Below are 228250 nucleotides of genomic sequence, written 5' to 3'. Positions count from 1 at the left end.
CGAGGTGTATGAGCGGCGCTACCGAGTCGGCGATCAGGTCGCGCTAGTGCGTATCGCGCAGGGCAAGGGGCACAGCCTGCAGCTTACCGTCCATGATCTGCCGCTCGCGGCGCTGCCCGATCTGCTCTATCGGGTGCGCCGGATGTGGGATCTCGATGCCGACATGCAGCGGATCGGTGATCTGCTCGGTCAGGACCCGCTGCTCGCCCGCTTGCAGGCGTGCTGGCCCGGTGTACGGCTGCCGGGTGGCTGGGACGAATACGAGGTGATGCTGCGCGCCATCGTCGGCCAGCAGGTGTCGGTCAAGGGAGCCATCACCATACTCGGGCGACTGGTAGCCCGTACCGAGGCGCAATTCGGGGTGGCGCAACTACCGACCCCCGCCCAGTTGTGCGAACTCGATCTCGACGGTATCGGCATGCCCGGCAGCCGCATTCGCACCCTGCGGGGCGTGGCACAGGCGCTGGCCAGTGGCGAGCTGACCCTCACGACAGCCAGTGACGAGCAGTTGCTGGCACTACCGGGCATAGGCCCCTGGACGGTCTCTTACTGGCGGCTGCGCTGCGGGATGGATACCGATGCCTTCCCCGCTTCCGATCTGGTGCTGCAAAAGGCACTCGGAGGCGGCACCAAGCTGCCGGTGAAAGAGGTGTTGGCGCAAAGTGCGGCGTGGCAACCGTGGCGCAGCTATGCGGCCAGCTGGCTGTGGCACGCCATGAGCGAAGCGCCCGATTTGCTACTCCGTGCCACTGGCAACGAACAACAGCCAGATACCCAACAACAGGAGATAACACCATGATCCGCTACGATATCCTGCCGACCCGCTGCGGCGATCTGCTGGTCGCCATCAATGAATCCGGTCTGGTGCACGTGGACTTTGTGACGGGCCTGCGGGCACTGCCCGATATGAGTAGCTGGCAGCAAGATCACGAAGCGCTGGCTCCCTTCCTCGCCGAATTTGACGCCTATTTTGCCGGTCGCTTGCAGCGCTTCTCCCTGCCCCTTGCCGCCCGTGGCACCGCCTTTCAGCAGGCAGTATGGCAAGCGTTGTGCGACATCCCCTACGGCGAGACCCGCAGCTACAGCGATATCGCTCGCACCATCGGCAAACCCGATGCGGTGCGGGCAGTGGGCGCGGCGAATGGCCGCAATCCGCTCTCGATCATCGTCCCCTGCCATCGGGTGATCGGCCAAAACGGCAGCCTGACCGGCTATGCGGGGGGATTGGAGATTAAAAAAACGCTGCTGGCGCTGGAGAGGGACAATTAAAGGAGGGTAGGCAGAGAACCTGCGATAAAAATTGCCCCTTTCCGGATGGAGAAAGGGGCTCATTGATCAGCGTTTCAGGCTGCCCATCACATGCATTTCGCAGCGGTTACAGTCAAAACGCAGGCGGAAGGTGTCTTTACCCATCTTGAGCTCCAGCGGCTCGGCCTTGAGACCGGGCACCTCGTTCGGGCAGAGGTTCTGGCTATAGCGGATGCAGTGCTTGGTGATCATCAGCACCACTTCCCGCTCCTCCTTGTTCGCCTCATAGGCGGGAGCGATGCGCTCCACCCCGTGTTCGCGGAAGAACTGCTCGGCGGCGCTGTTCAGCACGTTGCCAAGGTAGGAGAGGCGGTGCTGGGGATAGCTGATATCCCGCAGGGCGATGCGTCGCTCGGGGCGCTGGTAGCTGGCCACTCGCGCCACCTCCAGCGCGGCGATGCCCTCCCGGCGCAAACCGTTGAGCTGTGATGCGGCGATAAATAGCGGGTGAGTAAATGCCAACTCAATCTTGCGCGCCACAAACAGGGTATTGCCGAGTTTGCCGAGCTGGTCACGCGCCTGTTGCAGCGCCCGCTCCGGGTTGTCGGCAGGCTGTTTGTCACAAGGCAGGGTCACTGCGGCACTGATGCCTTGTTCGTCGGTGAGCGTGAGGCTCACGCCCTCATCGCATTCTGCCAGCACCATATCGACCCGGATGCGGCGATCTGCGCTCGCCTTCTCCAGCATCTTGCTGAACGCCTGATCGTGGTTGCGGTAGATTTCGGTCCCCACCTTCAGCCCCGGCATGCGTTCAGACAGGAGTAACTGCTTACCTTCGACCTTGTTGAGACGCATCCCCACCAGCTCGTTATTCGGCTTGAAGAAGCCCAGACCGTCGCCGTTGTTGAGGGTGACCTGTTTGCCATCGATCTCGATACCGTCACGGGTCACCCTGGTGACCCGCCCCAGCGGCTCGCCCACATATTTCGGGCTTTTGGTGGAGTCGATACCCTGATGACGGCCATGGAGGAAGTAATCGGTGCTGCCGCGGTTGAAACTTTTCTTGGGGTCAGGCGTGAAGCTGTAGCTGCAACGACCCGCCGAGGCGGCCACCAGATCGGAGCGGCTATCCAGAATGGCGTCGAGCTTCTGGCGATACCAGGCGGTAACGTTCTTGACGTAGTCGAGCCCCTTGAGGCGCCCTTCAATCTTGAAGGAGCGGATCCCCGCCTCGATCAAGGCCTCCAGGTTGTCGGTCTGATCCATATCCTTGAGCGACAGCAGGTGGCTGTCGGCCACCAGCACTTCACCGTCCGGCTTTTGCAACGAGCAGGGCAAGCGACAGAGCTGGGCACACTCGCCACGGTTGGCACTGCGGCCGGTACGGGCATGGCTGATATTGCACTGGCCGCTGTAGGAGACACAGAGCGCACCGTGGATAAAGAACTCCAGCTGCACATTGGTCGCCACGCTGATCTCGCGGATCTGCGCAAGGGACAGTTCGCGCGCCAGCACCACCTGAGAGAAACCCACATCCTGCAGAAACTTCACCTTCTCCGGCGTGCGGTTGTCGGTCTGGGTACTGGCATGGAGCGCGATGGGAGGCAAATCCAGCGCCAGCAGTCCCATATCCTGCACGATGAGCGCATCGGCACCGGCTTCGTAGATCTGGTGGGTCAGCCGCCGGGCCTGCTCCAGCTCATGATCATGCAGCAGGGTGTTGAAGGCGACAAAGACCTGGGCGCCGAAACGGTGGGCGTGACGTGCCAGCGCTTCGATATCCTCGATGGAGTTGCCCGCCGCACTGCGGGCGCCAAAGGCAGGACCGCCCATGTAGATGGCATCGGCACCATGGTTGATGGCTTCGATGCCGTAGGCGAGGTTCTTGGCCGGAGCCAGCAGCTCCAACCGGTTGTTGTGGCTTAACGGGTGCTTGTTCTGGTGCATGGTCTCGGGATCAGGGCGGACAGCAAATGGGCGCTACTCTAGCCCATTCACCACCCGCATGCCTTGATCCCGCTTAAGGTATCCGCAAAATGCAGGATTAGATAACCACCTTGAGTGCCAGCCCGAGCAGCACCAGCCCGCTCACCTTATCGATCACAAAGGATTTGGCTTTAAGCCATGCCAGCACAGGCCCGCGCGAGAGCACCAGCGCCACCAGCACGTACCAGACGGCATCGATCCCGCCCGCGGTGAGCATCATGATGCCACCTTCGCTCCAGCCGGTATCGGCCCGCACAAACTGGCTAAACAGGGCGATGAAGAAGACCGCCAGCTGGGGATTGAGAAAGGCCACCATAAAACCTTCAAAGGCTCCCTGCCGACCACGCAGCTGGTGCACCTCTTCACTCGCTTCACCACTGGCTGGTTTTGCCAGCAGGGCTTTCGCCCCAAGCCAGGCAAGAAACGCAGCACCGCCGTAGCGGATCAGATCAAACAGGATTGGGGTCTGGGTGATCAAAATGGAGAGGCCGAGCGCGGTGACCAGCGCATAGATACCAACCCCGAGGCCGTGGCCGAGCGCAGTGGCGACACCATGCCCCTGCCCGCCCTGCACCGTGTTGCGGATGATCAGCGCCAGACTCGGCCCCGGGCTGATGGCCCCCATCACGCAGATTGCGGCCAGTGCCAGCCAACTCGTCAGTTCCATGCATTTCCTCTTTATATGCTCGATATGATGACCTGCATTCAGGGTACGGGCTGAGCCATTATGCCAGTAGTGAAAGTTATGAATAGATTCCATAACCAATGGCTATGGCACCACACAACTGACTGCGGCTAACCGCCGAGACCGAGCAGCTTGCGACTCTCGCCGACGGTACGTTGCAGGTGATCCCGCAGGAATGGGTAGGCCAGCTCGCGAAACCAGCGGTGGGCCGGATCCTGATGGTGGCGCTGATGCCACAGCAGATGATACTGCTGGTCGCGGGTAGCAAATGGCAGATCGACAAAGGTGAGCTCATGGCCGCAGGAGAGCTGCCAGGCGATATGGGCCGGGGTTGTCATCAGGCAATCGGTGCGCAGCAACACCTCCACTGCCGCCTGAAAGAAGGGTACTCTGGCAAACCAGCGCCGACTCAGTCCCTGCGGCGCCAATACCTGCTCCACCGGGCTGTCCTTGTCGCCACCGCCACTCACCTGCAGGTGAGGCCAGGCGAGATAGTCATCGAGATTAAGCGTCTTGCCTGCCAGCGGGTGGTGACATCCCATCAGCACCGCCAGCCGATCTTCCCCCTGATGCAGACCACGGATCTGCTCCGGTACCTGCTCGGTGATGGTAGAGACCAGATCGAGCTCGGACTGCCACAGCTGCGGCAGCAGACGCTTGTCCCACAGGCTGTACTCCAGCGCCGCCAACGGCGCCTCTTTGGCGAGCGCGGCACAGATATCGGGCAGGATATGCTGGGCAACATAATCAGAAGAGGCGAGTCGAAATACCCGCTCGCAGCGGCTCGGGTCAAATCCGGGCGCCTCGTAGAGCCGCTCCAGCGCACCGAGAGAAGCCGCCAGCTGGGCGGCCAACAGTTCGGCCCGTGGCGTCAGCAGCCAGCGTTGCCCCTCCCGCACCAGCAACTCGTCGTCAAACTCGCTGCGCAACTGGGCAAGTTGCTTGCTGATGGAGGGCTGACTCAGGTGCAACAGCTCGGCGGCGCGGCTGATATTGCGGGTATCCAGCAGCACCTTGAGGGTCGGCAACAAGTTGAGATTGGCTCTGAGCAAGGAGATACCCTCATCGGTGGGGAAACGCCTATCTTAGGGCAGAGGAGTCCCGCGTTTTAAGCAAAATTTCCTGCCATGTTCAGCACGTTGCAGCCCTTTGCGACCAGATGACACAGCGGATCCCCCCGCACATAACCATGACCACAAGATGACAGTGGTTGTCTCGTACGGCATAATTGCACGATTTTCCGCCCGCGGGCGATCCACTTTGAGAAGCGGTAACAAGATGAAATACGCCAATATCACCGGCTGGGGCAAATGCCTGCCTCCCTCTGTGCTGACCAACGACGACCTCAGCACCATCATGGATACGTCAGACGAGTGGATCTATCCGCGCACCGGCATCAAGGCCCGCCGGATCTCCCATGTCAGCACCTCGGATCTCGCCACCCTGGCCGGTCGCCGTGCACTGGCCTGCGCAGGTCTGGAAGCGAGCGATCTCGATGGCATCATCCTGGCGACCGCCACCCCGGACAACCTGCTGCCAAGTGCCGCCTCTGCGGTGCAGAAGAAGCTGGGCGCCGTCAATGCCGCCGTGTTTGACCTCAACGCGGCCTGCACCGGTTTCGTCTACTCTCTCTCGGTCGCCACCTCGCTGGTGCAGACCGGCATGATGAAGAAGGTGCTGGTGATTGGTGCCGAGCGCCTCACCTACCTGCTGGACTGGGCGCGCCGCGATACCGCCGTGCTGTTTGGCGATGGTGCCGGTGCCGTGGTAATCGAGGCGAGCGAGCAGGAGTGTGGCCTGATCGCCAACAAGCTCGGCTGCGACAGCGAAGCGCGGGAGATCCTGCACGTACCGAACTTCGGTACCGATCGGGTGCGTTTTGCCGATATCGATGGGCTGTTCACCTTCAACTTCGAAGGGCCGGAGATCTTCAAACGCGCCGTGCGCGGCATGGGGGAAGCCACCAGCACTGTATTGGCGCAGGCTGGCATTGCGCCGGAGCAGGTCGACCTGATCGTCCCCCATCAGGCCAACATCCGCATCATCGAAACCCTCGCCAAGCGGATGAACGCGCCGATGGAGAAGGTAATGGTCAACATCGAAAACTACGGCAACACCTCCGCCGCCACCGTGCCCATCGCCCTGTGCGAAGCGCTGGAACAGGGCCGCGTCAAGCCGAACTCCTATCTGCTGACCGCAGCCTTCGGTGCCGGTCTGACCTGGGGCGCCGCCATCATCAAGTGGGGCGATCGCGTCACCCCTATCAAGGCGTGCGATGCCGAACTGCCCCCGTGTGACAAGAGCGCGCTGGAACTGATTGCCCACGCAGTTGAAGGTTGCCAGAAGGCTCACGCCAACGAGGCTTGATCCTCATCAGGAGCCTGAATCCTCAGGCTCCTTCTCTCCTTTTCATCCCCACCTAGCTCTGCCCCCCCACCTCGCAAGCCGCTTGATACGGCAATCGCTGATACAAACAACTCCGATTTGCAGCCAATTAATTTTTTTCCGCTAACCTTATTGTGCCAACTATAAATAAAGAAAAGAGCGTCAAGGGGCACCATGACTGTTTCGGTCCTGCGCCTTTACCTCTTACCAAATAATTGCACAGGGATAAGCTACGTATGGCACAACACAAAAGTGGCGTGAACACACCGCTTTGGGAACCGGTTTGCTGGATTTGCTGCATCGGTCTTGCTCTGCTGAGCTGCCTGTTGCTGCAGCTTGCCGATGCGCTGTCACCTCTCTATCTGCTGCTCAATGTGCTGGTTGCCATTGCCGCCGCGCTCTGGACATCGAGTCACTTCCACCAGCACACACTCCGATATCGTGCAGGAGAGGAACAAACCGTCGCAACCGATCCTCTCGCCCACTCCATCATCGGGCTCGAACAGGTGTGCGAGAAGGCACTCCCCATCTGGTCCCAGCAAATTGAAAGCTCTCGTCAACAAACCGAAGCCGCGATGATTGACCTGACTCAACGCTTCAGCGGCTTGGCCAACAAGCTGGAAGAAGCAGTCAATGCTTCTCATCTGGCAGCCGGAGAATTGGGTGATGCCAATTCTCGTGGCATGGCTGGAGTCTTGAGCGAGAGCCAGCAGCAGCTCAATGAAGTGGTTGCCATCCTGCATTCCGCCCAGGCCAATCGGGACGCCATGCTGGGTGAGATAAAAAGCCTGACCACCTACACCATAGAGCTCAATACCATGGCCATGGATGTGGCCAAAATCGCCTCCCAGACCAACCTGCTGGCCCTCAACGCCGCCATTGAAGCGGCTCGTGCAGGGGAAGCAGGCCGTGGCTTTGCTGTGGTCGCTGATGAAGTGCGCAACCTCTCCCGCCTCTCCAGCGAAACCGCCCAGAAGATGACCGACAAGGTAGACACCATCAATACTGCTATCGGCCGCGCATTCCAGATTGCCGAAAATGCTGCCGCACGGGATCACGCCTCAGCGCTCAATTCGGAGCAGACAATCGAACAGGTGCTGGCCCGTTTTCGCCATGCCACTGACAGCCTGGCGGAATCCGCCTCCCTGCTGCAAAACGAGAGCACAGATATCCATCGCGAAATCTCCAGCGTCATTGTCTCGCTGCAATTTCAAGACAGGGTCAGCCAGATCCTCAGCCACGTCAGACAAAACATGGAGAGCCTCTCAAGCCATCTGGTTGCTTCAGAGCAGAGCAGCAATGCGACAGGGCCAATCCAGATCGATGCCAATCGCTGGCTGGCAGAGATGGAGCTCTCATACGCCACCGACGAACAGCGCAATATTCACCATGGTCGCACCACCCGTTCTGTCAACGCGCAACCAAGCAGCGCCGACATCACATTTTTCTAGGAGAGAGATATGGGCAAAACGATCCTGATCGTGGATGACTCGGCAACTATTCGCCAAGTCGTGGGCATGACCCTCAAGGGAGCCGGTTATGAGGTCATGGAAGCCTCTGACGGCAAAGATGCGCTCAACAAACTAGATGGCAAGAAGATCAACCTGATCATCAGTGACGTCAATATGCCGAACATGGATGGCATCACCTTCGTCAAAGAGGCCAAAAAGCTGGCCAACTACAAATTTACCCCTGTCATCATGCTGACCACCGAGTCTCAGGACAGCAAGAAGCAGGAGGGACAAGCCGCGGGAGCCAAAGCCTGGGTGGTCAAACCCTTCCAGCCCGAACAGATGCTGGCCGCAGTCGCCAAGCTCATCATGCCGTGATCCGGAGCGCATCATGCAACTACAGAGTGAGCGGCTCGACAACAAGGTGGTGGTGACCCTGCCGGACGAGATCACCATCTATACGGTCAGCGAGCTGAAAGAGGCCCTTTCGCCCTTATTGCATCAGGGGCGCGAACTGGAGCTGAATCTGGCGGCGGTATCCGAGATAGACAGCGCCGGGCTGCAACTGCTGCTGGCGGCAAAGAAAACCGCACTGCAGCAAGGCACCTCCCTGGCGCTGGTCTGGCATAGCCATGTTGTGCTTGAACTGCTGGAGCTGTGCCAGCTCTCGGCCTTTTTTGGCGACCCCACCCTCATCACCCATGGCGAACGGCCCTGAGCCAGCATGACAAGGAGTCACCGTGAGCATCGATCTTGATCAGGCTTTACAAACCTATATCGCCGAGGCACGCGAGTTGCTCGAAGAGATGGAGTCAGCGCTGCTCTCACTGGAGGCTGACCCTGACAATAGCGAGCTGATTGGTGCCATCTTCCGGGCTGCTCACACCATCAAAGGATCGGCTGGCCTGTTTGGTCTGCAGCCCATCGTCGGGTTTACCCATATCGTCGAGGATCTGCTCGACCAGATCCGCAATCAGCAGCTCACCGTCACCTCTTCTCTGATCAAGGATCTGCTGGAGAGCTGTGACCACATCCAGACGCTCATCAGTGTCGTTGCGGAACAGGGCAGCACGTTGAGTGATGACGATGCCAAACAGGATGAACGGCTGAGGCTCGCCCTCACCCGTCATCAGTGCCCCCCCATACCACGCTGCCAGATACGGTGCATACACCTGAACCAAAAATCGAAAAAGAGGGAGGGATTACTAGCGCAGCCTCCTTGTGGCATATCTCCCTGCGTTTTGGTCCAGATGTACTGCGCAACGGCATGGATCCCGCCGCATTTCTGCGCTATCTCGGCACACTCGGAACCCTCTGCTCAGTGGAAACCATCCATCAAGGACTACCGGATTGGGAGCAGTTCGATCCTGAGAATTGCTACCTCGGATACGAGATAGACTTCGACTCGCAGGCAGACAAGGCAGCCATCAGCGATGTCTTTGAATTTGTTAGAGATGACTGCCAGATCACCATTTTGCCGCCCCACAGCAAGATCGCCGAGTTCATCAACCTGATCGAGTCGCTGCCGGAAGATAGCTCCATGCTGGGGCAGTTGCTGGTCAACACCGGCGCGTTAACCGCAGAGGAGTTGGCAAACGGTCTGCAGGCACAGCAAGCGACCCCGGCTGAGCAAGCGCCCAAACTCGGGGAGATCCTGATTGCGCAGGGTGCCGTCAATGAAGCCGTAGTCGATGCCGCCCTGAAAAAGCAGAACCAGACCAAGGAGAGCAAGAGCAAAGAAGGTCGTTACGTCAGGGTGCATGCCGACAAGCTGGACGACCTGATCAATCTGGTCGGTGAGCTGGTGGTCGCCAGTTCAGGGGCCAATCTGCTGGCCCAACGCACCCGAGAAAGCCAGCTACAGGAAGCCACCTCGGTCATTGCCATGCTGGTGGAAGAGATCCGCGACAGCGCGCTGCGCCTGCGAATGGTGCCTATCGGCGATACCTTCAACCGCTTCCAGCGGGTAGTGCGCGATGTCAGCCAAGAGCTGAATAAGGATATCACTCTGGTGATCTCCGGAGCCGAGACCGAACTGGACAAGTCGGTGGTAGAGAAGATCGGCGATCCGCTGATGCATCTGGTCAGAAACTCGATGGATCACGGTATCGAATCGGCAGAACAACGGCTGCTGGCAGGCAAATCCCCCCGCGGCACCCTGAATCTCAACGCTTATCACGACTCCAACAGTATCGTCATCGAAATTCGGGATGACGGCGCCGGTCTCAACAAAGCCAGGATCCAGCAAAAAGCCATCGAACGCGGTCTGATCAGCGCAACCACCACGCTGACGGATCAGGAAATATACAACCTGATCTTCGAGCCGGGGTTCTCCACCGCCGAGGCGATCACCAACCTCTCCGGTCGCGGGGTGGGCATGGATGTCGTCAAACGCAACATAACTGCCCTGCGCGGCACGGTCGATCTCGACAGCATCCCTGGAAAAGGCACCCGTGTGCAGATCCGCCTGCCGCTGACCCTCGCCATCATCGACGGCTTCCTTGTGCGAGTCTGCGATACCCATTACGTCATTCCACTCGATATGGTGATCGAGTGCGTTGAATTGACCCAGAGTTCACTGGCCGACACCCAGGGGCGCAATTACATCAATTTGCGTGGCGAGGTGCTGCCCTTTATCCGCCTGCAACACTACTTCGATACCAATGGCAGCAAGGGGCGGCGTGAGAACATTGTCGTGGTCAGCCATGCAGGCAAAAAATCCGGACTGGTGGTGGATGAACTGCTGGGAGAATTCCAGACCGTCATCAAACCGTTGGGGAAATTGTTCCAGCGCCTGCAGGGCATCAGTGGCTCCACCATTCTGGGGGGAGGAGAGGTCGCCCTGATCCTCGACATTCCCTCGCTCATCCAGCACGCGATCACCCTGGAATCCTGTCAGCTCAACAACTTGACGGTGTCGCGCAACCAACCTCAATCCAGCCTCAACTGAGGGGGCCATCATGTTTAAAAACTCCACCATCAAATTGCGCCTCATCGTGCTGCTCTGCCTGCTCTGCCTGCTGTTGCTGGCCGTTGGCGGCCTCGGGTTATACAACATGCAGAGCAGCAATACCGGGCTACAGCGCGTGTACAACGACAGGGTGGTTCCTCTCAAGCAGCTGAAGACCATCTCCGACAGCTATGCCGTCTCGATCATCGACAACCTCAACAAGGCTAATGCGGGGCTGATCCCGGCAGAAGAGGCGTTGAATCAGATAAAACAGGCCCAGCAGACCATCAAGAGCGAGTGGCAGCACTACCAATCCACCACTCTCACCCCGGAGGAGCAGCGCTTGTCAGCCGAGGCGAGCACCCTGTTCAACGCGGCCGATACCGATATTGGCAAACTGGAGAAATTCCTCGCCACCCAGCATGGCATGATTGCCGGCATGCTGAACAATTTTGACGGTACCCTCTATGGCTCCATCGACCCGATAGGCAACAAGATCACCGAGCTGGTCAACCTGCAGCTCAATGTGGCCAAGTCGGAATATACCGCGGCGCAATCCTGGTATGACGTGATGTTGATAACCATGGCGGTGGTTATCGCGGTCGGCATCGTGCTCGCCGCCTGGTTTGGCACCCTGCTGATTAAAAGCATCATTACTCCCATTGAGCAGGCCCTGCGCGTGGCCAATAGTCTGGCCGATGGCAATCTGGATGTATCGATCAAGATAGAATCCAACGATGAAGCGGGTCAGCTCTTGATGGCGATGAACAACATGGTCAAGAAGCTGGGGGCCTTGATCACGGATATCGAGACCCTGGTCACCGCCGCCGTCGAGCAGGGAGACTTCAGCCACAAGATTGCACTGGAGGATCGCCAGGGCTACATCAAACGGGTATCCGAGCTGTTGAATCGCCTCTCCCATGTCACAGATACCAGCCTGGAAGATGTGATGCGCATCGCCACCGCGCTCTCCAAGGGTGATCTGACCCAACGGATCGATGAGCCCTACCCAGGTATTTTCGGCCAGACCAAAGACGGCCTCAACCGGACCATCACTGCGCTGACCAATATCATCGAAGAGGTACGCAACGCCGCCGACAACCTGACCAATGCCTCCAATCAGGTGAGCAACACGGCGCAGGCATTGAGCCAGGCCACCAGTGAGCAAGCAGCCAGTGTTGAAGAGACCAGCGCCTCTATCGAGCAGATGAGCGCCAGCATCAATCAGAACACCGAGAACGCCAAGATCACCGACAGCATGGCCAGCAACTCGGTGTTGGAGGCCACCGAAGGGGGCCAATCCGTTCAACAGACGGTGACCGCCATGCAGCAAATCGCCAAGAAAGTCAGCATCATCGACGACATTGCCTACCAGACCAACCTGCTTGCCCTCAACGCCGCCATCGAGGCGGCTCGCGCCGGAGAGCATGGCAAAGGCTTCGCGGTGGTTGCTGCCGAGGTGAGAAAACTGGCAGAACGCAGCCAGATCGCTGCGCAGGAGATTGGCGAGCTCTCCTCCGACAGCGTCAGCAAGGCAGAGAGGGCTGGCAACCTGCTGGAGAGGATCGTCCCCTCCATTCGCAAAACCTCTGATCTGGTACAAGAGATCAATGCCGCCTCAGGTGAACAGGCCAGCGCAGCCAACCAGATTAGTCTGGCCATGAACCAGCTTAATCAAGTGACACAGCAGAATGCGGCCAGTAGCGAGGAGCTGGCGGCCACGGCCGAAGAGATGAGCTCGCAAGCCAGCGAACTGCAGCAAACCATGGCCTTTTTTGCTCTGGAGAAAAGTGCGCAGCTCAACACTAGGTCCAATGAAACCGGCCACAAGGGCATGCCTCCCAGAGGCAGTTTCATCGCCCCCCCACAACGGGCCAGCCAGCCCAATCAACCATCATCCCATTCCATTGATGACGCGGATTTTGTCCGCTTTTAACCGGAGGCGACCATGCATACATCCACCGACATCACGGTGCCATCAGCGGCCGCTGACGAGAGCAGTGGCGATGCCCAGTACCTGACATTTCTGATCAACAACGAGATGTTCGCCATCAATATTCTGGGGGTCAAAGAGATCATCGAATACGGCAATATCACTCCGGTTCCGATGATGCCGGGTTTTATTCGCGGCGTAATCAACCTCAGAGGAGCGGTAGTGTCGGTCGTAGACTTGAATGCCCGCTTTGGCAATGCACCTTCGGTCATCACTCGACGCAGTTGCATCGTCATTATTGAGGGGGTGGCCCCGCAGGGCGATGAACCTGTAGGTCAGGATATTGGCGTTGTGGTCGATTCCGTATCGGAAGTACTGGGTATCCCACAAGCAGATATCGAGCCCCCACCCAGTTTTGGTGCCCGCATCCGGGCCGATTTCATCAGTGGCATGGGCAAGGTCAACGGCAAATTCGTCATCCTCATCGATACCGGAAAAGTGTTGTCACTCGATGAGATGGCTCAACTCAACGAACTGGCCCAGCCACAGGCAAGGTTGCCACAAGGCAACCTGCAACCCTCCTGAACAGGCCTCCATACTCCACGACATGCAGCATAAGGAAACGCTCATGACCCAATCACTCTTAGGAAAACTCTTCGGAGACAATGCCACCGAAGTGAGGCAGCGGACCCAGTTACTCGACGCAATCGGCCAGCTGCAACACGCAGTCCTGGCAGAGCAGGTTCCAGCACCACTCGATCTTTCCGGTATGGACAGTCCCTTTCGTGAAGTAGGACATGCCATCAACGAGGTGGTCACCTTGCTCAGCGACAAGCTGGAACAGAGCCGCAACGACATTAAAAAGAATCAGATGTTGCTCCATGAGAACCAGCTGGTTCGCAAAGCACTCGACTGCGCCAGCACCAACGTGATGATTGCCGATACCAACCTCGACATTATCTATATGAATGAGGCAGTGACCGGCATGCTCAATCAGGCTGAGACCGACATCAAGAAAGAGCTATACAGCTTCAACGCCAATCAGCTGATGGGCGCCAACATCGACAGCTTTCATAAAAATCCCGGCCATCAGCGCGCCATGCTGGCCAAACTCAACAGCACCTACCGTACCCAGATCCAGCTGGGGGGGCGCACCTTCTCCCTGATCGCCAATCCGGTCTTCAACGATACCGGTGAACGGTTGGGGTCCGTGGTCGAATGGGCCGACAGAACCAAGGAGGTGATGATAGAGAAAGAGATGTCCGACATTGTGCAGGCCGTGATCAATGGCGAGCTGCACCGCAGGATGGAACTTGCTGGCAAGAGCGGCTTCTTTCAGGCGATGGGAGAAGGGATCAACCAGATTGCCGAAGTGATCGACAGCACCCTCAACGACGTCATCCGGGTCGTACAATGTTTGGCAAAAGGTGATCTGACCCAACAGATTGAGGCGGACTATCCCGGCGTGTTTGGCACCACCAAGGATGCACTCAACAAGACCATCGCATCGCTCACCAACATCGTCACCGAAGTGCGCGGCGCCTCTGACAACCTATCCAGTGCCGCCGAGCAGGTAAGCGCGACCGCCCAGTCGATCAGCCAATCCAGCAGTGAACAGGCCTCCAGCATGGAGGAGACCAGCGCTTCCATCGAGCAGATGAGCGCCAGCATCAACCAGAATACCGACAATGCCCAGGTCACCGATGGCATGGCCAGCAAGGCAGCCAAAGAGGCCGTAGAGGGAGGAGAAGCGGTCAAACTGACTGTGGATGCCATGAAACAGATCGCCAGACGGATTGGCATCATCGATGACATCGCCTACCAGACCAATCTGCTGGCACTCAACGCAGCCATCGAAGCGGCGCGGGCAGGCGATCACGGCAAAGGCTTTGCCGTAGTGGCGGCGGAGGTGCGCAAACTGGCCGAACGCAGCCAGGTGGCAGCACAGGAGATTGGCGAGCTGGCCTCCAGCAGTGTCGAGATGGCGGAAAAAGCAGGTCGTTTGCTGGATCAGATGGTTCCTTCAATCAACAAGACCTCGGAACTGGTTCAGGAGATCAGTGCCGCTTCGGTTGAGCAATCCACCGGTGTCAGCCAGATCAATCAGGCCATGAACCAGTTGAGTCAGGTTACCCAGCAGAATGCCTCTTGCAGCGAAGAGCTGGCTGCCACTGCAGAAGAGATGAGCAGCCAGGCTGAACAGCTGCAGCTGGCCATGGAGTTCTTTACCCTCGAGGCCCATGCCAAAGAAGGTAAAGCAGCCACCTCGCATCTTCACCCCAATACCCGAGGCCGCTTCATGAACGAGAGCAATGCCAACAGTCGGGAACGAGCCGCCACAGTCCAACGCCCCACGGGCGATGGCGATTTTGTCCGGTTCTAGTCACGGGAGAGGCGTTGCCTCTCCCGTCTCCGACCACACAGGTAGAGGGACTGTTTTTTGTATCAAACCCAGCTGCATGATGATGAGTTCTCCCGTTTCCAACGCTGGCTTCATCAAACGGCGGGGATAGAGCTGTCTCCGGCCAAAAAGGCGCTGGTAGCCAGCCGACTGGCGAAACGCCTCTGCCACTATGAGCTGGATAGTTATGACGACTACTTCCAGCTCATCATGAACGATCGCAGCAGCGAACTGCAGCTGGCGCTCGATCTCCTTACCACCAACGAAACCTACTTTTTCAGGGAGCCCAAACACTTCGAGTTTCTGACGCGGGAGATAGTCTCAGCGCTCCCGCCCGAGCAATCGCTGCGGGTCTGGAGCGCTGCCAGCTCATCCGGCGAGGAGCCCTACAGTCTGGCCATGACCCTCGCGGAAAAACGCAGCACCTTCAACTGGGAGATCCTGGCCTCCGATATCTCGTCCCGGGTGCTGGAACAGGCGATGAGCGGTCGCTACCCCATCGAGCGGGCGCAAAATATTCCACTGCCCTTTTTGATGAAATATTGCCTCAAGGGTGTGGGCCTGCAGGAGGGCATCTTCATCATCGATCGCAAGTTGCGGGATAAGGTGCAGTTCATGCAGATCAACCTCAATCAGGATCTGCCGGACATTGGCATGTTTGACGTCATCTTCATCAGAAACGTGATGATCTACTTCAACAAGGAGACCAAAGGGCAAGTATTGCAGCGGCTGGTACCCAGACTCAAACCCGGTGGCTACCTGCTGGTGAGCCACGCCGAGAGCCTGCATGGCCTGCACCACGGCCTGCAGCTTGTCTCTCCTTCCATCTATCAGAAGAGATAAGTCATGGCACGGGAGGTGATCCTGCAACCGGGAGAGCTCTTTTTTGGCAAGGAGGATGTGGTGGTCAGAACCGTACTGGGCTCCTGTATTGCCATCACCTTGTGGCATCCGGAGCAGAAACAGGGAGGAATGTGTCACTACATGCTGCCAAGTCGGCGCAATCCCTCTGCCAAGCTGGATGGGCGCTATGCCGATGAAGCCCTCGCCTTGCTGCTGCAAGCGGCCAGTCACTATCCCGCCCCCATCCATGAATATGAGGCCAAGTTGTTCGGGGGTGGCAACATGTTTACCGAGCCTCAATACGCACAGAGCGACAACAATGTCGCCACCAAAAATATTCAGGCAGCCTGGCAGCTGACCCGACACCTTGGCCTTGATATCAAGGCTCATCATCTTGGCCATAGCGGCCACCGAAGCTTGCTCTTTGAGCTCAGCAACGGCAGTGTCTGGCTCCGCCATCATCGTCTGCCACATCAACGGGAGTCGCGAGAATGAAGCAGATCCGGGTCATGCTGGTGGATGATTCCGCCGTGGTCAGACAGGTATTGCAAGCGGTGCTGGAGCAGGAGCCTGATATCCGGGTGATAGCCACGGCATCGGATCCCCTGTTTGCCCAGGAAAAACTGAAGAAAGAGTGGCCTGACGTCATCGTGCTCGATGTGGAGATGCCCCGTATGGATGGCATCACTTTTCTCTCCAAGATCATGGCAGAGCATCCAACCCCGGTGGTGATCTGCTCCTCCCTCACCGAAAAGGGGGCCGAGACCACCTTGCAGGCAATGGCTGCCGGCGCGGTGGACATCATCACCAAACCGACCATGGGGATAAAAAGCTTTCTGCAAGAATCTGCCCACGACCTGGCCATGGCGGTACGTGCCGCGGCCCAAGCCAACCTCAAGCGCGTGGGCAAGCCCTCCTCTGTGCCGGTCAGCACCAAACTCAACGCAGATGCCATGCTGGCGCCCAACCAGCACGCCATGGCACAAACCACCGAGCGGCTCATCGCCATCGGCACCTCGACCGGCGGCACCCAGGCGCTGGAAGCCGTGCTGACAGCCTTGCCCCGAGTCAGCCCCGGCATTGTCATCGTGCAGCACATGCCAGAGAAATTTACCGCCATGTTTGCAGAACGCCTGAACGGGGTCTGCCAGATAGAAGTGCGGGAGGCGAAGAACAATGACCGGGTGATCCCGGGGCTGGCGCTGATTGCCCCCGGAGGCAAGCATATGCTGCTCAAACGCAGCGGTGCCTACTATCACGTCGAGGTAGTCGACGGGCCGCTTATCAACCGCCATCGCCCTTCGGTGGATGTGCTGTTTCGCTCCGTCGCCAAATATGCCGGCAAGAATGCCACCGGCATCATCATGACCGGCATGGGGGATGACGGTGCCCGGGGATTGCGCGAGATGCTGGATGCGGGTGCCAACACCTATGCCCAGGATGAGGCATCCTGCGTGGTCTTTGGCATGCCCAAGGAGGCGATCAAGCTGGGAGCCGCCCGACATGTGCTCCCCTTACAAGAGATGCAGTACGCCATCCTCGGCAAATAATCCCTTATCGCGCGTTTTGCCCATAAAAAAGTCCGGCTCCCATTGGGGAGCCGGACTTTTTACATCAACCGGAACCAATCCGGTATCAGGCGAGTAGATTACTCTGCAGCAGGCGCTTCTTCAGCGGCCGGAGCGGCGTCAGCAGCAGGTGCAGCTGCTTCGGTCGGGGCGTTCGCTTCCTTGATGGAGAGACGTACACGGCCCTGACGGTCCACTTCCAGTACCTTCACCTTGACCACGTCACCGATTGTCAGGTGGTCAGCCACGTTCTGCACGCGAGCGTCGGTGATCTGGGAGATGTGTACCAGACCATCTTTGCCCGGCAGAATGTTGACGAATGCACCGAAATCGGCCAGACGAACAACTTTACCTTCATAGATGCGGTTCACTTCGATCTCGGCAGTGATGGCCTCGATGCGACGGATCGCTTCCATGGCGGCTTCGTTGGCCACGGCGGAGATACGAACAGTACCGTCATCATCCAGCTCGATGTTGGTGCCGGTCTCTTCGGTCAGCGCACGGATCACGGAACCACCCTTACCGATCACGTCCTTGATCTTCTCGGGATTGATCTTGATGGTGTGGATACGCGGTGCGAAATCGGAGATCTGGGCACGGGGAGCCTGGATAGCTTCGTCCATCACTTTCAGGATGTGCAGACGAGCGCCACGAGCTTGCTTCAGCGCAATCTCCATGATCTCTTTGGTGATGCCTTCGATCTTGATGTCCATCTGCAGCGCGGTCACACCTTCGCTGGTACCGGCTACTTTGAAGTCCATGTCGCCCAGGTGATCTTCGTCACCCAGAATGTCGGACAGTACGACGAAACCTTCTTCTTCCTTCACCAGACCCATGGCGATACCGGCAACGGAGGCCTTGATCGGCACACCGGCATCCATCAGCGCCAGAGAGGAACCACAGACAGACGCCATGGAGGAGGAGCCGTTGGATTCGGTGATTTCAGAGACCACGCGCACCACGTACGGGAACTCGGCGGCGCTCGGCATCACGGCAGCAACGCCGCGCTTGGCCAGACGGCCGTGACCAATTTCACGACGCTTCGGGCTACCCATCATGCCAGTCTCACCGACACAGTATGGCGGGAAGTTGTAGTGCAGCATGAAGCGATCGGCACGGTTGCCGGTCAGCTCGTCGATGTTCTGGGCGTCACGCTCGGTACCCAGAGTGGCAACCACGATGGCCTGAGTTTCACCACGGGTGAACAGGGCAGAGCCGTGAGCACGGGGCAGAATACCGGTACCTACGCTCAGGGCGCGGATCATTTCCGGATCGCGACCATCGATACGCGGCTCACCACGTACTACGCGACCACGAACGATGCGGCTTTCCAGGCTGTGGAACTCTTCGCCGATCTTCTTGGCATCTTCTTCCACGCCGGAAGCGATAACTTGCTCAACCACACGACCCTTGATGGCCGCGATGGTTTCGTAACGAACTGCCTTCTCGGTGATGCGGTAGGCTTCACCCAGTTCGGCGCTCGCCAGCTCGGCAACCTTGGCTTTCAGCGCTTCGTTGACGGCAGGCGGAGTCCAGTCCCACGGCTTGGTGCCGACGGCAGCGGCAAACTCGTTGATCGCATTGATCACGGTCTGCATCTGCTCATGACCGTATACCACGGCGCCCAGCATCACTTCTTCGGAAAGGATGGCCGCTTCGGACTCAACCATCAGCACGGCGTTGGCAGTACCGGCAACTACCAGATCCAGATCGCTCTGCGGCAGTTCGGTGGTGGTCGGGTTCAGCACATACTGACCGTTCATGTAACCCACGCGAGCAGCACCGATCGGGCCGCCAAACGGGATACCGGAGATGGCCAGTGCAGCAGAGGCACCGATCATGGCAACGATGTCGGGGGATACGGCCGGATTCACGGACATTACGGTCGCAACGACCTGAACCTCATTGAGGAAGCCTTCCGGGAACAGCGGACGAATAGGGCGGTCGATCAGACGGGAGATGAGGGTCTCGCCTTCGCTCGGACGGCCTTCACGACGGAAGAAACCCCCCGGGATACGACCAGCAGCATAGGTGCGCTCCTGGTAGTTGACGGTCAGCGGGAAGAAATCACGGCCGTGATCGGCCTCTTTCTTGCCGACTACGGTCACAAATACGCAGGTATCGTCCATGCTGACCATAACGGCCGCAGTGGCTTGACGGGCCATCACACCGGTTTCCAGAGTGACGGTGTGCTGACCGTACTGGAATGACTTTACAATAGGATTCACGTGAATTTCCTTTTTACAATTTGGCTCTTTAAATTCGCGCACAAGTATACTTGATTCGATGCAAAAGGTAAGCGGCGACGCGAATTCTGTGAGGCAGGCAACGGCTTGAAGAGCAATAAAAAAGGGGAACCTGACGGTTCCCCTTTTTCGCGAAATCTGATGGTCGATTAACGACGCAGACCCAGCTTGGCGATCAGAGCAGCATAACGCTCGGAATCTTTACGCTTCAGGTAGTCCAGCAGCTTACGACGCTGGGAAACCATGCGCAGCAGACCGCGACGACCGTGGTGGTCCTTGGAGTGCTCTTTGAAGTGACCTTGCAGATGGTTGATCTGGGCAGTCAGCAGGGCAACTTGCACTTCGGGGGAACCGGTGTCGTTGGCGCAACGAGCGTTGTCAGCAACGATTTGAGCTTTGATCTCAGCATTTAGAGACATGGTAATACTCCAGTAGAGTGTTTAAAGGTTCACAGCCAATCTCTAATTCAGCCGTGAAATGAGGGCGGTATCATAATCGTCCCCGCCCCTTTTCGCAACGATAAAGAGGCGAAACGGGAAAGACGCGCTGATACCGCCTGAGGATCACTCCTCGTCGTGATAACGCACCAGTCGCTTGGGAGCGACGCGGCCATCATCATCAATCTCGCCAACCCCGATGAACTCGCGCTCCGGGCCGACCGTCATGCGAACCTGACCGCTTTGCGGCGCACCCGCTACCTGCACCGCCTGGCCCTGATTCACATAGGCAGCCACAACCGCCAGCATGTTCACCTCGGGCAAGCTTGCCACGGCGGTATCCATCGGCAACAACAGCGGATCCAGCTGCTCACGCGGCGGGATGCTCTCGGCCTTGGCCTGCTCGAAGATGCACTCGAGTTGCTCCAGCGTCAGCATCCGCTCGTACGGATAGCTGGCCACCTGGGTACGGCGCAACTGGGTCACGTGGGCGCCACAACCCAGCGCTTCACCCAGATCATCCACCAGAGAGCGGATGTAGGTGCCCTTGCTGCAGTGCACTTCAAGGCGCACTTCATCACCTTCAAAGCTCAGCAGTTTGAGCTCGAATACGGTGATGGGACGGGCTTCTCGCTCGATCTCGATGCCTTCACGGGCATATTCGTAGAGCGGACGGCCGTTGTGCTTGAGCGCGGAGTACATGGACGGCACCTGCATGATGGGGCCGCGGAACTGATCCAGCGCCTCGATCAGGGTACCGACAGCCACGTTCACCGGACGAGTAGAGACAACCTCACCATCGGAGTCGCTGGTGTTGGTGCGCTCGCCCAGTTTGGCGGTCACCTCATAGCGTTTGTCCGCTTCCAGCAAATACTGGGAGAACTTGGTGGCCTCGCCGAGGCAGATCGGCAGCATGCCGGTCGCCAGCGGATCCAGTGCGCCGGTGTGACCGGCCTTGGCGGCGTTGTAAATGCGCTTGACCTTCTGCAACACATCGTTGGAGGTCAGGCCGGTCGGCTTGTCCAGCAGCAGAATGCCGTGCACATCACGGCCCTTGAAACGACGTCTTCGGGTCATCTCAGGCTTTATCCTCTGTCGTGTCATCCGGTGCGGATTCAGCTTCTTCGTCACGGCCGGATTCGGCCATGCGACGCTTGTCTTCACGCACAGTGTTGGTCACCAGGTTGGAGAGACGCATCCCCTCGACCAGGGTCTGGTCGTAGTAGAAACGCAGCTCGGGCACCACGCGCAGACGCATGGCACTGCCCAGCAGACTACGGATATATCCGGCTGCTTCGGTCAGACCCTGCAAGCCTTCCTTGATGCGCTCTGCATCATTTTCCAGCTGCAAGAAGGTGACGTAAATCTTGGCATAGTTGAGGTCACGGGACACTTCCACATCGGAAACGGTCACCATGCCGATGCGCGGGTCTTTCACCTCGCGCTGCAGGATCAGCGCAATTTCACGCTGGATCTGCTGTCCGACCCGACGGGTCCGGCTGAATTCTCTGGCCATATTCTATCCTGCGATAAAAGGGGGCCGCGGCCCCCTATTTTGTCTAACTCTCGGCTTACAGAGTCCGTTGGATTTCAACAGTCTCGTAAACTTCGATCTGGTCGCCTTCGCGCACGTCGTTGTAGTTCTTGACCGCGATACCACACTCGTAGCCGTTGCGAACTTCGTTGACGTCATCCTTGAAGCGGCGCAGGGATTCCAGCTCGCCTTCATAGATAACCACGTTGTCACGCAGAACGCGGATACGGTTGGAACGCTTGACCACACCTTCGGTAACCATACAGCCGGCAACGGCGCCGAACTTCGGAGACTTGAAGACGCTACGCACTTCAGCCAGACCGATGATTTCCTGACGATACTCAGGGGCCAGCTTGCCGCTCATGGCCTGCTTCACTTCGTCGATCAGGTCATAGATGACGGAGTAGTAACGCAGATCCAGGCTCTCGGATTCGATGACCTTGCGCGCAGATGCGTCGGCACGGACGTTGAAACCAACCAGGATGGCGCTGGAAGCAGCAGCCAGGGTCGCGTCGGTTTCGGTGATACCACCTACGCCGGAACCCACGATCTTCACCTTCACTTCGTCGGTGGAGAGTTTGACCAGCGCATCGCAGATCGCTTCCACAGAACCTTGTACGTCGGCCTTGATCACCACGTTCACTTCGGACACTTCGCCCTCGGTCATGTTGGCGAACATGTTTTCCAGCTTGGCCTTCTGCTGGCGAGCCAGCTTGACTTCGCGGAACTTGCCCTGACGATAGAGCGCCACTTCACGGGCTTTCTTCTCGTCACGGACAACGGTGGCTTCGTCACCGGCAGAGGGAACGCCGGACAGACCCAGAATTTCCACCGGCAGGGACGGACCCGCTTCCTTGATCTCGCGACCCAGTTCGTCACGCATGGCGCGAACACGGCCGTACTCGAGACCACACAGAACGATGTCGCCCTGACGCAGAGTACCTTCTTGCACCAGTACGGTCGCAACCGGACCACGACCTTTATCCAGGAAGGATTCGATCACGACGCCGTTGGCCATGCCATCAACCACCGCTTTCAGCTCCAGTACTTCAGCCTGGATCAGGATGGCCTCCAGCAGGTCGTCGATGCCTTCGCCAGACTTGGCGGACACGTGCACGAACTGGCAGTCTCCACCCCAATCTTCGGACATGACGTTGTAACGGGCCAGTTCGGTCTTGACGCGATCCGGATCCGCTTCAGGCTTGTCGATCTTGTTGACCGCAACAACCAGCGGCACACCGGCAGCCTTGGCGTGCTGGATAGCTTCGATGGTTTGCGGCATCACGCCGTCGTCAGCTGCAACAACCAGAACAACGATATCGGTCGCCTTGGCACCACGAGCACGCATGGAGGTAAACGCCGCGTGACCCGGAGTATCCAGGAAGGTGATCATGCCACTGTCGGTCTGGACGTGGTAAGCACCGATATGCTGGGTAATACCACCGGCTTCGCCAGCAGCAACCTTGGCTTTACGAATGTAGTCGAGCAGCGAGGTCTTACCGTGGTCAACGTGACCCATGATGGTCACGACAGGTGCGCGCGGCTTGGCTTCGGAGGTCTCGTCACGATCGGACAGTACCGCCTCTTCCAGCTCGTTCTCACGACGCAACACAACCTTGTGACCCATCTCCTCGGCGACCAGCTGAGCGGTCTCCTGGTCGATCACCTGGTTGATGGTGGCCATGGCACCCATCTTCATCATCACCTTGATGACTTCAACGCCCTTGACGGCCATCTTGTTGGCCAGCTCGGCCACGGTGATGGTCTCGCCGATGACGACGTCGCGGTTCACCACGGCAGCCGGCTTGTTGAAACCGTGCTTCATGGCGTTCGGCATGGCGACCTTGCCGCGCTTGCCTTTGCGGGCACGCGGGTTGCGAGAGTCGCGATCATCTTCACGACGACCGGCTTTCTTCGGTGCCTTGGCAGCTGCGGCAGTGCGGCGGCTGGTCTCTTCTTTCCGATCCAACTCGTCTTCTGCGGCTTGCGCATGCTTGTTGGTGGTCAGATGGTAGTCGCTGCTCTCTTTGGCGCGAGCGGCCTCTTCTTCAGCCCAGCGGGCTGCGTTCTGTTCCGCCATGAGACGAGCCTCTTCGGCTTTCTTCGCGGCAAGTTCTTCAGCTTTTTTCAAAGCTGTTTGTTCCTGTTGGCGCTTCAGTTCTTCTGCTTCGCGCTTGGCCATCTTTTCTGCCTCTTGCTGAGCTGTGCTACTGGCTGCTTTGGCGGGCTGTGAAGCCTGTCGAGCCTTTGATTGTGCCTCGATCCGCGCCTTTTCCTCAGCTTCACGACGAGCCTGCTCAGCCTCACGGCGAGCCTTCTCTTCAGCTTCGAGACGGGCCTTCTCTTCGGCCTCGCGACGAGCTTTTTCTTCTGCTTCCAAACGCGCTGTTTCCTCGGCTTCCGCCTGACGCTGTTCATCTTCCAGCGCCGAGCGTCTTACATAGGTGCGAGACTTGCGCACTTCTACCTGCACTTCCTTGTTCTTGCCGCCAGTCCCCTGAACACTGATGGTGCTCTTGGTCTTGCGCTGCAAGGTCATGCGGGCAGGAGCGGCGACCTCGTCACCTCCATGCTGTTTCTTCAGGTGTGCCAGCAGAGCCTGTTTCTCAGACTCGCTGACCATGTCGTCGGCCTTGCTCTTGCTGATACCGGCATCGACAAACTGCTGGAGAAGACGATCAACCGGTGTGTCGATGTCAGTGGCAAGTTGTTTGACTGATACTTCTGCCATTCATTTTCCTCCGTTTGATCTTACTCGGACTGCTCTTCTCCGAACCAACAGATATTGCGAGCAGCCATAATGAGCTCACCTGCCTTCTCGGCAGTCAGCCCTTCAATATCAGCAAGGTCATCGATACCTTGCTCAGCCAAATCTTCCAGGGTGCCCACGCCACGGCCCGCCAGAGCGTAAGCCAGTTCGCGGCTCAGACCGTTCAGATTGAGCAGCTCTTCGGACGGCTCAACGCCATCGAAAGACTCTTCTTTTGCCAGTGCCTTGGTAGTCAGGGCATCTTTGGCGCGCTTGCGCAGCTCTTCGACCATGTCTTCATCCAGACCGTCGATAGCCAGCAGCTCGTTGACCGGTACAAAGGCGATCTCTTCCAGGGTAGAGAAGCCCTCTTCCATCAGCAGACCGGCGAAATCGTCGTCGATGTCCAGGGTGCTGGTGAACAGGTTCATGATGCGGTCGTTTTCGGCCTGGTGCTTGGCACGCATGTCCTCAACGGTCATCACGTTCAGCTCCCAACCGGTCAGCTGGGAGGCCAGACGCACGTTCTGACCATTGCGACCGATGGCCTGAGCCAGGTTGGCAGCTTCCACGGCGATATCCATGGTGTGATTGTCTTCATCAACGATGATGGAGGCCACATCGGCAGGTGCCATGGCATTGATCACGTACTGGGCCGGGTTGTCATCGTACAGCACGATGTCGGCGCGCTCACCGCTCAGCTCGGCGGAGACAGCTTGCACACGGGCACCACGCATACCGATACAGGCACCAATCGGGTCGATACGACGATCGTTGGTCTTCACCGCGATCTTGGCGCGGGAACCCGGATCACGGGCAGCGCCCATGATTTCGATCATCTCTTCACCGATCTCCGGTACTTCGATACGGAACAGCTCTTTCAGGAAGTCCGGGCTGGAACGGCTGACAAACAGCTGGGAACCACGGGCTTCCGGACGCACTGCATACAGCAGACCACGGACACGGTCGCCCGGGCGGAAGGTTTCACGCGGCAGCATGTCATCACGGAAGATCACGGCTTCAGCATTGCTGCCCAGATCCAGGATGACGTTGTCACGGTTGCTCTTCTTGACCACACCACTGATGATGGTGCCTTCTTTATCTTTAAACTGATCAACTACTTGTGAACGCTCGGCTTCGCGCACTTTCTGCACGATAACCTGCTTGGCGGTCTGGGTAGTGATACGGTCGAAGGTCACAGAGTCGATCTGGTCTTCAACATACTCACCGATCTGGATTTCCGGCTGATCAATCTGCGCTGCTTCCAGGGTGATTTCAGCATAGGGGTTTTCCATCGCGGCTTGATCCGCAATGACTACCCAGCGGCGATAAGTGTCGTAGTCACCGGTCTTGCGATCGATTTCGACCCGAACTTCAATTTCGCCTTCATATTTCTTCTTGGTCGCAGTCGCCAGCGCGGTTTCCAGAGCCTGGAAGATCTTCTCGCGGGGTACCGCTTTCTCGTTGGATACTGCGTCAACGACCAGCAAAATCTCTTTATTCATATCCGATAGCCTCGTTAACCAAAGTTCGGCACTATGTTCGCTTTTTGGATATTGGTGAAAGCCAACACGTCGTCCTTACCATCTACTGTCAGGGTGATCATGTCGCCCTGCACAGCTTTGATTACGCCTTTGAACTTGCGGCGGTTGTTTGTTGCCATCCGAAGCGTTACCGCCGCCTCTTGGCCAACGTATTTTTCGAAATGGGCAACCTTGAACAGGGGACGATCCAGGCCGGGGGAGGATACCTCGAGGTAATACTCCTCGGTGATGGGATCTTCGACGTCCATGATGGCGCCAACCTGATGGCTGACCTCAGCACAGTTCTCGACAGTCACACCCTGCTCGCCGTCGATATAGACACGCAAGGTGGAGTGTTTACCCGCACGGATAAACTCAATACCCCAAAGTTCAAAACCCAAGGCAACGACCGGAGCCTCGAGCAGATCGGTCAAACGTTGTTCCAACGTAGCCAAAGTCACCCTCCGAAAAACAAAAAAAGGGCATAAAGCCCAGATAGATATCGATTCAGAGTAAATTGCACATAACAAAAAGCCCCGATGTCAAATCGGGGCTTGGCGCTTTACCCTGATTGTCGCCTCGCAGCGACCGCCTTCCTGAGCGTAGGAAATGCGTGAAATTTGGTTGCGGGGGCCGGATTTGAACCGACGACCTTCGGGTTATGAGCCCGACGAGCTACCATGCTGCTCCACCCCGCGTCCGAAATCGTGCGAGATTATAGCCACTTCACTCTCTCGATACAAGACTGACTGGCTATAATACACTCGGTTTCCCGAGCTCACTGCTTAATTGGTGCCGTGGGCGGGACTCGAACCCGCACACCCTAGAGCACTACCCCCTCAAGATAGCGTGTCTACCAATTCCACCACCACGGCAAAACTCTTACTCGGGAACGTCAGTATCTTTCTTCACTGGCGCTTTGGTCTGCTCAACCTGTTGGGTTTGTTGCAGATTCTCCCACTCACTACCATGCTTGACCTTGTTGCTGGACATAGAGCCGAGCACCAAGCTGATAACAAAAAACAAAGTAGCCAAAATTGCTGTTGTTCGGGTCAGGAAACTGCCTGAACCACCGGAGCCGAATACTGTGTTCGATGCCCCTGCGCCGAAGGAGGCGCCCATATCAGCCCCTTTACCTTGCTGAATCATCACCAGACCAATCAGAGCCAGTGAAACCAGCAGATAAACGACTAAAAGAATCTCGTACATTTAACTTGCACCCTTTGCCGCTTCAACAATTCCTAAAAACGCATCGCTATCGAGGCTTGCTCCGCCAATCAGTCCGCCATCAATGTCGGGCTGTGCAAACAAATCTCTCGCGTTGCTCGGCGTTACGCTCCCACCATAGATGATTCTAACTTTCTCACCTATTACCGGAGTATCCTCCGCCAAGCGACCACGTATAAAGGAATGAACCTCTTGTGCCTGCTCGGGTGTGGCGCATTTACCTGTACCTACAGCCCAAATCGGCTCGTAGGCGATGATAGCATTATCGAAAGCCATCGCGCCATTTTTCTCTATGACGATATCCAGCTCTTCAGCGATCACCTCGAAGGCTCTTCTCGCCTGCCTCGCCGCACCTGATTCACCTAAACAGAGGATGGGAATCAAGCCTGCCGCTCTGGCTGCCGCAAACTTCTCTGCGACGATAAAACTGGTCTCACCAAAGAGACGCCTGCGCTCGGAGTGCCCTACCAATACATAACGACACCCTGCCTCAACCAGCATCTGACACGAGATTTCTCCAGTGTAAGCGCCAGTAGCGTGCTGACTCACATTCTGAGCCCCCAACTTTATTACTTTCTGCTCGTTGAGCAGTGAAGCGGTAAAGTCGAGATGCACATGGGAAGGACAGAGAACCACATCTACTTTTCCGTCAACGCCCTTCAGACACTGACTCGTAAACTGCTCTAACTGCGACCTACTACCGTGCAACTTCCAGTTGGCTGCTACAAACGGCTTGCGATGTCCCATCGGCAACTCCCTTGCGAAAGCGGGGCTGATAATATCCAGAGGATGCTCAGCTGACAAGTGCTATTTTTAAATTTTTGAATCGTTTGAACAAGATACAACCAGGGCGACTAAAAAGCCGCCCTGGTTGTTCATTAAAGCGCCGATTCAACCTGTTTGGCGATGCGCTGAGCCATGTCACGAACCTGCTGTTCATGCTCCCCTTCGACCATGACCCGGATCAGCGGTTCGGTACCTGATTTACGCAACAGTACGCGACCACGACCAGCCAGCTCCTGTTCCACCTTGGCAACCTCAGCCATGACAGCATCTGCGGCCAGCGGATCCTTGCCTTCGGCAAAGCGAACATTCACCAGCACCTGCGGGAACTTGCTCATGCCGGAGCGCAACTTGGCCAGCGGCATCTCGGCACTGCGCATGGCGGTAAGCACCTGCAAGGCAGCCACGATGCCATCACCCGTAGTGGTTTGATCAAGACAGATAATGTGGCCGGAGTTCTCGCCACCGATACGCCAGCCCTTCTCTTCCATCATCTCCAGCACATAGCGGTCACCTACCTTGGCACGGGCAAACGGAATACCCAGGGTTTGCAGCGCCAGCTCCAGACCCATGTTGGCCATCAGGGTGCCGACGACACCGCCTTTGAGGCGACCATTGCGCAGGGCATCGCGCGCGATGATATAGAGCACTTCATCACCGTCGATGAGATAGCCGGTATGGTCAACCATGATCAGACGGTCACCATCACCATCAAAGGCAACCCCCAGATCGGCCTTGCACTCCAGCACCTTGGCAACCAGTGCATCAGGTGCAGTCGAACCAACACCATCGTTGATGTTGAGACCATCCGGGGCACAGCCCATGGTGATCACTTCAGCACCCAGCTCGCGGAAAACCGACGGCGCAATGTGGTAAGTAGCGCCGTGGCCACAGTCGACCACCATTTTCACCCCATCCAGATTCATGTGAGAGGGGAAGGTGCTCTTGCAGAATTCGATATAGCGACCGGCGGCATCATCAATGCGCACCGCTTTGCCAAGTTCGGCCGACTCGACACACTTGAGCTCGTGATCCAGCTCGGCTTCGATAGCCAGCTCGACATCATCGGGCAGCTTGGTGCCGTCGGCGGAGAAGAACTTGATGCCGTTGTCGTAGAAGGGATTGTGGGAAGCGCTGATGACGATGCCAGCTTCGGCACGGAAAGTGCGAGTCAGGTAGGCAACCGCCGGCGTGGGCATCGGTCCCATCAGAATGGCCTTGAGGCCTGCCGCAGAGAGCCCCGCTTCCAGCGCGGATTCCAGCATGTAACCGGAGATGCGGGTATCTTTGCCAATCAGCACCTTTTTGGTGCCCTTCTTGGAGAGCACCTTGCCGGCAGCCCAACCTAATTTCATTACAAAATCAGGGGTGATCGGGTATTCGCCAACCTTGCCGCGCACACCATCGGTACCGAAATACTTTCTTGCCATTGTCTGTTCTCTTTATTATCTGGAAATAAAATCTTGTCCCGTCATTGCCAGCCAACCGACGCGCAATGCGTCCATGGTCTCCCGTACATCATGTACCCTGATGATGCGGGCCCCATGCTGCATGCCGATAAGGGCGCATGCCAGACTGCCCGCCAGACGCTCATCCACCGGACGGCCCAGCAGGTTGCCTATCATAGACTTTCGCGACATCCCCACCAATAGCGGCAAGCCATAATCAAGCAGTTCCTTTTGAGCCGCCAACAGCTGATAGTTGTGTGCAAGGGTTTTGCCAAAGCCATATCCCGGATCCAGCAACAGCTCTTCACGACGGATCCCGACCGCCAGACAAGCCGCAATACGCTCATCAAAGAAGGCGCGCACCTCCCCGATCAGGTCGTCATAGTGCGGCTCGACTTGCATGGTTCTCGGCTGCCCCTGCATATGCATCAGACAGACCGGAACCCGCGCTTCGGCCGCGGCTTGCAGTGCTCCCGGCTCTTGCAGTGCCCGCACATCGTTGATCAGATGGGCTCCCGCCTTGCAACCCTCCCGCATCACAGCCGCTTTGGAGGTATCGAGGGAGATCATCACATCCAGCTCACGGGCCATCTGCTCCACGACAGGAATGACCCTGTCCAGCTCCTCCTGCTCGTTCACATCGGGCGCACCAGGGCGGGTTGACTCGCCACCGATATCGATAAGGGTCGCCCCATCCGCCACCATTTGACGGGCATGGGCCATTGCCCGTTCAAACTGGTTGAAATTACCGCCATCGGAGAAGGAGTCGGGCGTCACATTGAGGATCCCCATCACATGGGGACGATCGAGGGAGAGGCTGAGCCCCTTGCTGGTTAACTGCATTTTCACGTCCATCTGATAAAGAAAAACCCCGGGCAAGCCCGGGGTTTGGAGAGTCACAATTATTTAGCCGGCGCGTCATTGGCTTTGTCGATAGTGACATCCGCCACCGGTGCAGCCTCATCGGCAGGCTTGGCCTCGGCAGCCACAGTGGAACCGCCTTGCGGGGTATCACCATGCTCGTCATGCCAGTTGCTCGGAGCACGAACCTCGCGACGGGCCATCAGATCATCGATCTGTTTGGCGTCGATGGTTTCGTACTTCATCAGCGCATCTTTCATGCTGTGCAACACGTCCATATTATCCAGCAGGATCTGCTTGGAACGGGCGTAGTTGCGGTCGATGACCTGCTTGACCTCTGCATCGATCACGCGAGCGGTATCGTCGGACATATGCTTGGCCTTGGCCATGCTGCGACCGAGGAACACCTCGCCATCTTCTTCCGCATAGAGCATCGGGCCGAGACGCTCGGACATACCCCACTGGGTCACCATCTTGCGTGCAATCTCGGTGGCACGCTCGATATCGTTGGATGCACCGGTCGATACCTTCTCGGCACCGTAGATCAGCTCTTCTGCCAGACGACCGCCATACAGACTGGAGATCATCGACTCCAGATGCTGCTTGGAGTGGCTCCAGCGATCCTGCTCCGGCAGATACATGGTCACACCCAGCGCACGACCGCGCGGAATGATGGAGACCTTGTAAACCGGGTCATGGTCAGGAACGAGACGACCAATGATGGCGTGACCAGCTTCATGATACGCAGTCATCTCTTTCTCGGACTCTTTCATCACCATGGAGCGACGTTCTGCGCCCATCATGATCTTGTCCTTCGCCTTCTCGAACTCAGCCATGGAGACCACACGGCGACTTTCGCGAGCGGAGAAGAGCGCAGCTTCGTTGACCAGGTTAGCAAGGTCAGCGCCGGAGAAGCCGGGCGTGCCGCGGGCAATCAGCGCCGGGTTGACATCATCTGCCAACGGAACCTTGCGCATGTGTACTTTCAGGATCTGCTCGCGACCACGGACATCCGGCAGACCGACCACAACCTGACGGTCGAAACGGCCCGGACGCAGCAGTGCCGGATCCAGTACGTCAGGACGGTTGGTGGCAGCAATGACGATGATGCCTTCATTGCCTTCAAAACCATCCATCTCGACCAGCATCTGGTTAAGAGTCTGCTCACGCTCATCATGACCACCGCCCAGACCGGCGCCACGCTGACGACCGACGGCGTCGATTTCATCGATGAAGATGATGCAGGGAGAGGATTTCTTGGCCTGCTCGAACATGTCGCGTACCCGGGAGGCACCGACACCGACGAACATCTCCACGAAATCGGAACCCGAGATGGTGAAGAACGGCACCTTGGCCTCACCCGCAATGGCCTTGGCCAGCAGAGTTTTACCGGTACCGGGAGGACCAACCAGCAGTACGCCAGTCGGGATCTTGCCACCCAGTTTCTGGAATTTGCTCGGGTCGCGCAGATAGTCGACCAGCTCCTTCACCTCTTCCTTGGCTTCATCGCAACCTGCAACATCGGCAAAGGTAGTCTTGATCTGATCTTCGCTCATCAGGCGAGCCTTGCTCTTGCCGAACGACATGGCACCTTTGCCACCGCCGCCCTGCATCTGACGCATGAAGAAGACCCAGACACCGATCAGCAGCAGCATCGGGAACCAGGAGATGAAGATAGAGGTCAACAGAGACGGCTCTTCCGGCTTCTCGCCCATCACTTTGACATTGTGATTGAGCATGTCGTTGAGCAGCTGGGGATCCGGCGCAGGGATGATGGTGGTGAATCGTTCACCAGTACGCTTGACGCCATTAATGACCTTACCGTCCATCCGCACTTCACGGATCTGCTCTTGGGTCACCTCTTTAACGAAGCTGGAATAGTCCAGCTGGCGACTGGTGGTATCGCTGGGGCTGAAGCTATTGAACACCGACATCAAAACGACGGCGATGACCAGCCACAGGATTAAGTTTTTCGCCATGTCACTCAAATCAGTAACCTCGCAGACTGACAGTTAACGATGAAGGTTAGGGTACTACAGTTTAAAACCGGTAGCCACAATGTAGACTTCCCGTGATCTGGCGCGGGATGAGTCTGGTTTACGAATTTTGACAGCGGAGAAAAGTTTACGAATTTCATTGAGATAGGCATCAAAGCCCTCTCCCTGAAACACCTTCACTACGAAACTGCCGTCACTACGCAATACCTGATTGCACATGTCCAGCGCCAGCTCGACCAGATACATGGCGCGAGCCTGATCCACCTGCTGGGTACCGCTCATGTTGGGCGCCATATCAGACATCACGACATCGACCTTGTCGGGACCCACTCGCTCCAGCAAAGCGCCGAGTACAGTTTCCTCCCGAAAGTCCCCTTGCAGGAAATCGACACCAGCAATGGGATCCATCGGCAAAATGTCACATGCGATGACGCGACCCGAATCACCAACCTGTTCAACCGCGAACTGGGACCAACCACCGGGGGCTGCTCCCAAATCCACTACGGTCATGCCATGTTTCAGCAAGCGATCCTTGCCCTGGATCTCGTCAATCTTGAAAACAGCACGAGAACGCAGGCCCATTTTCTGGGCTTTTTTGACGTATTGATCGTCGAAATGTTCTTTTAACCAGCGAGTTGAACTGGGGGAACGTTTTTTCTGGGTCATGATAATCGACTTTAAAAAACCACAAGGGTTATTAGTATTAAGGGCTAAGTGGGGGTAGAATACGCCCCTTTCAACCCTGACTTATGAAGAAATTGCGATGATTCTCAACAATAAACAGAAACAGTACCTCAAGGGCCTTGCCCATAGCCTCAAGCCTGTCGTCCTGCTGGGTCAGCATGGTCTGACCGAAGGTGTACTGGCCGAGATCGATCTGGCACTGAACCATCACGAGCTGATCAAGGTTAAGGTTGCCTCTGAAGATCGCGAAATGAAACAACTGGTTATGGATGCTATCGTCCGTGAAACCGGTTCAATCAAGGTGCAAAGCATGGGTCATGTGCTGACCATTTATCGTCAAGCCAACGAACCCAAAATCCAGCTGCCCCGCAAGTAAAAGGAAAGAGCATCGCTCTTTCCTTATTCCACTTCTTCCCGAGTCGCTTGCCAAAGTAGTCGCAAAGCCCTTAACCTGCGATGAATACTTCCGGACACGCATTATGGCTCACCATCCTATTCTGACCGACGATGAGCTGGCCATGCTGCGGGACTTGGGGAGCAATCAGGACACCCATGTTCTGAGTGGTCACCTCGATGCCCCCATGCTTGGCTTGCTGCAAAAAGCCGAACACCTTGTACTCGAAGCCCGCTTCGCTGGCCATCAGCTGCGTTTTCCCCTGAGCTTTACCCAAGGGGAAGATGGCTTCGTCGAGCCCCGGTTATCTGCACCGGTCATCAGGGAGCTGGGATTTGCGCAACCGCGCGCCTGGCGTCTCACACAAAAAGCCAAACTTTGCAGCGAGCTGGGCCTGTTTCAGGTACTCAGCCTCTCCCTCAACGGCCTCATCGTGGAAAATTTGCCAATCGACATGGTGGCCGATACTCCCATCAACGGCGAGCTCTGCATCGAGCAAGAGGACCCTCTTCCACTGCAGGGACGACTGGTAAGGCGCATCAAAGCCAATGCCGACCATGCCACCTGGGCACTGAGCTTTCAGATGAGCGAGAACAACATCGAACGGCTGCGCCACTGGTTGTTTCAGCGCCATCAGGACGCCTTTACCGAGGCGTATCTGTCCTGATTTTAATCAATAATCACATAGATAAAGACAAACAGGGGAGCGCAAGCCCCCCTGTTTCATCGTCTGTAGCATTCGCTTAGATATAAGCGACTTCCAGTACTTCGTATTCCACATCGCCAGCAGGGGTCTTGACGATTGCGACATCGTCCACTTCTTTGCCAATCAGGGCGCGAGCAATGGGGGAGTTGACAGAGATGAGGTTCTGTTTGATATCAGCCTCATCATCACCCACGATGCGGTAAACCACCTCTTCCTCTGTCTCGCTCTTGAGCAGAGTCACAGTCGCGCCAAAAATAACGCGGCCGTTGTTGGTCATCTTGGTGACGTCGATCACCTGAGCATTGGAGAGCTTGGCTTCAATCTCCTGAATGCGACCTTCACAGAACCCCTGCTGCTCGCGAGCGGCATGGTATTCGGCGTTTTCCTTCAGATCGCCGTGCTCACGGGCATCGGCAATCGCTTCGATAATCTGGGGACGAAGCTCGGTCTTGAGATAATCGAGCTCTTCGCGCAGCTTCTCAGCGCCGCGAACAGTCATCGGAGTATGATTCATAGTCGAAACCTGGGTTGCTTGAAAATAGAAACTGCGGCCATCTGCAAGGAGGCCGCAGCAATCGGTTCGGATGAGGCATCTTAATATGAAGCCAACACAAAATCCACGTCAGCCCCCTGATGCAGATCCCACTTGCGTCATCGGCATTCCCTTCGCTTACTTCCCTTCCGGTACGGAAATGGGGGCCGAAACGGTCGGTTTGCCCTGCATGATGGCGATCTCCACCCGCCGGTTCATCCGACGATTTTCCGGGGTGGTATTGGGCACCAATGGCTGGGAATCCGCCATCCCCTGCACCACCAGCCGCCCCTGATCAAAACCGGGGACCTTCAGCATCTGGTGCGCCACCGCCACCGCCCGTTGCGACGACAGCTCCCAGTTGGACTGGAACAGCTCATCTTCGGTCGCCACGTTGTCGGTGTGACCGGAGATGGTGATTTCACCCGGCACATCCTTGAGCAGGGTCGCTACCTTGCGAATGACCGGCCAGAACTGTGGCTGCAGAAATGCCGAACCGGCCGGGAAAGACGCTTTTTCCCTGATCCGGATGATGATCTGCTGGCCCAGCGCCTCAATTTCGATGGCGCCATCCTGGATCTGATCTTTCATCTGCTCGGCGAGGGCTTTGGCCAGGGTATTGGACTGTTCTTGCGCCTTCTTCGCATCCTGCGCGGTATCGCCCCCCGTCTGTTTGCCATCACTCTTGTCCTGACCACCTGCCTGATCCGACTCGCCGGGCAGAAACTCCAGTTCGGTCTGGGTCAGATCGATGGTCTGCTGCATCACGGTATCAATTGGCGTGGGTTCCGGGCGACCGGGCCTGAACTCCTGGGCAATCACCGAGGTCCCCTTGGGAATATCTTTCACCTCAAGGATGTTCTGTACCCCGAATGCCTTGTCCATGGAACCGGCTATCTGCTTGAACTTCTGCACATCCATCTCGGCAAAGGAGAGCAACAGCACGAAGAAGCACATCAGCAACGACATCAGGTCGGCAAAGGTTCCCATGTAACCAGGGAGCCCTGGTGGCGGGCACTTGCAATCAGACATAACGCCCCCTATTCGGTGCCGGTATTACGTTTGGACTGGTTCAGATAGTTTTGCAGCATGGACTGGATCACCCGAGGATTCTGACCATCCTGAATCCCCATAATGGCATCAAGGATCAGGGTACGACTGAGCTTCTCCTCCCCGCTGCGCAGCTCCAGCTTGTCGGCAATCGGGATCGCCAACATATTGGCCTCTATCGCACCGTACAGGGTGGTAAGCAAGGCCACCGCCATCGCCGGCCCGATCGACTTGGGGTCACTCATGTTGGCCAGCATGGCCACCAGACCCACCAACGTACCTATCATCCCCATGGCAGGGCCCAGATCCCCAAGGGTACGGAAGACCTTGATGGCAATGACATGGCGCTCGGCTGTCAGGTCGATATCCTTTTCCATCACGGCACGCACCACTTCGGCATCGTGACCATCCACCAGCATGTCGATCCCTTTTTTCATAAATGCATTGGGGATCTCTGCGGCCTCCAGCGCCAAAAAGCCCCCTTTGCGAGCCGCGTCAGCCAGCTCGACGGCTTTGGTAATCAGGTCTTCAAGCTTGTCGCCCTTGTACATAAAGGCTTTGCCCGCCACCTTGAATGCCATCAGGAACTGGCCAAGGTTGAACTTCATCATGGCGATGAAGATTGAGCCCAATACAGTGATGTAGACCGATGGCATATCCACATACATGCTCATGGGGCCACCCAGCAGCATGCCGTACACCACCACCCCGAAACCCAGCACTATCCCTATCAGACTGCCTAGATCCACGTCCCTACTCCTGTCACCGGTTCTTATGTCTATTTATAGTCTGTTGAATTTTCTGCTATTGCGACCCATGCGGCAAGCATGCATCCACTGAGAATGATGGCTCATTATCGGCCAGTTTAGCGAGAGTTTGAGGGGGCGATGCTTTTCTGCCTCCCCCCTGTGGGCGGTCGATGTTAATATAAGCCGTTTTTTTCAATCCCCGAGGATGGACATGGCCAGTAAAAAAATCGACCGTCTGAGTTTTGATGCCACTCTGGAAGAGCTGGAAACCATCGTTCATCAGCTGGAACAAGGTTCCCTACCCCTGGAAGAGGCACTCAAGCAGTTCGAGCAGGGCGTTCATCTGGTGGGCCGGTCAGCAGAAGCTGGAACTGGCCGAACAGAAGATCCAGATCCTGCTCAGTCAAGCCGATGGCAGTGACCAGCTCGCCCCCTTCCAGCCAGAACAAGGAGAGGAGTGAGTGGCGCTGGACCATTTTTCCCGTCTGCATCGTCAGCGTATTGACGACTGTCTGTCAGCACAACTTGAATCCTTGCCCGCCATGGCGCCACGCCTGCGCGATGCCATGAGTTATGGCCTGCTGCTGGGCGGCAAGCGGGTTCGCCCGTTTCTGGTCTACGCGGTCGGCGAGATGCTGGGCGTCAAGAGCGAACTGCTGGATGGCCCCGCGGCTGCCGTGGAGTGCATCCACGCCTACTCCCTGCTGCACGATGACCTGCCCGCCATGGATAACGACGACCTGCGTCGTGGTCAGCCAACCGTTCACAAGGCGTTTGACGAAGGAACCGCCATTCTGGCCGGTGATGCGCTGCAGACCCTGGCGTTCTCCATTCTGGCCGACCATCCCATGCCCGATACCTTGATGGCCAACCGGGTGCGGATGCTGAGTACCCTCGCCCGCGCCTCCGGCTATCTCGGTATGTGTGGCGGTCAGGCGCTGGATCTGCAGGCCGAAGGGCGCCAGATCTCGCTCGCCGAGCTGGAGCAGGTACACCGTCACAAGACCGGTGCGCTGATTGAATGTGCCGTGGCACTCGGCGCCCTGTGCAAAGCCGATGTTGACGAAACCACCCTGGCTGCACTGCAAACCTACGCCGCTGCGATTGGCCTCGCCTTCCAGGTGCAGGATGACATCCTCGACATCACAGGTGATACCGCCACCCTGGGCAAGCCGCAAGGTTCTGACCTGGCGCTGGAGAAAAGTACCTATCCGGCCCTGCTCGGACTCGAAAACGCTCGTGAGCTGGCTCGCGAACTGCATGGGAAAGCCTTAACAGCCCTGCAATCCTTGCCCTACAATACCGACATTCTGGAAGCGTTTGCCGATTACATCATCGAGCGAACCCACTAAACGCTGGATAACAGTAACAATATGAGCGTTGATATTAGCAATTTCCCCAACCTGGCCCTCGCGGACACTCCGGTCGAGCTGCGTTCCTTGCCCAAAGATCGGCTGCCGGTGCTGTGCAACGAGCTGCGCGAATATCTGCTGCGCTCTGTCAGCCGCTCCAGCGGACACTTTGCCTCCGGTCTCGGCACGGTCGAACTGACCATAGCCCTGCACTACGTCTACAACACCCCGTTCGATCGGCTGATCTGGGACGTGGGCCATCAGGCCTATCCCCACAAGATCCTGACCGGGCGCCGTGATCAAATCCACACCATCCGCCAGAAGGATGGTCTGCACCCCTTCCCCTGGCGTGGCGAGAGCGAGTACGACGTGCTCTCCGTCGGCCACTCCAGCACCTCCATCGGTGCCGCCCTCGGCATGGCGGTCGCCGCCGAGAGCGAAGGGCTGGGTCGCAAGGTGGTCGCGGTGATCGGTGACGGTGCCATTACCGCAGGGATGGCGTTTGAAGCGCTCAACCACGCCGGCGATGTTCACAAGGACATGCTGGTGATCCTCAACGACAACGAGATGTCCATCTCCGAGAATGTCGGCGCGCTCAACAACCATCTGGCCCGGGTCATGTCCGGCAAGCTCTACACCACCATCCGCGAAGGTGGCAAGAAGGTGCTGGCCGGTCTGCCGCCGGTCAAGGAGCTGGCCAAGCGGGCCGAAGAGCACCTCAAGGGGATGGTGGTGCCCGGCACCCTGTTCGAGGAGTTTGGCTTCAACTATATCGGCCCCATCGACGGTCACGATATCGAGGCGCTGGTCGAGACCCTGCGCAACATGCGCAACCTCAAGGGGCCGCAACTGCTGCACGTCAAGACCAAGAAGGGCAAGGGATACGAGCCGGCGGAGAAAGACCCCATTGGTTATCACGCGGTACCCAAGTTCAATCCGGACGAGTGCGCCCTGCCCAAGGCGAGCAGCGCCAAACCCACCTTCTCCGCCATCTTTGGCCAATGGCTGTGCGACATGGCCGCCAAAGACGAAAAGCTGGTCGGCATCACCCCCGCCATGCGCGAAGGCTCGGGGCTGGTAAAATTCAGCCAGCAATATCCGGATCGCTACTTCGATGTGGCCATTGCAGAGCAGCATGCGGTCACGTTCGCCGCGGGTCTTGCCATCGCCGACAAGAAGCCTGTGGTGGCCATCTATTCGAGCTTCCTGCAGCGCGCCTACGATCAGGTGATCCACGACGTAGCGCTGCAAGATCTGCCGGTGCTATTCGCCATCGACCGGGCCGGTCTGGTGGGCGCCGATGGCCCGACCCATCAGGGGGCGTTCGACATCAGCTTCCTGCGCACCGTGCCCAACATGGTAGTGATGACGCCATCTGATGAGAATGAGTGCCGCCAGATGCTCTATACCGGCTATCTCCATCAGGGCCCTGCCGCAGTGCGCTACCCCCGCGGCAGCAGCCTGAGCGACGCCCCCATCTCGTCAGAAATGCAGGCACTGGAGCTCGGCAAGGGACGAATCCTGCGAGAGGGCAAGGGCACTGCCATTCTGGCGTTTGGCACCTTGCTGCACCACGCGAAAGCGGCCGCCGAAGCACTGGATGCCACCCTGGTGGACATGCGCTTTGTCAAACCGATGGATGAGGCGCTGGTGCTGTCGCTGGCGGCCAGCCACGATCACTTCGTCACCATCGAAGACAACGCCATCATGGGCGGCGCCGGTTCGGCGGTGAACGAACTGCTGATGCGCAGCAAGCAGTGCAAGCCGGTGCTCAACCTCGGCTTGCCGGATCGCTTCGTGGAACAGGGTACCCAGCAGGAGATCTATGCCCTGCTCGGTCTGGACGATGCAGGCATCCAGCGCAGCATCGAAAGCTGGCTGCAAGCCTGATAAATATCTTTATTGCTAATGTGTAATGCCCGTCGAGTCACTACGACGGGCATTTCTACATAGCCCCCACCATCCTCAGAGTTCCGTTCTTCACAAAGTGTATCCTCGCCTTTCAGCAACGCCTCGTTATAAGTAGATAGACTCTCTGAAATTTTATCTCATGATGATGGTTAGCTATTTGATGAGCTCACCACGGTCAATATCTAACCTATCAATATAATCCCCTCTTGATATGAACAAATAAAGGCATGACAGGAAAACGTTTTACGTTAATTTAGTGTGCGGTAGTTCAAAGGTACAGCAGTTGTTTATTTTCATTCCTAACGTTATGTCTAAAATCTCTCCACTCCTGTTCGCTACGGAATCAACAGGACAATAACAATATGGGACTCTTACCAATGAAAAAGACACTACTAGCCGTCACTATCTCTTTATCTCTGTTTGGGCTAACAGCCTGCGATTCTGAAAATACCAGTAAAGAGCATATTCCTCTGGAACTGACTGTTGCCCATATCAATGATACCCATGCTCACCTAGATCCGACTGAAAACGCCTTGGCTATTCAACCGACAGGGCAACAACTGTTCAAGTTCAATGCCCAGCTGGGTGGTTATCCCCGTCTGAAATTCAAACTGGATGAACTGCGTGAGCAGGCTCGCAAAGATGGTCGTCACTTCCTGACCTTGTTTGGCGGTGATGCCTTCCAGGGCACTCTCTATTTCACAAAATTCGAGGGAGAGGAAGAATCACGCCTTCTATCTGAGATGGGGATTGATGCTGCGACCTTGGGCAACCATGAATTTGATCTCGGCAATACCCCCCTCAACAACTATGCAACCAAGGTCAACTACCCTATCGTGGCAGCCAACCTGGTCAAATCAAGCAGCAATGTTTTGAAAGACAACACGAATATTTACGAATATATCATTAAAGAAATCAATGGCGAAAGTGTCGGCATATTTGGCCTAAATAGCTGTTCCGAATAGTAGATCTCTGGAGGAAGGGAACTCAGTCCAGTTTGTGCGATCTCATTAGTCGCCAAACAAAACAAGCCACACCCAAAGGACTGAGTTGATGCCTATCCTACCACCCCTGCCACGACCACAACGGCGCCGCATTCACAAAATCATCCATGCCACGCGTGATAAAGGGCATGCTCGTCGCTTGATGGCCATCTTGCTGTTACATGAAGGCCGCACGATCACTGATGTTCATCACCTTACCGGCGCTGCTCGTTCGACCATCGGCCGTTGGCTTCGGTGGTATCGGGATGAAGGTGTGGGGGCGCTAGAAGCCTTACCGGCTGGCCGTGCCCCGGTCTTACCTGTCGCCAAGATTGTCACCTTACTGGTGCTGCTCATGCAGTTTTCTCCGCAAGATTTTGGTTATCAGCGCAGCCGCTGGTGTACCGAACTATTGGCTATCAAAATCAATCGGTTAACAGGCCTCAATATGGCAGCCTCCACACTCCGCCGATGGTTACCTCGTATGGGTATTGTCTGGCGAAGACCCGTGCCGACCTTGCGGATAAAAGACCCAGCCTATCAGGAGAAAATGGCGGATATCGACGCGGCGCTGGCCCGCTGTGATGCCGATCATCCGGTGTTTTATGAGGATGAAGTTGATATAGACCTCAATCCCAAATTAGGGGCCGACTGGATGTTCAGAGCGCAGCAAAAGCGGGTTGTCACACCGGGACAGAACGCGAAACATTACCTGGCAGGTGTTCTCCATGCAGGCAACGGAAGAGTGCTTTACGTCAGCGGGATAAAGAAAAACTCATCCCTGTTTATCGCCATGCTGGAAAAGCTGCGTCGCCACTACCGACGAGCCAAAACCATCACGTTGATCCTCGATAACTACATCATTCACAAAAGCAAACAGACCGAGCGATGGTTGAAGAAGAATCCCAAGTTCTGCCTGGTATTCCAGCCAGTTTACAGTCCTTGGGTTAATCACATCGAACGGCTGTGGCACAAGTTACATGAAACCATCACACGCAATCATCAATGCAGAGGAATGGCCAACCTGCTGGCTCGAGTGAAACACTTCATGGATACCGTGTCTCCTTTCCCCGGGAATAGCTATGGCACAGCGAAGGTGTAGCACTATTGGGATCAGTTATTTAGTGCTCGACAATATGCACGATATATCTTCACCAGATAAAGATACCCAGTTCCAGCCGATGATTGCATCCGCACAACGCACTGTTGATACCTTGAAGAAAAAGGGGGTCAATAAAGTCATCATGGTAACCCATATCGGCCTGCAAAATGACCAAGCTGTCGCCAAGGCTGTCAACGGTATCGACCTGATCGTCGGCGGTCACTCCCAAACATTCCTTGGCGATATCAATGAGATAAAATCCATCGGTTATAGCCAGCATAACCAGAATGAAAGCGATGATAATAGGTACGCCCAGCTGATCACCAATCCGGATGGTGGCAAAACCTGTATTGTTCAAGCCGGTGAGTGGGCCAAAGGCTATGGCTTGGTCAATGTTTCCCTGACTAAAGAAGGCACTATCACCAAGTGTGAAGGACGTAATACCCTGATGAGTGCTGACAACTTCACCAAGGAAGTAAACAAGAAGAAAGTTCCCGTGACAGACGCCGAGCAGACCAACGTTGTCGATTTTTTTGCCAAGTCGCCCATCATCGAGATAGTGCCGGAAAACCAGGCCATGCGCGATGTAATCAACACCGAATACAAACCCGCAGTTGAGGCATTGGAGAAACAGGTCATCGCCGATGTGCCCACCGAACTGAAGTGGGCAAGGATTCCGACTTCCGAAGGCTCTGATGGTGCCAGCCAAATTACCCCACTTGTAGCAGAGGGGCTGTACTGGAAATTAAATCAACTGGCAGACAACGGCCAACAAAAAATGCGCGTTGACTTCACTCTGCAAAACGCAGGCGGTGTCAGAACTAACGTTAATGCAGGCAGTCTGACCGTTGGTTATGTCATGGGGACACTGTTGCCATTTGGCAATAAGATCGCTGTTTTCAATATCAAAGGAAAAGATGTTCGAGATGCCATAGAATCAGCTGTTGATTACGCAGACTCATCAAGTGGGGCATTCCCCTATGTAGGCCACCTGAGTTACACGTATGATGGCAAACTTGCCAAAGGTTCCCGCCTTACCAAACTGGAAGTGATGGATGCCAACGGCCAATGGGCTCCATTAGATGATGCGAAAATCTACCGGATCGGTGCAAACACCTATATTGCTGCAGGCAAAGATGGCTATAGCGGTCTGCTAAAACGTTCCGAACTGCCGTTGGAGGGTGACTATATTGACTCTGGTGTCGGTGAGAACGAGATGTTTATGGATTACGCAAAAGATAAAGGAACACTCACTGCACTGCCCTATCCAACTGTTACCTACTACAAGAAGCCCTAATAAGCTTGCAGATAAATACAACGGCGCCTTAGGGCGCCGTTTTTATGGCATACTCCCTCCCCCATGCCCGAGGAGAGAGTTGATGGCCAAGTACGACAAGATTTCCCCTGAGACCCAGCAGGAGGCGATGAAAATTGCCCGTGCCAACCAGAAGCCGGGGCAGAGCAAGGAACAGACCCAGCTTATCGCGCAAGGGATCCAGAAAGGCATCGACGAATACAAGAAACAGATGAAGGCGCGGGCCCGTGAAGCGAGCCGCCAGAAAAAATTGCAGGCCAAAGCCAGGCAGCCACAGGGCGCGCCCCAAACCGAAGAACAAGACGATCAGCTGGAGCTGGTTGAAGTAAGCCATCAGCATCCCCTGCCCTGGATCTTGCTGGTGCTGAGCTGGCTGGGATTTGCTGCAGCCTGGCTCTGGTTGCACTAAGACGCGCTAGCAAACCTTTATCCGGGATCCTCTTCACAGCCCGGGCCTGGGCTGCTGGTGATTACCTGCGAAGAGTGGTTAAATCGCGCGCCTCTTGCACCGGACTCCCTGTTTTTTGACGATCAGTTTTCAGGAAAGATGTTATGAACCCCGCTCCGCTCTATCTGCTGGCCCCTTTTGTTCTGTTCCTTGTGACCATGCTGCTCTATCGCATTTCGCCGCTGCGGGCGGTCGCCGCCGGTGGGGTACGCTGGTTTATCCTGCCGGCCTTCACCCTGTTTATTTTGCTGATCATCATCAATGGAGCCGCCGATCCCGCCCTGCGCGATCCGGCATTCCACTGGTTGATGCCGGGGCTTGGCTTTGCCCTGAGCCTGTTTCCGGCCCTGCCCAAGGCGCTGGTGCCACGGCTCGCCATCAAGGAGGGGGCCTTTGCCGCCCTCGGTCTGATGCTGATGAGCCTGGCCATGGTCTACTGACCAACCGGCCACATGATGCAAGGGGCGCTCTGTGACGGGCGCCCCTTGTACAAACAATGGCCTGCAGGCATCTTGGTGACAGGATAACCAGCAAGGAGGCCAAATGGACAATCCGCCCGATTTCATGGCGCTGTGGGATTATCAGGATCCCGCCGCCAGCGCCCTGCGTTTTCACACCCTTCTTCCCGAAGCGCGCGCCGCCGCCGACCTGCAGCTCGAACTGGAGTTGCTGACCCAAATTGCCCGCACCCATTCGCTGCAGCGCCAGTTTGCCGACGCCCATCAGCTGCTCGACGAGATAGAGCCCCGCCTCACCGACACAACCCCCAGAGCGCGGATCCGGGCCCTGCTGGAACGAGGCCGCACCTTTAACTCGGCGGGCGACAAAGCCAGCGCCAAACCGCTGTTTGAACAAGCCTGGCAGTGGGGACTCAAGGAGAAGGAGACCTATCTCGCCATCGACGCCGCTCACATGATCGCCATCGCCGCACCACTTGAAGAGCAGAGCCGCTGGCATCAACTGGCGATGGAGCTGGCGGAACGCAGCAGTGACGAGAAGGTGCGTGGCTGGCTGGCCCCCCTTTACAACAATCAGGGCTGGACCCTGTTCGAATTGGGCCGCTTTGAGGAGGCGAAAATCCAGCAGCAGAAGTGTCTGGCCTGGCATCTACAACATAACCAGCCGGCCAAGGCGTTTATCGCTCGCTGGAGTCTGGCTCGCCTGACCCGGGCCCAGGGTCAGCACCAGCAGGCGCTGGCAGAGCTGCACCAGCTCAAGGCCGATATGGCCGAGGCTGGCGAACCAGAGGATGGTTATCTGTTCGAGGAGCTGGGGGAGAATGCCTTGGTGCTGGACGATCCGCTGGCCGCGGAATACTTCTCCCGTGCCTGGTTTCTGCTGTCGCAGGACCGCTGGTTCAGCGCCAACGAGGGGGAGCGACTGGCCCGCCTCAAGCGCCTCGCCAAACTCTGATCCTCAAAATAGAAAGGGCGGCACGCTAACCGCCCTCTCTGCTGGCAAGATGGTTCAGGCCCGATTGGACTCTTCCCACCCCTGCTTTTTACGGTAAATGGTGGAGGGGCTGATCTCGAGCAGGGCCGCCGCCTTGGGAATATTGCCGTCACAGCTGGCGATGGCCTGTTCGATCACCTCTTTCTCCACCAGCCAGAGCGGACGAATTGGCCCGTTAGCCACGCCGGTGGCGGCCGGAGCCGATACCACCGCTGCCGCAATCGCAGCCGGCAGCTGGGGACGAACCCCATTGAGCGGTGGCGGAAGAATATCCGGGCTCACCAACTCCTTATCGTTGAGCACCACGATATTGCGCACCACGTTTTGCAGCTCGCGTACGTTGCCAGGCCAGGGGTAGTCGAGCAGCACTCGCGCCGCCTCGACATCGAAATCCTTGAAGCGTTTGTTCTCCTCCTTGGCGTAGCTCTGCAACAGGGTACGCGCCAGCAGCAGGATATCCTCGCCCCGCTCCCGCAGCGGCGGCAGGGTGAGGGGAATGACGTGGAGCCGATAGTAGAGATCCTCGCGAAAACGGCCTGCTTTCACCTCCACCAGCGGATCACGGTTGGTGGCGCAGATAAAACGCACATCCACCGTCTCGAGCTTGCCGCTGCCGACTCGCTGCACTGTGCCGGTCTGGATAAAGCGCAGCAGCTTGCTCTGCAGATCCAGGTCCATCTCGCAGATCTCGTCGAGAAACAGGGTGCCACCATCAGCCAGACTGGCCGCCCCTTTGCGATCCCCCTGGGCGCCGGTAAAAGAGCCCTTCACATGACCGAAGATCTCGCTCTCCATCAGATCGTGGGGAATGGCGGCGCAGTTGAGGGCAATAAAGGGCTGTTCGCTGCGGGGACTGCACTGGTGAATCGCCTCGGCACACACCTCTTTGCCGGTGCCGCTCTCGCCAGTGATAAAGACGGTCGCCTTGCTGGGCGCAGCGCTCTCGATGATGCGATAGACCGCCTGCATCGACATGGAGGCACCGATAAAACCGAAGAAGGAGCTGCGTTCGAAATTCTCCCGATAGTGGGCAACCAGCGAGCTCAACTGCTGGTGTTTCAAGGCATTGCGAACGGTGGCGCAGAGTCGCTTGCTGTCAAACGGCTTGGTCAGAAAATCGAAGGCACCGAGGCGCATCGCCTCCACCGCCACATCCACCGAACCGTGGGCGGTGATCACCACCACAGAGCAGGGCAACTGCTGTTCGGTGATCATCTGCAGAATATCCATACCGGACATATCCGGCAGCTCCAGATCCAGCAGCACCACGGGGGGAGGACTTGCCAGCAACTGCGCCAACGCCTGCTGACCACAGTCGGCCAGCACTACCTCGTACCCCTCCTGGCGCAGGTACTGTTCATAGACCACCGCCAGACTACGGGTATCTTCCACCAGCAGGACACGCGATTTATTTTCAGCCACTGGACTCATCCTTGTATTTGATTCTGCGATCTATTTTGCCTTATTTTCGCGTGCAAACCCAACGCCAAGACAGCTCTGTTATCCCGCGATTGCAGGGAATACACAAGTAAAAACGGCTCCTTAAGGAGCCGTTTTTAACTACAAGAAGGGATTACTTCTTGGCGTCGTCAGCAGTAGGCTTCTCGATAGCCAGCAGCTCAACGTCAAACACCAGCACGGCATTCGCCGGGATGGAGCCTGCACCGTGCTCGCCATAGGCCAGCTTGGACGGCAGGAAGAACTTGAACTTGGAGCCAACCGGCATCAGCTGAACACCTTCGGTCCAACCCGGGATAACCTGGTTGAGCGGGAAGGTAGCCGGCTCGCCGCGATCGACGGAGCTGTCGAACTTGGTGCCGTCGGTCAGGGTACCGGTGTAGTGAACCTTGACGATGTCGGTAGATTTCGGCTTGGCGCCAGTGCCCATCTTCTCGACCACGTACTGCAGGCCGGATTCAGTGCTCTTCACACCCTCTTTCTTGGCGTTGGCAGCCAGGAACTCTTCGCCCTTCTTCAGATTCTCAACGGCGTCTTTCTCGGCCTTGGCCTTGGTCAGCTCGTTGATCTTGGCGTCGTAATCCTGCAGTACCTTCTGGATCTCTTCATCAGTCATCTTGGCTTCTTTGCCCAGACCGTCAGTCACCCCTTTCAGGATCACGGCGTTGTCCAGTTTGATGCCCAGTTCCTGCTGACGCTCCAGGGTATTGGCGATGTAACGACCCATGGAGAGGCCAATTGCGTAGCCAGATTGCTCTTCAAAGCTCTTGGCTTCGGCCTTGGTCGCCTCTGCCGGCTTGCTGGCTTCTGCCTTCACTTCGGCGGTATTGGCCGCAGCAGGCTTCTCGTCTTTTTGGCAAGCAGTCAGACCGACGGCAACGGCCGCCGCCAACAGGGACACCTTCAGAAATTTGTTCATCAGTTTCTCCAAACTCCAAATACCGCTCTCGGTTCCATCGTGAAATGAGAGGTTTATCGTGATAAGCGCCTTATACTAACGCCGTGATCGCAGGTAACAAAAGCGTGAGACCGCAAAAATGATAAAAAGTGCCATTTATCTGGTGAGCCTCTGTTTAATGCTCTCCGGTTGCGAGCAGAGCTCCCAACCCAACCAGCAAATGCCCCTCGCCAGCACGGGTCTGCTGACCGCAGATCTCTCCAGTGATGGCAAGCAGGCCATCGTCTCCAGCATCAGCCAAGGCATCATCGTCTGGGATCTGGAACAGAACCGTCAACGCTGGCGCTGGAAGCAATCCGACTCGGCGGATGATCTGGTATTCATTACCCGTTTTTCCGAAGGCAACAGCCATGCCGTCACCGCCACCCCAGACACCTTTGCAACCTGGCGGCTGAGCGACGGGCAATCACAAGGCTACTACTCACTTCCTGAATCCAGGCTGAGGGACATCGCGCTCTCTGCCGACGGTCGTTATGTGCTGATCGGGCGAGAAGATGGCAAAGCCGAGTGGCTCGATACCCGAAGCGGTCGTCGTCTGCAGTTTATGGGGCACACCGAACAGGTCAATACGGTGGATCTCTCCGCTAACGGTCGCTACGCCCTGACCGGCGGCAACGACTACAGCGCCTATCTGTGGGATACCCGTAGCGGGCAGGTGATTTGGCGCTTCAACCATGGTGGCCGGGTGATCATGGCCAGACTGGAGCCGAGCGGCCGCTACGCCTTCACCGCCGACAGCAGCCGGGCCAGCATCTGGGATCTGAAAACCGGCAAAGAGGTGAGTCAGCTGCAATATGATCACCGCTTCGAGGTCTACACCAGCGCCCGCTTTGCCAACGATGGCAAGTGGCTGATCACTGGCGCCCCTTCCCGTCAGCTCTCCCTGTGGCAAGTGAGCGATGGTGCCCTGCTGCAGAGCTGGCGCGTCTCGCCGCAACCCAAGGTGAAACCGCCCAGCGCAGTGGTCTACGGCGTCGCTTTGCGCGACAATAGCCACCTTGTCAGTGCCAGCTCCAGTGGTCTGGCCGAAATCTGGACAATCAAGTAAGGACCCGAAGGCCCATGAGTCAGCAACTTAACGATCGCATCGAAACCCTGGAAACCCGTCTCGCCTATGCGGAGTACACCATAGAGCAGCTCAACGACGAGGTAACCACCCAGGGCCGTGAACTCGATCGACTCAAATACCAGATCCAGCTGCTGATCGACAAACTGCAAAGCGTACAGCCCAGCCAGATTGCCAGCATGGCCGAAGAGACCCCGCCGCCGCACTACTGATGGGTGTGCAATCAACAAGCTGTCTGCTCAAGACCAATAAAAATCCGAAACCGGCCAAACCGGTTTCGGATTTTTTATCCAAATGACCTGATAGCTGCGACTCGGCGCCTCAGAATCAGCCCGCGTTAACCTTTGTAGATCTTGGGGTTAAACACATCCCGCAACCAGTCACCCAGCAGGTTGATGACCAGCACCAGCACCACCAGACAGATGCCCGGGAAGGCGGTGATCCACCAGGAGCCGGAGAAGATGTAGTTGAAGCCGACGCTGATAAGCGAACCGAGCGAGGGCTGATCAACCGGCATCCCCAGACCGAGGAAGGAGAGCGCCGCTTCGCTCATGATGGCGTTGGCCACCTGCACGGTGGATATCACCAGAATGGGCGACAAACAGTTGGGCAGAATGTGGCGGAACATGATGCGCGGTGCGCGGAACCCCATCACCTTGGCCGCTTCCACATACTCCTTCTTCTTCTCCGCCAGCACAGAGGCGCGCACGGTACGGGCATACTGCGGCCACTCTGCAATACCGATGATCACCACCAGCATCATGATGGCAAACTTCGAGTAAAACTCGGAGCCAAATGTTGCCTGAAAGATGGCGGAGATGATGATCGCCACCATCATGGTGGAGAACGACAACTGCACGTCGGCAAAGCGCATCAGTAGGTTGTCGATGCGGCCACCGAAGTAACCGGCAATCAGACCGATGACGATACCCAGCACCAGCTGCAGCGCCACCGCAAACAGGCCGATGGTGAGAGAGATACGGGCGCCATAGAGAATGGTGCTCCAGATATCCCGCCCCTGGTTATCGGTACCAAGCCAGAAGCGCTCCTCGCCGCCTTCGAGCCAAGAGGGGGGCAACTCGGCATCCATCAGATCAAAACTGGTCTGGTCATAGACGTTGTGCGGGGCGAGCCAGGGCGCCAGCAGCGCCGCCAGCACGAACACCACAAACACCGCAAAGCTGAACATGGCTACCTTGTCCCGCAGGAAGTAGTAGACGATGTCAGAGTTCTTGAATCGTGCCCAACGGCTTGGGCTTGCAGTTACAGCGTTACTCATGCTTACCCCTTGGCAGTCAGGTTAACGGTCGGGTTAATCAACCCGTAGAGCAGGTCGACCAGGGTATTGGTCACCACGAAGATCAGTCCCACGAAGATGACGTAGGCGGTGATGAGGGGCGTATCGACCCGGTGGATCGCCTCGAGGAACAGGAAGCCGGTACCCGGCCACTGGAACACGCTCTCGGTCAGGATGGTGTAAGCCACCATGGTGCCGATCTGCACCCCGCCGACGGTAATGACCGGCAGCATGGTGTTCTTCAGAGCGTGCTGATAGTAGACCTTGTTGTTATCCAGCCCCTTGGCGCGGGCGAATTTGACATACTCGGAGGAGAGCTGCTCCAGCATCTCGGAGCGCACCAGTCGGATAAACAGCGGCAACATGATGGAGGAGAGAGACACCGCCGGCAGGATCAGGTGCAGGATGCCGTCCCAGGTAAAGAAGCCCGACTCCCAGCCCAGCAGGTTACGGGTCTCGCCGCGGCCATAGGCCGGCAGCCAGCCCAGCTGGATGGAGAAGAGATACATCAGCATGATGGCGGTCAGGAACACCGGGATCGAAATGCCGATACTGCTCCCCGCCATGATGATCTTGGTGGGAATGCTGCGCGGGCGGATCGCCGAATAGACACCGAGTGGAATGGAGACCACCACGATGATGAGCGCGGCGGCAAACACCAGCTCAAGGGTAGCTACCAGCTTGTCGAGGATCACCTCAAGAGCCGGTCGCTTGAAAAAGTAGGAAGTACCCAGATCCCCGTGCACCGCATTTTTCAAAAAGCGGCTGTATTTGACGAGGAAGGGATCGTTGAGGCCCATCTTCTCGCGCAATTCGTGGCGCTGGGCTTCGGAGACGGATTGTCCCACCAGCTCGCGCAACGGATCCCCCAGGTTGTCCTGGATGGAGAAGGCGACCAGGCTGATGACGAACATCACTATCACGGCCTGATAGAACCGTTTCAGCAGGAATGTAAACATGCTTGTCCTTCTACGTGGCCTGTGTCGTGGCACAGGCTTCTGTTAGTGGGCGGAGTGGCCAGCTGACCACCCCGCCCCGTCCTTCCTTAGCGCTTCTCTTACTTGCTGACCACCAGGTCACCCAGGTAAGGGAAGTTCATCACGTTGACCACCGGCTTGATGTCGACGTTCTTCTTGGCGCCATAGGCCAGATCTTCCCAGTGCAACGGCACGTAGGCAGCATCTTCGATCAGCATGGCTTCGACCTTCTTCAGCATCTCGGCACGCTTGGCCGGATCGGTCTCGGCGTTGGCATCCATCACCAGCTTGTCAGCTTCGGCGTTGGCGTAACCGGCGCAGTTGTACTGGCCCATACCGGTCTTGGCATCCTTGGTGAAGGTCAGGAACTCGAAGAAGTTCGCGGTATCTTCAGTGTCGGAGTGCCAGCCGATCAGCTGCATGTCTGCGGCGCACTTGTCAAACTCGGGCCAGTACTGGGCCACCGGCATGGTCTTCAGATCCACCTTGATGTTGATCTTGGCCAGCATGGCGGAGACAGCCTGGGCAATCTTGACGTCGTTGACGTAGCGGGCAGCCGGGGAGATGAAGGTCATCTTGAAGCCTTTCTCGTAACCGGCCTCCTTCATCAGCTCCTTGGCCTTGGCCAGATCATACTGAGGCACCAGCGCCTCGTTGTGACCGGCATAACCTTTCGGACTCAGCTGGCCAGCAGGGGTACCGAAGCCCTTGTTGATCTTCTCGACAATGCCCACCTGGTTGATGGCGTAGTTGATCGCCTGACGCACGCGCTTGTCTTTCAGTGCCGGGTTGGTGTTCTGGTTCAGCTCGATGATGATGGCGCGGGTACCGGACAGGGTGACCAGCTGGGAGTCCTTGCCATTCTTCACGCGCTCCAGATCGTTCGGCGCAACCGGATAGATCATGTCCACGTCGCCACCCAGCAGGGCTGCAACACGGGTCGCATCTTCCTTGATGGGCACCACGGTCAGGTTCTCAACGTTACCCTTGGAGGCCTTGTCCCAGTAGTTGGCGTTGCGGGCATAATCCAGCTTCACACCCTGCTCGCGGAACTTGACGGTGAACGGGCCAGTACCGGAGACGTGGGTAGAGGCATAGGAGTCGCCGTTTTTGACGATCTCGGCCTTGTCTTTGCCCGCTTCGGTCTTGCCGGTGTAGAACTTGGAGTCCATCGGGAAGATGTAGGTGACGGTCTGCAGCACCAGCGGGAACGGCTTGGCGGTGATCAGATCGACGGTGTAGTCATCGACCTTCTTCACTTCGCTGATGGGATCGAAGATCGCCTTGAAGTCGACGGAGGATTTAAGGCGGTTAACGGTCCACACCACGTCGTCTGCGGTGAAGTCGTTACCGGAGTGGAACTTGACCCCTTTGCGCAGGTGGAAGCGGACGGTCTTGTCATCGACACGCTCGAACTTCTCGGCCAGACGGGGCTCGAACTGCAGGTCCTGGGTGTAACGCATCAGGGGATCGAATACCAGGTGCGACATCTCCAGGGTCTGACCGGAGAGCTGCTCCTGCGGATCCAGCGAAGTGGCGTCAGAAGCGACACCCACCTTGATATCAGCGGCTGAGACACTGAAGGCGAAACCGGCGGCAAACAGCGCCAGGGCAATCTTGGACAATCCTTTCTTCATCTTGTTCTCCATGCTTTTGGCTTTCTTATGACACTTTTTTTGACAAGCAGACCGGCGCACCGGCGCTCTCCTAGCTTGCGATTTCCAGCCCCTCGCGGGACATTCCCTTGAACTCCGGCATGAGGGAGATCAGCTTGCGGCTGTACTCATGCTCGGCATTGGTAAAGAGTTTCTCGGTCTCGGCCACTTCCACCAAATGGCCGTGCTGCATCACTCCGATGCGGTCGCACATCTGGCGGATCACCGGCAGATCGTGGCTGATAAACAGCATGGTGAGCTTGAGCTCCTGCTGCAGATCCTTGAGCAGGTTGAGGATCTGGGCCTGCACCGACACATCCAGCGCCGAGGTCGGCTCGTCGCAGATGAGGAAGCGCGGGCGAGTGGCCAGGGCGCGTGCAATGGAGATGCGCTGGCGCTGACCGCCGGAGAACTCGTGGGGATACTTGACCCCGGCACCACGACCGAGACCCACGTGATCCAGCAGATCGCCGACAATCCCCTCAATCTGGCTCTCGCTGCTCGCCAGCTGATGGAAGCGGATCGGCTCGGCAATGATGTCGCGCACCTTCATCCGCGGGTTCATCGACGAATAGGGGTTCTGGAACACCATCTGCATCTGGCGACGCAACGGGCGACGCTCGCGCTCGCTCTTGAGAGCGGTCAGATCGATCCCCTCGAAGAAGATTTTGCCGGTATCAGGCGGATAGAGACCGGTGATGGCGCGGGCAATGGTCGATTTGCCGGAGCCCGACTCCCCCACCAGACCGAAGGTCTCCCCTTCGAAGATCTCGAAGCTGATGTTGTTGCAGGCGCGCACATACTGGCGGCGGCTCGGGAAGATGGAGTCCTTGGTGACGAACTTCAGATCGACGTTCTCCACCCGCAGCAGCGCCCCTTCATAGGCACGCTCGTCCTGACTCTGGCCGAGCCAGTGGGTCTTGAGGTCGATATTGGTATCCGGCGCACTGGCATCCTCGATATAGGAGACCAGCGGGAAACGCACCAGCTTAACGTCGGAGCGGGGTACCGCCGAGATGAGGCTGCGGGTATAGGGGTGATTGGGGCTGCCCAGTACCTGTTCGGTCAGGCCGAACTCCACCAGATCGCCGCGATACATCACCGCCACCTTGTCGGTAACGTTGGAGACAACGCCCATGTCGTGGGTCACCAGCATGCAGCCCACCTGACGCTCTTTGCAGAGGGCGCGGATAAGCTGGAGGATCTGATCCTGAATGGAGACGTCGAGCGCCGTGGTCGGCTAATCGGCGATGATCAGCTCAGGATCGCAGGAGAGCGCAATGGCGATAACCACCCGCTGACGCATGCCACCGGAGAACTGGTGCGGATACTGCTTGATGCGCAGCTCCGGCTGCGGAATACCCACAGCCCCCATCAGCTCCAATGCCTTGGCAAAAGCGGCTTCGCGAGAGAGGTCGGTATTGGCCAGAATGGTCTCCACCAGCTGATGCTCAACGGTGAACAACGGGTTGAGGGAGGTCATGGGGTCCTGGAAGATGAACCCGATACGGGAGCCACGGATGGCCCGCATCTCATTCTGGCTCTTGCCGGAGATGAGTTCGCCATTGAGATAGATATCGCCACGGGCGATGCGACCCGGCGGGCTCAGGAGATCGATAACGGCGTTGCCGATGGTGGACTTGCCGGCGCCGGATTCACCGACCACTCCGACAATCTCACCCTTTTCGATAGAGAAAGAGAGATCCTTCACCGCGGCCAGCACCCCGTAGCGGGAGGGGTACTCGATCCGCAAGTTCTTTACTTCGAGCAAGGACATGGTTACCTCTGCGGGGGACATCCGTCCCAAATAATTCGTCCGTAAATCAGCCGCAGATGCCGGTTGTTACCTTGGGCAATATTTGCTCAATCCATGAGGCAGCGAAACCAGCGATCCGGGCGGGTTTTTTGCATTTTTTTGGAATAACCCGCGAGTAACTTAGACGGTTTGACCACGGGTGTAAATGATTGAGTTATACAATTCCGCAATGTTTTGTGCAGATAACCACCAATCCAGCAGAGATAAATGATGATTTTCATCACACAAATGGCCGGTGCGTCCGTACATCTATTGGTATCATTACTTTAATTTCAACAACAACGCAACAAGCAGCATTTATCACTATTTCCAAAACGATCACCAGCCCCGAATGAGTAGTGAATATTTATGTGAAATGGATGATAAACGGCAGCATATGCCGATGAATGAAAATTAAGCAGATATAAATCGGGGGATGCCAGAACGGTCATCCCCCGGAAGATGACTATCAACCGAGCCAGAATGCCAGTAATTGCATACAAAACAGGGCGAACAGGCCGGCGATCAGATCGTCCAGCATGATGCCCAGACCACCGTGGATCCGGCGATCAAACCAGGAGATGGGCCAGGGCTTGAGCACATCAAACAACCGGAACAGCGCGAAGCCCGCCACCACCCACTCCCAGCCGGCTGGCGCTGCGATCATGGTGACGCCAAAGCCGATCACCTCGTCCCAGACGATGGCGCCGTGATCCGGCATACCGATGGCATCGGTGGCGCTCTGACAGATACGAATACCGACCACAAACCCCACCGCCAGCAAGGCGATAAACCAGTGGGTCGGCAGCCCGCTCACCAGCAGGTAGAGCGGAATGGCCGCCAGGGTGCCCATGGTGCCCGGCGCTTTGGGGCTGAGACCGGAACCAAACCCCACCGCCAAAAAGTGAAGCGGATTTTTCAGATCCAGTCGTGTCAGCTCGGGCTTTATCCTGAACAAACTCATGCGAAGTGATCCCACCCTTTCAGTTGCAACTCGACCGCCTGGTCGCCACGCAGGTAGTCGATGCCCGGCTCGCCCGCCACAATGCGGCCAATGCGGCTGAACTTGACCCCGCTGTGGGCCAGCGCCGTATCGAGCGCGCCGCGGTGCTCCTCCGGTACGGTAAAACAGAGCTCGTAGTCATCGCCACCGGCCAGCGCCAGTTGCCACGCCTCCTGCTCGCTCACCGCATCCTGCAACACTGGCGAGAGTGGCAGCAGATCGAGATCGATATGGGCCCGCACGCCGGAGGCCTTGAGGATATGGCCGAGATCCGATGCCAGCCCGTCGGAGAGATCCAGCGCACTGCCCGCCAGCCCGCGCAGCGCCTGACCGGCCAGAATGCGGGGATGGGGGTGGTCGAGCCGTGGCAGCACCGCGGCCAGCTGGTTCTCGTTGAGGGTGCGTTTGCCCAGCAGGTGGGAAAGCGCCAGCGCGGCATCCCCCAGGGTGCCGGTGACATAGATGCCGTCACCGGCTTTGGCGCCGCTGCGCATCAGGGCGCGACCGGCAGGCACCGCTCCCTTCACCGAGATGGTGATGGAGAGCGGCCCGCGGGTCATGTCTCCGCCCACCAGCGCCACATTGTAGTACTCGGCCAGCTCCAGAAACCCTTCGGCAAAACCGGCGACCCAACCTTCGTTAATGGCAGGCAGGGTCAGCGCCAGCGACACCCAGCGCGGCTCGGCCCCCATGGCGGCGAGATCGGAGAGATTGACCGCCAGCGCCTTGTAGCCGAGATCCACCGGATCCATGTCGGGAAAGAAGTGTACGCCGCTCACCAGAGTGTCGGTGCTCACCGCCAGCTGGGTATCGGGGGGCAGGGTCAGCAGGGCACAGTCATCTCCAGGGCCCATCACCACGTCCTTGCGGGCGTGGGGGACCTTGAAGTACTTATCAATCAGCTCAAATTCACCCATACAGTAAAAAGCCAGCAATAAGCTGGCTCCTCTCTTAGATGCTGACGGACAGCAGGATCAACGCTTGTTCAGCGACTTGATCACCTTGTCCAGTACACCGTTGACAAACTTGTGGCTGTCATCGGCAGCAAAAGCTTTGGCCAGCTCGATCGCTTCGTTGATGACCACGCGCGGCGGTACATCATCACGACGGGTCAGCTCGTAGGTCGCCAGACGCAGGATCGCCTTGTCCACCATGTCCACTTCTTCCAGCGGACGGGAGAGGAAAGGTGCAAACACCTTGTCCAGCTCGCTGCAGTGGAGGGCTACCCCGAACAGCAGATCGCGGAAATAGTTCAGGTCTACACCCTTGGTGTCCTGATCGATCTTGAACTGCTCTTCGATGTCACTCACGTTAGCCTTGGTCATCTGCCACTGGTAGATGGCCTGGGTGGCGCAATGGCGGGCTTTACGGCGCTCAGACGGTTTCAATGTACTTCTCCTCGTTACACGTCCAGTTCTTTCAGGACGTTGATCATTTCGAGCGCTGCCAGTGCAGCCTCTGCACCCTTGTTACCCGCCTTGGTACCTGCACGCTCGATGGCTTGTTCAATGTTTTCAGTGGTCAGCACACCGAAGGCAACGGGAATTTCATATTCCATCATTACCTGGGCCATGCCCTTGCTGTTCTCGTTTGCCACCAGGTCGAAGTGGTAGGTGCCGCCACGGATGACAGTACCGACCGCCACGATGGCGTCGTATTGACCACTCTTGGCCAGCTTCTTGATGACCAATGGCATTTCAACCGCGCCCGGCACTTTTACCAGTGTCAGGTTGCTGTCCTGCACTTGACCTTGACGCTTCAGTACGTCCACCGCGCCGTTCACCAGACTGTCGTTGATGAAGCTGTTGAAACGGGCAACAACAATAGCAACGCGCGCCTCAGGAGCGGCGATATTTCCTTCGATAACCTTCATTGGAAATCCTGTATCTGTGCAATCAAAAGGGCCGGAGTCAAAAGTGCGCACATTCTAGCACAACAGACCCACGACAAAAACCATGGCCGCAATAGACGGCCATGATCGCGATGTAACCAGTCCGGCGCGCTTACTCGCCGGTAAATTCCACGACTTCCAGACCGAAACCGCCCGGAAGGGGATGGTACTTCTCTGGTAGTACGTTACTCGCCGATGTACTCAACCACTTCCAGACCGAAACCACCGAGGGCATGGTACTTCTTCGGCGAGCTCAGCAGACGCATCTTGCTCACGCCGAGCGCCTTGAGGATCTGGGAACCCACGCCAACACGGCGCGAGGTGCCCTGCCACTTGGCTCCTTCCGGTGCTAGCCCCTTGTCGGCGGCTTCAAAACCCTTGACCCGGGCCAACAGCTCGGCGCCGTGGGCTTCCGCCCCCAAAATCACCAGCACCCCGCCTTCGTCAGCGATGCGGGCCATGGATTTGGGCAGCGGCCAGCTGCGGGCGGCGTGGCGGTCGGTCAGCAGCAGATCGCTCAGCACATCGTGCAGATGGACGCGCACCAGGGTCGGCTGGTCGGCCTGCACCTCACCCTTTTTCAGGGCGAAGTGAACCTGATTGTCGATGGTGTCGCGGAAGGTGATGAGGTCGAATTCGCCAAACTCGGTCGGCAACTTGCACTCGGCCACCTTCTCGACCGTGGTCTCGTGCTGGTTGCGGTACTCGATAAGGTCGGCGATGGTGCCGAGCTTGATGCCGTGCTCCTCGGCGAACACCTCCAGATCCGGACGGCGCGCCATGGTGCCATCTTCGTTGAGGATCTCGACGATAACGGCGGCAGGCTCGAAACCGGCCAGACGGGCCAGATCGCAGCCCGCTTCGGTGTGACCGGCACGGGTCAGCACGCCGCCATCCTGCGCCATCAGCGGGAAGATGTGGCCCGGCTGCACCAGATCGGCCGCCTTGGCATTGGGCGCCACAGCGGCCTGCACGGTCACCGCACGATCGGCGGCGGAGATACCTGTGGTCACCCCTTCCGCCGCCTCGATGGAGACGGTAAAGGCGGTGGAGAACTGGGCATTGTTGCGATCCACCATCAGCGGCAGCGCCAATTGCTTGCAGCGATCCCGGGTCAGGGTCAGGCAGATGAGGCCACGGCCGTAGCGGGCCATGAAGTTGATATCCTCCGGACGGACGCAGGAGGCGGCCATGATGAGGTCCCCTTCGTTCTCCCTGTCTTCGTCATCCATCAGGATCACCATCTTGCCAGCCTTGATATCGGCAATGATTTCCTGGGTTGTGCTCAGCGCCATGGGCTACTCCATCAGTGTGCTTGGGGGTTGAGCCCGCAGGCTCAACGCAAATGCGAGTGTATGTTGCTCTAGATTGGGGCGCATGGCCCCATTTCAATCGGAGCGGGATCACAGAAAATCGTTTTGGTGGCCAGATTCAGCGCACACCGTCAGAGAAAACCGGCCTTGGCCAGTGTCTCCATGGTCAGGGTCGAGGCGCTGCTCTCCTGACTCTTGCCCATCATCAACCGCTCCAGATAACGGGCGATCTGATCGACCTCGAGGTTGACCTTGTGGCCCGGCTTCCAGCTGGCGATGGTGGTCTCCTGCGCGGTGTGGGGCACGATAGTCAGGCGGAAAAGGTCCCCCTGCACCGCGTTGACGGTGAGGCTGATGCCATCCACCGCAATGGAGCCCTTCTCGGCGATATACCGGGAGAGCTCGCCCGGCGCCTTGATCCAGTACTCGATGGCGCGGCCGCTGCTGGAGACGCTTTTCACCTCCCCTACCCCATCCACATGGCCGGAGACCAGATGGCCGCCGAGGCGGGAGGTGGGCATCAGCGCCTTCTCGAGGTTGACCCGATCGCCCACTCTGGCGGCGGCAAAACCGGTACGGGAGAGGGTTTCCAGCGACACATCGGCGGTATAGCTCTTGTCGCCCAGCGCCACGACGGTGAGGCAGACGCCGTTGGTAGCGATGGAGTCGCCCAGCTTGACGTCGCTAAAATCCAGGCCTGGAGCGTGGACGGTGAGGGCCATGTCATCGCCCTGACGACGCAGTTCGGCCAGGGTCCCCACCGCTTCGATAATTCCGGTAAACATGCAGATCACCTTGCTGATGATGGGGGCAGCTGCTGCCCCCCTTGAACATTGAAAGATCAGGCTATTTTGGCGGTAATGCGAATATCTGGCCCCACCATGCGCACATCCTTGATGGCGAGCTTGGGTGCCTGGAACAGCCGAGTCAGGCCCGGCAGATGGAACAGGCCACGCCCCTCGTCCCCCATCAATTTGGGCGCCTGGTAGAGCACCAGCTCATCCACCAACCCCTTCTCCAGCAGGGCGCCACACAGCCGTGGGCCCGCCTCGACCAGCACCGAGTTGACGTTCTGCTTGGCCAGCAGCATGAAGAGGCTGACCAGATCCAGCTTGCCATCCAGCAGTGGCAGCTCCAGCTGCTGCACCCGCTCGGGCCACTCGCCGGACGCCTTGTGACGGGCCAGCAGCACCGGGCTCTCGCTCTGGAACAGAGGCAAGTCGGGTGTGAGGCGGTTTTGCGAATCGACGATAACCCGCAGCGGCTGGCGCAGGGTCTCTTTGGGATAACTCGCCTTGACCGAGGGGGGCAGCTCGTCCCAGCGCACGGTCAGGGAAGCGCCATCGGCCAGCACGGTTTCGGAGCTGGAGAGCACCGCATCGTGGCGGGCCCGCAGCCGTTGCACGTCACGGCGCGCATCCGGGGAGGTGATCCACTGGCTCTCGCCGCTCGCCATGGCGGTGCGGCCATCGAGGCTGGCCCCCAGCTTGACGGTCACCCGCGGGAAGGCGGTACGCATCCGCTTGAAAAAGCCCGGGTTGAGCGCTTCGGCTTCACTCGCCAGCAGGCCGAAATCGGTCTTGATCCCCGCTTCGGAGAGCATCCGCAGGCCGCGCCCGCCCACCTGGGGATTGGGATCGACCATAGCCGCCACCACCCGGGCCACACCGGCGTTGATCAGCGCTTCGGCGCAGGGGGGAGTACGACCGTGGTGGGAGCAGGGTTCGAGGGTCACATAGGCGGTGGCGCCGCGGGCGTTGTCACCGGCGGCGCGCAGGGCGTAGACCTCAGCATGGGGTTCGCCCGCTTTCTGATGCCACCCTTCGCCAACTACCACGCCATCCTTGACCAGCACGGCGCCGACGCAGGGGTTGGGGGCCGTGGTGTAGCGGCCGCGGCGGGCCAGTTCGAGGGCCCGACTCATCCATTGGTAATCATCTTGACTAAACATTCGGGCTCCTTTGACAACACATCTCGGCTTTACGCAGTATCGTAGGTTCGATTAGCGCAGCGTAATCGGACGCGGCAACATGGGTAAGAATGGCGGTTTACTTCTCCAGCTTGGCGATCTCTTCGCCGAACTCGCGAATATCTTCGTGTCCTGAGGTAGAGAGGGGCGAAGTGGATATTCACTTGCCCATCCGATACCATCATTTCTCCAATTTGGCGATCTCTTCACCAAACTCGCGAATATCTTCGTGTCCTGAGGTAGAGAGGGGCGAAGCGGATATCCACTTGCCAATCCGATACCATCATTTCTCCAATTTGGCGATCTCTTCGCCGAACTCGCGAATATCTTCGAAGCTGCGATAGACGGAGGCAAAGCGGATATAGGCCACCTTGTCCAGACTCTTGAGCTCATCCATCACCAGATTGCCCACCAACTCGGAGGCGACTTCACGCTCGCCGGTGGCACGCAGACGGGATTTGATATGGTTAACCGCCTTTTCGATGGCCTCCATGCTCACCGGGCGCTTCTCCAGCGCCCGCAGGATGCCGGCGCGCAGCTTGTCTTCGTTGAACGGCTCGCGGGAACCGTTGGACTTGATGACGCGGGGCATCACCAGCTCGGCCATCTCGAAGGTGGTAAAACGCTCGTGACAGAGCAGACACTCACGACGGCGGCGCACCTGATGGCCTTCTGCCACCAGACGGGAATCGATCACCTTGGTATCAACCGCACTACAGAATGGGCAATGCATCGGACCTCCGGCGTTAATGGAACAGGGACCGGCCCGGCGGGCCAGGATCTAGGTCGGCCAGTGTAGCACGGCCATCCAAAACCGGTAAAAGCCAGAAAAAACAATGCCACCCGCAGGTGGCATTGGTCTCAAACCGAACGGTCTGACTTATCAGCCATAGACCGGGAAGCGGCGGCAGATATCCAGCACCTTCTCGCGTACAGTGGCCAGCACGGCATCGTTGTCGTGGTTGTCCAGTACGTCGCAGATCCAGTGGGTCAGCTCGATGGACTCGGCTTCCTTGAAACCGCGGCGGGTAATGGCCGGGGTACCGATCCGCACACCGGAGGTGACGAACGGGGAGCGCGGGTCGTTGGGCACGGAGTTCTTGTTGACGGTGATGTTGGCTTTGCCCAACGCAGCATCAGCATCCTTACCGGTCAGCTCGCGGCCGATCAGGTCAACCAGCATCAGATGGTTGTCGGTACCGCCGGAGACGATCTTGTAACCGCGCTCGATAAAGGTGGCAGCCATCGCCTTGGCGTTTTTCACGACCTGAGCCTGATAGGTCTTGAACTCCGGCTCCAGCGCCTCTTTGAAGGCCACGGCTTTACCGGCGATGACGTGCATCAGCGGGCCACCCTGACCCCCCGGGAAGACGGCAGAGTTGAGCTTCTTGTAGAGCTCCTCGTCGTCAGCGGCGGAGAGGATCAGACCACCGCGCGGACCGGCCAGGGTCTTGTGAGTGGTGGAGGTGACCACGTGAGCGTGGGGAACCGGGTTCGGGTAGACGCCAGCGGCAATCAGACCAGCCACGTGAGCCATGTCGACAAACAGGTAGGCACCGACCTTGTCGGCGATTTCGCGCATGCGGGCCCAGTCAACGATGCCGGAGTAGGCAGAGAAGCCACCGATCATCATCTTCGGCTTGTGCTCGACAGCCTGACGTTCCATGTCGTCGTAGTCGATCTTGCCGGACTCATCGATACCGTAAGGCACGATGTTGTAAAGCTTGCCGGAGAAGTTGACCGGAGAGCCGTGGGTCAGGTGACCGCCGTGGGCCAGGTTCATGCCCAGTACGGTGTCGCCCGGCTGCAGCAGAGCCATGTAAACGGCGCTGTTGGCCTGAGAGCCGGAGTGCGGCTGCACGTTGGCGTAAGTGGCACCGAACAGCTCTTTGGCACGCTCGATAGCCAGGGTTTCGACCACATCCACATACTCGCAACCACCGTAGTAACGCTTGGAGGGGTAACCTTCGGCGTACTTGTTGGTCAGCTGGGAGCCCTGGGCTTCCATGACACGGGGGCTGGTGTAGTTCTCAGACGCAATCAGCTCGATATGCTCTTCCTGACGACGGGTTTCGTCTGTGATGGCCTGCCACAATTGCGGATCATAATTGGCGATGGTCATGTCACGTTTCAACATCCGTTTCTCTCCTGAAAATCGTTTGCGCGTTAGGTGAAGTGGGCGCGGGCATTGTAACGTGAGCTGGATCAAAGAGACAGTCCAACCACCTAAAAAAATGTTGAATTTATGTTGTAAAAAACAAGATTCCCTCCCCGTTCAATACCCTGGCCGCTCCGCCAAACAACACATTTTTCATCCCGCTGCGGACAGGCAAAACCCGAAGGGGATCACAACGCCCTCTTTATCCATCCTGTAACATATTCATTCGAAACAAATTTAATGATGATGGAGCTGATTGCAGCCATGCATCCGAGGGGCTGCACCTAACCGGAGGAGTTCAAGATGGACCATCTGCTGACATTCGTGATCCTGGCTGTCTTTTTTCTGTTCTACTGGGTCTACTACACCAGCCAACGCAAACATCTCCCCACCACCTCGTGGGAGCAGCTCCCCACCAAAGCCGACTATCTGGCGGCCCACCCTGAATCAGTCGATGGCGACATCATCTTCTGTTATCACTGCGGCCACCACGAGTTGCTGGAGGTGGGCATGGTGCACCTGACCGATTTTCGCCGGGAATGGGTCTGTGCCAAGTGCAAGCAGGTGCTGTTTCGCGAGATCGAATAACGGCGCAGGGGCTGGCCACCCTCCCTAAACCCCGTACATAGCCAGCAGGGATCAGAACGGCGCATCCCTGTTGGCCGTCAGCCACTGCTGCAACCCGCTCACCGCCGCGTCAAATTGCGCCCCGATTGTCGCAGGCTCCCCGCCTCCCGCCTCAAGAGCCGCACAGTGGCTGGCAAATTCGGTCAACCCAAGCGCCAGCGCACTCCCCTTGAGCTTGTGCGCCAGCTGACGTTGCTCACTTCCCTCACCCTGAGCCAACTTATCCACCAACACCCGCCCTTGCGACTCAAACAGCGCGACCAGCTGGCGGATCCGCGCCATGCCGAGCAGGGGCAGATCGGCGTCCAGCACCGGATTGGAGAACTCGGGTCTAGTAGTAGAGACGGCGACAGATAATGGCACTGGCGACGCTATGGGCGACGCATCCTGCCGAAACAGCTGTTCGATGGCATTGGCCAGCACCGCCAGCCGCACCGGCTTGCCAACAAAATCGACAAACCCGGCGGCGAGACAGTGGCGGATATCCTCCGGATACATCTGTGCCGAGATGGCGATGGCGGGTAGCGGCCGCTCATGCACCTCCTCGCTGATGGCGGTCAGATCCTCGCGCAGGGTCATCCCGTCCATGTCGGGCAGATTGATATCGAGCAGCGCCAGCTCGAAGGGGCGTTCGGTCACCAGCGCCAGCGCACTGCGACCATCTTCCGCCAGGGTGATGCGGTGGCCGAGGCGAGTCAGCATGCCGTGCGCCACCAGCCGGTTGATCTCGTTATCCTCCACCAACAGGATGTCGCGGGACTGACCAAGGTGCAGCGGCTGCGCCTCGGCGGGCAGTTGGGCGCTCGAGCGCTGCAACGGCAAGCTAAAGCTGAATTCACACCCCTTGCCCGATTCGCTGGCAAGATGCAGCTCGCCCCCCATGGCGGCCACCAGCTTGCGGCTGATTGCCAGCCCCAGTCCAGTGCCGCCCTGATGGCCCACGTCCCGCGTACGCTGGCGAAACGCCTCAAACACCGCCTCCTGCTCATCGACCGGAATGCCGGGGCCGGTATCGCGCACCACGAAGCGGATACAGGGCTCGGCGCAAGGGCCGTGGCAGACAAGAGGCGCCACCGTCAGGGTAATCTGGCCACGGGCGGTAAACTTGACCGCATTGCCGAGCAAGTTGCCGAGCACCTGGCGCAGCTTGCCCAGATCCCCCTCGACCACAGGCGCCAGCTCGGGCGCATATTCCAGCGCCAAAGTGACCCCCTTGGCCGCAGCCTTTGGCCGAAACAACGCGCTGAGCTCATCCACCAGCTGGAACAGGGGGAAGGGCTCACGGCGCGCCTCCACATGGCCCGCCTCGATCTTGGAGTAGTCGAGAATGTCGTTGAGGATCTCCAGCAGGGATTCGCCGCTGTGTTCGATGGCGGCCAGATAGCGCTGCTGGGTATCGCTCAGGTGGGTATCTTCCAGCAGTGTCAGGCCCCCGAGAATGCCGTTCATAGGGGTGCGGATCTCGTGGCTCATGGTGGCGAGAAACACCGACTTGGCGCGGTTGGCCTGTTCTGCCTCGGCGCGGGCCTGCCGCTGCTTCTCCACCTCCTCATTGAGCCGCTCGTTGGCGTGGCTGAGCTGGCCGGTGCGCTCCTCGACCCGCGACTCCAGCTCGCGCTGATAACGGCCCAGCTCAACCGCATTGTCACGAAACACCTGCAAGGCCCGGCCCAGCTCCGCCAGCTCATCGCGCCCGGTACTGGCGATCGGCTCAAGAGGGGCCAGATCCCCGCGCGCCAACCGGCTCATCCCCGCCACCGCCCGTTGCAGCGGCCAGACGATCCGGCCGTAGACCATGCGCCACATCAACAGCATCAGCAGTAGCAGCGTAAGCAGGCCAATGCCCATCAACGCCTGCTCCAGCAGCCTGAGGCGCTGACTTAGCGCCTGCTGGCTCTGCCCCAGCGAATCGCGGGCACGGCTGACCAGCTCACCGACCTGCTGATTGAGGCTGCTCATCAGGGCGTCGTTGGCGCTGGCCAGCACCCGCAGTGCCTCCCCCTTGCCGAGCCAGTCGCTGCGCAGTTGCACCAGCTTGTCGCTTTGCGCCAGCACGGTCAGCGCCTGCTCCACCGCCTGACGGCGAGCCGGATCGGTCACCGCCCCGGCTCGCAGTTGCAAGATGGCCAGCTCCCGCTGCCCCTCTTGCAATAGCGTTTGCAACTGTTCCTGCCGTTCGCTGCGCCACATCTCTTCGATGCGCTGCTGCTGCATCAGGGTGCGATGACGCAGCTCGGTCATCTGCTCCAGCCAGTCGAGATCCTGCTCCAGCAGGCGATCCAGCGTCCGGGCCGCCTGCGCGCCTTGCTGTTGGTAGAGGGAACCCAATCCCGCCACCATCACGGTTTCGGCGTTCTCCATCTGGCTGCGCGCCAGCTCGGCGATCTGTCCGGCCGCCGCCACCAGACGGGCACGCTGCGCCTCACCCTGCGCCATCAGGGTCAACCGCTCCCCCACCAGCCAGCCCTGCTGACCCAGATTGCCGATGATGCTCTGACTGAGCTGATCGAGGCTTGTTGAACCCTGCCCACGGCCAAGTTGCGCCAGTACCTGTTGTAGCTGTTGCCCTTGCAGAGTGAGCAAGCGCCCCTGATGCTCCCGCTCCTGCTCGCTGGTTGCGGTGGCCAACAGCCGTGACGCGCTCTGGATCTCGCCGCTGAGGCGAGAGAGCGTGCGGGCCAGCTCCTGATCGGCCAGAGTCTGCTGCACCCCTTGCTCCAGCTGGCGCAGATGGCTAAGCCCCACCCAGCCCAGCAGGGAGGCACTCAGGGTCAGCAACGCCATCAAGGAGAAGGCCAGCAGCAACTTGCCACCCAGGCCGGAAAAGATTCTCACGGGAAGTCCCTTGGTTGTGGTCGGCTTTGACCGGATAATATGGCCCAACACTTTAACAAAACCCCTGGCCATGCGAAGCGTCTATCTCTCCCCGTTGTTGCTGATCTGGTTGCTAATGCTTCCCAGCGCCGCCCTCGCCTTTGCGGTCGATATCTGGCCCAGCGGCGAATTCAGCGGCCAGCCGGTGCGCCAGCAGTGGCCGGAACCCGCTGCCGCAACCAAACCGCTGACCCTCTGTGCCCTCTACCCCCATCTGCGCGACGCCTACTGGCTTTCGGTCAATCAGGGCATGGTGGACGAAGCGAAGCGGCTGGGAGTCAAGTTGCAGATCCACGAAGCGGGGGGCTATGGCGCCCTCGTCGAGCAGCGCCAGCAGTTGCAGCGCTGCGTGCAGGAAGGGAGCGACGCCATCTTGCTCGGCGCGGTGAGCTATCAGGGCTTGCGCGAGGCCATCAAGGTCACGCCGCTGCCGGTCTTTGGGCTGGTCAACGATCTGCCCAGCGGTCTGGTGCAGGCGAAGGTGGGGGTCTCCTGGTACCAGATGGGCTGGCAGATTGGCCACTGGCTGGCGCAGCGCCACCCCGCCGGCAGCAAGCCGGTCTCGGTCGCCCTCTTCCCCGGCCCGCAGGCAAGCGGCGGCAACAACTTCGTCGAGCCGGGCTTTGCCGACGCCATCAAGGGGAGCGCCATCAAGCTAGTCACCACCGAGCGCGGCGACAACAGCCGGGAAATCCAGCGCACGCTGGTGCAGCAGACGCTGGCCCGCTATCCCGACCTCGACTATCTGGTGGGCGGTGCCATCGCCGCCGAAGTGGCGGTCAACGAGCTGGCGCAGCGCCATCTCGACCGGCCCCAGGTGCTGAGCACCTACTTCAGCCACGGGGTACAGCGTGGCCTGCGCCGAGGCAAGGTCCTGGCCGCCAACAGCGATCAGATGCGGCTGCAGGGGCGCCTTGCGGTCGCTCAGGCGGTCTGCCTGCTGCAACACCCTGATGCCAGTGCCGAGCAGTGCCCGCGGGTGATGGGCCCCCCCATTCTGACGCTATCTGCACCGCTGGCCGACCCCGCCGATTCCCTCTCGGATGGCGCTTTTCGTCCCGTCTATCGGGTCGAATAGCCGTTCCAAATCCGATCAGCCCACTCAAGGAGAAGAGATGAAAGAGTTACATGCCAGCTGCCTGTGCGGCGCCATCGCCCTGACCCTGCCGGATCAGTTCGACTATATGGGGAACTGCCACTGCAGCGAATGCCGCAAGTTTTCGGGGGGAGATTACGCCTCGGTCGGCGGACTGGATGGCAGCAAGGTCACCATAGTGAAGGGCATTGATGCCATCAGCCGCTACCAGAAATCGGCAGAGACTACCCTGGCCTTCTGTCGTCACTGCGGCTCCAGCCTGTTCAGCCAGAAGAGCAGTAGCGGCAAGATCAACCTGCGCCTCGGGGTACTGGACGACGTGCCGAGCCAGCGGCCCGCGTTTCACATCTTCGTTGGCTCCAAGGCGCCCTGGCACCAGATTGGCGACGACTGCCCGCAATTTGATACCCGCCCGCCGGTCTGATACCCGGTCAAACAGGTCAAGTCCATTGCAACGGGGTCAGGAGGCTATCTCGCCGGCAAACAGATAGCCTTCACCATGGACGGTGACAAACAGCTGGGGATCCCGCGGATCCGCTTCCATCTTGCCGCGCAGCCGTCGGATCAACACGTCTATGGTGCGATCGCTCGGGCCATCGCCGCGATGGCTGATGAGGGTCAGGATCCGCTCCCGGCTGAGCACCCGCCCGGCATGGGCGACAAAGGCCACCAGCACTTCATATTCGGCCTTGGTCAGACGCACCGGCACCCCGTCCTTGCTGAGCTGGCGGCGGGGAATGTCAAAACGCCAGGGGCCAAAGCGCACCGCATCGTCAGCCACCGCAGGCTCGCTCGGCGCGGCGGCCGCCAGCGAGATCCGCCACAGCAGATTTTTTACCCGCACCAGCAACTCCCGCAGCTCGAACGGCTTGGTGACATAGTCGTCGGCCCCCATCTCGAGGCCGACAATCCGGTCCACCGCATCGCTGCGGCCGGTGACCAGAATGATCCCCACCGTGCTGCGCGCCCGCAGTTCACGGGTCAGCAGCAGACCATCTTCCCCCGGCAGGTTGATATCCAGCATCACCAGATCGACCGTTTGTTCCGCCAGCACGGCGCGCATCTCCTGGCCGTTTTCGACCGCCGTCACCCGATAGCCCTCCCGCTCGAAATAGCCGGTCAGCTTCTCGCGGGTAACCGCATCATCTTCAACAACCAGAATGTGGTAGCTCATGGGCAGGATTCACGATGGTCGACAAGGGAGGATTATTCTATTCACATTTTGTCATAAATACCCCTATTTCATTAATTTGTGGCGGCAGCCCTGTTCACAACGCCTCCCTATCATGGCTCCCATCAAAAAAGTGATGTGAGAGAGCATGATGAAAAAACTGTGGCACTTCCTGCGCACCCCCAGCCGTCGCTGGTCGGTACTGGCGCTGCTTCTGGTGGGCGTCGGCGTCACCCTCGCGGGCACCGTCGGTCTGCACTATGGCTTTGAGAAAACCAGCAGCCTCGAATTCTGTATCTCCTGCCACTCCATGAAAGACACCGTCTATCCGGAGTACAAGGAGTCCATCCACTTCAAGAATGCCTCCGGGGTACAGGCGGTCTGTACCGACTGTCATCAGCCGAAGGATTTCGTCGGCAAGGTGGCCCGCAAGATGGAGGCGGCCAACGACCTCTATCAGGAGTACATAGGCCACAGCATCGACACCCAGGAGAAGTTCGAGGACCGGCGCCTGCATCTGGCCGAGAAGGTGTGGGCGCGGATGAGCAGCCAGAACTCCAAGACCTGCAAGTCCTGCCACAACTACGACAACATGGATCACGCCAAGCAGTCCCCGGCGGCTGCGCTGGCGATGAAAGATGCGGCGGCGAAGAACATGAACTGCATCGAGTGCCACAAAGGCATCGCCCACGAACTGCCCAACATGGCGGGCGGCTTCCGGGCCACTTACGCCACCCTGGTCAACGACGCGCAAGAGGCGCCAGCCGCCGAGACCCTCTACAACCTGGGTGAAAAAGATCTCTATGCCAGCGAACAGAGCAGCGACCCGGTCGGCAAACTGCTGCCAGCCTCCCGCATCGACGTCGTAGACCGCAGCGGCGATCGCCTCAAGGTGACCATCGAAGGGTGGCGCGAGAGCGACGGCAAGGGCCGGGTGCTGAGCGAATACATGGGCAAGCGGGTCTTCGTCGCCACCATCCGTGACGAACTGAAAGCGAGCGAGAAAGTGCTCAAGCAGGAGACCGACAGCGCCACCCATATCAAGTGGGAGCAGGTTCAGGTGCAGGCCTGGGTCGATGGAAAGGGCTTTGAGTCCTCGCTCAAACCGATCTGGGATTACGCTGGCGAGATGTACAAATCCACCTGCAACTCCTGCCACGGCGCGCCGGCTCCCGCTCACTTCACTGCCAACGGCTGGATCTCGGGGCTCAAGGCGATGTCTGCCTACTATCGCCTGAGCAAGGAAGAGGAGCGCACCCTGCTCAAATACCTGCAAAACCATGCCGCCGATACCGGTGGTCAGGGCAGCCACTAAGTCCGGATTCGAAAGAGGAATAACAAGATGATCAATATTTCCCGTCGTGGTTTTCTGGGTGGCTTGCTGGCCAGCGGTGCCTCTGCCCTGATCGGCCCCTCCCTGCTCGGTCGCGCCGTGATGGCCGCCGAGTCCGGCGAAAAACTGGTGCAGTCCGGCTCCCACTGGGGCGCCTTCCGTGCCCGGGTGGTCGATGGCCGCTGGGTCGGGACCCTGCCGTTCGAGCATGACAAGCACCCCACCGACATGCTCAAGGCCTTGAGTGAGGTGGTCTACAACCCCTCCCGCATCCGCTATCCCATGGTGCGGCTGGACTGGCTGCGCAAGGGCCACCAGTCCGACACCAGCGAACGCGGCCAGAACCGCTTCGTGCGGGTCACCTGGTCTCAGGCGCTCGATTTTTTCTATCACGAGCTGGAGCGGGTGCAGAAGACCTATGGCCCGAGCGCCCTCTATGCCGGTCACTCCGGCTGGCAGTCGGTGGGCAAGTTGCACTCCGCTGGTGCCATGTTGGGGCGTGCCATGAACCTGCACGGCACCTATCTGGCCAAGGCTGGTGACTACTCCACCGGTGCCGCCCAGGTGATCCTGCCCCACGTGGCGGGCGCCATGGAGGTATACGAGCAGCAGACCTCCTGGCCGCTGGTGCTGGAACACAGCAAGACCATCGTTATCTGGGGCTCCGATCCCATCAAGAACCTGCAGGTGGGCTGGCTGGTGCCGGATCACAGCGTCTACGACTACTGGGCGCAGTTGAAAGAGAAGGTGGCCAAAGGCGAGATCCGGGTGATCAGTGTCGATCCGGTCAAATCCAAGACCCAGAAGTACCTCAATTGCGATCAGGTGACCCTGAATCCGCAGACCGACGTACCGCTGATGCTGGGCATCGCACACACCCTCTACAGCGAGAAGCGCCACGACGAGGCGTTCCTGAAGAACTACACCACCGGCTTTGACAAGTTCCTGCCCTACCTGCTGGGCACCAGCGATGGTCAGGTGAAGGACGCCGAGTGGGCCGCCACCATCTGTGGCGTACCAGCCGAGACCATCCGCGAGCTGGCCCGCACCATGAGCAGCGGCCGTACCCAGCTTATCGGCGGCTGGTGCGTGCAGCGTATGCACCACGGCGAGCAGTACGCCTGGATGCTGGTGGTACTGGCTTCGATGATTGGCCAGATCGGCCTGCCGGGGGGTGGTTACGGCTTTGGCTGGCACTACAACGGAGCGGGCACCATCACCTCCAGCGGCCCCATCATGTCCGGTTTCAGCTCAGTCATTCCCGGGGTCAAGCCGATCCATGATGGCGACTGGAAGGGCTACTCCAAATTCATTCCGGTGGCCCGTTTCGTCGACTGCATTCTCAATCCGGGCAAGCAGATCGCCTTCAACGGCCAGACCATCACCTACCCCCACATGAAGATGGCAGTGTTCTGCGGCAACAACCCGTTCCACCACCAGCAGGATCGCAACAAGATGGTTGCGGCCTGGCGCAAGCTGGAAACCGTGGTCAGCATCGATCACCAGTGGACCGCCAGCTGCCGCTTCGCCGATATCGTGCTGCCCGCCACCACCACTTATGAGCGGGATGACATCGAGCAGTGGGGTTCTCATTCCAACGCGGGCATTCTGGCCATGTACAAGGTGGTGGAGCCGCTGTTCGAGGCGCGGGATGACTATGACATCTTCGCCGATCTTTGCCGTCGCTTCGGTCGCGAGGCCGAGTTCACCGGCGGCAAGAGCAAGCTGGAGTGGATCCAGAGCATCTATGACGACGCCCGCCTGCAGGGCCGCGGCATCGGCATTCGTCTGCCCCGTTTCAGCCAGTTCTGGCACGGCGAGGGCTTCGTCACCTTCCCGGCGGGCCAACCCTGGGTGCGCCACGAGTCGTTCCGTCAGGAGCCGGATCTGGAACCCCTCGGTACCCCATCTGGCCTTATCGAGATCTACTCCAAGACCATCGCCGACTACGGCTATGGGGATTGCCCGGGCCACCCGGTCTGGATTGAACCCTACGAGCGCTCCCACGGCGGGCCGGGCAGCAAACAGTACCCGCTGCACCTGCAATCCTGCCACCCGGACAAGCGGCTGCACAGCCAACTCTGCTCCTCCGACAACTACCGCGCCACCTACACGGTACAGGGTCGCGAACCTGTCTATATGAATCCGCAGGATGCCAAATCCCGCGGCCTCAAGGACGGCGATCTGGTGCGGGTGTTCAACGGACGCGGTCAGGTGTTGGCCGGGCTGGTGGTAAGCGATGACTACGCCCCCGGCGTAGTCCGGATACAGGAAGGTGCCTGGTATGGCCCGCAAGAGGGCGGCAAGGTGGGGACGCTCTGTACCTACGGCGATCCCAACGTGCTGACCGCCGACATCGGCTCCTCCAGCCTGGCGCAGGCCACCACGGCCCATACCGCGCTGGTGGAGATCGAGAAGTTCCACGGACAGGCACCTGCCGTCACTGCCTTCGGCGCGCCGGAATCGGCAAAGGGCATCGACCCCATGTTCCCGGCACTCTGACCCCGGGGGGACGAAAGCGCCCCCTTGAGTTTCCTTTATTTTTAAAGTCGTTAGAATCGGGAGCCATCAAGGCTCCCGATTGCCATCCACGGAGGAAAAATGCAGGAATTTATGGCTACCAGCGAACGCCGGGCCGAACTCTACTGGTGGTTCTCCACCCTGTTCGCCGCCGAACTCAGTGATGAGCAGATCGCCGAATATGACACCTATGATGTGCGAAGCTTCCTGAAAAGCCTCTCGACCCTCGACCCGATGCGCGAGGCCGTGGCCGAACTCAACGAGGCTATCGCCCGCCTGCTGGTGCGCCCGGATCGCCAACTCGAACTCGCTGCCGACTTCGCCGGGCTGTTTCTGGTGGATCCCAAACAGGGCGCCCTGCCCTACGAATCGCTCTACCGTGGCGAGGCCAAGCTGCTGATGCAGGCCCCGATGACCGAGATGCAGGCCCGCCTCGATCGCCTCGGCATCAATGTCAGCGACAAATACAAAGAGCCTGCGGATCATCTGGCCATCGAGCTGGATCTGATGGGCAATCTCATCATCCGTGCGGCGGAAGCAAAGAGCGCTGCCGAGCGGGAAAGCTGGCTCGACGAACAGGAAGCGCTGCTGCACGGCCATCTGTTGGGCTGGTTCGACAAGTTCGAAAGCGCCTGTCGCGCCGCCGACCGGTTTGGCTTCTACGGCGCCAGTGCCCGTCTGCTGGGGGTCTTCCTCAAGATGGATGCCAACTACCTGACTCTGGTCAAGCCGGCCCAGGCCAGCTAAGGCGATGAAAACAGCCCTGCTTCTCATTGCATGCTGGCTGTTGGCTCTGATCCCGCTGGATCAGGGCATTACTCCCCTGATCGCGCTGCTGTTCAACCCGGATCGCGAGCTTTACGGCACCGCCCAGCTCACCGGCTTTGCCGGCATCCTGCTCACCCTCTACCTTGCCAATCTCGGCGTCGAGGTAGTGTTGCGCCGCCGCTTCCAGATCGCCGGCATGCTGGCGCTGCTGGCCGCCTGGATCGACTTCATCAACAGCAGCGGCAGCGAGTCGCACTTCCTGCTGCTCTATCTGCTTGCCCTCCCCTTTCATCTGCTCGGCTGGCTGGTACTGGTGCGGGGCATTCAGGCGTTTGGTCGCCAGAAGGGATAACCACTCGCCCCCTTTCTCCCTCCTTTTTATCAGGTTTTTCTGCCTATTCTTGCCGTCAAAACAACCAGATAACTCCGCTTGACTCCCAGCCAAAAAGTTCGTGCCATACTGACAACTGATGCAAGTGATAAAACAATCAATGCCGAGGTCATCATGGATGGGAAGCTTTTCAACGCCGACACCGAGGCAATGTTGACCCAGCTGTCAGATCACACCGTCCTGGAACAGCTGATGGATAATGCCCCTCTGGGCATCGGCGTCTTTGACTGCGAATTTCGCTACCGTAAAGTCAATCGGGTGCTGGCTGACATCAATGGCAAGAGCATCGAGGAGCATCAGGGCAAGCACCTCAGAGAGGTGGTTCCCAAGCTGGCACCAACTCTGGAGCCCATGTTTCAGCAGATCATGCGCAGCGGCCTGCCCTACGTGGATATCGCCATCACGGGCCAAACCGCGGCGTACGACAACAGCTCACGCCGCTTTCAGGCCACCTACAGCCCGATGCGTGATGAGAAGGGAGAGCTGAACGGCATCCTCGCCATCGTGCGGGACATCACCGAGCAGTACGAAACCGAACAACGGCTGCAACTGGCAATGCGAGCGGCCCAAATCGGGGTGTGGGAGTGGCACGTAGCGGAGGACAGATTACTGTTCGACGGTCAAATTGAGCCGCTGCTGGGCATCGAGGCCAACCAATTCCACGGCGGGCTGCAAGCGTTCGTCGACTGTTTTGAACCGGAATCCGGCAGCCAGCTCAAGGCCGCCCTGCAAAGTCATGACCCCATCCATCTCACCCTGAGCTACCTCACCGCGCTCAACGAGCGCCACTGGGTCGATATTCATGCCGACCATGTCCCCGCCACCGAGTCGGTCGGCCACCGGGTCATGGGGGTCATTCACAATGCCACCGCCCGCCGCCGTCAAGAGGAGCGGCTCCATCAGGCCAACGTGGTATTCGATACCACGGCCGAGGGGATCATCATCCTCGACAGCGAGCACCATATTCTGTCGGTCAACCCGGCCTTCACCATGCTGACCCAATACAATGCCGAGGAGGTGATTGGCCGCACCCCGGATATCATCATGCATCCCAGGCGCTACACCGACCTCGACTATCCCTGGTATCACCTGCGCCCCGGCAACAACGCCTGGCATGGCGAGATGGTTTGTCTGCGCAAGGATGGCAGCTACTTCTCCTCCTGGCAGCAGATCAGCGCTGTCTATGACAACTTCAACAACACTACTCACTATGTGATCGCCCTATCCGACATCAGCGCCATTCGCAAGGTGGAGGCCGAACTGAATCACCTTGCCTATCACGATCCCCTGACCGAGCTGGGCAATCGTCATCTGTTGCAGGAGCGGCTAGCCCTTGAGCTGAAAACCGCGCAGCTCAATCGCAAACGGTTGGGGCTGCTCTTTATCGATCTGGATGGCTTCAAGCTGATCAACGACAGCCTGGGCCACGGAGTTGGCGATGAGCTGCTCAAGCGGCTGGCAGAGAGGATCCGCAGCTGCCTGCAGCACAACGATCTGGCGACCCGCCTCGGGGGAGACGAGTTTCTGGTGCTGATCCCCTATCTGGAGGAGCCTGACGAGCTGGCAACCCTGGCCAATACCCTGCTGACCGTGTTGCGTGAACCGGTTGAGCTGGCCCATGAGCTGGTGGCGATCTCGGCAAGTATCGGTATCGCCATCTATCCGGATCATGCAGACAGCCCGGAAACCCTGGTCAGCGCCGCCGACAGCGCCATGTACGAGGCGAAAAGTCAGGGGCGCAACGGATTCCAGTTCTATACCCCCTGCATGGCGGCTCGAGCCCGCGAGCGAATGCAGATTGAGCAGGGTCTGCTCAAGGCCCTGGAGCTCGAACAGCTCTGCATTTTCTATCAACCCATGACCAATCTGGCCAACGGCCACCTGAGTGGACTGGAAGCCCTGCTGCGCTGGCAGCATCCCAATGAGGGGATGATAGCGCCGACCCGTTTTATTCCGGTGGCGGAGGAGTGCGGCCTGATCGAGAAAATTGGGGAGTGGGTGATGCGCAACGCCTGCGAGCAGGGACAAAACTGGCTGGCCGCCGGACTGCCGGTGCCTCGCTTGTCAGTCAACGTCTCGGTGCGGGAGATGCGCTCCCCGGGCTACGTTGAACGGGTCGCCGCCATTCTGGCCGAGACCGGATTTCCGCCAGAACGGCTGGAGATAGAGGTGACGGAGAGCATCATCCAGCGGGTCGAACAGAGTCTGGATCTCTTTACCCGCCTGAAAAATCTCGGCGTGCAGATTGCCATCGATGACTTTGGTACCGGCTTCTCGTCATTGAGTCTGCTCAAGACCCTGCCGATCGATCGCATCAAGATCGACCGGGCGTTTGTGCAGGCATTACCGGAAGACAAGAACAGTCGGGAGCTCTGCCGCACCATCATCAATCTGGCCGACAGTCTGGATATGGAGGTCACCGCCGAAGGGATTGAAACCAAGGCACAACACGCCTTCTTGCAGTCACTCAACTGCGGCGAAGGACAGGGTTATCTGTTCAGCAAACCACTGCATGTCGAACATATGGGAGATCGCCTGCATCAACGCTACGTCTCATAGCGGCAGGCAATCATCATCACCAGCCGGTCGGCATCCGCCTCCTGGCTGCCGACCGGATTACCACTCGATCTGCAAGCGGGATTCCCTACCATCATCACGATCATTGAGCATGCGCGTCAACGGTGATTCGCCAGCATAACGGGGAGCTGGATCGCTGAAGGTGAGTCTGGTACCGGGCTCCTTGGCCTGCCATGCATGACCAAGCTGATCGGCCACCCGATCCCGCAGCGCAGGTGAAGCCTCCTGATGGGTGATCGCAAACTCTTTCGGAGGTTCGCCAGCGGGCACTGGCGCATCAAACTGCCAGAGGGATGCACAGAGCAACAGAGAAAACATCATGACCTCCAATTAATCGACACGGCCCCCTTTTACTCAACCACCGATTAATTGTCACTCTTTGTCCTGTAACCAACTGTTGCCGCCTATCCAAAAGTCTAATTGCCCCCCGCAACCAAAGGTATAAGTTGTTAAGAAACCATTAAAAGATCTATTCAAAGGAGTGAGTGATGAGCGAGAGCAAGGTCTACCCGGTCAAACCCCACATCAGCAGCAATGCACTGCTCGACAAGGGCGACTATGCCGCCATGTATCAGGCTTCCGTCGAGGATCCCGATACCTTCTGGGGAGAGCAGGGAAAAATTCTCGACTGGATGAAACCCTATACCAAGGTCAAGAACACCTCCTACGATCCGGGCCATGTCTCCATCAAATGGTTTGAAGATGGCCAGCTCAACGTCTCGGCCAACTGTCTCGATCGCCATCTCGCCGAACGGGGTGACAAGGTCGCCATCATCTGGGAAGGGGACAACCCTGCCGAAGATCGCAAACTCACCTACCGCGAATTGCACAGCGAAGTGTGCAAGTTTGCCAACGTCTTGAAAGCCCAAGGGGTGCACCGCGGCGACGTGGTCTGCCTCTATATGCCCATGGTGCCGGAAGCCGCCATCGCCATGCTGGCCTGTACCCGCATCGGCGCGGTACACAGCATCGTCTTCGGCGGCTTCTCGCCGGAAGCACTGGCCGGCCGCATCATCGACTCGGGCTCGCGCATCGTAATCACCGCCGACGAAGGGCTGCGTGGTGGCCGTCCGGTGCCGCTCAAGAAGAATGTGGATGAAGCGCTCACCAACCCGGAAACCCAGGTCAACAAGGTGATCGTGCTCAAGCGCACCGGCGGCAATGTCGCCTGGCACAACCACCGCGATGTGTGGTGGCACGAAGCGACCGCCACCGTCAGCAGCGACTGCCCGCCCGAGGCGATGAACGCCGAAGATCCGCTCTTTATCCTCTATACCTCCGGCTCCACCGGCAAACCCAAGGGGGTGCTGCACACCACTGGCGGCTATCTGGTTTATGCCACCCTCACCTTCAAATATGTGTTCGACTACCACGAAGAGGATATCTACTGGTGTACCGCCGATGTGGGCTGGGTAACCGGTCACTCCTATCTGGTCTACGGGCCGCTTGCCAACGGTGCCACCACCATCATGTTCGAAGGGGTGCCCAACTACCCGGCCACCAACCGCATGAGTCAGGTGGTGGACAAGCACCAGGTCACCATCCTCTATACCGCCCCTACCGCCATCCGCGCCCTGATGGCCAAAGGCAACGAAGCGGTCACCGGCACCTCGCGCCAGAGCCTGCGCATCATGGGCTCGGTGGGTGAACCCATCAACCCGGAAGCCTGGGAGTGGTACTACCGCACCATTGGCGATGAGCGCTGCCCCATCGTCGATACCTGGTGGCAGACCGAGACCGGCGGCATCCTGATTACGCCGCTGCCCGGCGTCACCGACCTGAAACCGGGCTCGGCTACCCGCCCCTTCTTCGGGGTGCAACCGGCGCTGGTGGACAACATGGGCGAGCCGCTGGAGGGAGCCACCGAGGGCAACCTGGTGATCACTGACTCCTGGCCGGGCCAGATGCGCACCGTGTTCGGCGATCACGAGCGGTTCGAGCAGACCTACTTCTCCACCTTCCCGGGCCGCTACTTCACTGGCGACGGTGCCCGTCGCGACGAGGACGGCTACTACTGGATCACAGGTCGGGTGGATGATGTACTGAACGTCTCCGGCCACCGCATGGGTACCGCCGAAATTGAATCGGCACTGGTGGCCCATCCCAAGATCGCTGAAGCCGCGGTGGTGGGGGTTCCTCACGAGATCAAGGGTCAGGGTATCTATGCCTATGTCACCCTGATCTCCGGGGAAGAGCCGAGCCGTGAGCTGCACAAAGAGGTGAAGGAGTGGGTGCGCAAGGAGATCGGTGCCATCGCCACGCCGGATGTCATTCACTGGGCGGAGGGGTTGCCGAAGACCCGTTCCGGCAAGATCATGCGCCGCATCTTGCGCAAGATCGCCACCGGCGAAACCGACAGCTTGGGGGATATCTCCACCCTCGCGGATCCGGGCGTAGTAGACAAACTCATTCGCGAGAAGTCGGAAGCTGCCTGATCCCGCTTCGTTTGTTGCTCAATAAAGCCGGCCCTGTGCCGGCTTTGTCGTTTCTCATCCGCCAGCAAACAGCAAGGTGGCAGCGACGAAGTATCTCAGGCCGAAGCGTGCAATAAATAGCCAAATGTAGAGATTAGACCAGTAAAATGCTGCTAATTTTCACGAAATCAATATAATTGCGAAATCTGTGTGCCAGGGCACACCGATTTGCGCAGAAAATGGCTAGATTTCTGGTAGTCCACAAGATAGCTGATAGATAGCAGCATTATCATCGAGGATGTACTCAATATGTCGCAAAATCACCGAATTCTCCTGCTCAACGGACCAAACCTGAATCTGCTGGGCAAACGGGAACCGGGTATCTACGGCAGCAAGACGCTTGATGAGATCGTCGCCGATCTGAAGCTTAACGCCAGCGAACTCGGTGTCACTCTGGAACATCTGCAATCCAACGCCGAACATGAGTTGGTCAGCTGCATCCATCAGGCCATGGGCCAGGTGGATTTTATCATCATCAATCCAGCCGCCTTCACCCACACCAGCGTCGCCATTCGCGATGCGCTGCTGGGTGTAGCCATCCCTTTTATCGAGGTTCACCTGTCAAATGTCCATGCCAGGGAGCCGTTCCGTCATCACTCCTATCTGTCTGATGTCGCCAAAGGGGTCATTTGTGGTCTGGGGGCCGATGGCTACCAATTCGCTTTAACCGCGGCCGTGCACCATCTGCGCGCGGCTTGATAATCACTGATCAGATAAAGAAGAAAGAGAATGCTAATGGATATCCGCAAAATCAAGAAGCTGATTGAACTGGTTGAAGAGTCCGGCATCGCCGAACTGGAGATCTCCGAAGGTGAAGAGTCCGTTCGCATCAGCCGCAACTTCTCCGGTCAGGTGACCACCGCCATGCCGCAGATGATGATGCAGCAAGCCGCTCCGGTTGCCGCACCTGCCGCTGCCGCCCCGGTTGCCGCCGCACCGGCCGCAGATGCCGCCCCGAGCGGTCACCTGATGCGCTCCCCGATGGTTGGCTCCTTCTACCGCTCCTCCAGCCCGGATGCCAAGCCGTTCGCGGAAGTGGGTCAGCAAGTCAATGTCGGCGACACCCTGTGCATCGTCGAAGCCATGAAAATGATGAACCAAATCGAGTCTGACAAGGCCGGTGTGATCAAAGCGATCCTGGTTGAAAATGGTCAGGCCGTCGAATTTGACGAGCCGCTGTTCATCATCGAATAAGGGAAATCGCCACCCATGTTGGACAAAGTAGTCATCGCCAACCGCGGTGAAATTGCCCTGCGGATCCTGCGCGCCTGTAAAGAGCTCGGGATCAAGACAGTGGCCGTTCACTCCACCGCCGACCGGGAGCTCAAACATGTGCTGCTGGCCGACGAATCCATCTGTATCGGCAGACCGGCCAGTACTGAATCCTACCTCAACGTCCCGGCCATCATCGCCGCTGCCGAGGTAACCGGTGCCGTGGCCATCCACCCGGGTTACGGCTTCCTCTCCGAGAACGCCGATTTCGCCGAAGTGGTCGAAAAATCCGGCTTCATCTTCATCGGCCCGCGCGCCGAGACCATTCGCCTGATGGGTGACAAGGTCTCCGCCATCGAAGCGATGAAGAAAGCGGGCGTACCGTGTGTACCGGGCTCTGACGGCCCCGTCGACAACGACGCCAAGCACAACGCCGCCATTGCCAAGCGCATCGGCTATCCGGTGATCATCAAGGCCGCCGGTGGCGGTGGTGGTCGCGGTATGCGTGTGGTGCGCAATGAAGCGGAACTGGCGGGCGCCATCGCCCTGACCAAATCCGAAGCAGGCCAGTTCTTCAAGAACGACATGGTCTACATGGAGAAGTACCTGGAAAACCCGCGCCACATCGAAATTCAGGTGTTGGCAGACGGCCAGGGCAACGCCCTCTATCTGGGCGAGCGTGACTGCTCCATGCAGCGTCGCCACCAGAAAGTGGTGGAAGAGGCGCCGGCACCGGGCATCACCGCCGAAATGCGCAAGTTCATCGGTGAGCGCTGTGTGCGTGCCTGTATCGAGATCGGCTACCGCGGTGCGGGTACTTTCGAGTTCCTGTACGAGAACGGCGAGTTCTATTTCATCGAAATGAACACCCGTATTCAGGTTGAGCATCCGGTCACCGAGATGGTCACCGGTATCGATCTGATCAAGGAGCAACTGCGCATCGCCGCCGGCCAGCCCCTGTCAATCACCCAGCAGGATATCCGCATCCGTGGCCATGCCATCGAGTGCCGGATCAACGCCGAAGATCCGGCCACCTTCATGCCCTCTCCGGGTCTGGTGCAGCGCTTCCACGCGCCGGGTGGTCTGGGCGTGCGTTGGGACTCCCACATCTATGCCGGTTACAAGGTACCGCCCCACTACGATTCAATGATCGGCAAGCTGATCTGCTACGGCGAGAATCGTGACATTGCCATCGCCCGCATGCGCCATGCGCTGGACGAGCTGGTGGTAGAAGGGATCAAGACCAACGTACCGTTGCAAAAAGAGATCATGAAAGACGAAAACTTCCAGCACGGTGGCACCAATATCCACTATCTGCACAAGAAGTTGGGTCTGTAAGATCTCGCAGGCAGAACAATCACTTCTGGCCGGATAGCAGCCAGCTGTTTATCTGCAATCCAGCCGGAAGTTGGCTCCGTAAGGGGCCTCTGCTGAAAAAGGGCCATGGCGACATGGCCCTTTTTTGTTATCCTTGCGCCCCTCAAATTTGTCGGAGGCCAAGGTGAACCGTTTTGCTCTCGCCCGCCGGGAAGCAGCTTTCTGCCTGCTGCTGACCCTGTTCTACTTCTTTGCCTGGTATGGCACCGCCTATTTTATCCCGCTCCAGCTGGAGTTGTGGGGGCTGCCGCTGTGGTTCCTGCTCAGTTGCATGGTGATGCCGCTGCTGTTCATTCTGCTCTGCGCCCTGATGGTGAACCGGCTGTTTGTGGAGATCCCCCTCGATACCCACACCCCTTCCGGCAAGGAGTCATCCCATGAATCTTGAGCTGATGCTGCCGCTCGTCATCTATCTGGTACTGGTGCTGGGGGTGGGTTTCTGGGCCAGCCGCCATCGCGCAGAAGGCAACTTCGTGCAGGAGTACTTCATCGGCAACCGCAGCATGGGCGGGCTGGTGCTGGCGATGACGCTAGTGGCTACCTACACCTCGGCCTCCTCCTTTATCGGTGGGCCGGGCGCGGCCTACAAGATCGGTCTGGGCTGGGTGTTGCTGGCGATGATCCAGCTGCCCACCGTCTGGCTCACTCTGGGGGTACTGGGCAAGAAGTTCGCCATCATCGCCCGCCGGGTCAATGCGGTGACCATCAACGATATGCTGTGGGCCCGCTACCAGAGCAAGGCGGTGGTGATCCTCGGCTCCGTTACTATCATCCTCGCCTTTATCGCGACCATGGTGGTGCAATTCATCGGCGGCGCCCGCCTGCTGGAGACCGCCACCGGCCTCTCCTACCAGCAGGGCTTGATGCTGTTTGCCAGCTGCGTACTGCTCTACACCATCATCGGCGGCTTTCGCGCGGTGGTGATGACCGATGCCCTGCAGGGGATCATCATGCTGATCGGCACCGGCGCCTTGCTGGCGGGGATTTTAATTGCCGGTGACGGCCTGCCGAACCTTATCCACCAGCTCAGGGAGATCGACCCCAAGCTGGTGAGCCCGCAGGGGGCCGGCGACATGTTGACCCAGCCCTTTATGCTGAGCTTCTGGATCCTGGTCTGTGTCGGGGTGGTGGGGCTGCCCCACTCGGCATTGCGCTGCTTTGGCTATCGCGACAGCAAGGCGCTCCATCGCGGCATTCTGATCGGCACAGTGGTCAGCGCCCTGCTGATGTTCGGCATGCATCTGGCGGGTGCCCTTGGCCGCGCCATCCTGCCGGGCATGGACAGCCCAGACAAGATCATGCCCTCCCTGATGATGGAAGTGCTGCCCCCCTGGCTGGCCGGGGTCTTTCTGGCGGCGCCGATGGCGGCCATCATGTCCACCATCGACTCCCAGCTGATCCAGGCTTCCGCCACTCTGGTGAAAGATCTCTATCTCAACTATCTGAGTCCAAAGCAGGAGAAGCTGGAAGTGCGCATTCCGCGCCTCTCCCTGCTCTGCACCCTGATCTTGGGCACCCTGGTACTGCTGGCGGCGCTGCAACCGCCCGAGATGATCATCTGGCTCAACCTGCTCGCCTTTGGCGGTCTGCAGGCGGTGTTCCTCTGGCCGCTGGTGCTCGGCCTCTACTGGTCACGGGCCAACGGCCCGGGCGCGCTGGCCAGCATGGTCAGCGGCATCGTCAGCTATGGGGCACTGAGTCAGTGGGGGATCAAGCTGGCTGGTCTGCACGCCATCGTGCCAAGCCTCACGCTGGCGCTGGTGGTCTTTATCACGGTCAGCTTGCTGACGGCACCGCCCTCGCGGGAAGTGCGCGAGCTTTTCGGGCAGAAATAATAAAAATATAAATTAGGGGTTCCAAAACTATCCCCAAATAGGTGTTTTCCGGTTAAACTGTGCGCCAAGTCACAGAACGTAGCCGCTGTATGCCCGTTAAAGCCACTCGACAAGTCGTTACTCAAGCCCTGCAGCGGCTCGGTTATGCCCTGCTGCTGCCCGTCTCCATCCTGCCGATGGCGGCGCTGATATACCGGCTTGGTCAACCCGACGTGCTCGATTTGGCGGTGCTCTCCCTCACCGGTCAGGCGATCTTCAGCCAGATGCCGCTTATCTATGCGGTGGCGATCGCCTTTGGCCTGAGTCGGCAAGAGCTGGGCGGACAGACATTAGCGGGTGCGGTCAACTTCCTGCTGCTCAGCACCGCTTTCAATACGCTGGCCCCCAACCTGCACGCCGACATGATCTGCGGTCTGCTGGCGGGGCTCACCACTGCCATCATCTACCCCTGGGTTCACCAACAAACACTGCCCCGCTGGCTGCAGATCGCCAAGGGGGAGTTTCCCAGCCTGCTGGTGTCGGCCTTGGCCTGCCTGCTGATCGCCATCCCCCTCTCGCTGCTGTGGCCGCCGCTGGAGCGCGGGCTGACCCTGCTCACCTCCGAGCTGCTTACCACGCCGTTTGGCGCCTTCTGCTACGGCACCCTCAACCGGCTGCTGATCCCGCTCGGGCTCCATCAGGTATTGGGCAGCGTCATCGGCCTTGGCGAGAGCAACCTGCAGGCGCTGGCCACCGCCCAACCCCTTCATGAAGGGTATGTGGCCGGTCTCTACCCCATCATCATGTTCGGCCTGCCGGGCGCCTGTTTTGCCATCTGGCTGCACCGCCAGCGGATGCAGCGGCTGCCACAGGGCGGGCTGCTGCTGACCCTGGCGCTCACCTCGGCACTGGTGGGTATCACAGAGCCCATCGAGTTTCTGTTCGCCTTTACTGCCCCTTGGCTGTTTCTCGCCCACGCCCTGTTGACCGGGCTATCGCTCGCTGTCTGTAGCGGGCTGGGGATCAAGGTGGGCAGTTACTTCTCCGCCGGTCTGCTGGATCTGGTGCTGAGCTATCAGGCAGGGGAGCACAGCTTCTGGCTCATCCCGGTCGGTATCCTGTTTTTCGTCGCCTACACCCTGCTCTTTTACCAACTGCTGGAGCGTGCGCCCCTCAGCATGCCGAGCAAGCCCATCGCGGTGGAGCATCCGCGCCTTGCCAGCGTTGCCCCCTCCGACCCGCAGATGCTGGCGATCCAGTACCTCAAGGTGCTGGGCGGGATGGACAATCTGGTGGCGATGAGCGTCTGTATCACCCGCCTCAGCCTGCGGGTGCGCGATATTTCACTGGTGGATGAATCTCGCCTGCTCGGCCTGGGCTGCCTCTCCTGGATCCAGCTCAACGACCACCAGCTGGTGCTGGTGCTGGGCCCCAGCGCCAGCCTGATTGAAGGGCAGATCCGCATGCTGGCGGAGCGCCAGTCGGTCCCCCTCGGCCTCAAACCCAATCAGGAGTCGGCCAGCCAGAGCAGCTGGTAACTCAGGCAAACGGCAACCGCTCGGCCACGAAATCCATCAGGGTGCGCAGAGCGGGGGCCAGATACTCCCGACTCGGATAGATAAGGTAAAACGGGTTGGCCGGAATGGGCTGATCCGGCAACACCTTCTGCAGCCACCCCGCCGCCAAATCCCCTTCACAGACATGGTGGGGCAACAGGGCAATCCCCCCGTCATGAAGCGCCATCTCCCGCAGCGCCAGCAAGCTGTTGCTGACACAGGCCCCCTGCGGCCGCCAGCCACCGTCCTGCAATGGCCACACCGGCATGGCCGAGTGCACCAGACAGGCATAACGACCCAGCTCGCTCAGCTGTTGCGGCATGCCGTGGGCAGCCAGATAGGCGGGCGCCGCCACCAGATGGCGCGCCACCTCACCGATACGCCGACAGATGAGGCTGGAGTCTTTCAGCGGCGCCGCCCGCAGCGCCAAATCATAACCTTCCCCCACCAGATCGAGCTGTTCATCGCTCAGGGTCAGTTCCAGCACCACCTCGGGATAGAGGGCGCGAAACTCGGCGAGGATCCGGCCAAGCAATAGAGTACCGGTCGCCTCGGGGGCGGTGATCCGCACCCGCCCCGCCGGGGCCGAGCGCAGCCGTGCCATCGCCAGATTGGCACTGCGGGCCAGTGCCAGCAGCCCCTGACAGTGCTCCACATAGAGCTCCCCCTGCGGGGTCAGGCTCAACCTGCGGGTGGTGCGCTGCAACAGCCGCACCCCGAGCTGGGATTCGAGCCGCGAGATCTTCTGGCTCACCGACGACTTGGGCATACCAAGCAGCTCGGCGGCCCGGGTAAAGCTCCCCTGCTCCACCACGGTGGCAAACAGCCCCATCAACTCCAGATCGACATTGTTCATATATTCAAACAGTCTTTACCGATTACCCATCTTAATCTTGATAATCAACCAGACTAGAGTGAGTGGCAATCCCGAACACAGCGATTTGAAAGGAAAAACCATGAAAGCCATTGCCCTGACTCACTATCTGCCAAGCGACCACCCCGACTGCTTCATCGCCGCCAACCTGCCCGATCCGGTTCCGGGTCCGCGGGATCTGCTGGTGCGGGTCACCGCCACCTCCGTCAATCCGGTGGATACCAAGGTGCGTTCCCCCAAGGCCAAAATTGAAAGCTCGCCCCGGGTACTCGGCTGGGATGCGGTGGGGGAAGTGATCGCCACCGGCAGCGAAGTCACCCTGTTCAAGACGGGCGACCGGGTCTGGTATGCCGGTGATATCAGCCGCCCGGGCAGCAACAGCGCCCTGCAACTGGTGGATGAGCGCATCGCCGCCATCGCCCCCACCAGCTTGAGCGATGTGGAGGCCGCCGCCCTGCCGCTCACCGCCATCACCGCCTGGGAGACCCTGTTCGAGCGCTTTGCCCTCGCCCGCGAGAGCAGTGGCAAACTGCTGATCATCGGCGGCGCCGGTGGCGTTGGCTCCATCGCCATCCAGCTGGCCCGCCAACTCACCGGTATGGAGGTGATTGCGACCGCCTCCCGCCCCGAGAGCCGCGAGTGGTGCCTCGAGATGGGCGCCCATCAGGTCGTGAACCATCACAAGTTGCAGGAGGAGCTGACCGCCCTTGGCATCACTCAGGTCGATGCCATCTTCTGCACCAACGCCACCGCCGAGCACTGGGCCACCATGGCAGGGCTGATCCGCCCGTTTGGCCATATCTGCACCATCGCCGAATCGAGCGAGCCGTGGGATCTCTCCCTGCTCAAGAGCAAGAGCGTCACCTTCAGCCAGGAGTTCATGTTCACCCGCTCCCTGTTCCAGACGCCGGACATGATCGAGCAGCACCGCCTGCTCGGCCGGGTGGCGGTACTGGTCGATGAAGGGGTATTGCAGACCACCCTGACCAGAACCATCCCGTCACTGACCCCGGTCACGCTGGCTCAGGCCCATGCCGAGGTGGAAGCAGGCCGCATGGTAGGCAAGCTGGTGATCGACATGAGCGGCTTTGCCAACTAAGCCTTCAAACGCACCATGATGGGATAAGTTCACCAAGGAGATGCCCCAAACGGGCACAACCAGCGGCACTCATGACTGCCTGTGGCAGGCCAACGTCCGACAATCAGCCAAAAAAGAGGCCATTTCGCGAGAAATGGCCTGAATACCTGAACATTGGGGTAACAATCACACACATATCCTTATGCAGGACATATTAGTCTTTGCATCTGGCGTGCCAACAGCAGCATGAATGCGCCAAAACGGCGCTAGCCCGTCCTTGAGCAAGGTGCCAACCTTGCTCTTTTTTTGTCTGGCAGACTGTTTACTAGGCAAACAAGTGCAGATAAAAAAATGCCACCCGAGGGTGGCAGTGAAAGATGACGGAACTTGAGCAAAGCGTTCAGCGAAAACCGGTCGTCTTCGCCTGCATAGTGCAATACAGGAACCGTGCCAATCCGGCAAAAGCCCCCGTATCCCTCCACGTCATGGGCAAACCACGACAGCACTGCCCCATGATGGTAGAATCTCGCGGTTTCACATTTATGAAGAGTCGACGCCATGCCCTGGATACAAATTCGAATCAACGCCACTGCCAAGACCGCAGACAAGGTGAGCAACATGCTGCTGGGGCGTGGAGCCCAGGCTGTGACCTTTATGGATGCCAAGGATGTGCCCGTCTACGAACCCATGCCCGGTGAAACCCCGCTCTGGGGCGAGACCGAAGTGATGGGTCTGTTCGATGCCGAAACCGATCCGGCTCCCACCATCGCCTTCTTCCAGCAGATCTTCGGCGAAAATGTCGGCTACAAGGTCGAGCAGCTGGAAGACAAGGATTGGGTGCGCGAGTGGATGGATCACTTCCACCCCATGCAGTTTGGCGAGCGCCTCTGGATCTGCCCGAGCTGGCGCGACGTGCCGAATCCCGATGCGGTCAACGTCATGCTGGATCCGGGCCTGGCCTTCGGTACCGGTACCCACCCCACCACGGCACTTTGCCTGCAGTGGCTGGACGGGCTGGATCTGACCGGTAAAACCGTGGTCGATTTTGGTTGCGGCTCCGGCATTCTCGGCATCGCCGCCCTGAAACTGGGTGCCGCCCGCGTCATCGGCATCGACATCGACCCGCAGGCCATTCAGGCCAGCCGCGACAACGCCGCGCGCAACGGCGTCGCCGACCAGATTGAGCTCTATCTGCCAGCCGACCAGCCACAAGACGTCGAAGCGGACGTAGTGGTCGCCAACATCCTGGCCGGCCCGCTGCGCGAACTGGCTCCGCTGATCGCCGGCCACGGCAAAGCGGGCAGCCTGATGGCCCTCTCCGGCGTGCTGGAAAGTCAGGCCCCGGAGCTGGAAACTATCTACGGCCAGTGGTTCGAGATGGACCCGACCGCCGTCAAGGAGGAGTGGTGCCGCCTCTCCGGCCGCAAGCACGGCTAAACATAGCTCCCGCTCTCAAGGCGGCAAGTCAGCATCTTTATTAAACAAGAGCACCCGCGGGTGCTCTTGTTGTTTCTCCCTCCTTTCCCACTCTGGGGGACGGTTCACGCTTCTCTGGCCAATGAGGGATTAACATCGTTCTTCCACATCATTGGGGCCCTGCCATGATCGAATACCAGAAGATGATTTGCAGCCAACCGTACAACTGCATGGCACCCGAGCTGGCCCAGTTGCGCCGGGAGGCGGCACGGCGCTATCGCCGTTTCAATCAGGCGGAAGAGGAAGCAGAGCAGCGGGCACTACTGGCGGAGCTGATTGGTGAACTGGCAGAGAACGCCTTTATCTGCCCGCCCCTCTACTGCACCTATGGCCGACACATCCACCTGGGCAAGGACTCCTACATCAATATGGGAGCGACCCTGCTGGACAATGCCCCCATCCGCATCGGAGCCAACGTGATGATTGGGCCAAACGTGCAGATCTATACCGCAGCCCATGCACTGGAGGCCGACGAACGGATTCAGGGCACAGAGACGGCACTGCCGGTCACCATTGAAGACAAGGTCTGGATTGGGGGCGGCGCCATCTTGCTGCCCGGCGTCACCATAGGGCGGGAGGCGATCGTCGGCGCGGGCGCCGTAGTCACCAGAGATGTACCGGCCGGAGCTCGGGTAGTCGGCAATCCAGCCCGGATCCTGCCAGCCAAAAATAGGGCATAAGGCTGCCAACCGGGCCGTATGACGATGCCGCCATCAGTTCACAACAGCCCCGACACCCCATAAAAAATAAAGCCCAATGTCACGAAGACGTTGGGCTGTTAAAAGGTGCTACGGAATTGCGACTCTCATCGCAGAAAAATTAGAAGGAGTACCCTTCTAAACTGGCAGTGAGATATTAGCGAATGCGCAAACGTTTTACATAGTGAAATACAACAGGATTGCGAGGTACATCGCACTATTTAAATAATTACCTGCTATGGTGCGCGAAGCCTCTTTGACCCATTTATTTTCCCCAATCACTCTGGTTACTATTCACGGTTAAACAGAAAAGCCCCGATATCTCGAGGCTTTGCTTCTCTTAACCGCAACGTGGCCGAAAAGTCAGAAACGGCGGACAAACTCATCGAGCGGCAGTTCGCGCAGTTTGCGTGCTTCCAGCATGGGGGTACCGAGATAGAGGAAACCCACCAGCTGATCCTCTGCCGCCAGTCCCAATCCCTTGTTGATCTGCTCATCGAAGATAAACCAGCCGGAGCGCCAGATACCGTTGAAGCCCTGTGCCTGCGCCGCCATCTGCATCGCCATCAGGGCACAACCGGCAGAGAGCTCCTGCTCCAGTTTCGGCACCTTGGGGTGATCCTGATAACGGGTTGCCACGGCGACGACCAAGGGCGCCCGCAGTGGCGCTTCGCTGCACTTCTTGATGCTCTCTTCATCTTCGCCACGGGCACGGGCCGCCTCGGCCAGCAGTTTGCCCAGCCGCTCGCGCCCCTCTCCTTCAAACAGAATGAACTGCCAGGGAGTCAGGGTGCCGTGATCCGGCGCGCGCAGGCCCGCCTTGAGGATATTGTCGAGCACCTCACCGCTCGGGGCGGGCTCGGCGAGACGGCCACAGGAGTGGCGGTTGAGCAACAGGGTGAGGGCATCCATAGGCAATTCCTTCTCTGGGGCAATGATGGCGCTACCTTAGCACAGCACCGAATGAAGAAAACCCCTGAGGCTCAGGGGTTTATCGCACTATAAAGGACAAGAGGGCACAGTTGGCTAGATGACCGCAGCCAGTTCGGCGCCCTGTCTGATCGCTCGCTTGGCATCCAGCTCGGCAGCCACGTCGGCTCCGCCGATGATATGCACCGGCTTGCCTGCCGCCTGCAACCCGGCCTGCAGCTCCTTGAGGGGCTCCTGCCCGGCGCAGACGATCACCTGATCCACCGGTAGACACTGCTTACTCTCGCCCACCTGAATGTGCAAGCCCTCGTCATCGATCCCCAGATATTGCACCCCGGAGAGCATCTGCACCTTGCGGTTCTTGAGCACGGTACGGTGGATCCAGCCGGTGGTCTTGCCAAGTCCGTCACCCACCTTGCTCTCCTTGCGCTGGAGCAGCCAGATCTGGCGCTCGGGGGCGTCGATTTCAGGAGCCGTGAGGCCACCGCGCTCGCCAAGCTGTTTGTCGATGCCCCACTCCTTGAGCCAGTGATCACGGTGCCCATCGGCATCCGTCTCCACCTTCTTCTCTACCCTTTTCTCCACAAGGAATTCGGCCACATCGAAGCCGATGCCGCCTGCACCGATCACCGCCACCTTCTGGCCGACCGGTTTGTGATCCCGCAATACGTCGAGATAACTCATCACCTTGGGATGTTCGATCCCCGGAATATTGGGGGTGCGCGGACGAATACCGGTAGCGAGGATCACCTCGTCAAAACCACCGCCGAGCAGGCTCTCGGCACTCTGGCGCTGGCCGAGATAGAGCTCGACGCCGCACTTCTCCAGCCGTTTGGCGAAGTAGCGCAGGGTTTCGTGAAACTCCTCCTTGCCCGGGATCTGCTTGGCGAAGTTGAACTGGCCGCCGATTTCGCTGGCCTGATCGAACAGGCTCACCTGATGACCGCGCTCGGCAGCGTAACAGGCGAACGCCAGGCCAGCCGGGCCCGCCCCCACTACCGCCAGCTTCTTGGGCTGGGGCACGCGGCCAAAAGTCAGCTCGGTCTCGAAACAGGCGCGAGGATTGACCAGACAGGAGGCTCGCTTCTGCTTGAACACATGGTCGAGGCAAGCCTGATTGCAGGCGATGCAGGTGTTGATCTCGTCCGCACGGTTCTCGGCCGCCTTGATGACAAACTCGGGATCCGCCAGGAAGGGGCGCGCCATGGAGACCATATCCGCCTCGCCACCCGCCAGAATCCGCTCGGCCACCTCCGGGGTGTTAATCCGGTTGGTAGTGATAAGCGGCACCTTGAGATGCTTTTTCAGCTCGGCGGTCACCCAGCTGAAGGCACCGCGCGGCACGCTGGTGGCGATGGTGGGAATACGCGCTTCGTGCCAACCGATACCGGTGTTGATGAGGGTCACCCCCACCGCTTCCAGCGCTTTGCCAAGGGCGATCACCTCTTCCAGGGTCGAGCCCTGCTCCACCAGATCCAGCATGGAGAGGCGGAAGATAATGATGAAGTCGGTGCCGACCCGCTCGCGGATGGCGCGGACAATCTCCACCGGGAAGCGCATGCGGTTTTCGCTGCTGCCGCCCCAGCCATCGGTGCGCTTGTTGGTGCGCTCGCAGATGAACTGGTTGATGAGATAGCCTTCCGAGCCCATCACCTCGACGCCGTCATAACCGGCCGCCTTGGCCAGCGCTGCTGTTGCAGCGAAGTCGCGGATGGTGCCGCGGATCTGCCGCTCGCTCATGGCACGCGGTTTGAACGGGGAGATGGGGGCCTTGAGGGCGCTCGGGGCCAGACTGAAGGGATGGTAGGCGTAACGACCGGCATGGAGGATCTGCAGCGCTATCTTGCCCCCCTCCTGATGCACGGCGCTGGTCACCTTCTTGTGCTTGCTCACCTGCCAGGGAAAGCTCAGCTGGGAGCCGTGAGGCACCAGCCGACCGCGCAGATTGGGGGCAATGCCGCCGGTGACGATAAGGCCAACACCACCACGGGCGCGCTCAGCATAAAAGGCGGCCAGCTTGTCAAAACCGCCCTTCTCCTCTTCGAGGCCGGTATGCATGGAGCCCATCAACACACGGTTGCGCAGCTGGGTAAAACCAAGGTCGAGCGGGGTCAGCAGGGTCGGATAGCGGCTCACGATGCCTCCAGTTAATTTTTTGTTATCAAACTGAGGCTAGAGTAAAGAATCGAAAATTCTTTTTCAAACAAATGTTTGGACAATTTTTCAGCGAACAGCCGTGCCCTGAACGAAGATAGGCGGGATCCGCCAGTCGGAAATGGCAATTTCGCCCGCAACTGGTTAATAATGGCTCTTCTCTACCCATTAACAGGGCGATAACGCGACTATGTCTATTTTCAAAGGTCTGGGTTGGTTGTTCCGCAGCCTGTGGCGCCTGCTCAATTTCACCCGGCTGATGCTGGTCAATCTGCTGTTTCTCATCGTAGTGCTGGTCATCGTCTTCAGCATCAGCCAGAAAGAGGCCCCCAAGGCGCCCATCGAAGGGGCGCTGACCCTCAATCTCAACGGCGTGCTGGTGGAGCAACGCTCCCAGACAGATCCCACCGTACAACTGCTGCGCCAGATGGACAGCAGCGACGAGCAGCCGAGCGAGATCGTTCTCTCCGACCTGCTATGGGCCATCAAGAGTGCCAAGGATGACGAGCGCATCAAGGCGTTGGTGATCAAGCCACAAGGGCTGCAGGGAGCAAACTTCACCAAACTGCAGGAGGTGGCGAGCGCCATCGACCAGTTCAAGGAGAGCGGCAAACCGGTGATCGCCATGGCTGACTTTTACACTCAGGGGCAATACCTGCTGGCGGCCCACGCCGATCACGTGCTGCTCAACCAGAGCGGCGCCGTGGTGATCGAGGGGCTCGGTGTCTACCAGACCTACTTCAAGTCGGCGCTGGAGAAGCTCAACATCACCCCGCACGTATTCAAGGTCGGCACCTACAAATCCTTCGTCGAGCCCTATACCCGCGACGAGATGTCCCCCGAGAGCAAGGAGGCGAACCAGCGCTGGCTGGATCAGCTGTGGCAATCCTATGTGGCTGACGTAGCCGAGCAGCGGGAGATCGAACCCGATGCGGTCGCGCCGGGCAAGGATCGCTTCCTCGAGCTGCTGCGCAAGGCCGGTGGCAATGCCGCCAACTACGCCCTCGACAACGGGCTGGTGGATCAGCTGGCTACCCGCGACGAGATGACCCAGGCGGTCATTAAAGAGGTGGGTGAAGCGGACGACCACGGCTGGAAAGGGGTCGGCCTGAAAGAGTATCTGGCTGCCATTCCGGAACAATATCCCCAGAGCGGCAAGGATGAGGTGGGTCTGGTGGTCGCAAGCGGCGCCATCATGGATGGCGTCCAGCCTGCCGGCACCATCGGCGGCGACAGCCTCTCCGACCTGCTGGCCGATGCCCGTCGCGATGACAAGGTTAAAGCCGTGGTCCTGCGGGTCGACAGCCCCGGCGGCAGCGCCTTCGCCGCCGAGCAGATCCGCGCCGAGCTGCTGGCACTGAAACAGGCTGGCAAGCCGGTAGTGGTCTCCATGGGCAGCTATGCCGCATCCGGTGGCTACTGGATCTCCGCCGATGCGGACAAGATCTTCGCCTCCCCGACCACCCTCACCGGTTCCATCGGGGTGTTCGGCATGTTTGCCACCATCGACAAGGCGTTGGCCCAGTTCGGGGTGCATACCGACGGGGTCGGCACCACAGATTACGTTGGCGTCGGCCCGACCCGCGCCCTGCCGGATCACGTCGGTCAGGCAATCCAGCTGAGCGTGGAAGATACCTACCAGCGCTTCATCGGTCTGGTCAGCAAGGGCCGTGGTCTGAGCCCGGAAGAGGCCGAGAAAGCGGCCGAAGGGCGAGTCTGGACCGGCGAAGATGCCAAGGCCCTGGGGCTGGTGGACGAGTTCGGCAATCTGGATGACGCCATCAAGGCCGCCGCCGACCTCGCCAACCTCAAGGAGTGGCAGGTCACCCCCATCGAGCAGGAGGAGTCCACCAAGGACAAGTTCCTGCGCCAGCTGTTTGACAGCAGTGCCCAAGTGCTGGCCCCCCAGTTGCAAAGCTGGCTGCCGGCAGGATTTGGCAAGGCATTGGTGGAAGTGAACCGCAGTCTCGACCCGCTCACCCGCTTCAACGATCCGCAAGGCACCTACGCCTTCTGCCCGGTCTGCGTGCAGTGAGCAAGCGGTGACTCTCCCCATAAAAAACGGCGACCATCTGGTCGCCGTTTTCTTTATTCAGCCAGTGCGCGCGGCACCGCCAACTTGCTCAATCAGGGATTGAGGCGGGTCGGCATACCGGTACGCTGTTCCAGCACCTGCTTGACCACGTTGGAGTCAGACTCGGCGTGAGCGATGAAGCGGGTGATGGCCGGTGTCATCGGGAGCGGCACGGAGGCGGTGGAGTTGAACTCCTCCTCGGTGCGCGACAGCGGCTCGTGTACTTCCATGTAGCGACCGCCATCCGGCTCGACCGTGGTCTTGACCGGCTGGTTGACGAACTGGACGCGGGTGCCGACCGGCACGTTGTCGAACAGATACTTGATGTCGTCAGCGCGCAAACGCACGCAACCGCTGCTCACCCGCAGACCGATACCGAAGGTGGCGTTGGTGCCGTGGATGGCATAGAGGTTGCCGATATAGAGGGCGTGCAGACCCATGGGGTTATCCGGACCGGCTGGCCATACTGCCGGCAGAGTCTTGCCCTGGGCGGCATAGCGACGACGGATGTTCTCGGTCGGGGTCCAGGTCGGGTTGGCGCGCTTGCGCTCTACCTTGGTGATCCAATTCTCCGGGGTGTTGACCCCCAGCTGACCGATGCCGATGGGCAGCACTTCCACCACGTTCTTCCCTTTCGGGTAGTAGTAGAGACGCATCTCGGCAACGTTGATGACGATCCCTTCGCGGGGCGCGTTGGGCAGGATCAGCTGATGAGGGATGATCAGAGTGCTACCCGCTTTCGGCAGATAGGGATCAACGCCCGGGTTGGCTTCCATGATGTTGGTCAGACCCAGCTGGAAGTCAGCAGCGATCTGCTCCAGCGGACGGTTGTCCGCAGGCACCACGTATTCCTGGTTTTCACCGATCAGGCGGCTATTGGCCGCAGGCAGACGGTACTCGACGGCGGCAGCCTGCTGGCTGACCAGCGCAAGTGTGCATAAAAGGGCCGAAGCGGCAGTGCGAAGGGGATTCATAAAATTCCTGTGTGGTTTCCTGTACCAAATGGGCCGGGGGCCGTCTCATCCTCGGTCTGCCGGTGGCGGGTCAACCTGCCCCACGACGCCAATAACCGAGCGCGCATTCTTTCCTGAGTCGGCCAAAATTTCAACTTCCATATGTTGCTTTTCTTGTTAAAAGTAGCCGTTTTCGATGTGACGCTTATCAACAGGGCAAAAGCCACACTGGCAAGTCGCAGCTGAGTGAAAGATGAATGGCACTGCCCGCCAGTCAGCGAGCCACCCAAGCCCCCGTCAACCACAGCGCAGCGCCACCTTGTGTCACGGTTGCAGCCCTAGCTAAAACGTTTGTCGCATCCGGGGAAACAAGCCAATGCTGACGGTGGCAGCTTAATTGGCGTGAAAGATGGCACGTTACCCTTCCAACCATGATTATTTGATTGATCTAGTTTGGGCTTATGTTTACCAATAATCAGCAGCACGATGCGTGCCATACACCGGATGTGACTAGCTGCAACAGAACAACACAAGGACGAGGTTCCACCATGCTGTCGTATTTCCTACGCCGGATGCTTTTGATCATCCCGACGTTTCTCGGTATCACCCTGCTCGTCTTCAGCATCACCCGTTTCGTGCCGGGTGGACCGGTCGAACGCATGCTGCTGCAAGCCCAGGTTTCCCAGAATGAATCCGGCCGCTCCAGTGGCAGCAAGGGGGCACAGGCCCTCTCCGATGAACAGATCGAGGAGCTCAAGGCCTTCTATGGCCTCGACAAGCCCATGCTGGTCGCCTACTGGGAGTGGCTGCAGAAGCTGGCGGTGATGGATCTGGGCGAATCGACCCGCTACTACGAGCCGGTGTGGGATCTCATCAAGGAGCGACTCCCCGTCACCGCCTTCTTCGGGCTGGCGACCTTTCTGCTGAGCTATGCGGTCTCCATTCCGCTAGGTGTGGCGAAGGCGCTCAGGCACAACAGCCGCTTCGACTCGTTAAGCTCCATGCTTATCTACATGGCCTATGCCCTGCCAGCCTACGTGGTGGGGATCTTCCTCATCACCGTCTTCGCCTTCCATCTGGAGTGGCTGCCGATGGGTGGTTTTCCGGGGGACGACTTTGAATACATGGAGAGCAGCTGGGATCAGATCCGCACCGTCTTTGCCCACGCCCTGCTGCCGCTTATCGCCTACGCCATCGGCGATTTCGCCATCCTCACCATGACCATGAAAAACAGCCTGATGGAGAACCTGTCGGCCGATTATGTGCGTACTGCGGTGGCCAAGGGGTTGCCGTTTCGCAAGGCGGTCACCGACCATGCCATGCGCAACAGCCTGATCCCCATCGCCAGTCACCTGGGGTCTGTGCTCACCGTTTTCTTTGGCGGCTCCTTCCTCATCGAGACCATCTTCAACATCGACGGCATCGGCCTGCTCGGTTACGAGGCGATCGTCGAGCGGGATTACCCCACCGTCATGGGCATTCTGGCCATCACCTCCATGCTGATGCTGATTGGCAATATCGTCTCCGATATCTGCGTGGCCCTGGTTGATCCGCGCGTACGGTTTGGAGATTGACCATGAACCAGACCTCTATTGCCATGCCGATGCTGATATCACGCCATATCGTCTCCGATATCTGTGTTGCACCCTCTGTTGACCCCCGCGTGCGGTTTGGAGACTGACCATGAAGCTCAATCCGGTTACCTTGAAAAAACTCAAGCGCTTCAAGTCGATCAAGCGCGGTTACTACTCCTTCATCATCTTCACCACCCTGGTGCTGCTCTCCCTGCTGGCGGAGCTGCTGGTCAACAGCCGGGCACTGATGGTGAGCTATCAGGGACAGTTGCACTTCCCCACCTATGGCGATGTGATCCCCGGCCAGCAGTTCGGGCTCGATTACGAGTACGAAACCAACTACCGCCAGCTCAAGGCCAAGTTTGCCGCAGAGGGCCAGGGCGACTGGGTGCTGCTGCCGCCGGTACCCTGGAACCCCTACGAGCAGGATTTCAAGGAGGATGCCTACCCGCCCTACGCCCCCAGCGCGGCCGAGCGCCACTTCCTCGGCACCGACACCAGCGGCCGCGACGTGCTGGCTCGGCTGGTTTACGGCTTTCGCATCGCCATCGGCTTTGCCTTTATCGCGCTGGCGGCCAGTTATGCAATCGGGGTCACCATCGGCTGCCTGATGGGCTTTCTCGGCGGCCGCTTTGACCTCATTCTGCAACGCTTTATCGAGATCTGGTCCCAGGTGCCGTTTCTCTACGTCATCATGATCCTGGTGTCGCTGGCCAAGCCCAACTTTGGCCTGTTTGTCGCCATCAACGTGCTGTTCGGCTGGATGGGGATCACCTGGTATATGCGCACCCTCACCTACAAGGAGCGGGCACGGGACTATGTGATGGCGGCGCGGGCACAAGGGGCGACCACCGGGCGGATCATCTTCAACCACATCCTGCCCAACACCCTGATGATGATCGTCACTCTGGCGCCGTTCGCCGTGGTGGGCAATATCTCCACCCTGACAGCACTCGACTATCTGGGCTTCGGGCTGGCACCGCCGACCCCGAGCTGGGGGGAGCTGCTCTCCCAGGGCATCAACAATCTGGATGCCATCTGGATCGTCAGCTCAGTGGTGGCAGCGGTGAGTCTGGTGCTGATCATGGTCTCCTTTATCGGTGAGGCGATCCGCGAGGCGTTCGATCCGCGCAAATTTACCCGTTACCAATAAGCCAGACGATGCCAGCGCATCGGCAGGCGCCGGATAACGAACAGTGATTAATGAAGGACGGGCCGCCGCCATCGGCGGTCCCGGGAGCAAGGGATAATCCCGTTATCAATCAAGACCCCCAGTGCAGGGGCCAGACCTGGAAGTCAAACATGAAAAATAAAATCAAATGGATAGGTGCTCTCTTTGTGCTGGTAAACGGATCCTGGGTCTGGGCGGCCAGCCTGCCCGCGGATCTCAAATGGGAGACCAACGACACGGATCCGGTGTTCGCCTCCCCCAAGGCGCTGCCGGGCGGCAGCCTCAATATGTTTGTGGACAGCTTTCCGCTGACGTTTCGCACCGTGGGGCCGGACTCCAACGGTTCGTTCCGCTCCTTTATTCTCGATAACCAGCTGCGGCTCATCAGCTTCCACCCCAATACCGGCAACCCCATTCCCTCGCTGGCGACCCACTGGGCCATCGCGCCAGACAGCCAGACCGTCTACTTCAAGCTGGATCCCCGCGCCAAATGGTCGGATGGCAAGCCGGTCAATGCAGACGACTACACCTTCGGCTACGAGATGATGCGCTCCAAGCACATCAAGGGGCCCTGGTTCAACAACTACTACACCACTGAAGTGGTCGCGGTAGAGAAGATCGATGATCACACCATTATGGTCAAAGCGGGCAACCGCAAGGCCAAGATGGACCTGCTCAACACCACCGAGCTGTGGCCCCAGCCCAAGCACTACTACAAGCTGACCCCCAACTGGGTGAAGCAGTACAACTGGGCCGTGGTGCCCACCACAGGCCCCTACGTGATCAGCAACGTCAAGAAGGGCAAGTCGGTCACCTTCAGAAAGCAGAAGGATTGGTGGGCAAAAGACGATCGCTACAACCAGCACAGATTCAACATCGACACCATCAAGGTGCAAGTGATCCGCGACCACAACATCGCCTTCCGCCACTTCCTGAAAGGGGAGATCGATACCTTCGAGATGATCCTGCCCAACTGGTGGCATGAAAAAGCGGTCACCCCGGAGTACAAAAAAGGCTACGTGCAGAAAGTGATGGCCATGACCGATACCAAACAGGGCGGACAGGGGGTTCACCTCAATGTGGCCAACCCCAAGCTGGCGGACGTGAACGTGCGGCTCGGCATCCAGCACGCCTTCAACATCGACAAGATGATTAAAACCGTGCTGCGCGGCGACTATGACAGAGCCACCACCTTTGACTCGGGCTTTGGCGCGTTCACTGACATCACGCTGCCACAGCGGGCTTATGACATTGGCAAGGCGCGGGAGTACTTTGCCAAGGGCGGCTACAACAAGCCGGGGCCGGACGGCATCCTGCAAAATGAGAAGGGGGAGCGGCTGACGCTGGCACTCACCTACACCAGTCAGGAGCACTCCAAGCGCCTGACCGTGCTGAAAGAGGAGGCCAAGAAGGCGGGTCTGGATCTGGAGCTCAATCTGGTGGATGGGGCCACCGGCTTCAAGGTGATGCTGGAGAAGAAACACGAAGCGGCCTGGCTCGGTTGGGGCGGCGGCGGTCTCTATCCGCAATATTGGGAGTTTTTCCACTCCGCCAACGCCAACAAACCGCAGACCAACAACCTGTTCAACGTAGCGGACAAGGAGCTGGACGCGCTGATCGATGCCTACAACGTCGAATTCGACATGGCCAAACGGGCCAAGCTCTCCCAGCAGATCCAGCAGCGCATCTATGACCTCGCCATCTTCGTGCCCGGGGTGCAGCTCAACTATGTGCGGGCCAGCAGCTGGCGTTATGTGATGCTGCCGGAGGTGCCTGCCACCAAGAACACGCCGGATCTGCTCTACTGGCCGATGGACGGTTATCCTCACAGTAGTGGCGGTCTGCTCTGGCTCGATCCCAAGGTGAAGGAAGAGAGCCGCAACGCCAAGGAGGCAGGGGAGGCGCTGGCGCCCATCAACCTGCTCGACAAGACCTATGCACGTCATTGATATTCAGGCCATTGCGAAGGGAGCAGCCGTTATGCCCAACACTCAGGCCCCCATTCTTGACGTACCGGATAACGGGGGGGAGTTCGCCGCTGATAACGGCCAGCACCAGGCCCCAATCCTCGAAGTACGCGATCTCGAGGTGGAGTTCGCCGTCGACGACGGCAAGATCAAGGTGCTCGACGGGGTCAGCTTCAAGGTGGCCCCGGGTCAGACGCTGGGGATCGTCGGCGAGTCTGGCTGTGGCAAGAGCGTTACCTCACTCGCCATCATGGGGCTCTTGCCCAAGCCCCATGGTCAGGTGGTAGCAGGCTCCATCCGCTTTCAGGGGGAGGAGCTGCTGTCGCTTGCACCAGATCAGATGTACAAGGTGCGCGGCAACCGCATCTCGATGATCTTTCAGGAGCCGATGACGGCCCTCAACCCGGTGCAGACGGTCGGTGAGCAGCTGATGGAGGTGTTTCGCCTCCACCGCCCCGAGTATGACAAGGCCCAGCGCAAAGCCGCAGCCATCGCCATGCTGCAGAAGGTGGGTATCCCGGAACCGGCCCAGCGCTTTGCGGTCTATCCCCACAACCTCTCCGGCGGTATGCGCCAACGGGTGATGATCGCCATGGCGCTCTCCTGCGAGCCTGACCTGCTTATCTGCGACGAGCCGACCACGGCGCTGGATGTCACCATTCAGGCCCAGATCCTCGAACTGATGAAAGAGCTGCAAACCCAGACCGGGATGGCCATCATCTTTATCACCCACGATCTGGGGGTGGTTGCAGAGCTGTGCGACGAAGTGGTGGTGATGTACGCCGGCCGCGCGGTGGAGCAGGCCGACGTGTTCGAGCTGTTTGACCACCCCCGTCACCCCTATACCCACGGCTTGATGAGCTCGATCCCTCGCCTCGAGGATCAGCCCAAGAGCCTGCTCAAGACCATCAAGGGACAGGTACCAGCCCTGCACGAAATGCCCGCTGGCTGCCGTTTCTCCAACCGTTGCCCCCATGCGACCGACCTCTGTGTCAGCGCCATTCCGGCGGTGGAGCAACTCAATCCGCGCCACCATGTCGCCTGTCACTACTGGAAGGAGTTGACCCCATGAGCACTCTGTTATCGGTCAGGGATCTGAAACAGCACTTCCGGCTGGGAGGCGGGTTCCTGCGCAAGCAATATACGGTTCACGCGGTGGATGGCATCAGCTTCGACCTGAAACAGGGGGAGACGCTGGGGCTGGTGGGTGAATCGGGCTGCGGCAAGTCCACCCTCGGACGCAGCCTGCTCAAGCTGTTCGAGCCGACCGCGGGCACAATCACCTTCGAGGGGCGCGACATCACCGCCCTCAGCCCGAAGGAGATGCGATCCCTGCGTCAGGAGATGCAGATGGTGTTTCAGGACCCTGCAGAATCCCTCAACAGCCGCCACACCGTGGGCCAGATTTTGGAGGAGCCCTTTATCATCCACGGTAAAGGCAACACTGAACAGCGGCGCGGCTGGGTGCAGGAGCTGCTGGCAAAAGTGGGCCTGTCGGGCAGCGCGGTGGATCGCTACCCCCACGAGTTCTCCGGCGGTCAGCGCCAGCGGATCGGCATCGCCCGCGCCATCGCCCTCAAGCCCAAGCTGCTGGTGTGCGACGAGGCGGTCTCGGCCCTCGATGTCTCGGTGCAGTCGCAGATCGTCAACCTGCTGCTCAGCCTGCAGCGGGAGATGAACCTCTCCATCATTTTCATCGCCCACGATCTGTCGGTGGTCAAACACATCTCGGATCGGATTGCGGTGATGTATCTGGGACGGATCGTCGAGCTGGCGGATGCCCAGTCGCTCTATCTGGCGCCACGCCACCCTTACACCCAGGCGCTGATCTCTGCCATTCCGGTACCGGACCCGCGCAGGCGCAGCCAGCGCATTCTGCTGACCGGCGATGTGCCCTCCCCCATCTCGCCGCCAAGCGGCTGCCACTTCCACCAGCGCTGCCCCCATGCGACCGCGTTGTGCAAAAGCAAGGCACCCAAGCTTGAGGCGTGTGATGAGTCCCATCATCAAGTGGCCTGCCACACCCCGCTCGCAGCTGATGATCACGCCATCAGTGGCAGCGCGATCAATGGCAACGCCATGAGCGGCGACAGCAGGCTGGAACAGGCAAGCTAGGCGCAGCGAACAAACACCAAGGGAGAAACAGACGAGGCGGCCATCAGGCCGCCTCGTGCTATCGGGTCACTCTTGTCTTATCGCGTCACGGCTGCCGCTCGTCAGGCAATCTGGTAGCGGCCCGGCTTATGGTTGAGTGTCAACACCAGATTACAGATGACCGCCGCCACGATGGAGAGCGCCAGGATCCAGGGCTGCACCACGAAAAACGAGGCGACAACAATGGCACAATCGAGCCCCATCTGCAGCTTGCCCGCCCGAATGCCAAAGCGATCCTGAATAAAGAGCGCCAGAATGTTGAAGCCCCCCAGACTCGACTTGTGACGGAACATGATGAGCAGCCCCATGCCAATCAGGGTACCGCCGATCAGCGCCGCATAGAGGGGCTCTATCTTTCCGATCTGCAACACCCCGTTGAGGTGATCGGTCATGTAGGAGACCGCCGCCACCGAGACGAAGGTGTTGAAGGTAAAACGTGGCCCCATCCGCAGCCATGCCAGCGCATAGAAGGGCAGGTTGATGCCGAAAAACAGCAGGCCGAAGCTGATGCCGGTCACCTTTTGCAACAACAGCGCCAGCCCGGCAGTCCCGCCGGTGAGCAGGCCAACCTGATGAAACAGAAAGATGCCGAGGGAAACAAAGCCGGCCGCCGTCAGCAGGGCCAGCACATCCTCATAAATAGGATGAGCAGTGCGAATCGAGGTGTTGTCCATAACCTGTATCCAAGCGAAGTAAAGAGAGAGTGTCTGTCGCCTGCCGTTGCGGGCGGGCTGCGAGCCCTGTCCACAGGGCTTCGTTATGGGGTCCAGTCTATTTTTTGTGAAAAGGATCACAACAGTCAGGCTGAACGCCCCATTCTGGTGCCTGTCATCTGGCATTGACACCCGCTGCACCAAGATGCAGCATGCCGCGGTTTAAGCACGCCATCCCCCCATTCACAGCACGAGGCACTTTTCATGAAGGTCACCATTTTTGGCACAGGCTATGTCGGGCTGGTGCAGGCCGCCGTTCTGGCCGAGGTGGGCCATCAGGTCTGCTGCGTGGATGTGGATGACGAGCGGATCGCCGCCCTCAGGCTGGGGCAGATCCCCTTCTATGAGCCGGGGCTGGCCCCGCTGGTCGAGAGCCATCTGGCCAGCGGCCGCCTGAATTTTACGGCCAATCCCGCCATTGCCGTGGCACACGCCGACCTGCTGCTGATCGCCGTGGGCACCCCGGCTGACGAGGATGGCTCGGCCGATCTGCAACATGTGCTGGCGGTGGCCGACACCATAGGCCGACTGATGAACAGCCCCAAGCTGGTGGTGACCAAAAGCACTGTGCCGGTCGGCACGGCGCAGCAAGTAAGAGAACACATTGAGCAGCAGTTGGCCGTGCGTGGGCTGCCCCTCGCCTGCGAGGTGGCGGCCAATCCCGAGTTTCTCAAGGAGGGAGCTGCGGTCAACGACTGCATGCGGCCGGACCGCATCATCATCGGCTGTGACAGCGAGCGGGCGCTTGAGCAGTTGCGCACCCTCTACGCCCCCTTCAACCGTAATCACGACCGGATCGTGGTGATGGATCTGCGCAGCGCAGAGCTCACCAAATACGCCGCCAACGCCATGCTGGCCACCAAGATCTCCTTTATGAACGAGATGGCTGCCCTCGCCGAGCAGCTGGGTGCCGATATCGAGGCAGTACGCCAGGGGATGGGGGCAGATCCCCGCATCGGTTACCACTTTATCTACCCGGGCTGCGGCTACGGCGGCTCCTGCTTCCCCAAAGATATCAAGTCGTTGCGTCATACCGCGGCGAGTGTCGGCTGCGATGCCCCGCTTTTAGCGGCGGTAGAGCAGGTCAACCAGCGCCAGCAACAGAAGATGGCGCAAACCCTGCTGACCCGCTTCGGGCCGGATCTGCGCGGCCGCACCTTCGCCCTGTGGGGGCTGGCGTTCAAACCCGGCACCGACGATATGCGCGATGCGCCGAGCCGCCCGCTGCTGGCCGCCATCTGGGCAGCCGGTGGCCGGGTGCAGGCCTTTGATCCCAAGGCGATGGAGCGCGCCCACCAGCTCTACGGCCAGCGGCCGGATCTGCTGCTCTGCCCGACTCAGGAGGCGGCACTGGAAGGGGCCGATGCCCTGCTCATCTGCACCGAGTGGCAGGCGTTTCGCGCCCCCGATTTCCAGCAGCTAAAGGCCCTGCTCAACCAGCCCGTCATCATCGATGGTCGCAACCTCTATGACCCCCGCCAGCTCTGCGAGCTCGGGCTTGACTATCACGCCATCGGGCGGCCACATCTTCCCGCCAAAAAGCAGCCTGCCAACACCAGCTGCAACCCGGAGATTCAACCATGATCTATCTGGTCACCGGCGTCGCCGGTTTTATCGGCTTTCATGTGGCCAGCCAGCTCTGTGCGGCAGGCCATCAGGTGGTGGGGATCGACAACCTCAACGACTACTACGAGGTGAGTCTGAAAGAGGCACGGCTGGCCCAACTGGCCAGTTTCCCCCATTTTCGCTTCGAGCGGCTGGATCTGGCGGATCGCGAGGCGATGGCGGCTCTCTTTGCCCACCATCGCTTCGAGCGGGTGATCCATCTGGGGGCGCAGGCGGGGGTGCGCTACTCCATCGACAATCCGTTCGCCTATGCCGACAGCAACCTCACCGGTATGCTGACGGTGCTGGAGGGGTGTCGTCACCACGGGATCGAACACCTCATCTACGCCTCCTCCAGCTCGGTCTATGGCATGGGGGATCAGATGCCCTACTCCACCGCGCAGCAGGTGGATCACCCGGTCTCCCTCTACGCCGCCACCAAGAAGAGTGGCGAGCTGATGGCCCACGCCTACTCGGCGCTCTATGGCCTGCCCACCACAGGGCTGCGCTTCTTTACCGTCTACGGCCCCTGGGGCCGCCCCGACATGGCCATCATCAAGTTCACCCGCGCCATCCTCGCGGGAGAGCCTATCGACGTCTATAACCACGGCGATCTCAGCCGCGACTTCACCTACATAGATGACATCGTCACGGGGATCCTCGCCGTGGCCGACCAGCCGCCCCGCCCCAATTCCGATTGGCACGCCAGCGAGCAGAGCGCGACCGAGAGTGCCGCCCCCTACCGCATCCTCAATATTGGCAACGGCCAGCCAGTACGGCTGCTCGATTTTATCGAGGCGCTGGAGGAGGCCATCGACAAACCCGCCATCAAGCGGATGCTGCCGATGCAGGCAGGTGACATGCACGCCACCTGGGCCGATAGTGAGCCGCTACACACCCTCACCGGCCTGCGCCCCGCTACGCCCCTCAAGCAGGGGGTTGCCGAGTTTGTCCGCTGGTATCTCGACTACTATCGGCCCGGCCGCTGACGAGCGCGGGTAGCCCCTCGGTCATTGATGAGTTAATCAGATACCACTGATGCCCCGCGGGTTTTAGGATGGCTGAACGCACTGTCTGCGCACCATAGCGAGGATTTGAGATGCAACAACAGGAACAGGGTCTGATCGATGGACTGTTCGACCGCCTCAAGCAAGCGCAAGCCAGGGATTGCAAGCGAGACCCACAAGCGGATCAGCTGATCCGCCAGCATCTGGCAGAACTGCCCGATGCCCCCTACTACATGACCCAGGCGCTGCTAATTCAGCAGGCAGCCCTTACTCGCCTCAACGAGCGAGTCAAGGAGCTGGAGGCAAACCAACGCAGTTCGAGCGGCGGTAGTTTTCTCTCCGGCCTGTTTGTTAGCGAAAGCAGCCCGCCCCCGCGCTTTACGCCACCACCGGCAACCGCTCCTGCCCAGCCAGCATCCCGTGCCAGCTCCTTTTTGGGCGGCGCCCTGCAAACCGCCGCCGGTGTGGCCGGTGGCGTGATGCTGGCCGATATGATCGGCGGACTGTTTCACAACAACCGCCCCGAGGAGATCATCGACATCATAGAGCCAGCGCCCATCGCCAATCCGGTCGATGCGGAACCGGTACGCTGGGACGGCTGGGATTCACCTCCCGATGCTGGCAGTAATTTTCTCGACGACGATAGCCAGAGTAGCGGCTGGGCCGACAGTGACGATAACAACGGCGGTTTCTTCTGACCGTCAAACCATTACTGGCCCCGCATCTGGCGGGGCTCAACTCGATACGAACCCCATGACTATGGAAAGTGTGATGACACCACGGATCGGCAGCGGCATGACGCGATATACTCAGCGCGCTTCGTGCCACCCGGGAGACACTCCCGACCCCAGGCGCTCTGTCCGTGGCCACGCAACACCCCCATGACGACAAGGAGCCACCTCATGATCCGAACCCTTCTCCTGATTGGCGCCGCCATTGCGGCCTATGCCCTGACCCAGAACCACACCCTGCTTCCCCTTATCAGCATGTTGATCCTGCTTTCGCTCTGGGTTGTCAGCGAAATTGGCAGCTTCTATCGCGCGCTTCCTCCCGCCGACCTGGATGAGCATGAGTATCACCACGACTTCTAACCCGATGAAAAATGGTATGAAACTCTCGCAATGCCGTTAGTTCCATACCATTTTGCTCTCTGAAATCCCCCCGCTATAACAACAGGATCCACTGCTTTCATGGCGATGGCAGCCATGTTCCTCTATATCTTCTCTACTCAAGCAGGAGATAAACGATGGGGAAGATCAGCGAAAACGGACTGTTTTTGCTGCTTTTTTTGTCGTCGCTACTGGCGGGCATTCCGCAGACGGCACAGGGCAGGGATTTCAGACAAGCCCCCAGGGCAATGACGGCACTCAGGCAGGGGCAGGCAGCCCAGCACAGCGGCAATCTGCAAAAGGCGATAGCCCTCTACTGCGTAGCCGCCAGCACCGGCAATCCCGAAGGTTACTTCCGGATCGGGCGTCTGCTCGCCACCGGCCCTGCCTCGGTACGCAGCGCAAAGCTGGCCAACAGCTACCTCGCCATGGCAATGCGCCTTGGTAACCGACAGGCAGCCCGCTACTACAACGCCCGCATCGGCAATGCTCCCATGGGTGATCAGTGCGGCATCGGGATCCGTGGCGGTCAGGGTGGCTATCTGGCCGGGCTCCCCTCCACCCCCTTCAATGTCGACTCCTGGGTTGCCCGCCAACCCCCCGCCAAGCAAAAGTTGGTCACCATGCTCCGTCACGCCGCCAAACACCATAAGGTGGATGCCCGGCTGGTACTGGCGATTGCCATCGCCGAATCCAATCTCAACAGCCGCGCCGTTTCACCCAAGAATGCTCAGGGGCTGATGCAGCTGATCCCCGAAACCCAGCAACGGTTCGGGGTAACCCGACCATTCGATCCGGCCCAGAACATCAAGGGCGGCGTCAGTTATCTCAAATGGCTGGATCGCCGCTTCGATGGCGACTGGGTACTGATCTCGGCAGCCTACAATGCCGGGGAAAAAGCGGTGGAACGCTATGGCGGGATCCCACCCTATGACGAGACGCAGGAGTATGTGAAACGGGTGCTCTACTTCGCTGGCCACAAACAGCCCTGAGCGGAAAATCAGAAGCTCGCCCGATCGGAAGGCGGCACACGCCTCTTTCTGCGGCCACTGTGGCGGCCACGCCCCCAATAGTCGAAGCCATAGTGACGGTAGTAACCCACCAGATTGCTGACCAGAAACATCCCCTCCATCAGCGCGGCGACCGGAGAGCCCACCAGCAGGTTGTTGACCAGCCAGCAGAGGGTGCCAAGCAACATCCAGCGCCGCAGTTGGCGATCATCCGGGCAAAACGCGGCCCGGGTTTGCAGCAGGCTAGCCAGCAGCCCGATCAATGAGAGCAGGCCCTGATAGGTCGCCAGCGCCGCTGCACAGGCCAACCCCATGAAAAGCCACATCAAGATGCGGTGAACCAGCCAGATACTCACAACAAAGCGCACGCTGGCCAGCAGCAACAGGCTGGCGGCTGACCACTGCCCGAGCAGGGCAAAGTGACCGGCATTGAGGGCGCAGGAGAGGGCCAGACAGGCCAGGATCCTGCGGCGATCCCGCAACTGAAACGACAACAGATCGAGCAGCAAGGCCAGGCTCACCACCAGCTGCGACCACAGAAACAGCGACATCATCCACACCTCATCCGTCATTTGGATGGCGCAGCATGAGGGGATGGTCGGAGAGCGGCATTAACCCGTGTTAATGCGCCTGCGGATCCGTGACAGGGTGACCGGGCTGATGCCGATGTAGTTGGCGAGCTGCACCTGAGTGAGCCGCGCAGGCCAGTGGGGGAAGGTGTGGCAGAGCTCCCGATAACGCTCTTCGGGGGAGTGGAGCAGCAAAAACGCCTCCTTGCGCTCCTTGTAACCGAGCTGCTGGCGTAGCAGGGCCATGCAAACCGGCTGCCAGGTGGGCTCATCCAGCAGGGTGAGCGGTACCCGCACCACCTGCAGCGCCGTCAGCGCCTCCAGCTGGTAGCGGGCGAGCGATCCCGTGAGCCAGCTGTCATAGAGCAGGCAGAGCTCCCCTTCGAAGTAGAACTCCTTGCAGCGCTCCTGTCCGTCCCGGGTGTAGTGGCTGGCGCGAGCGATGCCCGCTTCGATATAGAAGGCAGCGTCCTGCTCTGCCCCTTGCGCCAACAGTGCCTGACCGGCGCGCAACGTCAGCCGTGGCAAGCGCAGGCTGATGGCTTCACTCAGGGCAGCGTCCAATCCCATTGTGCAGAGAAAGGCGGCCAGTGAGGGGGCTTGAGGAGATGGGTTCATGAGGGCTCCGGAACAAAACGGCAGCCCACATCATGCCCAAATTGCACGGCTGATGCAGCAAGGCGTGACCGCTGCGGCAAAGGGGGGACATAGCCGGGTGCCACCTTTGCCCCCCCTCGTCCGTTGGTTTACAATCGACGGGTTTTTTGGAACCCGGTTGACCTGTGTCGACCTGGCCCCACCACGACATCAGTCTGTTAATGCCAAGACATTAACCTGCTGAAAAGGAAGAGAATTAGCCAATGGCTCAATTTATTTACACCATGAACCGGGTCGGCAAGGTAGTGCCGCCCAAGCGTCATATTCTCAAGAACATCTCCTTGAGCTTCTTCCCGGGCGCCAAGATCGGCGTGCTGGGTCTGAACGGCGCCGGTAAATCGACCCTGCTGCGCATCATGGCGGGCATCGACACCGAGATCGAAGGGGAAGCCCGTCCGCAGCCCGGCATCAAGATCGGCTACCTGCCACAGGAGCCGAAGCTTGAGCCGGAGCAGACCGTACGCGAAGCGGTCGAAGAGGCCGTTGGCGAAGTGAAACGCGCCATGGCCCGTCTGGACGAGGTCTATGCTGCCTACGCCGACCCGGATGCCGACTTTGACAAGCTGGCCCGCGAACAGGGCGAGCTGGAAGCCATCATCCAGGCTCAGGGTGGCCACAACATGGAAAACCAGCTGGAGCGTGCGGCCGATGCCCTGCGCCTGCCGGCCTGGGATGCCAAAATCAAGCACCTCTCCGGTGGTGAGCGCCGCCGTGTGGCACTGTGCCGTCTGCTGCTGGAAAAGCCGGACATGCTGCTGCTGGACGAACCGACCAACCACCTGGATGCGGAATCCGTGGCCTGGCTGGAGCGCTTCCTGCACGACTACGAAGGCACTGTAGTGGCGATCACCCACGACCGTTACTTCCTCGACAACGTGGCAGGCTGGATCCTGGAGCTGGACCGCGGCGAAGGTATCCCGTGGGAAGGCAACTACTCTTCTTGGCTGGAGCAGAAGGACGCCCGTCTGGCGCAGGAAGCCAGTTCCGAAGCGGCCCGTCGCAAGTCCATCGAGAAAGAGCTGGAGTGGGTTCGTCAAAACCCGAAAGGCCGTCAGGCCAAGTCCAAGGCCCGTATGGCTCGCTTCGAAGAACTCAACACCAACGACTACCAGAAGCGCAACGAGACCAACGAGCTGTTCATTCCGCCCGGACCGCGCCTCGGCGACAAGGTGGTGGAAGTGGCCAACCTGCGCAAATCCTACGGTGATCGGGTGCTGATCGACGATCTGTCGTTTGCCATTCCGAAGGGTGCCATCGTCGGCATCATCGGCCCGAACGGTGCCGGTAAGTCGACCCTGTTCCGCATGATGTCGGGTCAGGAGCAGCCGGATTCCGGCGCCATCACCCTGGGTGAAACCGTGGTGCTGGCCTCTGTCGATCAGTTCCGCGACAGCATGGATGACAAGAAGACGGTATTCGAAGAGGTCGCTGATGGTCAGGATATTCTGCGCATCGGCAACTACGAGTTCCCGAGCCGCGCCTACATCGGCCGCTTCAACTTCAAGGGTTCCGACCAGCAGAAGCGGGTTGGCGAACTCTCCGGTGGTGAACGTGGTCGTCTGCATCTGGCCAAGCTGCTGCAGACCGGCGGCAACGTGCTGCTGCTGGATGAACCGACCAACGATCTGGATATCGAAACCCTGCGCGCCCTCGAGAACGCCCTGCTGGAGTTCCCGGGTTGTGCCATGGTCATCTCCCACGACCGCTGGTTCCTCGACCGTATCGCCACTCACATCCTGGACTATCAGGATGAGGGCAAGATCGAGTTCTTCGAAGGTAACTTTACCGAATACGAAGAGTGGAAGAAGAAGACCTACGGCGCCGAGGCTATCCAACCGCACCGCGCTAAATATAAGCGTATCGCCAAATAAGGCTGACTGCGTGTTGAGGGGAGCTTCGGCTCCCCTTTCTCTTGCCTTTTGACTTACAATCCTAGACGGATGCCTTTGCATGGATGTAGCACGATGACGACCCCCATAGAGAAAAAACTCACCATCCAGATCCGGGTTGAACCGGGTTGCCTCGGGCCGGATGGCAAGGAGCACATAGAGACCTTCTGTGCCGCTGCCGCCAAGATTTTTGCCGCCGTGGAGCCCGAGCTGGTGAGCTGGGTGCTGATCCCCCGCTACGACAAACAGTTGCCGGAGCAGGAGTTCTTTATCGAGGGGCGCAAGCTAACCGAAGAGCAAGCAAGCCTCTTTCTGCGCCGCTTCGGCCGCGAGCTGGGTGAGTTACAAGACCGGCTCGACTCGGTGCTGGCCCAGCTGGTGGAGCGCTACTTCAAAACCCTGTAAGCCCCCAATTTTCGATAAGGGGTTCTCTGCTGAGAACCTTTTTTCATGCTCAAAAAGCAAACGTTTGAATTTTTACTCTATTCATTGATCTGCTTCGCAGATCCGGGGTTTGTAAACGGCGCCGCCTGTGTAAAAATGTGCGCGCTGTCACGGTATCAGGACGAGTCTGGTTACTTAACCGCCAGAAACAGGGCAATTTACCCCGCATGGATGGGATAGCCCGTTCCCCTGCTGCTTATTTCACGTCACCTATTGGAATCCAACATGAATCAACCACAACAGGCCCCCACACAGGCTGCCGGGCAAGGATTGCTTGAGCGTCTGTTTGCCCTGAAGGGCCATGGCACCAACGCCCGCACCGAACTGATCGCCGGCATCACTACCTTCCTGACCATGGTCTATATCGTGTTCGTCAACCCGCAGATCCTCTCTGCGGCAGGCATGGACACCCAGGCAGTCTTTGTCACCACCTGCCTCATCGCCGGTATCGGCAGCATCCTGATGGGTCTGCTCGCCAACCTGCCCATCGCGCTGGCACCCGCCATGGGCCTCAACGCCTTCTTCGCCTTCGTGGTCGTGGCCGGTATGGGCTACTCCTGGCAAGTGGGTATGGGCACCATCTTCTGGGGCGCCATGGGTCTGTTGATCCTCACCCTGCTGCGGGTGCGTTATTGGCTGATCGGCAACATTCCGCTCACCCTGCGGGTCGGTATCACCGCCGGTATCGGTCTGCTGATCGCCCTGCTCGGTCTGCACAATGCCGGGATCGTCGTGGCCAGCCCCGCGACTATGGTGACCGTGGGCAACCTCACCTCCCTGCCTTGCCTGCTGGGTCTGCTCGGCTTCTTCCTGATCTGCATCTTCTCCGCCCGCGGCGTCCACTCCGCCGTGCTGATCGCCATCGTGGTCACTACGGCGCTGGGCTGGCTGTTTGGTGATGTCACCTTCAAGGGCTTCGTCTCCATGCCCCCCAGCATCGAGCCGGTGTTCGGCCAGCTGGATCTGATGGGTTCGCTCGACATCAGCCTCGCCGGGATCATCTTCTCCTTTATGCTGGTCAACCTGTTCGACTCCTCCGGCACCCTGATCGGCGTCACCAACCGCGCCAAGCTGGCCGATGACAAGGGCCACTTCCCGCGCATGAAGCAGGCACTGCTGGTCGATAGCGTGAGCTCGGTCGGCGGCGCCTTTATGGGCACCTCCTCGGTCACCGCCTTCATCGAGAGCAGCTCCGGCGTTGCCGTCGGCGGCCGTACCGGTCTGACCGCCATCGTGGTCGGCATCCTGTTCCTGCTGGCGATCTTCTTCTCTCCGGTCGCCGCCATGGTGCCGGCCTACGCCGCCGCTGGTGCTCTCATCTATGTGGGCGTGCTGATGTGCTCCGAGCTGACCCGGGTGAAGTGGGAAGATCTGACCGAAGCGGTACCGGCCTTCATGACTGCGGTGATGATGCCGTTCAGCTTCTCCATCACCGAGGGGATCGCCGTGGGCTTCATCTCCTACTGCGTGATGAAAGCGGGCACCGGCCGCTGGCGCGAAATCAACCCCTGCGTGCTGGTCGTAGCCCTGCTGTTCGTCCTCAAGTTCGTCTGGGTCGACAGCCACTAAGCGGCACTCTGTCCCAATAAAAATGCCAGTCAGCTGACTGGCATTTTTTTATCCAAAGTATTTTCGACCTGTGCGCTGGCCATAAAAAAATCCGAAACCAGTGGTTTCGGATTTTTGCTATTCAGTATGTGGCAAAGCGGGGTAATCCCCTCGTCTGCCACATCGGCAGCACTTACTCGGCAGCCATGCGGGCTTCGATGTAAGCCAGTGCGCGGTCGATACGAGCGAGAACACGCTCTTTACCTACCAACGCCATTACCGCGTCGATAGCAGGAGACTGACCCAGACCGGTGACGGCTACGCGCAGCGGCATACCAACCTTGCCCATACCCTGACCCAGTTCGGCGGCGGTCGCTTCAATCAGCTCGTGCAGCGCTTCGGTGGTCCAGCTATCCAGTGCAGCCAGCTTGGTCTTGGCCAGAGCCAGCGGCTCGGCAGCGACGCCACGCAGGTGCTTCTTGGCAGCCGCTTCGTCGATCGCCTCAAAATCTTCGAACAGGTAGCGGCTCTGAGCGGCCATCTCTACCAGGGTGTTGCAGCGCTCGGCCAGCAGGGTGACTACCTCGGCCAGCGCCGGCCCATTGTTGGTGTCGATCTTCTGGTTTTCCATGTGCCATGCCAGATGCTTGGCAACATAAGCAGGATCCAGGCTGCGCATGTAGTGGTTGTTCAGCCACAGCAGCTTGTCGGTGTTGAAGGCAGAGGCGGACTTGGAGATAGCATCCAGACTGAACAGCTTGATCATCTCGTCGAGGGTGAAGATCTCCTGATCGCCGTGGGACCAGCCCAGACGCACCAGATAGTTCAGCAGCGCTTCCGGCAGGTAGCCGTCGTCGCGGTACTGCATCACGGAGACAGCACCGTGGCGCTTGGAGAGCTTGGCGCCGTCGTCACCCAGGATCATGGAGACGTGGGCAAATTCCGGCACCGGCGCGTTCAGCGCCTTGTAGATGTTGATCTGGCGCGGGGTGTTGTTGATGTGGTCTTCACCACGCACCACGTGGGTGATCTCCATATCCCAGTCATCGACCACTACGCAGAAGTTGTAGGTCGGGGCGCCGTCGGTACGGCGGATGATCAGATCGTCCAGCTCGGTGTTGGCGAACTCGATGCGGCCACGGACGTGGTCATCGAACACCACTGAGCCTTCGGTCGGGTTGCGGAAGCGAATCACGTGCGGCGCATCGGCCGGGTGATCATGGGCGTGGTCGCGGCACTTGCCGTCATAACGGGGCTTCTCACCGTTGGCCATCTGTCCTTCGCGCAGCGCTTCGAGACGCTCTTTGGAGCAGTAGCACTTGTAGGCGCGGCCATCGGCCAGCATCTCGTCGATCAGACCGTTGTAACGGTCAAAGCGTTTGGTCTGGTAGTAGGGACCCTCATCCCAGTTCAGCTCCAGCCATTCCATGCCCTCAATGATGGCGTCGATCGCCTCCTGAGTGGAACGTTCCAGGTCGGTATCCTCAATACGCAGCACGAACTCACCGCCCTGGTTCTTTGCAAACAACCAGGAATAGAGTGCGGTACGGGCACCGCCGACATGCAAAAAGCCGGTCGGGCTGGGAGCAAAACGGGTTTTGACTTTCATCTTTAAGCCTTGTGTAGAGGGCCTTGGGCCAATTCGTTAGAAAAAACCGTCGCATTTTAGCACCGACAATCACGGATGGGAAAACCATGACGCCATGGCGGGCTAAAGTAGGGGATTAAATCTGTCGCCATTTGCATCTGTAGCCCGATATTTGAAGAGGATCGCAAAACAGAAGCCCCGTTTCCGATTTGCTATGCACAATGCTGGAGAGCTGCCTCCTCCGGTCGATACCCAAACAACGCTCACCACACTTCTCACGAACAAGGAAGAGACGATGCAGTTCCGTTCTATCCAGAATCGCATTCTAGTGATGGCCGGGATCGCCATGACCGCAGCCCTGGTCATTCTGATCCTGCTCAACCAATATTCCGGCCAACAGACCCAACAACTCACCATCAGCTCCAGCCGTGAAGCGCTGCAGCAGGAGGCATGGCAGAAGGTCAGCGCCAATGCCCGCGCCGAGGCGGCCACCATCACCCAACTGCTGCAAAAAGGGCTCTCCTACACCCAGCAGATGGCCAGCGCCCTCGCCCTGCAACAACAGGGCAAACTGCCGCTGGATCGCCAGCAGGCCACCGACCTGCTCAAAGCACAGTTGGCGTTGGAGCCCCAGCTCTATGGCGCCTTTGCCGGCTTCGAGCCCAACGGTTTCGACGGTCAGGATGCCAGCTTTGCTGGCCAGAGTGCGCTGGGCAGTGACGACAAGGGGCGCTTCGTGCCCTACTTCTATCGCGACAAGGAGCAAATCGGTACCGATCTGCTGCTCTCCATCGAAAAAACCGACCCGGACGAATTCGGCAATCCCGCCAACGACTACTACGCCTGCCCGAAACGGGAAGGACGCTCTTGCCTCATCGATCCCTTCAAGGTGGATATCAACGGCCAACAGGTGCTGGTGAGCACTATCACCACCCCCATCATGGTGGATGGTCAGTTCAAGGGGATCGCCGCGCTGGATCTGGCGGTGGACTCCATCAGTCGTCAGGCCAAGAGCCTCAACAGCAACATCTATGACGGCAAGGGCGAAACCCTGATCGTCAGCGCCGCCGGTGTCATCACAGGCACCAGCGGCGATGCCAGCCTGCTCGGTAGCAGCGCAAGTAAGGTGCTGGGCAACCAGTGGCAGCAGTACCTGAAACCGGAAGTTCAGCGTCAGGAGCTGGACGAGTCATTCCGTATTTCCGTCCCCATCATGGTGCCGGGAATGAGCCGCAACTGGGCCATCATCGTCACCCTGCCCTACAAGGTGGTACTAGCGGGGGCCGATCAGCTGGAGAGCCAGCTCAATGAGATGAACCGGGCCGCGGTGACCCAGCAATTGGTGGGCGCCGTTATCGTACTGGTACTGGCGCTGGCCACCATGCTGGTGATTGCCCGCAGCATCACCGGCCCCATCCGTCAGATGGTCAGCCTGGTGGATGACATCGCCGATGGTGAAGGGGATCTCACCAAACGTCTCGCAACCCGCTCGGTGGATGAGCTGGGGGATCTCGCCAAGGGGATCAACCGCTTTATCGACAAGCTGCAAGGGCTGCTCGGGGATGTGCTCAAGACTGCCAGCGAGGTGAACCGTTATGCCGGTGATACCGACCGCATCGCCGGTCAGACCGACAACAACCTGCAGCACCATCAAGCGGAGATGGAGCAGATGCTGACCGCGGTACAGGAGATGTCCTACGTCAGTCAGGAGGTCGCCACCCACGCCAACAATACCGCCGACTCGGCCAAACAGGCGCAAAGCGCTGCCGATCAGGGCAAGGAGCGCTTCCAGCAGGTGATCCAGTCGATGCACAAGGTCGCGGCAGAAGCCGGTAAAGGGGCCGAAGTGGTGGAAGGGCTGGCTCACGACAGCGCCCAGATCACCAGCATCCTCACCGTCATTCAGGGGATTGCCGATCAGACCAACCTGCTGGCCCTCAACGCCGCCATCGAGGCAGCGCGGGCCGGTGAGCAGGGGCGCGGTTTCGCGGTGGTCGCCGACGAGGTGCGCAAACTGGCGGGCAATACCCAGCAGGCGGTGCAGAACACCCAGGAGTTGATCGAGAAGATCCGCCTCAGCTCCACCAATGCAGTCAACGCCATCACCCAGAGCCAGCAGCTGACCCATCAGGCGGTGGGCGAGGCGGATCTGGCGGAAGAGGCGCTCGGCAGCATCTACCAGGCCATCTCCACCATCAACGACATGACCTATCAGATCGCCTCCGCCGCCGAAGAGCAGAGCTCGGTCTCAGAAACCGTCTCCGGCAACCTGTCAAAAACCAACGCACTGGCCAACGACATTGCTCAGGATGCGACCGAAACGGCCAAAGCCAGTCAGGCTTTGCGTCAGGCGGCCGACAAATTGCAGCAATTATTGGGTCAATTTCGTCTCAGCTGATAATTTTCCGCTTCAGGACTCTCCCCCTCGGGGGCGAGTCCGTTTACCATAGGCGATGAATTTGCCTGATGGCAGGCAATGTAGTGAGAGGTAAATGCCGTGCCCACCCCGGACCGTCGCCCACGAGGCCATAACAGACGAGCCCAGCAGCGTCGCCAAGACGAATCACAAGGATCCCTGCTCCATCGCATCAATGCCGCGACCCTGTCCCTGCGCCAACGTTTTGGCCAAGGGATGAGCAAACTCGGCCAACGCCGCCAGGATGCCAAAGCAGGCAAATTCAAGCTGTCCAGCCCGCTGCCCCGCAAAAACACCATAGGTCTGCTGATCCTGATCCCGCTCTGGTTGCTGGTACTGGCCTGGGAGCCGGCACCATCTGCACCCAAAGCCGCCCCTTCCGGCTCGCTGGAAGTGCCGCTGGCCGTACCTGCTCAAGCTCTAACTGTCGGTAATGGCGCGGCAGGTAGTGCTCCCGCGGCAGCCAAACCAGTCGAAGAGAAGGTCAACGGTACCTGGCTGCAACACGATGTGCAGGCGGGTGAAACCCTCTACTCCATCTGGCGTAAATTCGAGTTGCCGGGTGCCGAGCTGAGCCGCCTGATCGCCATTGAGGGGCCGGATCGCCCCCTGACCCGCCTGCAATCGGGCCGCTCTATCTTCATCCTGGTGGACGACACCCGCCGCATCCAGCGGGTGGAGATCCGCTCCTACGGTCAGGCAGTCTACCGCTACGACCGGCAGGGCGAAGGGTTCGCCCTCAAGGAATAACAAAAACGGGAGGCGCTGGCTTCCCGTTTTTTTCAGTCAAATATCTTCAAATAAGCTACTGACTTCACAATATTTTTAGCTTGTTCAAAAAACGAAAGGGGTCAAATTGACAAGGATCGGCGCTAACGTACAATCGTTTGTGCTTTAGACAGGGATTGTTCTACGTGCTACTGGGACAAAGAGACGTGGTCAGTCATGAGCCAACCCCTGATTGCAAGGCAAATGCAGCCCAGCACGGGCTTAGTTTCATTTTGTTATTGATAGGATTTAGCACATGTCTGACATTCGCACCGGCCAGGTAAAATGGTTCAACGAAACCAAGGGTTTTGGCTTTATTGAACAATCCCAAGGTCCGGACGTATTCGTTCACTTCTCCTCCATCCAGAGCACCGGTTTCAAAACCCTGGCTGAAGGTCAAAAAGTCCAGTTCACTGTGACCCAGGGCAAAAAAGGCCCTCAGGCTGAGAACGTTACTCTGGTCTAAGCCCGCGCCAGTGAATCATGCAGGAGGAGCCAAGGCCCCTCCTCTTTTTTGCCCGCAATTCTCGCCTTCCACCACCTGTCACAACCGCTTGCCTCGATCAGCCCACAGAGTCCCCCCCCTGTTTGCAGAAGGCGGCTGAGACACGCTGAGTAAACGCCAGATACGACAAAGCATCGCAGCGCGATGTGAAGGGCAATTCAAAGGGATTATGAAAACTTCGAAGAGAGATTGGAGCGGGAAACGAGACTCGAACTCGCGACCCCGACCTTGGCAAGGTCGTGCTCTACCAACTGAGCTATTCCCGCAACAGAATGTCATTTACAAGTGATTGGAGCGGGAAACGAGACTCGAACTCGCGACCCCGACCTTGGCAAGGTCGTGCTCTACCAACTGAGCTATTCCCGCAACGGAATGTCACTTACAAATGTTTGGAGCGGGAAACGAGACTCGAACTCGCGACCCCGACCTTGGCAAGGTCGTGCTCTACCAACTGAGCTATTCCCGCAACAGAATGTCATTTACAAGTGATTGGAGCGGGAAACGAGACTCGAACTCGCGACCCCGACCTTGGCAAGGTCGTGCTCTACCAACTGAGCTATTCCCGCATCGGAATATCACTTACAAATTTTTTGGAGCGGGAAACGAGACTCGAACTCGCGACCCCGACCTTGGCAAGGTCGTGCTCTACCAACTGAGCTATTCCCGCAACAATTTGGTTGTCTTGAGGCTGGCTGATGATTGGAGCGGGAAACGAGACTCGAACTCGCGACCCCGACCTTGGCAAGGTCGTGCTCTACCAACTGAGCTATTCCCGCATCGGGCTGGTTTGCACCAGTGTCATCATCAGATTTTTGGAGCGGGAAACGAGACTCGAACTCGCGACCCCGACCTTGGCAAGGTCGTGCTCTACCAACTGAGCTATTCCCGCAACTACCTTAAAACAGGCCGTACAGCATTTGGTTGCTTGCGCTACTGTACGGGAGCCGAATTATAAGAGCAGTCATTCCAATTGCAAGGGCTTTTTTGTCTGGTTGCGCGCGTTCGCTCAAAAGCTGGCCGAACTGTCGATTTTAGCAGCCAGAGTATGACAACCCCTTGCCGGGGAATCAGATCTTGAAGACGTGGCTGCGATAGAACTGCAGCTCGGCGATGGATTCGCGGATGTCGTCCAGCGCCTGGTGGGTGCCGCTCTTCTTGAACTGATCCAGCAGTTCCGGCTGCCAGCGGCGTACCAGCTCCTTGATGGTGCTGACGTCGACGTTGCGGTAGTGGAAGAAGGCTTCCAGCTCGGCCATGTGCTTGACCATGAAGCGGCGATCCTGACCGATGCTGTTGCCGCACAGCGGGCTGGTGCGCTCCGGCACCCACTGGCGAATGAAGTCGAGGGTCTCGGCAATGGCTTTCGCCTCATCGTGCTGACTCGCCTTGACCCGGGCCACCAGACCGCTCTTGGTATGAGTGTTGACGTTCCAGTCGTCCATCTTGGCCAGCTCTTCATCACTCTGATGAATGGCGATAACCGGCCCTTCGGCCAGTACATTCAGATCCTTGTCGGTGACTATGGTGGCAATCTCCAGTACCACGTTCTCTTCGGGGTCGAGACCCGTCATCTCCATGTCGATCCATACCAGGTTCTGCGCGCTGACTGTCATGATTGCTCTCTCTATTGGGAGGAATGGCGGAATTTTGCCAATTTGCATGTATCATACTGGCTTTGGATCTGTTCATAAACTGGCGAATCGAGTGGCAAAGAAAGCAAAACTCAATCTGGGTCAACAAAGGCGCGTCCAGGCCAACCGCGAACGGCGGCTGCAAAAAGATCACACCACAGTGGTGGATGACACCCTGTTTGGCCCCGCCATCGAAGGGGTGGTGATCAGCCGTTTTGGTCAGCACGCAGACGTGGAAGCGGTCGATGGCACCATCCACCGCAGCAACCTGCGGCGCAGCAGCATCAGCAGTCTGGTCTGTGGCGACAAGGTAGTGTGGCGTCCCGGCCTCAATGCCGCGACAGCGGGCGTCATCGAGGCGGTGCATCCGCGCCACTCGGTACTAACCCGGCCGGACTTCTACGACGGGGTCAAACCCATCGCAGCCAACATCGACCAGATCATCATCGTCTCGGCGGTGATGCCCGAGTTCTCCACCAACATCGTCGACCGCTATCTGGTAGCTGCCGAGGATGTGGAGATCCGCCCCCTCATCGTGCTGAACAAGGTCGACATGCTCGATGATGCCGCCAGAGCGCGCATCGAAAGCCAGCTCGAAACCTACCGCAAGCTCAATTACGAGGTGCTGCTGGTGAGCTGCGAGAGCGGCGAAGGGCTGGATGAACTCAAGGCAGCCCTGACCGACAAGATCAGCATCTTCGTCGGCCAGTCCGGGGTGGGCAAGTCGTCGCTCACCAACGCCCTGATGCCGGGGCTGGATGTACTGACCGGCGAGATCTCCGAAAACTCGGGGCTCGGCCAGCACACCACCACCACGGCGCGACTCTACCACTTCCCAAGCGGTGGCGATCTCATCGACTCCCCCGGGATCCGCGAGTTCGCCCTCTGGCATCTGGAGGCCGACCGCATCACCTGGTGCTTCGTCGAGTTTCGCGACTACCTGGGTGGCTGCAAGTTCCGCGACTGTACCCACAAGGACGATCCCGGCTGTGCCCTGCGCGCCGCAGTCGACGCGGGCGCCATCAGCGCCGATCGCTTCCACAACTATCACCGCATCCTGGAAACCATGCAGGAAGCCCGTCACGGTCGCCAGCAAGCGCGCCTGTGACCCTAATAAACCTACGTTGATGATGAACATGAGCATTACTGACAACCTGAAAATTGCCGGTCAATACTGTCTGCCCAAGCACGCCCTCTCCCGTCTGATCGGCAAGTTTGCCGCCGCCGAAGCGGGCAACATCACCACCAAAGTGATCGAGGCCTTTATCAAGCAGTATCAGGTCGACATGAGCGAGGCGCTGCACGAGAGCCCGGCCCACTACAAGAGCTTCAACGAGTTCTTCACTCGCGAGCTCAAGCCCGGTATCCGTCCCGTGGTAGAAGATGCCATGACTCTGGCGCTGCCGGTGGATGGCACCGTCAGCCAGCTTGGCCCGATCCTGCAGGGTCGCATCATCCAGGCCAAGGGCCACGACTACAGCGCCCGCGAACTGCTGGGCGGCTATGAGGATCTGGTGGCGCCGTTCAAGGATGGCGACTTTGCCACCATCTATCTGGCGCCCAAGGATTATCACCGCATCCACATGCCGCTGGACGGTGTGCTGGAGAGCATGGTGTTCGTGCCGGGGGATCTCTTCTCCGTCAACCCGCTCACCGCCGAGAACGTGCCCAACCTGTTTGCCCGCAACGAGCGGGTGGTCGCCACCTTCCGCACTCCGCACGGCCCGATGGCGCTGGTGCTGGTCGGTGCCACTATCGTGGCCAGCATCGAGACCATCTGGGCCGGCAACATTGCGCCGACCAAAGAGAAGAAGGTGGTGCGCTGGGACTATACCGGCGACGAGGCCATTACCCTGCAGAAAGGCGCCGAAATGGGCCTGTTCAAGCTGGGCAGCACCGTGGTCTGCCTGTTTGGCCCGGGCATGCTGGCCGGTTTCGAACCCCATCTGGCTAATGGCGTCACCACCCGCATGGGTCAGCCCTTTGCCAAGCTGGCGGAGCAGGCATGAGCGAGCAACCGAACGCCTCGCAGAAGAACAACCCGCTGCACGGGCTGACGCTGGAAGCCATCGTCACCGCGCTGGTCGAACACTACGGCTGGGAAGAGCTGGGGCAGCAGATCAATATCCGCTGCTTCACCGATAATCCCAGCATCAAGTCCAGCCTGAAGTTCTTGCGCAAGACCCCCTGGGCTAGGGAGAAGGTCGAAAGCCTCTATCTCTACGTCCAGCGCAAGCAAGCCAAATCGAAGAAGGAAGGGCAAGATGGCCTTTAAGATTACGTACACCTATAAAAAACAGGCCAAAGAGATCGGCTACGCGAACGACAAGTTCCGCAGCATCTACGACGCCATCGCTGCTGCCGAAGGGCTGGATCTCACCAGTTTTCACGCCATGGAGGCCCAGCTGGCTCAGGTTTGTCGCCGTGACAAGAAAAGCGTGAAGGATTACCAGGAGAACTACTTCAAAGAGTTGGGATTCTCCAACATCGTCATCGAACGGGATCTGCAGGAGTAACCATGCGCACCTTGACCCTGATGGCCGCCTCTCTACTGCTGGCGGCTTGCAGTACACCGGAACAACATCTGGTGGGCGGCGATCGCGACAGCCACGGCTGTATCGGCAGTGCGGGCTATCAGTGGTCAGCACTGACAGGCAAATGTGTGCGCCTGTTTGAAGAGGGTATCCGGCTCAATCCAACCGATGCCAGCCAGACCAGCAGCGCCTTCGTGCTGTTTAATGCCGATCAGACGCAGGCCGAACTGCATCTACCAAGCGGCGAGCTGCTTGCGCTGACCCGTCAAGGTGCAGAGGGCAACTGGTCGTGGCAGGGTAGCGGCTACACCCTCTTCATCTGGAAGGGTTATGTGCTCAAATCAGGTGACAAGGCGCTCTATCACGGGGAATAACCCCGAGGAATAGCGCACGGCGTGGTATCGGCGCGATGCCAGCGAAAAAAATGCCGACCCTGTGGTCGGCATTTTTGTTTTTGCAACAGCCTGTTATCAGGCACGGCTGAGGTAATCGGCCTGCCCTACCCACTTGTAGCTGGTGAGCTCGGTGAGCCCCATGGGGCCACGGGCATGCAGCATCTGGGTCGACACCGCCACTTCAGCCCCCAGACCAAATTGGCCACCATCAGTGAAACGGGTGGAGGCGTTGACATAGACAGCCGCCGAACCGGCTCCATTGACGAAACGCTCGGCGTTGGCCAGATCGTTGGTCAGGATGGCATCGGAGTGGCCGGCGTTATGCTCGCGCATATGGGCCAGCGCTTCGTTCACATCCGCCACCAGCTTGACCCCCAGGGTCAGCCCGAGCCACTCGGTATCGAAATCCTCCGGCCCTGCCTCGCACAGGTTGTCCGCGCCAGTCAGCAACGCCATGGCATTGGGCGCGGCCACCAGCGTCACCTTGCGCTCGTTCATCAGCGTCACCAGCTGCGGCAGGAAGGTAGCAGCCACCTTCTCGTGTACCAGCAGGGTATCGAGGGCGTTGCAGGCGGAGGGGCGCTGCACCTTGGCGTTGTCGATAACAGCCAGAGAGCGCACCAGATCGGCACTCTCGTCGACGAAAATATGGCTGATACCGAACCCGCCGATGATGACCGGGATGGAGCTGTTCTCCTTGCACATCTTGTGCAGGCCGGCACCGCCACGGGGGATGATCATGTCCACATAGCGGTCGAGGCGCAGCAGCTCGCCGACCAGCGCCCGATCCGGGTTGTCGATGTACTGCACCGCCGCCTCGGGCAGACCGGAGGCCGCCAAGGCATGCTGGATCACCCGCACCAGCTCCAGATTGGAGTGGAAGGTCTCGCGCCCGCCACGCAATATGCTGGCGTTGCCGGTCTTGAGGCAGAGGCTGGCGATATCGATGGTGACGTTGGGGCGCGCCTCGTAGATGACGCCGATAACCCCGATGGGCACCCGACGACGGGAGAGACGCAGGCCATTTTCCAGCACCCGGCTATCCATTTCGGCGCCGACCGGATCGTCCAGCGTGATCACCTTGCGCACATCTGCCACGATACCGGCCAGCCGGGCCGGATTGAGCAGCAGGCGATCCAGCATCGCCTCTGACAAGCCTGCCTCACGGCCGGCGGCGATATCTTTCGCGTTGGCGGCGAGGATCTGCTCACTGCGCGCCTCCAGCTCGTCGGCGATGGCGGCCAGCGCCCGATTCTTCTGCGCCGTGCTGATGGTAGCCAGCTGATAGGCGGCTTCACGGGCCGCCTGCCCCATTTTCTCCAGACTCATCTCATTTCCCTTTGTTCATGCCGTGCCGCCCTGATTAGAGCAGCACCATATCGTCTCGATGGATGGCTACTGAACCATATCCATAGCCCAGTACCTGCTCAATCTGATCCGAGTGGACGCCACGCAACTTCTCCAGCTCCAGATGGTCGTAACGGCAGATACCGCGCGCCAGCTCGGCGCCCTTGGGATCAAGAATTCGCACCACATCGCCCCGAATAAAGTCGCCCCTGACCGCTACGATCCCCTTGGGCAGCAGGCTGGAGCCTTTCTCCTTCATGGCGGCCACTGCGCCCTGATCCACATGCACTTCGCCGTGAGGAGGTGGACCTGCCAGGATCCAGCTCTTGCGTCCTTCCAGCGGGGACGCCAGCGCGGGAAACAGGGTGCCAATCCGCTCACCCTTGGCAAGACGGCCAATCACCTCCGGCATCTGGCCGGTCGCGATCACCACGTTGACACCAGCTCGACGGGCCACATCGGCGGCCTGCAGCTTGGTAGCCATGCCGCCGGTGCCGAGGCCGCTGACGCTGTCACCCGCCAGCGAGCGCAGGGTATCGTCGATGGTCTGCACCTCTTCAATGAGCTGGGCGTCGGGATTGGTGCGCGGATCGGCGGTAAAGAGCCCCTTCTGGTCAGTCAGCAGGATCAGCAGGTCAGCATCCGCCAGAATGGCGGCCCGTGCGGAGAGGTTGTCGTTGTCGCCGACCTTGATCTCGGCGGTCGCCACCGCATCGTTTTCGTTGATGACCGGAATAATGCGGTGATCGAGCAGGGTGCGCATGGTGTCGCGGGCGTTGAGGTAGCGCTCCCTATCTTCCAGATCGGCGCGGGTCAGCAGCATCTGGCCGATATGCAGACCGTAGAGGTTGAACAGATCCTGCCATACCCGAATCAGCTGGGTCTGACCAACCGCCGCCAGCATCTGCTTGTTGGGCAGGGTTGGCGCCAGTGGCGGGTGACCCAGATGTTCACGCCCGGCGGCGATAGCTCCTGATGTGACGACCACGACCCGATGGCCGTGACGGTGCAAGGCCGCACACTGTCTGACCAGCTCGACCATATGGGCACGATTGAGCTGGGAAGACCCCCCTGTGAGCACGCTGGTGCCCAACTTGACGACTATGGTTCTGTTTTCCATGGGAGCATAAAGGCTAAAAAGTAAGGAATATCTTTATACCCACGGCCATGGAGCCCTGCAAGGCAATTAACGCCGGGGTGAGGAGATGAAGCAAATGCCCAGATGATTGCGGGCGGAAGGGGAGATGGCTGACTGATGGCCCGGCAAACAGCGGGATGCTGCTCGCCAGGCATCAGGGATCAAGCAGCGGTCACGGTCAACTCATTGGTGACCTGATCCGCTGGCGCTAACTGGCACTCCAGAGCCGTCAGTTTGTCGCTGATGAGCTTGTAGAAACGGTTGAGGGTCCGCTCCACTTCTACCTGGTGCTTCTTGGGGATCGGCTTGTCCAGCCACTCGCCATCAGCATTGTAGAAACCAAGCTGATAGTGGTAACGGAAATGGTGATCGTCCTGCTCCAACACCAGCCACCAGCCCCAGAACTCCCGTTTGTCCGGCGCCGGCTTGGCGCTGACACAGACCGACAAACAGTCGAAACGATAACGCCCCTCTTCGCAGAGATCTTCGCGCAAATAGGGGCCAATGGCAGCAAACTGCCTCAGCAGTCGCTTGTAGGTCACTCTTTCAGACATGTTAACCTCCCTGTTAAACAAGCCGCGCCACCTCGGGATGGCGTCAGTTCTTTAGCGCAATATCAGGTACACAAATGCTGTTTCAGCCACTCGACGATTTCGTCCAGTGCCTTGTCATACACCTCCAGCAAAGGCTGTTTGTCGAAAACGATGGCCTTGCCGTTACGACTGGCCGCCGCCAATGCCCGTACATCCTGCTCGGGACAAATAAAATCTCGCTTGTGTCCAATACTCAATATCGGCACAGAGGTGCGAGTCCCCAGTAATCCTTGCGTTTTAAGTGAAAATACCTGGCACTTGGTACGCATGCCGTCCCACTGCGCCGCATCCGCCCCCAACCGGTTGGCCAGACTGTCCCGCATCATGCGCGGGCACTTGGCAAACAGCTCCTGATTGGTAAACACCTGATTGACCCCGGCGCCGACACAGACCACGGTGCGCAGCTTGAAGGGTTCGATAAAGGCCAGTCTGGCTGCGATATTGCCCGCCAGACGCATCCCCACCATGGCGATACGCTGATGATCGACCCAGGCCACTTCGGAGAGATAATGGAGCACCGCCTGATGGAGACGGCTGGTATCCTGCACCAGCGGCCAATGCTCGGCATAGCCAACCCCGGGCATATCGAGGGAGAGCATGCCGATACCGTTGGGCTCGAGCCGTTTGAGATAGAAGTTGAGGAAATCGAGCTGCAAGGAGTCGATCCCGCCGCTGATGATCACCAGCGGCACCGGTTTTTCGGTCGTCGGCAGGTGGAGATAACCCTGAATATGCTTGCCGCGAAAAGGCACCTGGATCTCTTTGAGCGGCACCTTGAACAGGCGACCCGCCTCGCGATAGGCCATGTTGCCAAGCAGCTGGGCCTGATCCGCCAGCTCGTCATCCTTGAGATGGGGATAGCTGGCGATGGAGTAGTAGCGCACCGCCTTGAGCAGCTGTTTCAAGGCGCCAGAAGGATCACCCTTCTCGCGCAGTTCGCGGCCCTGCTTGAAATAGTTGCCAGCCACCTGGCTCCACTCGTAGATCCAGTTGCCGGGCACATAGCCCTTGATGGTATCGAGATAGCAATCGTGGGTGCGCTCGCCGGTCGCCATGGCGATACGGGCCAGGGTCTGCTCCACTTCGATGGGATCAGCCCCCTGCCAGGTCCAGGAGGGGCGGCGCAGCAAGCGATACCAGCTCTTTGACATGGATCCGTCGATAAACATCTCGTCTGACTCGGCTTGCGCCAGATCAGCCGCACTGGAGTTGGAGATCTCGGATGTTTCCAATACCTTCTTGACGCGGGTAAAGAGCTGTTCGGTCAGGTTTAGGTCTTCGTTCAAGTCCAAGATAGTGTCCCATTCATATCAGGCAATAGCTCATCTTAACCACTTTTACTGCCCATCAGCCACCCTGCAACAGATTGATACACAAAAAAACAGGGCTCCAAATTGGAGCCCTGTGAAACCATTATTGCCGGTTGCGACCAATGGACGCAGCGAGCGTCACATCCCGATCCTGTTACTTTTCGTCGCAGATCGGTGTGGCGAACTCCAGTGCCATATCCCACGGCTGTTCGATCCAGGTATCCTGCGGGATCGCCACTTCGAAATCGTCCAGCAGCGCTTCGCCCATCGGCTTGGCGAAAATCGCGATGAACTTGGCTTTCGGGTAGAGCTCGCGGATCGCCTTGGCGGTAGTGCCGGTGTCCACCAGATCTTCCACCACCAGCCAGCCTTCGCCGTCACCGGCGGTGGTGGCAGCCTTCACGACCACCAACTCGCGCTGGCTGTCATGGTCATAGCTGGAGATGCAGAGGGTTTCCACATTACGAATGCCAAGTTCACGGGCCATCAGGGCTGCGGGCACCAGGCCACCACGGCTGACCGCGATGATACCTTTCCACTGGCTGACAGGCAGCTGACGACGGGCCAGACGGCGAGCTTCACGTTGCAGGTTGTCCCACGACACATAGAACTTTTTCGGCATGTTATCGATCTCGAATAGTTATTTAAAAACAATTACTTAAAATCACAACATCCGCAATTATCCCTGCGGATGCCACTAAATGGCGGCCCTTGCCCGACTGAATTCAGATTGCACTTCGGCTGCCTCAGGGCTAAGCCTCGGCAGCAAATCTGATAACAATGGAAGCAAGATGGGCTTATCCGGCGATCGGTTAGATGAAGTGTCCAAACCGCGGACAGGCTGTTGGGCCGATATGATAGCACCGTTTGCAGAGAAAATGCCTGGCAAACGTATGCCAAAAACAGGAAAAATCGGCATCACCCTCTCCATTCGGCACATCTCGAGCGCCAAACGACTAACCTGTCATCCCTGCTGCCGAGTCCTAATGGGCTATGCGGCAAATCGCAGATAAAAAAATAGCAGGGGGAGGATTTACCTCACGCACCTGCTGCTTTCTCGCCTCTGCCTGGTTGGGCAGCTCGTCTTAGCGACGAGTGACGAAGGGGTTAGGGTAGCTGAAACCCTGGGTATACAAAGAGGGGGCAAACCAATAGGTTGAGTTGCTGCCTGGCATATTGAAACTCCTGATTGCTTAACAAGTTACGTACCTTTATGCGGGCTCAAATCCTTGAACGAACACTCGGTTCCATGGAGGCGCACTTGCTTTGCTTCGGTTCCCTGGAGGCTTTCATCGTCATCCTGACGGGTGGCGAACCACGGGAGCTAATTTACCAGTCGGTGCATTAAATTCAATATTTTTGTGAGGTCGGTCACACATTTTCTTTTCTATCGGTCAGCGTCGTCCGAACCTGACGATCGTACTGCCTGGTTGCCATTAGCCAGCACAAGCTGCCTGCGATTTGCGCTGATTGCTCACATTTTTGTGTGATTGACTGTATTATCGTTATCCTCTTCCCCGGCCCGCTGATGGGGCCCTGTTAATTCCGTGCTGGTAAGGAGTCCCGACGTGGCACAGCTTAGCTCTCTCTCTCCCAAACTGATTTGGCATTTCTTCGAACAGATCTGCTCCATCCCCCACCCTTCCAAACATGAAGCCAAACTGAGCGCCTGGATCATCCAATGGGCTCAGGGAGAAGGTCTGGCGGTCAAGCAGGACAAGGTCGGCAACATCATCATCAAGAAACCGGCCACCCCGGGGATGGAAAACCGCAAAGCCGTGGTACTGCAGGCCCACATCGACATGGTGCCGCAGGCCAACGCCGACACCAAACACGACTTCGCCAACGATCCCATCGATGCCTATGTCGATGGCGAGTGGGTCACGGCCCGTGGCACCACCCTGGGTGCCGACAACGGCATCGGCATGGCCGGTTGTCTGGCTGTGCTGGCTGACAAGACCATCAAGCACGGCCCGCTGGAAGTGCTGCTGACCACCGACGAAGAGACCGGCATGACCGGCGCATTCGGTCTGGAAGCGGGCTGGCTGGAGGGCGAAATTCTGCTCAACACCGACTCCGAAGAGGATGGCGAAGTCTATATGGGCTGCGCTGGCGGTGTAGATGCCAATATCCGCTTCCCGCTCGAGCTGGTTGACGCCAGCGAAGGCGAAGCGTTCGAGCTGGCCGTGAAAGGGCTGCGTGGCGGCCACTCCGGTTGCGATATCCATCGCGGCCGTGGCAACGCTAACAAGCTGCTGGTACGTCTGCTCAAAGCAGCCGAGCCGCTGGGTGTTCGTCTGGCCGAGATCCACGGCGGCACTCTGCGCAACGCCATCCCGCGCGAAGCCCGTGCCACCCTGCTGGTGCCCGCTGCCAGCGTGAACGAGTTCAAGGCGCTGGTTGACCGCTACACCGGGATCTACCAGACCGAACTGGCCGCCACCGAGCCGAACCTGACCGTGCTGGTCAACAGCGCCGCCAAACCGGCCAAGCTGATGAGCGTCTCCCTGCAGCAGCGCCTGCTGGATGCCCTGATGGCCTGCCCGAACGGCGTGATGCGCATGAGCGATGCCATGCCCGGCGTGACCGAAACCTCGACCAATCTGGGGGTCATCAAGACTCAGGATGGCGAAGTGTACGTCCAGTGCCTGATCCGTTCCCTGATTGACTCCGGCCGCGAGAGCATCGAGCAGATGACCCGCTCCCTGTTCACCCTGGCAGGCGCCAGCTGCGAATTCACCGGTGCCTACCCGGGTTGGGCACCGAACGTGGACTCCCCCGTCATGGCGCTGGTACGTAATAGCTACCAGACCCTGTTCGGCACCATGCCCAACGTCATGGTGATCCACGCCGGCCTCGAGTGCGGTCTGTTCAAGAGCGCCTATCCGGAGTGGGACATGGTCTCCTTCGGCCCGACCATCCGCGGGGCCCACTCCCCTGACGAGAAGGTACATATCCCGGCGGTCGAGCGTTTCTGGCAACTGCTGGTGCACGTGCTGGAAGCGATTCCGGCCAAGTAAGCCAGCCCGGATAAAACAACAAAACAAAGCCCCGCACTGCTGCGTAATGCCAGTCAGTTAAGCCTGACTGGCATTGTTTTTATTGGCTTTTTGCACCGCATACTTTTGCGGTCTTGCCTTCACACTGCGGGGGTAACTCCGCTCCCTTCGCTCCGGTAATACAAACTGCCCCGCCTGTTTCTCCAGCTCTGCCACCCGCTTCGGGATGCTCCCCGGTGACAGGTACGGCATGCAGCTCAGTTCATGGATGAGATAGACCGACGCCATGTGAAAACTCAGTTGGCTCGCCGTGTATCCCTTCAGACTCGCCGCCATCTTTACCATCTGGCTGCGCAGCAGGTTATACGCCAGCAGCACGCCCCACAGCTCTTGCCGTATCCCCGCCGCCTTCTTGCTGCGCAGGGTCAGCCGGTGCTGTTGCAGGCTGTGCTTCATCTCCCGATAGCCCAACTCGATTTCCCAACGATGACCATACAAGTCGACGATATCGGCGCCCACAAAGCGCATCGGGTCGACCATCGAGGTCAGCACTTGCCGCTCTTTGCCGTTGATGGTGCGGGTCAGTAAGCGGGCTTCTAGTGTCTCTGGCAGGTGCGGCCACTTCTTCCTCGCCTGTGGACTGGTTTTGAGACGCACTAGCACATCCTGACGCCCCAGCTTGCGCACCACTTCGTATTGCGTGCCCTTTTTGAGTGGCAGCAGCCAGTGGCGCTCGCTGCCAGTGGTTTGCCAGGCGTGGAGCAAACCGAGCGAGTAAAACCCCTTGTCGAACAGGGTGAGCGAGTGGTCCGGTGTACGCGCGATGAGTTGCTCGGCCAACACCATCTCGTTGACGGCGCAGCTCTCCATGACAGCCTGAACAAGCAGGTGGCTGGTCAGCTCCATCTGGCAGAGCATGCGTACCTGCGGATAGGCGGTCTCCCCATGTTGAGTACCGGGTTTGGCAAACGCAGCGGCATTGTCCGGGGTATCGGGGGTGCGCCACATCACGCCATCGACGGCAAGCAGTTGCAGCCCGGCCCAACCGGGATGATTGGCCTGCTGGTGCCAGAGAGAGGCGGTCTCGTGAAACAGCCGCTCGATGCTCTTGTCCCCCAGTTTTTGGCGAGCTTGCAGAAAGGCGTTGGGAGCAACAAAGGGGCGGTCGCCGGGCAACAGGATATCGAGCTGATTGACCAGCTGAGTCATGGGGACGTGGCGGAAGATGGCCATGCCGATGATGGCCCAGACTAGTCGCTCCATGGGCATACGGCGACGGCGCAGGGTAGCGACATCCTCTTCGGCGAGCAGAGTGGTGATGAGCTCAGGAGCAATGAGGTCTGAGAGTGACTCAAACTGGGCAGCATTGCTGGCGTGGAGGAAGTCGAGAGCGTGAGCGATACGCATAAAAAATCCGAAACCAATCAACAGGCTTCGGATTTTCACACAACAGAAGGATCGGTCAATGGATCCTTAACTGATCAGCATTACGCACTGCTGCGGGGCTTTTTATTGTCTGTTCCAACCTGACGTTGGCGCTTACCGGATGCCGCGGGCCTCGCGGATCCACTCCCAGGCTTGCTGGATCTCCTGGGTCTTCTCCTTGGCCATCTCCATCATCTCCGGCGGCAACCCTTTGGCGGCCAGCTTGTCCGGGTGATGTTTGCTCATCTCCTTGCGGTAGGCGCGCTTGATATCCTGATCGCTGTCGCTCTCGCTCACCCCCAGCAACTGGTAAGCATTCTTGAGGCGCTCCGCAGAGGGTGCCGCCTGCCGATACTGCTGGCCACCGGAATGGCCCCCCTGATACTGGCCATGGGCCTGATTGAAGAAGTTCATCTGCGCTTCGGCCATCGCCAGAATGCGGGCCAGCTCGATGCGGCTGAAGCCCAGTTCGTCGGCAATGGTGTGCAGAATGGCGCGCTCGCCCTCCTCTACCCGCCCGTCGGCAAAGGCCGCCTGCAGTTGTACCTCGAGGAAGAAGCGCAGAATGTCGCGCTGGCCGAGACTGGCACGGCGGAACTCGGCCAGGGTCTCGCGCAGCGGGAAGTCGGCCTCTTTACCGAGACGAAATGACTCCTGTGCCCGAGCACGCTGTTCACCCGCCAGCCGCATCCGATCCATCAGGTTGGAGGCAACCCGGATCTCCTGTTCGGTCACCTGACCGCTGGACTTGGCGATGTGACCCATCACCGAGAAGGTGGCGTGGAAGAAGACGGCTTGCTGCTCCTGACTCGGACCGCGACGAAACGCCCCCTGCAGCCCCATGCCACGGTCGAAACGGTGGCCGATCCAGAGGCCAATCAGGGCGCCGATGATATTGCCGAGCAGAAAACCGAAGAAGGCGCCCAGCACCTTACCCCAAATACGCATGGTTCAAGACCTCTTGAAGTTAATGAGTGCGGGCCTGGAGCTGGTCATCCAGCTCGCGCAGACGGTCGACCGTGCCGATATCGCGCCACTCGCCAGCGAGCAGGCTGCCGCCCACCCGCCCTTGCGCCATCCAGTCACGGAGCAGGGGTGCCAGTTTGCGGGCGCCGCCCGCGAGACCGGCAAAGGCCGCCGGATCATATAGTCCGACCCCGCTGAAGGTAAACGCTGGCGTATCCACGACTCGCCCTTCTTGCAGGGCAAAGTCCCCGTTCGGGTGCTGAGGCGGATTGGGCGCCAGCCAAAGGTGGGCCAAATCATCGCCAAGGGGCTGGCTGACCAGAGTGTGATAATCAAGATCGAGCCAGGTATCGCCGTTGATCACCAAAAAGGGGTCAGAGCCCAGCAACGGCAGCGCCTGCACAATGCCGCCCGCGGTCTCCAGTGCGCTCTCCTCGGCTGACCAGTGGATGGTCACGCCAAGCGCACGGCCATCACCAAGGCTCTCAACCAGCTTGTGGCCAAGCCAGGCGTGGTTGATGACCAACTCGGTCACGCCAGCGGCTTTGAGTTTTTCGATGTGATGAACGATGAGCGGCTTGCCCCCCACCGCCAGCAGCGGCTTGGGCAGCAGGTCGGTCAGCGGGCGCATCCGCTCGCCACGGCCAGCGGCCAGGATCATCGCCTTCATGATTTAACTCCAGCATTGGCGATCCCCGGCAACACCACCTGCTCCAGCCACTGACCAAAACGGGCCAATACCGGATAGGCGCTACCGTGAGTGCGACAGACATCCACCACGTAGCCAAGGGTACGGGGAATATCCTTGAGATAGCAGGACTTGCCGTCGCGATGATAGAGCCGGGTGAAGATTCCGGCCGCTTTGAGGTGTCGCTGCATGCCGGTCAGGTCGGCATCACGACGGAAACTGGCATAATCTAGCTCGCCAAGCAGACCCGCCTGTTGCAGGGTGGCAAAGCCGTGACGCATCCCTTCATCGATCACCTCGTCCGGCCAGCGCACGTAGCAATCTTTCAGCAGGGAAACCAAGTCATAGGTAAGCGGCCCGATGACCATATCCTGAAAATCGATGATGGCGAGTTCGCTGCTATCAGGAGTGTCTCCACCGCACACCATCAGGTTGCGACTGTGGAAGTCACGGTGCATCACCCCTTGCGGCTGAGACAGATTACAGGCAGTGAGACAGGCAAAAGTCTCATCGAGCAACTGCTGCTCTTCGTCGCTCAGGGTCAGTTGCAGATGATGGCCAAGCAGCCACTCGGGGAAAATGCTGTTCTCCCGCGCCATAAAGGCGGCATCGAAGGGCTCAAGCGCCAGTTCAACCGCCCCCAGGCGGGGCAGCAAATCAATCGCCTTGCCATACCAGGCCAGCACGTTGTGCTCGTTCAGGCAGCTGATCAGCTGGGTATCGCCCAGATCACTGACCGCCAGCAGCCCCTGTTCGTAGTCCACCGCCTTCACCTCTGGCGCCAACAGCTGACGCGCCTGCAAGGCCGCCGCGTTACGAACAAATTCATGATTTTTTTCGGTTTTCGGATTGGCATCCACCCACACCAGACCACCACCACGAGAGTAGCGGCGGAAGCTGGCATCACCGGAAATGAGGGTCAACTGAAGATTGGCATCACCGGAAATACGGCGTGCCCACTGCAATAGCAGGGAATCGCGATCGTGCATAAGTAGAGGACCAAGGTGGAAAGCAGCACTTGGCTGTTAGCCCTGGCCGCAATAATGCTTTATCATTGCCGGCTAACATAAAGCAATGACATGCAATGTCAACTCGATGAAACCTGTCGTAAAATGCATGCCTTGGATCAACCGTATCTATCACGGATTGCACGAGTCTTTCACATGACAAAATGGACACTGGGGTACCGCTATCCCATCGCCCTGACTATCAGCCTGGCCCCCGCACTCACCCCTATGATGGTGCAGGCGGCTCCGTTCGAAGCGCCGCCAGCCACCGGCATTCTCGATAGTCTCTGCTATGACTATGTTCCCAAGATAGAGAAGCCTGCATCGGATCAGGATGCCAACGCACAGCCGGTCGAGGTTGATGCTGACCGTCTCGAGGCCAAACAGGGCGGCACCGCCGTCTATGAAGGTGACGTCAAGGTTCGTCAGGGTGTTCGCAAGTTTGACTCCGACTATGCCCAGCTCGACCAGAAGAGCCGGGATGTCATCGCCATCGGCAACATCTATTACAACGACGGTCAGGTAACCGTCACCAGCGACAAGACACTCAAATCCAACCTGGATACCAAGAACTCCGAGCTGGAAGAGGGCAAGTATCAGGTGCATGGCTCACCGGTGCGCGGCTTTGCCAAGCGCGTGGTGATGACCAACAACAACCAGAACATCACCATGGAGGGGGCCCAGTACACCACCTGCCCCCCCGGTCAGGAAGTGTGGACCCTCAAGGCAGGCAGCATCGACATCGACCAGAAAGAGGTGTTCGGCGAAGCCTGGAACGCCAGCCTCTGGCTCTATGACTACCCGGTGTTCTACTTCCCCTATATCAACTTCCCCATCAAGGATGAGCGGAAGACCGGTCTGCTCTACCCGGGCTACAAGCAGAGCTCCAGCAACGGCATGGATATCACCCAGCCCTTCTACTGGAACATAGCTCCCAACTACGATGCCACCATCACCTCCCGTTTTATGGATAAACGCGGCCTGATGGAACAGGTGGAGTTCCGCTACATGCCGGACCCCGCCCACACCGGCACCCTCTATTTTGAAAATCTGGCGGATGACAAGCAGTACAGCCCGAGCAATCCGAGTCTGGCTGGCCTGTCCGATGGACATCGCTACCTGATGAACGTCCGTCACGGCTCCGCCCTGATGGATGGCAGCCTGCGTTTTGGTATCGACTACACCCAGGTGCGCGACAAGGATTACAACTACTTCAACGACTTCAGCCCGCAAGTGGGCACTCAGGTCGACAGCCAGTTGCAGCAATCCTTTACCGCCGGCTATTACCAGCCTAACTGGAACCTCACCTCCGAGGTGCGCCGCTACCAGATCCTGAGCCCATATGCGCTGCTGCCCCACGAGATGCTGCCGCGTATCGACTACAACTACTATCAGCAAGGCAAGTGGTTCGATCTGGCCTGGAACAGTGAACTGACCAAGTTTGGCTATGACAGTGGCAGTGCCGCCACTCTGCAAGCAGGTGAGCGCTATACCGCTACCCGCCTGCATCTGGCGCCAACCCTGACCGTGCCCCTGGTGGATGCACCGGGTTACTACCTGACCAGTCAGTACAAACTGATGTTTACCTCCTACAACCAGGAGGTACCCGATAATCTGGTTAGCCAGGACCGCAGCCGCTTCACCGATGCAGACAGCAAACAGCTGACCCTGAAAGAGGGCACCATTACCCGTACTCTGCCCTCCTTCCGCCTCAAGGGGGGCGTCAACTTCGATCGGCCGCTCGACTGGTATGATGGCAAGGGCACCCAGACCCTGGAGCCTGAGTTTCAGTATCTCTATATCCCTTATAAAAACCAGGACGAGATCGGGATCTACGACTCCACCACCACCCGTCAGGATTACTACAGCCTGTTCAGTGACCGCCGCTTTGCCGGTCTCGACCGCATCAGCGATGCCAACCGGGTCACCGTTGGCCTGACCAGCCGGGTCTATGACAATGTGGGTGATGAACGGTTGCGTCTGGCGGTGGCCCAGGCCTTCGAAATGACACCACCCAAGGTGCGCCTCTACCCTTCAAATCCGGAAAGCACCAACGCCCGCTCCCTGCTCTCGTTCGAGGGGGATGCCCGGATCACCGATGAGTGGTTTGCCCACGCGGGGACCCAGTACGATACCTCCGAGGGTGAATTTACGGCTGGCAACGGTGCAGTCGAGTACCGGGCCGGCAAGCTGACCACTCAGGTCAACTACCGCTACATCAAGGATGGCAACCTGGACTATCGCTATCCGACCAACACGGCGCTGGCAGAAGATCTGAGCCAGGCGGGTCTGGTGATGATGGCGCCGATCGCCGATCAGTGGCAGATGTATGGCGGTTACTACCGTGACATCAAGCAGGATGTGAACATTGACCGCAAGATCGGTGTCAAATACGACTCCTGCTGCTGGAGCATCAACATGAGCCTGGAGTGGCACAATCAGCCGGACAACGTCACCCTGAAGCCCACTTCGGAAAAAGTCATTGGTCTGCAGTTTGAAATGAAGGGACTTGGCAGCGTGGGTACCGGTGGCCGCAGCGTCACCCTGGATACCGAGCTGTTGCCCTATGTTCGCCCGTTTAATCTGAAAGGCCAGCAATGATGCTGGCCCAGCCTTGAGAGATGGATATGAAAAAGACCCTGATTGCCCTGCTGACCGCGGGAATGTTCGGTGCCATGAGCCAGGCCGCACTGGCTGCGCCCGAGCTGATGGACAAGGTGCTGGCCGTGGTCAACAAGGACGTGGTGCTGTCCAGCCAACAGGACGCACTGGTCAACAAGGTAAAACTCTCCGCCCAGGAGAGCGGCCAGTCCCTGCCTGACGATGCCACCCTGCGCAAACAGGCGCTGGACCGCCTGATCCAGGAGAGCCTGCAACTGCAACTGGCGGATCGCCAGGGGTTGAAGATCAGTGATACCCAGCTGGAACAGGCTATTCAGGGCATCGCTGCCGACAACAAGATGACCCTGGATCAGCTGCGGGCCCAGCTCGCCCGTGAAGGGATGACCTATGCCCAATATCGGGAAGAGGTTCGCCGCGAGATCCTGATGAACGAGGTACGCCGTAATCAGGTACGTCGTCGCATCAACATCTCCGATCAGGAGGTGAAGCAGGTGGTCGAGATCCTGAAAAAACAGGGTCAGCAACAGAACGAGTACCACGTCGGTCATATCCAGATTGCGCTGCCGGACAACCCCACCGCCGCCCAGCTGGATGCCGCCAAGAGCAAGATCGAACGCATTCTGACTGCCCTCAAGCAGGGAGCCGACTTCCGCAAGTTGGCTATTGCCGAGAGTAACGGTCCCAAGGCGCTGGAGGGGGGGACTGGGGTTGGATGAGCCCGCAAGAGATGCCGACCCTGATGGCAGAAGCGGTACAGGGCGCCAAGAAGGGCGACATCGTCGGCCCGCTGCGCTCCGGCGCCGGCCTGCACATCGTCAAGGTGTTTGACACCAAGGGGCAGCAGCAGGTGATGCAGACCGAGGTGAAGGCTCGCCACATCCTGATCAAGCCCTCCATCATCCTGAGCGAAGAGAAAGCCAAGGGGATGCTGGACGGCATTCTGCACGATATCAAGAGCGGCAAGGCCAGCTTCGCCAGCATGGCGGAGAAGTACTCCGAAGATCCGGGCTCTGCGGTGCAGGGTGGCGAACTGGGCTGGTCTGATCCCAACGTCTATGTGCCCGAGTTCCGCGACATGGTCAACCGCCTGCAACCGGGCCAGCTCAGTGCCCCGTTCCGTACCAGCCATGGCTGGCACATCGTGCAGGTGGAAGATCGCCGCAGCCAGGACGCCACCGACAAGGCCCAGGAGCAGCGCGCCTACCAGCTCATTTACAACCGTCGTTTCGTGGAAGAGTCCCAAGCATGGCTGGACGAGCTGCGTGACGAGGCCTACATCCGCATCGAAGGCGCCGGTAGCTGATGAACTGCCGTCGTCTTGCCGTCACCCCGGGCGAACCGGCCGGGATTGGGCCTGATCTGGTTCTGCAGATTGCCCAGCAGGATTGGCCGCACCAGTTGGTGGTGATCGCCGATCCAGCTTTGCTGCGCGAGCGGGCGGCCCTGCTGGGGCTGCCCATCGAGCTTGAGCCCTATGATGCCAGTCAACCGGCACAACCGCAGCGCGCCGGCACCCTGACGGTATGTTCTGTCTCTCTCGGTACCTCTGTGGTAGCGGGCGAGCTGAACGAAGGCAACGGCGCCTATGTGCTGGCGACCCTGCAGCGCGCCTGCGATGGCAACATGAGCGGCGAATTTGCCGCCGTGGTGACAGGGCCGGTACACAAGGGGATCATCAATCAGGCCGGTGTCTCGTTTAGCGGCCATACCGAGTTCTTCGCCCAGCAGTCGGGCACCGCCGATGTGGTGATGATGCTGGCAACCGAGGGACTGCGAGTTGCGCTGGCGACCACCCATATCCCCCTTGCCTATGTGGCGATGGCGATCACGGAAGATCGCCTCGGCAAGGTGATCCGCATCCTCAATGCGGATCTCGCCACCAAGTTTGGCATCGCCAAACCCCGAATTTACGTCTGCGGCCTCAATCCCCATGCAGGGGAAGGCGGCCACCTCGGACGTGAAGAGATTGACGTGATCGAACCTACTCTGGCCAGTTTGCGCCAGGAGGGGATCGATCTGGTCGGCCCGTTGCCGGCCGACACCCTGTTCCAGGAGAAATACCTCAAGGATGCGGATGCGGTACTCGCCATGTACCACGACCAGGGACTGCCCGTGCTCAAATACAAAGGCTTTGGCAGTTCGGTCAATATCACTCTGGGGCTTCCCTTCATCCGCACTTCGGTGGATCACGGCACCGCACTGGATCTGGCAGGCAAGGGCCTGGCGGATCCGGGCAGCCTTGTCACCGCGATTAACCACGCCATCAAGATGGTAGAGAAAAAAAGATATGAGCAGTAAGGTGCACATGGGCCACACGGCCCGTAAACGTTTCGGTCAGAACTTCTTGCACGACCGCTACGTGATCGACCAGATCGTGGCCGCCATCAATCCGCAACCGGGCCAAAACCTGGTGGAGATCGGCCCGGGTCTGGCCGCGCTGACCGAACCGGTTGCCGCCCAGATGGACAAGATGACCGTGGTCGAGCTGGACCGGGATCTGGCGGCGCGCCTGCGCGAGCACCCGACACTGAAGGAGAAGCTCACCGTCATCGAAGCCGATGCCATGCGCTTCGACTTCAGCACCCTGATGGGTGAAGGCAAGGGGCCGCTACGTATCTTCGGCAACCTGCCCTATAACATCTCCACCCCGCTTATCTTCCACCTGTGCGAGTTCGCCGATCGGGTAGAAGACATGCACTTCATGCTGCAAAAGGAAGTGGTGTTGCGTCTGGCCGCCGGCCCGGGCAGCAAGGCTTACGGCCGTCTTAGCGTGATGACCCAGTACTACTGCCAGGTGGTGCCGGTGCTGGAAGTGGGCCCGGGCGCCTTCAAGCCGGCACCGAAAGTGGACTCTGCCGTGGTGCGTCTGATCCCGCACAAGAACCCGACTATCGTCGCGAAAGATATACGTTGTCTGAATCGCGTCTGCACCGAGGGCTTTGGCCAGCGTCGCAAGACCATCCGCAACAGCTTCTCCAACTTCATCACCGACGCCCAGCTGACCGAGCTTGGCATCGATGGCAACCTGCGCCCGGAGAACCTCTCCCTCGAGCAGTTTGTCATGATTGCCAACTGGCTGGCGGATCAGCAACAGGCCTGATCCTGTGGCACCCCCGCACATCGTTGTCCGCCCATACCCCTCGTATGTGGCGGATAGCAAAGACCCCTACCAGTTTCACTATCTGATCGAGATTGAGAATCTGGGGCCCGGCCCGGTGCAACTGCTGCACCGGCGCTGGCTCATCACCGATGCCAATGGCAAGATGCTGGAGGTGGCAGGTCCGGGCGTGGTCGGGGAGCAACCCGTCATTGCCGAAGGTGAGACCTACAGCTACCAGAGCGGCGTGCCGCTGGCGACCCCGCTTGGGGTGATGGAAGGGAGCTATACCCTGCAAGATGGCTCTGGCCAGCAGTTTGAGGCGCCCATCGCCCCCTTCACGCTGGCCATCCCCAATATTATCAACTGAGGTTTCATGACGAACTGTTTTGTCGGTGACATCCAGGGCTGTTACGACGACTTGCGCCGTCTGCTGGATCTTGCCGCGTTCGATCCCGATCAAGACGTGCTCTGGCTCTGTGGCGACCTGGTCGCCCGCGGCCCGGACTCCCTCAATACCCTGCGTTTTGTCAAAGGGTTGGGCAACCGTGCCGTCACCGTGCTCGGCAACCACGATCTGCACCTGTTGGCGGTCGCCAATGGCGTGGCACCGCTCAAGAAGAAAGACAAGCTGCAAAGCCTGATCGATGCCCCGGATCGGGACGAACTGCTGGAGTGGCTGCGCCACCGCCCGCTGCTGGCCGAGCACCCCGACCTGCCCATCATGATGGTGCATGCCGGTATCTCCCCGGCGTGGGATGCCCGCACCGCCCGCAACTGCGCCCGCGAGGTAGAGAGCCTGCTGCGCGGTGACCAGTACAGCTGGCTGCTGCACCACATGTACGGCGACCAGCCCGATGGCTGGAAAGATGATCTGGTCGGGATCGACCGCTACCGCTACATCATCAACACCTTCACCCGGATGCGCTTCTGCTACTTCGATGGCCGGCTCGACTTCAAATGCAAGAAGGGGCCCAAGGAGTCGACCCCGGGCCTGCGCCCCTGGTTCGAGCAGCGCGAGCATCACGTGGACGACCCCATCCTGGTGTTCGGCCACTGGGCAGCGCTGATGGGCAACACCGGCAAGAGCGACATCAAGGCGCTCGATACTGGCTGTGTTTGGGGCAACAGCCTCACCCTGTGGCGCTATGAGGATGATGCCCTCTTTGCCACTCCCTGTCCGGTTCACGCCAGCTAGGGGGGACGCAGCAATCTGGCGGTCGCTGCCGCACGAATGGCCACAACCCGCTCCAATCACAAAGCCCGGCAATCTGCCGGGCTTGCTGTTTTAGGCTTCCTGTTTTCCGGCGAATGAAGTTACAACTTGCGCCCCAGCCGCTTCTCGATCTGGCGCCGCTCCCACTCGGGGCCAAACAGCTTGAAGGGCTGAAACACCCGAACAGCATGGGAGGCAAGTCCCAGCCCCCATCCCAGGGTTGGCCACCAGGCCCAGATGTACTCCGGATTGCTCAGGTAGTTGATGACAAACAGCCCGCAGATCACCACCACGTAGCTGGCGACATGGTGATAGAAGCCCTTGAGCTCCTCCACATAGCGCATTGCCGCCCGTTCCTCTGCCGATACCTGCACCGCATCCTGACCCATAGTGTCACTTCCTCTCATCTCGCGCTCCTGTTGCTCTGATCCATCCAGTTGAGCCACATCGAGTTCAAAGACGGCGGCCAGGGCCTTGAGAGATTCCAGTCCGGGTTGCTGCCCCTGCTCGATCCGCTGGATAGTGCGGACACTCAAACCAGTCAACGTTGCCAACTGATCCTGAGACCAACCCCGTTGCAATCTCAACTTCCTGACGATCATCTCGAACTCCTTGTGGTAATTGACAGGGCCAGCATAGGGCTTGCGCCACGAAAGGTGACACGACAGATGGCCGACATACATCTGACAGTCCTTTAAAATCAGATGGTTAAGATTTTGATCTTGTCAGTCAGCCGCTCGTTCCCCCAGATATTGCACAAACCGTAACAGATAACCATCGGGATCCTGCAGCAAAAATTCGCGCTGCCCGGCCAGCATCTCGCCCACTGGATACCAGACCTCAGTGGGCTGCCGGAAAAGTGCAATCCCGGCAGCCTGCAAGCGGTCGAGTAGCGGCTGGATCTCGGTCAGCTCCATCTGCAGATTGATTCCCCGACCGAACGGTGGCTCCAACGCCCCGACCTGCCAACCCGCTAGATGAACCTGTTCCAGCATCAGCTGTACCTGTTGCTGCTCCAGATAAGCAAAAGGAGGGTCATCGCGCCGATAGCGAACTGAGAAGCCCAGCAAGCCGGTGTAGAACGCCAGAGAGCGAGCCAGATCGGTGACAGACAGCTCCGGTACCATGGGATTCCAATACGGCCTATCCACCGCGACAGCAGGGTTCGTCATGGCTTACAGGCTCTGCATCAGCTCGGCGGCAATTTCAAAGGAGCGCAGTCGGGCCTGATGATCGACGATGGGGCCATTGAACATCAGCTCATCGGCACGGGTTTCCGCCAGCAGCGCCTTGAGGCCGTGGCGGATCTGCTCCGGCTCGCCCACTAGCGAGCGAGCCAGGGTCTGCTCCATCGCCATCAGCTCCCGGGGTGCCCACTCGTCGCCAAGCTGGACGACCGGCGCGGGCAGCTTGCCCGCATCACCGCGATGGAGGCGCAAGAACTGCTGCTGCACGGTAGTGAACTGGAAGCGGGCCTCCCGCTCACTGTCGGCGGCAATCATGTTGATGCAGACCACCGCATGGGGCTTGGGCCAGCGAGCAGAGGGGCGATACTGGCTACGATAGATCTCCAGCGCCTGCAGCAACATGGCGGGAGCAAAATGGGAGGCAAACCCGAACGGCAAACCCATCGCCGCCGCCAGTTGCGCGCTGTAAAGGCTGGAACCCAGCAGCCAGATGGGCAGATGCAGCCCCTGGCCGGGCACCGCCTGCACCGCGCCGATCTCGTCGCCAAAGTAGCTCATCAGCTCACGCACATCGGCCGGGAAATCATCCACCTCGCCACTGCGCATACGCCGCAGCGCCCGCATGGTGCGCTGATCGGTCCCGGGGGCGCGGCCAAGGCCAAGGTCGATGCGGTCGGGATAGAGAGAAGCCAAGGTGCCAAACTGTTCGGCAATCACCAGCGGCGAGTGGTTCGGCAGCATGATGCCACCCGCGCCGATCCGCAGAGTGGTGGTGGCTTCGGCCAGATGGCCGATCAGCACCGAGGTGGCGGCACTGGCAATGCCCGGCATGTTGTGATGTTCGGCCAGCCAGTAGCGCAGGTAACCCCAACCCTCGGCATGGCGGGCAAGATCCCGTGAACGGCGAAACGACTCGGCAGGCACGGAACCTTCGGCAACAGGCACCAGATCGAGCACGGAATAGGGGATGGCAGACATGGGTCACTCCATTGATTTACAGGCCAGTAACAAGTGGGGCAATGTAGCACGGGATACCTGAATGAATCACTATCTCCTGCCACACTCTGCCTGCCAAGCGGCAGCAATCGAACGGAACAAATCTCAGGCAAGTATTGTTTGAACGCTCATCCTGCTGGCCGCGCAAGCCCGGGGGGGATCATATTTTCTTACATTTGCGGGCTGGCCTGAGCGCCCCCGGCTGGTTATAACGGTGCCCCTATAGCGAAGGGGGAGCAACAGACTCCCCCTCACTCTTTGTCACACCACACTGTTCAGGTTATCTATGTCAAAACATCTCGTTCTGCTGGGCGCACTGACGCTCTCCGGTTGCGCCCTGTTGTCTCCCCCCGCCCCTACCGTCACCCCGGTGCACCTTGCCGATCCCAGCCAGCGCGGCTTCTACATCGAGTGCAGCAGCATGAAAGCCTGCTTCCAGCAGGCCAACCAGACCTGCCCGCAAGGTTACAAGGAGACCGATCGTCGCCAGCAGACGCTCTACAGCACCCAGTATCTGGGGGGAAGCTATGACGACGAAAAGAAGGTCTACAAGGCAGCCAAGCCCTATCGTATCGCCAACACGGTCCACTCCCTGACTATCCAGTGTTCCGTCACTACAGGCTGAGCCAACCGAAGGGGGACTTTCTCCCGTTACTGCGAAAAAGAAAACGGTCAACCGAGGTTGACCGTTTTTCACTGCGCTGCGCCCTTAGAACAGCAGGTGTGCCACCCCGGCAATAACCGGCAAGGTAACCAGAGTGCGCAGCAGGAAGATAACGAACAGTTCCCACAGCTTGACCGGGATCTTGCTGCCCAGCAGCAGGGCGCCCACTTCCGACATATAGATCAGCTGGGTTACCGACATCGCGGCAATCACGAAGCGGGTCATGTCGCTCTCGATGGTCGAGGCCAGCACCGCCGGAATGAACATGTCGGCAAAACCGACCATGATGGTCTTGGAGGCCGCTTCCGCCTCCGGCAGTTGCAGCAGCTCCAGCAAGGGGACGAACGGGGCGCCAAGCCAGTTGAAGATAGGGGTATGTTCGGCCAGCATCAGGGCACAGGTACCGATCGCCATCACAACCGGCAGCACGCCAAACACCATATCCAGTGCATTCTTCACCCCTTCCCGCGCGACTGCGCCGAGATCAGTCATGCTGTCAGCCTTGGTCAGGGCACGCTCGAAACCATAGCTCATTACGCTGTGCTGGTGCGGCACTGCTTCCTGCTTGCGGCACAGGGGAGTGCCATCGGCATAGATGTCCTTCTTCCAACAGAGCGGTGGCAGACGCGGCACCACGATGGCGGCAACCACACCCGCCAGACAGACGGTCAGATAAAAGGGGACAAACATGTGCTCCAGCTTCACCTGGGAGATCACCACCAGACAGAAGGTGATGGAGACCGCAGAGAAAGTGGTGCCAATCACCGCGGCTTCACGCTGGGTATAGAACTTCCCTTCGTACTGCTTGCTGGTCAGCAGGATGCCGACGCTGCCATCGCCGAGCCAAGAGGCAAAGCAGTCCACTGCGGAGCGACCCGGCAACCGGAACACCGGACGCATGATGCGGGTCATCATGGTGCCGACAAATTCCAGCAACCCAAAATCGAGCAGCAACGGCAGCAGCAGGCCGGCAAAAATGAAGACCGAAAACAGCACCGGCAGCAGATCGTTGAGCACCAGTCCACCGGTTGCGCCGGAGTAAAGCACCTCTGGCCCCACCTGGAAGAAGGTCAGCAGCACGAAGATACCGCCCAATACCCGCACGCAGGCCCAGAAAGGGGAGACACTGAACAAACTGTTGAGGAAAGGACGACGCACCAGAATCGCCGGCTTGAACAACCAGGCAATCAGCGTCATCAGCATGGTGGTGGTGATCACCGCACTGACCATGGCGACCAGATAATCGGCCAAAACACGCTGTACCAGCTTGGCCAGCACGGCCACCGGGATGGTGACGTTACCGTCATAGACGACCGGCGTCATGAACAGTAGGATCCCGATGAGTGACGGAACCAGAAACATCAACAAATTACGGCGAGTATTGACCGCAGGTGCTTCGAGACTCTTTTCCAACATGATATGACTGCCCTAATGTTACTTTTCCCTAGCCCGGCCAACCTGCGTATTCATGCATTAATCGGCAAAACGGGCGCAAGAATACTCTAAAAAAATGCACAAACAAGCCCTTAAGGCAGAAATCTGCGCATAAATATTTTCACAGGTAAACCTTCCATTAAAACAATAAGATAGAGCGGCGCATATCGATTCAATCGACATCGCCAGATTATTGTTTCGTTATTGTTAATTTTGGTGGGCAGTATAATCGGTTATCAGTGGCAGGCAATAAGTGACATCACAAATATACCTAATGAGTTGCTGCTCGATAGATATAAAAAAACCGGAGCCTGTTCAGGCTCCGGTTTTCAATGAGAGTGACGGGGATCAGTCACGGACGTAGATGACTTCAACGCCATCATCTTCGTCGTCATCCCAATCGTCATCATCAAGTCCTTCATCGAAGGCAAGAGAGGCAGCCAGTGCTTCCGCTTCAGCCTTGGCCAACTGGTTCTTGTGGTAGTCGTCCCACTTGAACTCCACCTTCTCGATGGCGTCTTTGGCATCTTCCGCCAGCTGACGGGGCATGGTATCCAGCAGATCCAGAATATCGTAGCAGACCTTCTTGGTGCCTTCCTTGCTGATGGCAGTGATGGCATAGACCGGACCTTCGTGGTTCAGGGCCGCCTTGACGCGATCCATCACCTCCTGGGCTTCCTCTTCCAGGATCAGATCCATCTTGTTAAACACCAACCAGCGCGGCTTGCCAGCCAGTTCCGGGCTGTACTTCTCCAGCTCCTTGACGATGGTCACGGCATTTTCAGCAGGATCGGAGCCATCAACCGGGCAGATATCCACCAGGTGGATCAGCACGCGGCAACGCTCGAGGTGTTTCAGGAAGCGGATACCCAAACCTGCACCTTCGGCAGCGCCTTCGATCAGACCCGGGATATCGGCGATCACGAAGGAGCGGGAGTTTTCACCACGCACCACACCCAGGTTCGGTACCAGGGTAGTGAAGGGGTAATCAGCCACTTTCGGGCGAGCCGCAGAAACGGCGCGAATAAAGGTAGACTTGCCTGCGTTGGGCAGACCCAGCATGCCGACATCGGCCAGCAGCAGCAGCTCCAGCTTCAGGGTACGCACTTCACCCGGAGTACCATTACTCTTCTGGCGGGGAGCACGGTTGACGGAGCTCTTGAAGCGGGTGTTGCCCAGACCATGGAAACCACCTTTGGCAACCAGCAGCTTCTGCTCGTGGTGGGTCAGGTCCCCCAGCAGTTCACCGGTATCTTCATCGGTCGCCCGGGTACCGACAGGCACACGCAGGATCTTGTCCTTGCCGCGGCGACCGGTACAGTTGGCGCTCTGGCCATTCTCACCGCGCTCGGCAGCATGGAAACGCTCGAAACGGTAGTCGATCAGGGTATTGAGGTTCTCGTCGGCGATCAGATATACGTCGCCACCATCACCGCCGTCACCGCCGTCCGGACCACCGTTGGGAATATATTTTTCACGGCGAAAGCTTACACAACCGTTACCACCGTCACCGGCATCGACTCGAATCTGGACTTCATCAACAAACTTCATAGGTAACCGTCACCTTAATTCGAAAAACCGATACGCAATTATAGTGGTACAGACCCCTGCGGGCGATACGCATCTTGCCAATCATGCCCGTCAGAGCCAAAGTCAGCTGCGTTCCGTTTTTTCGTCAACGACATCAGAAAGACGTCAGAAAAACAAAAGCCCCGCCTGTTGGCGGGGCTTCGGATCCTTGCGGTCCGTAATTACTCAGCAACAATGCTAACGTACTTACGATTCAGCGGACCTTTAACTTCGAACAGGATTTTACCAGTCGCGGTAGCGAACAGGGTGTGATCCTTGCCCAGACCAACGTTGGTGCCAGCGTGGAACTTGGTACCACGTTGACGAACGATGATGCTGCCAGCCAGAACTGTTTCGCCGCCGAAACGCTTCACGCCCAGGCGTTTAGCTTCAGAATCGCGACCGTTGCGGGATGAACCGCCAGCTTTTTTGTGTGCCATTTATCGGACTCCTCTAATTAAGCGCTGATGCCAGTGATTTTGACTTCAGTGAACCACTGACGGTGGCCCGCTTGCTTACGATGGTGCTTACGACGACGGAACTTGACGATAGTCACTTTCTCGCCACGGCCGTGAGCCACAACTTCAGCTACAACCTTGCCACCTTCAACGAAAGGAGCACCTACTTTAAAAGTGTCGCCTGCAGCAACCATCAGAACTTCGTTGAAGTCGATGGTAGCGCCAGTCTCAACGTTCAGCTTTTCCAGACGAACGATTTGACCTTCGGCCACACGGTGTTGTTTTCCGCCGCTTTGGAATACCGCGTACATTTGATTAACTCCGTAAAGGCATGTCTTTTGCTCAAGGCTAGACATGCGCAAAAACCTATAACAATGGGCGGGTATTCTACGCAAATCGATCTGCTCAGGCAAGGCCAATTTAGCAAAAAGTTTATTTTGTGCGCATATCTGCCGCCGTGGATAAACGCCTAACTGTAACCCATTGTGAAATCGTGTAGAATCCCTGCCATTACTAAAATCGCAGTTATTGCTGCTGTCACGTTACGAGACTTATGGACCAACAGACTATCCGTGCGCTCTGTGCCGCCGACATGACGGCGGTCAATGAACTGATCCTGGCCCGACTCCAGTCCGACGTTAGTCTGATTAATCAGCTGGGTTTCTACATTGTCAGCGCCGGCGGGAAACGGATGCGCCCCATGCTGACCGTGATGGCTGCGCGTGCGCTGGGCTATGAGGGTGAGGATCACCTGAAACTGGCCGCCATCATCGAATTCATTCACACCTCTACCCTGCTGCATGACGACGTGGTCGACGAATCCGACCTGCGCCGCGGCCGGGAGACCGCCAACGCCATGTTTGGCAATGCCGCCAGCGTGCTGGTCGGTGACTACCTCTATAGCCGCTCCTTCCAGATGATGGCCGAACTCTCCAACCTGCGGGTGATGGAGATCCTCTCGGATGCCACCAACACCATCGCCGAAGGAGAAGTGTTGCAGCTGATGAACTGCAACGACCCGGATACCACCGAAGAGAGCTACATGACGGTCATCTACTGCAAGACCGCCAAGCTGTTCGAGGCCGCCACTCGCCTTGCCGCCGTGCTGACTCATCAGCCCGAGCCCGTCGAACAGGCCATGACCGATTACGGCAAGTATCTGGGCACCGCGTTCCAGATCATCGATGACGTGATGGACTACTGCTCCCAGAGCGAAGAGATGGGCAAGAACGTCGGCGACGATCTGGCCGAAGGCAAACCGACCCTGCCGCTGCTGCGCGCCATGGAAGTGGGTACGCCGGAAGAGCGCCAGCTGGTGCGCGATGCCATCGAGCACCGCAACGGCATGGAGCATCTTGAGCAGATCCTCGGCATTCTCGACCGCACTGGCGCGCTGGAGTACTCCCGCATGCGTGCCAGAAAAGAGGCCGACAAGGCCATTGCCGCCCTCGCCATCCTGCCGGACTCCCCGCACAAACAGGCGCTGGAAACACTGGCCCACATGGCCGTGCAGCGCAGTGCCTGAGTAAACGACATGGATGAAAAAAGAGGCCTTCGGCCTCTTTTTTATTGTCTGCTATCTGCTGGACAGTGCATTGCGCCAGACTCAGCGACTCAGCATCCAGAGGATCACGCTACCCGCAACCACTAACGAGCCGCCGATACGGCGCAACTGCTCCGGTGGCTGATCGCTCAGCAGCCGCAACATCTGCTGCCATGCCCTGGGCATCAACAACGGGCCTAGCCCCTCGAACAACAGCAGCAATCCCAACCCCATCAGCATGGATGTCAGCATCCGACCTCCTTCAATGCAACCAGCCCCCCGGGTCGACGGCTGGCATTGGCACCAAAAACAAAAGGGTCTGACAATGCAGACCCTTTGAATGTGACCTCGTGGCGATTACTGCTTGGTGCCGTGAGGAGACTTGAGGTAACGGAAGAACTCGCTGTCCGGCTTCAACACCATCAGGTCGTTGCCACCGGCAAAGCTCTTGCGATAGGCCTCCATGCTACGCACGAAGCTGAAAAACTCGGGGTCTTTCTTGTAGCTGTCGGCATAGATCTTGGCGGCTTCCGCATCCCCTTCACCGCGCAGTTGGCGAGCGTTACTCTCGGCGTCGGCGATCATGACGGTCACCTTGCGGTCGATATCGGCACGCAGGATTTCAGCCTTCTCGCGACCCTGAGAGCGGTGCTCACGGGCAACTGCGGTACGCTCGGCGCGCATCCGCTGGTAGATGGAGTTGGAGACTTCCACTGGCAGGTTGATCTGCTTGATCCGCACATCCACCACCTTGATACCGAGCTCGGAGGAGCGCGCCATCTTCTTCAGGGCATCTTCCATCACGGTACTGCGCTCACCGGAGACGATGTCCTTGATGGTGCGGTTACCGATCTCGGAACGCAGACCGTTATTGATCTTGCGTTTGAGCAGATCTTCAGCCTGCAGCTTGTTGCCACCACCGGTTGCCAGGTAGTACTTGGAGAAGTCCTCGATCTTCCACTTCACGTAGGAGTCGATGATCAGGTCTTTCTTCTCGGAGGTGACAAAACGGTCGGCCTGGCTGTCAATGGTCTGGATGCGGGCATCCATCTTGCGAACCTGGTCGATGAGCGGCACCTTGAAGTGCAGGCCCGGCTCATAGAGGCGGGGTTCACCGGAGTCAACCCGCTTCACCTTGCCAAACTGCACCACAATCCCCTTCTGACCTTCATCAACGATAAAGACAGAGGAGAAGCAGACCATGGCCGCGACAGCGATTGCACCAATAGCTAGCTTTTTCATCTATCAGTTTCTCCCTGAGCTGAAGCGGTCACCGCTACGCAGCGGCATTGTCGGGGTAGAGTTGGCACCCTCGTTGGAAACGGGGACCTGCTCTGTGACCGGGGCGACAGTGGCACGATCAGACTGGGCAGCCTTCGGCTTGCCGGACAGCTTGTCGAGCGGCAGGTAGATCATGCTGTTGTTGCCAGCCGGCATGTCGACCACCACCTTGTTGGCCTGCTGATAGAGCTCTTCCATGGTTTCCAGATAGATACGCTCACGGGTCAGCTCGGGGGCAGCCAGATACTGGGGCAGCAGCTCGTTGAAGCGAGCAACTTCACCCTGGGCTTTCAACACGATCTGGGATTTGTAAGCTTCCGCTTCCTGCTCCAGACGCTTCACCTGGCCACGGGCCTTGGGCTCCACTTCACGGGCATAGGCTTCTGCTTCACGAATGAAACGCTGTTCATCTTCCTGAGCGGAGATGGCGTCATCAAACGCGTCTTTCACCTCTTCCGGCGGACGCGCCGGCAGGAAGTTGACATCGACGATCTGCAGACCCATCTGGTAGGGCTCGATGATGCCATCGATCACCTGCCAGGTCTCCTGACGCACTTTCTCACGACCGGTTGTCAGCACGTCATCCATCCGGGTATGACCCACCACGTAGCGCAGGGCGCTATCGGTGGCCTGGCCCAGACTCTCGTCGGCATTGGTCACGCTGAACAGATACTGCTCGGGATTGACCACACGGTACTGCACGTCCATCTCGACCCGTACCACGTTCTCATCCTGAGTCAGCATGAAACCGGAGGCAGGCAGGGAGCGCACGGACTCGACGTCCACCGGGATCACCTGATCGATAAAGGTCGGCTTCCAGCGCAGGCCCGGCTCGACAATATGGGAAAACTTGCCAAACCGCAGCACGGCACCACGCTCCGCTTCGCGAATGGTGTAGAAGCCGCTGACGACCCACACCACCACAGCCACAACCAGCGCGATGGAGATACCAAAGCGACCTACATCGCCGCCAGATTTGCCGCCACCAAACAAGCCACCGAAACGGCGACTCACTTTGCGCAGCATTTCATCCAGATCAGGGGGTCCCTGATTCTTGCCGTTATTCCCCCAAGGGTCACGGTCTTTGCCGTTGTTACCAGGCTCATTCCAAGCCATCAGCGTCTCCATTAATACATGCGGATGGATATCATCTCTATCGGGCCATCATACGTTGAGAAGCCCCTAAGGGTTCACCTTCATCGACGAATCAATGCCTGATAAAGCGTTGTAAACTCTCACCTTCCTGTTTCACGAGGCGGTTCCAGTCGGCCACTTGCAAGCGGACTTCCAGCACGAAATCACCCTCCTCGCTAAAACCTTCCTGCTCAATCCCTTTCAGCTGATAGAGCGCACTGCGCAATCTCGCGGCAGAAGGAGGCAACTGCAGGGTGTGATGCACCATGGAGCCAGCCAGCAATTCGGTCAGCGCCGTAAACAGATGCTCACAACCTTCACCAGTCTGGGCCGACAACCAGACGCGCAACGGGCGCCCCTCGTCATCTCGCTCCAGACCTGCCGGACGATCCGCCAGCTTGTCGATCTTGTTGCAGATCATCAGCTGGGGCCTGTCATCGGCTTCGATCTCGGCCAATACCTGCTGCACGGAGTCGATATTCTCCTGCATCTGCTCATCGGCACAGTCCACCACATGCAGCAGCAGATCCGCTTCACGGGTCTCCTGCAGGGTCGCCTTGAAGGCCGCGACCAGATCATGGGGCAAGTGTCGAATAAATCCAACTGTATCCGCCAAAATCACATCACCCACATCCCGGATCACCAGTTTACGCAGGGTGGGATCCAGAGTTGCGAACAATTGGTCGGCAGCATACACGCTGGCAGCTGTAAGTTGGTTGAACAAAGTGGACTTTCCGGCGTTGGTATAACCAACCAGTGACACCGTCGGCACTTCGTTGCGGTTGCGGGCGCGGCGTCCCTGCTCCCGCTGCTTGGCCACCTTGTCGAGCCGACGCAAAATCGCCTTGATGCGTTCCCGCAGCAGACGTCGGTCAGTTTCAAGCTGGGTTTCACCCGGGCCACGCAGACCGATCCCGCCCTTTTGACGCTCAAGGTGGGTCCAGCCTCGCACCAGACGAGTGGAAAGATGGCGCAACTGGGCCAGTTCGACCTGCAGTTTACCTTCGTGGGTTCGGGCGCGCTGGGCAAAGATATCGAGGATCAAGCCGGTTCGATCCACCACCCGGCACTGGAACAAACGCTCCAGGTTGCGCTCCTGGGCAGGGGTCAGGGCATGGTTGAAGATGACGACGTCGGCATCCAGCATCTGGACTTGGGACGCGATCTCTTCAGCCTTGCCACTGCCGACAAAAAATTTGGCACTGGGCGCACTGCGACTGGTGGTAATTACCCCCAGCGCATTGACTCCGGCCGAGCTCACCAACATCTTGAGCTCTTCCAGATCCTCCCGCTCCCCCTCATCACTGAAGTTGACATGCACCAGAACGGCCTGTTCGCCAGCTTCATAACGGTCAAACAAGCGCTTGCTCCTTAACAGGAATCATGATGAATCTGAGTTGGCGAGTCGACTCGCCCAGGGATATCACGCCTCGGCATCACCCTGTTCATCAGCCGCGCCACCCGGAGTGGGCTGGTGATGATTGACGGCACGGGCCGGTACGACAGTCGAGATGGCGTGCTTGTAAACCATCTGGCTCACGGTGTTTTTCAGCAGGATAACAAACTGGTCAAAAGACTCGATCTGACCTTGCAGTTTGATGCCGTTCACCAAATAGATAGAAACAGGAATCCGCTCACGGCGCAGCGCATTCAAAAACGGGTCTTGGAGAGATTGCCCCTTAGCCATTTTTCTTTTCCTTATAGTTTGTTGTTTTTAAACACCGAATATCAATATAACAACCTGATTATACAGGGAGTGTCAAGCCGCACCAGCGCGAGCAAGCACGCGGTCGAGATTGCCAGACTCACCAGATTCCAACCAGGTCACATCGGGCCAGCCGCGCAACCAGGTCATCTGTCGTTTTGCCAATTGGCGTGTGGCAACAATGCCACGATAACGCATCTCATCATACCCCACTTCACCGCACAGGTAGTCCCACATTTGGCGATAACCCACACAGCGAATGGAGGGGAGATCCGGGTGCAGATCGCCGCGCGCCATCAGCGCACGAACCTCCTGTTCAAAGCCGCCTTGCAGCATCTTGTCAAAGCGCTGTTCGATCCGCTGATGCAGCACGGCACGATCGCTCGGGGCGATGGCAAACTGCTGCACCCGATAGGGCAAACCCTCCCCCTGCACCTGGGTCAGCTCGGTAAGGGTCTTGCCGCTGATGCGGTAAACCTCCAGCGCTCGGGAAAGCCGCTGCGGGTCATTGGGGTGGATCCGCGCCCCGGCCACCGGGTCAATGCGCACCAGCTCGTCATGCAGCGCCTGCCAACCGAGGCGGGCAGCCTCTTCCTCAATCCCGGCACGAATGGCGGGATCGGCGGAGGGCAATGGGGACAATCCCTCCAGCAGCGCCTTGAAATAGAGCATGGTGCCGCCCACCAGCAGCGGAATGCGGCTGCGATCGGCGATCTCTTTCATCTCTCGCAGGGCATCCTTGCAAAAATCGGCTGCCGAATAGCTCATGGCGGGGTCAAGAATGTCGATCAGCCGGTGCGGGGCACGTGCCAGTTCATCGGCGGTCGGCTTGGCCGTACCGATATCCATGCCGCGATAGATCAGCGCCGAATCGACGCTGATGATGTCGCAGGGCAGCGCCTGGCACAGTTCAATGGCGAGATCCGTCTTGCCGGAGGCCGTCGGCCCCATCAGAAAAATTGCGGTCGGCAAGTCACTCGCCATGTTCAAACTCCTCCAGCACGGTCGCCAACGAAAGCGGGCGCACCATACGCATGTCACCAAGCTGGTCACTGAAATCGGTCACAAGTTCCGTCAGCAGACGACTGGCAGTTGAAAAATCGTATATCTTCTCGCGGCTTATCCCCTGCTCCACCAGCCATTGGCATAATACTTCAGCCTGCTGACCAGCATCACTGTCAGATCCGCCCTCGATAATTTGCAGCAATTCGGGTAACAGACGCACCAGATCGGTCTGGCGCAGCAGAGCCGGCACCCGAGTCAGGATCATGGTGTCGCGCCCCCCGCTTTTCAACTCCAGCCCCATCCGTTTCAGCAAACGTTCCTGCTCGGTCACCAGCGCGATCAAATTCTTCGGCAGCTTGAAGGAGACCGGCAGCAACAGTGGCTGGGCCGCCAGCCCCTGACCCCAGGTCTCCAGCAGCCAGTGGCGCAGCAGCACCCGCTCGGCGCGTACCAGCGAAAGCAGCGCCAGCTGATTATCCCGCTCGATCAACAGGTAGGCCTGCTCCACCAGTGTCAGGGCGCGACATCCCCCCTGTTTGGGTGACGGCACTGGCTCAGTGGGCTGCGCAGGAGCAGCCTCAGTTGCGATAGGCAGCGTAGTGAGCAGAGCGCCCATGCCGCGCATCGCCTCCCGGCTTGGGGGCTCGGGCGGTTGATAATTGCTGGCTCGGCCAGCCCCACCGCCTCCCTCCCGCACCTGTGCAGGTGCCCGGTAGCTGTGCTCGGCACCGTACCACTCCGGGCGTGGCGCCTGACCGGGATATTCGATCTGCGGACTGACCGGCAACTCGACCAGAGTTTCGGCCAGCGGCGCGTCCTGATGAGCGGCGCTGACTCCTTCGCGGCGCAGCGCAGTAAACAACGCCTGAAAGATAAAGTCGTGGATCAGCCGCGCCTGATGGAAGCGCACCTCATGCTTGGCCGGGTGGACGTTGACATCCACCTGACGGGGATCCAGCTCGATATAGAGCACATAGGCGGCGAAGCGGTCGGGAGGCAACAACTCGTCATAGGCCTGACGAATAGCGTGATTGATGAGCTTGTCGCGCATCATCCGGCCGTTTACGTAGGTGTATTGCAGATCGTTTTGCGGTCTTGCCCCCTCCGGAGTCGCCAGCCAGCCCCACAGCCGCACGTCACTGTGTTCGCTCTCCACCGCCAGCGCATGGTGCATGAAGGGGGTGCCGCAAACGGCGGCGAGACGTCGCTCCTGCTCCGGCACGGTATTGGCGGCCTTGTACTGGCGCACTACCTTGCCATTGTGGCGCAGGATCAGGGTGGCGTCGAAGCGAGAGAGCGCGATGCGGCGCACCAGCTCGTCGATATGGGCAAACTCGGTCTTTTCGCTGCGCATGAACTTGCGCCGCGCCGGAGTATTGAAGAAGAGATCCACCACCTCCACCGTGGTGCCCACCGGATGGGCCGCCGGCTTGATGGTGACGCTCATCTCGCGCCCTTCCGCCTGGGCTTGCCAAGCTTCGGACTGCTCTGCAGTACGGGAGGTGAAGGTGAGACGGGAGACCGAGCTGATGGAGGCGAGCGCCTCGCCACGAAAACCGAGGCTGTTGATCCCTTCCAGATCATCCAGCGTGGCCACCTTGGAGGTTGCATGACGCGACAGCGCCAGTACCAGCTCATCTTTGGCGACACCGCAGCCGTTGTCACGGATGCGGATCAGCTTGGCGCCCCCCTTGTCGATGTCGATCTCGACCCGGTCGGCCCCCGCATCCAGGCTGTTCTCCACCAGCTCTTTCACCACAGAAGAGGGCCGCTCCACCACCTCTCCGGCTGCAATCTGGTTGGCCAGAATGGGTGGCAAAATACGGATCGGCATCATTTACTCCTGAATTTCTATCTTGCGGATGGTCAGTCTCTTAAGGCTCCAGGAGGGCCGCTCCACCACCTCTCCACCAACCGGAATCTGGTTGGCAAGGATAGGGGGCAATATACGGATCGGCATCGCTGACTCCTGAATTTCAATCTTGCTGATGGTATTCGCTAACAGCGGGAGCGGCATCGCCCGCTCCCGCGCGTCAGTTTTGCGGAATGTAGAGCACCTGCCCTACCTGAATATTCCGCGACTTGAGCTTGTTGATCTCTACCAGCCGAGCCTGACTCACCCCATGTTTCTCGGCAAGGCGGGAGAGACTCTCGCCCCGCTTGACCACATGGCGGATCATCTGCGACTTGTCATCACTGCGAACGGGGGCGGCACTGCGGCTCTGCCCTTGCTGGGGAATATAAATTGTTTGACCAATCTGTATATCCCGGCTGCGCAGCTGGTTGATCTCCACCAGAGTGGACTGACTCACCCCATGCTTCTCGGCAAGGCGAGAGAGGCTCTCGCCCCGTTTGACCACATGGCGGAGCATCCGCGATTTGTCATAGTCGCCCACACTGCTGACCGGCGCACCGCTCTCTTGCGCTGCCGCCGAGTAAGGCTTGATCACCCCGACTCCGGAGCCGCTCCCAGCACCGCCGTCGCGGGCAGTGGCGGGCATCTTGTTGGTCACCACCGGCTGCGACTGTGTCTGCCTGGGCTGGCTCACCGGCTGCCGGGCTACCGGTGCGGGGCGAGTAGCGGCAGGTTGGCTCACCTGCCCCTTGCCGGTCAGCATGGCCCCCTTGGTCGGGTGGGCGCGGTAGTAGTTGCGGATCCCCTCGAAGATGGCGCGGGCCAGCTGGTCCTGATAGCTGGCGGTAGCCAGCAGCTTCTCTTCCGCATGGTTGGAGATAAAACCGGTCTCCACCAGCACCGAGGGAATATCCGGCGCCTTCAGCACCGCCAGACTGGCGTGTTCCGGCGCCTTCTTGTGCAGTCGGGCGACCTTGCCCATGGAGCGCAGGATCTGGCGGCTGACGTCATACCCTTCGGCACGGGACTTGTCCATGGAGAGGTCGAGGAAGGTCTGCGCCAGATAGGGGTTGGGATCAGATTCCGCCAACACCTTGCCGACACCGCCAAGCAGCTCGCCCTGCTTCTCCTGCTTCTCCAGCCAGCTGCCCATCTCGCGGTTGGCACGGTTGGTCGAGAGGACCCAGACCGAGGCGCCGCGCGGGGTCGAGTTATGAAAACTGTCTGCATGGATAGAGACCAGCAGATCCGCCTTGGCCTTGCGGGCGATCTCGGAGCGCTTGTTGAGATCGACGAAGTAGTCGCCACGACGGGTCATCACGGCGCGCATCCCCGGTTCACGGTCGATCAGTGCCGCCAGCTTCTGGGAGACCGCCAGCGTGACCCGCTTCTCGTAGGTACGACGCGGGCCGATGGAGCCCGGGTCTTCCCCGCCGTGGCCAGGGTCGATGGCAATCACCACCCCCTTGCCCTTGCCACCGACAGGCGTGGATTGCACTGCTGCCGCCGAGCGCTTCTCTTCATAAGGCAGGTCGATGACCAGACGGTGACCATAGGGCCCGGCTGGCGCCAGCGGAAAGACCACCGGCTTGATGGCGGAGCTGAGATCCATCACCAGCCGCAGACCGCCCTTCTCCAGCGGTGTACTCTGGCGGATCTTGCGCACCAGTTCGCTGTTGTTCTCGATCCGCGCCAGATTGGCGGCGTTGCTCGCCCCTTTCAGGTCGATCACCAGCCGATCCGGGCCGGTGAGGGTGAAATAGTTGAAGTTGGGGGCGCTGCTCATATCGAGCACCACCCGGGTATTATCCGGTGATGGCCAGATTCGTACGCTCTTGAGCTGATTCGCCCAGGAGGGTAACGCCATCAAAGAGAGAGCAATAACAAGGATCAAGCGCACGTAGATGACAACCGTTCCAGAATGGCTTCGCCAATAGCAGTGCGAGCCTCTATCAGAACCTCGCGCTGCTCGCCTACATAGGTGAGGGTAATTTCCAGGTCGGGAGCCGGTAACCAGCCCTCGCCCTTCTCGGACCACTCCACCAGACAGAGAGTGTTGGCGGCAAAATAGTCCCGAATGCCCATGAATTCCAGCTCTTCCGGATCTGCCAGGCGATAGAGATCGAAATGGTAGACCTGCCAGCCATCGAGCTCATAGGGTTCGACCAGGGTGTAAGTCGGGCTTTTTACCTTGCCCTGATGGCCAAGGCCCTGCACCCAGCCGCGGGTCAGGGTGGTTTTACCGGCGCCAAGCGTGCCATGCAAAAACACTGTGGTCGCCTGCTGGCAGGCCTGTGCCAGACGGCCACCCAGTGCCACGGTTGCTGCCTCGTCCGGCAGTGTCATCATCAACTGTTTTGCCATGTTCTTCTTTTTAACTTGTAATGGTGTCGGGATTAACCAGTTTGCGGATCAGCGGCAGCAGATCTGACGCCAGCATGCCCCGCTCGCCGTCAGCGGCGGCCTGATCTGCAGCCTCGCCATGGATCACGGCGCCCAGCCAGCTTGCCATGGTGGCAGACCAGCCCTGGGCCAAAAGGGCGGCGATTATACCAGATAACAGATCACCCATGCCGCCACTTGCCATGCCGGGATTGCCTTCACAACAAAGAGCGACCCGCTCGCCGTCATAAATAAGTGTTCCCGCCCCTTTTAACAACACCACACCGCCATAACGCCGCTGCAGCGCCTGCACGGCGGCAAACCGATCGGTTTCAATCTCGGCAATGGAGCATCCCAGCAGGCGCGCAGCTTCACCGGGATGGGGCGTGAGCACCCAATTATCCTGATGGCGGGGAGATTGCGCCAGCCAATTCAATCCATCGGCGTCCAAAACCAGTGGCTGCCGTTCGGTGAGATAACGGGCGATTTGTGCTCTTCCCCACTCATCCTGACCGAGCCCGGGGCCAATGACCCGCACCGACGCCCACCCCTCGTCATCTGCGGTAGTGAGACTCATCAGTTCGGGTTGATAGAGGCTGACCGGCGGATGTTCCGGATGCTGACATACCCGCACCAGCCCGGCCCCCGCCCGCAGGCAGGCGCGGGCAGCCAGCACGATGGCCCCCTGCATGCCGCGATTGCCCCCCACCAGCAGTACCTTGCCATAAGAGCCCTTGTGGGAAGCGCACGGGCGTGGGGTCAGTTGCGTGCTGAGCAGCGGATAATCGATACGCCAGGCGGCGGGCAGCATAGTGTCATCAGGCGTCACGCCAAGGGGATCACAATCGAGCAGGCCGACGCAATCCACCCCGTCGCCGGTGAGCATCCCCTGCTTGATACCGATAAAGGTGAGGGTGCGAGTGGCCTGCACCATGGCCCCCATGGCACGGCCGGTATCGCCGTTGAGGCCGGAGGGGAGATCCACCGCCAGCACGGGCACAGCCAAGCCATTGATTGTTGCGACGATCTTTGTCAGTAGTGGCGAGAGGGAGGTGTTGACGCCGGTGCCAAGCAGGGCATCGACCACCAGATCCGGGGTGGAGTGCTGGTCCTTATCAAATTGCTCGGCCAGCCAGACCCGGCCACCGGCCGCCAGCCACTCATCGGCGGCCCGTCTGGCATCCCCCTTCAGCTGGTCGGGTGCCCTGGCGGCAATCACCACCACCTCGATGCCAATCTGGCGGGCAAGGCGGGCCAGCACATAGCCATCACCGCCGTTATTACCGGGGCCGACGAAAATCCACCAGCAGCGACTGTCGGGCCAATGCAGGGTGGCATAAGTACGCAGCGCGGCACCGGCTCGCTCCATCAGGGCATAGAGAGGTTGCCCCTCACGCGCGGCCCAGTTGCGCTCCAGTGCGCGGATCTGTTCAGTCTGCCACAGCCCCTGTGGTAAACTGCCCCCCTCTTTTGTGCCCAACGCGCCCCTGATGATCTCTACCATGACGGCTCCCGCCTCTTATCAATCGACCCACGCCAGCAAACGCCGGCCAGGCCAAGCCACATGAGCGCACCTGACTTCCACCAGCTGGCCCACGATATCAAGCTCTGGGCACGGGAGCTAGGATTTGACCAGGCGGGCATCACCGACACCGACCTGCGTATCGAAGAGCCGAGATTGCAGGCCTGGCTGGATGCGGGCTATCACGGCAGCATGGATTACATGGCGCGCCACGGCATGATGCGCGCGCGCGCCCACGAGCTGCTGCCGGGCACGGTGCGGGTGTTGTCGGTGCGGATGAACTACCTGCCGTTCGAGGCGGGTTTTGCCGCCACCCTGCGCGATCCGACCCTCGGCTATATCAGCCGCTATGCCCTCGGCCGCGACTACCACAAGGTGCTGCGCAACCGGCTCAAACAGCTGGGTGATCGCATCGAAGCGCGCTGCGCCGAACTGTTTCAAGGCACTGAAGAGACCTTGGGTGAGTGGCGCCCCTTCGTCGACTCCGCCCCCATCCTCGAGCGGCCACTGGCAGCCAAGGCGGGCCTCGGCTGGGTTGGCAAACACTCACTGCTGCTCAACGAATCGGCCGGCTCCTTCTTCTTTCTCGGTGAGCTGTTGCTCAACCTGCCGCTGCCGCTCGACCAGCCAGTGGAGAAGGAGCAGTGCGGCAAGTGCGTCGCCTGCATCAACATCTGCCCGACCGGCGCCATTGTCGCCCCCTATGTGGTGGATGGCCGCCGCTGCATCTCCTATCTCACCATCGAGAATGACGGCCCTATTCCGGAAGAGTTCCGGCCCCTGATGGGCAACCGCATCTACGGCTGCGATGACTGCCAGCTTATCTGCCCCTGGAATCGCTACGCAGATGCCAGCCCGGAACCCGATTTTAGCCCCCGCCCCAGCTTGCACCGCCCGCCCCTGCTGGCGCTGTGGCGCTGGAGCGAGAGCGATTTTCTCAAGCAGACCGAAGGGAGCCCGATCCGCCGCATCGGCTATCAACGCTGGCGCCGCAATCTGGCGGTCGCCCTCGGCAATGGCTCGGCAACCCCCGAGGTGATCGCCGCCCTGCAACAGGGGCTGACCACAGCAGAGCCTATGGTGGCCGAACATATCGAATGGGCGCTGGCCACCCTTGCCCGGCGTCAGGATGAAGAGAACAAGAAGACCCGTTTGCTGATCCGCTGCATCGAAAAAGGTCTGTCAGATCACGCATAAGTGATCTGCCCCTTGCCGGATTGCAGCACTTTTTTCATGCTCTGCCGACCTGCAGTGCCCATAACAGCGTGGTCACTGCAAACTGGTCGGCACACAACAAGGACAACACAGATGCATATGTTGGGAGTGGATATTGGAGGCTCAGGGATCAAGGGCTGTCTGGTCGATACCAAAACCGGCGAATTGATTGGCGAGCGCCATCGCATTGCCACACCGCAACCGGCCACCCCGGCCGCCATCGCCCATACCCTCAAGGCGCTGGTCGAACATTTCGACTGGAAAGGACCGGTAGGCTGTGGCTTTCCCGCCACCATCCACAACGGGGTTGCCAAGAGTGCCGCCAACATCGACAAGAGCTGGATCGAAACCGATGCCGAGCATCTGTTTGCCGATGTCACCGGCAAGCCCTGCTATGTGCTGAATGATGCCGATGCCGCCGGTCTGGCCGAGATGCGCTTTGGCGCCGGCAAGGATCGCAAGGGGGTCATCATCCTCATCACGGTCGGCACCGGCATCGGCACCGCCATCTTCGTCAACGGCCATCTGCTGCCCAACACCGAGCTGGGCCATCTGATGCTGGAAGGAATGGTCGCCGAGCACTACTGCTCCGATGCGGCGCGCAAACGGGAAGATCTCTCCTGGAACCGCTGGGGCAAGCGCTTCAACAAATATCTGGCGCGCCTCGAGTTTCTCTTCTCCCCCGACCTCTTCATTCTGGGGGGCGGCAGCGCAGCCAAGCTGGATAAGTTTGTCGATCGCATCGAGACCCGGGCGCCGCTTATTCCGGCGGCCAGCCTCAATCAGGCGGGTATTATCGGGGCCGCGCTCTACGCGGCCGAGCAGCAGGGCTAACCGACGCTCACTGCAAGTCAGCAGATACCAATGGAAAGGGCCCGGCACTGCTGCCGGGCCCTTTTGTTTGGCCGTCATCTTGCGTGTTTGGCGCTTATCACCCGTTACATGTCGTCGAGTCGATGCACCCCGTGCACCAGTCGGGTCAGGCGGGTCTGCTCCAGCCCGGCCAGATTCTCGAGCAAAGCGGTGGTGGCCGGTGTCGGGCACTCCCGGGCCAGATGACTCAGCTCGCCCACCAGCTGCTCTTCCCAGCGGCATACCTGAGTGACGATATCCTGAGTCTGGACTGATGCCGGCAGCTCGAAGCGGGTAATGGCAGGCAGCATATCCTCGCTGAAACTCTGGTTCAGCCAGGTCTCCCTGACCGCCTCTCCCAGTTGAGCGGCATATTCGTGCAGATGGGCACTGGCCGCATCCTCACGCCCTTGCAGATAGACCAGCAACATCCGGCTGCGTTCGCTGTCCACCTGACTGGTCAAACGCCCGTAACAGAGTCCGAGCTGGTGATGAACCTGCTCAAGATAGTGCAGCAACTCTTTGATCTGTTGGAATCTCATCGCACTGCCCTCCATGCTTGTCGACATCATCAGTATAAAAAACCGGCGCCACCGACCCAATCCCTATCCGAGCCCCCCTTGCGCTGCATCAAGGTTGACGCCGACAAAGTGGCGATCAGGTGATCCGGTCACGAATAGGGAACGATTTGTGCAGCAATTTGTGTAACGATGGAGGAGCATCAGGCTCGACAGCAGATGTGAACAGAAACGGGCTGACACACTAATAAAACCAGCATTTACCCGATATAAACCATCTTTAATTCGGTTATCTGCCGCAGGGACGAAACAGGATCTGGAAGAGCAACAATACCATCCTGATCGTTATCCGCCTGACAGAAATCCTTATCACTTTTTTAGACGTCTAGACGTAAAAACATGCGTTGACATGGCCATCCAGACATCTTAGCATCATCCTCCATGATGACAGAGTAACCCAGTGGAACCTCTGCCCAATTTCCCCGCCTGTAGCGCCCTGTGCTTTAAGGCTGTTAGCACGGAAGAATCCATGATTAAGTTGATCGGTCTCAACAAAGTCTACGGTACAGGCAGTGACGCCGTGCACGCCCTGCGTGATGTGAGTCTGCATGTACCCCAAGGCAAAATTTTCGGGGTGATCGGTGCCTCCGGTGCCGGCAAGAGTACCCTCATTCGTTGTGTCAACCTGCTGGAGCGCCCGACAGAGGGTCAAGTCATCGTTGATGGCCAGGATCTGGTCGCCCTGAGCGAACGGGATCTGACCCAGGCTCGCCGCCAGATCGGGATGATTTTCCAGCACTTCAACTTGCTTGCCTCCCGTACCGTGTTTGCCAACATCGCCTTTCCGCTGGAGCTGGCAGGCTGGAGCAAAGAGAAGATCCAGCAACGGGTTGCCGAACTGCTGGCGCTGGTCGGGCTGGAAGCCCGTGCTCAGGCCTATCCGTCCGAGCTTTCCGGCGGTCAGAAACAGCGCGTCGCCATTGCCCGCGCACTGGCACCGGCCCCCAAGGTACTGCTCTGTGACGAGGCCACCTCGGCCCTCGACCCGCAGACCACCCGCTCGATCCTGACCCTGCTCAAGGAGATCAACGTCAAGCTGGGGCTCACCATCCTGCTCATTACCCACGAGATGGATGTGGTGAAAGGGATCTGTGACGAAGTGGCCATCATCAGCGATGGTCGCCTGATCGAGCAGGGGGAAGTGGCCTGGTTCTTCAGCAACGCCAAGACCCAGCTGGCCCGTGACTTCATCCACTCCACCATCCATCTGGAGGTACCGCAGGAGTATCAGGATCGGATGAGCAGTGAGCGGGTGCCGGGCAGCTACCCGCTGGTGAAGCTTGGCTTTACCGGCAGCACGGTCGATACACCGCTGATCTCCGAGGCGAGCCGCCGTTTCAATATCGACATCAGCATTCTGAGCGCAGACATCGAGTACGCCGGTGGCGTCAAATTCGGTTTCCTGCTGGCCGAGCTGTTCGGGGATGAAGCCCAGTGCGAGGCGACCCAGCAGTTCCTTATCGACAACCACATTCAGCTGGAGGTAATGGGTTATGTCCGAAGCCATGATTAATCTGCTCATCACGGCCCTGGGCGACACCCTGATCATGGTGTTTGCCTCCGCTCTGTTCGGCTGCCTGCTGGGTCTGCCGCTCGGCGTAGCACTGCATGTGACCAAGGCTGGCCAGATCCTGGCCAACCCCTTGCTCAACCGTACTCTGGGTATGGTAGTCAACGTGGGTCGCTCGGTGCCCTTTATCATCCTGCTGGTCGCCATCATTCCGCTAACCCGGCTGATTGTCGGCACCAGTATCGGCACCATCGCCGCCATCGTGCCGCTGACTGTCGGCTGCATCCCTTTCATTGCTCGTCTGGTGGAAGGGGCTCTGATGGAGGTGCCGGACGGCCTGCTGGAAGCGGCCAAGGCGATGGGCGCCAAGCCGCTGCAAATTATCACCAAGGTGCTGCTGCCCGAGGCTCTGCCCGGCATCCTCAACAGTGTCACCATTACCCTCGTCACTCTGGTGAACTACTCGGCCATGGCCGGGGCCATCGGTGGCGGTGGTCTGGGGGATTTGGGTATTCGTTATGGTTATCAGCGCTTTGACCCGACCGTCATGCTGGTGACCGTGGTTATCCTGGTAGTACTGGTTCAACTTATCCAGAGCGCGGGTGAGCGCCTGGTCAACAAATGTGATCATCGTTAATCGTCGATTTCTGACAGGAGGTTTTATGAAATTTGGCATCAAATCCGTTGCGGCTGCGCTGCTGGCTGGTCTGGTTCTGGCCGGTTGCGGTCAAAAAGAAGAGAGCAAGGTTCTGAAAGTGGGCGCTATTGCCGGCCCGGAGACCGAACTGGTTGAAGTGGCTGCCAAGGTAGCCAAAGAGAAATACGGTCTGACAGTCGAGGTGGTCAACTTCTCCGACTACGTCACCCCGAACGTGGCGCTGAACGATGGCAGCATCGACGTCAACGCCTTCCAGCACAAACCCTATCTGGATGCGCAGGTGCGTGATCGCGGCTTCAAGCTGGTGCCGGTTGGCAACACCTTCGTCTACCCGATTGCCGGTTACTCGAAGAAGATCAAGGCACTGAGCGAGCTGCAAGATGGCGCCCAGATCGCGGTACCGAACGATCCGACCAACCTGGGTCGCTCCCTGATCCTGCTGGCCAAACAGGGTCTGATCACCCTGAAGGATGGCGCCGGTCTGGAAGCGACCGTGTTGGATATCGCCAGCAACCCGCGCAACTTCAAGATTGTCGAGCTGGAAGCAGCCCAGCTGCCGCGCTCACTGGAAGACGTGGACTTGGCCATCATCAACAACACCTTCGCCGGCCAGATTGGCCTGACTCCGACTGAAAACGGCCTGTTTGTTGAGGACAAAGAGTCCCCGTACGTCAACCTGATCGTCGCCCGCGACAACAACAAGGATGACGAGAAGGTCAAACAGTTCGTACAAGCTTTCCAGACCGATGATGTTTACAAGAAAGGTCTCGAGCTGTTCAAAGGCGGCCTGGTAAAAGGTTGGTAATTGCTCACTTGGCAAAAAAGGCCACGCAATGCGTGGCCTTTTTTATTGGCGCCGCTATCATATCCGCGAGCACGGCAACACGAACATACTCATAACATGAAAAAATGGTATCTGGCCTACTGCAAGCCAAAAGAAGAGGCCCGCGCCCGCGCCCACCTCGATGCCCAGGGTATCGAATCCTATTACCCCATGGTGGAGATCGAGAAGCTGCGCCGGGGCAAGCGAGTTCCGGTACGGGAACCCATGTTTCCCAACTATCTGTTTATCTTCGTTGATTTGGAAGAGGTGACACCGGTCACCCTGAAATCGACCCGCGGCATCAGCCGGATCATCCACTTTGGCAGTGAATGGACCCCCATCAGCAGCAAGCTGGTCTATCAGCTGATGAGCCGCGATGATAGCGACGAGGCGAGAGCCAGCTACGCTAGCCTGCCCTGCTCGGGCGACAAGGTGCTGATTGAAGAGGGGCCACTTGCCGGCTTCGAAGCCATCTATATGGAGCCGGATGGAGAGAAACGGGCAATTTTGCTGGTCAGCCTGCTCAACCGGGAGACCACCAGCAGCTTCGACAACCACACCTTCAGACGTCTGGACTAAACCCACGGGCCAGACGGCCCGGTGAATGGCAATAGCAATGGCGGGATAATCCCGCCATCTCACGCATCAAGATCAAAGCGGGCGATGACCGCCTGCAGCTTGCCGGTATCGCCAGCCAGTCTGGCTACGATCTCCTCCCCCTGCTGACTACGCTGACAAGATTGCCGACTGAGCGCGGCAATGTCGTCGACCGTCCCGGATACCTCGGCGGCCACCCGCGACTGCTGCTCGGTTGCCACCGAAATGGCCTCCAGCTGGCCTGACAGCGACTGCACCAGCTGGTTCATGGCTCTCAGGGTATCTGTCACCAATCCGACTGCATCCCGCCCTTGCTCTACCAACCGGGTACCGCTGCTGACGGTACTTACCGTCTGGCGAGTCTGCTGGGAGATGGCCGCAATAGTCTGGCTGATCTCGGCGGTGGATTGATGGGTACGGGTCGCCAGCTGGCGTACCTCGTCGGCCACCACCGCAAAACCGCGCCCCTGCTCGCCTGCCCGCGCCGCTTCTATCGCCGCATTGAGTGCCAGCAGATTGGTCTGCTCGGCTATAGTGGCGATCACCTCGGTGATCTGCCCCACCTGTTCACTCTGATGCTCCAGCAGCCCCATGGCTTCGTTGGCCTGCCCAATCATGGCGGCAATCTGCTGCATGGTATCGCTCATTCGCGCCAGCGCGGCCTCTCCCTGACGGGTCTGCTGCCGCACCTGATGGGCTCCATCCGCCACACCGGCAATGTTGCCAGCCACATCACGAGCACTCACTGACATCTGATCGATAGCCGCCGCCACCGCATCGACCCGCTGATCCTGCTCCGTCAGGTCCGCCACTATGGCTCTGGTAGTGCTGCCCACATCGAGACAGGCCACCTCGACCTGCCCCACAGCCCCCTGCAACTCCCCGACCAGATGATGTAACTGGGCAGACATCCGGTTGATGGAACCGGTCAATTCTCCCAACTCATCCTGCCCTGTGATTGGCAAGGGCTCGGCCGCCAGCCGGCCATCCGCAACCTGCCCCGCCCGGGTCACCAGACAGGCAATGTCACGGGTCAGACGGCGACTAAAGAGCCATGCGACCAGCATGCCAAGCACGATGGCACTGCCGGTAGCCAACAGCAGTGTCTGGTTGATGGCCCTCCCGGCTCCGGTCATCTGCGCCGAAATCTGATCCACCTCGGCACGGGTTTTCCCCACCTGCTTGACCAGCTGCTCGCTGAGGCTGGACTGCATCGGCTCGATGTCGGTGGCCATCAGGTAGTTTGCCTGATCCCAATCCGGCGCCTGGCGCTTCTCGATCACCTGCCCCACCAGCTCGGAGAAAGGGGTCGCCATCTCTTCAAACAGCTGCCAGAGGCTCTGCTGGGTGTCGGTAAAGAGCGCGGCTTGCTGTTTAACCTCAGCCACACGCTGCTGATGAAACTGGTAGTAATCCTGATACTTGCTGTGGTATTCGGGGTCGCCTGAGATAAGAAAATCCCGCAGGGCTGAGAGAGCGTTGGCGAGGCTGTTATAGGCATCCCCCACCTGTTTGAGCAGCATGCGGCGATCGCCGGAGAGTTGAGCCTGCGGAGTACCAACTTCTTCATTGGCAAAGGATTGCAGCTGATCGAGCGCAGCCTCCGCCAGCGGCCCCGCCTCCTGCAGCATCAGAGTGTGAGCGGGCAGATTCTCTTCACTCTGGGCGATGGTCCACACCTTCTCCTGATGGCTTTTGAAGGTCTCGAGAGACTTGGCGAGCGCCGGACTGAACGCCTGATGGGCGATGGCCTGCCAGGCCGACTCCCACTCCTGCTTGAGACGGGAAGCCTGAGCCGGATCCTTGCCGAGGATCAGATAGCCACGCAAGGCAGAAACGGTGGCAACCAGTGCCTTCTGGCTCGCCTCATCCCGCTGCAAAGCGGGCAGCGCCTGCTCCAGCAGGGTGTGTTGGGCCTGATTGATCTGGGTCAGCCGGTAATAGACCAGCGTAGAGGAGAGCAGGATCAGCAGGTTGATAAAACCGAAGCTGAGCAGCAACTTGCTTGAGATTTTCATGAACATCCTTGTTCAAACGGAGGGATCCAGCCAACAGAATCAGATAGATATCAGTGTAGGCAATCTATCTTGCCAAGTCCGGTGCCAATTAGCCAATTCACTGCGTGGCATCGGGCGGGCAGAGAAAAATCCCTGACAAAGGTCGCAACCGAGTTGGGCCAGTACTCGCCAGGTCGCCTCATCTTCTACCCCTTCCGCCACCGACTTCAGCCCCAGCTTGCGGGCCAACTCGATACTGGACTCGATGATAGCCAAACGTGACGGATCGGCATGGCAGCGATCGACAAAGGAGCGATCCAGCTTGAGTTCGGTGAACGGCAACAGTGCCAGCTGCTGCATTGAGGAGTAGCCGGTACCAAAATCATCGATGGAGAGGCCAAAGCCATGCATCCTTAGCCGGGTCAGCACCTCCAGAGACTTGCCCAGATCCTGTACGAATGCGCTCTCGGTCACCTCCAGAGTGATAAGCTCCGGATTGATACTCCAGCGCTTGCACTGATCAATCAATAAGTTGCAAAGATCCCCTTCAATGAGTGAGGTGGTAGAGAGGTTCATCGACAGATTGAGTGACAACCCGGTTTCCTCCCATAAATGACCATCACTCAGAGATTTGCTGATGATCACCTCGGTCAACGGATCGATAAGCCCGTTGCTCTCCGCCAGTGAAATAAAACGCCCGGGCGGGATCAGGCCAAACTCGGGGTGTTGCCAGCGGGCCAACGCCTCCATCCCGACCCACTCGCCAGATGCAAAATTCACCTTGGGCTGATACCAGGGCAGCAGTTGATCTTGCTCGATCGCCCGACGCAACTCATCGAGTCCTATTCTGTGCCCCTCTTCTTCTCTGACTGGTTCCTGCCGGGGTGACCAAGCCTGGATAAGCCGCTGGAGCTGCTGCGGCGTTGAGGGTTTCTCTATGCGACCGAGCACCTGCAAGCCATAAGCGGTACTCATACGCAACACGGCTTCGACCACATCCCCCTCAAGCGCGCTGGAGAGGATAATGCCGCCCTGAAAACCACCCAGCGACAGGCGGCGCAACAGCGCCATACCATCCATTCCGGGCATTCGCAGATCACAAAACAGGATATCGACGTTGTGTTGCTGGCTAAGCGCCAACGCCTCGACACCATCAACCGCTTCCAGCAGATTCTGGTAACCCAGGCTGCGGATCTGGTGCAGCAGCGCCTTGCGCTGAAATCCATGGTCTTCCACGACCATGATGACCAACTCATGTTGTGCTTTTTTCATCGAGCCATAATCCAATGTCGTGGGCAATCGCCGTCATCAACCTCTGCACAGTGCTGACCAGATCGTCGAGTTCGTCGAGCCGCTTCAATCGCGCTGCCGATTCCAGCATGGCGGCCTGACTGGCAAGCTCCTCCAACCCGACCATTCGGGCAGCCCCCTTGATCCGGTGGGCTGTCTCGACCAAGGCGCTGGCATCATGACAAATCAGTGCTGCCATCATGGCCTCGCCATCCTGCCGATTGGAATCGAGATACTCCACCGCCATGGCTCGCGCAGTCAGCTCGTCACCAAACAGCGCCAACCAGCGCTCAGCCTGAGTGCCTGTAGCCCCATCAACTGGAGCAACCGCGTTTCTGGTTGGCGTCCTCTCTGCCAGCCAATGGGCCAGCATCTGGCGCAAGATATCCAGCGGGTAGGGCTTCAGTAACATGTCACTCATGCCAGCCTCTACCATACGAGCACTCGCCTCTTCCGACGTATCTGCCGTTACCCCAATGATGGGGGCCGTCACTCCCGCAGCCCGCAACGCCTTGGTCAGAGCATAACCATCCATCACAGGCATATGGCAATCAGTCAAAAGCAGAGAGAATTGCTGTCCCTGCCAGGCCCGTAGAGCCTTCTCGCCATCTTCCACAACCTGAGCCTCGATACCAAGAATGGCCAACTGCCGTGCCAGCAAGGCACGATTGACCGGATGATCATCGGCCACCAATACTTTGCCACCCAGCTTCTCTGCAAGCGCAGGGAGGATTGGTGTGACCCGCTCCTGTAGTAATTCGTGGCAACTCTCCAGCAGAAGATCCGGATAGAGAGGAGATAGACCCAGGCGCCACCATTTCTGTTCACCAATCCGACCCCGTAACGCCTCATCGGGTGACGCTATGATCCCCTTCAGCGCAGAGTGTTGCAGCCAGCTTTGCCATTCCCCCCCAAGCGCTTGCTCAAGCCACCGTTGATCGGCCAACAGCAACCCGTCCAGTGAGCGACTGAGCTCATTGGCCCCCAAGTACCTGAGCTTGGCCCCCTGCCGTACCATGGCCGCTTCGAGGTTGGTGTCATCGCTGAAAAACCACCATTCTGTGTCAGCCAGAGCAGGGGGATCCCACTGCGGATTGGTTAGCGGCACGGTGAAGCGGAAGCAGGAGCCCTCTCCTGCCTGGCTGGTCAGTGTCAGTGCCCCACCCATTTTGCATACCAGCTGCTCACAGATTGCCAACCCCAGTCCGGTGCCACCAAAACGACGGTTGATATCTGACTCCACCTGCTCAAAAGGCGTGAACAGCAGCGCCTGCTTCTCTTCGGCGATCCCGATACCGGTGTCACTGACACTGATGGTCAGTTGCTCGCTCAGGTAGCTGACCCGAATCGTAATCCCCCCTTGTTCGGTAAACTTCACCGCATTATTGAGCAGGTTGGAGATGACCTGACCGATACGCACCCCATCGATGTCGGCCCAATCCGGCACATGATGCTCCCACTCCAGCACCACGTTGAGACCCTTGTTATGAGCCAGTGCCGCGTGGCCACGAATGGCATCGCAGATCACCGTTTGCAACCGGCTGCTCTGGTAATTCAACTGCAACTGACCCGCTTCTATCTTGGAGAAATCGAGGATGTCATTGACCAGATAGAGCAGGTTATTGGTCGAGGTGACCACATTGCGCACCATAAAACGCTGGTCGTCGTTGAGCTCGCTCATTTGCAGCAATTCGAGCATGCCATGCATGCCTGAAATGGGAGTGCGCAGCTCATGGCTCATGGTTGCCAAAAAGCGGCTGCGAGCCTGCATCGCCTGCTCGGCATAGGCGCGAGCTTCGCGCAGCTCATATTCCTGTTGCTTGAGGGCAGTGATGTCCTGAATCACCCCGTTAAGGATCAATGCCTGCTGCTCCTGTCTGACAAAGTTGCCACGTACTTGCAGATAGCGATCTCCATCAGGTCGCTCCACCTTGACCTCCAGATCGAGGGGCGCCAGAGTCTCGGCATGATTGGCCACCTTGCTGACAAAATCCTGCAGCGCTTCTTCGGTAAAGCCAAATACCTCACCACCCGATTCGGCATTGAACAGATCCTGCCGGGAAGCCCCGAGGATCTCGCGGGCCCCCTGAGAGGCATACAAAAACCGCCCCTTGCCGGGTCCTTGCCACAAATACTGATAGACCACCCCAGGCATGCTGTCGGTAATCTGAGTAAGGCGATTTTCAGCCTGACGGGCGCGCTCCTCCGCCTCCTTGATCCGGCTGACATCGGTCAGTACTGTCAACACCCCCAGCATATTGCCATCGGGATCGCGATAAGGGCGTTTGGCATAGATAACATGGCAGGGCGTACCATCAGCTCGCAGGTTACTGCCTGCCCCCTCCAGATCCTGTCCGGTCTGCCACACCAAACGCTCTTCTTCCAACACACTGTTTCTGAGTGTCTCTGGCATGTTTTGCAGCTCCTCACTGCTACTGCCAGCACCGAGGAAAGCATCGCGATAGGCCTGATTGCACAAGGTGATCCGCTGCTCGCTATCACGTAGCGCCACCATGGTTGGCAGTGAGTTGAGCAAGGTCTGCACAAACAGCAACTGTTCGTTCAGCTTGTCCTCTGCGATTTTACGCTGCGCAATCTGGCGACGCAAACTGCGAGCCCAGAACATCACCAGCAAACCGCTGACGAGCAAGGCGCCCCCCCCTATGGCCAACCATTTGTAAATCAGGGTGTAATCAGACTCGATATTGACCGACACATTGAGCCAGCGTCGTTCCAGCAGTTGCCACTCCTCATCCGTGATGGTCAGCAGCAACTTGTCCATGATTCGGAGCAACTCGGGCTGAGCATTGTCGACGGCCATACTGATAGGTACGGAAAATTCGGGAGAGCTCAGCACCACCTGATACTTATCATTGAACCCCTTCATCGCCTGCTGTCCCAGATTGGTCATGGTCAACAGCACATATTCGGCTCGCCCAGTATCAAGCAAGGTCAGTAAATCGGCATCTTTGCCTCCTTCGATAATATTGGCGCCCAGCGCGTGAATGAGAGAGGCTTCGTAAGAGCCCGTCACACCACCAATCAGACGCCCTTTCAGCTCGACCAACGACTTCAGCGGGCGAGCACCGTGTCTGGCTACAACATAGCTGTCTAACTTCAGATAGGAGGAGGTAAAAGAGGCAAAGGACTGACGATCCTTGAGCGGTGTCATCAAGGGAATAAGGTCCACTTTGTGCTCTTTCAGCATTTTAAGTGACTCCTGCCAGGTATTTGTCGACGCCAGCTCAAAGCGGATCCCGGAGCGCAGACTCAATAACTTCATCAGGTCTGCCGTATAGCCATGCAATTCACCTTCGTCATCGATTTCACTGATGCCGGCAAATCTGGGGGCAACGGCGAACTTGATGACCTTGTTTCTCTGCTTCAGCCAACTAGCCTCATCTGGTTCCAGCAACAGACCAGCGTTGGCGCGTTCATCTTCCTGATGCAACCGTAATCGTGAGTCTGCAACGGGTATCCGTTGATATGCCTGCCAAAGCTTCTCACTCAGTTCTGGCTGGAGGGAACTGGTCGCCATCGTCAACGTGCTGCCAGAAAGCCACCCAGGAGCGACAACCCCCATTGACGCTGGCATTCTCTCCATCTTGAGGGTAACAATTGGCCCCAACTCAAGATATGCATCGACAGCGCCCAGCTTGACCATATAGGTCGCCTCAGTGCGGCTCTCCAGCTCAGTTACATCAGAGATCCCCAAACGCGCCAATTCATTACAACTGCCAAACCCGCGAATACAGACCCAGCGTAACTTGCGCGCCTGCTCCAGGGTCAATTGCTGATCCGGGGTATGCATTAAAATGGAGCGGGCATATGAACCGATACTGCCGATATGGTTTATCCCCTTCAATTCAAGAGCATTACGTTCGACCCCGATTAATGCATCGATCTGGCCACCTTGGAGAGCAATCTGGGCATCTACGTAGGAGTTGTAGGGGATATAACGCAATGACACGCCCATTTCGGCTGCAATACGCGAGGCCAGCTCCTTGAGCGGACCGGCATAACGCAGGTTGGGGAGTTGATAGATGAAAGGGGGATAACCACCACGGGGAACCCCGACCAGCAGCTCCTTTTGTGCAGAAATTTCGTTACTTGTGCTCTCATCTTGCGGCTGGGGAGCCGCAACAGCCAACATGCCTGAAAACAACAGCAAAATGGGAAGAAAAAGCTGACGAAGAAGTGGCATAAGGTCTTGTCCTGATAAGTAAAACAGATAGGGCTGCCACCTCTAATCTTGCAGATCCTGACGACGCAAGGCGAGAAAACAATCACAGCTGTTACAAAGAGGGCATAGAGGATAATACTGAGTCACCAACATGTGAACCTGGAATCAACCATAATATGGAAAAATGGCAGGCGGGCAGCCTGCCATTTCACTAGCGAGGGGGATCTTATTCTCCCCCTCGCGATCAGGTTATTCGATTCCCGAGGCGGAAGCCGGTTTGATACTCCCGCTCGCGAACGAGGGCGATTTGACCCTGATATCCTTCCAGCCCGATATCCCTGAGCAGGGCGGGTGACAGATTGACCTGCACGAGACGACGCTCGACCCGGGCAATCCTTCTCTGGACCAGGGATTCAACACTGCGCAGTAAAACCAGTTCGATAGACATGACATTCTCCAGTTGAACATGCGGTTCTCCCGGAGAAAGTGGATATCACCCTGCGGGACGAACCGCGGGTGATAAAAAGACAGGGGTTACCTGTTTACGCCACGCGGTAAAAGAGCACGAGATTTCACGCCGCACGCAGTGCCGCGAGAGAATGCAATATTGAGCATCAGATGTTGCATATTCGTCTCCTTACAGGATAAAAGTTGAACAGGTTGCAGAAGTCTAAAAAATATCCGAATTTAAAACAAGCCTCTTGCGACTCCTTTTTAAACGTTTTTACGGCATTTTATGCTGCCCGAAGGGGAGCTTGGGACATCAGATCCCCGAGAGTAGCCGGTACTCCTCCAGCACGTAGGTATCCGTCATGCCGCTGACATAATCGAGCAGCAACCGCACCCGGTAATACCACTCTTGCTCATGCTTACAGGCAAAACGTGGATCCGGGGTGGCGATCGCCAATCGATAGGCCTTGAGGTGACGAGCCGAGAGGCGGTGATAGAGGCGGCGCGCAAAGAAAAGCGCCTGACTCCCCTCCCCGGCCAGCAGACGGGCAAACTGTGGCGCTGGCAGCGCCAACAGGCAGGCATAACTGGTGAGCACCCCGCGCAGCGCCGCATACCCCTCCAGCTCAAGCGCTTCCACCTCGGGACGCATAAAGACCAGCTCGCGGGCCACCTGCTTGAGGATATCGAGCACCCGCGCCGCCGGCGCCTGACCGTGCAGCAGCGCTTGCGGATAGGATCCCTGCAAAATGGCCTGATGTTCGCTGACATAGCTCTGCGCCGCCAACGCCACCAGATCCCGGGTCAACAGCTGGCGAAAATGGGGGAAAAAGCCCCGACCAGAGGCCAGCGCCTCATCCAGCAAGGTGCCCACGTAGTCACTCTGGTCAGCAGCTCGCAGCGCCGCCAGCAGTTCACCCTGAGTCAGGATCCGCCGGTCTACCGCATCTTCCAGATCGGCGATGCAGTAGGAGATGTCATCGGCCGCCTCCATGATGTAGACCAGCGGATGGCGACAGCCGGGGGCCAATCCCAGACTCTGGCCGAGGGCACTGTAGAGCGGCTGCTCGCTAAAGAAGATGCCTCGTTTGCTGCTCCAGCCATGATGCTGGCCATAGCTCACCCCGGGTTGCGGCTGCTGCGGGTATTTGCAGAGCGCCGCCAGTTGTCCGAGCGTCAGGTTGAGCTCGTGCAAGCTGTGCACCAGCCGCAGACTCTGGGCGTTGCCATCAAACAGTTGCAGGTCCTGACGCAATTCCGCCCACTGGGCCGAGGGGGGCTGCGCCAGCGCCTGCTGATAGAGGAGATCGAGCATCTCGCCGAGCCACTGGCTCATCACCTGCTCGCCAAAGTGGCCAAACGGCGGGTTGCCCACGTCATGAAGCAGGCAGGACATCTCCACCAGATTGATAAAGGCCCCTTCACAGACCATCCCGGCAGGCAAGGCGGCCAAAATGCGGCGGCTGATCTGGCGACCGGTCTCCTGCACCTCCAGCGAGTGGGTGAGGCGACTGCGCACCGAGGCCTTCACATCGAGCGGAAAGACCTGGGTCTTCTGCTGCAACCGGCGCACCGGCGCGGCCTGCACGATACGGGCGCGATCCTGCTCGGTCGCCTCCAGCAGATCCTCGTCCCCCCAAGGGTGGATGCGCGCAGGGGTAATCAAACGGCTATACATCTTGCAGCTCCTTGCCAGCAACTTCCATCAGACTCAAGACAACCTCCAGCCTCAAGACAGCAACCAGCGCCGCAGACGGGCGATATCGCCCGGATATTCCCGGCGCAGCGTCTCAATCCAGTCTTCCACGTTTTCCCACCAGGCGGGATGATCCGGGCTCTGGATCAGCTGGGCCGTCTGCTGCAATCGGCGCAGGCCAATGGAGCCTGCCGCCCCTTTTATCTTGTGTGCCTCTTCCACCACCCCAGCTTGATCCTTGGCAATCATGTTGGAGTCGAGCACAGCCATGTAGTCCGGCATCATCTTCTCGAACAGATCAACGCTGGAGAGCAGCACCTGCTTTCCCACGGTATCGGCATAATCGGTGAGGAAGGGGATATCCAGCAGGGCATCCTGATTGCCCGCATCAGCCTGCTCGTCCGCTTCATCCTCGGCCAGATCGGCAAACAGGTGACCAATCACCTCCCGCACCGCTTTGGAGCCAAGCGGCTTGTTAATGACATCCTGCATGCCGTGATCCCGGTAGTACTGGCGATCGCCGGTGGAGTTGGCGGTGAGCGCCACCATGGGTGGCAGGCTGTCGCCATAACGCTCCAGCAGGGTTTTCGCCACATCGAAGCCGGTCATGTCCGGCAGCTGGATATCGAGCAAAATGAGGTCGAAATCATCCGGGTTGGCCATCGCCAACGCCTGGGTGCCGTCCCGTGCCACCTGCACCTGATGACCCAGCTTGTTGAGCAAGGCGCAGGCCACCGTCACGTTAAGCTCCACATCCTCCACCAGCAGGATATCGAGGGAGGGCATCTCCTCCTCCGGCTCTGGCAACACAGGCTCGGCGCAAGCCACTTCCAGCTCGGCGGTGAAGCAGGAGCCTTCGCCCGGATCGCTGTCCACATAGAGCTGGCCGCCCATCGCCTGCACAAGCTGACGGGAGACCGCGAGCCCAATGCCGGTGCCGGTGGCGTGCTTCTTGCCCTGCACCTGATAGTACATGGCGAAGATCTTCTCCTGCTGGGCGCGCGGGATGCCGATGCCGGTATCCTCCACCTCGAAGTGCAGGGCCAGCTTGCCCGGCTCGTCGGCTGGATGGGAGAGACAACGCACGGTGACGCCCCCCTCATCGGTAAACTTGACCGCGTTGCCCACCAGATTCCACAGCACCTGACGCAGGCGGGTACCGTCAGCCATCACAAATTGCGGCATGTCGCCATCGCGATCGAAATGGAGATAGAGCCCCTTCTGCTCCGCCTGAATGCGCGACAGGGTCTCCAGCTCGTCGAGGAAGGCAGGCAGGTCGATACGGGTTGGCGCAATTTCGAGGCGACGGCGATCCAGTTTGTCCAAGTCGATGATGTCGTTGAAGATATTGCCAAGGGTCACCGCACTCAGGTGAATGGTCTTGAGCTGCTGATGCTGTTTGGGATCGAGGGGGGTATCCATCAGCATCCGGCTTAAGCCCACAATGCCGTTGAGCGGGGTGCGCAACTCGTGGCTGATGGTGGAGATAAAGGTGGTCTTGTCACGGCTCGCCTTCTCCAGCTTGTCCTGATACTGCTTGCGCTCGGTGATGTCGCGGCCAAAACCGAGCAGGCCGAGTCGCTTGCCGAAGCGGTCGAAGAAGGGCACCTTGCGCAGCTCGAAGTAAGCCTTGCGGCCATCGGGATACTCCAGCCACTGCTCGTAGGTGAGCGGCTCGTTGCTGGCAAAGACCTGCTTGTCGGTCTCCACCACCTTGTTGGCGATCTCCTGCTTGTAGACATCGAACGGGGTCAGACCGATCAGCTCGGCCTCCACCTTGCCGGTCAGCTCTTCCATGGCGCGGTTGCAGCCGGAGAACTGCTCATCCTCGTTGCGGTAGTAGACCAGATCGGGGGAGCAGTCGATAAAGGAGCGCAGCAGCGCGGTGCGCTCCCCCAGATGGAGCTGGGCTTTCTCCCGCTGGAACACCTCGTTCTCGAGATCCTCGATGGCCTGCAGACGCAGGCTCTCGGCCCGATTGGTTTCGGCAATCTGGGCGTTGAGACGGCTGATGTTCTCCTGCAGCTGGGTATTGAGCTCCAGATCCCGCTCGCGCATATCTTGCAGCTTGCGCACCATCCGGCTCAGTCGTTGACGGGAATCCTCCAGCTGATCCACCACGATGGAGAGAAAATAGACCGCCCAGGGAGTCACCAGCAGGCCAAAGAAGACCGAGCGAACGAAGTCGATCACATCGATATTGCCGCGCAGGAACAGGGTCACCCCCATCTGGATGGCAACCGCCAGCACGATAATGCCCGCCGCCAGGAACATGCTAAAGCGCACCAGTCCCAGCTTGGTCATCAGATCGACATAATATTGCGCCCAGGATTTAATCTGTTTCATCTTATTGTTTTCCCCCGATATTCGCGGTACAGAATACCAGCACAACCGAGTGAACTCTTCTTAATCTCGCACAATTAATTAACGATTCGCCGAATGAAATGAGTGGGTTAGGATAATTGGCAATATTGAGTCAGTTGCCATTAAGGTTTTTTCTTTATACTCACCGGCTGAAATAATTCACAACCATTTAATTTAGGAGTTATCCGATGCGCAATACCACCTTGCTGGGCCTGGGCCTGCTGGTCGCAAATAGTGCTTATGCTGATTTGGGTGAAATTCCCAAGGAGTCTGGCTGGTCCGGTTTCCTGCTTGGCGGGGTCAGTGTCATCAATTACGAATCGAATTTTTATAGTGGTGATGATGAAAACCGCCGCCTGAGCGGACTGGGCAGTGCCGAGAGCAGCTCCGCCGTTGCCCCGCTGCTCAACGCCGATATCCGCTACACCTTTGCCGATACCCGCACCCAGGTCTTCCTCGGTAACCTGATCCAGGATGCCATCCGTTTCGACTTCACCCAGCAGCTCGGTATCCGTCAGGAGATGAGCGACAAGGGCATCGTAGCTGGCTCCGTGGTCTTTAATGCCATGCCGACCGAGCAGTGGAGCGATCCCTTCGCCGTAGGCGTTGATCGCCAGTCGACCGATATCAAGTCAAAAGGGGTGCGCTTCGCCTGGGACAGCATCTGGGGTAGCAACTTCAATGGCAGCCTGACCACCCGCAACATCGAGGTGGATGAGGAACGCAGCGGCCAGCAATACGATAAGGATAACCAGACAAACTATGCAGCCAAGCTGGATCGCAACGGCAAGATCCACGCCCTCGACCTCTCCTACAAATGGCAGCTGGCACCCGGTCAAATTCTGGAGCCAGCCTTTATCTACCGCCAAGCCGATCTGGACGGCAGCGCCCAAAGCTACAAGAGCAACGGCCTCCAGTTGACCTACGGCATGCGCGCTTCCCAGTGGTCTTTCGTCAGCAACGCCTATCTGGGCCAGACCAAATATGATGAAGCCAACCCCATCTTTGGCCAAAACGCCGACTCCGACGAGTTTGCCCTGACCGGTACCTTCTTCTGGCACCGCCTGTTCGGTATCGCGCCGCTCTCGGCGACCTTTACCGCTGGCTACGCCAAGTCCGACTCCGACGTCAACTTCTACGATTCTGAATCCGTGATGTTCAACACCGGCCTGCTCTACAACTTCTAACAACGGTTATGCGTACCGATACAACAAGGCCACCCGAAGGTGGCCTTGTTGTTATCCGGCGATTGACTCAAATACCCAGAGAGTCGAGCAGATCGTCGTGATCGTTGGCAACCGGGGCAGCAGCCTGAGCCGGCTTGGCGGCATCCTGCTTGGCCTGTGCGATCAGCGCATCGGGATCCAGCTCTTCATGCTCCATTCCCTCATTGTGGATGCGGATGAACTCGGTTTTGTCCATCGCCAGCTCCAGATAGAAGATATTGTTGCGGGCGGTGAAGAAGGTGACGCGGCGGGACTCCGGGCTGTCGAGATTGGTATCGACGCTCAGCATCACCTGCTTGTTTAGCGCCAGCATCTTCGGCTGGTTCTGGGTGATGTGAGTCTGCAGATCGCGGCCCACCTTGACGGTAAAGCTACCGACGATCTGGTTCATCAGCTCGCCCATCACGTTGCTCACCTCGTCAGAGGTGTGGGAGATGGCGAGATCCTCTTTGGAGAGCCCCATGCTGAGCATGTAGCTCTCGTACAGCTCCATGGCGGCGGCGGCGGAGAAGTTGATCACCACCAGACCGGAAAAACCGCCATCGAACAGCACGAAGCAACCGATATCCGGCTTGAGGCAGGTCTTGCTGATCCGCTGCACCATGCCGGAAAACCGCACCTGACTCATGGTCGCGGCACTCAAAACGTCCGTCACCGAGTTGCACAGGCTGAGCAGCACATCCTCTGTGGTCAATACGGCATCGTCATCGGATCTTGTCACTATCATGGGACCTTCCTGAACATCGAAAATGGGCTTATCTATACCATAACTCTAACAGATGGCGCGGCTCGGAGACTGAAATAGCGACATGCCTCTCAGTTGACTCCGTTATCAGCAGCCACTGGGGTGAAACCGCTCAGCTTGGCGAGCCGGGCACGCCATATATCGGCCTGCTGGACCAAAACTTGTGGCTCATAAGGCACGACCGGATGAGCCCCCCAGATGGGGCCGGGCCAGGCGCGATCCGTCGCAAAGCGGGCGACATGGTGAAGGTGGAGTTGCGGCACCAGATTACCCAGCGCCCCAATGTTGATCTTGTCCGGGCTGAGGGCCTTCTCCATCAGGGCGGCGACGGCGCAGGACTCCTGCATCAGCTGTTGCTGCTGCTCCGGCGCCAGATGGTGAATTTCCCGCAGGTTGGCTACTCGCGGTACCAGGATCAGCCAGGGATACTGGCAGTCTTTGGCCAGCAAGACCCGGCAGAGGGGCAGATCCCCGAGCCACCGGGTATCTGCCTGCAGGCGGGAATGCAATTCAAACATGAACACCTCGTTGAGTACGATGAAGAGGGCATCCGACAGGGATGCCCACGTTACTGCAACGGGCGACAAACTTAAAGCTGTGGCACGGCCCAGCTGATAAAGCGCTTGCGAAGGGCGGGGTCTGCCTTGAGGAACAGCTGCTGCAACTGCCCTTCCAGCTCGCTGGCTGCCACAACGGGTTGCGCCCCACCGGAGAGCGTAGCCGTTGGTTGTGTAGTAACAGCGGCGGCCGTCAGCGCCGCCTTGCCGCCGCTGCGGTTGTATTCAGCCAGTTTGCCGTTCCAATCCACCCCAAGCAGCATGCCACTGGCCACCAGCGCGTCCTGCTGGATGGCAAGCGCGCGGCCATTCTCCTGCAACGCCACCACCGGATCCTTGGCATACGCCTGCATCCCCCGCTCGTCTCCCGGTACGCTGGCCGTCAGCTGCAAATGCTGATTGCTGCCCTGATAGCGCACCACCTGCGGCTCGGAGCGTACCTGCCGATCATTCTCGCTGCTGCTGCGACTGGGGATCACCCCCTCGAAGCGCACCAGCAGTTGCTGCTCGCCATCCGCCAGGGTGGCATGCTGCTCATCCTGCAAGGTACCGTTGCTCACCGCGAGAATGCGGAAATTCTCCGGCACCTTCACGTCCACCATGGCCTGCACACTGCCTGCCCCCAACACTGCACAGAGCAGCACAAAACCGGTCAACCCTCTATTACTCTTCATTCCCGCTGATCTTCCTGATGCCGATGATGGGCGCAGGGTAGCAGCCGAAGATGACAGAAAAATAACGCCGCTCAGAGCAGGTAGTGGGGTCGCTCGGCAAACCACTGGGCCAGCACCTGCTTGAACAGCCGGATCTTGCGTGGCACCCGCCGCTGCTGGGCATGCAGCACATGAAGCTGATGCAAGCCGCTCTGCCACTCATCGAGCACGGTCACCAGCTCTCCTGCCATCAGCTGCGACTCCACCAGCATCAGCGGACACTTGGCATAGCCCATACCGGCGCGCGCCAATTGCAACACGGTACTGTAGTGGTTGGTCCGCACCTTGCCCTGCACCAGAATGTGGGCCTCCTCCCCCTCACGGATAAAGTGCCACTGCTCCCAGGCCGGATTGTGTCCCTGCAACAGGCAGCTGCGCCCGCTCAGCTCATAGGGAGTGGCAGGACGCCCCTCTCGCGCCACCAGCGCGGGGCTGGCCACCACCACATCCTTGAGCCGCCCCAGCGGCAGGGCCACCAGATTGTCCGGCACCTCGCTTATGGCGCGCAGGGCGATGTCGTTTTCTCCCTGACTCATGTCGACCATCTGGTTGGTGAAATTGAGTTCCACCTCCACTCCCGGGCAGAGCGCGGCAAAGCTGGTCAGCAGTTCGCTCACCATGCGGTCACCGGTGCTGACCGGGCAGGTAAAGCGCAGTCGTCCGCAATCCTCTTCGGTCAGCGCCTGAATATCCTGCTCCGCCTGCCGAGCCAGCGCGAAGATCTCCCCCGCCTGCTGATAGAGGGTCTTGCCCGCCTCGGTCAGACTGAGGCGGCGGGTGGTGCGCTGCAACAGTTGTGCATTGAGGGAGGTCTCCAGCGCGCTGACATGGCGGCTCAGCATCCCCTTGCTCACTCCCAGCGTATCGGCAGCAGCCGAGAAACTGCCGCGCAGCACCACTTCGTAAAAGCTGGCCAGATGGGCGATATCCATCATTAGCTCCAATATGGAAACAATGGGTTTATTTTACGCGCTTTTTCGCATTTTCTGTTGCGCTAGAATCGATACATCCCAACCAGGAGTGATGCAGATGAAAATTGTGATTGTGGGTGCCTCCGGCACCGTCGGCTCCGCGGTCAGTGAACTGCTTGCCAAAGATCATCAGGTGATCCGGGTCGGCCACAGCCGTGGCGATGCCACGGTCGACATGCGCGATCCCGCCTCCATCAAGGCGCTGTTTGCCCAAGTAGGCCAGTTTGATGCGCTGGTGGTGGCCAGCGGCAGCGTGGCCTTCAACGGCCTGACCGAGATGACCGACGAGCAGTGGCAGGTGGGACTGGAGAGCAAGCTGATGGGCCAGATCAACCTGACCCGAGCCGCCATTCCCTATCTGACTGACAAGGGTTCCATCACTTTGATCAGCGGTATTCTGAGCGAGGAGCCGATCAACTGGGGCGTGAGCGCCAGCACAGTCAACGGCGCCATCGATCACTTTGTGAAAGCGGCCGCCTGCGAGCTACCCAGAGGCCTTCGCATCAACGTGGTGAGCCCCACCGTGCTGGCGGAGTCGATGGACAAATACGCCGACTTCTTCCCGGGCTTCGTGCCGGTGCCCGCCGCCAAGGTGGCGCAGGCTTACAAGAAGTCGGTGCTGGGCATCCAGACCGGTCAGGTGTTCAGAGTGAACGGCTAAGCGCCGCTCGCTTACCGCCAGACCAGCAATAAAAACGGGCCCCGCAACGGGGCCCGTCTGTTTCTCTGCCTATCTCCTTTGCTGCCGGCAAACGTTTGTTTGTTGGCGACAAAAAAAGAGCACCCTTAGTCGATCAGACCGTACTGCTCGCGCAGCACCTCGATGATCTCCTGCTTGGGATTTGCAGAACGCGCCAGCTTGTGGCCGATGATCTTCTCGGCGATCCCGACGTAGGTGTTGGAGATATCCATCATCACTTCGGTCGGCAGCTTGTTGTCGCGGGCCAGGGCGAAACGTTCCGGCATGCGGTTCTTGTTGAGCAGGATGTCCGGATCCGGGAAGTGGTTGAGCAGCCACTGACGGAAACCCTCTTTGGACTTCTCGACAATCTGACCGTCGCGCAGGGCCGCGCCATCCCAGATACGGGAGCTGTCGGGGGTGCCCACTTCATCCATGTAGATCAGCTTCTCGTTGCCGGCGGCATCGTGGACGTAACCAAACTCGAACTTGGTATCGACGAAGATCTGATCCAGCCCGGCCAGCGCGTCGCTGATGACGTTGAAGCCCTCTTTGAGCAGCACTTCGTAGCGGTCGATGTCGGCCGGTTTGCTGAAGTTGAAGCCTTTATAGTGGCGCTCGATATCGGCACGGGAGACATTGACGTCATCGGCTTCCGGCACGCCATCCAGCCCTTTCAGCACGCCCTTGGTAGACGGGGTGATGAGGATTTCCGGCAGCTTTTGATCTTTTTTGAGCCCTTCCGGCAGGGTGATGCCGCAGAACTCGCGCTCGCCATCCTTGTAGGCACGCCACATGGAGCCGGTGATGTACTGGCGGGCAATCGCCTCGATCATCACCGGACGGGCTTTTTGCACGATCCAGACGAAGGGGTGCGGAATATCCAGAATGTGGCTGTCAGCCAGTCCCTTCTCCTTGAACAGCTTGAACCAGTGGCTGGAGATGGCGTTGAGCGCCGCCCCTTTGCCCGGTACGCCGTTCAGGCCATCCACACCTTGCCAGATGCAATCGAAAGCCGAGATGCGATCGCTGATCACCATGAGGGCGAGGGGCGCATCGGCCGGCACATCATAGCCTTTCTCTTTTATGAGCCGGGCACTGTCTTCGGGGGTCAACCAGTAGACGCTGCGCACTTTGCCGGAATGGACAGGTTTATCGGTACGGATCGGCAAATCGTCATTCACCGCCAATACTTGATCTGCAAGACTCATGGCTAATAACACTTCCTGTTTGTGGGGGGTAAACATCGCGAGTTCCTCACCTGCGCGCTCTGTTTGCAACGGGCTGGCAAGGGGGCTCGCATCATCGAAAACCACTCGGAATCCCCGCGTTTTCAGGGGGATTCCGATAACAAAACAGGGGCACAAGGCCCCTGTATTTATTCTGCTTTTGCTGCTGCCTGATCGGCCAGCCCCTTGGCGAACGCCTCGGACAGGCTGATATACATCTGGGAGATAACCCCGGACGATACCGGCTTCTTGTCCTTGTCGAACAGGGTGATGGAGGTCTTGCCTCCCGCCATTTCACCAAGCTGGAAGCGGTATTTCTCCTCCTCCAGTTTGAACGGCTCGCTCCCTTTCGCCTTCCAGAACTCGGCACCCGGCTCTTCGTACTCGACGTCGATCCAGCCCAGAGACTGCTGGGTATCCTTGATGGTGAAACCGTAAGCAGGCAGTACCTGGTTGAGGCGACGCCACACCTGATCAAAGGAACCTTCGGCAATCCAGGCGCTCAGCTCGTTGTTGTCCAGACCCAGTTGCAGACCCATGCCATCGTTGGACTTGTGCTGCTCGCGGGCTTTCAGCTGGCTGTCGTAATAGAGAGAGAACTGGTTCAGCACTCGTGCGGCATAGCGCTGGGCATCGGCAGGGGTCAGCTTGTTGCTGGTCTCGCCGTCGATGGTCTCTTCGTGATCCAGTACCCGGACCGACATGTTGACGGCGTGGCGCTGGGCGTCGTTGCGTACGGTGAACTGGTAACGCTGACGGATTTTGAAGTCTTCGTCATCTTCACCCCAGCCATCGAGGGCTACCGTGTTGTCAAACCAGCCGGTCTGCAATACGCCATCCTGCTGATCCAGCTTCTCGGTGGTGACCTTGTATTTGGCCAGGAAGTTCATCAGGAACGACCAGGTATCGCGCTCCACGCTCTGGCTGGTGCTCAGGGCATAGAAGGCAACGGTCGGTTCGGTTGCGCTCTGCACCACCTGGCTGCCCGGTACCACGGTCAGCAGTTGAGCGGGTGGGCGCACATCAACCTGGGCGCCGAGGGCACCTTCACGGCTGCTCTCGGGAAGCGGCGGAATATCGTACTGGCTGTTGAAGGTGGGGGCACTCAATCCTGCGGGGATCAAGAACGCGCGGCCCTCGAGGCGGGCATCTTCATAACCGAAGTCGCGGTTGGCCATTTTGCGATCCTGGGGGGTGCTGCAACCGGCCAAGACGGCCACAGTCGCAACGCTCAGCACCAGACGGGCTCTATTTCCCTTTCCATTAGATTTAAACACTCGCCATCAACTCCGCTGTGGTCAGTGCTCGCGCCATCTGCTGTTCGCCCTCGGGGGTGAGGTCAACCAGCGGCAGGCGCAAGGTGGCTGTTGCAATCAACCCCAGTTGGGCACAGGCCCATTTCACCGGGGTGGGACTCGGTTCGCAGAACAGAGTCTTGTGCAACGGCATCAAGAGATTGTTGATGTCATGCGCCTGCCCGGCATCACCGGCCAGCGCAGCACGACACATGTCGGCCATCTGGGCCGCCGCAATATTGGTGGTGACCGAAATCACGCCATCGCCACCTTGCAGCATAAAATCACAACCAGTGGCATCGTCGCCACTGTAAAGGGCAAACTCCGGCCCGCACAGCTCGCGCAGCAGCGGGGTGCGGCTCAAATCGCCGGTTGCCTCTTTCAAACCAATAATGCCGGGAACCTTGGCCAGACGGGCCACGGTCTCCGGTTTGAGATCGCAACAGGTGCGACCGGGCACATTATAAAGAATTTGGGGCAGACCACTAGCCTCGGCGATCGCACAATAGTGGCGATAGAGACCTTCCTGAGTGGGCTTGTTGTAGTAAGGAGTCACCGAGAGACCCGCCACCACGCCGGTTTTGGCCAGTCGCTTTGCCAATTCAATGGCATGGGCAGTATTGTTGGAGCCGCAACCGGCGATGACGGGAATGCGTCCGGCGGCATACTCAACGGTCTTTTCAACGACGGCGATATGCTCCTGCTCGCTCAGGGTCACCGATTCCCCTGTGGTGCCCACCGCAACAATGGCGCTGGTCCCGGCGCTGACATGAAAGTCGACCAGTTTGGCCAGACTGGCCCAATCGACTTCACCCGAAGCCTGCATGGGGGTAACGAGCGCAACAATACTACCGCGTAACATGGACTTTTCTCCCGATTTTCAGGGGCGTAATGGTAAAGCTGCCCCCTTTGAAAAACAAGGGAGAGAGGGGGCAAGCCGTGATACCATCCGGAACAAAAAGTAATGGACGAAAGTCGGCAGCGTCCCTCAGGGAGTGGTCATCAGGGCCGGAGGGTTGGCTTGCCAGCGCGGCTTTCGCAACGAAATAACGGACGAGAGAAGATTTATGACTCACTACCTGGTCGTAACGGCCATCGGCACGGACAGGCCTGGCATCGTCAATGAAGTGACCCGCCACGTCAGTGGCTGTGGTTGCAACATTGTAGACAGCCGCCTTGGCATCTTCGGCAATGAATTTACCTTTATCATGCTGCTCTCGGGCGACTGGAACAGCATGATGCAACTCGAAATCAGCCTGCCCCTGCGTAGCCAGGAGTGGGATCTCATCACCATGATGAAACGCACCGAGCGCCACCAGTCCCTGCAGTATGACGTCCGCGCCAGTGCCGACCTGTTGATCCGCGACGAGCCCGGCATCGTAAGCCAGTGCACCCAGTTCTTCAGCGAACATGGCTGGAATATCCAGGCGATGCAATCCATGACTCTGGAACAGCAGCCGTTCAACCTGCTGAAGATCAGTTTTCAGCTCAATCTGGCCAGAGAGGGTGAAGTGGAAGGTTCGCAAACCGCCTTCGCCGAATTCTGTCGTCAACTGGGTGCCGAATCGTTCGAGTTTATCGTCAATCGCAAACACGCCTGAGGGCGTTTTACCCGAGGAGACCCCATGCAACCACTACAAGCTGGCAGCCCCGCCCCCGATTTCTCCCTGCCCGACCAGAATGGCAATCAGGTCAGCCTCGCTGGCCTGCGCGGCAAGAAGGTGCTGGTCTATTTCTACCCCAAGGCGATGACTCCCGGCTGCACCACCCAGGCCTGCAGCCTGCGCGATGTGAACGCCGAGCTGGCCGCCCTCAATGTGGTGGTGCTTGGCATCAGCCCGGATCCGGCCAAACGTCTGAAAAAGTTCGAAGAGCGGGACCAGCTCAACTTCACCCTGCTGGCTGATGAAGACCACGCCGTCGCCGATGCCTTTGGCGTCTGGGGCCCGAAGAAGTTCATGGGCAAGGAGTATGACGGCATTCACCGCCAGAGCTTCCTCATCGACCAAGAGGGCAAGATTGCCCACCACTTCGACAAGTTCAAAACCAGCGATCACCATCAGGTGGTGCTGGATTTCCTCAAGGGATAATTTTCCCCCTTCATCCTTGAAAGGCCTGCCACGCAGGCCTTTTTTGTCTGGCCAGCCGCCCCTTGCCAGCGGATTTTTCTCACCAACTCCCCCGCCCCAGATCAAAAAATTCATTTTATATATGAGTTAACGTGGCTCCAGAGTCATCTTCCAGCGAGATATCCCATGAACATGAGCAACACAGAGCGTTTGATCCTGAGCAACCAGTACGAAATTCTGGCGAAACTCAATCCGGAGAAAGCGGGCTTCTACCAGCGTGCCAGCACCATTATCGAGCGCGGCTACTGCCTGCAGATCCTCGAACTGGAGAAGAGCTTCGGCCATCTGGATCTGGCTACCTGCCAGGAGGTAATCGACACCCTAGAGCTGCACCACGCACTGGCCATCTCATGGGGCAATCTGGATGCCGCCGATCAGGGCGAGATCAACGCCAGCCGTCTGGAGTTCAACGGCTACAGCCGCAGCCAGGAGCGTGAACTGGCTGACTACGTCTGCTTCCTGCTGGAGGTGGACAAGCGCTTCCCCGAGCTCAAGTGCCCGTGCGACGAGCTCTCCAGCGACATCGCCATGCGCGACAAGTACCAGCGGATGCTAACTGTATGGCGCCAGTGTCCCCGTCAGTACAAGCTCTCCATTCAGGAGATCCGCAAGGTACTGGCAGCGTGATCCGCACACCGGCCGCAACAAAAAAGGCGCCACTGGCGCCTTTTTGCATCTGAAACGGGTTATTCGTAGAGAAAGGATTTATCGAGCTGCTGGAAGGCGGCCTTGAGGGTATCGGCCAGCTCTTCATAGCGCGGCTGAGACACCAGCTGACGACGGCCACCCTGCTCGTTCATCTTGCCGTTGATCTCCCGATACCAGCTCGCCAGCGACGGGGGTAAACGGGTGTCGGCACGCTGGCCGAGCCAGTAGTAGCCCTGCAGCGGCAAGCTGAGCAGAAACAGCACGGATGTGATGACGGAGGGCCAGTAGTGCAGCTCGCCAAACTGGAACTGCAGCATCACGCTCAGCACCGCCAGCGCGGGGATCACCTTGAGGGCGAACTCGGTCGCCTTGATCACCCGATTTTCAGGAAACATCGAATTGAGCTCGGGACGGCGCGGCCAAAGCGTCATATAATGGCGGCCTTGCTGTAACTTAGTTCCAAAAATGTTCATGCTCATACTACCTCCGAGCGCTTTTTGAACGTACTAACGGCAAAACCTCGACAAAATTTGATGCAAAGTAACAAAGGTTGAGGATGACTTTGTTATTTTTCAACAATCGGGTTATCCTTTGTACGCCCATTTTTGCGTCAAAAGCTTCTTGCTATTGACCTGTCAGGGACGTCTGGATTTCGGGTCTTGTATCACTATACAAGGGGCAAGCAACAGATTGCCAACCCTCATAAGGATAAGTTGAAAGTTTTTGGCCGCACCGCGTCCAACGCATCCGCCTACACAACCCAATCTGCGATAGGATTTATTCATGAGTAAGCTGGTTCTTGTTCTTAACTGTGGCAGCTCTTCCCTGAAGTTTGCCGTCATTGACGCAACCACCGGTGATGACCTGCTGTCCGGCCTGGCCGAGTGCTTCAACCTCGACGATGCCCGCATCAAGTGGAAACTGAATGGCGAGAAAGGCAGTGCCGATCTGGGCGCGGGTGCCGCTCACCAGGAAGCGCTGGACTTCATCGTCAACAAGATCCTGCCGCTCAATCCGGAACTGTCCAAGAACCTGATCGCCATCGGTCACCGTGTTGTTCACGGTGGCGAGCGCTTCACCTCTTCCGTTGTCATCTGCGAAGACGTGATTGCCGGCATCGAAGCTGCTGTTCCGTACGCACCTCTGCACAACCCGGCTCACCTGATCGGTATCCGTGAAGCTCGCCGCGTATTCCCGGCGCTGGCTGACAAGAACGTGGCCGTATTCGATACCGCGTTCCACCAGACCATGCCGGAAGAAGCCTTCCTGTACGCCCTGCCGTACAAGCTCTACAAAGAGAACGGCATCCGTCGCTACGGCGCTCACGGCACCAGCCACTACTACATCAGCCTGGAAGCTGCCAAGCAGCTGAACAAGCCGGTTGAAGAGCTGAACATCATCAACTGCCACTTGGGCAACGGCGGTTCCGTCTGCGCTATCAAGAACGGCAAATCTGTTGATACCTCCATGGGTCTGACCCCGCTGGAAGGTCTGGTGATGGGTACCCGCTCCGGCGATCTGGACCCGGCCATCATCTTCTTCCTGCACGACAAGCTGGGCATGAGCGTGGCCGATATCAACACCATGCTGACCAAAGAGTCCGGCCTGCAGGGTCTGACCGAAGTGACCTCCGACTGCCGTTTCGTTGAAGACAACTACGACAGCAAAGAAGAAGCCAAGCGTGCTATGGACGTTTACTGCTATCGCCTGGCCAAGTACATCGGCGCCTACGCTGCCGCCATGGACGGTCGTCTGGACGCCGTTGTTTTCACCGGTGGTATCGGTGAAAACTCCGCCCCGATCCGTGAAATCACCCTGAACAAGCTGGGTCTGCTGGGCTTTGACGTTGATCACGACGCCAACCTGAAGGCTCGTTTCGGCAAGGGTGGCGAGATCACCAAGGCTGGTTCTACCAAGGCCCTGGTTATCCCGACCAACGAAGAGTGGGTTATCGCCCACGACGCGCTGGAACTGGTCGGCGCTTAATTGACGCAGTAACTCGAGGCCGCCCACCAGGGCGGCCTTTTCCTGATCCCAAAAAATGAACAAGGGGTATAAAGTGGCACGCACTATTATGCTTATCCCGGTCGGCACTGGTGTCGGCGTAACTTCCGTGAGTCTGGGCGTTGTTCGCGCCATGGAGCGTCACGGTGTCAATGTCAGCTTCTTCAAACCGGTTGCCCAGCCGCGTCCGGGTGAAACCGGTGCCGAGCGCTCAACCGCCGTTATCCGCGCTGCTGCCAACATCAACCCGCCCGAGCCCTTCACCCTCTCCTACGCCGAGAACATGATCAGCTCCAGCAACACCGATATCCTGCTGGAAGAGATCGTTGCCCGCTTCGAAGAGCACGTGAAATCCAGTGGTGCCGAAGTGCTGGTTGTCGAAGGTATGGTGCCGACCGACAAGCAGCCCTTTGCCAACAAGCTGAACTACGACGTTGCCAAGGCGCTGGACGCTGACATGGTATTCGTGACCCACCCGGGCCATGACTCCAGCCAGAAGCTGAAAGAGCGCATCGAACTGGCCTGCTCCAACTTCGGTGGTGTCAACAACCCCCGCATCGTTGGCTGCGTGATCAACAAGGTTGGCGCGCCGGTTGACGAGCATGGCGTAACCCGCCCTGACCTGACCGAGATGTTCGAAGCCCATCACCACGCTTCTGACGCAGCTCACAACCTGGAAGTGCTGCAAGTGTTTGGCAAGAGCCCGCTGCGCATCCTGGGTTGCATCCCCTGGAACACCCAGCTGATCGCCCCGCGCGCCAAGGATCTCGCCAAGCATCTGGCCGCCAAGATCCTGCACAAGGGCGAGCTGGACAGCCGCCGCCTGCAGACCGTGACCTTCTGTGCCCGCTCCATCCACAACATGGTCGAGCACTTCCGTCCGGGCAGCCTGCTGGTGACCTCCGGCGACCGCTCTGACGTTATCGTCTCCGCCTGCCTCTCCGCCATGAACGGCGTCAAGCTGGGCGCCCTGCTGCTGACCGGTAACTATCATCCGGAGCCGCAGGTCATGGCGCTGTGCCAACAGGCTATGGCCACCGGCCTGCCGATCATGATGACCGGTACCAACACCTGGCAGACCGCCGTCAGCCTGCAGAACTTCAACGTCGATATTCCGGAAGATGACCGCGAGCGTATCGAGCTGGTGCAGGACTATGTGGCTGGCCACATCGACAAGCACTGGATCGAGTCGCTGACCGTCAGCTCTACCCGTTCCCGTCGTCTCAGCCCGCCGGCATTCCGTTATCAGCTGACCGAGCTGGCCCGTCAGGCCAACAAGCGTGTCGTGCTGCCGGAAGGCGACGAGCCGCGCACCATCAAGGCTGCCGCCATCTGTGCCGAGCGTGGCATTGCCCGCCCAGTGCTGCTGGGTAACCCGGAAGAGATCCGTCGTGTTGCCGAGCAGCAGGGTGTAGTTCTGACCGATCGCGTCGAAATCATCGATCCGGCCGTTGTGCGCGAGCGCTATGTGCCGCGTCTGGTCGAGCTGCGCAAGAACAAGGGCATGACCGAAGTGGTTGCCCGCGAGCAGCTGGAAGACAACGTGGTACTGGGTACCATGATGCTGGAGCGCAACGAAGTGGACGGCCTGGTATCCGGCGCGGTGCACACCACTGCCAACACCATCCGTCCGCCGATGCAGATCATCAAGACCGCTCCGGGCTCTTCCCTGATCTCCTCCATCTTCTTCATGCTGCTGCCTGACCAGGTGCTGGTCTACGGTGACTGCGCGATCAACCCGGATCCGACTGCCGAGCAGCTGGCCGAGATCGCTATCCAGTCCGCCGACTCTGCTGCCGCGTTCGGCATCGAGCCGCGCGTCGCCATGATCTCCTACTCCACCGGTACCTCTGGCGCCGGTGCCGATGTAGAGAAAGTGCGTGAAGCGACCGAGCTGGCCAAGGCCAAGCGCCCCGACCTCATCATCGACGGCCCGCTGCAGTACGATGCGGCCATCATGGAGAACGTGGCCAAGTCCAAGGCACCGAACTCACCGGTTGCCGGTAAAGCCACCGTGTTCGTGTTCCCGGATCTGAACACAGGTAACACCACCTACAAGGCGGTGCAGCGTTCCGCTGACCTGGTCTCCATCGGCCCGATGCTGCAAGGCATGCGCAAGCCGGTCAACGACCTCTCCCGTGGTGCCCTGGTTGACGACATCGTCTACACCATCGCCCTGACCGGTATCCAGGCTGCCCAGGCTGACGAACAAGCTTAATCAGCTCTAGCCTGAAAAAACCGATCACAAAGGCTGCTCACCCCAGGTGAGCAGCCTTTTTTCTTAGTTCTCTTTTGAAGACCAGTGAAACATGCCATCAGCGCAGTGTTGCACAGAATAATGCCATGTGATGTGCCAGAAATGTCTCGAGCGTAGCGCCGCGGGAAAGCGTGCCCGCCACCTTAAAGATGTATCTAAAATAGATTCAAGATCATAAGGTTGGATATATGAAGGCATTCATAGCGAAGCGCTTATAGCAAATATTTCGCCATCGGCATGAGGATTTGACCTGTTAGAAATAGCAGTGAAAAAGACCCGTTCGATACGCTATTCATCAATGTGCCACTCGGCAATATCCACATCATGGAGGAATGGAAATGCTGATGAAGAAGCTCTCTGCAGTTATGCTGCTGGCCTGCTTGCCCCTGTTCAGCCAACCTGTGCTGGCCGTAGATAAGGCAGCGCCCAAGCAAACAACCACAGCCGAGGTCGCCAAGGAGTCCGGCAAGCTGAATATCAATACGGCCACCCTTGCCGAACTCACCAGCCTGAAAGGGATTGGCGACAAGAAGGCACAAGCCATCGTCGACTATCGGGAAAAACAGGGAAAGTTCACCTCGGTCGATCAGCTGGCAGATGTCAATGGCATTGGCCCAGCCACGCTGGAAGCCAACCGTGACATGATCATCGTCAAATAACGTCCGAGCTCTGCATATACGAATGGGGTAGCCTGTGGCTGCCCCATTTTTCTTGGAGTATCATGGCCACACTTTAATCCCGCTGGATAGTTTTCCATGAAAAAGACTCCTCTGACAGTTCGCAAGGCCGTGCTCCCGGTAGCCGGTCTGGGTACCCGTATGCTGCCAGCCACCAAGGCCATCCCGAAAGAGATGTTGCCGGTGGTCGACAAACCGCTGATCCAGTACGTAGTGCGCGAAGCCATCGCCGCCGGGATCAAAGAGATCGTGCTGGTCACCCACTCGAGCAAGAACTCCATCGAAAACCACTTCGACAAGAGTTTCGAACTGGAAGCTACCCTAGAGAAGCGGGTCAAGCGTCAACTGCTGGAAGAGGTGCAACAGATCTGCCCGAAAGACGTCACCATCATGCACGTCCGTCAGGGTGAGGCCAAAGGTCTGGGCCACGCGGTGCTCTGCGCCCGCCCGCTGATCGGTGACAACCCCTTCGCCGTGCTGCTGCCGGATGTACTGATTGATGAAGTGGCCAGCGACCCGAAAAAAGACAACCTGGCCGAGATGGTACACATGTTCGAAGAGAACCAGATCAGCCAGATCATGGTGGAAGCGGTTCCCGAAAGCGAAGTGGACAAGTACGGCATCGCCGACATCAAGGGCGAGGCCCTGAGCGAGGGGATGTCCCTGCCGATGCAGGCCATTGTCGAGAAGCCACCCCGTGACGAAGCCCCCTCCAATCTGGCGGTGGTGGGTCGTTATGTCCTCTCCTCCAATATCTGGCCGCTGCTGGAGAAGACCCCGGCCGGTGCCGGTGACGAGATCCAGCTGACCGATGCCATCGCCATGCTGATGGAGCAGGAGCAGGTCAACGCCTACTTCATGAAGGGCAAGAGCCACGATTGCGGCAGCAAGCTCGGCTACATGAAAGCCAATGTGGAATATGGTGTGCGCCATCACGAGCTGAATGGTGAATTCATCGGCTGGCTGAAGCAGTTCGTCAAGCAGTTGTAATCGCTGATAAATCTGTTTTTTATAGACGTATTTAAGGAGCATCAAATGATGCTCCTTTTTCATTTTTGCAACAAAAAATCAATCAAGAGTAAATAAACTCTCAGCAAATCATAATGTTGTAATTTATTCACACATGCTCTATAAGGATTGAGGCGTGTTTCTCGCCCTTGCATAAAAAACTCAAATAAATATAAGACACAGGTGGAAGTTCCAATGAATAACCCGTCAAAAGGGACCTTTTTAGGTCACCCTAAAGGGCTTTTTTTGCTCTTTAGTACCGAACTGTGGGAGAGATTCTCCTATTACGGCATGCGTGCCGTGCTGGTGCTCTATCTGACCGACCTGACTGCCAACGGCGGTCTGGGCTGGAGTCAGGCAGATGCCCTCAAACTCTACGGTATCTATACCGGTCTGGTTTATATCACTCCGCTGATCGGCGGCTGGCTGGCTGACACCTTCCTGGGTCAACGTCGCGCCATCCTGATCGGTGCCGTACTGATGGCCGCAGGTCAGTTCACTCTGGCACTGCCCCACGCCATGTTCCCGGATATGGTCAACACCATGTTCTACGCGGGCCTCGCGCTGCTGATCGTGGGTAACGGCCTGTTCAAACCGAACATCTCCACCATGGTGGGTGACCTCTATGAAGAGGGCGATCACCGCCGTGATGGTGCTTTCACCATCTTCTACATGGGCATCAACCTGGGTTCCCTGCTGGCAGGTGTGATCTGTGGTGCTGCTGCCACCGCCTACGGCTGGCAAGCAGCCTTCGTCGGCGCCGGTATCGGTATGCTGCTCTCTCTGGTGATCCAGGCCACCATGGCCCAACGTTTCCTGGGTGACATCGGTCGTGTCACTGCCGCCCAGCGCGCAGCAGCCCTGCGTACTACCGAGCAGAAAGCACCGCTGACCAAGCAGGAAGTGGATCGCATCAAGGTTATTCTGGTACTGGGTCTGTTCACCATCATCTTCTGGGCCGGTTTCGAGCAGGCCGGTGGTCTGATGAACCTCTACACCCAGGAGTATACCGACCGCATGATCGGCAGCTTCGAAGTGCCGACCGCTTGGTTCCAGTCCCTGAACCCCTTCTTCATTATCACCCTGGCACCGGTCGTTGCGGCCATCTGGATCAAGCTAGGCAAGAAAGAGCCGAACTCTCCGGTGAAATTCGCCATGGGTCTGCTGTTCCTGGCTATCGGCTTCCTGTTCATGGTTGGTGCCGTGCTGCAGCAAGGTGGTGACAACACCGTCAAGACCTCCATGTTCTGGCTGGTTGGCGCATACCTGTTCCACACCCTGGGCGAGCTCTGCCTCTCCCCGATTGGCCTCTCCATGGTGACCAAGCTGGCTCCGCTGCGTCTGGCCTCCCTGATGATGGGTGCCTGGTTTGGCTTCGTTGCCTTGGCCAACTACGCTGCGGGCTTTATCGGCTCCTTCGTAGGTGAAGCCGGTCCGATCGCCATCTTCGGTGGCATCGCCCTGGCTGCGATACTGAGCGCCCTGATCCTGCTGACCATGGCCAACCGCCTGGTTTACTGGATGCACGGTGCCGAAGGCCCGGCCAAAGAGCCGCAAGCGCAAGAGAAAAAACTGCATTCCGCCACCGTCTAAACGGTCAGGATTGCAAACAACAAACAGGGCGCCCATCGGCGCCCTGTTTGTTTTAGCCTGTTTATCAGGCGGCATCAGTGATGACGAACCTGCACATCCAGCGAGCCGCCGCTGTCGCTGCGAAACTGCAGGGCGAACGGTTCATGCCAGCTACGTTTGTGCAGGGCGTAGTGGCTACTGCGCATCAGGCCAAGGGGCAAGCCACCGGAGCGCATCAGCCAATGGGGAGAAGTGAGCCCTGCGTTGGCAAACACCAGCCCATCATGCTGATCAAACAGCAGCGCCGCCATGGCAAAAGAGTGGCGAAGCCCGGACGCCATCAACTGATGGTTGAGGTAGTCGAGCAACCGGTGCGGCTGGCTCAGCAACCGGCTCTCGTTCTGCTGAAACTGGCGGTAGGGGACATTCATCAAGGATCGCACCAGCGCACCACAAAATGCCGCATCCGTCCCCATGATCGGCAGCTCCATCACCAGCACCAGCAGCTTATCTTCCACCTTAAAGGTATCGGGAATAAACAGCTGCCCCAGCCCCTTGAACGTGACCTGCCAGGGGCCCCACTCCTGCAAGCCCGGCGGCTTGAGCCCCGCCAGCAGACGGCTGGCCGCCTTGTCGTGGACACTGAAATAGTCGATGTGATCCATCAGCTCCAGCTGCTGCGCCCGGTTGGCGCTGCCGTTGAGACACTGTTCGATACTGCGCTCGACCAGCGCGTAATCCTCAAGGGGTTTGAGCAGATAGTCCCGCGCACCGGCACGCAAGGCGCTGGCGACTGCCTCCATGGTGCTCTGGGCCGAAATGACGATAACCGGAATATGGGGATAGCGCGCAGAGAGGCAGGCGATCACCTCGTGGCCATCCATATTGGGCATATTGAGATCGCAGAGCACCACATCAGGATGGTAGAGGGCCGCCGCCGATAGCCCCTCAATACCATCTTCGGCCTGAAACACCGTTGCCCCGTCCCGTGCGAGGTAACTCACTAACGAGTGGCGAAAAACGGCCTCGTCCTCCACCACCAGGATCCGTAGCCCGGCTTTTGACATCTTGATAAAGCTCTTATTAGTCAATTGGTTATTTAGGTATTAAGACTAGCTCAAAAGTGTGGTCAGCGCGGAAACCCTGCGTCAAAAGTAGACCTCGATCATACGATGGCATCAAGAGAACCCTATCTGCCCGCGCAGCTCTATTCGCTCGGGTGGCCCCACGACTACGACCGCCATCCGAATTGTGCAAGTGGGCGCCATAAGGGATAATGCCCCCCACTCCAGCTCATAAAGAAGACCATGACCCCAGCCGAATACAGTGCCCTTGCCCACCCAAGATTGTCCCATCCGGCCCGCAGTCTCTATACCCTGCAGCTGCGCCGACTGGTGCTGGAAAATCAGGCGGCAAGGCTCAACTATCCCGAGCTGGGTCGGGCGCTGGCAGTGGTCGATCCGGGAGATCCCTGCGGCTTTTCGTTTCAGGTCAATGCCCGCCAGCTCACCGAGCTGTTCGATGAACTGATGGAGGCGGGCCTGCTGCAAGTCGAGGCTCAGCCCGAGAGTGAGCACTACCATCAGTGCCCGTTCCAGTTGCCACTGCTGACCCAGAAATTGCGCAGCCCGCTGCCGGAGCGCCCCTTCCAGATGCATCTGCAATGGCGTCCGGACGAAGAGCTGCCCGCCCTCGCCCGTCTGTGCGGGGTGATCGATGCCAGCTATAGCGAAGAGGATCTGGGGGAGTTTATCGCCTACTGGCTGGGGCGCCCCGAGGTGTTCGACTCCCAGCATCAATGGATGCTCAAGTTTATTCGCGCCCTCAAGACCCGCCGCTATACCCGTCGCAAACCGATGGAGGTGCAGGGCTACCAGCAGGTGACGCCGGCACCGGCAGAGTCGGGCCCCAGCAAACGGGCCCAACAGATGATTGAAGAGGCCAAGCGACTGGCCCAACAGCAGACGCAAGAACCCGCAGCGCAGCAGGAGCCGGATAATGATTGATAGCGGCCCCCGCCTGCAGGCAGAATCAACCCCTTGTCTACCCATCCCTGATCGAGCAGAAGGAGCATTCCATGACTGACCCGCAAGATCCCCTGCGCCAGGAGCTGGAAGAGATCGAAGCCAAGCGCCAGAAGATCGCCAAGGCCAAGCAGGATCACCGCATTCACGACCCGGAATTGAGCCGCCATGTGGGTGGCCTGCTGGAGCGCATTCGTCGCCTGCAACAAGAGACCGGTGGCGGCCAGTATGACTACGAGACCCTGCGCAAGGAGTACGACGCCAAGGCCAACGCCGAGGTGCGCGAGCTGCAGAAGGCAGCCCGTCAGGAGCGGATCCAGAAGCTGATCGCCCAGGCCGACCTCAACCCTGACTGGGTATTTGACAAGATGGATGCCGGTGACCCGGCGCTGCAATACCCCATCGAAACAGCCCGTTACTTTATCAGCGGCTTCGAGCACTGGGAGAAGAGCGGTGGCGGCTGCATGCTGATCTACGGCGACTACGGCACCGGCAAGTCAACGCTGGCGGGAGCGGTGGCGCATGAGCTGATCGCCCGTCACCAGAAATCGGTGATCTTCCAGCAGTGGGCCTCCATCGTCGATCGGCTGTTCTTCAACGTCATCCCCGACCAGGATGAGCGCAACCAGTACCGCCGCGCGCTGGAAGAGGTGGATCTGCTGATCATCGATGAGGTATCGGCCAACCGCGCCAAGATGGCGGAGAGCCAGTCCAGCTTCCTCGGCCACCTGCTGCGCCGCCGTCGCAACCTGTCAAAGAGCGTCATCATCATCACCAACCACACGCCCCAGACCCTGCATCAGGCGATCGGTGATTTCAGCTATGAAGCGATCAAGGCATTCAATCCGGTGGATATCCACCTGAGCGGTCCCAGCCGTCGCCCCGGCATCGGCAACTACAACGGCTGATCCCTCTCAAAGAGTGCGAGTCGCTGGCGGCTCGCACTCTCTCCTCCCTGTCAGCTCACAAATAGAAACAACTCTCATTTACAGCAAGCGAACAAGCCACTAGGCTAGCCCCTTTTGCCAAGGGAGCTCATCTATGCCAACCACACTGATTTTCGGAGCCAGCCGCGGGCTCGGCCGCGCCTTTACTTATCACGCCCTGAGCCAGGGTCACCGGGTCGTTGCGCTGGTGCGCAGCCCCGAGATGGCCATGGAACTGAGTGCGCTGGGAGTTGAGGTGATCGAAGGGGATGCGCTGGATCCGGCTGCGGTGCAGCAGGCATGTGCTCTGGCAGGGCAAGATGCACAGGTCGTATCTACACTGGGCAGCTTCCGTCAGGCCGCGCCGGTGGACTATCAGGGCAACCGTCATGTGATCGATGCCATGGAGCAGGCAGGCCTGAAACGGCTGCTGCTGGTCACCTCCCTCGGCTGTGGCGACAGCTGGCAATATCTGCCGCAGCGGGCCCGCGCCGCCTTCGGTCACGAGGTGCGTCTCAAGAGTCTGGCGGAGAGCTGGCTGCAGACCAGCGCCCTCGCATGGACCATTCTGCGCCCGGCGGGCCTGCAGGATGGCGACGCCACCAGCCGCGCCGAGCTGAGTCAGGGCAAGGAGGTACACGGACTAGTACGCCGCGCCGATGTGGCCACCCAAGGGCTGCGTCTGCTGGCGGATGAGCCTGCGGTGGGGCAGATCTACGCCATCGGGGATCCCACGCTCCAGCGTGGCTAAAACAGCAGTACAACTGCTTAACCCCACCACATAACAAAACGGTCAGCCCAAGGGCTGACCGTTTTCGCTTTACCGCACACGCCATCTCACGGGCGCTTGCCCTATCCCGCTTAACCGGCGGTTGTTTCACCCTGCGCGACTGACGGGCGAGCAACCGGCAGCGACTGCTGCCGCCAACGCAGCAGCAGGCAGGCCAGCGCGCCGTAGAGCAGCGCCAGTCCCCACAGTTGCCACCAGTAACGGGAGACCTGCGCAAAGTCGGCCTCCATCTGGTTGAGGCGCAGAAAACCCTCGATGGCGGGGATAGTGGGCACCCACTGAGCCAGCCAGTTGAGAGGCGCCGGGATCAGCTCGAGCGGCCAGATAAAGCCCGCCAGAAAAACCAGCGGCAGGGAGGAGATCAGCACCACCTGAGTCGGCAGATCCCGCCGGGTAAATATCGCGCCGAGCACCACGCCAAACCAGCAGGTCGCCAGCAGGAATGGCAGGGCGAACAGCCACAGCTCCAGCGGATCGGCATGACGAGCGATGTTGTAGTGATCGAAGCAGAAGCCGAGGAAGTAGCTCACCGGCAGCAGGAACAACCCCGCCAGCACCAGGGTTCTGGCCAGCAGCAGCGGCAACACCGGCGCGCTTTGCCAGTAACCATGCTCGCCGCGGCAACAGCGCTGGTTCTGGGTCGCCCCCAGGATCCCCGCCCCCATCAGCAACACCTGATGGAGGATCAGCACGAACACCGCCGGCACCACGTAGTTCACATAGCCCATGGTGGGGTTGAACACCGGCACCACGTTGAGGGCCACCGCATTCCAGCCCATGGCCGCTTGTGGCAGCGCCTCGCCGTGGCTCAACAGCCGCACCACCTTCACCTGCGCGGCGAGAGTGCCACCGGCCTGCGCCAACCCCTCGGCAATGGTGCCGTAGACCAGAAAGTAGGAGGCATCACCGGCATAGCTCAGGGTGACGCTCTTGCCCAGCATCAGATCCCGATAGAAGTGGTTGGGAATATGCAGGATCCCGCTCGCCTTCCCGGCCATCATCAGCTGCCGCGCTTCATCCAGCGAATTGGCCCGCGCTACCAGCTTCACCTGCGGCGTGGCATCGGCCATAAACTCCAGCTGACGGGACAACTGACTGCCATCCTCGTTGACCACCACCACCGCCTCTTCCCGCGGCAGCTGATGCAGATAGGGCTGGGGATAGAGAAACGAGTAGAAGATCACCCCGCCAAACAGGGTCAGCATGATGGCGCGATCCGCCAGCAGGGTGCGCAGCTCTAGGCGCAACAGATCGACAAATCCCAGCATCACTCAGGCTCCTTTTCGGCGCTCGCCACTGCGGCTGATTGACGGGCCAGCTCGGCCTGCTGCTTGTAACGGCGTACCACCAGCAGCAGGGGGAGCAGAAACAGCAGCTGCGCCCCCAGTTGCGGCAACGCCGATGCGAGAGGCAGACCGTAGTTGCTCTGACCAATCTGCAGCTCCACATAGTGAGAGACCGGCAACAGGCTGCGCCAGAAGCGGGCGAAATCTCCCATGGCACTCACCGGAAAGGTGACCCCCATAAAGGCGAAACCGGGCGCAGTGTAAGCCCCCGCCAGCGACAGGGCGCGCGCCGGATCCCGGATGATGCCGTAGAAAAAGGCCCCCATGGTGACGCAGGCTGCCGAGGCGAGCCCCAGACCCACCACCAGCACCAGCCATCTGCCGTGCATGGGGTAGGAGAAGCCCTTGAACAGCAGCAGCGTCCAGACAATCCCCCACACCCAGCCAATCAGCACGTGGGGCAGCAGGGTGCGCCAGAGACCAAACCAGACCCCGCGAGTAGTCCAGTCCAGCCCCAGCCGATCGGTACGGGCCAGTGCATTGAGGCCAAACAGCACCACCAGGATCTGCCACACCGCAGGCAGAATGGCGCTCAGCAGAAACTGGGCGTAGCTGGAGTTGAGGTTATAGATCGCCGTCACCTGACTGCTGATGGGCACCGACTGCCCGAGTGCGCCGGGCAGCGCCTTGCCATCGGCCATCGCCTCCAGCACACCGACCTGACCGTTGAGAGTGCCTACCACCTGCGCCAGCGCCGAGTTGACCAGCTTGGCGATGAGGATGAACTGGCCGTTGTTGAACACCGTCACCTGCGGCTGGGTGCCCTGACGGGCATCCCGCTCCAGATGGTTGGGGATCACCACCAGCGCATAGATGTCGCCACCGCGCAGGGCGTGGGCACCGGCATCGATGGAGTCGAACTGTTGCGCCACCTTGAGCCCCGCTGAGCCATCCAGCGAGAAGGCGAGCTGGCGCGAGAGCATGCTGTGGTCGAGATCCACCAGCCCCACCTTGAGGTCGCGGGCCAATCCTGCCGAGAAGATCCAGCAGAGGATCCCCATCAGCAGCAACGGCACCCAGCTCATCAGGGCACGACTGAAGGGATCCTGCCACAGCAGCCGAAATTCACGTCCCATCAGAGTTCAACCAGCACACTCATGCCAACCCGCAGCCCCTCAACCGGTTGCAGCGGGCGAGCCTCCACCTGGAAGCTCTTCATATCGAAACCCTGACGGGTATCGGTGGCACGCCAGGTGGCAAAATCCCCCATCACGGCCACATGGGTCACCTTGAAGCGCACCATCTGATCGCCAAGGCCCGGGATGCGGGCATCGAACTCGGTACCCACCGGGAAGCGGGGCAGCAGATCCTCGCGCACGTGGAACTGGGCCCAGGCATCGCTCATATCGAGCAGGGTCACAACCGGGAAGCCTTGCGGCGCCAGCTCGCCGCTACGCAGCAACACCTGACTCACTTCACCATTGTGGGGACTGGTGATGCGGGTGTCGGCCAGATAGGCCTCAACCTCGGCCACGGAACCCGCCGCCATCTTGGCCTTCTCGCGAGCGGCGATCTTGGTCTCTTCCCGCGCCCCTTCCAACGCCATCTGGTACTGTTGCCACGCCATCCCTTCGCTGTAGCGTGCAGCTTGCCAGGCAGTCCAGGCCTCATCGCGCTTTTGCAGCGGCATTACGCCGTCGCGGTGCAGGCTGGCAACCCGCTCATAGGTCTTGCCACGCAGCTGGGCGGCAGCCTTGGCTTTTTGCCACTGATCCTTGGCGGCAGCGATCTGTTGGGCACGGGCCCCCTTCTCCGCCTCTTGCGCCAGCGCACCCGCAGCGGCCTCACCGGCCTTGGCCTGGCTCAGCTTGGCTTCAATCTCGGGGCTCGCCAGGGTAAAGACCAGTTGATCCTTGGTCAGCTGATCGCCCTTTTTAACCAGCACCTCGTCGATGCGGCCCGGCACCTTGGAGGAGACCGAATATTGCTGCGCTTCAATCTGCCCTTGCAGATGCACCGGCTCGGGCTGATAAGCGAGCCAGAAGCGCCAGCCGAGCCACACCACCAGGATCACCAGCGCCAGCGGCAACAACAGCGGTTTACCCTGGCTCATCTTCTTTTTGATGGGGGGATGGCTAATCACTTCACCTCGACAAACGGGCGACCCTTGGCGGTCGAAACAGAGATAGAAAAAGGAACGGACTGGAGTGCGATCATGAGTTCACCTCGATCACCTGACCGTGCTGATATTGATTGAAACTGTTCATCTGGCCGGAGAGCGCCAGCAGACGGGCCAGCGACACCACATATTGATAGGCCGCCGCTGCGCGCTGGGTCTTGACCCCCGCCAGCTGGTTTTGGGCATCCACCACATCAAGGGAGGTAGAGAGCCCCTGACCGAAGGCCTTGTCCCGCAGTAACACGTTCTCCTCTGCCAACGCCTGAGTGGAAGAGAGGGATTGATACTCCTCCAGCCCCTGCGCCGCTTCGCGCCAGGTCTTCTCTACCAGCAACTCCAGATCCTGGCGGGTCTTGGCCTGCAGCAGATTGACTTGCAGCTCGGCGCTCTTGGCTGCCTGCACCGTCTCGGATCGGCCATCGCGGCTCACCAGCGGCATGCTGACACCCACCCCCACCAGCCAGTCCGGCGCGGTCTTGGCGGCCAGTGAATCATCTTCATAGAGGTTGTAGTTGCCGAACAGGAATACTTCGGGGGCATATTTGCCCTTCTCCATCCGGATCATCCCCTTGGCCTGCTCTTTCTTGGCGTTGAGCAGCTTGAGGCCGGGGTGCACCTCGAGGGTCTGGCTCACCAGCCCCTCGAGGCGCGGCAGCTCCTGGTTGACGAACAGGCCGCTGTCGGGCTCGGCGCGGGACAGCTTGAGCATATGGCCGAGGGCCAGCTCGGCGATCTCGAGGCCACGGCGTGACTTCTGGGTATCGATGCGGGCCCGATCATAGGCCGACTGGGCGGAGAGCCGCTCCACCCTGGCGATCTGGCCCTGAGCTTCAAGCTTCTTGGCGTGATCCAGATGGTGGGCCAGCCCCTCTTCGATCTCCTGCTTGGTCTGCACTACCTGAGCGGCCAGCACGACGCCGAAATAGGTCTGGGAGAGGCTCTCGAAAGTGGCTTGCTGTTTGAGCACCAGCAGCTGCTGCGCCTCGCTCACCTGCGCCTGGCGGATATCTTGCGCCGCATCGATGCGGCCACCGGCAAACAGCGGCCACAGCATCTTGACCGAGCTGGTCACCACGTTCTGTTTGGTCAGCGGGGTAACGAAGTCATTGGGACTGAGGTTAGCCCCCCTCCCAGCCAAAATTTTGCTGAGTTTCTCACCCAGCTCTGGATGGCTGGCGATGGGGTTGAGATCCATCAGATCAAGTTCCATCGGCTGATCGAGGTGGGTATAGCTGGCCCCCAGATCCAACTTGGGCAGATACATATCCTTGGCCGCCTCGCGCAGCTGTTTGGCCCGATCGACCCCGGCCTGCTCGGCAGCCAACCCTTCATCCTGCTGGATGACCCGGGTCCAGGCTTCGCCAAAACTGATGGTTTGCGCCTGCGCCGACCCCAGCATGGCCCCCATCAGACACGGCCAGAGTGATTTAATGAACCTTGACGTCATAGATCCCCAATCCGCTTTTGTTGCATAAATGTTTGGAGCATTTGCTCGACTTAAGCCCGCTATCATAACGCAAAGCGGGCCTGCAAGTGGACTGACAATTATGCAGGCGTCCGACCCGAATGGTACAGCGATCAGTCTCCGGCAATCTGGCCGTTTTTCAATAACTCCAGAATTTGCAAGCCTTGGCGCGACGTTTTTTTCAGAAAAAAATGGCTGACGCTCAAATACTAACCTTTTCTCCTGCCTAAAAAATGCGTAATATACGCCGCCCTAAGCCGATGGTAACCGTGGAATGCAGATAGGTCCCCACACGCTTGAAACTCCCTTGATTGTGGCTCCCATGGCCGGTGTAACTGACCGACCATTCCGTGAACTTTGTTTGCGATTGGGGGCTGGCATGGCCGTTTCCGAGATGCTGCTGGCCAACCCGGATGTCTGGGATACCCAGAAAACCCGGATGAGGATGGATCACTCTGCAGAAGGCGGATTGCGATCGGTCCAGATTGCCGGAGCCGACCCCGAGATGATGGCGTTTGCTGCCCGCTACAACGTGGAGCAGGGCGCACAGATCGTCGACATCAACATGGGATGTCCGGCAAAAAAAGTGAATAAGAAGTTGGCAGGTTCTGCCCTGCTGCGTGCCCCCGATCAGGTCAAAGCAATTTGCCGGGCCGTGGTTGATGCAGTGGAGGTGCCTGTCACCTTGAAGATCCGCACAGGATGGGATCCGGATAACCGCAATGGCGTGGAGATCGCCCGAATCGCCGAAGATTGCGGTATCGCGGCCCTTGCCGTGCATGGTCGTACCCGTGCCTGCCTCTACAAGGGCGAAGCGGAGTACGACACGATCAGGGCGATTAAGCAGGCCGTATCGATTCCTGTTGTCGCCAATGGTGACATCAACAGTCCGGAAAAAGCCCGGTATGTCCTCGACTATACCGGTGTCGACGCCGTGATGATCGGCCGAGCTGCGCAAGGACGACCCTGGATTTTCCGGGAAATCCGTCATTTTCTTGAGACGGGCACCAAGCTGCCGCCTCCCGAGAGGGAAGAGGTTCGCACCCTGATGAACGAGCATGTAACCAACCTGCACCGGTTTTATGGTGCATATCTGGGAGCGCGCATAGCCCGTAAACACGTGGGCTGGTATCTGGATGAAGAAGAGACGGGCCGAGAATTCCGTAAGCACTTCAATGCCCTGGATTGCGCAGACGCGCAACTTGAGGCACTCGAAGCGTATTTCGATGGATTAGGTTAACAAGATAACTAAAGAGCCGACCGAATATGTTCGAACAAACCCTGACTTCTGATGCATTGGTAACAACTACTCACAATCACGCTGCCGAGCCGACCCAGCGCCCCCTGCGTGACTCTGTGCAACAGGCCCTGCGTAACTACCTGGCCCAGTTGAACGGTCAGGAAGTGATTGATCTGTACGATATGGTTCTCTCCGAAGTCGAAGCGCCGATGCTGGACGTGATCATGCAGTACACCCGTGGTAACCAGACTCGCGCTGCCGTGATGATGGGTATCAACCGTGGCACCCTGCGCAAGAAGCTCAAGCGTTACGGCATGAACTGATTGCTGGCCGCGAGCCGCGACGGCGGTTCAAGGCAGATGCGAAAGGCGTCAGGTAGCAATACCTGGCGCCTTTCCTTTATGCTTTCCCCTCCATTTCACCATGACGACCCCGATGAACCGCACTCCCCTGCTGCTGATGGTACTGGTCACCCTGCTGGCCGCTGCCGGCTGGCTCTTCTCGAAAGAGGCAATCCGCGAACTGCCCCCCGCCGCCTTTATCGGCAGCCGCTTTCTGCTGGCGGCGCTGCTTTTGCTGCCCTTGGCCTGGTTGCGCGAGCCACCGCCGACTCGCGCCCAACTGCTGCGCGCCGCCGGCTGCGGCACATTGCTCGGCGCCAGCCTGCTGCTGTGGGTCACCGCCATCAGCCAGAGCGATGCACTGGGCAGCGGCGCCTTTATCATGAGCGTCGCCACTCTGATGGCCCCGCTGGCCGCCTGGGGAGCCTTTCGGGCCAAGCCCGGCCGCCACTACTGGCTCACCCTGCCCATCGCCATCGCCGGTTTGCTGCTGCTCTCCAGCAGTACCCACTGGGGCGTGTCGCTCTCGCTGTTCTGGTTTCTGGCGGCTGCCACTACCCTCGGTATCCAGCTTGCCGTCCATCGCCACTTTGCCCAATCCATCGCCCCCACCTGGCTCACCTGCATCCAGCTGGCGATGACCGGCCTGCTCGGCACCCTGCTCTCACTGCTGACCGAACAGTGGCCCGAGGCTGGAGTCAGCCACGGCATCTGGGGCTGGTTTGTGGCGAGCGTCTTGATCGCCACCACATTGCGCTACTGGCTGCTCACCAATGCATTGAGCAAGATGACCACCGCCCACGCCGCCCTGATGATGCTGATGGAACCGGTCTGGACTCTGCTGCTGAGCACCTTCTTCTACAACGAACCCCTCGGCAGCGCCAAACTGGCCGGTGCCGGACTGGTGCTCGGCGCCCTGGTGCTTTACCAACTGCCCCTGCTGCTACGTAGTCGCACGCTGAAACCGGCACGCTAGCTGCCCACTGCAAACGCCTCTATGCGGATGAAACAACCAACGAAAAGGGGCCTGCAGTTGCCTGCCCCTTTTGTTGCATTGCCACAGCGAACTGCTTGGGCCATGTTCTCGGCTCGACCTCATGCGTCTGATCCCTTCTTGAACATCCCCTGGCCGCCAGTTAGCGACTGGAAAGCGCGAGCTTGATCCCGAGCCCGACAAACAGGGTGCCGATGCCCCGGTTGAGCCAGCGGCCGAGACGCTGTGACAGCCGTACCCTGTGGCTGGCATAGACGGTGGTAAAGACCAGCAAGTGACACCAGATGATGCCGCCCAGATTGAAGATGCAGCCAAGCAGAATAAAGGCGAGCGCCTTGTCGGGGGCATCCGGCGCGATGAACTGGGGCACGAAGGCGAGGAAAAAGAGCGCGACCTTGGGGTTGAGCACATTGGTCAGCACACCCTGCCGGTAAATCTGGCCATAGGATAGGGCGGGCAAGGTGATCCCTCTCTCCATTGCACCCGTAACCTGCTGGCGCAGCAGGGAGAACCCCAGATAGATGAGGTAGATGGCACCAGCCAGCTTGATAAGGGCAAACAACTCGGCCGAGGCGCTGAGCAGGGCCGACAGACCAAGGGCCGCCGCCAACACATGCACCATAACACCAGTGCCGATGCCAAGGGTCGCGACCGAACCGGCACGCCACCCTTGCGAGCCGCTACGCAGCATGACCAGCAGGGAGTCGGGTCCCGGCATGATATTGAGCAGCAGCCCCGAGACCATAAACAGTGCGAGATCATGAATACCGAACATCATCCCTCCCCTCGTAAAGCAAAACCAAACAAAGAGGGCTCCGCAGAGCCCTCTTTCCTTTCACTCTGCGGCAGCTAACGTGTCATCAGCTGTCCCGCCAGCCATCAGGGCCGCAGCGCCTTGTCCGCCCGCGAGATGCCGCAGACGCCGGAGCGCACCACTTCGATGATCTCGTTGGTCTGGGCGGCAGTCTTGATAAAGGCATCCAGCTTCTCGCTCGTGCCCACCAACTGTACCGTGTACTGCTCGGGGGTGACGTCGACGATCTGGCCACGGAAGATATCCGCCAACCGTTTCAGCTCATCACGGGCCCCACCGGCGGCGCGCGCCTTGACCAGCGCGATCTCCCGCTCGATATGCTCCCCTTCACTCAGGTCGCACACCTTGAGCACATCCACCAGCTTGTGCAGCTGCTTCTGGATCTGCTCCAGCACCCGCTCGTCACCCATGGTGACTATGGTCATGCGCGACAGGGTGGGATCCTCGGTCGGCGCCACCGTCAGGGTCTCGATGTTGTAGCCGCGCTGGGAGAAGAGGCCCACCACACGGCTCAGGGCGCCAGATTCGTTCTCCAGCAGTACTGAAATGATGTGTCTCATCAGGTTCTCTCCGTCTTGCTCAGCCACATCTCGTCCATGGCACCAAACTTGATCTGCATCGGATAGACGTGCTCATCCGGGTCGACCGAGATATCCATGAACACCAGCCGATCCTTCATGGCGAAGGCCTTCTCCATGGCGCTCTCCAGCTCCGCCGGATCGCTCACCGCGATACCGACGTGGCCGTAGGCTTCCGCCAGTTTGACGAAGTCCGGCAGGGACTCCATGTAGGAGTGGCTGTGACGGCCGCCGTAGAACATCTTCTGCCACTGCTTGACCATGCCCAGTGCACGGTTGTTGATGGAGATGATCTTGATGGGCACCCCGTACTGCATGCAGGTAGAGAGCTCCTGAATGTTCATCTGCACCGAGCCATCCCCGGTGACGCAGCAGACCACCGCATCAGGGTTGGCAAACTGGGCCCCCATGGCGGCCGGAATACCAAAGCCCATGGTGCCGAGGCCCCCTGAGTTGATCCACTGGCGCGGTTTGGCAAACGGGTAGTAGAGGGCAGCAAACATCTGGTGCTGACCGACGTCGGAGGCGACGAACGCCTGACCCTGAGTCACTTTGTAAAGGGTCTCGATAACCTGTTGCGGCTTGATCTGGGTAGCCGACTTTTCGTAGGCCAGACAGTGACGGGAGCGCCACTGGTTGATCTGGCTCCACCAGTCCGCCAGCGCCTCCTTGTCGTTATCGAAGCCACACTCGCGGATCACTTCCAACATCTGCTCCAGCACGGTTTCCACCGAGCCGACGATGGGCACATGGGCCTGCACCGTCTTGGAGATGGAGGTGGGGTCGATATCGATATGAACCACGGTGGCATTGGGGCAGAACTTGGCCACGTTGTTGGTGACGCGGTCATCGAAGCGGGCACCCACGGCGAAGATGAGATCCGCGTTGTGCATGGTCTTGTTGGCTTCGAAGGTGCCGTGCATCCCCAGCATACCGATAAATTGCGGATGGACACCAGAGAAGGCCCCCAGCCCCATCAGGGTGGTGGTCACCGGCAGGTTCAGCAGCTCCGCCAGTTTGGTCACCAGATGGTCCGCATTGGCGTTGATGGCGCCACCGCCCACGTACATCACCGGGCGCTGGGCATCCACCAGCAGCTTGGCTGCCCGCTTGATCTGCCCTTTATGGCCAGACTTGGTCGGGTTGTAGGAGCGCAGGGAGACCGTCTCGGGATACTGGTAGGGGAATTTTTCTTTCGGGTTCTGCACATCTTTGGGCAGATCCACCACCACCGGCCCCGGGCGGCCGCTGGCGGCAATGTAGTAGGCCTTCTTGATGGCCTCAGGGATATCGCTCGCCTTCTTGCACAGGAAGCTGTGCTTCACCACCGGGCGGGAGATACCGATCATGTCGGTCTCCTGGAACGCATCCTCACCGATCATGCTGGTCGGCACCTGGCCGGAGAGGATCACCAGCGGAATGGAATCCATATAGGCGGTGGCAATACCGGTAATGCAGTTGGTCGCTCCCGGGCCTGACGTTACCAGCACAGTCCCCACCTTGCCGGTGGAACGGGCATAACCGTCAGCCATGTGAACCGCGGCTTGCTCGTGCCGCACCAAGACATGCTCCATCTTGCCGTTTTCGAAGAGAGCGTCATAGATGTCGAGCACTGAGCCACCAGGGTAGCCGAAGACGTGCTCAACTCCCTGATCTTCCAGCGCTCTAACCACCATCTGGGCGCCTGATAACATCTCCATGATAAAGCCCTCCAGGCTTTGCTCCGTTTAGCGAATCCCGCCGACGATACCGTGCTTCCCGGCACGGCCCGATCCGTTTCTTGTTGTTATCTGAATGCAGATCGGCCCAATTCAGCCCCGTCGGCAGTAGAAAAAAAGGATTTTTCCGTCATTCACCCGAAAATAGGGTGAAAAACCAACTTAACCCGCTTCATAACGCTTGTCCACGGCTTTATCTGACCAGAACAGTCATACATTTCAACCGGCTATTAACATTCAATGACTTGCCGCAGCGACCATAAGACAAAAGGGAAGGAAGTCGGGGAATGGCCAGCGGATCATTCCGCAGAGGGGAAAAACAGCCACAAAAAAGCCCACCGCTCAGCGGTGGGCTTGATGCCGAATGATGAATCAGTTGTCCTGATCCGGCTCCGCCAGCCAGATCTGCTGATCCGGATCGGTCTCTTCACTGACCGAAATGCTGACACCCATATCGAGCAACTCGTGCAGGGTGAGATTGTCAGCCAGGTTCATGACTTCGCCGTTTTCATTGGTAAAGCGCATTTGCTCCATCCTCTCCTTGGTGGGATCGCCTTTCAGTCTAGTCAACAACGCTCACTTGCGATAACCAGCAACTGGATAAACAGTCGCCGCCATCAAGCTCGCTCAGGCGATCACTCACCTCCTCCGGAAACAGGGTGCGCGCCCAGAGCCGGCGCGACAGAGAGGCCACGCTCTCGTCAGCTCCCGCCGCCAGCCAGCGGGCCAGCTCCCCCGCTACATCGGGGTAGCAAACCGCCCCCGGCGAGGCGCTGTCGAGCCAGGTACGCACCAGATTGGCATCGAGCACATCCATCAGGGTCGCCAGCCCCATCATCTCGAGGGTCTTGCCATTGGTCAGCTGCTCGAACTGGCCGCCGAGGGGTTTAACCAGCAGCTTCTTGCCGAGGGTGAGCGCCTCGGAAGCCAGCTCGAAACCCGCGTTGGAGATGACGCCGCGACAACCGGCCAGTACGGCGATAAACCCGTGCCGTGACGGCGGCTCGAAGCGCAGGTTGCGCCATTGGCTCGAGGTGCGAATGGCGGGATGAAAGCAGACGAAGCGTTGCTGACCAAAGCGCGACAACAGGGCGGCGATCGCCTCGGTCTGCTCGAACGGCAGATAGACCAGGATCTCGCCGTTATCCGGCGCGGCGGCGATAGGGTCGATCACCGGCGGCAGCAAGGGGTGACCGAAGTGAAACCAGTGCAGCCCGAGCGGCTGATCCACAGGAGCAAAGTGGCGCATCAGCTGGCGGCTGACCCCATCCTCCCCCCAGCGCGGGATGGGCCAGTTGAAGCTGGCCTGATGGCTGACGGTGAGGCTCGGCTTGCCATAGCGGCGGGCGGCGTGGGCGGTCAACGGCTCAAAATCGCTCACCACCAGATCGTATTCGCTGCAATCGAGAGCCCGCAGATCCCGCCAGAAGGTGAGCGGCGATGCGGCTTGCAGGGTGCGCCACGGAGAAACTCGCCCCTCGTGACTGACAAAAGTGAGGCCTGGAAAGGCGCGGTAGGCGCCAAACTCCTCCATGTCGAAATAGCGGTCGGCGGGGCGGCCGCTAAAGAGATAATCCACCTCGACCCCTGCCGTGCGCAGCGCCCGCGCCAAAGTGCGACTGCGACTGATATGACCGTTGCCGGTGCCTTGCACCCCAAACAGTATCCTCATGAGTGGCTCCAGCCGAGCGCCAGCACGGCGCAACCGCCACCCAGCAGGGCACCGGCTACCAGATCGCTCAGGTAGTGTACCCCGAGCAACAACCGGGATGCCCCCACCAGCGCAGCCCAGCCAAACAGCAGGGGCGCCCAGAGCGGAAAGCCGGTGGCCAGTATGGTGGCCATCAGAAAAGCGGCGGCGGTGTGGCCGGAGGGGAGACTGTAACGATCGGAAGGAGTGATAAAGACCGGCAAGCCGACCGGCCGTTGCCGTTTCAGGCTGTTTTTCAGCAACAGATAGAGGGGCAATTCGATGGCGAAGGCGAGCAGCGCCAGTCGTACCAGCTCCCGCTCTGCCTCCCCCTGCCACCAGAGCAGGGCGGCCAGCACGGCGTAAAGCGGGCCATCGCCGGTGCGGGAAATGAGACGACTCACCCTCGCCTGCTGCCGGTTGTAGCCGTGAAGCAGGCAGACCCGGCACACCTGCAGGTCCCATTGCTGGATCTTGTTCATATCCCCTCCTTCCCTGAATTCTGCTTGCAGAGTAAGAAAGCGGGATGACGTTACGTTGAACAAGGGATAACAGATTTATGAAAAAAGGGCCGAATGGCCCTTTTTAATCTCGATGTTGCGGCAAAATCAGTGGCTGCCGCGCAGACCGGTCTCCATCAGACGGCAGTTGTGGTCCGCCAGACGGGCCATGAAGTGCTCATCCACTTTCAGGCCAAACACCTGCTCGTAGAGATCTTTCATCACGAATGGCTGCCACATCATGCTGAGGAAGGAGATCTTCAGCATGTCGGGATCCAGGTTGTCACCCAGCTCGCCGTTGGACTTCATGGTTTCCAGCAGGGCATCGAACTGCGGCAGCTGGCGTTCCAGCAGGCGGTTCAGCACAAAATCCCGGCCCGGGCTCTTCTCGGTCGACAATGCGCTGGAGATGGCAGAGGTCAGCTCGCTGTTGGGCGCCATCACCTGATAGTAGGTGTTGAGCAGCTCGTTGAGGCTGTGATTGCTGTGTTCATCTTGCCAGGCATGGTCGAGGGGCTCGGCGACATCGCCCAACACCGCTTTGTAAAGACCCTCTTTACTGCCGAAGTAGTAGTGGATCATTGCCAGATTGGAGCCAGCAAGCTCCGCGATTTCGCGTGTAGTCACCTTGCTATAGGGAGTATTGAGAAAACGCTCACGGGCGGCAGCAAGCAACTTGTCACGAATGTCAGAACGTCCGACCGGACGACCAGGTCTACGTTTTTCCATTTAACACCTCAGATAATTCAGCCAATGCTGATAAGTCGATCTGGTTGTGCAGAGAATAGAGCACAGCAGGAATGACCAGATAATCGGTCATGGGCCGAATATGGGACAAGGAAATTTGCAATCCTTTACAATCCGATTAAATACGTCAGCAGATTGCCCCTGACCTTCCGTGTTGACACAGCATAAAAATCTCGATATTGGTAAAAGCGTTATCGACTGGAAGGAATAACAACGTCATGCGTATCGCCACCCCGCTACTACTAATCTCCCTAATCGCGTTAACTCGCGCGGGATCCTTGTAGCCGGGCTAAGGCATAGCCGGAATTTACAAAAACCCGTGCACCCTGCACGGGTTTTTTTATGCCGCCGCAGGATGCACGTTACCGAACTTAGGAAGAGGGAAGTCACATGTCAGATCGGGTCATCATATTCGACACCACCTTGCGTGATGGTGAGCAGGCCCTGGCGGCCAGTTTGACAGTCAAGGAGAAGCTGCAGATCGCCCAGGCGCTGGAGCGGCTCGGTGTCGACGTCATGGAGGTGGGCTTCCCGGTCTCCTCTCCCGGCGATTTTCAATCGGTGCAGACCATAGCCCGCCACATCAAGAACAGCCGGGTCTGCGCCCTCGCCCGCGCCCTGCCAAAAGATATCGATGCCGCCGGTGAAGCCTTGCGGGTCGCCGAGGCGTTTCGCATCCACACCTTTATCTCCACCTCCTCCATCCATGTGGAGAGCAAGCTGAAAAAGAGCTTCGAGGATGTGCTGGAGATGGGGGTCGGCGCCATCAAGCACGCGCTGCGCTACACCGATGATGTGGAGTTCTCCTGCGAGGATGCAGGCCGCACCCCCATCGATAACCTCTGCCGCATGGTGGAGGCCGCCATCAAGGCGGGGGCCCGTACCATCAATATCCCCGATACCGTGGGCTACACGGTGCCGACAGAGTTCTCCGGCATCATCCACACCCTGTTCAACCGGGTCCCCAACATCGACAAGGCGATCATCTCGGTCCACTGCCACGATGATCTGGGGCTCTCGGTGGCCAACTCCATCGGCGCGGTGCAGATGGGGGCCCGCCAGATCGAGTGCACCATCAACGGCATCGGCGAACGGGCGGGCAACTGCTCGCTGGAAGAGGTGGCGATGATCCTCAAAACCCGCGCCGACCTGCTCGGGGTGCAAACCAATATCCGCCACAACGAAATTCATCGCACCAGCACGCTGGTCAGCCAGCTGTGCAACATGCCGGTGCAGCCCAACAAGGCGATCGTCGGGGCCAACGCTTTCTCCCATAGCTCCGGCATCCATCAGGATGGGGTGCTCAAGGCGAAAAATACCTACGAAATCATCACTCCCGAGAGCATTGGCCTGACCCAGAACAACCTCAACATGACCTCCCGCTCCGGCCGTCACGTCATCAAGCACCGGATGGAGTCCATGGGCTACGCCGAGAGCAGCTACGACCTCGACCACCTCTACGGCAAGTTCCTGACCCTGGCCGACAAGAAGGGGCAGGTATTCGACTACGACCTCGAAGCGCTGGCCTTCTTCAGCCAGATCCACGAGGAGCCGGAGCACTTCAAGCTGGAGTATCTCGGGGTACAAAGCGGCAGCTCGGTACTCGCCACCGCCTCGGTCAAATTGAAGGTAGGACAGGATCTGATCTGTGAAGCGGCCACCGGCAATGGCCCAGTGGATGCGGTCTACCAGTGCATCAACCGCATCACCGGCTATGAGATCCGCATCGACAAATATGCCCTCAAGAGCAAGGGCGAAGGGGAAGATGCCCTCGGTCAGGTCGATATCGTCGCCGAGTACAAGGGGCGCAAATTCCACGGCATGGGGCTGGCCACCGACATCATCGAATCCTCGGCCCACGCCCTGCTCCATGTGATCAACAGCATCTGGCGCGCCGATCAGGTGGCCGAGCAGATGGAACGCAATAACAGCATCAAATCAGAAACCGTCTGAACAGGGCTCGGAACCAAACAGACGGCATGGAATGACAACATCAGGACGGGGAACGTCTGAACCGGGAACCGCGCGCAGCGTTGGGAAAAACGGGCAGAGGGATCTCAAAGACAATATCAGGATGGAGAGTGTATGAGCAGTTATCGGATCGCAGTATTGCCGGGTGACGGCATTGGCCCAGAAGTGATGGCCGAGGCCGTCAAGGTGCTGGAGAAGGTGCAGGCCAGGTTCGGCCTCGCCTTCGAGTATGATCGCCATGACGTGGGCGGCATCGCCATCGACAACCACGGCACCCCGCTGCCGCAAAGCACGATCAAAGGTTGTGAAGCGGCCGATGCCGTGCTGTTTGGCTCGGTGGGCGGCCCGAAATGGGAACATCTGCCCCCCAACGATCAGCCGGAACGTGGCGCCCTGCTGCCCCTGCGCGCCCACTTCAAGCTGTTCTGCAACCTGCGTCCGGCCCGTATCTATACCGGTCTGGAACAGTTCTCCCCGCTGCGAGCCGACATCTCCGATCGCGGTTTTGACATCGCCTGTGTGCGCGAGCTGACCGGTGGCATCTACTTCGGCCAGCCCAAGGGGCGCGAGGGAGAAGGGGCGAACGAGAAGGCGTTCGACACCGAGGTGTACCATCGCTTCGAAATTGAGCGCATCGCCAAGATTGCCTTTGAGTCGGCGCGTGTGCGCCGTGGCAAGGTCACCTCCATCGACAAGGCCAACGTGCTCGCCTCCTCCATCCTGTGGCGCGAGGTGGTGACGCAAGTCGCCAAGTCCTATCCGGATGTGGCGCTGAGCCATATGTATATCGACAACGCCACCATGCAGCTCATCAAGGATCCGTCCCAGTTCGACGTGCTGCTCTGCTCCAACCTGTTCGGTGACATCCTCTCCGACGAGTGCGCCATGATCACCGGCTCCATGGGCCTGCTCCCCTCTGCCAGCCTCAACGAATCGGGTTTCGGCCTGTTCGAACCGGCCGGTGGTTCGGCCCCGGATATCGCCGGCAAGGGTATTGCGAATCCCATTGCCCAGATCCTCTCCGCCGCCCTGATGCTGCGCTACAGCCTGGGCCAGGAAGCCGCAGCTCAAGCCATCGAGCAGGCCGTGGCCCAGACCCTGGCCGAGGGTTACTTCACCGCCGACCTGCATCAGGCCAGCGCCCGCCATCCGGTGCAGAGCACGTCCGAGATGGGTAGCCAGATCGCCGCCCGGATCTGAGCCGCATAACAGAGAACAAGGAAGAGAGAAGCAATGGCCAAGACCCTCTATCAGAAAGTATTCGACGCCCACGTGGTACGGGAAGTGGAAGGGGAGACCCCCCTCATCTACATCGACCGCCATCTGGTGCATGAAGTGACCAGCCCGCAGGCATTCGACGGCCTGCGCGCCATGAATCGCCAGCTGCGCCGCCCGGATCTGACCTGGGCCACCATGGATCACAATGTCTCCACCACCACCAAGGACATCGCCGCCTCCGGCGAGATGGCCCGCATCCAGATGGAGACGCTGGCCGACAACTGCAAAGAGTTCGGGGTTCGCCTCTACGATCTCAACCACAAATATCAGGGGATCGTCCACGTGATGGGCCCCGAGCTCGGCATTACCCTGCCCGGCACCACCATCGTCTGCGGCGACTCCCACACTGCCACCCACGGCGCCTTCGGCTCGCTGGCGTTCGGCATCGGCACCTCCGAGGTAGAACATGTGATGGCGACCCAGACCCTGAAACAGGGCCGGGCCAAGACCATGCGCATTTCGGTCAACGGCAAACTGGCCGCAGGCATCAGTGCCAAGGACGTGGTGCTGGCCATTATCGGCAAGGTCGGCCACGCCGGTGGTACCGGCTACGTGGTGGAGTTTGCTGGCGAGGCCATTGCGAGCCTCTCCATGGAAGGGCGGATGACGGTGTGCAACATGGCCATCGAGCTCGGCGCCAAGGCGGGGATGATTGCCCCCGACCAGACCACCATCGACTACATTCGCGGCAAGGAGTTCGCCCCCAAAGGCGAGGCGCTGGAGCAGGCCATCGCTTACTGGCAGAGCCTCAAGAGCGATGAAGGTGCCCGTTTCGATGCCGAGGTGGTGCTGGACGCCGCTGATATCGCCCCGCAGGTCACTTGGGGTACCAACCCGGGGCAGGTGATTGCCGTTAATGAACCCATTCCGGCGCCGGAATCCTTCAGCGATCTGATGGAGCAGCAGTCAGCCCGCAAGGCGCTCGCCTATATGGACTTGCAACCGGGTCAGAAGCTCTCCGACGTTGCCATCGACAAAGTATTTATCGGGTCGTGCACCAACAGCCGCATCGAGGATCTGCGCGCCGCCGCCGCCATCGCTCGCGGTCGCAAGGTAGCCGCTGGCGTGCAGGCGCTGGTGGTGCCGGGTTCCGAGCAGGTGAAGGCGCAGGCCGAAGCCGAGGGTCTGGACAAGATCTTCATCGAGGCCGGTTTTGAGTGGCGCCTGCCCGGCTGCTCCATGTGTCTGGCAATGAACAACGACCGGCTGCAACCGGGAGAGCGCTGCGCCTCCACCAGCAACCGCAACTTCGAAGGGCGTCAGGGCCGCGCCGGCCGCACCCATCTGGTGAGCCCGGCCATGGCCGCCGCTGCCGCCGTCACCGGCCGCTTCGCCGATATTCGCGCACTGTAAGAGGACATTTCGATGACAGGATTCAAACAGCATAAAGGGATCGTCGTCCCACTCGACAGCGCCAACGTCGACACCGACGCCATCATTCCCAAACAGTTTTTGCAAAAAGTAAACCGCATTGGTTTTGGCAAGCACCTGTTCCACGACTGGCGCTTTCTGGACGATGCCGGCCAGCAGCCAAACCCCGAGTTTGTACTGAACCAGCCGCAATTCGCCGGTGCCAGCATTCTGCTGGCCCGCGAGAACTTCGGCTGCGGGTCTAGTCGCGAGCACGCCCCCTGGGCGCTGGCCGACTACGGCTTCAAGACCATCATAGCCCCGAGCTTTGCCGACATTTTCTACGGCAACGCCATCAACAATGGCATGGTGCCGGTGCGCCTGAAGGAGAAGGAGGTCGATACCCTGTTCCAGCTGGTGGCCGCCAAACCAGGCATCGAGATCGAGGTGGATCTGGAGGCCAATCAGGTACGTGCAGGTAGCCTCTGCTTCGGTTTCGAGATCGATGAATTCCGCCGTTACTGTCTGCTCAACGGCTTGGATGCCATCGGTCTGACCCTGCAGCACGAGGCCGCCATCAGCGCTTTTGAGGCGAAGCAGCCGAGCTGGATTTAACGCGCCAGTTGCAAAAAAACGAGTAGAATCAACAGGGAGCTTCGGCTCCCTGTTTTACTGTCCGCGATACTTCCCACTTTGGGCCACCGGAACTGGCCCGTGCCACAGGAAAGGATGATGAAGAGACCGACGGCAATTCCTCTGCTCTGTGCCCTGCTGCTTGCCCTGCCTGCGGGTGCCAGCCAAACCAGCTTCAACAACAGCCTCGGCCAGATCAGCGTCGGCTGGCAAGATAGCGAAGGCAAACCCCAACAGCTCACCTACCGGCTCGAACAGGGCAAGTTGCCGCCCCTCATCGCCTATCGTCCGGCGAGAATGCAGGAGGAGGTGTTGCAGGTGTTGCTGCGGGAGGTGCGCCAGAACTACCCCGAGGTGCAGTTCACCCTCGCCCGTCCCTCGCTGGAGCTGCATCTGAAAAGCCGCAATCAGGACAAGGCGCGCGAGGCGATGGCCTTTCTGCAGTCCAAGCGGAGCAAAGAGGAGCAGGCGTGGCTGACCAAACACTACTTCCAGTACTTCACCCCCCCTGACGGGCAGCTGGCAGTGAAGCAGGATCATGTGCGCATCGCGCTGGAGAGTCGCAGCGGGCTGGCTCCGCTGGCGGATCAACTCAAGCAGCAGGGCAGCACAGAAACGGAAGCTCGCCAGAAGACCGTGGCCCATATGCTCACCTTTATCCAGAGCATCCCCTATCAGCAACTCGATAGCCTGAACGGAAGGCAGGGCAAAGGCTTTCTCCCACCCCGTCAGGTGCTGGAGCAGAACCGGGGTGATTGCGACAGCAAGGTAACCCTGATGGCCGCCATGCTGGCCCAGCTCTTTCCCGAGCTGAAACAGGCCATGGTGTTCGTCCCCGGCCATGCGCTGCTGGCCGTTGACCTGCCCGCCAAGCCGGGGGATGTGACCCTCAACTGGCAAGGACAGAACTACCTGCTGCTCGAACCCACCGGCCCCGCCACCTTGCCTGTGGGCCAAATAGCATCGACCAGCAAAACGCTGGTCGATAGCAAGCAGTTGAGTGTGCAGCCGGTTCAGGAAAAAGGGTAATCCCCTCCCTCTGCCGATGGGGAGAGAGGATTAACCCTGAGGCAGAAACTCTACCGCCAGCAACAACCCGCTCTCCTCCTCCAGCACCCGGATAATACGGGCATGGGCTTCAAAGGGAGGCAACAGATTGTTGTTGGTGGCAAGACTGATCCGGATGGGCTGATTGATGTCGAGCTGGTGTTCAGAGACCGCAATCCCCATGCCGTTGGCACTGAGATCCCGGCAGATCCCCTCCAGCACCAGCTGCTGCTGATAGACGGTGACCGGAGCATTGATGACCATGCGCGCAAAGGCACGCCTTTCCTTGGTATTGGTAAGCACGCGAACATCCTCTGTTGGGTGGGCGTCATCTCATGGGTATTGCACAATTGTGCTGGTCTACCCAAAAGAACGTTAATACAATGCGGTTCGTTTCTCAAACGGGGTGCGGTTTACCGCTGAGATTATACCCGTGTACCTGATCCAGATAATGCTGGCGGAGGAATTTGAGGCATGGCGCTCATTTTTTGCGCCCTCACCCGCTGGCACCTCGTTATTAACAAGTAATAGGGAGTGCCACCCATGAAGACCCTGCTGCTGGTCACCACCGGCCTGCTGTCGGCCAATGTGTTCGCCGCCGACACCCTCACCGTCTACACCTACAGCTCTTTCACTGCCGAGTGGGGTCCGGGACCCAAGATCAAACAGGCCTTCGAGAAAGAGTGCGGCTGCACCCTCAATCTGGTTCCCCTCGAAGATGGGGTAGCCATCCTCAACCGGCTGCGGCTGGAGGGCAACCACAGCAAGGCCGATCTGGTGCTGGGGCTCGACGATGCCCTCATCAGCGAAGCCAAGCAGAGCGGCCTGTTCGCCCCCCATCCCGCCAAGCTGGATGGCATCAAGGTGCCGGGTGGCTGGCAGGATGACACCTTCGTCCCCTACGACTACGGCTACTTCGCCTTCGTCTATGACAAAGACAAACTCAAGCAGCCGCCCAAGAGCCTGAAAGATCTGGTGGAGCGTCCCGACCTCAAAGTGATCTATCAGGATCCCCGCACCTCCACCCCGGGGCAGGGGCTGATGCTGTGGATGAAGTCTGTTTATGGCGACAAGGCGCCTGCCGCCTGGGCCAAGCTGGCCAAGAAAACGGTCACCGTCACCAAGGGGTGGTCAGAGGCCTATGGCATGTTCCTCGATGGCGAAGCGGACATGGTGCTCTCCTACACCACCTCTCCGGCCTATCACCTGATTGCCGAGAACAAGCCCCAGTATCAGGCTGCCGCCTTCGAGGAGGGTCACTACCGCCAGGTAGAAGTGGCCGCCAAGCTGAAGAGAGCCAAACAGGGGAAGCTGGCTGACCAGTTCCTGCAATTTATGGTGAGCCCCGCCTTCCAGCAGGAAATCCCGACCGGCAACTGGATGTATCCCGTTATCGACACGCCGCTGCCCAAGGGCTTCGAGCAGATGATCACCGTAGCCAAGCCGCTCGCCTTCAGCAGCGATGAGGTGGCCGCCAATCGCAAAGGGTGGATCCGCGAGTGGCTGCAAGCCGTCACCCAGTGAGCCGTTATCTGAAACCACAGGCTCGTCCCCTCTGGTGGTTGCCGGGCAGTGCAGCCACCCTGTTGATCCTGCTGTTATCCCTCGGGCCGCTCGCGGCCCTGTTGTGGCAGGCCGGTTCGCTGGCCCCCCGCCCCCTGCTCGCAGACTCTTATCTGCGTCATGTGCTGGGCTTCAGTCTGGGACAGGCACTACTCTCCACCCTGCTCAGTCTCGGGCTGGCCATTCCGGTGGCCCGCGCGCTGGCGCGGCGCCGTTTCGTTGGCCGAACCCTGCTGATCAAGATGTTCGGTCTCTCGCTGGTGCTGCCGGTCATCATCGCCATCTTCGGCATAGTAGCGGTACACGGCAAACAGGGGTGGCTGCCGCAACTGTTGCGCTCATTGGGGCTGGATCCCGGCAATTATCTCTACGGCCTGTTCGGTATCCTGCTGGCCCACGTCTTCTTCAACATGCCGCTGGCGGCCCGCCTGATGCTGCAGAGCATAGAGAGCATCCCCGAATCGAGCTGGCGCCTCGCCAGCCAGCTCGGCATGCGCTCATCCCATATCTTCCGGCTGCTGGAGTGGCCGCTGATCCGCGGCATATTGCCGGGGCTGGCCAGCCTCATCTTTATGCTCTGCTTCACCAGCTTCACTACCGTACTGGCGCTGGGGGGCGGGCCGAAATCGACCACTCTGGAGGTGGCTGTCTATCAGGCGCTGCGCTTTGATTTCGATCTCGCCACCGCGGGCGGATTGGCGCTGGTGCAGCTGATCCTGACCGCCACCCTGCTGCTCCTGCAGCACAAGCTGCAGACTACCCCGGCCAGTCGGGTGACGCCTCGTCGTCCCTGTCTGCGGCCAGATCGCCATCAGCCAGGCACGGCCGTGGTGGATCTGCTCTCGCTCGGTATCGGGCTCGCCATCTTTCTGCCACCGCTGCTGGCCATCGTGGTGGCGGGCCTTCACCCCGGCCTGCTGACGGCGCTCACGTCCAGCAAGCTGTGGCAGGCGAGCGGTCAGTCGCTGCTGATTGCGCTGGCGGCAGGCACCCTGGCGACCCTGCTCGGCAGCGGCCTGCTGCTCACCAGCCGTCACCTAAAGGTGCGCACCCGCCAGCGGCGGGCTGCCGCCCTGTGGGAGGCAAGCGGCTCGATGATTCTGATGATCCCGGCGGTGGTGCTCTCTACCGGTCTCTTCATCCTGTTTATGCCCTTTGCCGATGTATTCGCACTCGGCCCCTGGCTGGTGGTGCTGGTCAACGCCCTGATGGCGCTACCCTACGTGCTGCGCACCCTCTCCGCCCCCATGCAGCTGGTGGTGCGTCAGTATGACCGGCTGGCGGATAGCCTGGGGGTACGTGGCCTGCATCGCCTGCGGCTGGTGGAGTGGCCACTGCTGCGCCGCCCGCTGGCACTGGCGATGGCGCTGTCGATGATCCTCTCGCTGGGGGATCTCGGCGCCATCGCCATGTTTGGCAGTCAGGAGCTCACCACCCTGCCCTGGCTGCTCTACCAGCAGCTCGGCAGCTACCGATTGACCGAGGCTGCAGCCACCGCTCTGCTGCTGCTGACGCTCTGTTTCTCCCTGTTCTGGCTGGTGGAACGGGGGCTTGGAGGAAAACATGCTGAACATTGATACGCTGGTAACCAGCTACCCCGACTGGCGCGTCAGCTTCAGCGCGACCCTGCCCAAGGGAGAGATCACCGCACTGATCGGCCCAAGCGGCGCAGGTAAATCGACCCTGCTCGGGATGATCGCCGGATTCGTGCAGGTGGAGTCGGGCCGCCTCAGCTTCGATGGCGAAGATCTGCTGCCGCTGGGCCCGGCCGAGCGACCAGTCACCACCCTGTTTCAGGATCACAACCTGTTCCTCCACCTGTCGGTGTTCGACAATATCGCCATCGGCTTGCACCCGGGTCTGCGCCTGAGTGCCGCCCAGCGGGCACAGGTGATCGATGCAGCCGAGCGGGTTGGCCTTGGCGAGATGTTAAACCGCCTGCCGGAGCAGCTCTCCGGCGGCCAGCAGCAGCGAGTCGGGCTGGCTCGCGCGCTGGTGCGCGGCAAACCGCTGCTGCTGCTGGATCAGCCCTTCTCTGCCCTCGATCCCGCCCTGCGCCGGGAGATGCTGGCCGAAGTGGCGCGCCTCGCCTGCGAACAGGGCATTACCGTACTGATGGTCTCCCACAATCCGGAAGATGCTCAGCTGATTGCCGATCAGGTGCTCTTTGTCGACGAGGGGCGCATCGCCCTGCAAGGCAAGCCGGATATTCTGCAAAACAGCGACCACCCGGGGCTGCTGCGCTACCTTGGACAGTGACCCAAGGACACTGAACTGGTGACGGGATCAAAAAAGGGAAGCCAAGTGGCTTCCCTTTTTCATATGAAGATAGTCAGCTAAATCAGAGATTTTCCTCGGCGAACGAAGCCAGTCGGCTGCGCACCACGCCATTGAGGAAGATGTTGGCACTGCCGTCAAAATCCTTGAAACGCTCGACGATGTAGGTGAGACCCGAGGTCACAGGGCTCAGATAGTTGGAGTCGATCTGGGCCAGGTTACCGGAGCAGACGATCTTGGTACCCTCGCCGCAGCGGGTGATGATGGTCTTGATCTGGGACGCGGTCAGGTTCTGGCACTCATCCAGCAGTACGAAGGTGTTCTGGATGCTGCGCCCGCGCATAAAGTTGACCGATTTGAACTGGATATTGGCCTTCTCCATGATGTAGCTGAGCGAGCCGCTCATGTTCTCGTCCTGCTTGTGCAGCACCTCCAGGGTGTCGGTCACCGCCGCCAGCCAGGGCATCATCTTCTCCTCTTCGGTGCCGGGCAGGAAGCCGATGCTTTCGGCAATTTCCGGGGTATTACGGGTGACGATCACCTTCTCGTAAATGCCCTTCTCAATCACCAGCTCCAAGGCCGCCGCCATTGCCAGCAAGGTTTTGCCGCAACCCGCCGGGCCGGTCAGGATCACCAGATCGATGTGCGGATCGAGCAGTGCATCCAGCGCCATCCCCTGATAGACATTCTTGGGATGGACGCCCCACGCCTTGCGGGACATCAGCCGCTCACGGCCCAGATCCTTGATGCGGATCTTCTGGCCATCGTGGCTGAGCACCCGGGCGGCAAAGAAATTCTCTTCATCCACCAGATACTGGTTTACGTGAACCCCCTCCAGCAGGTTGGCATCAATCACATGGATGGTGTCGCGGCCATGGGTCTCGCTCTCGCACTCGCCAACCCGCTCCCAGAAGCTGCCGGGCACCACCTGAAAGCCTTTGGCCAGCAGGCGGATATCGTCGATCAGCTGGTCGCTACGGTAATCTTCAACGTGAGCCAGCCCGGCCCCCTTGGCCTTGAGGCGCATGTTGATGTCTTTGGTGACCAGCACCACCTGACGCTTCAACTCATGCTTTTGCAGATAGAGGGCCGCGTTGATGATGCGGTTGTCGGCCTCCTTGTCGGTAAACACCTCGGCATCCTGCGGCAGATGGTGATCGCTGAAGATGCAGATATTGCCGCTCGCTTCGCCAGCCAGCGGCACGCCCTGGGTGATCTGATCCGGGGTTGCATCGCGGAACACATCTTCCAGCGCACGAATGGCCACCCGCGCGTCGCGGCTGACATCCTTGTTGCGATCCTTGATGTTATCGAGCTCTTCCAGCACCGTCATGGGGATCAGCACGTCGTGCTCTTTGAAGGAGTAGATAGCGAGGGGTTCGTGAAGCAGAACGTTGGTATCCAGGATAAACAGCTTTCGGTCCGTATTGTCCATAAGCATCCTCCTTGGCACTGAAGGGCCACGTGTGTGAATCTCAGATGTCATTGAAACCACACGGCCGTGACAGTTTTATTACCCTCAACGCTACGCCCGATTTTACTATCGCGCAACAAATCACTTGGCCGCCTGATTTGATTGAGCATAAAAACAGCAATAAAAAGACCGACGCTATGGCCGGTCTTTTTTCTATCGTTCAACTACTTGGGCATGTCTGTCAGCCGCACTTGGAGTCGCCGCAGTTGAGGCAGGTCATGCAGCCATCCTTCAGCACCAGCGCCTTGGTGTGGCACTTGTAGCAGAGCGCGGCATTGGCCGGAAAACCACTGCTCGCCTGCTGCTCTTCAGCCTCCTGAGCGGCTTTCAACTCGGCCTGCTTCTCGGCCAGAAATGCCTGCTGATGCTCGTCCAGCCCCGGCGCCTTGAGCATGCCTATCTCGGTGAGATGGCTCTCGATCACGTTGCCAATTTCGGCGATCAGCGACGGCACATACTTGCCCTTGTTCCAGTAGCCGCCCTTGGGATCGAATACTGAACGCAGCTCCTCGACCAGGAAGGTGACATCCCCACCCTTGCGGAATACCGCCGAGATGATGCGGGTCAGCGCCACGATCCACTGGTAGTGCTCCAGACTCTTGGAGTTGATGAAGATCTCGAACGGACGGCGAGTTTCGTGCACCGTGCCCTCGTTGAGAATGATGTCGTTGATGGTGATGAACAGCGAGTGCTCGGAGACATGTTCCGGCGTCTTCAGCTTGTAGGTGGTACCCATCAGCCGCTCCGGGCGCAGCACGGTTTCGTGCATGTGCACCACGTCATCCTGCGCAGAGAGATCTTCTTGCGGCTGATCCTTGGTACGCACCTTGTAGGCGACGATTTTCTTGTCGATCTTCTTGACCATAATGTCGTTCTCAGAATTTACCGTAATAGCCTTCTTTCAAGGCGTCGTAGAGGTTGGCGGCAGTGTGCAGCTCACCATCGTATTCGATCTCTTCGTTCCCCTTGACGGAGATGACGGAGCCATCCTCCAGAGTAAACTCATAGAGGGTGTTCTCCAGATCCTTCTCCTTCACCAGCACGCCCTGGAAGGCCTCCGGATTGAAGCGGAAGGTGGTGCACCCCTTGAGACCGGAGTCCGAGGCATACATGTAGATGTCCTTGAACTGCTCGAACGGGAAATCGGTCGGCACGTTGGCAGTCTTGGAGATGGAGGAGTCAATCCAGCGCTGGGCTGCAGCCTGAATATCCACATGCTGCGCCGGGCTGATGTCGTCAGCAGTAATGAAATATTCCGGCAGACGGCTCGCCTCATCATCGGCATAGGGCATGGCGGCCGGATTCACCAACTCGCGATAGGCCAGCAGCTCGAAGGAGTAGACGTCGACGCTCTCCTTGCTCTTCTTGCCCGGCTTGATGACGTTGCGGCTGTAGTGGTGAGCAAAGCTCGGCTCGATGCCGTTGCTGGCGTTGTTGGCCAGTGACAGCGAGATGGTGCCGGTGGGCGCAATACTGCTGTGGTGAGTGAAACGCCCACCCACTTCGGCCAGCTCGGCGACCAGCGCAGGATCCACTTCGGCAACCTGCTGCATATAGCGGCTATAACGCGCATGCAGCACCTTGCCCTTCACCTTGTCACCCACCTTGATGCCATCAGCCGCCATTTCCGGGCGCAGACGCAGCATCTTGCCAGTCACTTCAAACTCCTGCTCCATGATGGGGGCAGAGCCTTTCTCCTTGGCCAGACGCAGGGACTCCTGCCAGCCGGTCATCGCCAGCTCCTGGGATACCTGCTCGGTAAAAGCGACGGACGCGGCAGAACCGTACTTGATCTGCAGCATGGTGAGGGTCGAACCAAGCCCCAGGAAACCCATGCCGTGACGGCGCTTGGCTTTAATCTCCTCGCGCTGTTTGGCCAGCGGCAGTTGGTTTATCTCCACCACGTTGTCGAGCATGCGGGTGAAGATGGCCACCACCTTGCGAAACGCCTGCCAATCGAACGCCGCGTTTTCAGTAAACGGGTCGCGCACAAACTTGGTCAGATTGACCGAGCCCAGCAGACAGGCACCGTAGGGCGGCAACGGCTGCTCGCCACAGGGGTTGGTCGCGCGGATCTCTTCACAGAACCAGTTGTTGTTCATCTGGTTGACCTTGTCGATCAGGATGAAGCCGGGCTCAGCATAGTCATAGGTGGAGGTCATGATAACGTTCCAGAGCTTGCGTGCAGGCAGGGTCTTGTAGACCTTGCAGGCGACCTGCCCCAGCTCGTTGAATACAACCCCTTCCTTGTTGGGCCAGTCGGCCCATAGCACCTGAGCGGGATCGTCCAGCGCAATGCCATCCTGCTCCACCTCTTTGGCGGTGTAGGGGAAGATCAGCGACCAAGGGGCATCCTCTTTCACCGCCTTGACGAAATCTTCGGTGATGAGCAGGGAGAGGTTGAACTGACGCAGGCGGCCATCTTCACGCTTGGCCTGAATAAACTCGATCACATCGGGATGGCGGATATCCATGGTGCCCATCTGGGCGCCGCGACGGCCACCGGCTGACGAGACGGTGAAACACATCTTGTCATAGATATCCATAAAGGAGAGCGGGCCGGAGGTGTAAGCACCGGCACCGGAGACAAAGGCACCGCGCGGGCGCAGGGTCGAGAAGTCATAGCCGATACCGCAACCGGCTTTCAGGGTCAGACCAGCCTCGTGCACCTTGCCGAGGATATCGTCCATCGAATCTTCGATGGTGCCAGAAACAGTACAGTTGATGGTTGAAGTGGCAGGCTTGTGCTCAAACGCCCCGGCATTGGAGGTGATGCGGCCCGCCGGAATGGCACCATTGCGCAGCGCCCACAGGAACGGCTCATACCAGGCCTCAGGCTCCAGCTCCTGCTCTGCCAACGCACGGGCTACCCGCTGGTAGGTCTCATCGATAGAGCTGTCGATGGGAGTACCATCCTTGCTCTTGAGGCGATACTTGCTATCCCAGATCTCGAGGGACGTTTCCTGCATGGGGATAAGGCGGGAGCCAAGCTCACTCTCCAGCACCGGGTTCGATTTAGCCATTTTCAATCAACCTTATATGAATGCATCAACATCATGACAACAGCAGAAAACACAACTTATGGCACCATCCAAAATTAATGGCACAACATATAGTACACCTGATGCCATGAGGGCGCCGATTCTAACCTAAAAAAATGCCCCGGCCAGCAGATTTCTGGGCCGAGGCACTTAACTGATTAATTTTCTGAGAGATTTAGTATGCATGAGCAAATCGAGCAGGCAACAACGGACATTGACATAGAGAGGTACATAGGAATGGGATAAATCAGGTCAATTATCAGGCGACTTACTGAATTTCAGCCAATAAAAAACCCCGCTCGATGAGCGGGGTTTCTTGTATTGGTGCCTGGCAGTGTCCTACTCTCGCATGGCGAATGCCACACTACCATCGGCGCTACCGCGTTTCACTTCTGAGTTCGGCATGGGATCAGGTGGTTCCACGGCGCTATGGCCGCCAGGCAAATTCTTAATCTAGAAAGCTGACGTGAGTAGTGATGTTGCGCTTGGCTTGTCACTATCACTGAATTTGAGTATTTCGTTCTATTTGCTACAAGCCTTAGAACACTTCTTGGGTGTTGTATGGTTAAGCCTCACGGGTAATTAGTATGGGTTAGCTCAACACGTCGCCGCGCTTACACACCCCACCTATCAACGTTGTGGTCTCCAACGGCCCTTTAGGACCCTCAAGGGGTCAGGGATGACTTATCTCAGGGCTCGCTTCCCGCTTAGATGCTTTCAGCGGTTATCGATTCCGAACTTAGCTACCGGGCAGTGCCACTGGCGTGACAACCCGAACACCAGAGGTTCGTTCACTCCGGTCCTCTCGTACTAGGAGCAACTCCCTTCAATCATCCAACGCCCACGGCAGATAGGGACCGAACTGTCTCACGACGTTCTGAACCCAGCTCGCGTACCACTTTAAATGGCGAACAGCCATACCCTTGGGACCGACTTCAGCCCCAGGATGTGATGAGCCGACATCGAGGTGCCAAACACCGCCGTCGATATGAACTCTTGGGCGGTATCAGCCTGTTATCCCCGGAGTACCTTTTATCCGTTGAGCGATGGCCCTTCCATTCAGAACCACCGGATCACTATGACCTACTTTCGTACCTGCTCGACCTGTCCGTCTCGCAGTTAAGCTGGCTTATGCCATTGCACTAACCTCCTGATGTCCGACCAGGATTAGCCAACCTTCGTGCTCCTCCGTTACTCTTTGGGAGGAGACCGCCCCAGTCAAACTACCCACCAGGCACTGTCCGCGGCCCAGATTCATGGGCCTGCGTTAGAACATCAAACATACAAGGGTGGTATTTCAAGGACGGCTCCAGCGCAACTGGCGTCACGCCTTCAAAGCCTCCCACCTATCCTACACATGTAGGTTCAATGTTCAGTGCCAAGCTGTAGTAAAGGTTCACGGGGTCTTTCCGTCTAGCCGCGGGTACACCGCATCTTCACGGCGAATTCGATTTCACTGAGTCTCGGGTGGAGACAGCATGGCCATGGTTACACCATTCGTGCA

Annotated in this window: 205 protein-coding genes, 9 tRNA genes, 2 rRNA genes, 4 pseudogenes and 1 riboswitch (2 of these 221 cut by a window edge); of the genes and pseudogenes, 105 read left to right on the top strand and 115 right to left on the bottom strand. The window is 59.0% G+C overall.

The features are described from left to right. Both ACTG2J_RS04590 and ACTG2J_RS04585 read left to right on the top strand, forming a co-directional pair. A protein-coding gene (locus ACTG2J_RS04590) for an AlkA N-terminal domain-containing protein (RefSeq protein ID WP_439997242.1) crosses the window boundary here: on the top strand, window positions 1-799 show its 3' portion. 740 nt of this gene lie to the left of the window's left edge; the window shows 799 of its 1539 coding nt (coding positions 741-1539); its start codon lies off the left edge, out of view; it ends in the stop codon at window positions 797-799. Continuing rightward, window positions 796-1269 (top strand): methylated-DNA--[protein]-cysteine S-methyltransferase, encoded by a 474-nt coding sequence (locus tag ACTG2J_RS04585; protein ID WP_439988959.1) that lies wholly within the window; start codon window positions 796-798, stop codon window positions 1267-1269. The genes ACTG2J_RS04590 and ACTG2J_RS04585 overlap by 4 nt, the downstream gene beginning before the upstream one ends. Window positions 1270-1335: 66 nt before the next feature. On the opposite strand, the gene ACTG2J_RS04580 is transcribed toward ACTG2J_RS04585, so the two are convergent. The 3 genes from ACTG2J_RS04580 to ACTG2J_RS04570 form a co-directional block, all read right to left on the bottom strand. Beyond that, window positions 1336-3195: a peptidase U32 family protein gene (locus ACTG2J_RS04580; RefSeq protein ID WP_439988960.1), complete on the bottom strand. Its 1860-nt coding sequence runs from the start codon at window positions 3193-3195 to the stop codon at window positions 1336-1338. A gap of 97 nt (window positions 3196-3292) precedes the next feature. Further along, window positions 3293-3901, bottom strand: coding sequence for a LysE family translocator (locus ACTG2J_RS04575; protein ID WP_439988961.1), 609 nt, complete (start codon window positions 3899-3901; stop codon window positions 3293-3295). A 128-nt stretch (window positions 3902-4029) separates the two neighbouring features. Further along, window positions 4030-4971 (bottom strand): LysR family transcriptional regulator, encoded by a 942-nt coding sequence (locus ACTG2J_RS04570; RefSeq protein WP_160881892.1) that lies wholly within the window; start codon window positions 4969-4971, stop codon window positions 4030-4032. A gap of 226 nt (window positions 4972-5197) precedes the next feature. Between ACTG2J_RS04570 and ACTG2J_RS04565 the strand changes: the two genes are divergently transcribed. From ACTG2J_RS04565 to ACTG2J_RS04515, 11 genes and pseudogenes are all read left to right on the top strand, one after another. Beyond that, window positions 5198-6286, top strand: coding sequence for a ketoacyl-ACP synthase III (locus ACTG2J_RS04565; protein WP_021230362.1), 1089 nt, complete (start codon window positions 5198-5200; stop codon window positions 6284-6286). Window positions 6287-6540: 254 nt separating this feature from the next. Next, window positions 6541-7755, top strand: coding sequence for a methyl-accepting chemotaxis protein (locus tag ACTG2J_RS04560; protein WP_439997241.1), 1215 nt, complete (start codon window positions 6541-6543; stop codon window positions 7753-7755). 9 nt (window positions 7756-7764) lie between these two features. Continuing rightward, window positions 7765-8133: a response regulator gene (locus ACTG2J_RS04555; RefSeq protein WP_005338778.1), complete on the top strand. Its 369-nt coding sequence runs from the start codon at window positions 7765-7767 to the stop codon at window positions 8131-8133. Between the two features lie 13 nt (window positions 8134-8146). Further along, window positions 8147-8473: an STAS domain-containing protein gene (locus ACTG2J_RS04550; RefSeq protein WP_058052376.1), complete on the top strand. Its 327-nt coding sequence runs from the start codon at window positions 8147-8149 to the stop codon at window positions 8471-8473. Window positions 8474-8495: 22 nt separating this feature from the next. Continuing rightward, window positions 8496-10705 (top strand): annotated as a pseudogene (locus tag ACTG2J_RS04545) (chemotaxis protein CheA). Between the two features lie 10 nt (window positions 10706-10715). Continuing rightward, window positions 10716-12641: a HAMP domain-containing methyl-accepting chemotaxis protein gene (locus ACTG2J_RS04540; protein ID WP_439997240.1), complete on the top strand. Its 1926-nt coding sequence runs from the start codon at window positions 10716-10718 to the stop codon at window positions 12639-12641. A gap of 12 nt (window positions 12642-12653) precedes the next feature. Continuing rightward, window positions 12654-13223: a chemotaxis protein CheW gene (locus ACTG2J_RS04535; protein WP_042080654.1), complete on the top strand. Its 570-nt coding sequence runs from the start codon at window positions 12654-12656 to the stop codon at window positions 13221-13223. A gap of 43 nt (window positions 13224-13266) precedes the next feature. Then, entirely contained in the window at window positions 13267-15021 is a 1755-nt protein-coding gene (locus ACTG2J_RS04530) for a methyl-accepting chemotaxis protein (RefSeq protein ID WP_439997239.1), read from the top strand. Between the two features lie 57 nt (window positions 15022-15078). Next, window positions 15079-15882 (top strand): CheR family methyltransferase, encoded by an 804-nt coding sequence (locus ACTG2J_RS04525; RefSeq protein WP_005349557.1) that lies wholly within the window; start codon window positions 15079-15081, stop codon window positions 15880-15882. Between the two features lie 3 nt (window positions 15883-15885). Beyond that, window positions 15886-16377 carry a chemoreceptor glutamine deamidase CheD gene (gene cheD, locus ACTG2J_RS04520; protein WP_113739041.1) on the top strand — a complete coding sequence of 164 codons (492 nt, stop codon included), beginning with the start codon at window positions 15886-15888 and terminating at the stop codon, window positions 16375-16377. Further along, complete coding sequence (locus ACTG2J_RS04515; RefSeq protein ID WP_236381859.1) at window positions 16374-17432, top strand: protein-glutamate methylesterase/protein-glutamine glutaminase; 1059 nt, start codon at window positions 16374-16376, stop codon at window positions 17430-17432. The genes cheD and ACTG2J_RS04515 overlap by 4 nt, the downstream gene beginning before the upstream one ends. Before the next feature lie 98 nt (window positions 17433-17530). On the opposite strand, the gene pnp is transcribed toward ACTG2J_RS04515, so the two are convergent. The 15 genes from pnp to rlmE form a co-directional block, all read right to left on the bottom strand. Continuing rightward, complete coding sequence (pnp, locus tag ACTG2J_RS04510; protein ID WP_439997238.1) at window positions 17531-19678, bottom strand: polyribonucleotide nucleotidyltransferase; 2148 nt, start codon at window positions 19676-19678, stop codon at window positions 17531-17533. Window positions 19679-19845: 167 nt separating this feature from the next. Next, window positions 19846-20115, bottom strand: coding sequence for a 30S ribosomal protein S15 (gene rpsO / locus ACTG2J_RS04505; RefSeq protein ID WP_005338797.1), 270 nt, complete (start codon window positions 20113-20115; stop codon window positions 19846-19848). Window positions 20116-20259: 144 nt separating this feature from the next. Next, window positions 20260-21210, bottom strand: coding sequence for a tRNA pseudouridine(55) synthase TruB (gene truB, locus ACTG2J_RS04500; RefSeq protein WP_213389436.1), 951 nt, complete (start codon window positions 21208-21210; stop codon window positions 20260-20262). Between the two features lies 1 nt (window position 21211). After that, entirely contained in the window at window positions 21212-21649 is a 438-nt protein-coding gene (gene rbfA / locus ACTG2J_RS04495) for a 30S ribosome-binding factor RbfA (RefSeq protein ID WP_005338799.1), read from the bottom strand. 55 nt (window positions 21650-21704) lie between these two features. Continuing rightward, a complete protein-coding gene (infB, locus tag ACTG2J_RS04490; protein ID WP_005338806.1) occupies window positions 21705-24398 on the bottom strand; it encodes a translation initiation factor IF-2 in 2694 nt (897 codons plus the stop codon). Window positions 24399-24418: 20 nt separating this feature from the next. Next, window positions 24419-25921 (bottom strand): transcription termination factor NusA, encoded by a 1503-nt coding sequence (gene nusA, locus ACTG2J_RS04485; protein WP_005338808.1) that lies wholly within the window; start codon window positions 25919-25921, stop codon window positions 24419-24421. Between the two features lie 14 nt (window positions 25922-25935). After that, complete coding sequence (rimP, locus tag ACTG2J_RS04480) at window positions 25936-26394, bottom strand: ribosome maturation factor RimP (protein WP_005338809.1); 459 nt, start codon at window positions 26392-26394, stop codon at window positions 25936-25938. 166 nt (window positions 26395-26560) lie between these two features. Further along, window positions 26561-26637 (bottom strand) — tRNA-Met (locus tag ACTG2J_RS04475). Between the two features lie 92 nt (window positions 26638-26729). Beyond that, window positions 26730-26814, bottom strand: a tRNA-Leu gene (locus ACTG2J_RS04470). Window positions 26815-26821: 7 nt separating this feature from the next. Further along, window positions 26822-27148, bottom strand: coding sequence for a preprotein translocase subunit SecG (gene secG, locus ACTG2J_RS04465; protein ID WP_439997237.1), 327 nt, complete (start codon window positions 27146-27148; stop codon window positions 26822-26824). Continuing rightward, window positions 27149-27913 carry a triose-phosphate isomerase gene (gene tpiA, locus ACTG2J_RS04460; RefSeq protein WP_005349542.1) on the bottom strand — a complete coding sequence of 255 codons (765 nt, stop codon included), beginning with the start codon at window positions 27911-27913 and terminating at the stop codon, window positions 27149-27151. A gap of 131 nt (window positions 27914-28044) precedes the next feature. After that, the gene (gene glmM / locus ACTG2J_RS04455) at window positions 28045-29379 is read right to left on the bottom strand and encodes a phosphoglucosamine mutase (protein WP_103250971.1); all 1335 of its coding nucleotides are present in this window, start codon (window positions 29377-29379) and stop codon (window positions 28045-28047) included. Between the two features lie 15 nt (window positions 29380-29394). Then, entirely contained in the window at window positions 29395-30240 is an 846-nt protein-coding gene (gene folP, locus ACTG2J_RS04450; protein ID WP_113739044.1) for a dihydropteroate synthase, read from the bottom strand. 59 nt (window positions 30241-30299) lie between these two features. Beyond that, a complete protein-coding gene (gene ftsH / locus ACTG2J_RS04445) occupies window positions 30300-32246 on the bottom strand; it encodes an ATP-dependent zinc metalloprotease FtsH (protein ID WP_042060094.1) in 1947 nt (648 codons plus the stop codon). Window positions 32247-32291: 45 nt separating this feature from the next. Next, window positions 32292-32921, bottom strand: coding sequence for a 23S rRNA (uridine(2552)-2'-O)-methyltransferase RlmE (gene rlmE / locus ACTG2J_RS04440; RefSeq protein ID WP_005338828.1), 630 nt, complete (start codon window positions 32919-32921; stop codon window positions 32292-32294). 97 nt (window positions 32922-33018) lie between these two features. On the opposite strand from rlmE, the gene yhbY reads away from it, so the two are divergent. Beyond that, window positions 33019-33315 (top strand): ribosome assembly RNA-binding protein YhbY, encoded by a 297-nt coding sequence (gene yhbY / locus ACTG2J_RS04435; RefSeq protein ID WP_005338829.1) that lies wholly within the window; start codon window positions 33019-33021, stop codon window positions 33313-33315. Window positions 33316-33418: 103 nt separating this feature from the next. After that, on the top strand, window positions 33419-34000 hold the full coding sequence (locus ACTG2J_RS04430; protein WP_021230375.1) for a hypothetical protein: 582 nt from the start codon (window positions 33419-33421) through the stop codon (window positions 33998-34000). Between the two features lie 76 nt (window positions 34001-34076). On the opposite strand, the gene greA is transcribed toward ACTG2J_RS04430, so the two are convergent. The 3 genes from greA to pomA form a co-directional block, all read right to left on the bottom strand. After that, window positions 34077-34553, bottom strand: coding sequence for a transcription elongation factor GreA (gene greA, locus ACTG2J_RS04425; RefSeq protein WP_005343528.1), 477 nt, complete (start codon window positions 34551-34553; stop codon window positions 34077-34079). A gap of 156 nt (window positions 34554-34709) precedes the next feature. Further along, a complete protein-coding gene (locus ACTG2J_RS04420) occupies window positions 34710-35603 on the bottom strand; it encodes a flagellar motor protein MotB (protein ID WP_005349528.1) in 894 nt (297 codons plus the stop codon). 8 nt (window positions 35604-35611) lie between these two features. Then, window positions 35612-36370: a flagellar motor protein PomA gene (gene pomA / locus ACTG2J_RS04415; RefSeq protein ID WP_005349525.1), complete on the bottom strand. Its 759-nt coding sequence runs from the start codon at window positions 36368-36370 to the stop codon at window positions 35612-35614. Between the two features lie 211 nt (window positions 36371-36581). Between pomA and xseB the strand changes: the two are divergent. The 9 genes and pseudogenes from xseB (at window position 36582) to ACTG2J_RS04370 (ending at window position 44894) form a co-directional block, all read left to right on the top strand. Beyond that, window positions 36582-36831, top strand: a pseudogene (gene xseB / locus ACTG2J_RS04410) (exodeoxyribonuclease VII small subunit). Then, complete coding sequence (gene ispA, locus ACTG2J_RS04405; RefSeq protein ID WP_439997236.1) at window positions 36832-37722, top strand: (2E,6E)-farnesyl diphosphate synthase; 891 nt, start codon at window positions 36832-36834, stop codon at window positions 37720-37722. A gap of 21 nt (window positions 37723-37743) precedes the next feature. Beyond that, on the top strand, window positions 37744-39612 hold the full coding sequence (dxs, locus tag ACTG2J_RS04400) for a 1-deoxy-D-xylulose-5-phosphate synthase (protein WP_439997235.1): 1869 nt from the start codon (window positions 37744-37746) through the stop codon (window positions 39610-39612). A gap of 398 nt (window positions 39613-40010) precedes the next feature. Next, entirely contained in the window at window positions 40011-40598 is a 588-nt protein-coding gene (locus ACTG2J_RS04395) for a metallophosphoesterase (RefSeq protein ID WP_439997234.1), read from the top strand. A gap of 88 nt (window positions 40599-40686) precedes the next feature. Next, on the top strand, window positions 40687-41718 hold the full coding sequence (locus tag ACTG2J_RS04390) for an IS630 family transposase (protein ID WP_439997233.1): 1032 nt from the start codon (window positions 40687-40689) through the stop codon (window positions 41716-41718). Next, entirely contained in the window at window positions 41699-43015 is a 1317-nt protein-coding gene (locus tag ACTG2J_RS04385; RefSeq protein ID WP_439997232.1) for a bifunctional metallophosphatase/5'-nucleotidase, read from the top strand. Before ACTG2J_RS04390 ends, ACTG2J_RS04385 begins: the two co-directional genes overlap by 20 nt. Before the next feature lie 82 nt (window positions 43016-43097). Then, complete coding sequence (locus ACTG2J_RS04380) at window positions 43098-43442, top strand: DUF2956 domain-containing protein (protein ID WP_113739050.1); 345 nt, start codon at window positions 43098-43100, stop codon at window positions 43440-43442. A 143-nt stretch (window positions 43443-43585) separates the two neighbouring features. Further along, complete coding sequence (locus ACTG2J_RS04375; RefSeq protein WP_005358483.1) at window positions 43586-43921, top strand: hypothetical protein; 336 nt, start codon at window positions 43586-43588, stop codon at window positions 43919-43921. 103 nt (window positions 43922-44024) lie between these two features. Continuing rightward, a complete protein-coding gene (locus tag ACTG2J_RS04370; RefSeq protein WP_113739051.1) occupies window positions 44025-44894 on the top strand; it encodes a hypothetical protein in 870 nt (289 codons plus the stop codon). A gap of 54 nt (window positions 44895-44948) precedes the next feature. Here the strand turns inward: ACTG2J_RS04370 and ACTG2J_RS04365 are convergent, their stop codons facing one another. Together ACTG2J_RS04365 and fkpA are read right to left on the bottom strand one after the other, a co-directional pair. After that, the gene (locus tag ACTG2J_RS04365) at window positions 44949-46355 is read right to left on the bottom strand and encodes a sigma-54-dependent transcriptional regulator (RefSeq protein ID WP_111899894.1); all 1407 of its coding nucleotides are present in this window, start codon (window positions 46353-46355) and stop codon (window positions 44949-44951) included. A gap of 151 nt (window positions 46356-46506) precedes the next feature. After that, window positions 46507-47310: an FKBP-type peptidyl-prolyl cis-trans isomerase gene (gene fkpA, locus ACTG2J_RS04360; RefSeq protein WP_005335283.1), complete on the bottom strand. Its 804-nt coding sequence runs from the start codon at window positions 47308-47310 to the stop codon at window positions 46507-46509. A gap of 118 nt (window positions 47311-47428) precedes the next feature. Here fkpA and ACTG2J_RS04355 point away from each other — a divergent pair, with 118 nt between their 5' ends. Next, window positions 47429-48397, top strand: coding sequence for a hypothetical protein (locus ACTG2J_RS04355; RefSeq protein WP_113739052.1), 969 nt, complete (start codon window positions 47429-47431; stop codon window positions 48395-48397). Between the two features lie 14 nt (window positions 48398-48411). Further along, window positions 48412-48627 (top strand): SlyX family protein, encoded by a 216-nt coding sequence (locus ACTG2J_RS04350; RefSeq protein ID WP_005335285.1) that lies wholly within the window; start codon window positions 48412-48414, stop codon window positions 48625-48627. Window positions 48628-48752: 125 nt separating this feature from the next. On the opposite strand, the gene ACTG2J_RS04345 is transcribed toward ACTG2J_RS04350, so the two are convergent. From ACTG2J_RS04345 to glyA, 13 genes and pseudogenes are all read right to left on the bottom strand, one after another. After that, window positions 48753-49694 carry an ABC transporter permease gene (locus ACTG2J_RS04345; protein ID WP_040068611.1) on the bottom strand — a complete coding sequence of 314 codons (942 nt, stop codon included), beginning with the start codon at window positions 49692-49694 and terminating at the stop codon, window positions 48753-48755. A gap of 2 nt (window positions 49695-49696) precedes the next feature. Next, window positions 49697-50671, bottom strand: a complete 975-nt coding sequence (locus tag ACTG2J_RS04340; RefSeq protein ID WP_323890716.1) for an ABC transporter permease — start codon at window positions 50669-50671, stop codon at window positions 49697-49699. A gap of 98 nt (window positions 50672-50769) precedes the next feature. Next, entirely contained in the window at window positions 50770-52326 is a 1557-nt protein-coding gene (locus ACTG2J_RS04335; RefSeq protein ID WP_042054176.1) for an ABC transporter substrate-binding protein, read from the bottom strand. Window positions 52327-52396: 70 nt separating this feature from the next. Continuing rightward, window positions 52397-54121, bottom strand: a pseudogene (locus ACTG2J_RS04330) (dipeptide ABC transporter ATP-binding protein). A gap of 487 nt (window positions 54122-54608) precedes the next feature. Further along, entirely contained in the window at window positions 54609-55103 is a 495-nt protein-coding gene (locus tag ACTG2J_RS04325) for a phosphatidylglycerophosphatase A family protein (protein ID WP_005349509.1), read from the bottom strand. Then, on the bottom strand, window positions 55100-56059 hold the full coding sequence (gene thiL / locus ACTG2J_RS04320) for a thiamine-phosphate kinase (RefSeq protein WP_439997231.1): 960 nt from the start codon (window positions 56057-56059) through the stop codon (window positions 55100-55102). Before thiL ends, ACTG2J_RS04325 begins: the two co-directional genes overlap by 4 nt. Window positions 56060-56116: 57 nt before the next feature. Next, window positions 56117-56530: a transcription antitermination factor NusB gene (gene nusB / locus ACTG2J_RS04315; protein ID WP_439997230.1), complete on the bottom strand. Its 414-nt coding sequence runs from the start codon at window positions 56528-56530 to the stop codon at window positions 56117-56119. Window positions 56531-56544: 14 nt separating this feature from the next. Continuing rightward, on the bottom strand, window positions 56545-57015 hold the full coding sequence (ribH, locus tag ACTG2J_RS04310; protein ID WP_005338866.1) for a 6,7-dimethyl-8-ribityllumazine synthase: 471 nt from the start codon (window positions 57013-57015) through the stop codon (window positions 56545-56547). 203 nt (window positions 57016-57218) lie between these two features. Continuing rightward, window positions 57219-58328, bottom strand: a complete 1110-nt coding sequence (gene ribBA, locus ACTG2J_RS04305; protein WP_058059436.1) for a bifunctional 3,4-dihydroxy-2-butanone-4-phosphate synthase/GTP cyclohydrolase II — start codon at window positions 58326-58328, stop codon at window positions 57219-57221. A 149-nt stretch (window positions 58329-58477) separates the two neighbouring features. Beyond that, window positions 58478-59131 (bottom strand): riboflavin synthase, encoded by a 654-nt coding sequence (locus ACTG2J_RS04300; protein ID WP_005349507.1) that lies wholly within the window; start codon window positions 59129-59131, stop codon window positions 58478-58480. A 56-nt stretch (window positions 59132-59187) separates the two neighbouring features. Then, entirely contained in the window at window positions 59188-60297 is a 1110-nt protein-coding gene (gene ribD, locus ACTG2J_RS04295) for a bifunctional diaminohydroxyphosphoribosylaminopyrimidine deaminase/5-amino-6-(5-phosphoribosylamino)uracil reductase RibD (RefSeq protein WP_439997229.1), read from the bottom strand. Between the two features lie 301 nt (window positions 60298-60598). Then, window positions 60599-61048, bottom strand: a complete 450-nt coding sequence (gene nrdR / locus ACTG2J_RS04290; RefSeq protein WP_005338880.1) for a transcriptional regulator NrdR — start codon at window positions 61046-61048, stop codon at window positions 60599-60601. Between the two features lie 150 nt (window positions 61049-61198). Then, window positions 61199-62452 carry a serine hydroxymethyltransferase gene (glyA, locus tag ACTG2J_RS04285; protein ID WP_005338884.1) on the bottom strand — a complete coding sequence of 418 codons (1254 nt, stop codon included), beginning with the start codon at window positions 62450-62452 and terminating at the stop codon, window positions 61199-61201. Window positions 62453-62776: 324 nt separating this feature from the next. On the opposite strand from glyA, the gene ACTG2J_RS04280 reads away from it, so the two are divergent. Further along, window positions 62777-63061, top strand: coding sequence for a hypothetical protein (locus ACTG2J_RS04280; protein ID WP_042060069.1), 285 nt, complete (start codon window positions 62777-62779; stop codon window positions 63059-63061). Window positions 63062-63112: 51 nt separating this feature from the next. Here ACTG2J_RS04280 and torS read toward each other — a convergent pair whose 3' ends face one another. Further along, on the bottom strand, window positions 63113-65935 hold the full coding sequence (gene torS / locus ACTG2J_RS04275; RefSeq protein WP_236315822.1) for a TMAO reductase system sensor histidine kinase/response regulator TorS: 2823 nt from the start codon (window positions 65933-65935) through the stop codon (window positions 63113-63115). Between the two features lie 70 nt (window positions 65936-66005). Here torS and torT point away from each other — a divergent pair, with 70 nt between their 5' ends. After that, window positions 66006-67052 carry a TMAO reductase system periplasmic protein TorT gene (torT, locus tag ACTG2J_RS04270; RefSeq protein ID WP_439997228.1) on the top strand — a complete coding sequence of 349 codons (1047 nt, stop codon included), beginning with the start codon at window positions 66006-66008 and terminating at the stop codon, window positions 67050-67052. A 37-nt stretch (window positions 67053-67089) separates the two neighbouring features. Beyond that, entirely contained in the window at window positions 67090-67494 is a 405-nt protein-coding gene (locus ACTG2J_RS04265; RefSeq protein WP_113739060.1) for a GFA family protein, read from the top strand. Window positions 67495-67530: 36 nt separating this feature from the next. Here the strand turns inward: ACTG2J_RS04265 and torR are convergent, their stop codons facing one another. After that, entirely contained in the window at window positions 67531-68244 is a 714-nt protein-coding gene (gene torR / locus ACTG2J_RS04260; RefSeq protein WP_042080622.1) for a two-component system response regulator TorR, read from the bottom strand. A 145-nt stretch (window positions 68245-68389) separates the two neighbouring features. On the opposite strand from torR, the gene torC reads away from it, so the two are divergent. The 5 genes from torC (at window position 68390) to ACTG2J_RS04235 (ending at window position 75812) form a co-directional block, all read left to right on the top strand. Beyond that, entirely contained in the window at window positions 68390-69556 is a 1167-nt protein-coding gene (gene torC, locus ACTG2J_RS04255; protein WP_113739061.1) for a pentaheme c-type cytochrome TorC, read from the top strand. A gap of 27 nt (window positions 69557-69583) precedes the next feature. Next, the gene (gene torA, locus ACTG2J_RS04250) at window positions 69584-72076 is read left to right on the top strand and encodes a trimethylamine-N-oxide reductase TorA (RefSeq protein ID WP_113739062.1); all 2493 of its coding nucleotides are present in this window, start codon (window positions 69584-69586) and stop codon (window positions 72074-72076) included. 99 nt (window positions 72077-72175) lie between these two features. After that, window positions 72176-72841: a molecular chaperone TorD gene (torD, locus tag ACTG2J_RS04245; protein WP_113739063.1), complete on the top strand. Its 666-nt coding sequence runs from the start codon at window positions 72176-72178 to the stop codon at window positions 72839-72841. Window positions 72842-72845: 4 nt separating this feature from the next. Further along, a complete protein-coding gene (locus tag ACTG2J_RS04240) occupies window positions 72846-73214 on the top strand; it encodes a hypothetical protein (RefSeq protein ID WP_005349490.1) in 369 nt (122 codons plus the stop codon). 153 nt (window positions 73215-73367) lie between these two features. Next, window positions 73368-75812: a sensor domain-containing protein gene (locus ACTG2J_RS04235; RefSeq protein WP_439997227.1), complete on the top strand. Its 2445-nt coding sequence runs from the start codon at window positions 73368-73370 to the stop codon at window positions 75810-75812. 57 nt (window positions 75813-75869) lie between these two features. Here the strand turns inward: ACTG2J_RS04235 and ACTG2J_RS04230 are convergent, their stop codons facing one another. Next, on the bottom strand, window positions 75870-76151 hold the full coding sequence (locus ACTG2J_RS04230; protein WP_235655418.1) for a hypothetical protein: 282 nt from the start codon (window positions 76149-76151) through the stop codon (window positions 75870-75872). A gap of 167 nt (window positions 76152-76318) precedes the next feature. Here ACTG2J_RS04230 and acs point away from each other — a divergent pair, with 167 nt between their 5' ends. The 7 genes from acs (at window position 76319) to ACTG2J_RS04195 (ending at window position 84245) form a co-directional block, all read left to right on the top strand. Continuing rightward, window positions 76319-78265 carry an acetate--CoA ligase gene (gene acs / locus ACTG2J_RS04225; RefSeq protein ID WP_439997226.1) on the top strand — a complete coding sequence of 649 codons (1947 nt, stop codon included), beginning with the start codon at window positions 76319-76321 and terminating at the stop codon, window positions 78263-78265. Window positions 78266-78553: 288 nt separating this feature from the next. Next, window positions 78554-79003 carry a type II 3-dehydroquinate dehydratase gene (gene aroQ / locus ACTG2J_RS04220; protein WP_058057284.1) on the top strand — a complete coding sequence of 150 codons (450 nt, stop codon included), beginning with the start codon at window positions 78554-78556 and terminating at the stop codon, window positions 79001-79003. Between the two features lie 36 nt (window positions 79004-79039). After that, window positions 79040-79498 (top strand): acetyl-CoA carboxylase biotin carboxyl carrier protein, encoded by a 459-nt coding sequence (gene accB, locus ACTG2J_RS04215; RefSeq protein WP_005338908.1) that lies wholly within the window; start codon window positions 79040-79042, stop codon window positions 79496-79498. 15 nt (window positions 79499-79513) lie between these two features. Then, window positions 79514-80854 carry an acetyl-CoA carboxylase biotin carboxylase subunit gene (gene accC / locus ACTG2J_RS04210; protein WP_005338910.1) on the top strand — a complete coding sequence of 447 codons (1341 nt, stop codon included), beginning with the start codon at window positions 79514-79516 and terminating at the stop codon, window positions 80852-80854. Between the two features lie 163 nt (window positions 80855-81017). Then, window positions 81018-81281 carry a YhdT family protein gene (locus tag ACTG2J_RS04205; protein ID WP_058057282.1) on the top strand — a complete coding sequence of 88 codons (264 nt, stop codon included), beginning with the start codon at window positions 81018-81020 and terminating at the stop codon, window positions 81279-81281. Further along, entirely contained in the window at window positions 81271-82728 is a 1458-nt protein-coding gene (gene panF, locus ACTG2J_RS04200) for a sodium/pantothenate symporter (protein WP_439988972.1), read from the top strand. Before ACTG2J_RS04205 ends, panF begins: the two co-directional genes overlap by 11 nt. 89 nt (window positions 82729-82817) lie before the next feature. Next, window positions 82818-84245, top strand: coding sequence for a PTS transporter subunit EIIC (locus ACTG2J_RS04195; RefSeq protein ID WP_100654445.1), 1428 nt, complete (start codon window positions 82818-82820; stop codon window positions 84243-84245). A gap of 1 nt (window position 84246) precedes the next feature. On the opposite strand, the gene ACTG2J_RS04190 is transcribed toward ACTG2J_RS04195, so the two are convergent. Beyond that, on the bottom strand, window positions 84247-85119 hold the full coding sequence (locus ACTG2J_RS04190) for a LysR family transcriptional regulator (protein ID WP_162628353.1): 873 nt from the start codon (window positions 85117-85119) through the stop codon (window positions 84247-84249). Window positions 85120-85219: 100 nt separating this feature from the next. Between ACTG2J_RS04190 and ACTG2J_RS04185 the strand changes: the two genes are divergently transcribed. The 3 genes from ACTG2J_RS04185 (at window position 85220) to ACTG2J_RS04175 (ending at window position 88371) form a co-directional block, all read left to right on the top strand. After that, complete coding sequence (locus ACTG2J_RS04185; RefSeq protein ID WP_113739068.1) at window positions 85220-86236, top strand: zinc-binding alcohol dehydrogenase family protein; 1017 nt, start codon at window positions 85220-85222, stop codon at window positions 86234-86236. A gap of 537 nt (window positions 86237-86773) precedes the next feature. After that, window positions 86774-87652: a 50S ribosomal protein L11 methyltransferase gene (prmA, locus tag ACTG2J_RS04180; protein WP_005338919.1), complete on the top strand. Its 879-nt coding sequence runs from the start codon at window positions 86774-86776 to the stop codon at window positions 87650-87652. A 164-nt stretch (window positions 87653-87816) separates the two neighbouring features. Beyond that, window positions 87817-88371 carry a sugar O-acetyltransferase gene (locus ACTG2J_RS04175; protein ID WP_439997225.1) on the top strand — a complete coding sequence of 185 codons (555 nt, stop codon included), beginning with the start codon at window positions 87817-87819 and terminating at the stop codon, window positions 88369-88371. 381 nt (window positions 88372-88752) lie between these two features. On the opposite strand, the gene ACTG2J_RS04170 is transcribed toward ACTG2J_RS04175, so the two are convergent. After that, window positions 88753-89301: an NAD(P)H nitroreductase gene (locus ACTG2J_RS04170; RefSeq protein WP_139478642.1), complete on the bottom strand. Its 549-nt coding sequence runs from the start codon at window positions 89299-89301 to the stop codon at window positions 88753-88755. A gap of 114 nt (window positions 89302-89415) precedes the next feature. Further along, window positions 89416-91455 (bottom strand): NADPH-dependent 2,4-dienoyl-CoA reductase, encoded by a 2040-nt coding sequence (locus tag ACTG2J_RS04165; RefSeq protein ID WP_323970434.1) that lies wholly within the window; start codon window positions 91453-91455, stop codon window positions 89416-89418. Between the two features lie 208 nt (window positions 91456-91663). Between ACTG2J_RS04165 and sppA the strand changes: the two genes are divergently transcribed. After that, window positions 91664-93508, top strand: a complete 1845-nt coding sequence (gene sppA, locus ACTG2J_RS04160) for a signal peptide peptidase SppA (protein WP_113739072.1) — start codon at window positions 91664-91666, stop codon at window positions 93506-93508. 92 nt (window positions 93509-93600) lie between these two features. Here sppA and ACTG2J_RS04155 read toward each other — a convergent pair whose 3' ends face one another. Next, complete coding sequence (locus ACTG2J_RS04155; RefSeq protein ID WP_042080607.1) at window positions 93601-94521, bottom strand: L,D-transpeptidase family protein; 921 nt, start codon at window positions 94519-94521, stop codon at window positions 93601-93603. Between the two features lie 527 nt (window positions 94522-95048). Between ACTG2J_RS04155 and ACTG2J_RS04150 the strand changes: the two genes are divergently transcribed. The 5 genes from ACTG2J_RS04150 (at window position 95049) to ACTG2J_RS04130 (ending at window position 101327) form a co-directional block, all read left to right on the top strand. After that, window positions 95049-96074 carry an ABC transporter permease subunit gene (locus tag ACTG2J_RS04150; protein ID WP_439988974.1) on the top strand — a complete coding sequence of 342 codons (1026 nt, stop codon included), beginning with the start codon at window positions 95049-95051 and terminating at the stop codon, window positions 96072-96074. 109 nt (window positions 96075-96183) lie between these two features. Continuing rightward, complete coding sequence (locus ACTG2J_RS04145) at window positions 96184-97227, top strand: ABC transporter permease (protein WP_013724081.1); 1044 nt, start codon at window positions 96184-96186, stop codon at window positions 97225-97227. A gap of 149 nt (window positions 97228-97376) precedes the next feature. After that, entirely contained in the window at window positions 97377-99194 is a 1818-nt protein-coding gene (locus ACTG2J_RS04140; RefSeq protein ID WP_113739074.1) for an extracellular solute-binding protein, read from the top strand. Between the two features lie 31 nt (window positions 99195-99225). Continuing rightward, on the top strand, window positions 99226-100284 hold the full coding sequence (locus ACTG2J_RS04135) for an ABC transporter ATP-binding protein (RefSeq protein ID WP_439997224.1): 1059 nt from the start codon (window positions 99226-99228) through the stop codon (window positions 100282-100284). Then, window positions 100281-101327, top strand: coding sequence for an ABC transporter ATP-binding protein (locus tag ACTG2J_RS04130; protein ID WP_113739076.1), 1047 nt, complete (start codon window positions 100281-100283; stop codon window positions 101325-101327). Before ACTG2J_RS04135 ends, ACTG2J_RS04130 begins: the two co-directional genes overlap by 4 nt. A 101-nt stretch (window positions 101328-101428) precedes the next feature. Here the strand turns inward: ACTG2J_RS04130 and ACTG2J_RS04125 are convergent, their stop codons facing one another. Beyond that, entirely contained in the window at window positions 101429-102040 is a 612-nt protein-coding gene (locus ACTG2J_RS04125; protein WP_005349421.1) for a YitT family protein, read from the bottom strand. A gap of 243 nt (window positions 102041-102283) precedes the next feature. Between ACTG2J_RS04125 and ACTG2J_RS04120 the strand changes: the two genes are divergently transcribed. The 5 genes from ACTG2J_RS04120 (at window position 102284) to ACTG2J_RS04100 (ending at window position 106792) form a co-directional block, all read left to right on the top strand. After that, window positions 102284-103663 (top strand): UDP-glucose dehydrogenase family protein, encoded by a 1380-nt coding sequence (locus ACTG2J_RS04120; RefSeq protein ID WP_113739077.1) that lies wholly within the window; start codon window positions 102284-102286, stop codon window positions 103661-103663. After that, window positions 103660-104673 (top strand): NAD-dependent epimerase, encoded by a 1014-nt coding sequence (locus ACTG2J_RS04115; protein ID WP_113739078.1) that lies wholly within the window; start codon window positions 103660-103662, stop codon window positions 104671-104673. The genes ACTG2J_RS04120 and ACTG2J_RS04115 overlap by 4 nt, the downstream gene beginning before the upstream one ends. 110 nt (window positions 104674-104783) lie before the next feature. Continuing rightward, complete coding sequence (locus tag ACTG2J_RS04110) at window positions 104784-105389, top strand: DUF2076 domain-containing protein (protein ID WP_113739079.1); 606 nt, start codon at window positions 104784-104786, stop codon at window positions 105387-105389. A 204-nt stretch (window positions 105390-105593) separates the two neighbouring features. After that, window positions 105594-105782: a hypothetical protein gene (locus tag ACTG2J_RS04105; protein ID WP_033114101.1), complete on the top strand. Its 189-nt coding sequence runs from the start codon at window positions 105594-105596 to the stop codon at window positions 105780-105782. A 155-nt stretch (window positions 105783-105937) separates the two neighbouring features. Beyond that, window positions 105938-106792 carry a lytic transglycosylase domain-containing protein gene (locus ACTG2J_RS04100; protein ID WP_113739081.1) on the top strand — a complete coding sequence of 285 codons (855 nt, stop codon included), beginning with the start codon at window positions 105938-105940 and terminating at the stop codon, window positions 106790-106792. An 8-nt stretch (window positions 106793-106800) separates the two neighbouring features. Here the strand turns inward: ACTG2J_RS04100 and ACTG2J_RS04095 are convergent, their stop codons facing one another. Together ACTG2J_RS04095 and ACTG2J_RS04090 are read right to left on the bottom strand one after the other, a co-directional pair. Beyond that, the gene (locus ACTG2J_RS04095; RefSeq protein ID WP_439997223.1) at window positions 106801-107364 is read right to left on the bottom strand and encodes a YgjV family protein; all 564 of its coding nucleotides are present in this window, start codon (window positions 107362-107364) and stop codon (window positions 106801-106803) included. 57 nt (window positions 107365-107421) lie between these two features. Beyond that, the gene (locus tag ACTG2J_RS04090; protein ID WP_439997222.1) at window positions 107422-107997 is read right to left on the bottom strand and encodes a Crp/Fnr family transcriptional regulator; all 576 of its coding nucleotides are present in this window, start codon (window positions 107995-107997) and stop codon (window positions 107422-107424) included. 242 nt (window positions 107998-108239) lie between these two features. Between ACTG2J_RS04090 and ettA the strand changes: the two genes are divergently transcribed. From ettA to ACTG2J_RS04075, 3 genes are all read left to right on the top strand, one after another. Next, window positions 108240-109907, top strand: coding sequence for an energy-dependent translational throttle protein EttA (gene ettA / locus ACTG2J_RS04085; protein ID WP_005338959.1), 1668 nt, complete (start codon window positions 108240-108242; stop codon window positions 109905-109907). A 93-nt stretch (window positions 109908-110000) separates the two neighbouring features. After that, the gene (locus ACTG2J_RS04080; RefSeq protein ID WP_439988977.1) at window positions 110001-110330 is read left to right on the top strand and encodes a hypothetical protein; all 330 of its coding nucleotides are present in this window, start codon (window positions 110001-110003) and stop codon (window positions 110328-110330) included. Window positions 110331-110594: 264 nt separating this feature from the next. Then, window positions 110595-111938 carry an NCS2 family permease gene (locus ACTG2J_RS04075; RefSeq protein WP_194496622.1) on the top strand — a complete coding sequence of 448 codons (1344 nt, stop codon included), beginning with the start codon at window positions 110595-110597 and terminating at the stop codon, window positions 111936-111938. Between the two features lie 172 nt (window positions 111939-112110). Here ACTG2J_RS04075 and gltX read toward each other — a convergent pair whose 3' ends face one another. Then, entirely contained in the window at window positions 112111-113526 is a 1416-nt protein-coding gene (gltX, locus tag ACTG2J_RS04070) for a glutamate--tRNA ligase (RefSeq protein ID WP_005358376.1), read from the bottom strand. A gap of 274 nt (window positions 113527-113800) precedes the next feature. Between gltX and ACTG2J_RS04065 the strand changes: the two genes are divergently transcribed. The 3 genes from ACTG2J_RS04065 to ACTG2J_RS04055 all read left to right on the top strand — a co-directional run bounded on the left by ACTG2J_RS04065 (window position 113801) and on the right by ACTG2J_RS04055 (window position 117155). Beyond that, complete coding sequence (locus ACTG2J_RS04065; RefSeq protein ID WP_194496623.1) at window positions 113801-115903, top strand: methyl-accepting chemotaxis protein; 2103 nt, start codon at window positions 113801-113803, stop codon at window positions 115901-115903. Between the two features lie 99 nt (window positions 115904-116002). Then, window positions 116003-116671 (top strand): LysM-like peptidoglycan-binding domain-containing protein, encoded by a 669-nt coding sequence (locus ACTG2J_RS04060; RefSeq protein WP_194496624.1) that lies wholly within the window; start codon window positions 116003-116005, stop codon window positions 116669-116671. Window positions 116672-116945: 274 nt separating this feature from the next. Next, window positions 116946-117155 carry a cold-shock protein gene (locus ACTG2J_RS04055; protein ID WP_005338972.1) on the top strand — a complete coding sequence of 70 codons (210 nt, stop codon included), beginning with the start codon at window positions 116946-116948 and terminating at the stop codon, window positions 117153-117155. A 229-nt stretch (window positions 117156-117384) separates the two neighbouring features. On the opposite strand, the gene ACTG2J_RS04050 is transcribed toward ACTG2J_RS04055, so the two are convergent. The 8 genes from ACTG2J_RS04050 to orn form a co-directional block, all read right to left on the bottom strand. Continuing rightward, a tRNA-Gly gene (locus tag ACTG2J_RS04050) sits at window positions 117385-117460 on the bottom strand. Between the two features lie 24 nt (window positions 117461-117484). Continuing rightward, window positions 117485-117560, bottom strand: a tRNA-Gly gene (locus ACTG2J_RS04045). 24 nt (window positions 117561-117584) lie between these two features. Further along, a tRNA-Gly gene (locus tag ACTG2J_RS04040) sits at window positions 117585-117660 on the bottom strand. Between the two features lie 24 nt (window positions 117661-117684). Next, window positions 117685-117760, bottom strand: a tRNA-Gly gene (locus tag ACTG2J_RS04035). Between the two features lie 25 nt (window positions 117761-117785). After that, a tRNA-Gly gene (locus ACTG2J_RS04030) sits at window positions 117786-117861 on the bottom strand. A gap of 33 nt (window positions 117862-117894) precedes the next feature. Continuing rightward, window positions 117895-117970: transfer RNA gene (locus ACTG2J_RS04025), tRNA-Gly, on the bottom strand. Window positions 117971-118007: 37 nt separating this feature from the next. Next, window positions 118008-118083 (bottom strand) — tRNA-Gly (locus tag ACTG2J_RS04020). Window positions 118084-118261: 178 nt separating this feature from the next. Then, entirely contained in the window at window positions 118262-118807 is a 546-nt protein-coding gene (gene orn, locus ACTG2J_RS04015; protein WP_064341069.1) for an oligoribonuclease, read from the bottom strand. A gap of 91 nt (window positions 118808-118898) precedes the next feature. Between orn and rsgA the strand changes: the two genes are divergently transcribed. From rsgA to ACTG2J_RS03990, 5 genes are read left to right on the top strand one after another with little or no spacing between them, the layout of a single operon-like run. After that, window positions 118899-119933, top strand: a complete 1035-nt coding sequence (gene rsgA / locus ACTG2J_RS04010; protein ID WP_041202348.1) for a small ribosomal subunit biogenesis GTPase RsgA — start codon at window positions 118899-118901, stop codon at window positions 119931-119933. A 28-nt stretch (window positions 119934-119961) separates the two neighbouring features. Then, a complete protein-coding gene (asd, locus tag ACTG2J_RS04005; protein ID WP_201989641.1) occupies window positions 119962-120834 on the top strand; it encodes an archaetidylserine decarboxylase in 873 nt (290 codons plus the stop codon). Then, entirely contained in the window at window positions 120831-121100 is a 270-nt protein-coding gene (locus tag ACTG2J_RS04000) for a VF530 family DNA-binding protein (RefSeq protein ID WP_005349372.1), read from the top strand. The genes asd and ACTG2J_RS04000 overlap by 4 nt, the downstream gene beginning before the upstream one ends. Continuing rightward, complete coding sequence (locus ACTG2J_RS03995) at window positions 121090-121341, top strand: DUF2960 domain-containing protein (RefSeq protein WP_005338984.1); 252 nt, start codon at window positions 121090-121092, stop codon at window positions 121339-121341. The genes ACTG2J_RS04000 and ACTG2J_RS03995 overlap by 11 nt, the downstream gene beginning before the upstream one ends. A gap of 2 nt (window positions 121342-121343) precedes the next feature. Beyond that, on the top strand, window positions 121344-121733 hold the full coding sequence (locus ACTG2J_RS03990; protein ID WP_179902459.1) for a hypothetical protein: 390 nt from the start codon (window positions 121344-121346) through the stop codon (window positions 121731-121733). A 96-nt stretch (window positions 121734-121829) separates the two neighbouring features. On the opposite strand, the gene ACTG2J_RS03985 is transcribed toward ACTG2J_RS03990, so the two are convergent. The 5 genes from ACTG2J_RS03985 to gpt form a co-directional block, all read right to left on the bottom strand. Then, on the bottom strand, window positions 121830-123083 hold the full coding sequence (locus tag ACTG2J_RS03985) for a glutamate-5-semialdehyde dehydrogenase (protein WP_110303420.1): 1254 nt from the start codon (window positions 123081-123083) through the stop codon (window positions 121830-121832). Window positions 123084-123117: 34 nt separating this feature from the next. Beyond that, entirely contained in the window at window positions 123118-124221 is a 1104-nt protein-coding gene (gene proB, locus ACTG2J_RS03980; protein WP_021231923.1) for a glutamate 5-kinase, read from the bottom strand. A 179-nt stretch (window positions 124222-124400) separates the two neighbouring features. After that, window positions 124401-124793, bottom strand: a complete 393-nt coding sequence (gene crl / locus ACTG2J_RS03975) for a sigma factor-binding protein Crl (protein ID WP_005339003.1) — start codon at window positions 124791-124793, stop codon at window positions 124401-124403. 62 nt (window positions 124794-124855) lie between these two features. Then, window positions 124856-126124, bottom strand: coding sequence for an esterase FrsA (gene frsA, locus ACTG2J_RS03970; protein ID WP_005349360.1), 1269 nt, complete (start codon window positions 126122-126124; stop codon window positions 124856-124858). Between the two features lie 172 nt (window positions 126125-126296). Then, window positions 126297-126764, bottom strand: a complete 468-nt coding sequence (gpt, locus tag ACTG2J_RS03965) for a xanthine phosphoribosyltransferase (RefSeq protein ID WP_005339007.1) — start codon at window positions 126762-126764, stop codon at window positions 126297-126299. Between the two features lie 946 nt (window positions 126765-127710). Here gpt and ACTG2J_RS03960 point away from each other — a divergent pair. After that, window positions 127711-129162 (top strand): aminoacyl-histidine dipeptidase, encoded by a 1452-nt coding sequence (locus ACTG2J_RS03960; RefSeq protein WP_201908601.1) that lies wholly within the window; start codon window positions 127711-127713, stop codon window positions 129160-129162. A 57-nt stretch (window positions 129163-129219) separates the two neighbouring features. On the opposite strand, the gene ACTG2J_RS03955 is transcribed toward ACTG2J_RS03960, so the two are convergent. The 4 genes from ACTG2J_RS03955 to ACTG2J_RS03940 form a co-directional block, all read right to left on the bottom strand. After that, window positions 129220-130548, bottom strand: a complete 1329-nt coding sequence (locus ACTG2J_RS03955; RefSeq protein ID WP_439997221.1) for an IS4 family transposase — start codon at window positions 130546-130548, stop codon at window positions 129220-129222. Window positions 130549-130680: 132 nt separating this feature from the next. Beyond that, window positions 130681-131514, bottom strand: coding sequence for a co-chaperone DjlA (gene djlA, locus ACTG2J_RS03950; RefSeq protein ID WP_021231926.1), 834 nt, complete (start codon window positions 131512-131514; stop codon window positions 130681-130683). Between the two features lie 19 nt (window positions 131515-131533). Then, the gene (murU, locus tag ACTG2J_RS03945) at window positions 131534-132202 is read right to left on the bottom strand and encodes an N-acetylmuramate alpha-1-phosphate uridylyltransferase MurU (protein ID WP_439997220.1); all 669 of its coding nucleotides are present in this window, start codon (window positions 132200-132202) and stop codon (window positions 131534-131536) included. After that, the gene (locus ACTG2J_RS03940; protein ID WP_439997219.1) at window positions 132199-133209 is read right to left on the bottom strand and encodes an aminoglycoside phosphotransferase family protein; all 1011 of its coding nucleotides are present in this window, start codon (window positions 133207-133209) and stop codon (window positions 132199-132201) included. Before ACTG2J_RS03940 ends, murU begins: the two co-directional genes overlap by 4 nt. A 174-nt stretch (window positions 133210-133383) precedes the next feature. On the opposite strand from ACTG2J_RS03940, the gene lptD reads away from it, so the two are divergent. The 6 genes and pseudogenes from lptD (at window position 133384) to ACTG2J_RS03910 (ending at window position 140144) form a co-directional block, all read left to right on the top strand. Next, a complete protein-coding gene (lptD, locus tag ACTG2J_RS03935; RefSeq protein WP_113740481.1) occupies window positions 133384-135828 on the top strand; it encodes an LPS assembly protein LptD in 2445 nt (814 codons plus the stop codon). A 26-nt stretch (window positions 135829-135854) separates the two neighbouring features. Further along, window positions 135855-137152 (top strand): annotated as a pseudogene (surA, locus tag ACTG2J_RS03930) (peptidylprolyl isomerase SurA). Further along, the gene (gene pdxA, locus ACTG2J_RS03925; RefSeq protein WP_439997218.1) at window positions 137152-138147 is read left to right on the top strand and encodes a 4-hydroxythreonine-4-phosphate dehydrogenase PdxA; all 996 of its coding nucleotides are present in this window, start codon (window positions 137152-137154) and stop codon (window positions 138145-138147) included. The pseudogene surA and the gene pdxA overlap by 1 nt, the downstream one beginning before the upstream one ends. Further along, a complete protein-coding gene (gene rsmA, locus ACTG2J_RS03920) occupies window positions 138137-138949 on the top strand; it encodes a 16S rRNA (adenine(1518)-N(6)/adenine(1519)-N(6))-dimethyltransferase RsmA (protein ID WP_439997217.1) in 813 nt (270 codons plus the stop codon). Before pdxA ends, rsmA begins: the two co-directional genes overlap by 11 nt. A 4-nt stretch (window positions 138950-138953) precedes the next feature. Then, window positions 138954-139316 carry a Co2+/Mg2+ efflux protein ApaG gene (gene apaG, locus ACTG2J_RS03915; protein WP_439997216.1) on the top strand — a complete coding sequence of 121 codons (363 nt, stop codon included), beginning with the start codon at window positions 138954-138956 and terminating at the stop codon, window positions 139314-139316. Window positions 139317-139322: 6 nt separating this feature from the next. Then, window positions 139323-140144 (top strand): symmetrical bis(5'-nucleosyl)-tetraphosphatase, encoded by an 822-nt coding sequence (locus ACTG2J_RS03910; RefSeq protein WP_439997215.1) that lies wholly within the window; start codon window positions 139323-139325, stop codon window positions 140142-140144. A 119-nt stretch (window positions 140145-140263) separates the two neighbouring features. On the opposite strand, the gene ACTG2J_RS03905 is transcribed toward ACTG2J_RS03910, so the two are convergent. The 3 genes from ACTG2J_RS03905 to ACTG2J_RS03895 form a co-directional block, all read right to left on the bottom strand. Further along, the gene (locus ACTG2J_RS03905; RefSeq protein WP_021231934.1) at window positions 140264-140764 is read right to left on the bottom strand and encodes a 2TM domain-containing protein; all 501 of its coding nucleotides are present in this window, start codon (window positions 140762-140764) and stop codon (window positions 140264-140266) included. A 123-nt stretch (window positions 140765-140887) separates the two neighbouring features. Continuing rightward, window positions 140888-141289, bottom strand: coding sequence for a bleomycin resistance protein (locus tag ACTG2J_RS03900; protein ID WP_235660909.1), 402 nt, complete (start codon window positions 141287-141289; stop codon window positions 140888-140890). A gap of 48 nt (window positions 141290-141337) precedes the next feature. Next, entirely contained in the window at window positions 141338-142327 is a 990-nt protein-coding gene (locus ACTG2J_RS03895) for a luciferase-like monooxygenase (protein WP_113740484.1), read from the bottom strand. Between the two features lie 304 nt (window positions 142328-142631). Between ACTG2J_RS03895 and ACTG2J_RS03890 the strand changes: the two genes are divergently transcribed. Next, window positions 142632-142970 carry a hypothetical protein gene (locus ACTG2J_RS03890; protein WP_113740485.1) on the top strand — a complete coding sequence of 113 codons (339 nt, stop codon included), beginning with the start codon at window positions 142632-142634 and terminating at the stop codon, window positions 142968-142970. 84 nt (window positions 142971-143054) lie between these two features. Here the strand turns inward: ACTG2J_RS03890 and ACTG2J_RS03885 are convergent, their stop codons facing one another. The 4 genes from ACTG2J_RS03885 to rplU all read right to left on the bottom strand — a co-directional run bounded on the left by ACTG2J_RS03885 (window position 143055) and on the right by rplU (window position 146781). Next, entirely contained in the window at window positions 143055-144425 is a 1371-nt protein-coding gene (locus ACTG2J_RS03885) for a YjiH family protein (RefSeq protein ID WP_113740486.1), read from the bottom strand. Between the two features lie 366 nt (window positions 144426-144791). After that, on the bottom strand, window positions 144792-145994 hold the full coding sequence (gene cgtA, locus ACTG2J_RS03880) for an Obg family GTPase CgtA (protein WP_005339026.1): 1203 nt from the start codon (window positions 145992-145994) through the stop codon (window positions 144792-144794). A 200-nt stretch (window positions 145995-146194) separates the two neighbouring features. After that, window positions 146195-146452, bottom strand: a complete 258-nt coding sequence (gene rpmA, locus ACTG2J_RS03875) for a 50S ribosomal protein L27 (protein WP_005339028.1) — start codon at window positions 146450-146452, stop codon at window positions 146195-146197. A gap of 17 nt (window positions 146453-146469) precedes the next feature. Then, window positions 146470-146781 (bottom strand): 50S ribosomal protein L21, encoded by a 312-nt coding sequence (rplU, locus tag ACTG2J_RS03870; protein WP_005304210.1) that lies wholly within the window; start codon window positions 146779-146781, stop codon window positions 146470-146472. 242 nt (window positions 146782-147023) lie between these two features. Between rplU and ispB the strand changes: the two genes are divergently transcribed. Continuing rightward, window positions 147024-147995: an octaprenyl diphosphate synthase gene (ispB, locus tag ACTG2J_RS03865; protein ID WP_236382867.1), complete on the top strand. Its 972-nt coding sequence runs from the start codon at window positions 147024-147026 to the stop codon at window positions 147993-147995. 81 nt (window positions 147996-148076) lie between these two features. On the opposite strand, the gene ACTG2J_RS03860 is transcribed toward ispB, so the two are convergent. The 11 genes from ACTG2J_RS03860 to ACTG2J_RS03810 form a co-directional block, all read right to left on the bottom strand. Continuing rightward, window positions 148077-148265 carry a DUF2065 domain-containing protein gene (locus ACTG2J_RS03860; protein ID WP_005339036.1) on the bottom strand — a complete coding sequence of 63 codons (189 nt, stop codon included), beginning with the start codon at window positions 148263-148265 and terminating at the stop codon, window positions 148077-148079. 105 nt (window positions 148266-148370) lie between these two features. Beyond that, entirely contained in the window at window positions 148371-149255 is an 885-nt protein-coding gene (gene hflC / locus ACTG2J_RS03855) for a protease modulator HflC (RefSeq protein ID WP_005339038.1), read from the bottom strand. A 3-nt stretch (window positions 149256-149258) separates the two neighbouring features. Then, on the bottom strand, window positions 149259-150410 hold the full coding sequence (hflK, locus tag ACTG2J_RS03850) for an FtsH protease activity modulator HflK (RefSeq protein WP_005339041.1): 1152 nt from the start codon (window positions 150408-150410) through the stop codon (window positions 149259-149261). Window positions 150411-150501: 91 nt separating this feature from the next. After that, window positions 150502-151788, bottom strand: a complete 1287-nt coding sequence (hflX, locus tag ACTG2J_RS03845; protein WP_005339043.1) for a ribosome rescue GTPase HflX — start codon at window positions 151786-151788, stop codon at window positions 150502-150504. Window positions 151789-151851: 63 nt separating this feature from the next. Next, window positions 151852-152115, bottom strand: a complete 264-nt coding sequence (gene hfq, locus ACTG2J_RS03840; RefSeq protein ID WP_005339045.1) for an RNA chaperone Hfq — start codon at window positions 152113-152115, stop codon at window positions 151852-151854. 72 nt (window positions 152116-152187) lie between these two features. Continuing rightward, window positions 152188-153117, bottom strand: coding sequence for a tRNA (adenosine(37)-N6)-dimethylallyltransferase MiaA (gene miaA / locus ACTG2J_RS03835; RefSeq protein ID WP_236382865.1), 930 nt, complete (start codon window positions 153115-153117; stop codon window positions 152188-152190). Continuing rightward, the gene (gene mutL / locus ACTG2J_RS03830) at window positions 153107-154972 is read right to left on the bottom strand and encodes a DNA mismatch repair endonuclease MutL (protein ID WP_439997901.1); all 1866 of its coding nucleotides are present in this window, start codon (window positions 154970-154972) and stop codon (window positions 153107-153109) included. Before mutL ends, miaA begins: the two co-directional genes overlap by 11 nt. A gap of 3 nt (window positions 154973-154975) precedes the next feature. After that, window positions 154976-155155 (bottom strand): hypothetical protein, encoded by a 180-nt coding sequence (locus tag ACTG2J_RS03825; protein WP_047436150.1) that lies wholly within the window; start codon window positions 155153-155155, stop codon window positions 154976-154978. A gap of 16 nt (window positions 155156-155171) precedes the next feature. Beyond that, complete coding sequence (locus ACTG2J_RS03820; RefSeq protein WP_439997214.1) at window positions 155172-156860, bottom strand: N-acetylmuramoyl-L-alanine amidase; 1689 nt, start codon at window positions 156858-156860, stop codon at window positions 155172-155174. A gap of 23 nt (window positions 156861-156883) precedes the next feature. Continuing rightward, window positions 156884-157357, bottom strand: coding sequence for a tRNA (adenosine(37)-N6)-threonylcarbamoyltransferase complex ATPase subunit type 1 TsaE (tsaE, locus tag ACTG2J_RS03815; protein WP_005339056.1), 474 nt, complete (start codon window positions 157355-157357; stop codon window positions 156884-156886). A gap of 10 nt (window positions 157358-157367) precedes the next feature. Beyond that, window positions 157368-158879 carry an NAD(P)H-hydrate dehydratase gene (locus ACTG2J_RS03810; protein ID WP_439997213.1) on the bottom strand — a complete coding sequence of 504 codons (1512 nt, stop codon included), beginning with the start codon at window positions 158877-158879 and terminating at the stop codon, window positions 157368-157370. A gap of 60 nt (window positions 158880-158939) precedes the next feature. On the opposite strand from ACTG2J_RS03810, the gene queG reads away from it, so the two are divergent. Both queG and ppgK read left to right on the top strand, forming a co-directional pair. Next, window positions 158940-160094, top strand: a complete 1155-nt coding sequence (gene queG / locus ACTG2J_RS03805; RefSeq protein WP_439997212.1) for a tRNA epoxyqueuosine(34) reductase QueG — start codon at window positions 158940-158942, stop codon at window positions 160092-160094. A 111-nt stretch (window positions 160095-160205) separates the two neighbouring features. After that, window positions 160206-160946: a polyphosphate--glucose phosphotransferase gene (gene ppgK / locus ACTG2J_RS03800; protein WP_005339062.1), complete on the top strand. Its 741-nt coding sequence runs from the start codon at window positions 160206-160208 to the stop codon at window positions 160944-160946. A 104-nt stretch (window positions 160947-161050) separates the two neighbouring features. Here the strand turns inward: ppgK and ACTG2J_RS03795 are convergent, their stop codons facing one another. Then, window positions 161051-161506: a hypothetical protein gene (locus ACTG2J_RS03795; RefSeq protein WP_043822996.1), complete on the bottom strand. Its 456-nt coding sequence runs from the start codon at window positions 161504-161506 to the stop codon at window positions 161051-161053. Between the two features lie 505 nt (window positions 161507-162011). Here ACTG2J_RS03795 and metN point away from each other — a divergent pair. The 4 genes from metN (at window position 162012) to rfaH (ending at window position 165112) form a co-directional block, all read left to right on the top strand. Beyond that, window positions 162012-163055, top strand: a complete 1044-nt coding sequence (gene metN / locus ACTG2J_RS03790) for a methionine ABC transporter ATP-binding protein MetN (protein ID WP_005339067.1) — start codon at window positions 162012-162014, stop codon at window positions 163053-163055. Next, window positions 163036-163689 (top strand): methionine ABC transporter permease, encoded by a 654-nt coding sequence (locus ACTG2J_RS03785; protein WP_439997211.1) that lies wholly within the window; start codon window positions 163036-163038, stop codon window positions 163687-163689. The genes metN and ACTG2J_RS03785 overlap by 20 nt, the downstream gene beginning before the upstream one ends. A gap of 25 nt (window positions 163690-163714) precedes the next feature. Beyond that, window positions 163715-164515, top strand: coding sequence for a methionine ABC transporter substrate-binding lipoprotein MetQ (gene metQ / locus ACTG2J_RS03780; protein WP_005339072.1), 801 nt, complete (start codon window positions 163715-163717; stop codon window positions 164513-164515). Window positions 164516-164611: 96 nt separating this feature from the next. Continuing rightward, window positions 164612-165112, top strand: a complete 501-nt coding sequence (gene rfaH, locus ACTG2J_RS03775) for a transcription/translation regulatory transformer protein RfaH (protein WP_005339074.1) — start codon at window positions 164612-164614, stop codon at window positions 165110-165112. Between the two features lie 59 nt (window positions 165113-165171). Here rfaH and ACTG2J_RS03770 read toward each other — a convergent pair whose 3' ends face one another. From ACTG2J_RS03770 to arcB, 6 genes are all read right to left on the bottom strand, one after another. Beyond that, window positions 165172-167148, bottom strand: a complete 1977-nt coding sequence (locus ACTG2J_RS03770; RefSeq protein ID WP_439997210.1) for a HAMP domain-containing methyl-accepting chemotaxis protein — start codon at window positions 167146-167148, stop codon at window positions 165172-165174. A gap of 39 nt (window positions 167149-167187) precedes the next feature. Then, window positions 167188-168399 carry an EAL domain-containing response regulator gene (locus tag ACTG2J_RS03765; RefSeq protein ID WP_439997209.1) on the bottom strand — a complete coding sequence of 404 codons (1212 nt, stop codon included), beginning with the start codon at window positions 168397-168399 and terminating at the stop codon, window positions 167188-167190. Beyond that, on the bottom strand, window positions 168380-172621 hold the full coding sequence (locus ACTG2J_RS03760) for an ATP-binding protein (RefSeq protein ID WP_439997208.1): 4242 nt from the start codon (window positions 172619-172621) through the stop codon (window positions 168380-168382). The genes ACTG2J_RS03765 and ACTG2J_RS03760 overlap by 20 nt, the downstream gene beginning before the upstream one ends. A gap of 223 nt (window positions 172622-172844) precedes the next feature. Beyond that, window positions 172845-173048, bottom strand: coding sequence for a hypothetical protein (locus ACTG2J_RS03755; protein WP_005349248.1), 204 nt, complete (start codon window positions 173046-173048; stop codon window positions 172845-172847). 315 nt (window positions 173049-173363) lie between these two features. Continuing rightward, entirely contained in the window at window positions 173364-174728 is a 1365-nt protein-coding gene (gene dgt / locus ACTG2J_RS03750) for a dGTPase (RefSeq protein ID WP_439997207.1), read from the bottom strand. A gap of 51 nt (window positions 174729-174779) precedes the next feature. Further along, window positions 174780-177092, bottom strand: a complete 2313-nt coding sequence (arcB, locus tag ACTG2J_RS03745) for an aerobic respiration two-component sensor histidine kinase ArcB (protein WP_335875085.1) — start codon at window positions 177090-177092, stop codon at window positions 174780-174782. Between the two features lie 206 nt (window positions 177093-177298). Here arcB and ACTG2J_RS03740 point away from each other — a divergent pair, with 206 nt between their 5' ends. Continuing rightward, a complete protein-coding gene (locus ACTG2J_RS03740) occupies window positions 177299-178297 on the top strand; it encodes a DUF2860 family protein (RefSeq protein ID WP_439997206.1) in 999 nt (332 codons plus the stop codon). Between the two features lie 67 nt (window positions 178298-178364). Here ACTG2J_RS03740 and ACTG2J_RS03735 read toward each other — a convergent pair whose 3' ends face one another. The 4 genes from ACTG2J_RS03735 to ACTG2J_RS03720 form a co-directional block, all read right to left on the bottom strand. Next, window positions 178365-179063, bottom strand: coding sequence for a DUF3334 family protein (locus ACTG2J_RS03735; RefSeq protein ID WP_005339098.1), 699 nt, complete (start codon window positions 179061-179063; stop codon window positions 178365-178367). A gap of 89 nt (window positions 179064-179152) precedes the next feature. After that, entirely contained in the window at window positions 179153-179599 is a 447-nt protein-coding gene (locus tag ACTG2J_RS03730; protein WP_263718361.1) for an HIT domain-containing protein, read from the bottom strand. 71 nt (window positions 179600-179670) lie between these two features. Next, window positions 179671-180312 (bottom strand): DUF2057 domain-containing protein, encoded by a 642-nt coding sequence (locus ACTG2J_RS03725; RefSeq protein WP_439997205.1) that lies wholly within the window; start codon window positions 180310-180312, stop codon window positions 179671-179673. Window positions 180313-180383: 71 nt separating this feature from the next. Beyond that, window positions 180384-181283 carry a LysR family transcriptional regulator gene (locus ACTG2J_RS03720; RefSeq protein WP_439997900.1) on the bottom strand — a complete coding sequence of 300 codons (900 nt, stop codon included), beginning with the start codon at window positions 181281-181283 and terminating at the stop codon, window positions 180384-180386. 97 nt (window positions 181284-181380) lie between these two features. On the opposite strand from ACTG2J_RS03720, the gene ACTG2J_RS03715 reads away from it, so the two are divergent. Continuing rightward, window positions 181381-181983, top strand: coding sequence for a short chain dehydrogenase (locus tag ACTG2J_RS03715; protein WP_021231956.1), 603 nt, complete (start codon window positions 181381-181383; stop codon window positions 181981-181983). 125 nt (window positions 181984-182108) lie between these two features. On the opposite strand, the gene ACTG2J_RS03710 is transcribed toward ACTG2J_RS03715, so the two are convergent. From ACTG2J_RS03710 to dapA, 3 genes are all read right to left on the bottom strand, one after another. Then, a complete protein-coding gene (locus tag ACTG2J_RS03710; RefSeq protein WP_162506306.1) occupies window positions 182109-183212 on the bottom strand; it encodes a phosphoribosylaminoimidazolesuccinocarboxamide synthase in 1104 nt (367 codons plus the stop codon). 167 nt (window positions 183213-183379) lie between these two features. Further along, window positions 183380-184507 (bottom strand): outer membrane protein assembly factor BamC, encoded by a 1128-nt coding sequence (gene bamC / locus ACTG2J_RS03705; protein ID WP_005349235.1) that lies wholly within the window; start codon window positions 184505-184507, stop codon window positions 183380-183382. Beyond that, window positions 184500-185387, bottom strand: a complete 888-nt coding sequence (gene dapA, locus ACTG2J_RS03700) for a 4-hydroxy-tetrahydrodipicolinate synthase (RefSeq protein WP_439997204.1) — start codon at window positions 185385-185387, stop codon at window positions 184500-184502. Before dapA ends, bamC begins: the two co-directional genes overlap by 8 nt. Before the next feature lie 205 nt (window positions 185388-185592). Here dapA and ACTG2J_RS03695 point away from each other — a divergent pair, with 205 nt between their 5' ends. The 3 genes from ACTG2J_RS03695 (at window position 185593) to ACTG2J_RS03685 (ending at window position 187281) form a co-directional block, all read left to right on the top strand. Beyond that, window positions 185593-186126, top strand: a complete 534-nt coding sequence (locus ACTG2J_RS03695; RefSeq protein ID WP_005349229.1) for a glycine cleavage system protein R — start codon at window positions 185593-185595, stop codon at window positions 186124-186126. Between the two features lie 24 nt (window positions 186127-186150). Further along, window positions 186151-186615 (top strand): thioredoxin-dependent thiol peroxidase, encoded by a 465-nt coding sequence (bcp, locus tag ACTG2J_RS03690; RefSeq protein ID WP_439988997.1) that lies wholly within the window; start codon window positions 186151-186153, stop codon window positions 186613-186615. Window positions 186616-186780: 165 nt separating this feature from the next. Then, complete coding sequence (locus ACTG2J_RS03685; protein WP_439988999.1) at window positions 186781-187281, top strand: YfbU family protein; 501 nt, start codon at window positions 186781-186783, stop codon at window positions 187279-187281. Window positions 187282-187340: 59 nt separating this feature from the next. Here ACTG2J_RS03685 and yfbV read toward each other — a convergent pair whose 3' ends face one another. Next, window positions 187341-187781, bottom strand: coding sequence for a terminus macrodomain insulation protein YfbV (gene yfbV, locus ACTG2J_RS03680; protein ID WP_005339116.1), 441 nt, complete (start codon window positions 187779-187781; stop codon window positions 187341-187343). Between the two features lie 304 nt (window positions 187782-188085). Between yfbV and ACTG2J_RS03675 the strand changes: the two genes are divergently transcribed. The 5 genes from ACTG2J_RS03675 (at window position 188086) to ACTG2J_RS03655 (ending at window position 194841) form a co-directional block, all read left to right on the top strand. Continuing rightward, window positions 188086-189288, top strand: a complete 1203-nt coding sequence (locus ACTG2J_RS03675) for an acetate kinase (protein WP_005349210.1) — start codon at window positions 188086-188088, stop codon at window positions 189286-189288. Window positions 189289-189343: 55 nt separating this feature from the next. Then, window positions 189344-191524 (top strand): phosphate acetyltransferase, encoded by a 2181-nt coding sequence (gene pta / locus ACTG2J_RS03670; RefSeq protein WP_005339119.1) that lies wholly within the window; start codon window positions 189344-189346, stop codon window positions 191522-191524. A gap of 377 nt (window positions 191525-191901) precedes the next feature. Beyond that, window positions 191902-192222, top strand: a complete 321-nt coding sequence (locus tag ACTG2J_RS03665) for a ComEA family DNA-binding protein (RefSeq protein ID WP_115521677.1) — start codon at window positions 191902-191904, stop codon at window positions 192220-192222. A 96-nt stretch (window positions 192223-192318) separates the two neighbouring features. Then, window positions 192319-193230 carry a UTP--glucose-1-phosphate uridylyltransferase GalU gene (gene galU, locus ACTG2J_RS03660; protein ID WP_005339121.1) on the top strand — a complete coding sequence of 304 codons (912 nt, stop codon included), beginning with the start codon at window positions 192319-192321 and terminating at the stop codon, window positions 193228-193230. 213 nt (window positions 193231-193443) lie between these two features. Continuing rightward, window positions 193444-194841 carry a peptide MFS transporter gene (locus ACTG2J_RS03655; protein WP_005339123.1) on the top strand — a complete coding sequence of 466 codons (1398 nt, stop codon included), beginning with the start codon at window positions 193444-193446 and terminating at the stop codon, window positions 194839-194841. A gap of 74 nt (window positions 194842-194915) precedes the next feature. Here the strand turns inward: ACTG2J_RS03655 and ACTG2J_RS03650 are convergent, their stop codons facing one another. Continuing rightward, complete coding sequence (locus tag ACTG2J_RS03650) at window positions 194916-195887, bottom strand: response regulator (RefSeq protein ID WP_439989000.1); 972 nt, start codon at window positions 195885-195887, stop codon at window positions 194916-194918. 240 nt (window positions 195888-196127) lie between these two features. Here ACTG2J_RS03650 and ACTG2J_RS03645 point away from each other — a divergent pair, with 240 nt between their 5' ends. The 3 genes from ACTG2J_RS03645 to ACTG2J_RS03635 all read left to right on the top strand — a co-directional run bounded on the left by ACTG2J_RS03645 (window position 196128) and on the right by ACTG2J_RS03635 (window position 198521). Continuing rightward, window positions 196128-196826, top strand: a complete 699-nt coding sequence (locus ACTG2J_RS03645) for a DnaT-like ssDNA-binding domain-containing protein (RefSeq protein ID WP_005349201.1) — start codon at window positions 196128-196130, stop codon at window positions 196824-196826. A 71-nt stretch (window positions 196827-196897) separates the two neighbouring features. Further along, entirely contained in the window at window positions 196898-197752 is an 855-nt protein-coding gene (locus tag ACTG2J_RS03640) for a DnaA ATPase domain-containing protein (RefSeq protein ID WP_439989002.1), read from the top strand. 133 nt (window positions 197753-197885) lie between these two features. After that, window positions 197886-198521 carry an SDR family oxidoreductase gene (locus ACTG2J_RS03635; RefSeq protein ID WP_439997203.1) on the top strand — a complete coding sequence of 212 codons (636 nt, stop codon included), beginning with the start codon at window positions 197886-197888 and terminating at the stop codon, window positions 198519-198521. Between the two features lie 110 nt (window positions 198522-198631). On the opposite strand, the gene ACTG2J_RS03630 is transcribed toward ACTG2J_RS03635, so the two are convergent. From ACTG2J_RS03630 to ACTG2J_RS03615, 4 genes are all read right to left on the bottom strand, one after another. Then, a complete protein-coding gene (locus ACTG2J_RS03630; protein ID WP_439989005.1) occupies window positions 198632-199828 on the bottom strand; it encodes an ABC transporter permease in 1197 nt (398 codons plus the stop codon). Beyond that, a complete protein-coding gene (locus ACTG2J_RS03625; RefSeq protein WP_439989007.1) occupies window positions 199828-200982 on the bottom strand; it encodes an ABC transporter permease in 1155 nt (384 codons plus the stop codon). Before ACTG2J_RS03625 ends, ACTG2J_RS03630 begins: the two co-directional genes overlap by 1 nt. After that, a complete protein-coding gene (locus ACTG2J_RS03620) occupies window positions 200982-201986 on the bottom strand; it encodes an HlyD family secretion protein (protein ID WP_082182312.1) in 1005 nt (334 codons plus the stop codon). Before ACTG2J_RS03620 ends, ACTG2J_RS03625 begins: the two co-directional genes overlap by 1 nt. Window positions 201987-202059: 73 nt before the next feature. Next, on the bottom strand, window positions 202060-203472 hold the full coding sequence (locus ACTG2J_RS03615) for a TolC family protein (protein WP_439989008.1): 1413 nt from the start codon (window positions 203470-203472) through the stop codon (window positions 202060-202062). A 292-nt stretch (window positions 203473-203764) separates the two neighbouring features. On the opposite strand from ACTG2J_RS03615, the gene dusB reads away from it, so the two are divergent. The 3 genes from dusB (at window position 203765) to ACTG2J_RS03600 (ending at window position 206047) form a co-directional block, all read left to right on the top strand. After that, on the top strand, window positions 203765-204730 hold the full coding sequence (dusB, locus tag ACTG2J_RS03610) for a tRNA dihydrouridine synthase DusB (RefSeq protein WP_019445016.1): 966 nt from the start codon (window positions 203765-203767) through the stop codon (window positions 204728-204730). Window positions 204731-204756: 26 nt separating this feature from the next. Continuing rightward, window positions 204757-205053: a DNA-binding transcriptional regulator Fis gene (fis, locus tag ACTG2J_RS03605; protein ID WP_005309538.1), complete on the top strand. Its 297-nt coding sequence runs from the start codon at window positions 204757-204759 to the stop codon at window positions 205051-205053. A gap of 112 nt (window positions 205054-205165) precedes the next feature. Then, complete coding sequence (locus ACTG2J_RS03600) at window positions 205166-206047, top strand: DMT family transporter (protein ID WP_113740510.1); 882 nt, start codon at window positions 205166-205168, stop codon at window positions 206045-206047. A 160-nt stretch (window positions 206048-206207) separates the two neighbouring features. Here the strand turns inward: ACTG2J_RS03600 and ACTG2J_RS03595 are convergent, their stop codons facing one another. The 7 genes from ACTG2J_RS03595 to ACTG2J_RS03565 all read right to left on the bottom strand — a co-directional run bounded on the left by ACTG2J_RS03595 (window position 206208) and on the right by ACTG2J_RS03565 (window position 212094). Further along, window positions 206208-206840 carry a LysE family translocator gene (locus ACTG2J_RS03595; protein WP_439989019.1) on the bottom strand — a complete coding sequence of 211 codons (633 nt, stop codon included), beginning with the start codon at window positions 206838-206840 and terminating at the stop codon, window positions 206208-206210. 104 nt (window positions 206841-206944) lie between these two features. Further along, window positions 206945-207439 carry an acetolactate synthase small subunit gene (gene ilvN / locus ACTG2J_RS03590; protein ID WP_005311605.1) on the bottom strand — a complete coding sequence of 165 codons (495 nt, stop codon included), beginning with the start codon at window positions 207437-207439 and terminating at the stop codon, window positions 206945-206947. Further along, a complete protein-coding gene (locus tag ACTG2J_RS03585) occupies window positions 207439-209157 on the bottom strand; it encodes an acetolactate synthase 3 large subunit (RefSeq protein WP_043823044.1) in 1719 nt (572 codons plus the stop codon). Before ACTG2J_RS03585 ends, ilvN begins: the two co-directional genes overlap by 1 nt. 390 nt (window positions 209158-209547) lie before the next feature. Beyond that, complete coding sequence (locus ACTG2J_RS03580) at window positions 209548-209700, bottom strand: hypothetical protein (RefSeq protein ID WP_005341188.1); 153 nt, start codon at window positions 209698-209700, stop codon at window positions 209548-209550. A 37-nt stretch (window positions 209701-209737) separates the two neighbouring features. Beyond that, window positions 209738-210847 (bottom strand): MJ1255/VC2487 family glycosyltransferase, encoded by a 1110-nt coding sequence (locus ACTG2J_RS03575; RefSeq protein ID WP_088870111.1) that lies wholly within the window; start codon window positions 210845-210847, stop codon window positions 209738-209740. Next, a complete protein-coding gene (locus tag ACTG2J_RS03570; RefSeq protein WP_005339149.1) occupies window positions 210844-211347 on the bottom strand; it encodes a phosphatase PAP2 family protein in 504 nt (167 codons plus the stop codon). Before ACTG2J_RS03570 ends, ACTG2J_RS03575 begins: the two co-directional genes overlap by 4 nt. Window positions 211348-211473: 126 nt before the next feature. Next, entirely contained in the window at window positions 211474-212094 is a 621-nt protein-coding gene (locus ACTG2J_RS03565) for a TetR/AcrR family transcriptional regulator (RefSeq protein ID WP_005349170.1), read from the bottom strand. Between the two features lie 408 nt (window positions 212095-212502). Between ACTG2J_RS03565 and leuA the strand changes: the two genes are divergently transcribed. The 5 genes from leuA (at window position 212503) to ACTG2J_RS03540 (ending at window position 218373) form a co-directional block, all read left to right on the top strand. Next, window positions 212503-214065, top strand: a complete 1563-nt coding sequence (gene leuA, locus ACTG2J_RS03560) for a 2-isopropylmalate synthase (RefSeq protein ID WP_005341192.1) — start codon at window positions 212503-212505, stop codon at window positions 214063-214065. Between the two features lie 132 nt (window positions 214066-214197). Beyond that, on the top strand, window positions 214198-215283 hold the full coding sequence (leuB, locus tag ACTG2J_RS03555; protein WP_204380211.1) for a 3-isopropylmalate dehydrogenase: 1086 nt from the start codon (window positions 214198-214200) through the stop codon (window positions 215281-215283). Between the two features lie 33 nt (window positions 215284-215316). Continuing rightward, window positions 215317-216714: a 3-isopropylmalate dehydratase large subunit gene (gene leuC, locus ACTG2J_RS03550; protein WP_164537670.1), complete on the top strand. Its 1398-nt coding sequence runs from the start codon at window positions 215317-215319 to the stop codon at window positions 216712-216714. 12 nt (window positions 216715-216726) lie between these two features. Continuing rightward, the gene (leuD, locus tag ACTG2J_RS03545; RefSeq protein WP_064338755.1) at window positions 216727-217326 is read left to right on the top strand and encodes a 3-isopropylmalate dehydratase small subunit; all 600 of its coding nucleotides are present in this window, start codon (window positions 216727-216729) and stop codon (window positions 217324-217326) included. 117 nt (window positions 217327-217443) lie between these two features. Continuing rightward, entirely contained in the window at window positions 217444-218373 is a 930-nt protein-coding gene (locus ACTG2J_RS03540; protein WP_439997899.1) for a transglutaminase domain-containing protein, read from the top strand. A gap of 30 nt (window positions 218374-218403) precedes the next feature. Here the strand turns inward: ACTG2J_RS03540 and ACTG2J_RS03535 are convergent, their stop codons facing one another. Then, window positions 218404-218694 carry a PilZ domain-containing protein gene (locus ACTG2J_RS03535; protein WP_005339160.1) on the bottom strand — a complete coding sequence of 97 codons (291 nt, stop codon included), beginning with the start codon at window positions 218692-218694 and terminating at the stop codon, window positions 218404-218406. 89 nt (window positions 218695-218783) lie between these two features. Continuing rightward, a riboswitch (TPP riboswitch) is annotated at window positions 218784-218874 on the top strand. Window positions 218875-218934: 60 nt separating this feature from the next. Between ACTG2J_RS03535 and thiB the strand changes: the two genes are divergently transcribed. The 3 genes from thiB to thiQ are packed head-to-tail and all read left to right on the top strand — an operon-like array spanning window position 218935 to window position 222213. After that, window positions 218935-219915 carry a thiamine ABC transporter substrate binding subunit gene (gene thiB, locus ACTG2J_RS03530; RefSeq protein WP_439997202.1) on the top strand — a complete coding sequence of 327 codons (981 nt, stop codon included), beginning with the start codon at window positions 218935-218937 and terminating at the stop codon, window positions 219913-219915. Beyond that, complete coding sequence (gene thiP, locus ACTG2J_RS03525; RefSeq protein ID WP_439997898.1) at window positions 219912-221531, top strand: thiamine/thiamine pyrophosphate ABC transporter permease; 1620 nt, start codon at window positions 219912-219914, stop codon at window positions 221529-221531. The genes thiB and thiP overlap by 4 nt, the downstream gene beginning before the upstream one ends. Then, the gene (gene thiQ, locus ACTG2J_RS03520) at window positions 221518-222213 is read left to right on the top strand and encodes a thiamine ABC transporter ATP-binding protein (protein WP_439997201.1); all 696 of its coding nucleotides are present in this window, start codon (window positions 221518-221520) and stop codon (window positions 222211-222213) included. Before thiP ends, thiQ begins: the two co-directional genes overlap by 14 nt. 82 nt (window positions 222214-222295) lie before the next feature. Here the strand turns inward: thiQ and ACTG2J_RS03515 are convergent, their stop codons facing one another. From ACTG2J_RS03515 to ACTG2J_RS03495, 5 genes are all read right to left on the bottom strand, one after another. Continuing rightward, window positions 222296-223666 carry a PhoH family protein gene (locus ACTG2J_RS03515; protein ID WP_042059809.1) on the bottom strand — a complete coding sequence of 457 codons (1371 nt, stop codon included), beginning with the start codon at window positions 223664-223666 and terminating at the stop codon, window positions 222296-222298. 220 nt (window positions 223667-223886) lie between these two features. Next, complete coding sequence (locus ACTG2J_RS03510; protein WP_439997199.1) at window positions 223887-224570, bottom strand: TSCPD domain-containing protein; 684 nt, start codon at window positions 224568-224570, stop codon at window positions 223887-223889. A 10-nt stretch (window positions 224571-224580) separates the two neighbouring features. After that, window positions 224581-226728, bottom strand: coding sequence for an adenosylcobalamin-dependent ribonucleoside-diphosphate reductase (locus ACTG2J_RS03505; RefSeq protein WP_439997197.1), 2148 nt, complete (start codon window positions 226726-226728; stop codon window positions 224581-224583). A 344-nt stretch (window positions 226729-227072) separates the two neighbouring features. Next, window positions 227073-227187 (bottom strand): 5S ribosomal RNA (rrf, locus tag ACTG2J_RS03500). A 120-nt stretch (window positions 227188-227307) separates the two neighbouring features. Beyond that, a 23S ribosomal RNA gene (locus tag ACTG2J_RS03495) occupies window positions 227308-228250 on the bottom strand (it continues 1947 nt past the right edge of the window).

Source organism: Aeromonas sp. 6P, assembly GCF_051919525.1.
Classification (GTDB): Bacteria; Pseudomonadota; Gammaproteobacteria; order Enterobacterales; family Aeromonadaceae; genus Aeromonas; species Aeromonas veronii.
Note: the sequence above shows the minus strand (reverse complement) of the source record. Positions and strands in the feature narration are given on the sequence as shown.

Excerpts from the sequence above, each read along its gene's own strand:
- ACTG2J_RS04585 (WP_439988959.1), top strand. The coding sequence starts at position 796 with ATGATCCGCTACGATATCCTGCCGACCCGCTGCGGCGATCTGCTGGTC.
- ACTG2J_RS04580 (WP_439988960.1), bottom strand. The coding sequence starts at position 3,195 with ATGCACCAGAACAAGCACCCGTTAAGCCACAACAACCGGTTGGAGCTG.
- ACTG2J_RS04575 (WP_439988961.1), bottom strand. The coding sequence starts at position 3,901 with ATGGAACTGACGAGTTGGCTGGCACTGGCCGCAATCTGCGTGATGGGG.
- ACTG2J_RS04565 (WP_021230362.1), top strand. The coding sequence starts at position 5,198 with ATGAAATACGCCAATATCACCGGCTGGGGCAAATGCCTGCCTCCCTCT.
- ACTG2J_RS04560 (WP_439997241.1), top strand. The coding sequence starts at position 6,541 with ATGGCACAACACAAAAGTGGCGTGAACACACCGCTTTGGGAACCGGTT.
- ACTG2J_RS04555 (WP_005338778.1), top strand. The coding sequence starts at position 7,765 with ATGGGCAAAACGATCCTGATCGTGGATGACTCGGCAACTATTCGCCAA.
- ACTG2J_RS04550 (WP_058052376.1), top strand. The coding sequence starts at position 8,147 with ATGCAACTACAGAGTGAGCGGCTCGACAACAAGGTGGTGGTGACCCTG.
- ACTG2J_RS04540 (WP_439997240.1), top strand. The coding sequence starts at position 10,716 with ATGTTTAAAAACTCCACCATCAAATTGCGCCTCATCGTGCTGCTCTGC.
- ACTG2J_RS04535 (WP_042080654.1), top strand. The coding sequence starts at position 12,654 with ATGCATACATCCACCGACATCACGGTGCCATCAGCGGCCGCTGACGAG.
- ACTG2J_RS04530 (WP_439997239.1), top strand. The coding sequence starts at position 13,267 with ATGACCCAATCACTCTTAGGAAAACTCTTCGGAGACAATGCCACCGAA.
- cheD (WP_113739041.1), top strand. The coding sequence starts at position 15,886 with ATGGCACGGGAGGTGATCCTGCAACCGGGAGAGCTCTTTTTTGGCAAG.
- ACTG2J_RS04515 (WP_236381859.1), top strand. The coding sequence starts at position 16,374 with ATGAAGCAGATCCGGGTCATGCTGGTGGATGATTCCGCCGTGGTCAGA.
- rpsO (WP_005338797.1), bottom strand. The coding sequence starts at position 20,115 with ATGTCTCTAAATGCTGAGATCAAAGCTCAAATCGTTGCTGACAACGCT.
- truB (WP_213389436.1), bottom strand. The coding sequence starts at position 21,210 with ATGACCCGAAGACGTCGTTTCAAGGGCCGTGATGTGCACGGCATTCTG.
- rbfA (WP_005338799.1), bottom strand. The coding sequence starts at position 21,649 with ATGGCCAGAGAATTCAGCCGGACCCGTCGGGTCGGACAGCAGATCCAG.
- infB (WP_005338806.1), bottom strand. The coding sequence starts at position 24,398 with ATGGCAGAAGTATCAGTCAAACAACTTGCCACTGACATCGACACACCG.
- nusA (WP_005338808.1), bottom strand. The coding sequence starts at position 25,921 with ATGAATAAAGAGATTTTGCTGGTCGTTGACGCAGTATCCAACGAGAAA.
- secG (WP_439997237.1), bottom strand. The coding sequence starts at position 27,148 with ATGTACGAGATTCTTTTAGTCGTTTATCTGCTGGTTTCACTGGCTCTG.
- tpiA (WP_005349542.1), bottom strand. The coding sequence starts at position 27,913 with ATGGGACATCGCAAGCCGTTTGTAGCAGCCAACTGGAAGTTGCACGGT.
- glmM (WP_103250971.1), bottom strand. The coding sequence starts at position 29,379 with ATGGCAAGAAAGTATTTCGGTACCGATGGTGTGCGCGGCAAGGTTGGC.
- folP (WP_113739044.1), bottom strand. The coding sequence starts at position 30,240 with ATGCAGTTAACCAGCAAGGGGCTCAGCCTCTCCCTCGATCGTCCCCAT.
- rlmE (WP_005338828.1), bottom strand. The coding sequence starts at position 32,921 with ATGACCCAGAAAAAACGTTCCCCCAGTTCAACTCGCTGGTTAAAAGAA.
- yhbY (WP_005338829.1), top strand. The coding sequence starts at position 33,019 with ATGATTCTCAACAATAAACAGAAACAGTACCTCAAGGGCCTTGCCCAT.
- ACTG2J_RS04430 (WP_021230375.1), top strand. The coding sequence starts at position 33,419 with ATGGCTCACCATCCTATTCTGACCGACGATGAGCTGGCCATGCTGCGG.
- greA (WP_005343528.1), bottom strand. The coding sequence starts at position 34,553 with ATGAATCATACTCCGATGACTGTTCGCGGCGCTGAGAAGCTGCGCGAA.
- ACTG2J_RS04420 (WP_005349528.1), bottom strand. The coding sequence starts at position 35,603 with ATGTCTGATTGCAAGTGCCCGCCACCAGGGCTCCCTGGTTACATGGGA.
- dxs (WP_439997235.1), top strand. The coding sequence starts at position 37,744 with ATGAGCGTTGATATTAGCAATTTCCCCAACCTGGCCCTCGCGGACACT.
- ACTG2J_RS04395 (WP_439997234.1), top strand. The coding sequence starts at position 40,011 with ATGAAAAAGACACTACTAGCCGTCACTATCTCTTTATCTCTGTTTGGG.
- ACTG2J_RS04390 (WP_439997233.1), top strand. The coding sequence starts at position 40,687 with ATGCCTATCCTACCACCCCTGCCACGACCACAACGGCGCCGCATTCAC.
- ACTG2J_RS04385 (WP_439997232.1), top strand. The coding sequence starts at position 41,699 with ATGGCACAGCGAAGGTGTAGCACTATTGGGATCAGTTATTTAGTGCTC.
- ACTG2J_RS04380 (WP_113739050.1), top strand. The coding sequence starts at position 43,098 with ATGGCCAAGTACGACAAGATTTCCCCTGAGACCCAGCAGGAGGCGATG.
- ACTG2J_RS04375 (WP_005358483.1), top strand. The coding sequence starts at position 43,586 with ATGAACCCCGCTCCGCTCTATCTGCTGGCCCCTTTTGTTCTGTTCCTT.
- ACTG2J_RS04370 (WP_113739051.1), top strand. The coding sequence starts at position 44,025 with ATGGACAATCCGCCCGATTTCATGGCGCTGTGGGATTATCAGGATCCC.
- fkpA (WP_005335283.1), bottom strand. The coding sequence starts at position 47,310 with ATGAACAAATTTCTGAAGGTGTCCCTGTTGGCGGCGGCCGTTGCCGTC.
- ACTG2J_RS04355 (WP_113739052.1), top strand. The coding sequence starts at position 47,429 with ATGATAAAAAGTGCCATTTATCTGGTGAGCCTCTGTTTAATGCTCTCC.
- ACTG2J_RS04350 (WP_005335285.1), top strand. The coding sequence starts at position 48,412 with ATGAGTCAGCAACTTAACGATCGCATCGAAACCCTGGAAACCCGTCTC.
- ACTG2J_RS04345 (WP_040068611.1), bottom strand. The coding sequence starts at position 49,694 with ATGAGTAACGCTGTAACTGCAAGCCCAAGCCGTTGGGCACGATTCAAG.
- ACTG2J_RS04340 (WP_323890716.1), bottom strand. The coding sequence starts at position 50,671 with ATGTTTACATTCCTGCTGAAACGGTTCTATCAGGCCGTGATAGTGATG.
- ACTG2J_RS04335 (WP_042054176.1), bottom strand. The coding sequence starts at position 52,326 with ATGAAGAAAGGATTGTCCAAGATTGCCCTGGCGCTGTTTGCCGCCGGT.
- ACTG2J_RS04325 (WP_005349509.1), bottom strand. The coding sequence starts at position 55,103 with ATGAGTTTGTTCAGGATAAAGCCCGAGCTGACACGACTGGATCTGAAA.
- thiL (WP_439997231.1), bottom strand. The coding sequence starts at position 56,059 with ATGGGTGAATTTGAGCTGATTGATAAGTACTTCAAGGTCCCCCACGCC.
- ribH (WP_005338866.1), bottom strand. The coding sequence starts at position 57,015 with ATGAAGGTTATCGAAGGAAATATCGCCGCTCCTGAGGCGCGCGTTGCT.
- ribBA (WP_058059436.1), bottom strand. The coding sequence starts at position 58,328 with ATGGCGCTGAGCACAACCCAGGAAATCATTGCCGATATCAAGGCTGGC.
- ACTG2J_RS04300 (WP_005349507.1), bottom strand. The coding sequence starts at position 59,131 with ATGTTTACCGGAATTATCGAAGCGGTGGGGACCCTGGCCGAACTGCGT.
- ribD (WP_439997229.1), bottom strand. The coding sequence starts at position 60,297 with ATGTTTAGTCAAGATGATTACCAATGGATGAGTCGGGCCCTCGAACTG.
- nrdR (WP_005338880.1), bottom strand. The coding sequence starts at position 61,048 with ATGCATTGCCCATTCTGTAGTGCGGTTGATACCAAGGTGATCGATTCC.
- glyA (WP_005338884.1), bottom strand. The coding sequence starts at position 62,452 with ATGTTGAAACGTGACATGACCATCGCCAATTATGATCCGCAATTGTGG.
- ACTG2J_RS04280 (WP_042060069.1), top strand. The coding sequence starts at position 62,777 with ATGGACCATCTGCTGACATTCGTGATCCTGGCTGTCTTTTTTCTGTTC.
- torT (WP_439997228.1), top strand. The coding sequence starts at position 66,006 with ATGCGAAGCGTCTATCTCTCCCCGTTGTTGCTGATCTGGTTGCTAATG.
- ACTG2J_RS04265 (WP_113739060.1), top strand. The coding sequence starts at position 67,090 with ATGAAAGAGTTACATGCCAGCTGCCTGTGCGGCGCCATCGCCCTGACC.
- torR (WP_042080622.1), bottom strand. The coding sequence starts at position 68,244 with ATGAGCTACCACATTCTGGTTGTTGAAGATGATGCGGTTACCCGCGAG.
- torC (WP_113739061.1), top strand. The coding sequence starts at position 68,390 with ATGATGAAAAAACTGTGGCACTTCCTGCGCACCCCCAGCCGTCGCTGG.
- torA (WP_113739062.1), top strand. The coding sequence starts at position 69,584 with ATGATCAATATTTCCCGTCGTGGTTTTCTGGGTGGCTTGCTGGCCAGC.
- torD (WP_113739063.1), top strand. The coding sequence starts at position 72,176 with ATGCAGGAATTTATGGCTACCAGCGAACGCCGGGCCGAACTCTACTGG.
- ACTG2J_RS04240 (WP_005349490.1), top strand. The coding sequence starts at position 72,846 with ATGAAAACAGCCCTGCTTCTCATTGCATGCTGGCTGTTGGCTCTGATC.
- ACTG2J_RS04235 (WP_439997227.1), top strand. The coding sequence starts at position 73,368 with ATGGATGGGAAGCTTTTCAACGCCGACACCGAGGCAATGTTGACCCAG.
- ACTG2J_RS04230 (WP_235655418.1), bottom strand. The coding sequence starts at position 76,151 with ATGATGTTTTCTCTGTTGCTCTGTGCATCCCTCTGGCAGTTTGATGCG.
- acs (WP_439997226.1), top strand. The coding sequence starts at position 76,319 with ATGAGCGAGAGCAAGGTCTACCCGGTCAAACCCCACATCAGCAGCAAT.
- aroQ (WP_058057284.1), top strand. The coding sequence starts at position 78,554 with ATGTCGCAAAATCACCGAATTCTCCTGCTCAACGGACCAAACCTGAAT.
- accB (WP_005338908.1), top strand. The coding sequence starts at position 79,040 with ATGGATATCCGCAAAATCAAGAAGCTGATTGAACTGGTTGAAGAGTCC.
- accC (WP_005338910.1), top strand. The coding sequence starts at position 79,514 with ATGTTGGACAAAGTAGTCATCGCCAACCGCGGTGAAATTGCCCTGCGG.
- panF (WP_439988972.1), top strand. The coding sequence starts at position 81,271 with ATGAATCTTGAGCTGATGCTGCCGCTCGTCATCTATCTGGTACTGGTG.
- ACTG2J_RS04195 (WP_100654445.1), top strand. The coding sequence starts at position 82,818 with ATGCCCGTTAAAGCCACTCGACAAGTCGTTACTCAAGCCCTGCAGCGG.
- ACTG2J_RS04190 (WP_162628353.1), bottom strand. The coding sequence starts at position 85,119 with ATGAACAATGTCGATCTGGAGTTGATGGGGCTGTTTGCCACCGTGGTG.
- ACTG2J_RS04185 (WP_113739068.1), top strand. The coding sequence starts at position 85,220 with ATGAAAGCCATTGCCCTGACTCACTATCTGCCAAGCGACCACCCCGAC.
- prmA (WP_005338919.1), top strand. The coding sequence starts at position 86,774 with ATGCCCTGGATACAAATTCGAATCAACGCCACTGCCAAGACCGCAGAC.
- ACTG2J_RS04175 (WP_439997225.1), top strand. The coding sequence starts at position 87,817 with ATGATCGAATACCAGAAGATGATTTGCAGCCAACCGTACAACTGCATG.
- ACTG2J_RS04170 (WP_139478642.1), bottom strand. The coding sequence starts at position 89,301 with ATGGATGCCCTCACCCTGTTGCTCAACCGCCACTCCTGTGGCCGTCTC.
- sppA (WP_113739072.1), top strand. The coding sequence starts at position 91,664 with ATGTCTATTTTCAAAGGTCTGGGTTGGTTGTTCCGCAGCCTGTGGCGC.
- ACTG2J_RS04155 (WP_042080607.1), bottom strand. The coding sequence starts at position 94,521 with ATGAATCCCCTTCGCACTGCCGCTTCGGCCCTTTTATGCACACTTGCG.
- ACTG2J_RS04150 (WP_439988974.1), top strand. The coding sequence starts at position 95,049 with ATGCTGTCGTATTTCCTACGCCGGATGCTTTTGATCATCCCGACGTTT.
- ACTG2J_RS04145 (WP_013724081.1), top strand. The coding sequence starts at position 96,184 with ATGAAGCTCAATCCGGTTACCTTGAAAAAACTCAAGCGCTTCAAGTCG.
- ACTG2J_RS04140 (WP_113739074.1), top strand. The coding sequence starts at position 97,377 with ATGAAAAATAAAATCAAATGGATAGGTGCTCTCTTTGTGCTGGTAAAC.
- ACTG2J_RS04135 (WP_439997224.1), top strand. The coding sequence starts at position 99,226 with ATGCCCAACACTCAGGCCCCCATTCTTGACGTACCGGATAACGGGGGG.
- ACTG2J_RS04130 (WP_113739076.1), top strand. The coding sequence starts at position 100,281 with ATGAGCACTCTGTTATCGGTCAGGGATCTGAAACAGCACTTCCGGCTG.
- ACTG2J_RS04125 (WP_005349421.1), bottom strand. The coding sequence starts at position 102,040 with ATGGACAACACCTCGATTCGCACTGCTCATCCTATTTATGAGGATGTG.
- ACTG2J_RS04120 (WP_113739077.1), top strand. The coding sequence starts at position 102,284 with ATGAAGGTCACCATTTTTGGCACAGGCTATGTCGGGCTGGTGCAGGCC.
- ACTG2J_RS04115 (WP_113739078.1), top strand. The coding sequence starts at position 103,660 with ATGATCTATCTGGTCACCGGCGTCGCCGGTTTTATCGGCTTTCATGTG.
- ACTG2J_RS04110 (WP_113739079.1), top strand. The coding sequence starts at position 104,784 with ATGCAACAACAGGAACAGGGTCTGATCGATGGACTGTTCGACCGCCTC.
- ACTG2J_RS04105 (WP_033114101.1), top strand. The coding sequence starts at position 105,594 with ATGATCCGAACCCTTCTCCTGATTGGCGCCGCCATTGCGGCCTATGCC.
- ACTG2J_RS04100 (WP_113739081.1), top strand. The coding sequence starts at position 105,938 with ATGGGGAAGATCAGCGAAAACGGACTGTTTTTGCTGCTTTTTTTGTCG.
- ACTG2J_RS04095 (WP_439997223.1), bottom strand. The coding sequence starts at position 107,364 with ATGATGTCGCTGTTTCTGTGGTCGCAGCTGGTGGTGAGCCTGGCCTTG.
- ACTG2J_RS04090 (WP_439997222.1), bottom strand. The coding sequence starts at position 107,997 with ATGAACCCATCTCCTCAAGCCCCCTCACTGGCCGCCTTTCTCTGCACA.
- ettA (WP_005338959.1), top strand. The coding sequence starts at position 108,240 with ATGGCTCAATTTATTTACACCATGAACCGGGTCGGCAAGGTAGTGCCG.
- ACTG2J_RS04080 (WP_439988977.1), top strand. The coding sequence starts at position 110,001 with ATGACGACCCCCATAGAGAAAAAACTCACCATCCAGATCCGGGTTGAA.
- ACTG2J_RS04075 (WP_194496622.1), top strand. The coding sequence starts at position 110,595 with ATGAATCAACCACAACAGGCCCCCACACAGGCTGCCGGGCAAGGATTG.
- gltX (WP_005358376.1), bottom strand. The coding sequence starts at position 113,526 with ATGAAAGTCAAAACCCGTTTTGCTCCCAGCCCGACCGGCTTTTTGCAT.
- ACTG2J_RS04065 (WP_194496623.1), top strand. The coding sequence starts at position 113,801 with ATGCAGTTCCGTTCTATCCAGAATCGCATTCTAGTGATGGCCGGGATC.
- ACTG2J_RS04055 (WP_005338972.1), top strand. The coding sequence starts at position 116,946 with ATGTCTGACATTCGCACCGGCCAGGTAAAATGGTTCAACGAAACCAAG.
- orn (WP_064341069.1), bottom strand. The coding sequence starts at position 118,807 with ATGACAGTCAGCGCGCAGAACCTGGTATGGATCGACATGGAGATGACG.
- asd (WP_201989641.1), top strand. The coding sequence starts at position 119,962 with ATGAGCATTACTGACAACCTGAAAATTGCCGGTCAATACTGTCTGCCC.
- ACTG2J_RS04000 (WP_005349372.1), top strand. The coding sequence starts at position 120,831 with ATGAGCGAGCAACCGAACGCCTCGCAGAAGAACAACCCGCTGCACGGG.
- ACTG2J_RS03995 (WP_005338984.1), top strand. The coding sequence starts at position 121,090 with ATGGCCTTTAAGATTACGTACACCTATAAAAAACAGGCCAAAGAGATC.
- ACTG2J_RS03990 (WP_179902459.1), top strand. The coding sequence starts at position 121,344 with ATGCGCACCTTGACCCTGATGGCCGCCTCTCTACTGCTGGCGGCTTGC.
- ACTG2J_RS03985 (WP_110303420.1), bottom strand. The coding sequence starts at position 123,083 with ATGAGTCTGGAGAAAATGGGGCAGGCGGCCCGTGAAGCCGCCTATCAG.
- proB (WP_021231923.1), bottom strand. The coding sequence starts at position 124,221 with ATGGAAAACAGAACCATAGTCGTCAAGTTGGGCACCAGCGTGCTCACA.
- crl (WP_005339003.1), bottom strand. The coding sequence starts at position 124,793 with ATGTCTGAAAGAGTGACCTACAAGCGACTGCTGAGGCAGTTTGCTGCC.
- gpt (WP_005339007.1), bottom strand. The coding sequence starts at position 126,764 with ATGCCGAAAAAGTTCTATGTGTCGTGGGACAACCTGCAACGTGAAGCT.
- ACTG2J_RS03955 (WP_439997221.1), bottom strand. The coding sequence starts at position 130,548 with ATGCGTATCGCTCACGCTCTCGACTTCCTCCACGCCAGCAATGCTGCC.
- djlA (WP_021231926.1), bottom strand. The coding sequence starts at position 131,514 with ATGCGTATTTGGGGTAAGGTGCTGGGCGCCTTCTTCGGTTTTCTGCTC.
- murU (WP_439997220.1), bottom strand. The coding sequence starts at position 132,202 with ATGAAGGCGATGATCCTGGCCGCTGGCCGTGGCGAGCGGATGCGCCCG.
- ACTG2J_RS03940 (WP_439997219.1), bottom strand. The coding sequence starts at position 133,209 with ATGCACGATCGCGATTCCCTGCTATTGCAGTGGGCACGCCGTATTTCC.
- lptD (WP_113740481.1), top strand. The coding sequence starts at position 133,384 with ATGACAAAATGGACACTGGGGTACCGCTATCCCATCGCCCTGACTATC.
- pdxA (WP_439997218.1), top strand. The coding sequence starts at position 137,152 with ATGAACTGCCGTCGTCTTGCCGTCACCCCGGGCGAACCGGCCGGGATT.
- rsmA (WP_439997217.1), top strand. The coding sequence starts at position 138,137 with ATGAGCAGTAAGGTGCACATGGGCCACACGGCCCGTAAACGTTTCGGT.
- ACTG2J_RS03910 (WP_439997215.1), top strand. The coding sequence starts at position 139,323 with ATGACGAACTGTTTTGTCGGTGACATCCAGGGCTGTTACGACGACTTG.
- ACTG2J_RS03905 (WP_021231934.1), bottom strand. The coding sequence starts at position 140,764 with ATGATCGTCAGGAAGTTGAGATTGCAACGGGGTTGGTCTCAGGATCAG.
- ACTG2J_RS03900 (WP_235660909.1), bottom strand. The coding sequence starts at position 141,289 with ATGGTACCGGAGCTGTCTGTCACCGATCTGGCTCGCTCTCTGGCGTTC.
- ACTG2J_RS03895 (WP_113740484.1), bottom strand. The coding sequence starts at position 142,327 with ATGTCTGCCATCCCCTATTCCGTGCTCGATCTGGTGCCTGTTGCCGAA.
- ACTG2J_RS03890 (WP_113740485.1), top strand. The coding sequence starts at position 142,632 with ATGTCAAAACATCTCGTTCTGCTGGGCGCACTGACGCTCTCCGGTTGC.
- ACTG2J_RS03885 (WP_113740486.1), bottom strand. The coding sequence starts at position 144,425 with ATGTTGGAAAAGAGTCTCGAAGCACCTGCGGTCAATACTCGCCGTAAT.
- cgtA (WP_005339026.1), bottom strand. The coding sequence starts at position 145,994 with ATGAAGTTTGTTGATGAAGTCCAGATTCGAGTCGATGCCGGTGACGGT.
- rpmA (WP_005339028.1), bottom strand. The coding sequence starts at position 146,452 with ATGGCACACAAAAAAGCTGGCGGTTCATCCCGCAACGGTCGCGATTCT.
- rplU (WP_005304210.1), bottom strand. The coding sequence starts at position 146,781 with ATGTACGCGGTATTCCAAAGCGGCGGAAAACAACACCGTGTGGCCGAA.
- ispB (WP_236382867.1), top strand. The coding sequence starts at position 147,024 with ATGGACCAACAGACTATCCGTGCGCTCTGTGCCGCCGACATGACGGCG.
- ACTG2J_RS03860 (WP_005339036.1), bottom strand. The coding sequence starts at position 148,265 with ATGCTGACATCCATGCTGATGGGGTTGGGATTGCTGCTGTTGTTCGAG.
- hflC (WP_005339038.1), bottom strand. The coding sequence starts at position 149,255 with ATGAAAAAGCTAGCTATTGGTGCAATCGCTGTCGCGGCCATGGTCTGC.
- hflK (WP_005339041.1), bottom strand. The coding sequence starts at position 150,410 with ATGGCTTGGAATGAGCCTGGTAACAACGGCAAAGACCGTGACCCTTGG.
- hfq (WP_005339045.1), bottom strand. The coding sequence starts at position 152,115 with ATGGCTAAGGGGCAATCTCTCCAAGACCCGTTTTTGAATGCGCTGCGC.
- miaA (WP_236382865.1), bottom strand. The coding sequence starts at position 153,117 with ATGGCGAGTGACTTGCCGACCGCAATTTTTCTGATGGGGCCGACGGCC.
- mutL (WP_439997901.1), bottom strand. The coding sequence starts at position 154,972 with ATGCCGATCCGTATTTTGCCACCCATTCTGGCCAACCAGATTGCAGCC.
- ACTG2J_RS03825 (WP_047436150.1), bottom strand. The coding sequence starts at position 155,155 with ATGCCGCTCCCGCTGTTAGCGAATACCATCAGCAAGATTGAAATTCAG.
- ACTG2J_RS03820 (WP_439997214.1), bottom strand. The coding sequence starts at position 156,860 with ATGGCGTTACCCTCCTGGGCGAATCAGCTCAAGAGCGTACGAATCTGG.
- tsaE (WP_005339056.1), bottom strand. The coding sequence starts at position 157,357 with ATGGCAAAACAGTTGATGATGACACTGCCGGACGAGGCAGCAACCGTG.
- ACTG2J_RS03810 (WP_439997213.1), bottom strand. The coding sequence starts at position 158,879 with ATGGTAGAGATCATCAGGGGCGCGTTGGGCACAAAAGAGGGGGGCAGT.
- queG (WP_439997212.1), top strand. The coding sequence starts at position 158,940 with ATGAGCGCACCTGACTTCCACCAGCTGGCCCACGATATCAAGCTCTGG.
- ppgK (WP_005339062.1), top strand. The coding sequence starts at position 160,206 with ATGCATATGTTGGGAGTGGATATTGGAGGCTCAGGGATCAAGGGCTGT.
- ACTG2J_RS03795 (WP_043822996.1), bottom strand. The coding sequence starts at position 161,506 with ATGAGATTCCAACAGATCAAAGAGTTGCTGCACTATCTTGAGCAGGTT.
- metN (WP_005339067.1), top strand. The coding sequence starts at position 162,012 with ATGATTAAGTTGATCGGTCTCAACAAAGTCTACGGTACAGGCAGTGAC.
- ACTG2J_RS03785 (WP_439997211.1), top strand. The coding sequence starts at position 163,036 with ATGTCCGAAGCCATGATTAATCTGCTCATCACGGCCCTGGGCGACACC.
- metQ (WP_005339072.1), top strand. The coding sequence starts at position 163,715 with ATGAAATTTGGCATCAAATCCGTTGCGGCTGCGCTGCTGGCTGGTCTG.
- rfaH (WP_005339074.1), top strand. The coding sequence starts at position 164,612 with ATGAAAAAATGGTATCTGGCCTACTGCAAGCCAAAAGAAGAGGCCCGC.
- ACTG2J_RS03770 (WP_439997210.1), bottom strand. The coding sequence starts at position 167,148 with ATGAAAATCTCAAGCAAGTTGCTGCTCAGCTTCGGTTTTATCAACCTG.
- ACTG2J_RS03765 (WP_439997209.1), bottom strand. The coding sequence starts at position 168,399 with ATGAAAAAAGCACAACATGAGTTGGTCATCATGGTCGTGGAAGACCAT.
- ACTG2J_RS03760 (WP_439997208.1), bottom strand. The coding sequence starts at position 172,621 with ATGCCACTTCTTCGTCAGCTTTTTCTTCCCATTTTGCTGTTGTTTTCA.
- ACTG2J_RS03755 (WP_005349248.1), bottom strand. The coding sequence starts at position 173,048 with ATGTCTATCGAACTGGTTTTACTGCGCAGTGTTGAATCCCTGGTCCAG.
- dgt (WP_439997207.1), bottom strand. The coding sequence starts at position 174,728 with ATGTATAGCCGTTTGATTACCCCTGCGCGCATCCACCCTTGGGGGGAC.
- arcB (WP_335875085.1), bottom strand. The coding sequence starts at position 177,092 with ATGAAACAGATTAAATCCTGGGCGCAATATTATGTCGATCTGATGACC.
- ACTG2J_RS03740 (WP_439997206.1), top strand. The coding sequence starts at position 177,299 with ATGCGCAATACCACCTTGCTGGGCCTGGGCCTGCTGGTCGCAAATAGT.
- ACTG2J_RS03735 (WP_005339098.1), bottom strand. The coding sequence starts at position 179,063 with ATGATAGTGACAAGATCCGATGACGATGCCGTATTGACCACAGAGGAT.
- ACTG2J_RS03730 (WP_263718361.1), bottom strand. The coding sequence starts at position 179,599 with ATGTTTGAATTGCATTCCCGCCTGCAGGCAGATACCCGGTGGCTCGGG.
- ACTG2J_RS03725 (WP_439997205.1), bottom strand. The coding sequence starts at position 180,312 with ATGAAGAGTAATAGAGGGTTGACCGGTTTTGTGCTGCTCTGTGCAGTG.
- ACTG2J_RS03720 (WP_439997900.1), bottom strand. The coding sequence starts at position 181,283 with ATGGATATCGCCCATCTGGCCAGCTTTTACGAAGTGGTGCTGCGCGGC.
- ACTG2J_RS03715 (WP_021231956.1), top strand. The coding sequence starts at position 181,381 with ATGAAAATTGTGATTGTGGGTGCCTCCGGCACCGTCGGCTCCGCGGTC.
- ACTG2J_RS03710 (WP_162506306.1), bottom strand. The coding sequence starts at position 183,212 with ATGAGTCTTGCAGATCAAGTATTGGCGGTGAATGACGATTTGCCGATC.
- dapA (WP_439997204.1), bottom strand. The coding sequence starts at position 185,387 with ATGTTACGCGGTAGTATTGTTGCGCTCGTTACCCCCATGCAGGCTTCG.
- ACTG2J_RS03695 (WP_005349229.1), top strand. The coding sequence starts at position 185,593 with ATGACTCACTACCTGGTCGTAACGGCCATCGGCACGGACAGGCCTGGC.
- bcp (WP_439988997.1), top strand. The coding sequence starts at position 186,151 with ATGCAACCACTACAAGCTGGCAGCCCCGCCCCCGATTTCTCCCTGCCC.
- ACTG2J_RS03685 (WP_439988999.1), top strand. The coding sequence starts at position 186,781 with ATGAACATGAGCAACACAGAGCGTTTGATCCTGAGCAACCAGTACGAA.
- yfbV (WP_005339116.1), bottom strand. The coding sequence starts at position 187,781 with ATGAGCATGAACATTTTTGGAACTAAGTTACAGCAAGGCCGCCATTAT.
- ACTG2J_RS03675 (WP_005349210.1), top strand. The coding sequence starts at position 188,086 with ATGAGTAAGCTGGTTCTTGTTCTTAACTGTGGCAGCTCTTCCCTGAAG.
- pta (WP_005339119.1), top strand. The coding sequence starts at position 189,344 with ATGAACAAGGGGTATAAAGTGGCACGCACTATTATGCTTATCCCGGTC.
- ACTG2J_RS03665 (WP_115521677.1), top strand. The coding sequence starts at position 191,902 with ATGCTGATGAAGAAGCTCTCTGCAGTTATGCTGCTGGCCTGCTTGCCC.
- galU (WP_005339121.1), top strand. The coding sequence starts at position 192,319 with ATGAAAAAGACTCCTCTGACAGTTCGCAAGGCCGTGCTCCCGGTAGCC.
- ACTG2J_RS03655 (WP_005339123.1), top strand. The coding sequence starts at position 193,444 with ATGAATAACCCGTCAAAAGGGACCTTTTTAGGTCACCCTAAAGGGCTT.
- ACTG2J_RS03650 (WP_439989000.1), bottom strand. The coding sequence starts at position 195,887 with ATGTCAAAAGCCGGGCTACGGATCCTGGTGGTGGAGGACGAGGCCGTT.
- ACTG2J_RS03645 (WP_005349201.1), top strand. The coding sequence starts at position 196,128 with ATGACCCCAGCCGAATACAGTGCCCTTGCCCACCCAAGATTGTCCCAT.
- ACTG2J_RS03640 (WP_439989002.1), top strand. The coding sequence starts at position 196,898 with ATGACTGACCCGCAAGATCCCCTGCGCCAGGAGCTGGAAGAGATCGAA.
- ACTG2J_RS03635 (WP_439997203.1), top strand. The coding sequence starts at position 197,886 with ATGCCAACCACACTGATTTTCGGAGCCAGCCGCGGGCTCGGCCGCGCC.
- ACTG2J_RS03630 (WP_439989005.1), bottom strand. The coding sequence starts at position 199,828 with ATGCTGGGATTTGTCGATCTGTTGCGCCTAGAGCTGCGCACCCTGCTG.
- ACTG2J_RS03625 (WP_439989007.1), bottom strand. The coding sequence starts at position 200,982 with ATGGGACGTGAATTTCGGCTGCTGTGGCAGGATCCCTTCAGTCGTGCC.
- ACTG2J_RS03615 (WP_439989008.1), bottom strand. The coding sequence starts at position 203,472 with ATGACGTCAAGGTTCATTAAATCACTCTGGCCGTGTCTGATGGGGGCC.
- dusB (WP_019445016.1), top strand. The coding sequence starts at position 203,765 with ATGCAGATAGGTCCCCACACGCTTGAAACTCCCTTGATTGTGGCTCCC.
- fis (WP_005309538.1), top strand. The coding sequence starts at position 204,757 with ATGTTCGAACAAACCCTGACTTCTGATGCATTGGTAACAACTACTCAC.
- ACTG2J_RS03600 (WP_113740510.1), top strand. The coding sequence starts at position 205,166 with ATGAACCGCACTCCCCTGCTGCTGATGGTACTGGTCACCCTGCTGGCC.
- ACTG2J_RS03595 (WP_439989019.1), bottom strand. The coding sequence starts at position 206,840 with ATGTTCGGTATTCATGATCTCGCACTGTTTATGGTCTCGGGGCTGCTG.
- ilvN (WP_005311605.1), bottom strand. The coding sequence starts at position 207,439 with ATGAGACACATCATTTCAGTACTGCTGGAGAACGAATCTGGCGCCCTG.
- ACTG2J_RS03585 (WP_043823044.1), bottom strand. The coding sequence starts at position 209,157 with ATGGAGATGTTATCAGGCGCCCAGATGGTGGTTAGAGCGCTGGAAGAT.
- ACTG2J_RS03580 (WP_005341188.1), bottom strand. The coding sequence starts at position 209,700 with ATGCGCTTTACCAATGAAAACGGCGAAGTCATGAACCTGGCTGACAAT.
- ACTG2J_RS03575 (WP_088870111.1), bottom strand. The coding sequence starts at position 210,847 with ATGAGGATACTGTTTGGGGTGCAAGGCACCGGCAACGGTCATATCAGT.
- ACTG2J_RS03570 (WP_005339149.1), bottom strand. The coding sequence starts at position 211,347 with ATGAACAAGATCCAGCAATGGGACCTGCAGGTGTGCCGGGTCTGCCTG.
- ACTG2J_RS03565 (WP_005349170.1), bottom strand. The coding sequence starts at position 212,094 with ATGGAAAAACGTAGACCTGGTCGTCCGGTCGGACGTTCTGACATTCGT.
- leuA (WP_005341192.1), top strand. The coding sequence starts at position 212,503 with ATGTCAGATCGGGTCATCATATTCGACACCACCTTGCGTGATGGTGAG.
- leuB (WP_204380211.1), top strand. The coding sequence starts at position 214,198 with ATGAGCAGTTATCGGATCGCAGTATTGCCGGGTGACGGCATTGGCCCA.
- leuC (WP_164537670.1), top strand. The coding sequence starts at position 215,317 with ATGGCCAAGACCCTCTATCAGAAAGTATTCGACGCCCACGTGGTACGG.
- leuD (WP_064338755.1), top strand. The coding sequence starts at position 216,727 with ATGACAGGATTCAAACAGCATAAAGGGATCGTCGTCCCACTCGACAGC.
- ACTG2J_RS03540 (WP_439997899.1), top strand. The coding sequence starts at position 217,444 with ATGAAGAGACCGACGGCAATTCCTCTGCTCTGTGCCCTGCTGCTTGCC.
- thiB (WP_439997202.1), top strand. The coding sequence starts at position 218,935 with ATGAAGACCCTGCTGCTGGTCACCACCGGCCTGCTGTCGGCCAATGTG.
- thiQ (WP_439997201.1), top strand. The coding sequence starts at position 221,518 with ATGCTGAACATTGATACGCTGGTAACCAGCTACCCCGACTGGCGCGTC.
- ACTG2J_RS03515 (WP_042059809.1), bottom strand. The coding sequence starts at position 223,666 with ATGGACAATACGGACCGAAAGCTGTTTATCCTGGATACCAACGTTCTG.
- ACTG2J_RS03510 (WP_439997199.1), bottom strand. The coding sequence starts at position 224,570 with ATGGTCAAGAAGATCGACAAGAAAATCGTCGCCTACAAGGTGCGTACC.
- ACTG2J_RS03505 (WP_439997197.1), bottom strand. The coding sequence starts at position 226,728 with ATGGCTAAATCGAACCCGGTGCTGGAGAGTGAGCTTGGCTCCCGCCTT.